159 protein-coding genes, 1 tRNA gene and 4 pseudogenes (1 of these 164 cut by a window edge) are annotated in these 230,686 nt (G+C 71.0%); 77 read left to right on the forward strand and 87 right to left on the reverse strand.

Annotation, left to right across the window (positions count from 1 at the left end):
* The 3 genes and pseudogenes from IEY89_RS06720 to atzF all read left to right on the forward strand — a co-directional run.
* On the forward strand, positions 1 to 471 hold the 3' portion of the coding sequence (locus IEY89_RS06720; protein WP_189146331.1) for an urea amidolyase associated protein UAAP2. The gene continues 162 nt to the left of window position 1, outside the view; only the last 471 of its 633 coding nucleotides appear in the window; the start codon falls outside the window, past its left edge; it ends in the stop codon at positions 469 to 471.
* On the forward strand, positions 468 to 3,983 hold the full coding sequence (locus IEY89_RS06725) for a 5-oxoprolinase/urea amidolyase family protein (protein ID WP_189146332.1): 3,516 nt from the start codon (positions 468 to 470) through the stop codon (positions 3,981 to 3,983). Before IEY89_RS06720 ends, IEY89_RS06725 begins: the two co-directional genes overlap by 4 nt.
* A gap of 272 nt (positions 3,984 to 4,255) precedes the next feature.
* Positions 4,256 to 5,938, forward strand: a pseudogene (atzF, locus tag IEY89_RS06730) (allophanate hydrolase); the annotation flags it as partial.
* Between the two features lie 132 nt (positions 5,939 to 6,070).
* On the opposite strand, the gene IEY89_RS06735 reads toward atzF, so the two are convergent.
* The 11 genes from IEY89_RS06735 to IEY89_RS06785 all read right to left on the reverse strand — a co-directional run bounded on the left by IEY89_RS06735 (position 6,071) and on the right by IEY89_RS06785 (position 17,653).
* The gene (locus tag IEY89_RS06735) at positions 6,071 to 8,932 is read right to left on the reverse strand and encodes a DEAD/DEAH box helicase (protein WP_189146334.1); all 2,862 of its coding nucleotides are present in this window, start codon (positions 8,930 to 8,932) and stop codon (positions 6,071 to 6,073) included.
* A 160-nt stretch (positions 8,933 to 9,092) separates the two neighbouring features.
* Positions 9,093 to 10,052 (reverse strand): twin-arginine translocase subunit TatC, encoded by a 960-nt coding sequence (gene tatC, locus IEY89_RS06740; RefSeq protein ID WP_189146335.1) that lies wholly within the window; start codon positions 10,050 to 10,052, stop codon positions 9,093 to 9,095.
* 53 nt (positions 10,053 to 10,105) lie between these two features.
* A complete protein-coding gene (gene tatA / locus IEY89_RS06745; RefSeq protein WP_189146336.1) occupies positions 10,106 to 10,390 on the reverse strand; it encodes a Sec-independent protein translocase subunit TatA in 285 nt (94 codons plus the stop codon).
* A 257-nt stretch (positions 10,391 to 10,647) separates the two neighbouring features.
* Positions 10,648 to 10,842, reverse strand: coding sequence for a hypothetical protein (locus IEY89_RS06750; protein ID WP_189146337.1), 195 nt, complete (start codon positions 10,840 to 10,842; stop codon positions 10,648 to 10,650).
* 51 nt (positions 10,843 to 10,893) lie between these two features.
* The gene (locus IEY89_RS06755; protein ID WP_189146338.1) at positions 10,894 to 11,187 is read right to left on the reverse strand and encodes a hypothetical protein; all 294 of its coding nucleotides are present in this window, start codon (positions 11,185 to 11,187) and stop codon (positions 10,894 to 10,896) included.
* Positions 11,184 to 12,242, reverse strand: a complete 1,059-nt coding sequence (locus IEY89_RS06760) for a helix-turn-helix transcriptional regulator (protein WP_189146339.1) — start codon at positions 12,240 to 12,242, stop codon at positions 11,184 to 11,186. Before IEY89_RS06760 ends, IEY89_RS06755 begins: the two co-directional genes overlap by 4 nt.
* 16 nt (positions 12,243 to 12,258) lie before the next feature.
* Positions 12,259 to 13,212 carry a helix-turn-helix transcriptional regulator gene (locus IEY89_RS06765; RefSeq protein WP_189146340.1) on the reverse strand — a complete coding sequence of 318 codons (954 nt, stop codon included), beginning with the start codon at positions 13,210 to 13,212 and terminating at the stop codon, positions 12,259 to 12,261.
* Positions 13,213 to 13,413: 201 nt separating this feature from the next.
* Positions 13,414 to 13,785: an FKBP-type peptidyl-prolyl cis-trans isomerase gene (locus IEY89_RS06770; RefSeq protein ID WP_189146341.1), complete on the reverse strand. Its 372-nt coding sequence runs from the start codon at positions 13,783 to 13,785 to the stop codon at positions 13,414 to 13,416.
* Between the two features lie 56 nt (positions 13,786 to 13,841).
* The gene (locus tag IEY89_RS06775; RefSeq protein ID WP_189146342.1) at positions 13,842 to 14,825 is read right to left on the reverse strand and encodes an FKBP-type peptidyl-prolyl cis-trans isomerase; all 984 of its coding nucleotides are present in this window, start codon (positions 14,823 to 14,825) and stop codon (positions 13,842 to 13,844) included.
* Between the two features lie 197 nt (positions 14,826 to 15,022).
* Entirely contained in the window at positions 15,023 to 16,384 is a 1,362-nt protein-coding gene (pafA, locus tag IEY89_RS06780) for a Pup--protein ligase (RefSeq protein WP_053744632.1), read from the reverse strand.
* 9 nt (positions 16,385 to 16,393) lie between these two features.
* Positions 16,394 to 17,653 carry an MFS transporter gene (locus IEY89_RS06785; protein ID WP_189146343.1) on the reverse strand — a complete coding sequence of 420 codons (1,260 nt, stop codon included), beginning with the start codon at positions 17,651 to 17,653 and terminating at the stop codon, positions 16,394 to 16,396.
* Positions 17,654 to 17,768: 115 nt separating this feature from the next.
* On the opposite strand from IEY89_RS06785, the gene IEY89_RS06790 reads away from it, so the two are divergent.
* On the forward strand, positions 17,769 to 18,788 hold the full coding sequence (locus tag IEY89_RS06790) for a LacI family DNA-binding transcriptional regulator (protein ID WP_189146344.1): 1,020 nt from the start codon (positions 17,769 to 17,771) through the stop codon (positions 18,786 to 18,788).
* A gap of 107 nt (positions 18,789 to 18,895) precedes the next feature.
* On the opposite strand, the gene prcA is transcribed toward IEY89_RS06790, so the two are convergent.
* From prcA to arc, 6 genes are all read right to left on the reverse strand, one after another.
* A complete protein-coding gene (prcA, locus tag IEY89_RS06795; protein WP_189146345.1) occupies positions 18,896 to 19,633 on the reverse strand; it encodes a proteasome subunit alpha in 738 nt (245 codons plus the stop codon).
* Between the two features lie 56 nt (positions 19,634 to 19,689).
* Positions 19,690 to 20,535, reverse strand: coding sequence for a proteasome subunit beta (prcB, locus tag IEY89_RS06800; protein ID WP_189146346.1), 846 nt, complete (start codon positions 20,533 to 20,535; stop codon positions 19,690 to 19,692).
* A complete protein-coding gene (locus IEY89_RS06805; protein WP_189146347.1) occupies positions 20,487 to 21,092 on the reverse strand; it encodes an endonuclease VII domain-containing protein in 606 nt (201 codons plus the stop codon). The genes prcB and IEY89_RS06805 overlap by 49 nt, the downstream gene beginning before the upstream one ends.
* A gap of 43 nt (positions 21,093 to 21,135) precedes the next feature.
* Entirely contained in the window at positions 21,136 to 21,351 is a 216-nt protein-coding gene (locus IEY89_RS06810) for a ubiquitin-like protein Pup (protein WP_161064777.1), read from the reverse strand.
* Between the two features lie 155 nt (positions 21,352 to 21,506).
* Positions 21,507 to 23,018 (reverse strand): depupylase/deamidase Dop, encoded by a 1,512-nt coding sequence (gene dop, locus IEY89_RS06815; protein WP_345634762.1) that lies wholly within the window; start codon positions 23,016 to 23,018, stop codon positions 21,507 to 21,509.
* A 234-nt stretch (positions 23,019 to 23,252) separates the two neighbouring features.
* Positions 23,253 to 25,019 (reverse strand): proteasome ATPase, encoded by a 1,767-nt coding sequence (gene arc, locus IEY89_RS06820; protein ID WP_189146348.1) that lies wholly within the window; start codon positions 25,017 to 25,019, stop codon positions 23,253 to 23,255.
* 253 nt (positions 25,020 to 25,272) lie between these two features.
* Between arc and IEY89_RS06825 the strand changes: the two genes are divergently transcribed.
* On the forward strand, positions 25,273 to 25,578 hold the full coding sequence (locus tag IEY89_RS06825; RefSeq protein WP_189146349.1) for a ferredoxin: 306 nt from the start codon (positions 25,273 to 25,275) through the stop codon (positions 25,576 to 25,578).
* A 121-nt stretch (positions 25,579 to 25,699) separates the two neighbouring features.
* On the opposite strand, the gene IEY89_RS06830 is transcribed toward IEY89_RS06825, so the two are convergent.
* The 3 genes from IEY89_RS06830 to IEY89_RS06840 form a co-directional block, all read right to left on the reverse strand.
* Positions 25,700 to 26,275, reverse strand: a complete 576-nt coding sequence (locus tag IEY89_RS06830; protein ID WP_189146350.1) for a hypothetical protein — start codon at positions 26,273 to 26,275, stop codon at positions 25,700 to 25,702.
* Between the two features lie 195 nt (positions 26,276 to 26,470).
* A complete protein-coding gene (locus tag IEY89_RS06835; protein WP_189146351.1) occupies positions 26,471 to 27,373 on the reverse strand; it encodes a tRNA (adenine-N1)-methyltransferase in 903 nt (300 codons plus the stop codon).
* Positions 27,374 to 27,689: 316 nt separating this feature from the next.
* Positions 27,690 to 29,162 carry a site-2 protease family protein gene (locus IEY89_RS06840; protein WP_189146352.1) on the reverse strand — a complete coding sequence of 491 codons (1,473 nt, stop codon included), beginning with the start codon at positions 29,160 to 29,162 and terminating at the stop codon, positions 27,690 to 27,692.
* 178 nt (positions 29,163 to 29,340) lie between these two features.
* On the opposite strand from IEY89_RS06840, the gene IEY89_RS06845 reads away from it, so the two are divergent.
* Positions 29,341 to 30,219, forward strand: a complete 879-nt coding sequence (locus tag IEY89_RS06845; protein WP_189146353.1) for a RecB family exonuclease — start codon at positions 29,341 to 29,343, stop codon at positions 30,217 to 30,219.
* Between the two features lie 105 nt (positions 30,220 to 30,324).
* Entirely contained in the window at positions 30,325 to 30,996 is a 672-nt protein-coding gene (locus IEY89_RS06850) for a response regulator (protein ID WP_055529669.1), read from the forward strand.
* Positions 30,997 to 31,079: 83 nt separating this feature from the next.
* Here IEY89_RS06850 and IEY89_RS06855 read toward each other — a convergent pair whose 3' ends face one another.
* The 4 genes from IEY89_RS06855 to metH all read right to left on the reverse strand — a co-directional run bounded on the left by IEY89_RS06855 (position 31,080) and on the right by metH (position 39,139).
* Entirely contained in the window at positions 31,080 to 32,660 is a 1,581-nt protein-coding gene (locus IEY89_RS06855; RefSeq protein WP_189146354.1) for an ABC transporter substrate-binding protein, read from the reverse strand.
* 85 nt (positions 32,661 to 32,745) lie between these two features.
* Positions 32,746 to 34,350, reverse strand: a complete 1,605-nt coding sequence (locus tag IEY89_RS06860; protein ID WP_189146355.1) for an ABC transporter substrate-binding protein — start codon at positions 34,348 to 34,350, stop codon at positions 32,746 to 32,748.
* Between the two features lie 458 nt (positions 34,351 to 34,808).
* A complete protein-coding gene (locus IEY89_RS06865) occupies positions 34,809 to 35,507 on the reverse strand; it encodes an HAD family hydrolase (protein WP_189146356.1) in 699 nt (232 codons plus the stop codon).
* A gap of 116 nt (positions 35,508 to 35,623) precedes the next feature.
* Complete coding sequence (gene metH / locus IEY89_RS06870) at positions 35,624 to 39,139, reverse strand: methionine synthase (RefSeq protein ID WP_189146357.1); 3,516 nt, start codon at positions 39,137 to 39,139, stop codon at positions 35,624 to 35,626.
* 305 nt (positions 39,140 to 39,444) lie between these two features.
* Here metH and IEY89_RS06875 point away from each other — a divergent pair, with 305 nt between their 5' ends.
* The 4 genes from IEY89_RS06875 to IEY89_RS06890 all read left to right on the forward strand — a co-directional run bounded on the left by IEY89_RS06875 (position 39,445) and on the right by IEY89_RS06890 (position 44,594).
* Entirely contained in the window at positions 39,445 to 40,209 is a 765-nt protein-coding gene (locus tag IEY89_RS06875) for an IclR family transcriptional regulator (RefSeq protein WP_189146358.1), read from the forward strand.
* A 346-nt stretch (positions 40,210 to 40,555) separates the two neighbouring features.
* Complete coding sequence (locus IEY89_RS06880; RefSeq protein WP_189146359.1) at positions 40,556 to 41,341, forward strand: MIP/aquaporin family protein; 786 nt, start codon at positions 40,556 to 40,558, stop codon at positions 41,339 to 41,341.
* Positions 41,342 to 41,422: 81 nt separating this feature from the next.
* Positions 41,423 to 42,970, forward strand: a complete 1,548-nt coding sequence (glpK, locus tag IEY89_RS06885) for a glycerol kinase GlpK (RefSeq protein WP_189146360.1) — start codon at positions 41,423 to 41,425, stop codon at positions 42,968 to 42,970.
* A gap of 7 nt (positions 42,971 to 42,977) precedes the next feature.
* A complete protein-coding gene (locus tag IEY89_RS06890) occupies positions 42,978 to 44,594 on the forward strand; it encodes a glycerol-3-phosphate dehydrogenase/oxidase (protein ID WP_189146361.1) in 1,617 nt (538 codons plus the stop codon).
* Between the two features lie 106 nt (positions 44,595 to 44,700).
* On the opposite strand, the gene mtnK is transcribed toward IEY89_RS06890, so the two are convergent.
* From mtnK to IEY89_RS06910, 4 genes are all read right to left on the reverse strand, one after another.
* Positions 44,701 to 45,870: an S-methyl-5-thioribose kinase gene (gene mtnK, locus IEY89_RS06895; protein WP_189146362.1), complete on the reverse strand. Its 1,170-nt coding sequence runs from the start codon at positions 45,868 to 45,870 to the stop codon at positions 44,701 to 44,703.
* An 11-nt stretch (positions 45,871 to 45,881) separates the two neighbouring features.
* Positions 45,882 to 46,931 carry an ABC transporter permease gene (locus IEY89_RS06900; RefSeq protein ID WP_189146363.1) on the reverse strand — a complete coding sequence of 350 codons (1,050 nt, stop codon included), beginning with the start codon at positions 46,929 to 46,931 and terminating at the stop codon, positions 45,882 to 45,884.
* 217 nt (positions 46,932 to 47,148) lie between these two features.
* Positions 47,149 to 48,699 carry a sugar ABC transporter ATP-binding protein gene (locus IEY89_RS06905; protein ID WP_189146364.1) on the reverse strand — a complete coding sequence of 517 codons (1,551 nt, stop codon included), beginning with the start codon at positions 48,697 to 48,699 and terminating at the stop codon, positions 47,149 to 47,151.
* Positions 48,686 to 49,783 carry a substrate-binding domain-containing protein gene (locus IEY89_RS06910; protein ID WP_189146365.1) on the reverse strand — a complete coding sequence of 366 codons (1,098 nt, stop codon included), beginning with the start codon at positions 49,781 to 49,783 and terminating at the stop codon, positions 48,686 to 48,688. Before IEY89_RS06910 ends, IEY89_RS06905 begins: the two co-directional genes overlap by 14 nt.
* Positions 49,784 to 50,358: 575 nt before the next feature.
* Here IEY89_RS06910 and IEY89_RS06915 point away from each other — a divergent pair.
* From IEY89_RS06915 to mtnB, 3 genes are read left to right on the forward strand one after another with little or no spacing between them, the layout of a single operon-like run.
* Positions 50,359 to 50,958, forward strand: a complete 600-nt coding sequence (locus IEY89_RS06915) for a 1,2-dihydroxy-3-keto-5-methylthiopentene dioxygenase (protein ID WP_189146366.1) — start codon at positions 50,359 to 50,361, stop codon at positions 50,956 to 50,958.
* 56 nt (positions 50,959 to 51,014) lie between these two features.
* Positions 51,015 to 51,770 carry an acireductone synthase gene (mtnC, locus tag IEY89_RS06920; protein WP_189146497.1) on the forward strand — a complete coding sequence of 252 codons (756 nt, stop codon included), beginning with the start codon at positions 51,015 to 51,017 and terminating at the stop codon, positions 51,768 to 51,770.
* Positions 51,767 to 52,387 (forward strand): methylthioribulose 1-phosphate dehydratase, encoded by a 621-nt coding sequence (gene mtnB / locus IEY89_RS06925; protein ID WP_189146367.1) that lies wholly within the window; start codon positions 51,767 to 51,769, stop codon positions 52,385 to 52,387. The genes mtnC and mtnB overlap by 4 nt, the downstream gene beginning before the upstream one ends.
* A gap of 92 nt (positions 52,388 to 52,479) precedes the next feature.
* Here mtnB and mtnA read toward each other — a convergent pair whose 3' ends face one another.
* Complete coding sequence (mtnA, locus tag IEY89_RS06930) at positions 52,480 to 53,520, reverse strand: S-methyl-5-thioribose-1-phosphate isomerase (protein WP_189146368.1); 1,041 nt, start codon at positions 53,518 to 53,520, stop codon at positions 52,480 to 52,482.
* 317 nt (positions 53,521 to 53,837) lie between these two features.
* On the opposite strand from mtnA, the gene IEY89_RS06935 reads away from it, so the two are divergent.
* From IEY89_RS06935 to IEY89_RS06970, 8 genes are all read left to right on the forward strand, one after another.
* A complete protein-coding gene (locus tag IEY89_RS06935) occupies positions 53,838 to 54,890 on the forward strand; it encodes a BMP family ABC transporter substrate-binding protein (protein WP_189146369.1) in 1,053 nt (350 codons plus the stop codon).
* Complete coding sequence (locus IEY89_RS06940) at positions 54,868 to 56,427, forward strand: ABC transporter ATP-binding protein (protein WP_189146370.1); 1,560 nt, start codon at positions 54,868 to 54,870, stop codon at positions 56,425 to 56,427. The genes IEY89_RS06935 and IEY89_RS06940 overlap by 23 nt, the downstream gene beginning before the upstream one ends.
* Before the next feature lies 1 nt (position 56,428).
* Complete coding sequence (locus IEY89_RS06945) at positions 56,429 to 57,541, forward strand: ABC transporter permease (protein WP_189146371.1); 1,113 nt, start codon at positions 56,429 to 56,431, stop codon at positions 57,539 to 57,541.
* Positions 57,541 to 58,419: an ABC transporter permease gene (locus IEY89_RS06950; protein ID WP_189146372.1), complete on the forward strand. Its 879-nt coding sequence runs from the start codon at positions 57,541 to 57,543 to the stop codon at positions 58,417 to 58,419. Before IEY89_RS06945 ends, IEY89_RS06950 begins: the two co-directional genes overlap by 1 nt.
* The gene (locus IEY89_RS06955; protein ID WP_189146373.1) at positions 58,416 to 59,195 is read left to right on the forward strand and encodes a nucleoside phosphorylase; all 780 of its coding nucleotides are present in this window, start codon (positions 58,416 to 58,418) and stop codon (positions 59,193 to 59,195) included. The genes IEY89_RS06950 and IEY89_RS06955 overlap by 4 nt, the downstream gene beginning before the upstream one ends.
* On the forward strand, positions 59,192 to 60,493 hold the full coding sequence (locus tag IEY89_RS06960) for an amidohydrolase (RefSeq protein ID WP_189146374.1): 1,302 nt from the start codon (positions 59,192 to 59,194) through the stop codon (positions 60,491 to 60,493). The genes IEY89_RS06955 and IEY89_RS06960 overlap by 4 nt, the downstream gene beginning before the upstream one ends.
* 208 nt (positions 60,494 to 60,701) lie before the next feature.
* Positions 60,702 to 61,373 carry a FadR/GntR family transcriptional regulator gene (locus IEY89_RS06965; protein WP_189146375.1) on the forward strand — a complete coding sequence of 224 codons (672 nt, stop codon included), beginning with the start codon at positions 60,702 to 60,704 and terminating at the stop codon, positions 61,371 to 61,373.
* 249 nt (positions 61,374 to 61,622) lie between these two features.
* Positions 61,623 to 62,627, forward strand: a complete 1,005-nt coding sequence (locus IEY89_RS06970) for a PAC2 family protein (protein ID WP_189146376.1) — start codon at positions 61,623 to 61,625, stop codon at positions 62,625 to 62,627.
* 75 nt (positions 62,628 to 62,702) lie between these two features.
* Here the strand turns inward: IEY89_RS06970 and IEY89_RS06975 are convergent, their stop codons facing one another.
* From IEY89_RS06975 to IEY89_RS06995, 5 genes are all read right to left on the reverse strand, one after another.
* The gene (locus IEY89_RS06975) at positions 62,703 to 63,668 is read right to left on the reverse strand and encodes an SMP-30/gluconolactonase/LRE family protein (protein ID WP_189146377.1); all 966 of its coding nucleotides are present in this window, start codon (positions 63,666 to 63,668) and stop codon (positions 62,703 to 62,705) included.
* 243 nt (positions 63,669 to 63,911) lie between these two features.
* Positions 63,912 to 65,141, reverse strand: coding sequence for a cysteine--1-D-myo-inosityl 2-amino-2-deoxy-alpha-D-glucopyranoside ligase (mshC, locus tag IEY89_RS06980; RefSeq protein WP_189146378.1), 1,230 nt, complete (start codon positions 65,139 to 65,141; stop codon positions 63,912 to 63,914).
* Between the two features lie 145 nt (positions 65,142 to 65,286).
* Positions 65,287 to 66,123: an SCO1664 family protein gene (locus tag IEY89_RS06985; protein ID WP_189146379.1), complete on the reverse strand. Its 837-nt coding sequence runs from the start codon at positions 66,121 to 66,123 to the stop codon at positions 65,287 to 65,289.
* Complete coding sequence (locus tag IEY89_RS06990; protein WP_189146380.1) at positions 66,087 to 66,677, reverse strand: DUF3090 domain-containing protein; 591 nt, start codon at positions 66,675 to 66,677, stop codon at positions 66,087 to 66,089. The genes IEY89_RS06985 and IEY89_RS06990 overlap by 37 nt, the downstream gene beginning before the upstream one ends.
* Positions 66,678 to 66,755: 78 nt before the next feature.
* Complete coding sequence (locus tag IEY89_RS06995) at positions 66,756 to 67,442, reverse strand: histidine phosphatase family protein (protein ID WP_189146381.1); 687 nt, start codon at positions 67,440 to 67,442, stop codon at positions 66,756 to 66,758.
* Positions 67,443 to 67,519: 77 nt separating this feature from the next.
* Between IEY89_RS06995 and corA the strand changes: the two genes are divergently transcribed.
* Positions 67,520 to 68,524: a magnesium/cobalt transporter CorA gene (gene corA, locus IEY89_RS07000; RefSeq protein WP_189146498.1), complete on the forward strand. Its 1,005-nt coding sequence runs from the start codon at positions 67,520 to 67,522 to the stop codon at positions 68,522 to 68,524.
* Positions 68,525 to 68,552: 28 nt separating this feature from the next.
* Here corA and IEY89_RS07005 read toward each other — a convergent pair whose 3' ends face one another.
* Both IEY89_RS07005 and IEY89_RS07010 read right to left on the reverse strand, forming a co-directional pair.
* On the reverse strand, positions 68,553 to 69,341 hold the full coding sequence (locus IEY89_RS07005) for a ferritin-like domain-containing protein (protein WP_189146382.1): 789 nt from the start codon (positions 69,339 to 69,341) through the stop codon (positions 68,553 to 68,555).
* A 285-nt stretch (positions 69,342 to 69,626) separates the two neighbouring features.
* On the reverse strand, positions 69,627 to 70,682 hold the full coding sequence (locus IEY89_RS07010) for an LLM class F420-dependent oxidoreductase (RefSeq protein WP_189146383.1): 1,056 nt from the start codon (positions 70,680 to 70,682) through the stop codon (positions 69,627 to 69,629).
* A 263-nt stretch (positions 70,683 to 70,945) separates the two neighbouring features.
* On the opposite strand from IEY89_RS07010, the gene IEY89_RS07015 reads away from it, so the two are divergent.
* Entirely contained in the window at positions 70,946 to 71,929 is a 984-nt protein-coding gene (locus tag IEY89_RS07015) for an aldo/keto reductase (protein ID WP_189146384.1), read from the forward strand.
* On the forward strand, positions 71,926 to 74,163 hold the full coding sequence (locus tag IEY89_RS07020; RefSeq protein ID WP_189146385.1) for a helix-hairpin-helix domain-containing protein: 2,238 nt from the start codon (positions 71,926 to 71,928) through the stop codon (positions 74,161 to 74,163). The genes IEY89_RS07015 and IEY89_RS07020 overlap by 4 nt, the downstream gene beginning before the upstream one ends.
* Before the next feature lie 122 nt (positions 74,164 to 74,285).
* Here IEY89_RS07020 and IEY89_RS07025 read toward each other — a convergent pair whose 3' ends face one another.
* Positions 74,286 to 75,002 (reverse strand): hypothetical protein, encoded by a 717-nt coding sequence (locus IEY89_RS07025; protein ID WP_189146386.1) that lies wholly within the window; start codon positions 75,000 to 75,002, stop codon positions 74,286 to 74,288.
* Between the two features lie 47 nt (positions 75,003 to 75,049).
* Here IEY89_RS07025 and IEY89_RS07030 point away from each other — a divergent pair, with 47 nt between their 5' ends.
* Complete coding sequence (locus IEY89_RS07030) at positions 75,050 to 75,238, forward strand: DUF5703 family protein (protein WP_018549191.1); 189 nt, start codon at positions 75,050 to 75,052, stop codon at positions 75,236 to 75,238.
* A gap of 118 nt (positions 75,239 to 75,356) precedes the next feature.
* Here the strand turns inward: IEY89_RS07030 and IEY89_RS41650 are convergent, their stop codons facing one another.
* The 3 genes from IEY89_RS41650 to IEY89_RS07045 all read right to left on the reverse strand — a co-directional run bounded on the left by IEY89_RS41650 (position 75,357) and on the right by IEY89_RS07045 (position 78,413).
* The gene (locus IEY89_RS41650; RefSeq protein ID WP_189146387.1) at positions 75,357 to 76,496 is read right to left on the reverse strand and encodes a chaplin; all 1,140 of its coding nucleotides are present in this window, start codon (positions 76,494 to 76,496) and stop codon (positions 75,357 to 75,359) included.
* Positions 76,497 to 76,632: 136 nt separating this feature from the next.
* Positions 76,633 to 76,866, reverse strand: coding sequence for a chaplin ChpH (gene chpH, locus IEY89_RS07040; RefSeq protein WP_189146388.1), 234 nt, complete (start codon positions 76,864 to 76,866; stop codon positions 76,633 to 76,635).
* A gap of 221 nt (positions 76,867 to 77,087) precedes the next feature.
* Entirely contained in the window at positions 77,088 to 78,413 is a 1,326-nt protein-coding gene (locus tag IEY89_RS07045; RefSeq protein ID WP_189146389.1) for a M20/M25/M40 family metallo-hydrolase, read from the reverse strand.
* A gap of 188 nt (positions 78,414 to 78,601) precedes the next feature.
* Between IEY89_RS07045 and IEY89_RS07050 the strand changes: the two genes are divergently transcribed.
* The 4 genes from IEY89_RS07050 (at position 78,602) to IEY89_RS07065 (ending at position 84,889) form a co-directional block, all read left to right on the forward strand.
* Positions 78,602 to 78,686: transfer RNA gene (locus IEY89_RS07050), tRNA-Leu, on the forward strand.
* Between the two features lie 338 nt (positions 78,687 to 79,024).
* Positions 79,025 to 82,900 carry a Pls/PosA family non-ribosomal peptide synthetase gene (locus IEY89_RS07055; RefSeq protein WP_189146390.1) on the forward strand — a complete coding sequence of 1,292 codons (3,876 nt, stop codon included), beginning with the start codon at positions 79,025 to 79,027 and terminating at the stop codon, positions 82,898 to 82,900.
* 92 nt (positions 82,901 to 82,992) lie between these two features.
* Positions 82,993 to 84,393 carry a M1 family metallopeptidase gene (locus tag IEY89_RS07060; protein ID WP_189146391.1) on the forward strand — a complete coding sequence of 467 codons (1,401 nt, stop codon included), beginning with the start codon at positions 82,993 to 82,995 and terminating at the stop codon, positions 84,391 to 84,393.
* A gap of 31 nt (positions 84,394 to 84,424) precedes the next feature.
* The gene (locus IEY89_RS07065; protein ID WP_189146392.1) at positions 84,425 to 84,889 is read left to right on the forward strand and encodes a YchJ family protein; all 465 of its coding nucleotides are present in this window, start codon (positions 84,425 to 84,427) and stop codon (positions 84,887 to 84,889) included.
* Here IEY89_RS07065 and IEY89_RS07070 read toward each other — a convergent pair.
* A complete protein-coding gene (locus IEY89_RS07070) occupies positions 84,862 to 85,563 on the reverse strand; it encodes a FadR/GntR family transcriptional regulator (protein ID WP_189146393.1) in 702 nt (233 codons plus the stop codon). The genes IEY89_RS07065 and IEY89_RS07070 overlap by 28 nt on opposite strands.
* A gap of 96 nt (positions 85,564 to 85,659) precedes the next feature.
* Between IEY89_RS07070 and IEY89_RS07075 the strand changes: the two genes are divergently transcribed.
* The 4 genes and pseudogenes from IEY89_RS07075 to IEY89_RS07090 form a co-directional block, all read left to right on the forward strand.
* A complete protein-coding gene (locus tag IEY89_RS07075; protein ID WP_189146394.1) occupies positions 85,660 to 86,217 on the forward strand; it encodes a gluconokinase in 558 nt (185 codons plus the stop codon).
* 45 nt (positions 86,218 to 86,262) lie between these two features.
* A complete protein-coding gene (locus IEY89_RS07080; RefSeq protein ID WP_189146395.1) occupies positions 86,263 to 87,660 on the forward strand; it encodes a GntP family permease in 1,398 nt (465 codons plus the stop codon).
* 522 nt (positions 87,661 to 88,182) lie between these two features.
* A pseudogene (locus tag IEY89_RS07085) lies at positions 88,183 to 88,477 on the forward strand (SDR family oxidoreductase); the annotation flags it as partial.
* Between the two features lie 73 nt (positions 88,478 to 88,550).
* A pseudogene (locus tag IEY89_RS07090) lies at positions 88,551 to 89,099 on the forward strand (alcohol dehydrogenase catalytic domain-containing protein); the annotation flags it as partial.
* Positions 89,100 to 89,138: 39 nt separating this feature from the next.
* Here IEY89_RS07090 and IEY89_RS07095 read toward each other — a convergent pair.
* From IEY89_RS07095 to IEY89_RS07110, 4 genes are all read right to left on the reverse strand, one after another.
* The gene (locus IEY89_RS07095; RefSeq protein ID WP_189146396.1) at positions 89,139 to 89,765 is read right to left on the reverse strand and encodes a cytochrome b/b6 domain-containing protein; all 627 of its coding nucleotides are present in this window, start codon (positions 89,763 to 89,765) and stop codon (positions 89,139 to 89,141) included.
* Positions 89,749 to 90,507 carry a molybdopterin-dependent oxidoreductase gene (locus IEY89_RS07100; protein WP_189146397.1) on the reverse strand — a complete coding sequence of 253 codons (759 nt, stop codon included), beginning with the start codon at positions 90,505 to 90,507 and terminating at the stop codon, positions 89,749 to 89,751. The genes IEY89_RS07095 and IEY89_RS07100 overlap by 17 nt, the downstream gene beginning before the upstream one ends.
* Before the next feature lie 111 nt (positions 90,508 to 90,618).
* Positions 90,619 to 92,187 carry an APC family permease gene (locus tag IEY89_RS07105; protein ID WP_189146398.1) on the reverse strand — a complete coding sequence of 523 codons (1,569 nt, stop codon included), beginning with the start codon at positions 92,185 to 92,187 and terminating at the stop codon, positions 90,619 to 90,621.
* 70 nt (positions 92,188 to 92,257) lie between these two features.
* The gene (locus tag IEY89_RS07110) at positions 92,258 to 93,208 is read right to left on the reverse strand and encodes a hypothetical protein (RefSeq protein WP_189146399.1); all 951 of its coding nucleotides are present in this window, start codon (positions 93,206 to 93,208) and stop codon (positions 92,258 to 92,260) included.
* A gap of 354 nt (positions 93,209 to 93,562) precedes the next feature.
* On the opposite strand from IEY89_RS07110, the gene IEY89_RS07115 reads away from it, so the two are divergent.
* Genes IEY89_RS07115 through IEY89_RS07130 form a run of 4 tightly spaced genes read left to right on the forward strand, consistent with a single transcriptional unit; the run spans position 93,563 to position 95,760 of the window.
* Positions 93,563 to 94,483, forward strand: coding sequence for a DMT family transporter (locus IEY89_RS07115; protein ID WP_189146400.1), 921 nt, complete (start codon positions 93,563 to 93,565; stop codon positions 94,481 to 94,483).
* The gene (locus tag IEY89_RS07120; protein ID WP_189146401.1) at positions 94,449 to 95,018 is read left to right on the forward strand and encodes an NUDIX domain-containing protein; all 570 of its coding nucleotides are present in this window, start codon (positions 94,449 to 94,451) and stop codon (positions 95,016 to 95,018) included. Before IEY89_RS07115 ends, IEY89_RS07120 begins: the two co-directional genes overlap by 35 nt.
* Positions 95,019 to 95,029: 11 nt before the next feature.
* Positions 95,030 to 95,422, forward strand: coding sequence for a YidH family protein (locus tag IEY89_RS07125; protein WP_189146402.1), 393 nt, complete (start codon positions 95,030 to 95,032; stop codon positions 95,420 to 95,422).
* Positions 95,419 to 95,760, forward strand: coding sequence for a DUF202 domain-containing protein (locus IEY89_RS07130; protein WP_189146403.1), 342 nt, complete (start codon positions 95,419 to 95,421; stop codon positions 95,758 to 95,760). Before IEY89_RS07125 ends, IEY89_RS07130 begins: the two co-directional genes overlap by 4 nt.
* A gap of 36 nt (positions 95,761 to 95,796) precedes the next feature.
* Here IEY89_RS07130 and IEY89_RS07135 read toward each other — a convergent pair whose 3' ends face one another.
* Positions 95,797 to 96,747, reverse strand: coding sequence for an NADP-dependent oxidoreductase (locus IEY89_RS07135; protein ID WP_189146404.1), 951 nt, complete (start codon positions 96,745 to 96,747; stop codon positions 95,797 to 95,799).
* 152 nt (positions 96,748 to 96,899) lie between these two features.
* On the opposite strand from IEY89_RS07135, the gene IEY89_RS07140 reads away from it, so the two are divergent.
* The 3 genes from IEY89_RS07140 (at position 96,900) to IEY89_RS07150 (ending at position 99,620) form a co-directional block, all read left to right on the forward strand.
* Positions 96,900 to 97,202, forward strand: a complete 303-nt coding sequence (locus IEY89_RS07140; protein ID WP_189146405.1) for a hypothetical protein — start codon at positions 96,900 to 96,902, stop codon at positions 97,200 to 97,202.
* Positions 97,203 to 97,364: 162 nt separating this feature from the next.
* Positions 97,365 to 98,399, forward strand: a complete 1,035-nt coding sequence (locus IEY89_RS07145) for a phosphotransferase family protein (protein ID WP_373287204.1) — start codon at positions 97,365 to 97,367, stop codon at positions 98,397 to 98,399.
* 6 nt (positions 98,400 to 98,405) lie between these two features.
* Positions 98,406 to 99,620: an acyl-CoA dehydrogenase family protein gene (locus IEY89_RS07150; protein WP_189146407.1), complete on the forward strand. Its 1,215-nt coding sequence runs from the start codon at positions 98,406 to 98,408 to the stop codon at positions 99,618 to 99,620.
* A gap of 101 nt (positions 99,621 to 99,721) precedes the next feature.
* Here IEY89_RS07150 and IEY89_RS07155 read toward each other — a convergent pair whose 3' ends face one another.
* The 3 genes from IEY89_RS07155 to IEY89_RS07165 all read right to left on the reverse strand — a co-directional run bounded on the left by IEY89_RS07155 (position 99,722) and on the right by IEY89_RS07165 (position 102,852).
* Entirely contained in the window at positions 99,722 to 100,315 is a 594-nt protein-coding gene (locus IEY89_RS07155; protein WP_189146408.1) for a TetR/AcrR family transcriptional regulator, read from the reverse strand.
* Between the two features lie 66 nt (positions 100,316 to 100,381).
* Positions 100,382 to 102,106, reverse strand: a complete 1,725-nt coding sequence (locus IEY89_RS07160) for a class I adenylate-forming enzyme family protein (protein WP_373287201.1) — start codon at positions 102,104 to 102,106, stop codon at positions 100,382 to 100,384.
* Complete coding sequence (locus IEY89_RS07165) at positions 102,088 to 102,852, reverse strand: SDR family oxidoreductase (protein WP_189146499.1); 765 nt, start codon at positions 102,850 to 102,852, stop codon at positions 102,088 to 102,090. The genes IEY89_RS07160 and IEY89_RS07165 overlap by 19 nt, the downstream gene beginning before the upstream one ends.
* A 195-nt stretch (positions 102,853 to 103,047) precedes the next feature.
* On the opposite strand from IEY89_RS07165, the gene IEY89_RS07170 reads away from it, so the two are divergent.
* Positions 103,048 to 104,286 (forward strand): exo-beta-N-acetylmuramidase NamZ family protein, encoded by a 1,239-nt coding sequence (locus IEY89_RS07170; protein WP_189146410.1) that lies wholly within the window; start codon positions 103,048 to 103,050, stop codon positions 104,284 to 104,286.
* A 106-nt stretch (positions 104,287 to 104,392) separates the two neighbouring features.
* Here IEY89_RS07170 and IEY89_RS07175 read toward each other — a convergent pair whose 3' ends face one another.
* On the reverse strand, positions 104,393 to 107,197 hold the full coding sequence (locus IEY89_RS07175; RefSeq protein WP_189146411.1) for a penicillin acylase family protein: 2,805 nt from the start codon (positions 107,195 to 107,197) through the stop codon (positions 104,393 to 104,395).
* A 416-nt stretch (positions 107,198 to 107,613) separates the two neighbouring features.
* Here IEY89_RS07175 and IEY89_RS07180 point away from each other — a divergent pair, with 416 nt between their 5' ends.
* The 3 genes from IEY89_RS07180 (at position 107,614) to IEY89_RS07190 (ending at position 110,255) form a co-directional block, all read left to right on the forward strand.
* On the forward strand, positions 107,614 to 108,219 hold the full coding sequence (locus tag IEY89_RS07180) for a hypothetical protein (RefSeq protein ID WP_189146412.1): 606 nt from the start codon (positions 107,614 to 107,616) through the stop codon (positions 108,217 to 108,219).
* An 89-nt stretch (positions 108,220 to 108,308) separates the two neighbouring features.
* Positions 108,309 to 109,139: a 3-keto-5-aminohexanoate cleavage protein gene (locus IEY89_RS07185; protein ID WP_189146413.1), complete on the forward strand. Its 831-nt coding sequence runs from the start codon at positions 108,309 to 108,311 to the stop codon at positions 109,137 to 109,139.
* Between the two features lie 48 nt (positions 109,140 to 109,187).
* A complete protein-coding gene (locus tag IEY89_RS07190) occupies positions 109,188 to 110,255 on the forward strand; it encodes an RNA ligase (ATP) (RefSeq protein WP_189146414.1) in 1,068 nt (355 codons plus the stop codon).
* On the opposite strand, the gene soxR is transcribed toward IEY89_RS07190, so the two are convergent.
* Positions 110,209 to 110,724: a redox-sensitive transcriptional activator SoxR gene (gene soxR / locus IEY89_RS07195; protein ID WP_189146415.1), complete on the reverse strand. Its 516-nt coding sequence runs from the start codon at positions 110,722 to 110,724 to the stop codon at positions 110,209 to 110,211. The genes IEY89_RS07190 and soxR overlap by 47 nt on opposite strands.
* Positions 110,725 to 110,861: 137 nt before the next feature.
* Here soxR and IEY89_RS07200 point away from each other — a divergent pair, with 137 nt between their 5' ends.
* Positions 110,862 to 111,323 (forward strand): MaoC family dehydratase, encoded by a 462-nt coding sequence (locus tag IEY89_RS07200; RefSeq protein WP_189146416.1) that lies wholly within the window; start codon positions 110,862 to 110,864, stop codon positions 111,321 to 111,323.
* 15 nt (positions 111,324 to 111,338) lie between these two features.
* On the opposite strand, the gene IEY89_RS07205 is transcribed toward IEY89_RS07200, so the two are convergent.
* The 3 genes from IEY89_RS07205 to IEY89_RS07215 form a co-directional block, all read right to left on the reverse strand.
* Positions 111,339 to 111,962 (reverse strand): TetR/AcrR family transcriptional regulator, encoded by a 624-nt coding sequence (locus tag IEY89_RS07205; RefSeq protein WP_189146417.1) that lies wholly within the window; start codon positions 111,960 to 111,962, stop codon positions 111,339 to 111,341.
* A 96-nt stretch (positions 111,963 to 112,058) separates the two neighbouring features.
* Complete coding sequence (locus IEY89_RS07210) at positions 112,059 to 112,346, reverse strand: YiaA/YiaB family inner membrane protein (RefSeq protein WP_189146418.1); 288 nt, start codon at positions 112,344 to 112,346, stop codon at positions 112,059 to 112,061.
* A 120-nt stretch (positions 112,347 to 112,466) separates the two neighbouring features.
* A complete protein-coding gene (locus IEY89_RS07215; protein WP_189146419.1) occupies positions 112,467 to 113,618 on the reverse strand; it encodes an acyl-CoA dehydrogenase family protein in 1,152 nt (383 codons plus the stop codon).
* Between the two features lie 124 nt (positions 113,619 to 113,742).
* Here IEY89_RS07215 and IEY89_RS07220 point away from each other — a divergent pair, with 124 nt between their 5' ends.
* The 3 genes from IEY89_RS07220 (at position 113,743) to IEY89_RS07230 (ending at position 116,195) form a co-directional block, all read left to right on the forward strand.
* Positions 113,743 to 114,393 carry a TetR/AcrR family transcriptional regulator gene (locus tag IEY89_RS07220; protein WP_189146420.1) on the forward strand — a complete coding sequence of 217 codons (651 nt, stop codon included), beginning with the start codon at positions 113,743 to 113,745 and terminating at the stop codon, positions 114,391 to 114,393.
* Between the two features lie 58 nt (positions 114,394 to 114,451).
* Positions 114,452 to 115,105: a transcriptional regulator gene (locus IEY89_RS07225; RefSeq protein WP_189146421.1), complete on the forward strand. Its 654-nt coding sequence runs from the start codon at positions 114,452 to 114,454 to the stop codon at positions 115,103 to 115,105.
* A gap of 106 nt (positions 115,106 to 115,211) precedes the next feature.
* Complete coding sequence (locus tag IEY89_RS07230; RefSeq protein ID WP_189146422.1) at positions 115,212 to 116,195, forward strand: DMT family transporter; 984 nt, start codon at positions 115,212 to 115,214, stop codon at positions 116,193 to 116,195.
* Between the two features lie 43 nt (positions 116,196 to 116,238).
* On the opposite strand, the gene IEY89_RS07235 is transcribed toward IEY89_RS07230, so the two are convergent.
* The 6 genes from IEY89_RS07235 to IEY89_RS07260 form a co-directional block, all read right to left on the reverse strand.
* A complete protein-coding gene (locus IEY89_RS07235) occupies positions 116,239 to 117,114 on the reverse strand; it encodes a class F sortase (RefSeq protein WP_189146423.1) in 876 nt (291 codons plus the stop codon).
* The gene (locus IEY89_RS07240; protein ID WP_189146424.1) at positions 117,101 to 117,763 is read right to left on the reverse strand and encodes a hypothetical protein; all 663 of its coding nucleotides are present in this window, start codon (positions 117,761 to 117,763) and stop codon (positions 117,101 to 117,103) included. The genes IEY89_RS07235 and IEY89_RS07240 overlap by 14 nt, the downstream gene beginning before the upstream one ends.
* Before the next feature lie 92 nt (positions 117,764 to 117,855).
* The gene (locus IEY89_RS07245; RefSeq protein ID WP_229695076.1) at positions 117,856 to 119,076 is read right to left on the reverse strand and encodes an MFS transporter; all 1,221 of its coding nucleotides are present in this window, start codon (positions 119,074 to 119,076) and stop codon (positions 117,856 to 117,858) included.
* Between the two features lie 64 nt (positions 119,077 to 119,140).
* Positions 119,141 to 120,580 carry a CitMHS family transporter gene (locus tag IEY89_RS07250; RefSeq protein ID WP_189146426.1) on the reverse strand — a complete coding sequence of 480 codons (1,440 nt, stop codon included), beginning with the start codon at positions 120,578 to 120,580 and terminating at the stop codon, positions 119,141 to 119,143.
* 122 nt (positions 120,581 to 120,702) lie between these two features.
* Positions 120,703 to 122,970, reverse strand: a complete 2,268-nt coding sequence (locus IEY89_RS07255) for a molybdopterin oxidoreductase family protein (protein WP_189146427.1) — start codon at positions 122,968 to 122,970, stop codon at positions 120,703 to 120,705.
* A 124-nt stretch (positions 122,971 to 123,094) separates the two neighbouring features.
* Positions 123,095 to 123,712, reverse strand: coding sequence for a TetR/AcrR family transcriptional regulator (locus tag IEY89_RS07260; RefSeq protein ID WP_189146500.1), 618 nt, complete (start codon positions 123,710 to 123,712; stop codon positions 123,095 to 123,097).
* Positions 123,713 to 123,830: 118 nt separating this feature from the next.
* Here IEY89_RS07260 and hmgA point away from each other — a divergent pair, with 118 nt between their 5' ends.
* Complete coding sequence (gene hmgA, locus IEY89_RS07265; protein WP_189146428.1) at positions 123,831 to 125,147, forward strand: homogentisate 1,2-dioxygenase; 1,317 nt, start codon at positions 123,831 to 123,833, stop codon at positions 125,145 to 125,147.
* A gap of 27 nt (positions 125,148 to 125,174) precedes the next feature.
* Positions 125,175 to 125,924, forward strand: a complete 750-nt coding sequence (locus IEY89_RS07270; RefSeq protein ID WP_189146429.1) for a GntR family transcriptional regulator — start codon at positions 125,175 to 125,177, stop codon at positions 125,922 to 125,924.
* A gap of 206 nt (positions 125,925 to 126,130) precedes the next feature.
* On the opposite strand, the gene IEY89_RS07275 is transcribed toward IEY89_RS07270, so the two are convergent.
* The 10 genes from IEY89_RS07275 to eccD form a co-directional block, all read right to left on the reverse strand.
* Positions 126,131 to 126,919, reverse strand: a complete 789-nt coding sequence (locus IEY89_RS07275; RefSeq protein WP_229695077.1) for a type VII secretion system-associated protein — start codon at positions 126,917 to 126,919, stop codon at positions 126,131 to 126,133.
* 119 nt (positions 126,920 to 127,038) lie between these two features.
* Entirely contained in the window at positions 127,039 to 158,889 is a 31,851-nt protein-coding gene (locus IEY89_RS07280; RefSeq protein WP_189146430.1) for a lonely Cys domain-containing protein, read from the reverse strand.
* Complete coding sequence (locus IEY89_RS07285) at positions 158,890 to 159,153, reverse strand: hypothetical protein (RefSeq protein ID WP_189146431.1); 264 nt, start codon at positions 159,151 to 159,153, stop codon at positions 158,890 to 158,892.
* An 86-nt stretch (positions 159,154 to 159,239) separates the two neighbouring features.
* A complete protein-coding gene (locus IEY89_RS07290) occupies positions 159,240 to 159,740 on the reverse strand; it encodes a YbaB/EbfC family nucleoid-associated protein (protein ID WP_189146432.1) in 501 nt (166 codons plus the stop codon).
* Between the two features lie 76 nt (positions 159,741 to 159,816).
* Positions 159,817 to 163,161: an AAWKG family protein gene (locus IEY89_RS41480; RefSeq protein WP_189146433.1), complete on the reverse strand. Its 3,345-nt coding sequence runs from the start codon at positions 163,159 to 163,161 to the stop codon at positions 159,817 to 159,819.
* 71 nt (positions 163,162 to 163,232) lie between these two features.
* Positions 163,233 to 163,676, reverse strand: coding sequence for a type VII secretion system-associated protein (locus IEY89_RS07300; RefSeq protein ID WP_189146434.1), 444 nt, complete (start codon positions 163,674 to 163,676; stop codon positions 163,233 to 163,235).
* Positions 163,677 to 163,906: 230 nt separating this feature from the next.
* A complete protein-coding gene (locus tag IEY89_RS07305; RefSeq protein WP_189146435.1) occupies positions 163,907 to 164,227 on the reverse strand; it encodes a WXG100 family type VII secretion target in 321 nt (106 codons plus the stop codon).
* Positions 164,228 to 164,271: 44 nt separating this feature from the next.
* Positions 164,272 to 164,646, reverse strand: a complete 375-nt coding sequence (locus IEY89_RS07310) for a WXG100 family type VII secretion target (protein WP_308437420.1) — start codon at positions 164,644 to 164,646, stop codon at positions 164,272 to 164,274.
* 372 nt (positions 164,647 to 165,018) lie between these two features.
* Positions 165,019 to 166,506, reverse strand: coding sequence for a type VII secretion protein EccB (gene eccB, locus IEY89_RS07315; RefSeq protein ID WP_189146436.1), 1,488 nt, complete (start codon positions 166,504 to 166,506; stop codon positions 165,019 to 165,021).
* A gap of 16 nt (positions 166,507 to 166,522) precedes the next feature.
* Positions 166,523 to 167,920: a type VII secretion integral membrane protein EccD gene (gene eccD / locus IEY89_RS07320; protein ID WP_189146437.1), complete on the reverse strand. Its 1,398-nt coding sequence runs from the start codon at positions 167,918 to 167,920 to the stop codon at positions 166,523 to 166,525.
* A 278-nt stretch (positions 167,921 to 168,198) separates the two neighbouring features.
* On the opposite strand from eccD, the gene eccCa reads away from it, so the two are divergent.
* Complete coding sequence (eccCa, locus tag IEY89_RS07325) at positions 168,199 to 172,191, forward strand: type VII secretion protein EccCa (protein ID WP_189146503.1); 3,993 nt, start codon at positions 168,199 to 168,201, stop codon at positions 172,189 to 172,191.
* Positions 172,192 to 172,772: 581 nt separating this feature from the next.
* Here eccCa and IEY89_RS07330 read toward each other — a convergent pair.
* A complete protein-coding gene (locus IEY89_RS07330; RefSeq protein WP_189146438.1) occupies positions 172,773 to 173,960 on the reverse strand; it encodes a S8 family serine peptidase in 1,188 nt (395 codons plus the stop codon).
* A 95-nt stretch (positions 173,961 to 174,055) separates the two neighbouring features.
* Here IEY89_RS07330 and IEY89_RS07335 point away from each other — a divergent pair, with 95 nt between their 5' ends.
* Positions 174,056 to 177,388, forward strand: a complete 3,333-nt coding sequence (locus IEY89_RS07335) for a right-handed parallel beta-helix repeat-containing protein (RefSeq protein ID WP_189146439.1) — start codon at positions 174,056 to 174,058, stop codon at positions 177,386 to 177,388.
* A gap of 82 nt (positions 177,389 to 177,470) precedes the next feature.
* Here IEY89_RS07335 and IEY89_RS07340 read toward each other — a convergent pair whose 3' ends face one another.
* The 4 genes from IEY89_RS07340 to IEY89_RS07355 all read right to left on the reverse strand — a co-directional run bounded on the left by IEY89_RS07340 (position 177,471) and on the right by IEY89_RS07355 (position 183,632).
* Positions 177,471 to 178,796, reverse strand: coding sequence for a hypothetical protein (locus tag IEY89_RS07340; RefSeq protein ID WP_189146440.1), 1,326 nt, complete (start codon positions 178,794 to 178,796; stop codon positions 177,471 to 177,473).
* A gap of 177 nt (positions 178,797 to 178,973) precedes the next feature.
* The gene (locus tag IEY89_RS07345; RefSeq protein WP_189146441.1) at positions 178,974 to 181,841 is read right to left on the reverse strand and encodes a hypothetical protein; all 2,868 of its coding nucleotides are present in this window, start codon (positions 181,839 to 181,841) and stop codon (positions 178,974 to 178,976) included.
* Positions 181,838 to 182,452: a type VII secretion system-associated protein gene (locus tag IEY89_RS07350; protein ID WP_189146442.1), complete on the reverse strand. Its 615-nt coding sequence runs from the start codon at positions 182,450 to 182,452 to the stop codon at positions 181,838 to 181,840. Before IEY89_RS07350 ends, IEY89_RS07345 begins: the two co-directional genes overlap by 4 nt.
* Before the next feature lie 109 nt (positions 182,453 to 182,561).
* Positions 182,562 to 183,632 carry a sugar-binding transcriptional regulator gene (locus IEY89_RS07355; protein WP_189146443.1) on the reverse strand — a complete coding sequence of 357 codons (1,071 nt, stop codon included), beginning with the start codon at positions 183,630 to 183,632 and terminating at the stop codon, positions 182,562 to 182,564.
* A 596-nt stretch (positions 183,633 to 184,228) separates the two neighbouring features.
* On the opposite strand from IEY89_RS07355, the gene IEY89_RS07360 reads away from it, so the two are divergent.
* Both IEY89_RS07360 and IEY89_RS07365 read left to right on the forward strand, forming a co-directional pair.
* The gene (locus tag IEY89_RS07360; protein WP_189146444.1) at positions 184,229 to 184,540 is read left to right on the forward strand and encodes a WXG100 family type VII secretion target; all 312 of its coding nucleotides are present in this window, start codon (positions 184,229 to 184,231) and stop codon (positions 184,538 to 184,540) included.
* The gene (locus tag IEY89_RS07365; RefSeq protein WP_189146445.1) at positions 184,537 to 184,827 is read left to right on the forward strand and encodes a WXG100 family type VII secretion target; all 291 of its coding nucleotides are present in this window, start codon (positions 184,537 to 184,539) and stop codon (positions 184,825 to 184,827) included. Before IEY89_RS07360 ends, IEY89_RS07365 begins: the two co-directional genes overlap by 4 nt.
* A gap of 248 nt (positions 184,828 to 185,075) precedes the next feature.
* Here IEY89_RS07365 and IEY89_RS07370 read toward each other — a convergent pair whose 3' ends face one another.
* Entirely contained in the window at positions 185,076 to 188,024 is a 2,949-nt protein-coding gene (locus IEY89_RS07370) for a helix-turn-helix transcriptional regulator (RefSeq protein WP_189146446.1), read from the reverse strand.
* A 200-nt stretch (positions 188,025 to 188,224) separates the two neighbouring features.
* Between IEY89_RS07370 and IEY89_RS07375 the strand changes: the two genes are divergently transcribed.
* The 3 genes from IEY89_RS07375 to IEY89_RS07385 all read left to right on the forward strand — a co-directional run bounded on the left by IEY89_RS07375 (position 188,225) and on the right by IEY89_RS07385 (position 193,302).
* On the forward strand, positions 188,225 to 191,149 hold the full coding sequence (locus IEY89_RS07375; protein ID WP_229695078.1) for an AAA family ATPase: 2,925 nt from the start codon (positions 188,225 to 188,227) through the stop codon (positions 191,147 to 191,149).
* Positions 191,150 to 191,330: 181 nt separating this feature from the next.
* Complete coding sequence (locus IEY89_RS07380; RefSeq protein WP_229695079.1) at positions 191,331 to 191,939, forward strand: helix-turn-helix transcriptional regulator; 609 nt, start codon at positions 191,331 to 191,333, stop codon at positions 191,937 to 191,939.
* 184 nt (positions 191,940 to 192,123) lie between these two features.
* Entirely contained in the window at positions 192,124 to 193,302 is a 1,179-nt protein-coding gene (locus IEY89_RS07385; protein WP_189146449.1) for a type ISP restriction/modification enzyme, read from the forward strand.
* Positions 193,303 to 193,386: 84 nt separating this feature from the next.
* Here the strand turns inward: IEY89_RS07385 and IEY89_RS07390 are convergent, their stop codons facing one another.
* On the reverse strand, positions 193,387 to 194,100 hold the full coding sequence (locus IEY89_RS07390) for a TetR/AcrR family transcriptional regulator (protein ID WP_189146450.1): 714 nt from the start codon (positions 194,098 to 194,100) through the stop codon (positions 193,387 to 193,389).
* A 64-nt stretch (positions 194,101 to 194,164) separates the two neighbouring features.
* On the opposite strand from IEY89_RS07390, the gene IEY89_RS07395 reads away from it, so the two are divergent.
* From IEY89_RS07395 to IEY89_RS07405, 3 genes are all read left to right on the forward strand, one after another.
* Positions 194,165 to 195,109 carry an ATP-binding cassette domain-containing protein gene (locus IEY89_RS07395; RefSeq protein WP_189146451.1) on the forward strand — a complete coding sequence of 315 codons (945 nt, stop codon included), beginning with the start codon at positions 194,165 to 194,167 and terminating at the stop codon, positions 195,107 to 195,109.
* A gap of 74 nt (positions 195,110 to 195,183) precedes the next feature.
* Positions 195,184 to 195,936 (forward strand): ABC transporter permease, encoded by a 753-nt coding sequence (locus tag IEY89_RS07400; protein WP_229695085.1) that lies wholly within the window; start codon positions 195,184 to 195,186, stop codon positions 195,934 to 195,936.
* A 163-nt stretch (positions 195,937 to 196,099) separates the two neighbouring features.
* Complete coding sequence (locus IEY89_RS07405; protein ID WP_189146452.1) at positions 196,100 to 197,302, forward strand: CaiB/BaiF CoA transferase family protein; 1,203 nt, start codon at positions 196,100 to 196,102, stop codon at positions 197,300 to 197,302.
* Between the two features lie 92 nt (positions 197,303 to 197,394).
* Here the strand turns inward: IEY89_RS07405 and IEY89_RS07410 are convergent, their stop codons facing one another.
* The 3 genes from IEY89_RS07410 to IEY89_RS07420 all read right to left on the reverse strand — a co-directional run bounded on the left by IEY89_RS07410 (position 197,395) and on the right by IEY89_RS07420 (position 199,170).
* The gene (locus IEY89_RS07410; protein ID WP_189146453.1) at positions 197,395 to 197,664 is read right to left on the reverse strand and encodes a hypothetical protein; all 270 of its coding nucleotides are present in this window, start codon (positions 197,662 to 197,664) and stop codon (positions 197,395 to 197,397) included.
* 115 nt (positions 197,665 to 197,779) lie between these two features.
* Complete coding sequence (locus tag IEY89_RS07415; RefSeq protein ID WP_189146454.1) at positions 197,780 to 198,631, reverse strand: anti-sigma factor; 852 nt, start codon at positions 198,629 to 198,631, stop codon at positions 197,780 to 197,782.
* Entirely contained in the window at positions 198,628 to 199,170 is a 543-nt protein-coding gene (locus tag IEY89_RS07420) for a sigma-70 family RNA polymerase sigma factor (RefSeq protein WP_189146455.1), read from the reverse strand. The genes IEY89_RS07415 and IEY89_RS07420 overlap by 4 nt, the downstream gene beginning before the upstream one ends.
* Positions 199,171 to 199,407: 237 nt before the next feature.
* Between IEY89_RS07420 and IEY89_RS07425 the strand changes: the two genes are divergently transcribed.
* The 4 genes from IEY89_RS07425 (at position 199,408) to IEY89_RS07440 (ending at position 206,762) form a co-directional block, all read left to right on the forward strand.
* Positions 199,408 to 200,946, forward strand: a complete 1,539-nt coding sequence (locus IEY89_RS07425) for a DUF4331 domain-containing protein (protein ID WP_189146456.1) — start codon at positions 199,408 to 199,410, stop codon at positions 200,944 to 200,946.
* A 155-nt stretch (positions 200,947 to 201,101) separates the two neighbouring features.
* On the forward strand, positions 201,102 to 203,237 hold the full coding sequence (locus tag IEY89_RS07430; RefSeq protein WP_189146457.1) for a tetratricopeptide repeat protein: 2,136 nt from the start codon (positions 201,102 to 201,104) through the stop codon (positions 203,235 to 203,237).
* A complete protein-coding gene (locus IEY89_RS07435) occupies positions 203,234 to 205,024 on the forward strand; it encodes an urease accessory protein UreH domain-containing protein (protein ID WP_189146458.1) in 1,791 nt (596 codons plus the stop codon). The genes IEY89_RS07430 and IEY89_RS07435 overlap by 4 nt, the downstream gene beginning before the upstream one ends.
* 91 nt (positions 205,025 to 205,115) lie before the next feature.
* The gene (locus tag IEY89_RS07440; RefSeq protein ID WP_189146459.1) at positions 205,116 to 206,762 is read left to right on the forward strand and encodes a serine/threonine-protein kinase; all 1,647 of its coding nucleotides are present in this window, start codon (positions 205,116 to 205,118) and stop codon (positions 206,760 to 206,762) included.
* Between the two features lie 11 nt (positions 206,763 to 206,773).
* Here the strand turns inward: IEY89_RS07440 and IEY89_RS07445 are convergent, their stop codons facing one another.
* Positions 206,774 to 207,580 (reverse strand): SGNH/GDSL hydrolase family protein, encoded by an 807-nt coding sequence (locus IEY89_RS07445; protein ID WP_189146460.1) that lies wholly within the window; start codon positions 207,578 to 207,580, stop codon positions 206,774 to 206,776.
* Between the two features lie 309 nt (positions 207,581 to 207,889).
* Between IEY89_RS07445 and IEY89_RS07450 the strand changes: the two genes are divergently transcribed.
* The 7 genes from IEY89_RS07450 (at position 207,890) to IEY89_RS07480 (ending at position 217,729) form a co-directional block, all read left to right on the forward strand.
* A complete protein-coding gene (locus IEY89_RS07450; protein ID WP_189146461.1) occupies positions 207,890 to 209,101 on the forward strand; it encodes a S8 family peptidase in 1,212 nt (403 codons plus the stop codon).
* Positions 209,102 to 209,407: 306 nt separating this feature from the next.
* On the forward strand, positions 209,408 to 209,758 hold the full coding sequence (locus IEY89_RS07455) for a hypothetical protein (RefSeq protein ID WP_229695081.1): 351 nt from the start codon (positions 209,408 to 209,410) through the stop codon (positions 209,756 to 209,758).
* Between the two features lie 13 nt (positions 209,759 to 209,771).
* On the forward strand, positions 209,772 to 210,899 hold the full coding sequence (locus IEY89_RS07460) for a GNAT family N-acetyltransferase (RefSeq protein ID WP_373287202.1): 1,128 nt from the start codon (positions 209,772 to 209,774) through the stop codon (positions 210,897 to 210,899).
* 396 nt (positions 210,900 to 211,295) lie between these two features.
* Positions 211,296 to 212,135: a glycosyltransferase family 2 protein gene (locus IEY89_RS07465; RefSeq protein ID WP_189146463.1), complete on the forward strand. Its 840-nt coding sequence runs from the start codon at positions 211,296 to 211,298 to the stop codon at positions 212,133 to 212,135.
* Entirely contained in the window at positions 212,132 to 213,139 is a 1,008-nt protein-coding gene (locus IEY89_RS07470; protein ID WP_189146464.1) for a glycosyltransferase family 2 protein, read from the forward strand. The genes IEY89_RS07465 and IEY89_RS07470 overlap by 4 nt, the downstream gene beginning before the upstream one ends.
* A complete protein-coding gene (locus IEY89_RS07475; RefSeq protein WP_189146465.1) occupies positions 213,136 to 213,936 on the forward strand; it encodes a polysaccharide deacetylase family protein in 801 nt (266 codons plus the stop codon). The genes IEY89_RS07470 and IEY89_RS07475 overlap by 4 nt, the downstream gene beginning before the upstream one ends.
* The gene (locus tag IEY89_RS07480; protein ID WP_189146466.1) at positions 213,929 to 217,729 is read left to right on the forward strand and encodes a lipopolysaccharide biosynthesis protein; all 3,801 of its coding nucleotides are present in this window, start codon (positions 213,929 to 213,931) and stop codon (positions 217,727 to 217,729) included. The genes IEY89_RS07475 and IEY89_RS07480 overlap by 8 nt, the downstream gene beginning before the upstream one ends.
* A gap of 123 nt (positions 217,730 to 217,852) precedes the next feature.
* Here IEY89_RS07480 and IEY89_RS07485 read toward each other — a convergent pair whose 3' ends face one another.
* Positions 217,853 to 219,280, reverse strand: coding sequence for a GH39 family glycosyl hydrolase (locus IEY89_RS07485; protein ID WP_189146467.1), 1,428 nt, complete (start codon positions 219,278 to 219,280; stop codon positions 217,853 to 217,855).
* A 175-nt stretch (positions 219,281 to 219,455) separates the two neighbouring features.
* On the opposite strand from IEY89_RS07485, the gene IEY89_RS07490 reads away from it, so the two are divergent.
* Positions 219,456 to 220,550 carry a DUF5925 domain-containing protein gene (locus IEY89_RS07490; protein ID WP_189146468.1) on the forward strand — a complete coding sequence of 365 codons (1,095 nt, stop codon included), beginning with the start codon at positions 219,456 to 219,458 and terminating at the stop codon, positions 220,548 to 220,550.
* Between the two features lie 238 nt (positions 220,551 to 220,788).
* On the opposite strand, the gene IEY89_RS07495 is transcribed toward IEY89_RS07490, so the two are convergent.
* Positions 220,789 to 221,157 (reverse strand): GntR family transcriptional regulator, encoded by a 369-nt coding sequence (locus tag IEY89_RS07495; protein ID WP_189146469.1) that lies wholly within the window; start codon positions 221,155 to 221,157, stop codon positions 220,789 to 220,791.
* A gap of 71 nt (positions 221,158 to 221,228) precedes the next feature.
* Between IEY89_RS07495 and IEY89_RS07500 the strand changes: the two genes are divergently transcribed.
* Positions 221,229 to 222,158 carry a GNAT family N-acetyltransferase gene (locus tag IEY89_RS07500; RefSeq protein ID WP_189146470.1) on the forward strand — a complete coding sequence of 310 codons (930 nt, stop codon included), beginning with the start codon at positions 221,229 to 221,231 and terminating at the stop codon, positions 222,156 to 222,158.
* Positions 222,139 to 222,650: pseudogene (locus IEY89_RS07505) on the forward strand (ribonuclease FAU-1 family protein). Before IEY89_RS07500 ends, IEY89_RS07505 begins: the two are co-directional and overlap by 20 nt.
* 12 nt (positions 222,651 to 222,662) lie before the next feature.
* Here IEY89_RS07505 and IEY89_RS07510 read toward each other — a convergent pair.
* Positions 222,663 to 223,250 carry a class I SAM-dependent methyltransferase gene (locus IEY89_RS07510; protein ID WP_189146471.1) on the reverse strand — a complete coding sequence of 196 codons (588 nt, stop codon included), beginning with the start codon at positions 223,248 to 223,250 and terminating at the stop codon, positions 222,663 to 222,665.
* A gap of 137 nt (positions 223,251 to 223,387) precedes the next feature.
* Between IEY89_RS07510 and IEY89_RS41485 the strand changes: the two genes are divergently transcribed.
* Positions 223,388 to 223,522 carry a hypothetical protein gene (locus IEY89_RS41485; protein WP_268240723.1) on the forward strand — a complete coding sequence of 45 codons (135 nt, stop codon included), beginning with the start codon at positions 223,388 to 223,390 and terminating at the stop codon, positions 223,520 to 223,522.
* 221 nt (positions 223,523 to 223,743) lie between these two features.
* Positions 223,744 to 224,775, forward strand: coding sequence for a lytic polysaccharide monooxygenase auxiliary activity family 9 protein (locus IEY89_RS07515; RefSeq protein ID WP_189146472.1), 1,032 nt, complete (start codon positions 223,744 to 223,746; stop codon positions 224,773 to 224,775).
* Positions 224,776 to 224,861: 86 nt separating this feature from the next.
* Here IEY89_RS07515 and IEY89_RS07520 read toward each other — a convergent pair whose 3' ends face one another.
* The 3 genes from IEY89_RS07520 to IEY89_RS07530 all read right to left on the reverse strand — a co-directional run bounded on the left by IEY89_RS07520 (position 224,862) and on the right by IEY89_RS07530 (position 230,450).
* Positions 224,862 to 225,746: an esterase/lipase family protein gene (locus IEY89_RS07520; RefSeq protein WP_189146473.1), complete on the reverse strand. Its 885-nt coding sequence runs from the start codon at positions 225,744 to 225,746 to the stop codon at positions 224,862 to 224,864.
* A 229-nt stretch (positions 225,747 to 225,975) separates the two neighbouring features.
* Positions 225,976 to 226,989 (reverse strand): DNA polymerase Y family protein, encoded by a 1,014-nt coding sequence (locus IEY89_RS07525; RefSeq protein ID WP_189146474.1) that lies wholly within the window; start codon positions 226,987 to 226,989, stop codon positions 225,976 to 225,978.
* Positions 226,986 to 230,450 carry a DNA polymerase III subunit alpha gene (locus IEY89_RS07530; protein ID WP_189146475.1) on the reverse strand — a complete coding sequence of 1,155 codons (3,465 nt, stop codon included), beginning with the start codon at positions 230,448 to 230,450 and terminating at the stop codon, positions 226,986 to 226,988. The genes IEY89_RS07525 and IEY89_RS07530 overlap by 4 nt, the downstream gene beginning before the upstream one ends.
* Positions 230,451 to 230,686: the final 236 nt, after the last annotated feature.

Genomic DNA, 230,686 nt, shown 5'->3' on the forward strand with positions numbered 1-230,686 from the left:
CCCGACACGATCCACGCGCAGGGCGGCGTCTTCCTCACCACGGGCAGTGTCCTGATGTCGAACGAGCACACACCCCTGATGACCGTGGCCGCCGACGACGTCGGCCGGCACGACACGGTCGGCGGCGCCTGCTCCAAGGAGTCGAACACCCTGCGGTACGGCCACCACACCTGGTCGCAGCACGCGTGCGTGGACAACTTCCTCGCCGAGGGCGCCCGACACGGCCTGGGCAAAAGGGACTTGGTCTCCAACATCAACTGGTACATGAACGTGCCGGTGGAGAAGGACGGCACGCTGGGCATCGTCGACGGACTCTCGGCGCCGGGACTCTCGCTCACGCTGCGCGCGGAGTGCGATGTCCTGGTCCTCGTCTCCAACTGCCCCCAGATCAACAACCCCTGCAACGGCTTCGACCCGACCGCGGTGGAGATGACCATCACCGAGGCGGGCACCGAGGCGGGCACGCCATGAGCTTCGACACGCTGCTGGTCGCCAACCGGGGCGAGATCGCCGTTCGCATCATCCGTACGGCACGGGAGTTGGGGCTTCGCACGGTCGCGGTCCACTCCGATCCGGACCGCTCCGCGCCGCACGTCCGGCTCGCCGACGAGGCGGTGCGGCTCGGTCCGGCGCCCGCGAAGGAGTCGTACCTCGACGCCGACCTGGTGCTGGCGGCGGCCAAGGAGACGGGCGCGGGGGCGATCCATCCCGGGTACGGCTTCCTGTCCGAGGACGCGGACTTCGCGCGGCGCTGCGAGGACGCCGGGATCGTGTTCGTGGGACCGACGCCGGGGCAACTGGAGCTGTTCGGCGCCAAGCACACGGCCCGGGCCGCGGCCGAGGCGGCGGGAGTGCCCCTCGCACCCGGCACCGGACTGCTGGCCTCGCTCGACGAGGCGTACGAACAGGCTGCCGCCATCGGCTATCCCGTGATGCTCAAGGCGACCGGCGGGGGCGGCGGCATCGGCATGTCGGCCTGTGCCTCGGCCGCCGAACTCACCGACGCCTGGGAGCGGGTGCAGCGCGTCGCCGCCGCCTCCTTCTCCTCGGCCGGCGTCTTCCTGGAACGGCTCGTCGAACGGGCCCGCCATGTCGAGGTACAGGTCTTCGGCGACGGCGAGGGCCGGGTCGTCACCTTCGGCGACCGCGACTGCTCGCTCCAGCGCCGCAACCAGAAGGTGGTGGAGGAGGCCCCGGCACCCGGGATCCCCGCACGCGTCCGGGCGCGACTGGCCGCCTCCGCCCGTGACTTGTGCGCCTCCGTCGGCTACCGCTCCGCCGGAACGGTGGAGTTCGTGTACGACGCCGCCCGCGAGGAGGCCTACTTCCTGGAGGTCAACACCCGGCTCCAGGTGGAACATCCGGTCACGGAGGAGATCTACGGCGTCGACCTCGTCGCCTGGATGCTGCGGCTGGCCCAAGGTGAGCGGGACGTCGTACGGGACCCCGGCACGCCCCGCGGTCACGCCGTCGAGGCCCGTGTCTACGCCGAGGACCCCTCACGCGAACACCGGCCCAGCGCGGGCCTGTTGACGCGGGTGGAGTTCCCCGGCGGGGTGCGGATCGACGGCTGGGTGGAGACGGGCACCGAGGTGACCACGTCGTACGACCCGATGCTCGCGAAGGTGATCGCCTACGGCGCCGACCGGGAGCACGCCCTGCGCCGGCTCGACGAGGCGCTGGCCCGCACCCGGGTCGACGGCATCGAGACCAACCTCGGCCTGGTGCGGGCGGCGCTGGCGAACCGTGACTTCCGCTCCGCGACGCACTCGACGGCGACCCTCGCCGGGGTGAGCGATCCGACTCCGCGCGTCGAGGTCGTCTCGGGCGGGACGCTCACCACGGTTCAGGACTGGCCGGGCCGCACCGGCTACTGGCAGGTGGGCGTGCCGCCGTGCGGCCCGATGGACGACCGCTCGTTCCGGCTCGGCAACCGCGCCCTGGGCAACGACGAGGGCGCCCCCGGCCTCGAATGCACCCTCCAGGGCCCGTCGTTGAGGTTCACGCACCCCACGACGGTGTGCGTGACCGGGGCCCCGGCGCCGGTCACGCTGGACGGCGTGCCGGTCGCCCAGTGGGAGCCGGTGACGGTACCGGCGGGTGCCGTACTGGCGATCGGCGCCCCGGCGGAACAGGGCCTGCGGACGTACGTGCTGTTCGCGGGCGGCGGGCTGGACGTGCCCCCGTTCCTCGGCAGCGCGGCCACCTTCACGCTGGGCAGGTTCGGCGGCCACGGGGGCCGGGCACTGCGCACGGGCGACGTCCTGCACGGCGGCGCGGCGACGGCGTCGGGAGCCCCGGTTCCACCGGCCGACCGCCCGGAGTTCGCCTCGCCCTGGCACATCGGCGCCGTCGAAGGCCCGCACGCGGCACCGGAGTTCTTCACCGAGGAGGACATCCACGACTTCTACGCTGCCGACTGGAAGGTCCACTTCAACTCGGCCCGCACCGGCGTACGGCTGGTCGGTCCCAAGCCCCGCTGGGCGCGCACCGACGGTGGTGAGGCGGGCCTGCACCCGTCCAACATCCACGACACGCCGTATTCCGTGGGCGCCGTCGACTACACGGGCGACATGCCGGTCCTGCTGGGCCCGGACGGCCCCTCGCTCGGCGGCTTCGTGTGCCCGGCGACCGTCCTCAGCACGGAACGCTGGAAACTGGGCCAGCTGCGCCCCGGCGACACGGTCCGCTTCGCGCCGGTGGACACAACGGGCCTGCGGCGGGCGGCGATTGTGGACGGGGGCGTCCTGGCCCGGGACGGCGACATCACGTACCGCCGCAGCGGCGACGACAACCTGCTGGTCGAATTCGGGCCCATGCAGCTGGACCTGGCGCTACGGATGCGCGTCCACGCCCTGATGGAGGCGGTGACGGCGCTGGACCTCGACGGGGTGACGGACCTGACGCCGGGCATCCGCTCCCTCCAGATCCAGGCGAACCCGGCCCTGCTCCCCCAGCCCGAACTGCTCGCCGCCATACGGCAGACGGCGACCGCCCTACCCCCCGCGGACCGTCTGACGGTCCCCTCCCGCACGGTCCACCTCCCCCTCTCCTGGGACGACCCGGCGACCCGCGAGGCGATCGCCCGCTATATGGCGGGCGTCCGCGACGACGCCCCCTGGTGCCCGTGGAACATCGAGTTCATCCGGCGGGTGAACGGCCTGGACGCGGTCGACGACGTGTACCGCACGGTCTTCGAGGCCGAGTACCTCGTACTGGGCCTGGGCGATGTCTACCTGGGCGCCCCGGTGGCCACCCCGCTGGACCCCCGCCACCGCCTGGTGACGACGAAGTACAACCCGGCCCGCACCTGGACGGCGGAGAACTCGGTGGGCATCGGCGGCGCCTACCTCTGCGTCTACGGCATGGAGGGCCCCGGCGGCTACCAGTTCGTCGGCCGTACGACCCAGGTGTGGTCGGGCTGGCAGCAGCGCGGCGCGTTCGAGCCGGGCTCACCGTGGCTGCTGCGGTTCTTCGACCGCATCAAGTGGTACGCCGTCGAGCCCGACGAACTCCTCGACCTGCGCGCCGACATCACCTCGGGCCGCTTCGTCCCCCGCATCGAGGAGGGCGTCTTCTCGCTGGCGGAGTACGAGGAGTTCCTGACGGAGAACGCCGCGTCGATCGCGGAGTTCCGCTCCCGGCAGGGCGTGGCGTTCTCGGCGGAACGGGACGCGTGGGAGGCGGCGGGCGAGTTCACGAGGGCGGAGGCGGCCACGGGACCGGCCGAGCCGTCCCCCGAGGTGACGGTCCCGGCCGGGGGCCACCTGATCGAGGCCGAATTCGCCGCCTCGGTATGGCAGTTGAACGTGTCGCCGGGCGACGAGGTGACCGTGGGCCAGCCGCTCCTGGCCCTGGAGGCGATGAAGATGGAGTCCCGGGTGCACGCCCCGATAACGGGAGTGGTCCACGAGATCCTGACGAGGCCGGGAGCGCAGGTGGAGGCGGGCACAGCGCTGATGATCCTGACTCCGAACACCTGACATACGGCCCAGTAGATTCTCGCCCCCGCCGCCCCTACCCGTCCCTCCCCCAGAGGGGGACCCCCATCGGGGGCTCCGCCCCCGAACCCCCGCTCCTCAAACGCCGGAGGGGCTGGATATCAGCCCGTCCGGCGTTTGAGGACGAGGCCGTCCAGGCCGACAGCGGGGGTCTGGGGGCCGCAGGCCCCCAGGGATGGGGCGGGTAGGGGCGGCGCGGGGGCGAAACAAACACCCGACCACCGGCCCACAGCCGACCGAACCACCGCAACCGAGGAGCACAGATGTCGACCCTGACCCGAGTCCGTATGGCCTACGCCCGCATCGACGCCGTAGCCCGCCCCGAGGTCTGGATCGACCTGCGCCCCCAGGCCGAGGTCGAGACCGAGGCCCGGGCCATCGACGAACGCCTCGCCGCAGGCGCCCCCCTCCCCCTCGCCGGCAAACTCTTCGCCGCCAAGGGCAACATCGACGTCCAGGGCCTCCCCACCACCGCCGGCTGCCCCGCCTACGCCTACCACCCCGAGGCCGACGCCCCGGTCGTCGCCCGCCTCAGACACGCCGGCGCCCTCCTCCTCGGCACCACCAACCTCGACCAGTTCGCCACGGGCCTGGTCGGCACCCGCTCCCCCTACGGCCCCGTCCGCAACGCCCACGACCCCACCCGCATCAGCGGCGGGTCAAGCTCCGGCTCCGCCACGGCCGTGACGCTGGGCCTCGTCGACTTCGCCCTGGGCACCGACACCGCCGGCTCCGGCCGCGTCCCCGCCGCTTTCAACGGCATCGTCGGTCTCAAGCCCACCCGAGGCCTGGTCCCCACCACCGGCGTCGTCCCGGCCTGCGCCTCCCTCGACTGTGTGACCGTCTTCGCCCGTACGCTCCCCGAGGCCGAGCAGGCACTCGCGCACATGGCGTCCCCGCCCGCCCGCGACCTGCCGCCCCTCCCCCAACGCGCCCCCGGCCCCTGGCGCGTGGCGGTGCCGCCGCTCGCCCAACTCGGCGAACTCGACCCCGGCTGGGCACAGGCGTACGAGGCCACGGTGGCGCGCCTCCGCACCGCGGGCGTCCTTGTCCGCACGCTCGACCTCACCCCGTTCACCGAGGCCGCCGCCATGCTGTACCAGGGCGCGTTCGTCGCGGAGCGCTACACAGCTGTCGGCGCCTTCGTCGACAGGTTGCTCGCCGAAGGAGGCGAAGCGGGCGCCACCCTCGACCCCACCGTCGCCGGCATCATCACCCGTGCCCGCGACATCCCCGCCCACCAGCTCTACGCCGACCAGGAGCGGCTGGCCACCCTGCGCAGCAGCGCGCTCGCCGAACTGGCCGACGCCGACGCCCTGTTGCTGCCCACAGCCCCCGGTCACCCCACCCTCGCCGAGGTCGCCGCCGACCCGCTGGGCGCCAACGCCCGCCTGGGCCGCTTCACCAACTCCACCAACCTCTTCGACCAGGCCGCGATCGCCGTACCCGCGGGCGAGGTCGACGGTCTCCCCTTCGGGGTGATGCTCATCGGCCCGGCGTTCACCGACGAACGGCTCGCCGCGATCGCCCGTCTGCTCCAGCCCGAGGCCCGTCTCGCGGTGGTCGGCGCGCATCTCGCGGGCCAACCGCTGAACCCCCAACTCCTCGCCCTGGGCGCCCGGTTGGAACGGACGACCACGACGGCACCCGTCTACCGTCTGCACGCCCTCCCCATGACCCCGCCGAAGCCGGGCCTCGTCCACGTCGGCGAGGGGGAAACCGGCGGGGCGGCCATCGAGGCCGAGGTGTGGCGCCTCCCCGCCGAAGGCCTCGGCCGCTTCCTGGCCGCCCTCCCCCGCCCGATGGCCCTGGGCCGCGTCGAACTCGCCGACGGCACCCACGTATCCGGCTTCCTCTGCGAACCGGCCGCCCTCGAAGGCGCCGAGGACATCACGACGTACGGCGGCTGGCGCGCATACCTGAACGACCGTCCCTGACCGGCAGCACGCGCACCACGATGGGGCGCGGCGCAGAGCCGGCCCGCGATTCCACCAGGTAGGTGCGAGCGGGTAACAGGGAAACCGCACGCACCCACCGAGCCGAACCACAACCCGCCGAGCCGCCGGGGGCTACCCCACCGACGAGTAGGCGACGACTCCCCGCAGGAGCCCCTCCACGGCCTTGCGCGCGTTCTTCGCGACCGTCGACCCCTCTGTACCGGAGACCGGCGCCGCGGCCGAGATCTGCCCGAGGACGTCGATGACCTGCTTGCACCACCTCACGAAGTCGCCGGCCGGCATCTCCGCCTCGCGCAGCACCTCGTCGAGGCCCTTGCCCGAGGCCCACTCGTAGGCCGCCCAGGCGAAGCCGAGATCCGGCTCGCGCTGGCCGACTCCCTCGCTCTGGGTGATCCGGAACTCCTCCTCCAGAGCGTCGAGCCGGCCCCAGATCCGGACCATCTCGCCGAGCGCTGCCTTGGCCTTGCCGGAGGGCACCTTCGGTGCCATGGCGTCGTCGGCGGCCCGGGACTCGTACACCAACGCCGAGACGCAAGCGGCGAGTTCGGCGGGCGCCAGCCCCTCCCACACGCCCGCGCGCAGGCATTCACTCGTCAGCAGGTCGAGTTCGCCGTAGAGCCGGGCGAGCCGCTTGCCGTGCTCGGTCACCTCGTCGGCGCGCAGATAGTCCAGCTCGGTGAGCAGGGCGACGATGCGGTCGAACGTGCGGGCGATGGTGTTCGTACGGCCCTCGATACGGCGCTCCAGCTGCGAGGTGTCGCGCAGCAGCCGGTAATAGCGCTCGGCCCAACGGGCGTGGTCCTCGCGGTCGTTGCAACCGTGGCAGGCGTGGGCGCGGATCGCGGTGCGCAGCCGGGCGATCTCACGGTCGTCGGCCGCCTGGGCCCGCTGCTTACGGGCCCGCTCGGGCGCGATGTGCCCGGCCTTGGTGCGCAGCGCGGAAGCGAGGTCTCGACGGGACTGCGGCGAACGCGGGTTGAAGGACTTGGGAACCCGCATCCGCTCCAACGCCTCGACGGGCACGGGGAAGTCCATCGACGCCAGCCGCTTCACCTGCCGTTCGGCCGTCAGCACCAGCGGGCGCGGCCCGTCGTGCTGCTCGAAGCCGCGGTGGCCGTTGGACCGGCCGGCGGGCAGCCCCGGGTCGAGGACGAGCGCGAGGCCCGCGTACTTGCCCGTGGGGACGTGGATGATGTCGCCGGGCTTGAGCTTCTCCAGCGCGACGGCGGCCTCGGCGCGCCGTTGGGCGGCGCCCTGCCGAGCCAGGTCGGTCTCCCGGTCCTTGAGTTCGCGGCGCAGTCGCGCGTACTCCTCGAAGTCGCCCAGGTGGCAGGTCATGGACTCCTTGTAGCCGTCCAGACCCTCCTCGTTGCGCTGCACCTGCCGGGAGATCCCGACGACCGACTTGTCGGCCTGGAACTGCGCGAACGAGGTCTCCAGCAGCTCGCGCGAGCGGTGCCGCCCGAACTGCTCCACGAGGTTGACCGCCATGTTGTACGACGGCTTGAAGCTGGAGCGCAGCGGGTACGTGCGCGTGCCCGCCAGTCCCGCCAGGTGGTCGGGGCTCATCCCGCGCTGCCACAGCACGACGGCGTGACCCTCGACGTCGATGCCGCGGCGGCCGGCGCGGCCGGTCAGCTGCGTGTACTCGCCGGGGGTGATGTCGGCGTGCTGTTCGCCGTTCCACTTGACGAGCTTCTCCAGCACGACCGAGCGGGCGGGCATGTTGATGCCGAGCGCGAGGGTCTCGGTGGCGAAGACGGCCTTCACGAGGCCTCGTACGAAGAGTTCCTCGACGACCTCCTTGAAGGTGGGCAGCATGCCCGCGTGATGGGCGGCGATGCCTCGCTCCAAACCCTCCAGCCACTCGTAGTACCCGAGGACGTGGAGGTCCTCGTCGGGGATGGAGGCGGTGCGCTCCTCGACCAGGGCACGCACCCGCTCCCGCGCCTCGTCGTCGTTCAGCCGAAGTCCCGCGTACAGGCACTGCTGTACGGCCGCCTCGCAGGCGGCGCGGCTGAAGATGAACGTGATGGCGGGCAACAGGCCCTCGTTGTCGAGCCGTTCGATGACCTCGGGGCGTCCCGGCGTCCACACGCGTGAGCGGGATCTGCGCTCCCGCTCACGGTCGGCCTCGCGCATGGCACGCCCGCGCCTGCGGTCCTGGAAGGAGGGCCGCTGGGCCTCCATCCGCGCGAGCCGGGTGAGGTCGGGGTTGACTGCCTTCCGGCTGCCCTCGCCCTCCTCGAAGAGGTCGTACATCCGGCGTCCGGCGAGCACGTGCTGGAACAGGGGTACGGGCCGGTGCTCGGAGACGATCACCTGGGTGTCGCCGCGCACGGTGTCCAGCCAGTCGCCGAACTCCTCGGCGTTGGACACGGTCGCCGACAGCGAGACTAGGGTGACCGACTCGGGGAGGTGGATGATCACTTCCTCCCACACGGCGCCGCGGAAGCGGTCGGAGAGGTAGTGCACCTCGTCCATCACCACATAGCCGAGGCCCAGGAGGGTCTGCGAGCCCGCGTACAGCATGTTCCGCAGCACCTCGGTGGTCATCACGACCACCGGGGCATCGGAGTTGACGCTGTTGTCGCCGGTGAGCAGGCCGACCTTGTCCACGCCGTAGCGACGGCACAGGTCGGAGTACTTCTGGTTCGACAGGGCCTTGATGGGTGTCGTGTAGAAGCACTTCTTGCCCTGCTGGAGGGCGAGATGGACGGCGAACTCGCCGACGATCGTCTTGCCCGAACCGGTGGGGGCGGCCACCAGCACGCCCTTCCCGGCCTCGAGCGCCTGGCAGGCCTCGATCTGGAAGGGGTCGAGGCCGAAGTCGTACATCTCGCGGAAGGACGCGAGTGCGGTGGCCTGCTCGACAGCGCGCTTGCGTGCTGCCGCATACCGCTCGGCCGGTGAGAGGTCCTCTGTCATCGTGCTTTCGAGACTACCGGCCCCCACTGACAACAGGACGATCATTATCCGGATCGATGCCTGGGAAACCCGGGATCCGCGCAGCTCAGCCCAACAGCGCCCCGGTAGCGGGCGGGTGGGCGCGGCGTCCCGGCAACAGGGAAGCGGCCGGGGCGCCGGGCGGGCGCCCCGGCCGCTTCCGCGTCGGGGGTGGTGAGGGAGAGCCTCAGGTCACGTCGTCGTAGCCGTTGACCCGTTCCGTGCCCGTCTGTTCGGGCAGGGCGGCGCGGCTGGCGGAGACGGTCTCGATCTCGCCGATGTCCTCGGGGGTGAGGTCCAGGTCGGAGGCCTCGTCGTCGTCCGGCCCCTCCGCGTCGCGGCGGGCACGGCGCCGGTCGTTGGCCAGGGCGATGGCCGACGCACCGAAGTACATGACCCAGATGGGGCCCGCCAGCGCCAGCATGGAGATGGGGTCGGTGCTGGGGGTGGCGATCGCGGCGAACACCGTGATGCCCATGATCATGCCCCGCCACCAGCCGGCCATCTTCTTGCCCGAGAGGACGCCGCCGAAGTTCAGCATCACCAGCAGCAGTGGCAGCTCGAAGGAGAGACCGAAGACGAGGATCATCCGCATGATCAGCTGCAGCAGGTCGTCGAGCGGCAGCTGGTTGTCACTGCCGATGATGGAGAACTCCAGCATCACGGACGCCATTTTGGGCAGTGACCAGTAGGCGAAGTAGCCCCCCATCAGGAACAGGGGGAACCCCGCCCCCACGAAGGCGAGGCTGTACTTCTTCTCGTGCCGGTGCAGGCCCGGAGCCACGAAGCCCCAGAGCTGGTAGAGCCAGACCGGGGTGGCGAGCACGACGCCGGACGACAACGACACGGTGAGGGCGAGCGTGAAGGGGCTGAGCAGACCGTTCTGCACGATGCGCGCGCACTGGGTCGTGTCAGTGGTGGCCTCGGCCAGCTCCGCGAAGCTGTACGGGCACCCCACCGCATCCAGGATCGGGTCCGTGAAGAACTGGATGATGTCCTTGTAGAAGAAGGCCGCGATCACGGTCGTGACGACGATCGCGAGCAGGCTCTTCACGAGGCGGTTTCGCAACTCGCGGAGGTGCTCCACGAGGGGCATCCGCCCCTCGGGATCCCTCTCCTTCTCCTTGTTGCGGGCAGACTTGAGCAACCCACGTCCTCATCTCGTGCGGCAGGCCGGAGGCGTCCGGCCTTGCGTCAGCGTCAGCGCTTGGTCGTGTCCGTGGGCTCGGTGACCGGGCGCGAGCTCGTCACGTCACCGGGGGCGGCCTGGATGGTGCGCTGCACCGGGGGCTGCTCGTCGGTGTGCGGCGGACCGGCGGGGGCGGGTTCCTGACCCTCCGACTTCATCGCCTTGGCTTCGCTCTTCAGGATGCGCGCGGACTTGCCGAGCGAGCGCGCCATGTCCGGAAGCTTCTTCGCGCCGAACAGCAGGATGATGACGACGAGGATGAGAATGATCTCGGGGGCTCCGAGCCTTCCGAACATAAGTCTTTACCTTCTCACCGAGGCGGCTGGGTGGGGTGCTGTCCGATCGTTCGGACAGGGGTCCGACCGTCGTGTTCACAGCGATCGTAACGCTCGGGGGTAAACCTGAGGCAATCCCTGTGCGTACTCCCGGTTCGCGGTCCGGGCCTCGTTTTCCGGCCGCGATCAGCAGCGTACCTGCCGACACCGACAAGGTGACAGGGCGAAGTCGCCCAAAACACACCAACCCATGGACTCACAGAGGAGCCGCCGGACAGTCACAGTGCGTCCACAGAGCGTGCCGTGTGCACGGTGGCCCGTTCCAGGTCCTCGGCGGCCCGGTTGATGCGCCGCGCCGAGTCCGTGACCTGCCTTCCCAGACGCTGCGCCTCCAGGAAGACCCGGACGGCGAGCACCCCGAGAACGGCGAGTCCCAGGAACCCCACAGCGATCGCGAACATCGGCCAGAACATGGCGCCGAGCCTAGCCCCTCACCGGGTCCCGGCCGCGAGCCGCCCAGGTCGTCACGACGGCCCGGCCAGCCGCAGTGTCCTGACCCCGCCGCCGGTGAGCAGCTCGACGACACGCTCTCCGGCCGGTTTGCGGACGGTCACGTCACAGTCGGGGCAGGTGAAGGAGTAGAAGGTGGTACGGCTGGTGGCGCCGATGGCCAGGCGCAGGGCGCTCGCGGTGAGCTCGAAGTTGCCGCGGCAGTCCGGGCAGGCGGCGCGGAACACGACAGGGGCGACTCTTCTCATGCCGGCGAAGGCCGCGGCCACGGTCATGTCCCGAACACCTGACATCGGAGACTCGCTCAACGCCCCTGCTCCCGCCTGTCGTACAGCCCGTCCTCAACTCCGTGCGCCCCGGACGCCCGCGACCCGGGCACCTGCGGGGCGTCGTACGCCGCCAGCGCTTCCTGGGCGGCCTGGCGGGCACTGTCCGCGAGGTCCTGCGGCGAGACGATGCGCCCGTCGCGGCCGAGCCGCAGTGCCAGGCGCCGCAGCGACGCCGGATCGGGGGTGCGCAGGGTGATACGCAGCCCGCCCTCGGGAAGCTCATCCGCACTGTCGTGCGGGTAGTACTCGGCGACCCAGCGCCCGCCGGGCCCGACCTCGACGACCACCTCGGGATCCTCGGCGGCGGGCTGCACCAGCCCCTCCGACAGGTCCCGCAGCTCTATCTCGGGCGGGGCGGCCGGCTCGTCCAGGATCCTGATCTCGGCGACCCGGTCGAGGCGGAAGGTGCGGCGGGCCTCGGAGCGCCGGCACCAGGCCTCCACATAGGTGTGCCCGACGCTGACCAGGCGGATCGGGTCGATCTCTCGTTCGGTGACCTCGTCGCGCGCGGGCGAATAGTAGCGGATCCACAGGCGGCGGCGCTCGGAGATCGCCCGGTCGACGTCCGCGAAGACGCCGCCCTCCGACTCGAAGGTCACCGACAGCCGCGCGCTGGCCCCGGCGGCCTCGCCGGCCGCCGTCTCCACCTTGGCGGTGGCCCGCAGGAGTGCCTGCCGGTCACTCTCCCGCAGCCCGGGCAGAGTGGACACCGCGCGGGCGGCGACCAGCAGCGCGGTCGCCTCGTCGGCGGCCAGCCTGAGCGGTTCGGCGGCCTCCTCGCCGAGGGCGGCGGGGTTGTGCCACCAGATCCGCTCGCCGTCGGTGTCGATGTCGAGCAGATCGCCGCCGCGGAAGCTGGTGCCGCACATGGGCAGCACGTCCAGGTCCGAGACCAGCTCGTCCTCGGTGATCCCGAACGCGCGCGCGACATCGCCGACGCGCGCGCCGGGCCGCTCACGCAGATACGTCACCAGAGACAGCATCCGCCGCGTCTGGTCGATGGCGTTCACGGGTCTGGCCGGTTTGCCTGCCACTTGCTTGTGCTCCCCCTCAGCCCTTGGCCACGGCGCGCAGCCGGTCCACCACATCGGCACGCAGCTCGGCCGGTTCCAGGACCACCACGTCGGGCCCGAACTCCACCAGCCAGGCGTCCAGCCCGTGCCCGTACGGAATCTCCAACTCGTCCCAGCCGTCGCCGAGTTCCCGCACCTGGGACGCCTTCGCCCGAAGGGGGTAACCGGCGCCCGCCCGCAGCCTGATCAGCGCGGAACGGTCGGCGCTCTCCCCCGCCCAGCTGGCGACGGTCTCGCGGACCGTGACGACATCGGGCACGTCGGCGGTGAACTTCGCGCTCCGGCTGCGGACCTTGCCGGTGATCCGCGACAGCCTGAACACACGTTCGGCGCCCCGGTCGCGGTCCCAGCCCGCCAGATACCAGTGGCCACGCCAGCACTCCAGCGCCCACGGCTCCACCTGGCGGGGCTCCGGGCGGGCGGCGGTGGCCTTGCGGTAGTCGAAGGCGACCGGGCGGCGGTCCCGGCAGGCCAGCATCAGCGGCTCGAAGGCGGCCTCGTGCACCGGAATCCGCGGCTCCAGGGCGCCATGGGCCTCGTAGGGGTCGACATCCTCGGGCAGCCCGGCCGCGCGCAGCTTCTGCAGCGCGCCACTGGCCGCACCGGCGAGGCGGGCCTGCTGCCAGACCTTGGCGGCCAGGCCCAGAGCGGCGGCCTCCTCGGCGTCGAGGGTGATGGGAGGCAGCCGGTTGCTGTCACGGCCGGCGCGGTAGCCGACCTCACCGTCGAGGTTCTCCACCGTCTCGATGACCAGCCCGAGTTCGCGCAGATCGTCCTTGTCGCGCTCGAACATCCGGTTGAAGGAGTCGTCGCTGCCCGCTTCGAGGTAGGCCTCGATGGAGTCACGCAGCTCGCGCTTGCTCAGGGGCCTGCGTGTCCCGAGCAGACACAGCGCCAGGTTCATCAGCCGCTCTGCCTTGGCAATGGCCATCGACGCCCTTCGCCTTCCCTATGGTGCTTACGACGGATGACCGTACCGCCCCGCAGTGGCGCGGCAAAAGCCGAGGGCCCATGCCCGGACAGGCATGGACCCCGGATGATCAAGTCCGGTCGGACCCCGTACCCACGTCGTACGACGATCCGACCTGACCCCGATCACATTCGACTGTCGTACGACGATCGGACCGGACCGTCAGACCGCGACCAGGTCCACCACGAAGATCAGCGTCTCGCCCGGCTTGATCGCCGGCGTGGGGCTCTGGTTGCCGTAGGCGAGGTGGGCAGGGATGGTCAGCTCACGCCGGCCGCCGACCTTCATGCCCTGCACACCGAGGTCCCAGCCCTTGATGACCCGGCCCCCGCCCAGCGGGAACTTGAACGGGGTGCCCCGGTTCCAGCTGGCGTCGAACTCCTCGCCCGTGCTGAAGGAAACACCCACGTAGTGGACGGTGACGTTCTGACCCGCCACCGCTTCGGCGCCGTCACCCTCCCAGATGTCCTTGATCTGGAGGTCCGCCGGGGGCTCGCCACCGGGGAAGTCGATCTCGGGCTTCTCGATGCTCACTTCATCTCTCCTTGTTGCGTGACCTGCGTCGGGAACAGTCTCACAGACGAGCGCGGTCAGACGGCGCCGAGGATGTCCACCACGAAGACCAGCGTGTTCTTGGCCAGCTCGCTGTCGGGGCTCGCGCCGTAACCGAGGGAGGGCGGAATCACCAGGAGCACCCGGTCGCCCACGTTCTTGCCGACGAGGCCCTTGTCCCAGCCTGCCACCACCGAGCCGGTGCCGATCTGGAAGGCGGTGGCGCCACCGTGGTCCCAGGAGGAGTCGAATTTCTTCCCGTCCTCCCACTTGACCCCGGTGTACTGGGCGACGAGCCCCTGACCGGCCTCGACCTTCTTGCCGCTGCCCTTGATCAGCACCTGCTGCTCAAGGGCTTTGGGAGCCTTGGCCCCCTTGGGGATGGTGATGACCGCCGCCTTCTGCGACGGGGCCTCGACCTTGGGCAGGCCCGCCTCGGAGGCCGCCTGCTCGCCCTTGGCCTCGGCCTTGGCGTCGATGGTGCCCGCACCGACCGCGTCGACCACCCAGACCAGCACGTCCGTCGCGGCGAGCCCGGCGGACGTGTTCAAGTTCTGGCCGATCAGGTCACCCGCGGTGCCCTGCACCAGGATCCGGCTGCCGGGCTTCTTGCCCTTCACCGCGTCGAGGACCTTCTCGGGCAACTGCTGGCTCTGCTTGCCGACCTGCTCGACGGACTGCCGTCGGGCCGTCGCGCCGTCTGCCGCGGCGGCCCAGGTGCCACCGAGTTCCTCAGCGCCGCCCCACTTCTCAACGGTCCAGTCCAGCCGGACGAAGTCGGAGGCCTTGATCGGACTTCCGCTGCCCTCCGAAACCGTCTTGACCACGGTCTTCCCGGCCGGCTTGTCACCCTTGGGCACAGAGATCTCGGGCTTCTCCCCGACCTTCCCCTTGACCTCGGCGACGCCGCCCACCACCGCCTCGTCCTTCTTCTTGTCGTCCGATCCGCACGCGGCGGCGGTCAACAACAGGGCGGGAACGGCCAGCAGCGCGACGATGCGTCGTTTCGTGTTGTAGTTCATCAGTCCAACTGGGATCGGGGGCGGGGACAATGGCCGCCACTCTACGACCTACGCGCCCCCCGGCACGGAGCGGCACAGGCACGCCGTCGGAGCACACACGGTCACGGCAGCGCGAGGAAACGCCGGTGCCCGGAGGCGCGAACACCTCCGGGCACCGGGATCCCACACGGTTTACGCACCGGCCGACCGGCAGCCGGTCACATTCCGGCGATCAGCTTCTCCACCCGCTCGTCCACCGAACGGAACGGGTCCTTGCACAACACCGTGCGCTGCGCCTGGTCGTTGAGCTTCAGATGCACCCAGTCGACCGTGAAATCACGGCGCTGTTCCTGAGCCCGCCTGATGAAGTCACCGCGCAGCCGCGCCCGAGTCGTCTGCGGCGGAACCGACTTGCCCTCGAAGATCTTCAAGTCGTTGCAGATCCGCGCGGCCTGGTTCTTCCTCTCCAGCAGGTAGTAAAGACCCCGCCTGCGGTGAATGTCGTGATAGGCGAGGTCTATCTGGGCGACGCGCGGATGCGACATCGTCATGTTGTGCTTGGCCCGGTACCGCTCGATGAGCTGGTACTTCATCACCCAGTCGATCTCGGTACCGATCCGGTCCAGGTCCTCGGCCTCGATGGAGTCGAGCACCCGGCCCCACAGCTCCAGCACCTGCTCGACCGTGCCCGTACGGATACCTCGCCGCTCGACGAAGTCCACGGCCTTCTCGTAGTACTCGCGCTGCACATCCAGCGCCGAGGCCTCCCGGCCGCTGGCCAGCCGCACCTTGCGGCGGCCCGTGATGTCGTGGCTGACCTCGCGGATCGCCCGGATCGGGTTCTCCAGGGTCAGGTCCCGCATCACCGTGCCCGCCTCGATCATGCGCAGCACGAGGTCGGTGGCACCGACCTTCAGAAGCATGGTCGTCTCGGACATGTTCGAGTCGCCGACGATGACATGCAGCCGGCGATAGCGCTCGGCGTCCGCGTGCGGTTCGTCACGTGTGTTGATGATCGGCCGGGACCGGGTCGTCGCCGAGGAGACGCCCTCCCAGATGTGCTCCGCCCGCTGACTCACGCAGTACACGGCACCGCGCGGCGTCTGCAGCACCTTGCCCGCACCGCACAGAAGCTGGCGGGTGACGAGGAACGGAATGAGGATGTCCGCGAGCCGGGAGAACTCCCCGTGCCGGGCCACCAGATAGTTCTCGTGGCAACCGTACGAGTTGCCCGCCGAGTCCGTGTTGTTCTTGAAGAGGTAGACGTCGCCCGCGATTCCTTCCTCGTGCAGGCGTCGTTCGGCGTCCACCAGGAGTCCTTCGAGAATGCGCTCGCCGGCCTTGTCGTGGGTGACGAGTTCCGTCACGTTGTCACATTCCGGTGTCGCGTATTCCGGATGTGATCCCACGTCAAGATAGAGGCGTGCGCCGTTTCGCAGAAAGACATTGCTGCTACGGCCCCATGACACGACACGGCGGAAGAGGTACCGAGCCACCTCGTCGGGAGACAGACGCCGCTGTCCCCTGAACGTACACGTGACGCCGTACTCGTTCTCCAGCCCGAAAATGCGGCGGTCCATGACTGAACATTACGCCCGATCCCCCGAGCTGAAACGGGTTCCGGCAGCACGGTTTGGATCATTTTCCGATGAGACCGCAACCACCGCACCCCCCACGGGAGCCGCCAATACCCGCCCGGTGACCAGCAGAACCAGCAACGACACGGCCCCGGCACCCCCCGGCACGACGAACCCCCACAGCGTTCCGCCCCACTCGACGACCGGCCCCGTCAGCCCCGTACCCAGCGACGCACCCACGGTGAACGTCGTCACCAGCCACGAGAAGGCCTCGGTGACCGTCCCCCGCGGAGCATGCCGGTCCACCAGCACGAACACACACGCGAGAGCCGGCGCCAGGAACACACCCGCCAGCACCATCAGCAACGTCATCGCGACCGCACCCGGCATCAGCGTCAAGGGCAGGTAACACACCGCCAGCAGCCCTACCAGCACCGTCAGTCGCCGCTCCGCCGGCCCACTCCACCGCCGCGCCCCGTACACCGTCCCGCCCAGCAGCGCGCCCAGTCCGACGGCCGCCATCAGCCAGCCGTACACCGTGTCACCACCGTGGTCGTCCGCGTATGACACCGACGCCACCGTGATCGACCCCAGCGCGATCCCCACGAACAGGAACGCCCCCAGCATCACCAGCAGCCCCGGCGACCGGAGCGCACCCAGCCAGTGCGCCTCACGCGGCGCCGAACGCCACTCCCGCGAAGGCGGCGACAGCACCACGGAGAGCGCCCCCAGGACCCCGATCACGTTCAGCACGAGCAGGGCGGCCTGCGCCGACCACAGCGACGCGCACAACGTCACCAGCAACGGCCCCACGGTGAACATGACCTCCTGCGCCACCGCGTCCATCGCGTACGCCGTGTGCACCTGGTCCTCCCTACGGAGGACAGCGGGCCACAGTGCCCGCAGACCACCCTCCAAGGGAGGCGTGAACAGCCCGGCGACCGCCACGGCCGCATACGCGAGCGGCAGCGGATCGGTACCCGCGAACGCGAACACCGCCATGCCGGACGCCGACACGAGCGCGGCCGACAACTGGACCCGGGGCTGCCCGTACAGATCGACCAGCCGCCCCAGCAGCGGCTGCCCCACGGCATTGGCCACCCCGTAGGCCGCGGCGAGCCCGCCGGCGAGGCTGTAGGTGCCGCCCCCGGCCCGGACGAACAGCACGATCGCGATCGCCGCCGTGGCGTTCGGCAACCGGCCCACCAGGGTGCCCACGAGCAGCCGCACCGCATGCCGTGCCCTGAGGATCTCCAGGTATCCCGCCGCCATGACCAGCCCTTCCCGTCAGCCGCGACGCCGGAAGTGTTACGTATAACGTCGCCCGTCATACGTACCATGTGCCCAGTCCGCACGTCCACACGTCCCACGAAGGAGCAGGCCCACGGTGGCACGAGGCAGCACCCGACCCACCAGCCGTGACGTCGCCCGGGCCGCGGGCGTCTCCCAGGCCGCCGTCTCCCTCGTCCTCGGCGACAAGTGGCGCGGACGGGTCTCCGAGACCACCGCCGAACGCGTACGCACCGCCGCCCGCGACCTCGGCTACCGCCCCAACCTCGCCGCCCGCAACCTACGCCTCGGCCACACCCGCACCGTCCTCCTAGTCGTCCCCGCCCTCACCACCGAGTTCTTCGCCGGCGTCTACACCGGAGCCGCCCGCATCGCCGCCGAACACGGCTTCGGCGTCGTCCTCTATCCCTCCCCCGAAGGCATCGGACCCGCCCGAGACCCCTTCCACTCCGCCCGGGCCGCCCTCGACGGCGTCCTCGCCTCCTCCATGGCCGCCGACGCCCTCACCGCCATCCGCGGCGACCAACTCCCCCTCGTCATGCTCGACAGCGACCCCCACGGCAGCCTCGGCGCCGCCACCGTCAACCTCGACATCGCCGACGGCGTACGCCAGGTCACCGACCACCTCCTCGGCCTCGGCCACCGCCACTTCCTCCACCTCGCCGCCGACATCCCCTCCTGGACCTTCGCCGTCCGCGCCCACGAACTCGCCACACGGCTCGCCAGCGTCCCCGACACCCGCGTACGCACCATCCACGCCCCCATCTCCATCGAGGGCGCCCAACAGGCCACCACAGCCGCCCTCACCGGCCCCGGCCCCCACCCCACCGCCCTCGTCTGCGACGACGACAAACTCGCCACCGGCGCCTACAAGGCCATCCGCCGCCTCGGCCTGCGCATCCCCGACGACCTCTCCGTCACCGGCCTCGACGACCTCGCCCTCGCCACCGCCATCGACCCCGAGCTGACGACAGTCCGCCTCGACGCCGAACTCTTCGGCGAACGCGGCATGCAGGCCCTCCTCGCCGTGCTCGACGGCCGCACCCCCACCCAGGGCGACATCCCGGTCCAACTCGTCGTACGAGACTCCACGGCGCCGCCCCGCAGCCGGCCCTGAACCCCCATCAACACCCGCACCCCGGCCGCCAGAAGCGACCGGGGTGCGAAAAACAGAAATGCGAAAAACAGAAAACAGAAGGCGGAACACAACCGCCCACCGGACGACTACTCCTCGTCGGCGCTCTCCGCCTCCGTGGTCGCCCCACCGGCCTCCAGCAACCGCCCCAGCTGACGACCGACAATCCGCTTGAACTTCCGCTTCTGCGGACGCGTACGGTCCAGCACCGCCACCTCCAGCCGCTCCGCCGGAATCTCCCGCTCGGTGCCGTTCGTATCGCGCGACAGAGCCTGAACCGCCAGCTTCAGCGCCTCGGCCAACGACATGCCGTCCTGATGACGCTGATCCAGATACGTGCTGATCTGCTCGGCGTTGCCACCGACCGCCACCGAACCGTGCTCATCGACGATCGAACCGTCATGAGGAAGCCGGTAGATCTGATCACCGTCAGACGTCTCACCGACCTCCGCGACGACCAACTCCACCTCGTACGGCTTCTCCGCCGCCGAAGAGAAGATCGTGCCCAGCGTCTGCGCGTACACATTCGCCAGACCACGAGCCGTCACGTCGGCACGGTCGTACGTGTACCCACGCATATCGGCATACCGCACACCACCGATCCGCAGGTTCTCGTACTCGTTGTACTTACCGGCAGCCGCGAAGCCGATCCGGTCATAGATCTCGCTGAACTTGTGCAGCGCACGGGACGGGTTCTCGCCGACGAACACGATGCCATCGGCATACTGCAGCACAACCAGGCTGCGGCCACGGGCAATGCCCTTACGGGCGTACTCCGCCCGGTCGGCCATCGCCTGCTGGGGTGAGACATAGAACGGCGTCGACACCGGATTAACCGTCCCTTTCTGTCGAAGTCACTGGACCACCTGAACAGCGAGAGGTACTACAGCAGTTCGGCACGCGGGCCGTCGGGCTGCTCCAGACGCCGCGCCAGAATCGAACGGGCGATCTCGGCGGCCTCCTCCTCCGTCAGCCTGCGGAAACCGTCCTCGGTGATCACGGTGACAATCGGGTAGATCCGACGCGCGACATCGGGACCACCGGTCGCCGAATCGTCGTCCGCAGCGTCGTACAGCGCCTGAATGACCAGCGTCGTCGCGTCCGCCTCACTCAGATCACGGTGGTACAGCTTCTTCATCGCACCGCGAGCGAAGATCGACCCCGACCCAGTCGCCGCGTAACCGTGCTCCTCGGAACGCCCACCCGTCACGTCGTACGAGAAGATGCGCCCCTTCCCCCGGTCCACGTCGAACCCGGCGAACAGCGGCACCACGGCAAGACCCTGCATGGCCATACCGAGGTTCGAACGAATCATGGTGGACAGCCGGTTCGCCTTGCCCTCCAGCGAGAGCTGCGCCCCCTCCACCTTCTCGAAGTGCTCCAGCTCCAGCTGGAACAGCTTCACCATCTCGACGGCGAGACCGGCGGTGCCGGCGATACCGACAGCCGAGTACTCGTCCGCAGGGAACACCTTCTCGATGTCCCGCTGCGCGATGACGTTCCCCATCGTCGCCCGCCGGTCACCGGCGAGCACGACACCACCCGGGAAGGTGACGCCCACGATGGTCGTGCCGTGCGGCGCCTCGGTCGCACCCTGGGTGGGCGGCAACTGCCGCTTGCCCGGGAGCATCTCGGGCTGATGGTCGGAGAGGAAGTCCATGAAGGACGACGACCCGGGCGTCAGGAAGGCAGCCGGTAGACGCCCGGTGCTACGAGTGTTGGCTTCCACGCGTTTCCTTCCACGTATGTCGCAGCCCGCCTTATGACGTCGGGCCGATCCTTGAACTGCCCCAGCGCTGCGTTGCAGCTGAAGCACAGTACGCCTCGGACCCTACCCGTCTCGTGGCAGTGATCCACATGTGCAGGCGGAGCAGACAAACATATGCAGCAGACGCCACCTTGCGAGACGATCAACTCGTCACGCTCAGCTTCGGTGAGGCCGTACTTTCGCATCAGATGGTCTTCTCGCCCCCGAGTCGCCCGGCACGCCTTGCAGCGTGTGGACAAGCCGTCCGAGGCAGTCCCATCGCGGTGCCACTCACTGTGCGGCTTGATCTCTCCGCACGTTCGGCAGAGCTTGTGTCCGGACGGGGCGTCCACCCTTTCCCGCACCGACTTCCCTACGGCCTCCCGGCGGCGCCGGTAGTGCTCAGCGCTGTACTCCGCCACACACTCCCGACACCGCACCTGAAGGCCATCGCGTCGATTCTTGTCCCGCGCGAAAGCGGCAACAGGCAAGTCCCTCTCGCAGCCCGCGCACCGCTTGCCCGGCGTTTCATCAACCATCCCCCGCAACCTTCATTTCGAAGGCCTATTGACCTATCGCCCTCTATTGCCCACCTTTTTGCACAAATGAGCGAACGAAATCCTCGGCGTTCTCCTCTAGTACGTCATCGATTTCATCGAGGACGGAGTCCACGTCGTCGCTCAGCTTCTCCTGGCGCTCCTTGAGGTCTTCGGATACCTGTGCCTCAGGTGCCTCCTCGACCTCCTCGGTGCTGCGCGTCGCCTTCTGCTGTCCGCCGCCGGTGTCCTTGGTCGCCATAACCCTCACCCCGCTCGGTTCGACGTTCTTGATCAGACCCTACAAGCAGGGTCCGACATTGGCCCCGCTGTTGCCACAACGTCCGGGAGCCACCTCGATGATTCCCGGACGCCACACTTTCCACCCTGCCCGGCCGCACCGGACCAGAGGCCCGCTCAGTGGCCCGACAGGACCCTGACCAGGTCTTCTGCCGTGCGGCAGCGGTCCAGGAGCTCTTTCACGTGATTACGCGTTCCGCGAAGCGGCTCCAGGGTTGGGACGCGTTGGAGCGAGTCCCGGCCCGGCAGATCGAAGATCACGGAGTCCCAGGAGGCCGCCGCGACGTCGTCCGCGTACTGCTCCAGGCAGCGTCCGCGGAAGTAGGCGCGGGTGTCCTCCGGGGGCTTCGTGCGGGCCCGCTCGACCTCGTTCTCGTCCAGCAGGCGCTTGATGCGTCCACGGGCCACGAGGCGGTTGTAGAGGCCCTTCTCGGCCCGTACATCGGCGTACTGGAGGTCGACCAGGTGCAGCCTGGCGGCGTCCCAGTCGAGGTCGTCGCGGCGCCGGTAGCCCTCCATGAGTTCCCGCTTGGCGACCCAGTCGAGCTCGCCGGCGAGGCTCATGGGGTCGTTCTCCAGGCGGTTCAGGGTGTCTTCCCAGCGGACGAGGACGTCCTTCGTCTGGTCGTCGGCGTCGGCCCCGTACCGCTCCTCCACGTACTTGCGCGAGAGTTCGAAGTACTCCATCTGCAGTTGTACGGCGGTCAGCGTCCGCCCGCTGCGGAGCTTGACCAGTCGCTTGAGCGTCGGGTCGTGGGAGACCTGGTGAAGGGTGCGTACGGGCTGGTCGACCGCCAGGTCGACGGCGATGAAGCCGTCCTCGATCATGGAAAGGACCAGGGCCGTCGTTCCCAGCTTCAGATAGGTCGAGATCTCCGACAGGTTCGCGTCGCCGATGATCACGTGGAGGCGGCGGTACTTCTCCGCGTCCGCGTGGGGCTCGTCCCGGGTGTTGATGATCGGGCGCTTGAGGGTGGTCTCCAGGCCGACCTCGACCTCGAAGTAGTCCGCGCGCTGGCTGAGCTGGAAGCCGTGTTCGTGGCCGTCCTGGCCGATGCCGACGCGGCCGGCGCCGGTGACGACCTGGCGGGAGACGAAGAACGGCGTGAGGTGGCGCACGATGTCCGAGAAGGGGGTCTCCCGCTTCATCAGGTAGTTCTCGTGCGTGCCGTAGGAGGCGCCCTTGTTGTCGGTGTTGTTCTTGTAGAGGTGGATCGGCTGGGCGCCGGGGAGCTGGGCGGCGCGTTCGGCGGCTTCGGCCATGATGCGTTCGCCGGCCTTGTCCCAGAGGACGGCGTCGCGGGGGTTGGTGACTTCGGGGGAGCTGTATTCGGGGTGTGCGTGGTCGACGTACAGCCGCGCGCCGTTGGTGAGGATGACGTTGGCCAGGCCGATGTCCTCGTCGGTGAGCTGGCTGGAGTCCGCGACCTCGCGGGCGAGGTCAAAGCCTCGGGCGTCGCGCAGCGGGTTCTCCTCCTCGAAGTCCCAGCGGGCCCTGCGGGCCCGGTGCATCGCCGCCGCGTAGGCGTTGACGATCTGGGACGAGGTGAGCATGGCATTGGCGTTGGGGTGGCCGGGGACGGAGATCCCGTACTCCGTCTCGATGCCCATTACTCGCCGTACGGTCATGCGGCCCTCCTTGCCCGGCGGTGTCCTCGGTCGGGGACGCCGCTCAAGTACCGCTGGTGCTCCGGTGCGTGTGCGGTGCCCGTCCCCGCACTGCGCGACTCGGCGGTACGAAAGAGCCTAGAACGCCTTTGCGCTGGTGGGGAGATCATTTGCGTCATTGCCTCGCTCCGGCTGTGGCCTGAAAAACAGTTGGCTGCGGGTACCCGGTGAGGGCACCCGCAGCCACCCCGTTTTTTACAGGTACTGACCGGTGTTGGCCACCGTGTCGATGGAGCGTCCGGTGTCCGCGCCCTGCTTGCCGGTGATGAGCGTACGGATGTAGACGATCCGTTCGCCCTTCTTTCCGGAGATCCGGGCCCAGTCGTCGGGGTTGGTGGTGTTGGGGAGGTCCTCGTTCTCCTTGAACTCGTCCACGCATGCCTGGAGGAGGTGGGAGACGCGGATGCCCTTCTGCTTGTGGTCGAGGAAGTCCTTGATCGCCATCTTCTTGGCCCGGCCCACGATGTTCTCGATCATGGCGCCGGAGTTGAAGTCCTTGAAGTACAGGACTTCCTTGTCACCATTGGCGTAGGTGACTTCCAGGAAGCGGTTCTCGTCGGATTCCGTGTACATGTGTTCCACGGCCGTCTGGATCATGCTCTGGACCGTGGCCACCTTGTCGCCGCCGTGCTCCCCCACGTCCTCGGGGTGCAGCGGGAGCCGCTCGGTGAGGTACTTCTGGAAGATGTCCTTGGCGGATTCGGCGTCCGGACGTTCGATTTTGATCTTCACGTCGAGGCGGCCGGGGCGCAGGATGGCGGGGTCGATCATGTCCTCGCGGTTGGAGGCGCCGATGACGACCACGTTCTGGAGGCCTTCCACTCCGTCGATCTCGGCGAGGAGCTGGGGGACGATGGTGTTCTCCACGTCCGAGCTGACGCCGGATCCGCGGGTGCGGAAGAGGGATTCCATCTCGTCGAAGAAGACGATGACGGGGGTGCCCTCGCTGGCCTTCTCCCTTGCACGCTGGAAGACGAGGCGGATCTGTCGCTCGGTCTCGCCGACGTATTTGTTGAGGAGTTCGGGGCCCTTGATGTTGAGGAAGAAGCTCTTGCCCTGGGCCTGGCCGGTGACTTCGGCGACCTTTTTGGCCAGCGAGTTGGCGACGGCCTTGGCGATGAGTGTCTTTCCGCATCCGGGGGGCCCGTAGAGCAGGACGCCCTTGGGCGGCCTGAGTTCGTGCTCCTTGAAGAGGTCGGGGTGGAGGTACGGGAGTTCGACGGCGTCACGGATCATTTCGATCTGGTTGCCCAGGCCGCCGATCTGCTCGTAGCCGATGTCGGGTACTTCTTCGAGGACGAGTTCCTCGACCTCGCTCTTCGGTACGACTTCGTAGACGTAGCCGGAGCGGGGTTCGAGCAGGAGGGCGTCGCCGGGGCGGATGACGACGTCCAGGAGTGGCTCGGCGAGCCGTACCACCCGTTCCTCGTCGGTGTGCCCCTGTACCAGGGCGCGCTCGCCGTCCTCAAGGATCTCCTTGAGGGTGACGATGTCGCCGACGCTCTCGTACTCCATGGCCTCGACCACGTTGAGAGCTTCGTTGAGCATCACTTCCTGGCCGCGCCGGAGCTCTTCGAGCTCGACGCTGGGGCTGACGTTCACGCGGAGTTTGCGGCCTCCGGTGAAGATGTCGGCCGTGCCGTCCTCGTTGGCGACCAGGAAGACACCGAAGCCTGCCGGGGGCTGTGCCAGCCGGTCGACCTCTTCCTTGAGGGCCACGATCTGGTCGCGGGCCTCTCGGAGTGTGTTGGCGAGCCGCTCGTTCTGCGCGGACACGCCGGCCAGGTTGGTCTGCAGTTCGACGATCCGCTCTTCGAGAATCCTCGTGTGTCGCGGAGAGTCGGCGAGCTTGCGCCGCAGGACGGCGATCTCCTGCTCAAGGTAGGCAATCTGCCCGGACGGGTCGTCGGACCCTCGTCCCGGGCGGATGCCGCGGTTCATGTCGTCGTCGTGGGCTGCCACGGTCCTCACCTCCTCCAAGGGGAGCTGGACGCTTCCAGACCCTACCTGGGTGGGTGTCGATTGAAACCCCTAGATCACAAAGACTGTCGGGGTGTGTCCGATCTTCACCCTTGCGCTCTCCCTCACGCCAGGGGAATACCCACAGAACATGATTGGGAAGCGGCCGGAGGTAGGGTCGAAGTGTTCAACACCCGTCAGAGCTGGGCCGACTTGCCGTCGGATTGTCTTGCTCGGGACAGAAACGGCAGGAGATGTGACCGTGCAGGAGGAGGCCGTGGCCGGCAGCGAGGCGTTGGAGGTCTGGATCGACCAGGACCTGTGCACGGGGGACGGAATCTGTGTCCAGTACGCGCCGGAGGTGTTCGAGCTGGACATCGACGGGCTGGCGTACGTGAAGAGTCCCGGGGACGAGTTGCTGCAGGCCCCGGGGGCGACGACGCCGGTGCCGCTGCCGTTGCTGACGGATGTCGTGGACTCCGCGAAGGAGTGTCCGGGCGACTGTATTCACGTACGTCGGGTTTCGGACAGGGTCGAGGTTTTCGGCCCGGACGCGGAGTGATGGTCCGACCACTCCGCGCCACCACTGGCTGATTTCCTGTCCTCGGCGCTGTCTGGTTCCTCACAGGATCCTGGGTGTACGCGCTTCCGCGGCAGTCACCGGCCGATCAGTTGTTCTCGCGTCACACGCTCTGTGCTCCGGCGGGTGTCGAGCGGAGAAACGCGCCGTTCTTCCACTGCCACTTGGCGAGCTCGTCGACGTCGGGACAGCACCGGGGGACGTCGAGGGACGAGTAGCCGAGGAGTGTGGCCGTGACGGCGCCGCCGCTGACGGTCAGGTCGGTGACGGTGAGGCGGTCCTTGGGGTCGACGAGGGTCGCGACGATGCGTGGCTGCCCGGCGTCGGCGGCCCGGGTGAGGACGTACACGCCGTTGGGCGGGGTGCCGGAGCCGGCGTCGCAGCGCACGGAGGCGACCGTTTCGGGCCTGCCGTCGCCGTCGAGGTCTCCGGTGGCCTTGTTCTGTACGAGGATCGGGAGCGGGCCGCACTGGAGGGGGAAGTCGACTCCGGCGGGGTCGGGGGGTGCCGCGACCGCGGCGGGTCTTCCCGCGGGGCCGGCTGCCTGGGCCGCGGTGGCGGAGCCCGGCTGCAGGGCCGAGGAGAGGGCGACGACGCCGGCCAGGGCGGTGGCCGTGGCGAGCCAGTGGATGGGGCGGGTGTGCGTGTGTGCCAGTTCCGGGACGGCGGATTGCTGCACTCGGAGTGTCTCCCGTGGAGGGCTGTGGCGGTGGGGTGTCCCGCATAGTGCCACACGTCACAGTGCGGGGGAACGGCGGGGTGAGGGGGTGTTCGGTGGCAGCGCCGGTGCCGTGGTGGCGTCAACGGGAAAGAGTTGTGGCCGAGTTCCCGGTGTGGTGCGGGAACTCGGCCACGGTGTCGGTGCGTTGACGCGTCAGCGGCCGTTGCCGCCGTCGGCGTTGGGGCCGGTGTAGTCCTCGCCGTAGGAGCCCTTGGAGGGGCGGCGGCGGCGCATGGGCGGCTCGACGCCGTCGGCGAGGCGGCGGGCGGTGAGCAGGAAGCCGGTGTGGCCGATCATGCGGTGGTCGGGGCGGACGGCGAGGCCCTCGATGTGCCAGTTGCGGACCATCGACTCCCAGGCGCTCGGCTCGTTGAAGCAGCCGATCTCGCGGATGGACTCGACGGTCCGGGCGAGCTGGGTGGTGGTCGCCACGTAGCAGCAGACGATGCCGCCGGGGACGAGCGCCTTGGAGACGGCCTCCAGGCATTCCCAGGGGGCGAGCATGTCGAGGACGACGCGGTCGACGTCGGTGTCGCTGAGGTTGTCCTGGAGGTCGCCTACGGTGAGCTGCCAGGCGGGGTGGGGACCGCCGAAATAGCGCTCGACGTTCTGCTGGGCGATCTCGGCGAAGTCCTCGCGGCGCTCGTAGGAGTGCAGCATGCCCTGATCGCCGATGGCGCGCAGCAGGAAGCTGCTGAGCGAGCCGGAGCCGACTCCCGCTTCGACGACGCGTGCGCCGGGGAAGATGTCGGCGAAGGCCAGGATCTGCCCCGCGTCCTTGGGGTAGACCACGGCGGCGCCGCGGGGCATGGACAGGACGTAGTCGGGGAGCAGGGGGCGCAGCGCGAGGTAGGCGACGTTTCCGGTGGTGCGGACAACGCTGCCCTCGGGTGCGCCGATCAGCTCGTCGTGCGGGAAAGAACCCTTGTGGGTGTGAAAGTTCTTTCCGGCTTCGAGCGTGAACGTGTAGTGGCGGCCCTTGGGGTCGGTCAGCTGAACCTGGTCCCCGACCTTGAAGGGCCCGCGCCTGCGGGCGGCACCGGTCGGTTCGGACATGTGAAGAGCCTACCGGTGTTGTCGGGGGCCGCTGACCATCGGGCTTGTGGGTGCGGGGCCGGTTCGGGAGTCCCGCCCCACGGCTCGGCGGGAGGGGGCTGCCCGACGTCGACCTCGCGACCGGTTTGCGGGCATTCGCCCTGACGGCCGGTGCCGGTTGCGCTTGTGCGGTGGGCGTGCGGTGTCCCGCCGGGCGCCGTGCTGCCGAGGGTGACCGGCTTCGCCGTGGCGGCGGCGTGGGGGGTGTCGGCCGTCCTGCTCGGCGGAGGGGAGGACGGGGCCCGGTACATGGCCCCGTCGCGGGCGGGGATCCCGCTCACCCTCGCCGCGGAGCCGTGCTCTGGTTCGGGCGGGCCATCGCCTTGACGAAGGCGCGTTCCACGTCGGCCGCCGAGAGGACTCCGTAGATCTCGCCGGAGTCCTCCACGACCAGGTACTCGGTGGCGGGGGTCGCGCGCAGGGCGTCGAGGAGTTCCTCGCCGGAGAGTTCCGCGGAGACCCGCATGCCGTCGGTGAGGTCCTGGGCGAGGCCGCTGACGGAGACCCAGGGGCGGCGGTGTTCGGGTACGCCGACGATGGCGGCCTCGCGGACGAGGGAAAGGGGTTCTCCGTCGGGGTCGACGACGACCAGGGCGCGGGCGCCGGCGTCGTTGGCACGGCGCAGGGCCTCGGACAGGGGGGTGTTGGTCTCGACGGGGACGGCGCGGCGGGTGAGGTTGCGGGCGCGCAGTTCCGGGAGGTGTTCGCGCAGGCGGGCCATGCGGAGGCTGTTGCCTGCGCCGGTCCAGATGATCGCGGCGAGGATCGCGGCGAGCAGGGCGTCGGTGACGGTGTCCATGCCGACGCTGTCCTCGGCGTCGGCGCCGAGCGCGCCGGCCTGGGTGAGCAGCGGGAGTCCGATGAGGACGGAGACTGCGAGGGCGCGGCCGACCCAGGCGGCGGCGATCGTACCGGTCATGGGTTTGCCGGTGATCTTCCAGACGACGGCGCGGAGCATACGGCCGCCGTCGAGGGGCAGGCCGGGCAGGAGGTTGAAGGCGGCCACGATGAGGTTGGAGATCATCAGGCCGGCCAGCAGGACGCCGGGGACGGTGCCGGGTTCGACGGTCTGGAGGGCGACGTAGAAGACGCCCGCGAGGATCAGGGAGAGGAGCGGGCCGACGAAGGCGAGGACGAATTCGCGGCCGGGGGTCTCGGACTCCTTCTCGATCTCGGAGACGCCGCCGAAGAACTGGAGCTGGATGCGGCGTACCGGGAGTTTGAAGCGGAGGGCGGCGACGGTGTGGGCGAGTTCGTGGACGAGGACGGAGGCGTAGAAGGCGACAGCGAAGAAGAGGGAGACGAGGTAGCGGACGGCGCCGAGTTCGGGCAGGACGCGGTCGAGCTGGCCGCCGAAGACCCAGGTGATGAGGGCGGCGACGAGGAACCAGCTGGGAGCGACGTAGACGGGCACTCCGAAGGGGCGTCCCATGAGGAGTCCGCCGCCAGGGTCCTTGGGCTTCCGGGGGGCGCGGGACCTGGTGAGACGGGCGGTGGGACCTGTGCGGCCGGGGGTGTCGGCGGGGGCGTCCGGTTTCGGGGGTCGCGGGGCGGCCGGTTCGTCGGTGTCGCTGGGCTCGTCGGGCGGCGTGGGTTTCGCGTCGGGCTTCCCGGTCTCCGCGACCCGGGTGTCGGTCGTCGCGGGTTCGGGGTGGGCGGGGTCGGTGGTCGGCGCCGTACCGCCGGTGTGGCGGTCGGTCGCCTGGTCCTTGCCGGAGCGCGGCTGTCCGCTCCCGCCGCTCTCGTCCACGGTGTCCCCTTGTCGGATGTGTCTCCCTTTTCCGCTCCGGGGCGGAAGGGCCTCGGGTCGATGGTATGCGGCCGTCGTGACGGGTTCCGCCCCGGCACCCCTGTGTTCGCCGGGGTGTTGTGGTGGGGGTGTGGCGGTGGGTGGGTCACTGTCAGTGGCGGGCCGTATGGTCGTCGTCATGGAAATGAGCACCGAGGGCGTCGCCGGGTCCGTCTCGCCGGTCGCGCTGCCCTCCGCGCCGGCGTCGCTGTCGCCCTCTCGGGCCAGTGACTTCATGCAGTGTCCGTTGCTGTACCGGTTCCGGGTGATCGACCGGTTGCCGGAGAAGCCGAGTGAGGCGGCGACGAGAGGCACGCTGGTGCACGCGGTGTTGGAGCGGCTGTTCGACGCGCCGGCGGCCGAGCGGACGGCGCCGCAGGCGAAGTCGTTGATCCCGGGTCAGTGGGACCGGCTGCGGGAATCGCGGCCGGAGGTGGTGGAGCTGTTCGCGGACGATCCGGACGGGGAACGGCTGGCGCGGTGGCTGGGTGAGGCGGAGCGCCTGGTGGAGCGCTGGTTCGGGCTGGAGGATCCGACGCGGCTGGAGCCGGCCGAGCGTGAGCTGTTCGTCGAGGCGGAGCTGGATTCCGGGCTGAAGCTGCGGGGGATCATCGACCGGGTCGATGTGGCGCCCACGGGCGAGGTGCGGATCGTCGATTACAAAACGGCGAAGGCGCCGCGTCCGGAGTACGCGGAGGGCGCGCTGTTCCAGATGAAGTTCTACGCGCTCGTCGTGTGGCGCCTGAAGAACGTGGTGCCGCGGCGGCTTCAGCTGGTGTATCTCGGCAGTGGGGACGTGCTGACGTACGACCCGGTGATGGCCGATCTGGAGCGGGTGGAGCGGAAGCTGCTGGCGTTGTGGGAGGCGATCCGGGAGGCCACGGAGACGGGGGTGTGGCGGCCCCGGCCGACGAAGCTGTGCGGTTGGTGCGATCACCAGGCGGTGTGTCCGGAGTTCGGGGGGACTCCCCCGGCCTATCCGTTGCCGGTGCGGGTGGCTCCGCCAAAAGCGCCGTAGTCAGCTGCGGGCTCGGTGGGGGCTGGTCGCGCCGTTCCCCGCGCCCCTTTCGGGGCGCGTTGCGGCACAGGGCAGAATGACGGTGGACTAACGAAGGAGACTTACGTGGCCATCCGCGTCCTACTTGTCGACGACCAGCCGCTGCTGCGTACCGGGTTCCGGATGATTCTGGAGGCCGAGCAGGACATCGCGGTTGTCGGCGAGGCCGGAGACGGTCTTCAGGCGATCGACCAGGTGCGTGCCCTGCAGCCCGATGTGGTTCTGATGGACATCCGTATGCCGCGGATGGATGGTGTGGAAGCGACTCGGCAGATCACCGGGCCGGGGCGGGACGGGCCGGCGAAGGTGCTGGTGCTGACGACCTTCGATCTCGACGAGTACGTGGTGGAGGCGCTGCGGGCCGGTGCCAGTGGCTTCCTGCTCAAGGACGCGCCGGCGAACGAGCTGGTGCAGGCGATCCGGGTGGTGGCCTCGGGCGAGGCGATGCTCGCGCCGAGCATCACGCGTCGTCTGCTGGACAAGTACGCGGGGCATCTGCCGTCGGGTGACGAGCCGGTGCCGGACGCGCTGCACACGTTGACCGAGCGTGAGGTCGAGGTGCTGAAGCTGGTGGCGCGGGGGCTGTCGAACGCGGAGATCGCCGCCGATCTGTTCGTCAGTGAGACGACGGTCAAGACGCACGTCGGGCATGTGCTGACCAAGCTGGGGCTGCGCGACCGGGTGCAGGCCGCGGTGTACGCGTACGAGAGCGGGCTGGTGCGCCCCGGCGCGCAGTAGCCGGACTGACGTGTACGTGTGTACGACGACGAGGGCGCCCCTTCCGGGAAGGAAGGGGCGCCCTCGTTCGTGTGCGGGCCGTGTCAGCCCTTGTTGATCTCCCAGAAGCGGAAGACGGTCGAGGCGTCGAGGCAGTACTCCAGGCCGTAGACGTTGTCGCGGACGACGGCGTACTGCTTGGCCTGCCAGACGGGGAGGATCGGGACCTCCTTGGCGACGATGTCCTGGAGTTCACCGAAGTCCGCGTCGGTCGCTGCGCGGTCGCTCTGGGCGGCGGTGCCGGGGACGAGGGTGTCGGTGATGGTGCTGTTGGTGAAGTTGTTGCCGAGGACGTTGCCCTCGCCGAAGAAGGGGGCGGTGAAGTTGTCGGCGTCGGGGTAGTCCGGCACCCAGCCCTTCACGTACACGCCGTACTTGCCGGCTTCGATGTCCTTCTCGTACTGCGCGAAGGGGACGGACTTGACGGTCGCCTCGAACAGGCCGCTGGCGTTGAGCTGCTTGGCGATGGCCTTGAACTCGTCGTCGGTGGCGGGGCCGTAGCGGGACGGGGTCGACCAGAGGGTCAGCTTGACCCTGTCGGTGATGCCGTCGGCCTGGAGGGCCGCCTGGGCCTTGGCCTTGGAGGGGCGGGCGCCGTAGGTGTCGAAGAAGGCGGTGTTGTGACCGGCTATACCGGCCGGGATGATCGAGTAGAGGGGGGTCGCCGTGTCCTCGTAGACCTGGTCGACGAGGGCCTCGCGGTCGAGGAGGTGGGCGATGGCCTTGCGTACGCCGATCTTTCCGGCGACCGGGTCGTCCATGTTGAAGACGAGGTGCTGGACCTCGGCGCTGGTGCCCTCGACGATGTCGATGCCCTCGTTGCCGCCGGCGTTCTCGATGTCGGCTATGTCGCCGGCCTTGAGGCCTCGGTAGGCGATGTCGATGTCCTTGTCGACGATCGCCTGCTTCAGCTTGGTCTGGTCGCCGTGGAAGAACTTGAGGGTGACACCGGAGTTATGGACCTCGGCGGTGCCCTTGTAGTTCGGGTTGACGGAGAAGACCGCGCTGTCGTCGTCGAACGAGTCGAGCCTGTAGGGGCCGGAGCCGACGGCTTCGCCGTCCTTGCGCAGACCGTCCTCGTCGTACTGGCGGTGGTCGACGATCGAGCCGGCGCCGGAGGCGATCTTGCTGGGGAAGGTGGCGTCGGGCACCTTGAGGTTGAAGACGACGGTCTTCTCGTCCGGGGTGGCCACCGAGCCGAGCATCGGGAACATGATCGCGGGGCCCGCGGCGTCGTTGATCTTCAGCATGCGGTCGAAGGAGAACTTCACGTCCTCCGAGGTGAGCGCGGAGCCGTTGCTGAACTTCAGGCCGTCGCGCAGGGTGCACTTGTACACCCTGGTCTGCGAGTCGCTGAAGGCGCACTCCTTGGCCGCCTCGGGCTGCGGTTCGGTGCCCCCGTTGGGGAAGCTCAGCAACGACTGGAAGACGTTGTTGAACAGCAGCCAGGAGCCGGGGTCGTAGCCGGAGGCCGGGTCGGTCGCCAGCACGTCATCAGACATGCCCATGACCACCGTGGAGCCGTCGGCTCCCGAGTCGCCGTTCTCCGAGCCGCATCCGGTCAGCAGGCCGGAGGCCAGCCCCGCCACGATGGGCAGGACTGGCCACTGGTTACGCAGGTTCACGTGGAAGTGCCTTGTCGTCGGGTCTTGGATACCCGGGACCGTCCCGGTCCCGGGTCGGGACATACGCGTCGGACGGGTGCGCGGGTCAGTTGCTCACACCGCGGCCGAGTTCCCAGAGCTGGAGCGTGGACGCGGAGTTGAGGGCCCACTCGGCGCCGGTGATGCCGTCGCGTGCGGCGATGTACTGGTTGCCCTGCCACAGCGGCAGCACGGGTACGTCGTCGGCCACGATGTCCTGGATGTCCGTGAGGCTCGTGGAGGCCGTCAGGCGGTCGGCCTGGCGACGGGACTCGGGGATCAGGCTGTCGCGGATCCTGGCGTTGGCGTACGGCAGGTTGAGGAAGTTGTCCTTGTCGAGGAACGGCGCGAGGTAGTTGTCGGCGTCGGGGAAGTCCGGGAACCAGCCCATCCCGTAGACGTCGTACTCGCCTTCCTTCTCGGCCGGGCGGAAGGTGGACCAGGGGGCGCCCTTGATGGTGACCTTGAACAGTCCGCTCGCGTTGAGCTGCTTCTGCAGTTCCTCGAACTCCTGCTTGGTCGCCGAGCCGTAGTGGTCGGTCGTGTAGTGCAGCGTCAGTTTCACCGGGGTGGTGACACCGGCGTTCTCCATCAGGGTTTTGGCCTTGATGTCGCTCGGCTCGCCGTACTTGTTGAAGAAGGAGTTCGAGTGGCCGGTGATGGTGGCCGGGACCAGCGAATAGAGCGGCTGGGCCTCGTCGCCGTACACCTTGGAGACGAGTTCGGCGCGGTTGATGATCTGGGCCATCGCCTGGCGGACCGCTTTCGTCTTCACCGTGGGTGCGTCGGTGTTGAAGGCGAGGTAGCGGATTTCGAGACCGGGCATCTCGACGAGGTCGATGTCGCCGGCCGAGTCGTCGTCGAGCTTTTTGATCTGCTCGGGAGACATCGTGCGGGTCATCAGGTCGATGTCGCCCTTGGAGAGCGCGGTGCCCATGTCGGCCGCGTCCGCGAAGGAACGCATTTCGACCTTGTCGTTCTTCGGCGTCAACTGACCCTTGTAATAAGAGTTCTTGGTGAAGACGGCCTTGACGAGTTCGTCGTCCTTTACCTCGGCGTGCAGTGTGTACGGGCCGGAGCCGTCGACGTCGAAGCCGTCGCGCAGCTTGTCCTTGGCGTAGTCGTCCGGGTTGACGATGCCCGCGACCGGGGTGGACAGCTTGAACGGGAAGGTGGCGTCGGCGGTCTTGAGGTGGAAGATGACCTCGCGGTCGCCCTTGGTCTCGACGGTGTCGATCGTGGACAGCAGGGCGAACACACCGCTGTCGGCCTGGATCCGCCGGGCCCGGTCGATGGAGAACTTCACGTCGGACGCCGTGACGGCCTCGCCGTTGGAGAACTTGAGGTCCTTGCGCAGGGTGCAGGCGTAGCGCTCGTTGCCGCTGTCGGTGAACCCGCACTTCTCGGCGGCCTCGGGCGCCGGTTCGCCGTCGCCACGCGGCTGGACCATGAGGGTCTGCACGGTCTGGCGCAGGATGTTCCAGGTGCCGACGTCGTAGGCGTAGGCGGGGTCGATCGGTGCCGGGGCCTCCTTCGAGGCGGTGAACCGGTCCGTGGTGCCGACGACGATCGCGTCACCGCTGCTGCCCCCGCCGTCGACTCCGCCGCAGGCGGCCAGCACCGGAGCGAGCAGGCCGACCACTGTCGGCAGCACCAAGGTCTTGCGGTTCATGCTCGGGGTTCTCCAGGCTGTCGATCCCCGGGACCCGGCGGGCATGGGGTGGCGCACGCGGGTAAGGGATTGTGTCGATGTTCTCCCGACGAGGTTAGTCCGGACCGCGGAGGGGCCCGCATGCAGCCGGAGTTGAGGGCTCATCACGCTGCGAAACCGGGCGTGGACGCACCGAAAAACCGACGGCGGAAGGATTCAGCGCAGGCTCTCCCCAAACGGGACACAAAGGCATGCCACGAGCCCCCGAACGGAGTGCGTGTACACGGCACTTGTCGCCTGTCGAGACCCTGACGCGTGGCGAACCTCACACGTTCGGGACCACTGGACACTTAGGTGAATTCGGCACCGGCAGAGTTCGCGAGGGGGCTCAATTCTCATGTGATGGCCCGCCCGTTCATCCGCGCGTTATCCGCATTCGATCGGGCACACTCGGTAAACGCGTCAGGGCATTTCCGTCATCAGGCGTTCCTCATCAGCCCGTGCAGAAAGGGCAGGTCGACTTCTTCCAGGGAGGTCACGATCGTGCGGCGCGTGCCGGGGGCGATGGGCGCGACCGACGGCACGGCCACGACATGGCAGCCGGCGGCCTCGGCGGCTGCCACCCCGGTCGCCGTGTCCTCGACGACGGCACATCTCGCCGGGTCGGCGCCGAGTCCGGCGGCGGCGATCAGATAGGGGTCGGGATAGGGCTTCGTCCGCTCCACCTCGTCGCCGGCGATGCTCAGGGCGAAGTGCTGCGGGCCCAGGGAGCCCAGGACGCGGTCGATGATCCGGCGGTGCGAGGCGGAGACGAGGGCCGTCGGGATCTCGTGCGCGGAGAGTTCGGCGAGGAGGCGGGCGGCGCCCGGCATCAGGGGCAGGGCGCGGTCGATACGGTCCTCGAACCCGTCGTTGAGCAGTACCGAGAGTTCGGCGAAGGTGATGTCGGCACCGGTGGCCTCGATGAGGAAACCGGCGCTGCGGGTCATGGGACCGCCGACCACCACATGGCGCCAGGAGTCGTCGAGGGTGTGACCGAGACCGGCGAAGATCTCGACCTCGACGTCCCACCAGAAGCCCTCGGTGTCCACCAGGGTGCCGTCCATGTCGAGGAGTACGGCCTGCAGTGCTGAGCCTTCGGCCGAACGGGTTCCGAGTGCGGGAACCGTGCTGGTCATCCTGGCGCACCTCCTTGAGGGACGATCAGGCCGGTTGCCCCTGAGTGCACAGAGGGCAACCGGCCTGCGGTGGACCGTCAAGTGTACGTCTTGTCCGATCAGCGTGCGCCGGAGACTCAGCGGGCGTTGAAGTACTTCGCCTCGGGGTGGTGGATGACGATGGCGTCGGTCGACTGTTCGGGGTGCAGCTGGAACTCCTCGGAGAGGTGGACGCCGATGCGCTCGGGCCTGAGGAGGTCGGCGATCTTGGCGCGGTCCTCCAGGTCGGGACAGGCGCCGTAGCCGAGGGAGAAGCGGGCGCCCCGGTACTTGAGGGCGAACATGTCCTCGACATCGGCGGGGTCCTCGGCGGCGAAGCCGAGTTCGGAGCGGACGCGTGCGTGCCAGTACTCGGCGAGGGCCTCGGCCAACTGGACGGACAGGCCGTGCAGTTCGAGGTAGTCGCGATAGGAGTTCGCCTCGAAGAGCTTGGCGGTCTCCTCGCCGATCCGGTTGCCGACGGTGACGATCTGGAGGCCCACGACGTCGATCTCGCCGGACTCCTCCGGGCGGAAGAAGTCGGCAAGGCACAGCCGGCGGCCCCGGCGCTGGCGGGGGAACGTGAACCGCGTCCGTTCGTTGCCCTGGTCGTCGAGGATGATCAGGTCGTCGTCCTTGGAGACGCACGGGAAGTAGCCGTAGACGACGGCCGCCTCCAGCAGGCTCTCCGTCTGGAGCTTGTCCAGGAGACCGCGCAGCCGGGGGCGGCCCTCGGTCTCGGCCAGCTCCTCGTAGGTGGGGCCGTCGCCGGTGCGGGCCTGCTTGAGGCCCCACTGGCCCTTGAAGAGGGCGCCCTCGTCGAGCCAGCTCGCGTACTCCTTGAGCTGGATGCCCTTGATGACACGGGTGCCCCGGAAGGGCGGGGTGGGGACGGGGTTGTCGGTGGCGACGTCGGAGCGGACGTGCCCTTCCTCGGGGCGTTCCTCGACCTCTACGGCGGCACTCGCGCGGACGCGGCGCTGCTTGAGCTCGGGCAGCTTGGCGCCGGGGACGCCGCGCTTGACGCCGATCAGGGCGTCCATGAGGCGCAGGCCCTCGAAGGCGTCACGGGCGTAGCGGACCTCGCCCTCGTAGATCTCGTGCAGGTCCTGCTCGACGTAGGCGCGGGTGAGGGCCGCGCCGCCGAGGATCACCGGATAGTCGGCGGCCAGCTTGCGCTGGTTGAGCTCCTGGAGGTTCTCCTTCATGATCACGGTGGACTTGACCAGGAGTCCGGACATGCCGATGACGTCGGCCCTGTGCTCCTGCGCCGCTTCGAGGATCGCGGAGACCGGCTGCTTGATGCCGATGTTGACGACGTTGTAGCCGTTGTTGGTGAGGATGATGTCGACGAGGTTCTTGCCGATGTCGTGGACGTCGCCGCGGACCGTGGCGAGCACGATGGTGCCCTTGCCCTCGTCGTCCGTCTTCTCCATGTGCGGTTCGAGGTGGGCCACGGCCGTCTTCATGACCTCGGCGGACTGCAGCACGAACGGGAGCTGCATCTGGCCGGAGCCGAAGAGCTCGCCGACGACCTTCATGCCCTCCAGGAGGGTGTCGTTGACGATGTCGAGGGCGGGGCGGGTCGTCAGGGCCTCGTCGAGGTCGTTCTCCAGGCCGTTCTTCTCGCCGTCGATGATGCGGCGCTGCAGTCGCTCGTCCAGGGGCAGGGCGAGGAGTTCCTCGGCGCGGCCGTCCTTCATCGACTTGGTGTTGACGCCCTCGAAGAGGGCCATCAGCTTCTGCAGCGGGTCGTAGTCCTCGGTCCGCCGGTCGTGGATCAGGTCGAGGGCGGTGGTCACCTGCTCCTCGTCGAAGCGGGCGATCGGCAGGATCTTCGAGGCGTGGACGATCGCCGAGTCCAGGCCGGCCTTGACGCACTCGTCGAGGAAGACGGAGTTCAGCAGGACGCGGGCGGCCGGGTTCAGTCCGAAGGAGATGTTGGACAGGCCGAGGGTGGTCTGTACGTCCGGGTGGCGGCGCTTGAGTTCGCGGATCGACTCGATCGTGGCGATGCCGTCCTTGCGGGACTCCTCCTGGCCGGTGCAGATCGTGAAGGTGAGGGTGTCGATGAGGATGTCCGACTCGCGGATCCCCCAGTTCGTCGTCAAATCCTCGATCAGTCGCTCGGCGATGGCGACCTTGTGCTCGACGGTACGGGCCTGGCCCTCTTCGTCGATGGTCAGCGCGATCAGCGCGGCGCCGTGCTCCTGGGCCAGCTTGGTGACCTTCGCGAAGCGGGACTCCGGTCCGTCGCCGTCCTCGTAGTTCACCGAGTTGATGACGGCCCGGCCGCCCAGCTTCTCCAGGCCCGCCCGGAGGACGGGAACCTCGGTGGAGTCCAGGACGATCGGCAGCGTGGAGGCGGTGGCGAAGCGGCCCGCGAGCTCCTCCATGTCGGCGACGCCGTCGCGGCCCACGTAGTCCACGCAGAGGTCGAGCATGTGCGCGCCCTCGCGGATCTGGTCGCGGGCCATCTCGACGCAGTCGTCCCAGCGCGCGTCGAGCATGGCCTCCCGGAACTTCTTGGAACCGTTGGCGTTGGTGCGCTCGCCGATCGCCATGTACGAGATGTCCTGGCGGAACGGGACCGTCTGGTAGAGCGAGGCGGCGCCGGGCTCCGGCTGGGGGTGGCGCTCGACGGGCGTGGCGCCCTGCACGCGCTCCACGAGCTTTCGCAGGTGCTCCGGGGTGGTACCGCAGCAGCCGCCGACCAGGTTCAGGCCGTAGTCCTGTACGAAGGTGTCCTGGGCTTCGGCCAGGCCCTCGGGATCGAGCGGGAAGTGTGCGCCGTCCTTGGTGAGGATCGGCAGGCCTGCGTTGGGCATGCAGAGCAACGGGGTGCGCGAGTGGCGGGACAGATAGCGCAGGTGCTCGCTCATCTCGGCGGGGCCGGTCGAGCAGTTCAGCCCGATCATGTCGATGCCGAGCGGTTCGAGCGCGGTCAGTGCTGCACCGATCTCCGAGCCGAGGAGCATCGTGCCCGTGGTCTCGAAGGCCATCGAGACCAGCAGAGGCACGTCGAGGCCGGTCGCCTCCATGGCACGGCGGGCGCCTACGATCGACGACTTCGTCTGGAGGAGATCCTGCGTGGTCTCCACGATCAGGGCGTCGGCGCCGCCCGCCAGGAGTCCCTCGGCGTTCGCCTGGAAACCGTCGCGGAGGGTGAGGTAGTCGATGTGTCCGAGGGAGGGCAGCTTGGTGCCGGGGCCGATCGAGCCGAGGACCCAGCGTTGACGGCCGTCACGGGCGCCGAAGTCGTCGGCGGTCTCGCGGGCGATGCGGGCACCGGACTCGGACAGTTCGTACACGCGCTCGGCGATGTCGTATTCGGCCGCCGCTGTGTGGTTGGCACCGAAGGTGTTCGTCTCGACGCAGTCGACGCCCACGGCGAAGTACGCCTCGTGGACGGAGCGGACGATGTCGGGACGGGTGAGGTTCAGGATCTCGTTGCAGCCTTCGAGGTTCTCGAAGTCCTCCATCGTCGGGTCCTGAGCCTGCAGCATGGTGCCCATCGCACCGTCGGCCACCACCACTCGGGTGGCGAGTGCGTCCCGGAGGGCGGACACACGGGTCCTGTTGTCGGTGGAAGGGGCGGACGACGAGGCGGCCATGTAAGGGCTCCCTGGAGTGCGACGGCTGTCGGCTTTGCGCCTTCCCCGGGAAGACGCACGCGGCCAGGGTAGCCCGGTACGGGGCCGTATGGTCAGGGCGTCCACGGGACGGACGGACGTGGCGCGTGCGCCGGGGCCGACCGCTCACGGCGTGGGCAGGGCGTGACATGGATGTGCGCGAGATGTAACAGGTGTCGACGAGCCATTGGCGGGTGGTCGACATGGACCGGTAGTGTTCGACATTGCCGAACGGCGGCAGCGAACGCCGGTTGCTGGCGGTCGAAGGGGACGGAGGCAGGACGGCGATGGCACGGAACATCCAGTCGCTCGAACGGGCGGCGGCGATGCTGCGGCTCCTCGCGGGCGGCGAGCGTCGGCTCGGCCTCTCGGACATCGCCTCGTCCCTCGGCCTCGCCAAGGGCACCGCCCACGGCATCCTGCGCACCCTCCAGCATGAGGGCTTCGTCGAACAGGAGGCCGCGTCCGGGCGCTACCAGCTGGGCGCCGAACTGCTGCGCCTGGGCACCACCTACCTGGACGTCCACGAGCTGCGCGCACGCGCCCTGGTGTGGACCGACGACCTGGCCCGCTCCAGCGGCGAGAGCGTCCACCTGGGCGTCCTGCACCAGCGGGGCGTGCTGATCGTGCACCACGTCTTCCGCCCCGACGACAGCCGGCAGGTACTGGAGGTCGGGGCCATGCAGCCCCTGCACTCCACAGCCCTGGGCAAGGTCCTGTCGGCCTACGACCCGGTCGCGCACAGCGAGGTCCTGGAGGCCGAGCGCAAGCCGTTCACCGACCGGACGATCAGCGACCTGGACGGCTTCGAGGGCGTCCTGGACCTCACCCGCGCGCGCGGGTACGCGGCCGACGTGGAGGAGACCTGGGAGGGCGTGGCGTCCATCGCCGCCCCCATCCACGACCGGCGGCGGATGCCGGTCGGCGCGGTGGGCGTGACCGGCGCGGTGGAACGGCTCTGCCGGGAGGGTGAGCTGCGCCCGGAGCTGATCGCGGCGGTGCGGGACTGCGCCCGCGCGGTGTCACGCGATCTGGGCGCGGGACGGTTCTGACAGGTCGGACGCGCTGGCGGGTCTGAGTGTCCGACTGGCCTGACGCTCCGACAGTTTCTGAAGGTTCATACGAGAGCGGCCGGGACATCTTGGATGTTCCGGTCTTTTCGTGTGCGGGGCGTGCGCGGTCGGACGCGGGTCGCGACCGGCGCAAGATCGATAGCTCACACCAATCAATAACGATCGTGTTTTCGATAACAGAGCTCTTGACGCGCCTGTAACACCAGAGCAAGACTCCCGTCCATCGGTCGACATTGTCGAACACCGACCGGCAATAGGCGTTAGAGTGTGACAACGCCAAGGGCCGGCAGCTCTCCCCCTGGAACGAAGGACAAAGGAGTCGCGGGTGTCCAGCTCCGACATCTTCATCGGCGAGACCATAGGTACCGCCATACTCATCCTGCTCGGCGGCGGCGTCTGTGCCGCCGTCACGCTGAAGGCCTCCAAGGCCCGCAACGCCGGCTGGCTCGCCATCACCTTCGGGTGGGGTTTCGCCGTACTGACGGCCGTATACACCTCGGCGCCGCTCTCCGGCGCCCACCTCAACCCGGCCGTGACCCTCGCGCTCGCGCTCAAGAAGGACGGCATCGACTGGAGCGACGTCCCGGTCTACTGGGGCGGGCAGCTGCTCGGCGCCATGATCGGCGCGGCCCTGGTCTGGATCGTCTACTACGGCCAGTTCCTCGCGCACCTGACCGACAACGAGATCGTCGGTACTCCGGCCGAGAAGTCCGTCGAGGCGCAGGAGAAGGGGGCCGGTCCGGTCCTGGGAATCTTCTCCACGGGTCCCGAGATCCGCGTGGCCTGGCAGAACGTCGCCACCGAGGTCATCGGCACCATCGTGCTGGTGCTCGCCGTCCTCACGCAGGGCCTCAACGACAGCGGCAAGGGACTGGGCGTCCTGGGTGCCCTGATCACCTCGCTCGTCGTCGTCTCGATCGGTCTCTCCCTCGGTGGCCCGACCGGCTACGCGATCAACCCGGCCCGTGACCTCGGTCCGCGCATCGTGCACGCACTCCTGCCCCTGCCCAACAAGGGCGGCTCCGACTGGTCCTACGCCTGGGTCCCGGTGGTCGGTCCGCTGATCGGCGGCGCCATCGCTGCGGGCATCTACAACGTCGCTTTTGCTTAGAGCAGCTAGAACAATCAAGGCAGCCTCGAGCAGCAACGCCGTAAGCCAGTCCCTCACCCACGGACCTCTCAGGAGCACACAGTGACCGACGCGCACACCGCCGGCCCGTTCATCGCGGCCATCGACCAGGGCACCACCTCCAGCCGCTGCATCGTCTTCGACCGGGACGGCCGGATCGTCTCCGTCGACCAGAAGGAGCACGAGCAGATCTTCCCGAAGCCGGGCTGGGTGGAGCACGACGCCACCGAGATCTGGACGAACGTCGAGGAGGTCGTCGCCGGAGCCATCTCCAAGGCCGGCATCACCCGCGACGACATCAAGGCCATCGGCATCACCAACCAGCGCGAGACCACGCTGCTCTGGGACAAGAACACCGGTCAGCCCGTCCACAACGCCATCGTCTGGCAGGACACCCGTACCGACACGCTCTGCAAGGAGCTCGGTCGCAATGTCGGGCAGGATCGTTTCCGCCGAGAGACCGGCCTGCCGCTGGCCTCGTACTTCGCCGGCCCCAAGGCCCGCTGGCTGCTCGACAACGTCGAGGGCCTGCGTGCGCGTGCCGAGGCCGGGGACATCCTCTTCGGCACGATGGACAGCTGGGTCATCTGGAACCTGACGGGCGGTGTCAACGGCGGTCACCACGTCACCGACGTCACCAACGCCTCCCGCACCATGCTGATGAACCTGCACACGCTGGAGTGGGACCCGAAGATCGCCGAGTCGATCGGTGTCCCGCTGTCGATGCTCCCGGAGATCCGCTCCTCCGCCGAGGTGTACGGCGAGGTCACCGGCGGCAAGCTGGGCGACCTGCTCGGCGGCATCCCGGTCGCCTCCGCGCTCGGCGACCAGCAGGCGGCCCTGTTCGGCCAGACCTGTTTCGCCGAGGGCGAGGCCAAGTCGACGTACGGCACCGGCACGTTCATGCTGATGAACACCGGCGACAAGATCATCAACTCCTACAGCGGCCTGCTGACCACGGTCGGCTACCGCATCGGCGACCAGGCCCCGGTCTACGCCCTGGAGGGCTCGATCGCGGTCACCGGTTCGCTGGTGCAGTGGATGCGCGACCAGATGGGCCTGATCTCCACCGCCGCCGAGATCGAGACGCTCGCGTCGTCGGTCGAGGACAACGGCGGCGCCTACTTCGTGCCGGCCTTCTCCGGTCTGTTCGCCCCGTACTGGCGCTCCGACGCCCGCGGTGTGATCGCCGGCCTGACCCGGTACGTCACGAAGGCGCACCTCGCGCGCGCCGTGCTGGAGGCGACCGCCTGGCAGACCCGTGAGATCACGGACGCCATGACCAAGGACTCGGGCGTCGAGCTCGCGGCCCTCAAGGTCGACGGCGGCATGACCTCCAACAACCTGCTGATGCAGACCCTCTCGGACTTCCTGGACGCGCCGGTGGTGCGCCCGATGGTCGCCGAGACGACCTGCCTCGGTGCCGCCTACGCCGCCGGTCTCGCCGTCGGCTTCTGGACCAACACCGACGACCTGCGCGCCAACTGGCGCCGGGCCGCCGAGTGGACCCCCAACATGGACGCGGCCAAGCGCGACCGTGAGTACAAGAGCTGGCTCAAGGCCGTCGAGCGGTCCATGGGCTGGCTCGAAGACAGCTCTGTCGAGGAGTAAGAAACACATGACCAGCCAGTCCACCCTGCAGTCCGTGCCTGCCCTCGGTACGCACCCGGCCTTCGGCTCCAACCCGAGCCGCGCCGAGACCCGGGAGCAGCTCTCCAAGGCGACGTACGACCTTCTCGTGATCGGCGGTGGCATCCTCGGCATCTCGACTGCCTGGCATGCCGCGCAGTCCGGGCTGCGGGTGGCTCTGGTCGACGCCGGCGACTTCGCCGGCGCCACCTCCTCCGCCTCGTCCAAGCTTCTCCACGGCGGTCTGCGCTATCTGCAGACCGGCGCGGTGAAGCTGGTGGCGGAGAACCACTTCGAGCGCCGTGCGGTGTCCCGTCAGGTGGCCCCCCATCTGGCGAACCCGCTCACGTTCTACCTCCCCGTGTACAAGGGCGGGCCGCACGGCGCGGCGAAGCTCGGGGCGGGCGTCTTCGCCTACTCCGCCCTGTCCGCCTTCGGTGACGGCGTCGGCCACCTGCTGTCGCCGGCCAAGGCCGCGCAGGACGTGCCCGAGCTGCGCACCGAGAACCTCAAGGCCGTGGCCGTGTACGGCGACGGTCAGATGAACGACGCGCGCATGGCGCTGATGACGGTCCGTGCGGCCGTCGAGGCGGGCGCTGTCGTGCTCAACCACGCCGAGGTGTCGGGGCTGCGCTTCACCAGGGGCCGGGTCACCGGTGCCGACCTGCGCGACCGTCTCTCCGGCGACGACTTCGGCGTCAACGCCCGGCTCGTGCTCAACGCCACCGGCCCGTGGGTCGACCACCTGCGCAGGATGGAGAACCCGGACGCGGCGCCGTCCATCCGGCTGTCGAAGGGCGCGCACCTGGTCCTGAAGCGGACGTCTCCGTGGAAGGCGGCGCTGGCCACCCCGATCGACAAGTACCGCATCACCTTCGCCCTCCCCTGGGAGGACATGCTCCTGCTCGGCACCACCGACGAGGTGTTCGAGGGCGACCCGGCGGACGTCGCGGTCACCGAGAAGGACACGGCTCAGATCCTCGACGAGGCCGCGTTCTCCGTGCGCGACCAGCAGCTCTCCCCCGACTTGATCACGTACTCCTTCGCGGGACTTCGGGTGCTGCCGGGTGGCCCCGGTGACACGGCGAAGGCCAAGCGGGAGACGGTCGTGACCGAGGGCAGGGGCGGGATGCTGTCCGTCTCGGGCGGCAAGTGGACGACCTTCCGGCACATCGGCCGTACGGTCATGGAGAAACTGGAGAAGCTGCCCGGCCGTCCGCTGGGTGACGACTTCGAGCCTGTCTCGTCCCTGCCGAAGCACCTGCCGCTTCCCGGTGTCGCCAACCCGCGCGCCGTCGCGCACCGGTTGCTGGTCGACAGCCCGGCACCGGGTCCGCGTATGGCCGCCGACACGGCGAAGCACCTTGCGACGCACTACGGGTCACTGGCGTTCGACATCGCACGGCTGGCGAACGAGAACCCTGAACTGGGTGAGCGGGTGCACGCTGACGCGCCGGAGATCTGGGCACAGGTTGTGTATGCGCGGGACAGTGAGTGGGCTGAGACTGCGGATGACGTGCTGCGCCGGCGGACCACGTTGACGATCCGGGGGCTGGCTACGGACGAAGTCCGGGCGAAGGTTCAGGATCTGCTCGACAAGAAGTAACGGTACGGCGTGAAAGGGGGCGGCTCCTCGTTGAGAGCCGCCCCCTTTCGCGTGGTGTTTTGTCTGCGGGTGCGTTGTGGCCGGTCGCGCAGTTCCCCGCGCCCCTTCAGGGCGCCTCCACTACCGCTCGTACATCGTGCGGGTTGGTCAACTCGGCGCGGCGGACGATCAGTTCGCGGCCGAGCAGCAACGCCCTGCGGGATGCCGGGACCGGGTCAGGGAGCGTTGTCAGGTCTGTCAGGTGGGCGAAGCCGATGATTCTGCGGATGATTTCCGTGCCCGCGTAGCCCACCGCCTCCGTCCAGATCCTGCGGAGGAAGCGGTCGAGGTACGCGTCGTCGAAGAAGGTGTCGATCCTGGTCGGCCACAGGGCGCGGAACTCGGACTCGAAGGCCTCCCAGGACAGGGCCAGTTGGTCGGAGTGGTCGCTCAACGAACCCAGTGCGCGCGCCCGTTCCTCGGAGACCAGGGCGTTAGCCCAGTAGAGGCCGAGGTCGTAGCCGATCGGGCCCACGAAGGAGAACTCGGGGTCGAAGACCCGTACCACCGGGGCGCCTTCGCGTTCGCCGACCATGACACTACCGGTGTGCAGGTCGCCGTGGAGGAGTGCCTGGGCGCTGGTCATGAAGGTGTGGCGGAGGTCGGCGACCTCCGTGCGGAGCCTCGTGTCCGCGCGGAACTCCGTCGCCAGGTCGTCCAAGGCCTCGTGCCAGTGGTTGTGTTCGTGCTCGATGTACGGCTCGGCGAGGACCACGTCCTCGGTGATCTTGCACAGCTCGGGGCTCACCGAGGCCGCCAGCAGTGCCTTGCGGTCTGCCGACTCCATGCCGAAGTCGCTTGTCGCGAAGACAAGTTGGGCTACGAACTCGCCGATCCTGGCGGAGGTGTGCGGACCGTACGACGCGCCCTCGTTGAGGAGCGTGCGCAGGACCTCCAGGTCCGACATGTCCTCCATGACGAGGGCGTAGTTCTCGGGGTCGTAGCCGAGGATCGCCGGGATCTTGTCGGGCGCCACCTTCGCGACCTGCTCGTACGCCCTAGCCTCGGCGTCGGCGCGCTCCGGGCTCATCGGCCAGGACGGGCCCGCCACCCGGACCCAGGGCAGGGCCTGCTTGACGGCCAGTCTGCGGGTGCCGTCGGTGGACCTGGCGAGGAACACGCGGTTCATGTTGCCGTCGGAGACCTCGCGGACCTGGATGTCCGACGGGTCGGGCCAGTGGCCGCGCTCGTTCAGGTACGCGGGGACGTCGGCCGGCTCCAGGATGCGGTAGCCCATCGTGAACTTCCTTATGCGGTGCGGCGCTTGGACAGGGTGAAGCTGAAGACCAGGGCGAGGATCAGGACGGCGCCCTCGACCACGTCCTGTGTGTAGTACGGCAGGCCCTTGATGGTCAGGCCGGTGGTGATGATGCCGATCAGGACCGCGCCCAGGGCGCTGCCCCAGACGTTCGGGCGTCCCCGGCCGAGGACGGACGTGCCGACCAGGGCGACGGCGACGGCTTCGAGGAGTTGGGACGTACCGGCGGAGACATCGCCCTGGCCGATGCGCGCCGCCAGGATCAGGCCGCCGGTCGACGCCAGGACGCCGGAAAGGACGTACGCCAGCGCCCGGTACGCGCCCACGCGGATGCCCGCCAGGCGGGAGGCCTCCGGGTTGGCGCCGATCGCGTACAGCACGCGGCCCCAGCGGGTGCGGGCCAGGAAGATCCAGGCCACGACCGTCAGGGCACCGAAGATCACCACGGAGATGGGGATGCCGAGGATCGAGCCCCGGTCGATGCGCAGGAAGCCGTCGGTGAACCTGCCGGGGGCCGTCGTGCCGTCGGACTGGGTCATGCCCGGGGTGATGGACTGGCCGTCGACCAGGATGAGTTTGGTGCCCTGGATGACGAACATGGTGCCCAGCGTGGCCAGCATGTCGGGGATCTTGAGGACCACGATGAGCAGGGCGTTGAGCAGTCCCGCGAGCGCTCCCGCGACGATCACCGCGATGATCGCGACCACGCCGACCTGGTTGTACGTGACCATCGTCTTCGCGGCGACGGTCACCCCGAGCCCGGCCACCGCGCCGACCGACATGTCCATTCCGCCGACGGCCATGGTGAGCGTGACGCCGAGGCCGAGGATCGCGGCGACGGACACGTAGCGAAGGGTGTCGAGGAGGGTCGCGGAGTCGCGGAAGGACGGCTCGCTCAGCGCGAAGTACGTGAAGAGCGTGACGGTGACGAAGATGAAGCCGTACTTGATGACCGCGTTCTGGACGCGGGGGCCTGCGGCGGCGACGGGCGTGGACGGGGTCGCCGTCTTCGCGGGGGCGGCGCTCTGGCTGGTGGTCATGGGGTGCTTCCTGGTGCGGCGGGGACGGTGTGGCCGGCGTGGGGGTGGACGGCAGGTTGGGTGGTTGTTCGACTGCGGGCCGGTGGGGGCTGGTCGCGCCCACGCGGCGGAGCCGCACATGTCGCAGCCCCGCGCCCCTTCGGGGGCGCGATTCCGCGCCCGCCAGCCCCGCCGGGCAACGTCACTCCGCTACCCGTCACCCACAGAGCGCCCCTCATCAGACCGACGCCGAGATCGTCTGGATCACTCGGTCGCGTTCCGCGTCCTCGCCGTACGCGTCGAGGTGGATCTCGCCGGCCGCGAGGACGACGACCCGGTCGGCGATCTCCAGGATCTCGTCGACGTCGGCGGACAGGACCAGGACGGCGGCGCCCTCGGCTGCCAGGGCGCGGGCTCGGCGGCCGATGTCGCGCCGGGCGCCGATGTCCACGCCTCGGAACGGCTCGTCCAGGATGAGGACGCGAGGGCGTTCTGCGAGCCAGCGGCCGACGACGACCTTCTGCTGGTTGCCGCCGGAAAGCTCCTCGACGGTGCTGTGCTCGTCACGGGCGACGACGCCGAGTGCCTCGATGGTGTCGCGGCCGAGGGCGTCCTCCTTGGAGCGGTTCACCAGCCCGGCCGTCGAAAGGGACTTGAGGAACGGCAGCGAGATGTTCTGGGCGAGCGACCAGCCGGGAACCAGGGCGTCCGCGTGACGGTCCTCGGGGACGAGGTGGATGCCGGCCCGGATCGCGTCGGCGGGGCGGCGCGGCGCGTACGCCTTGCCGTCCAGTTCCACGGCTCCGGTGGCGAAGGGTTCCGCGCCGAAGAGGCCGCGGGCCAGTTCCGTCTTGCCGGCGCCCAACAGGCCGACGACGCCGGTGACTTCGCCCGCGCGCAGATCCAGGTCCTGGGGGGTGCGTCCGTCCAGGAGGCGTACGCCGCGCAGGGACAGGAGGGTCTCGCCGGGGGCAGACTCGGCGCGGGGGCGGGCCGTGGTCGCCTCCTGGGCCTGGGCGAGCATGGCGCGCAGGGCGCTGTCCCAGTCGAAGGGCTTGACCTGGTCCTCGGTGAGACGGCCGTCTCGCAGGACGACCAGCCGGTCCGCCAGGGCGTCGATCTCGCCGAGGCGGTGGGAGACGTAGAGGACCGCGATGCCGTCGTCGCGCATCCGCTCGACCAGGGCGAACAGGCGCTCCGCCTCCGCCGCCGAGAGCGCCGACGTCGGTTCGTCAAGGATCAGGAGCCTCGGGCGAGTGGCCAGGGCGCGGGCCAGGATCAGCAACTGGCGGTCGGAGATGCCGAGTTCGGTGACGTCCCGCTTGAGCAGGGCGTCGCTCCAGCCGAGGTCCAGGGCCGACTGGATCTCGCGGGCGCGGGCCAGCACGCGGCGCCCGTTCAGGAACGGGTTGCCGCGCGCCTGGGCGAGCTCCTCGAAGACCAGGTTCTCGGCGACCGTCAGCCCGGGAACGATGCCCTCACCGATCCGCTGGTGCACCGTCTGGATGCCCAGCTGGCGGGCGGCGAGCGGTGATTGCAGGGCAGCGTGGGCCCCGTTCACCGTCACTTCGCCGCCGTGGTCCGTGTGGACGCCGGACAGGATCTTGATGAGCGTGGACTTGCCGGCCCCGTTCGCACCGAGCAGCGCGACGACCCTGCCCGGCGCGATGTCCAGCGAGACGGACTCCAGGACCGTCTTTCCGCCGAAGGCCATGCTGACGTCCCGCAGACCGACCGCGGGCGCCGCGCCGTCCTGCCCGGATGGTTCGGGCGCCTCAGTGGGCGACATTGGCGATCCAGTCGGCCGTGCTGACCTGGGAGAGGTTCAGCGCGGGCAGCGCGGTGCGCAGCTGGTCCATGTTCTGGATGTTCTTGCTCTTCAGGAAGGCCTGGGTGATGGCGACGGCCGGGAACTCGACCGAGGTCTTGTTCAGCCGTCCGGCCAGCTCCAGGGCGGCCGTACGGACGACCGCGGCGCCGACGGCGGACGGGTCGGTGCCCGCCGTGGCGACCCAGGGGCTGCCCGAGGCGGTCATGTTCTGGATGTCGGCGTTGGAGACGTCCGCGCCGAACACCTTCACCTTGTCCTGCAGCTTCTTGTTCTGCACGGCGAGGACGGTCCCCTTGGCCAGCTCGTCGTAGGGGGCGAAGATGCCCGTCACGTCCGAGTGCTGGGTGAGCGCGGCGGAGACCAGCGGCACGTTGTCCGTGGCGGTCGAGTCGGTGACCTTGCCGACCTTGAAGGCCTGCTTCCAGCCGTTGGCGTCGACCGTCGACTTCCAGACACTGTCGCGCTTGTCGAGGGCCGCGTAGCCGGCGACGTTGACGTAGCCGACCTTGGCGTTCTTGCCGAGTTCCGTCGCCATCACGTCGAGGACGGCCTGGGCCATGCTCGCGTCGTCCTGCTTGGTGCTGACGACGCCCTTCGTGGCGGTCTCCACGTCGTAGACGACGACCTTGACGCCCTTCTTCACGGCCTTGTCTATCTCGGGCTGGATCGTCGACGGGAAGCCGTGGTCCACGATGATCGCCTGAGCGCCGGAGTTGATCGCCGACGACAGGTCGGTGGCCTGCTTGGCGTTGTCGGCCTGGGCGTCGTACACGGTCAGGTCGATGCCGAGGGCCTTGGCCTGCGCCTTGGCGCCGTTGCCCCACTGCTCGAAGTAGTCGCCGGCGCCGCTCTGCCGGACCAGCGCGACCTTGACCGTGCCCTTGTCGAAGGGGGCGGGCTTCGTGCCGGTGGCGGCGGACGCGGAGGCTGCCGTGTCGCCGGTGTCCTTGGAGGCGTTCGTCGACTGCGAGCAGCCCGCGAGGAAGAGCGCCGAGACGGAGGCCAGCGAGAGCGCGGCGAGGGGGAGGCGGGTGCGGGGCATGCGGGACTCCAGGTGCAGGGCAGTACGGGAGGGAGGGATGAGGATGAAGCGGCGCGTTGGCCGCAAGGCGTAGGCGCGGGAGTGTCCGGCCCTGAGCGCGATGTGGCGGCGTGGGACGAAAGCCACGCACGGCCGGGGCGTCTCGGGTACTCCAGGTCGGATCAGCGACAGCGGGCTGTGGTCGACCGGAGCAAGTCCACGTACAGCCGCCGCACGAGCAGCAGCGTCTTCATAGGGAGATCATGAGAACGTTTCCAGCCATTCGTCAAAGCCCTGGACACCAGATCTCAGCATATGGAACGCCTGATTCGTCACACTCTGCCGAGCCCCCGACCGGAGTTACCATCACGGGACCGGCACCCGACCCGGGACAGTGAGGCTTCCGATGATGACGACACCCGGCGCGACAGCGGTACGACGCTGTACCGACGCACCGTGTCGCGGCTGTCGCGACTGACGACCGGCCCCGGCCCCTCCTGCTTCCCCCCACTCCCGCTCCTCCCCCGGCCCTCCCCTCCCTCCGCTTGCCTTCGTTTCGTTGTCGAAATCCCTTCCAGCCCTCTGGAGTTGCTCCCATGACCCTGCTGACGACCTGGCCCGAGTCCGGCCCGGAGACCGTCGTACGCCGTACCTCCGACCCGGCCGAGATCGCCGCCGCGCTGGCCCCGATCGGGGTGCGCTACGAGCAGTGGCCGATCCGTGAGGACGTGCCCGCGGACGCCGACAGCGACACCGTGTTCGCCGCGTACGGCCCGGAGATCGACAGGCTGAACGCCGAGGAGGGCTTCACCACGGTCGACGTCCTCGGTCTGCACCCCAGCGACGACCCGGAGTTCCCGGCGAAGGCGAAGGCGGCCCGCGCGAAGTTCCTCCAGGAGCACACGCACGACGACGATGACGAGGTCCGCTTCTTCGTCTCCGGCTCCGGCATCTTCTATCTGCACGTGGGCGGCGAGGTCCACGCCGTGTACTGCGAGAAGGGCGACCTGCTGGGCGTACCGCGCGGCACCACGCACTGGTTCGACATGGGCACCAGCCCCGCCTTCACCGCGATCCGCTTCTTCCACGAGGAGGACGGCTGGATCGGCAACTTCACCGGCTCGACCATCGCCTCCCGCTTCCCGGACTACGACACGATCGATGCCGGGTTCCAGCGGGACAGGGCCGCCGCGTGACCCTGCGGGACGAGGGGGCCGGCGAGGGGACCGCCGAGAGGGCCGACACGTACGCCGTGGACGGTGTGGACGCCGTGGTGCTCGACATCGAGGGCACCACGAGCGCCACGGGGTTCGTCGTCGACGTGCTGTATCCGTACTCCCGCTCTCGTTTCGGAGCACTGCTCTCGGAGCGGAGCGGTGATCCGGAAGTGGCGCGAGCGGTGGCACAGGTGCGCGAGCTGATCGACGAGCCCGCCGCCGACGCCGTACTCGTCGAGAAGACCCTCAACGCCTGGCTGGACGAGGACCGCAAGGCGACGCCCCTCAAGACGCTCCAGGGCGTCATCTGGTCCGAGGGCTTCGCGCGCGGCGATCTCGTCTCGCACTTCTACGACGACGTCCTGCCGGCGTTGCGTGCCTGGCACGCGGCGGGTCTCCGGCTCTACGTCTACTCCTCCGGGTCGGTCGCCGCGCAGCGCGCGTGGTTCGCGTCCACCCCGGAGGGCGACCTCCTGCCCCTCGTGTCGGGCCTGTACGACACCGAGAACGCGGGACCCAAGCAGGAGGCGGAGTCGTACCGACGTATCGCGGAGGCCACCGGCACCACGGATCCGAGCCGGCTCCTCTTCCTCTCCGACCGGCCGGGCGAGCTGGACGCGGCGCGCGCCGCCGGATGGCGGACCGTCGGGATCCGGCGCCCCGGGGAGCCCTACTACGAGCAGGGCGTCGGGGACCACGCTCAGGCGGGGACGTTCGACGAGATCAGCATCACCGGTTCCATCAGTTCCACCGGTTCAACCAGTTCCATCAGTTCGAGGAGCGCCACGTGACCGCCGACATCAGCACGCCCGACCTGGAGGAGGCGGGGGCGGTACTCGCCGCCGAGTCCGCACGCTTCGCCTCCTTCGGCTGGATGCGGGGCACCTCCGGGAACCTGTCCGTGGTGCTGTCCCGGGATCCGCTGCTCCTGGCGGTCACCGCGAGCGGCCACGACAAGGGTGAACTGACGCCTGCGGACGTGGTGTTGGTGGATGCGCAGGGTGCGGCGGTGAACGGCGGCAAGCCGTCCGCCGAGGCCGAGCTGCACGCCCGGGTCGCCGCGCTGACCGGCGCCGGCGCGGTGGTCCACGTGCACACCGTGGCGTCCGTGGCGATGGGCCGGCGCGAGCCCGGCGGGATCGTGTTCAGGGACATCGAGATGCTCAAGGGCGTCGGCCAGCCCGCCCACGACGCCGAGGTGCCCCTGCCTGTCATCACCAACAGCCAGGACATGAAGGTGCTCGGCGACCGTCTGGAGGCGGCGCGTGACCCCCGGATGCCGGCCGTCGTGGTCGCGGGACACGGGCTGTACGTGTGGGGGGACGACCCCCGTCAGGCGCGACACCACACCGAAGTCGTCGAGTGGCTGCTGGAGTTGGAGCTCAGCGCTCCGCGGGACGGACGGTAGTCAAACCGCGGGGCGGTGGGGGCTGAGCGCGCCCCGCGGCGCAGCCGCAGACAGATACGGCCCCGCGCCCCTGACGGGGGCGCGGGGAATCGTCACTTCAAGCGGTCAACCGGGAGTTCTCCGGCGGACACCTCCAGCACGCCCCGCTCGGTGACCAGCCCCGTCACCAGTCGTCCCGGCGTCACGTCGAACGCCGGGTTGTGGCCGCGTGACCCGGCGGGCGCCGTCCGTACGCCCGACCACTCCAACACCTCGTCCTCGCCCCGGAGTTCGATGTGGATGTCGTCGCCGGTGGCCGTGGCCAGGTCGACCGTGGTCGTGGGGGCCGCCACCAGGAACGGGATTCCGGCGTCCGCGCAGGCAAGCGCGACGCCGACCGTGCCGACCTTGTTGGCGGTGTCGCCGTTGGCCGCGATCCGGTCCGCGCCGACGATCGCCGCGTCGACCTCGCCGCGCAGGATCGTGCCGGCCGCGGCCCCGTCCGCCTGGACGTAGTGCGGGATGCCCTCCTGGACCAGCTCCCAGGCGGTCAGGCGCGAGCCCTGGAGCAGCGGGCGCGTCTCGTCGGCGTACACGACCTCCAGCCGGCCACGCGCGTGCAGTTCACGGATGACGCCAAGTGCCGTACCCCATCCGGCCGTTGCGAGCGCGCCGGTGTTGCAGTGGGTCAGGACGCGCAGCGGGCGGTCACCGACGGTCCCGGCGACACGCTTGAGGAGCCAGTCGGCGCCGTGCGCGCCCATCGCGCGGTTGCCGTCGACGTCCTCGCGCTGGACGGCGGCGGCCTCTTCGAGGACCGCTTCCAGGCCCTCCTCGAAGCGGGTCATGACCCGGTCCACGCACACCATGAGGTTGACCGCGGTGGGCCGGGCCTCACGGATCCGTGCCACGGCCGCCCGCACCTGGTCCTCGGTCCAGCCCTCGCGCTCGCCCTGGAGCAGCGCCAGGGCGACCCCGTACGCGCCCGCCGCGCCGATCGCGGGGGCGCCGCGTACGACGAGCCGCTGGATCGCGTCCACCAGGGTGTCCACATCGCGGACATCCCTGGTCTCGTTGCGGTGCGGCAGCAGGGTCTGGTCGATGAGCGCGAGGCTGTTTCCGGTCCAGCCGACGGCGCGCAGTTCCTGGGGCATGACGGGGCGCTCCTGAAGTTCCGACGGTGCGCGACACCGTACATGACCTCGGCGAACCACAGTTCGAGACAGCCGGGCGGGGATTCGAACTCCGGTGCTAGAGTCCAGCACCCGCACCCGTAGGGCCCATGTGAAGGAGGACGCGTGCTGCTCACCATGCGCCGCTTCCTCGACCACGGCCGGTGCGCGAGCGACGGCTGTCGACGCTGACCCGTCCGCCTCTGCCTCCCCTGTGCCGTCCGCCTTTCCCGCTCTCCCTCACCCGTGCTCAGCGCAGAACGCGGGTTGTGCCGTACGTACCTCCGGAAGGTCCCTCGATGCCTCGCAGATCCCGTCGTACGCTCCCGATGGCCGCCATGACCGTGCTGCTCGTCGCCGGTGCCACCGCCTGCAACGCCGCCGCGAAGGACGACGCCTCCTCCGACGCCAGTGCGGGCAGCGCGTCGTTCACACTGGTCACGCCGGACGCCGTCGGGCAGAACGAGTTCCTCAAGCTCGCCGTGACCGGCGTCAAGGCCGCCGCGAAGGCGCACAACGGCACCGAGAAGGTGTTCGAGTCCACCGACGCCGCCTCCCAGCAGCAGAACGTGCAGGCCGCCGTCGACGCGAAGCCCGACGTCGTCGTGCTGGTCGGCTTCGAGTTCGCGGACCTGGTCGCGCAGCAGGCCGCGGCGCATCCGAAGCAGCAGTTCCTGATGATCGACGCGTGCACGACGAGGGCGATCGACAACGTCAGCTGCGGGGTCTTCCGCGAGCACGAGGGTGTCTTCCTCGCGGGCGCGGAGGCCGGGCTGCTGAGCGAGAGCGGCAAGGTCGGTGCGGTGGACGTGCTGGACACGCCCGTGTTCCGGCGCTTCAGCGACCCGTTCGCGGCCGGCGCCCAGCATGTCGCCGCGAAGACGGAGACCGGCACCCGCTTCGTCGGCGGCCAGTCCCCGTTCGACGACTCGGCGCGCGCCAAGGAACAGGCGAACGACCTGCTCTCCAAGGGCTACGACCAGCTGATGGCGGCTGCCGCGGCCGGCAACTACGGCGTGTTCGAGGCGGCGAAGGCCAAGGGCGCGTTCGCGTACGGCGTCGACGTCAACCAGTGCCCCTCGGCGCCCGGCACGGTGGTCGACAATGTGATCAAGCGCACGGACATCGCCGTGGAGAAGGGCGTCGAGCAGGTCCTCGGCGGTCAGACGGGCACGACCACCTCGTACGGCCTGAAGGAGGGCGGCATCAGCCTCACGGGGCTGGAGAAGGGCGTCGACTCGTCCCAGTGCGTGATCGCCGAGCACCCCGACGTCCTGAAGAAGATCGAGGCGTTGCGCGACCAGATCGTGTCCGGAGAGCTGACGGTCGATGACCCCGCCGCCGTCGGCTGACCCGGAGACGCCGGCCGTCGAGCTCCGGGGAATCACCAAGCGGTTCCCCGGCACGCTCGCCAACGACGCCGTCGACCTGACCGTCCGGCGCGGCGAGATCCACGCCCTGATGGGCGAGAACGGCGCCGGCAAGTCGACGCTCATGTCGGTCCTGTACGGGATGGAACGCCCGGACGCCGGTTCGGTGCGGATCGACGGGCGCGAGGTCGTGTTCTCCGACCCGGGCGACGCGATGGCCGCCGGACTCGGCATGGTTCACCAGAGCTTCAAGCTGTTCGACTCGCTGACGGTCGCCGAGAACGTGGTGTACGCCGCCGAGCCGCGCCGTTTCGGCCTGGTGGACCGCGGTGCGGCCCGCCGCCGGGTGCGTGAGCTGGCCGAGGAGCACGGGCTCGCCGTCGATCCGGACGCCCGGGTGGGTGACCTGCCCGTCGGGCTGCGCCAGCGCGTGGAGATCCTGAAGCTGCTGCATCGCGGCGCCCGGACGCTCATCCTCGACGAGCCGACCGCCGTCCTCACCCCCGGCGAGGCGGACGCCCTGTTCGCGGTCCTCAAGTCCCTTGCCGCACAAGGCCGTACGGTCATCCTGGTCACGCACAAACTCCGCGAGGTCCTCGAAGGCAGCGACAACGTCACGGTGTTGCGGGACGGCCACGTCGTCGCCCGGCTGGTCACCGCCGAGACGTCCGCCGCCGAGATCGCCGCCGCGATGACCGGCCGCGCCGTGGAACTCGACCGCGTCCACTCCGCCGGCACCCCGGGCGACGTGATCCTGGACGTCACCGACCTCGCGACGGACGGCGTACGGGACGTCCGGCTCACCGTCCGCGCCGGGGAGATCGTCGGGATCGCGGGCGTCGCCGGCAACGGCCAGAGCGAGCTGGTGGAAGCCCTGGCAGGCCTGCGTCCGGTGACCTCGGGGCGGGTCGCGCTGCTCGGCGACGACATCACACACGCCTCGGCGACCGAGCGCCGCGCCCAGGGTCTGGCGTACGTCCCCGAGGACCGCCACGCCGTCGGTACGGCGCCCGCCGCGTCCGTCGCGGACAACCTGGCGATGGGCCACCACCGTACGTCGCTGTCCGCACGTGGCCTGCTGCCGCCCGCCGCCGTACGAGGTCACGCGCGGCGCCTGATCGAGCGCTTCGGCATCAAGGCGGTGTCCCCGGAGGTGCCCGGGTCCTCGCTGTCCGGCGGCAACCTGCAGAAGCTGCTCATCGGACGCGAACTCGCCCACGACGCCCCGCTGTTGCTGGTCGAGCAGCCCACGCGCGGAGTGGACATCGGCGCCGTCCAGAACATCCACGACCAGCTGATCGCCTACCGCGACGCCGGCCATGCCGTCCTGCTCGTCTCGGCAGAGCTGAGCGAGATCCGCGGGCTCGCTGACCGGGTCCTGGTGATGTACGAGGGCCGTGTGACGGCGGCGTACGAGAAGGCCGAGGCGGACGAGCGGACGCTGGGGCTCGCGATGGCGGGCGGCGCCGGCGGCTCGGCTCCGGTGACCCAAGTGGCCCCGGTGGAGGTCGGGGACTGACATGGAACAAGCACCCCGAACATCGCCAACAACCCTTATAGCGAGGGCCCTCCGCTCCCCCGTCGCCTTCTCGGTGCTCGCCGGGGTTGTCATCGGTGCCCTGTTCCTCGTCGGGACCGGCGCCGATCCGGTCGCCGCGTACGGCGCGGTGCTCAGCGGTTCGCTCGGCGCCGACGGCATCGGGCCGACGCTGACCACCCTGACGAGCGTGCTGGGGCTGGCCCTCGCGCTGGCCGTGCCGCTGCGCGCCGGGCTCATCAACCTGGGCGGGGACGGGCAGATGGTGCTCGGCGGGATGGCAGCCGCCGTGACCGGGCTGTACTCGCCGCTGCCCGCGCCCCTCACCGTCGTCCTCGCGCTGCTCGCGGGCATGGCGGCCGGTGCCGGGTACGCGGCCCTGGCCGCCCTGTGCGAGAACCGGTTCGGCGTACCGCTGCTGGTCAGCAGTCTGCTGCTCAGCTACCCGGCGGCGTCCTTCGCCTCCTATCTGGCCCGCTATCCGCTCAAGGAACCGGGCTCCAGCCTTCCCCAGACCCGGCAGCTCCCGGTCGGGGTCGCGCTGCCCGCGTTCGGTTCGTCGACCGTGACGGTCGGGCTGCTGCTGGTCGTGGTGGCCGCCGCCACGTACTGGTTCACCGACCGGCGCACCGCGTTCGGGTACGAGATGCGGATGACCGGCCTCAACTCCCGTTTCGCCGCCTACGCGGGCGTCGAGCGCAAGGGCCTCACGCTCCGGCTGCTGGCGGTGTCGGGCTCGCTGGCCGGACTCGTGGGCGCCATAGGCGTGTTGAGCTTCCCGTACCGTTTCCTCGACGGTTCGCTCACCGCGTCCGGCTACACCTGGACGGGCCTGACAGCGGCCCTGCTGGCCGGTGCCGCGCCCGTCGGCACGGTCCTCGCCTCCTTCTTCTTCGCCGTGCTCCAGGTGGGCGGCCTGTCGATGGAGCGGACCACCGAGGTACCGCGCGAGCTGACGCAGGTGCTCCAGGCGATCGTGATCGTGTTCCTGGCGGCGCGGCTGCGCTTCCCGCGCTTCGCCCGCAGACGCGACAACAAGCCATTCGACAATCCCGTCCCGCAGGGTCCGCAAAGCTCGCAAGGGGAGTTGGTCTGATGTTCTTCGACTCCGATCTCCTCATGTCGGCGCTGCGCGCGCTGACGCCGATCCTGCTGGCCTCGCTCGGCGGGGCGATCTGCGAACGGGCGGGTGTCTTCAACATCGGCCTCGAAGGCATGATGCTGATGGGCTGCTTCACCGCGGTGGCCACGAGCTGGTTCACCGGCAGCCCCTGGCTCGGCGTGCTGGCGGCGGCGCTCGCCTCCGCCGTGTACTCCCTGATCCTGGCCGTGGGCGCGGTGACCCTGCGCGGGGATGCGGTGGTGCTCGGAATCGCCCTCAATCTCCTGGCAGTCGGCCTGACCAGCTTCCTCCTCCGTACCGTCTTCGGCGTGCAGGGCACTTTTGACGATCCGTCACTGGCCGGGCTGCCGTTGGTCGGTGGCTTCTCGCCGCTCGCGTATCTGGCGTGGGCGGCGGTCGGAGTGGCCGCTCTGATGCTGTCCCGGCATGTGTGGGGGCTCAGGCTGCGCGGGGTCGGCGAGGCACCGGACGCGGCGGCCACGCTCGGCGTGAGCCCGGTCAGGTACCAGTACGGGGCCGTGCTCGTGTCGGGGGTGCTGTGCGGGCTCGCGGGGGCCCAACTCGCGCTCGGCAACGTCACGTTGTTCTCCGAGAACATGACGGCGGGACGCGGCTGGATCGCGGTCGTCGCGGTCATGCTCGGCCGTGCGCTGCCGCTCGGCGTGCTGCTGGCCGCGCTGCTGTTCGGCCTCTCGGAGGCGGCCGGTTTCCGGCTCCAGGGCCTCGGTCTGCCGCAGCAGGCGACCGACGCCGCGCCGTACGTCGTCACCCTCGGCGCCCTCTTCCTGACGACGGCCCGCCGCCGTCGCCGCACCCCTTCCACGTCCCCTTCCGCTGGAGCCGTCTCATGACGCAGGACCTGTTGCCCGTCACCCGGATACCCCGCACGGGGCTGCCGCCGCGTGCGCTGGTCGTCGGCGACCCGCTGCGCGCCGCTCTCGTCGGCGCCAAGCTGGAGGGCGCGCAGGAGGTGTCGTACCACCGCGAATACCGCGTGTTCAGCGGGAGTTGGAAGGGCGTGCCGATGGTGGTCGCCTCGCACGGGGTGGGCGCTCCGGGGGCGATCCTGCTGTTCCAGGAGCTGGCGGACGCCGGTGTGCGGACCTTCCTGCGGTTCGGTACGGCGGGGGCGATGAAACCGGGGATCGGCGACGGGGACCTCGTCATCGCCGAGGCCGCCGTCCGGGACGACGGTGTCACCCAGCAGTTGCTGCCCCCGGAGTACCCGGCGGTGTCCTCCCCCGAGGCGGTGCTCGCGCTTCAGCGGGCGGCGCGCGAGGCGGGCGCCCCGCACCACCGGGGCATCGTGTGGACGCGGGCCGCCTTCCAGCCCGGTCTCCTCCCCCTCTTCTCCTACGAGGGCGCCGGACTCGCCGCCATCGAGATGGAGCTGAGCGCGCTGCTGGTGACGGCCTCGCTGCGTGGACTGGTCGCGGGCGGAGTGGTCGTCATCGACGGGGCGAACGCGGACGAACTCGTCGACGAGACCGCCACCGGCGGTTACAACCCGCACCGGGAGATCGTGGCGGAAGGCGTCGAACGCGGCGCGGTCGTGTCGCTGGAGGCCCTGCGTCTGCTGGCCGCGAACGAGGCCGGGGCCGCCGACGACGAGGAGTACGGCGTATGAGCGAGCACATCGATCTCCTGGTGCACGGCGGTGACGTCCTCACCGTCGACGAGACCGGAACCGTCGTACACGACGGCGCGGTTGCCGTCCGGGACGGCGAGATCGTCGCCGTCGGCCCCACCGAGGAGCTGACAACCCGGTTCACAGCCGACGAGTCCCTTGACGCCGCGAACTGCCTTGTCCTGCCCGGCCTGGTCAACACGCACACCCATCTCGCGATGACGCTCCTGCGCGGCCGGGCCGACGACGTCACCCTCCAGGGCTTCCTGGAGCGCGTGCTGAAGTGGGAGGCCCGGCTGCTCTCGCCTGCGAACGTGGCGGCGGCCGTCCGCGTCGCGGTCGCCGAGAGCGTACGGGCCGGGGTGACCTCCGCGCTCGACATGTACTGGTTCCACGAGGCGGCCGAACAGGCGGCGCGCGAGACGGGCTGGCGGCTGCACACCGGCCCCACCTTCATGGACGTGCCGGGACCGCCCGACGGCATCGCCTACGAGGAGCGGCTGGCGTGGGCCCGGCAGGACCTGGCCGCCCGTGGCACCCCCCGCCCCGGCCACCGCCCGATCCTCTTCGCCCACTCCACCTACACCCTCTCGCCCGGGCAGCTCGTCGAAATCGCCGCCCTGGCACGGGAGTTCGGCGCCCTGCTGCACATCCACGCCGCCGAGAACGCGACCGAGGTCGCCACCGTCGAGGTGCGGTACGGCAAGCGTCCCGTGGAGTTGCTCGACTCGCTCGGGCTGCTGGGCCCCGACCTGCTGCTGGCCCACGCCGTGGACCTGACCGGGCCGGAGATCGCGGCGCTGGCCCGCACCGGCACGTCCGTCGCCCACTGTCCCGTCTCGAACCTGAAGCTCGGCTGCGGCATCGCGCCCGTGCCCCGGCTGCTCAGCGCCGGTGTGACCGTCGGGCTCGGCACGGACGGGGCCGTCAGCTCCAACACCCTGGACGTGCTGGGGGCGGTGCGGCAGGCGGCCCTCGTGCACAAGGCGGGCGGCGACCCCACGGCCGTCGGCGCGGAACAGGCAGTACGCATGGCGACCGTCGAGGGCGCGAAGGCACTGGGCCTGGGCGACCTGCTCGGCTCCCTGGAGGCCGGCAAGCGGGCCGACCTGATCGTGCTCGGCCTCGGCGCACCGCATCTGCGGCCCCGGCACGACCCCTGGTCCACGCTCGCGTACGCGGCGCACTCGGCGGACGTCCGGGACACCGTCGTGGACGGCAGGGTCCTCATGCGGAACCGGACCCTGACCACACTCGACGAGGCCGCCGCACTCGCCGACCTGGAAACACTGGCCTGACACCGGCGAGGACGGTGGGCCCGGCATCCGTACGGACTGCCGGGCCGACACCCGAACGTGCTGCCGAACCGGCAGCCCGCAGGTACCGTTCCCGCCACCCGTAGGGCACCCCCGTACGGGCTGACATCGCATTTTGTGGTCCGTTCAGCCCATCGAACCCCCATAATGGCCTGAGACATCGGATGTCTGAACGACTGGGAGGCCCGCCATGGCAGTCACCGACGAGGCGATCGAGAAGATCAAGGGGATGATCGTCTCCGGGTCGCTGCGCCCCGGCGACCGGCTGCCCAAGGAGAGCGAGCTGGCCGCCGAACTCGGGCTGTCCCGCAACTCCCTGCGGGAGGCGGTGCGCGCCCTGTCGCTCATCCGGATCCTCGACGTACGGCAGGGCGACGGCACCTACGTCACCAGCCTGGATCCGCAACTCCTGCTCGAAGCGATGAGCTTCGTCGTCGACTTCCACCGCGACGACACGGTCCTGGAGTTCCTGGCCGTGCGCCGCATCCTGGAGCCGGCCGCCACCGCGATGTCGGCGACCCGTATCAGCGAGCAGCAGTTGGACGCGCTGTCCGCCCAGTTGGAGCGGCTGGGCGGTGAGCCGTCGGTCGAGGAACTGGTCGCCGCCGACCTGGAGTTCCACCGGGGAATCGTGCAGAGCTCCGGCAACTCGGTGCTCTGTTCCCTCCTCGACGGTCTCTCCGGGCCCACCACCCGGGCCAGGATCTGGCGCGGTCTGACCCAGGAGGACGCGGTCAGCCGCACCCTGCACGAGCACCGGGCGATCCTGGGCGCCCTGCGCGACCGGGACGCGGAGGCGGCGCGGTCATGGGCGACAGTGCACATCGCGAGCGTGGAGCAGTGGCTGAGGTCGACCCTCTAGCCCGCTCGGACGCCGTATCGGAAACACACACCGGAAACACACACCGGAAGCCGTATCGGAACCCTCAGGACCGACTGCCCGACCGCTCGGATGAATGCGGGGGTGGTAAGGGGTGGCTCAAGGATGGTGTTTCGGGGGGTCTATCGGGGCAGTGATCCGTTCACTCCCCTGCAAGGGGGCTGCGGGCGCCCCCGCCGCACGCCGTAAGGTTGGGTGGTCAAGCGAGGGCACGTCGGAAGGAGGCGCTGGGTGATCGAGCTGGAGGGGGTTCCCGAGCTGATCGACCCAGTCATGGTGGCCGCGTTCGAGGGGTGGAACGACGCCGGCGACGCCGCTTCCAGCGCGGTAGCGCATCTGGACCGGGAGTGGAAGGGCGAGGTGTTCGCGGCGCTCGACGCCGAGGACTACTACGACTTCCAGGTCAACCGCCCCACCGTGTGGCTGGACAACGGTGTCCGCAAGATCACCTGGCCGACGACCAGGCTGTCCGTGGTCAGGGTCGGCGGCGACAAGCCCCGTGACCTCGTGCTGGTCCGGGGCATCGAGCCGTCGATGCGCTGGCGCTCGTTCTGCAACGAGCTGCTGGGCTTCGCGCACGAACTGGGCGTGGAGCTGGTGGTGGTCCTGGGCGCTCTGCTCGGCGACACCCCGCACACCCGTCCGGTTCCGGTCAGCGGGGTCACGTCCGACGCGGATCTGGCCCAGCGGATGGATCTGGAGGAGACCAAGTACGAGGGCCCCACGGGCATCGTCGGCATCCTCCAGGAGGCGTGCACACACGCGGGCGTACCGGCGGTGTCGCTGTGGGCGGCGGTCCCGCACTATGTGTCGCAGCCGCCCAACCCGAAGGCGACGCTGGCCCTCCTGAACCGCCTGGAGGACCTGATCGACATCCGCATCCCGCTGGGCGAGCTGCCCGAGGACGCGCGCGCCTGGCAGGTCGGCGTGGACCAGCTGGCCGCCGAGGACAGTGAGGTCGCGGAGTACGTGCAGACGCTGGAGGAGGCCCGGGACACCGCCGAGCTGCCCGAGGCGACGGGCGAGGCGATCGCCCGCGAGTTCGAACGCTATCTGCGCCGCCGCGACGGCACCGGCCCGGCGGGCCCCGGCCCGGCCTCCGGCGGCCACGCCACCGCGGACGGCACCGACAGCGCGTCGTACCTCCGGGACAACCCGACGCCCCGCCCGAAACCGCAGCCGCCGAAGCCGCCCCAGCTGCCGAGCACGGACGACGAGGACTCCCCGGAGGAGTGAGCGGCCAGGTACGGGGAAGGGCCGGTGCGCACCACGCGCACCGGCCCTTCCCCGTACGTCACGTCCCGGCGTCCGTCAGCGCTCCACCGCGACCACGGCGTACGTCGTCTCGGGCGTCGGCGTCGTCGTGAAGCGGGCGTTGGGCAGATACAGCCGGTTCCGGTACGCGGCCACCGTGCTCGGCACATCGAAGTCCGGGTCGGTGATGCGCCGCCGGAAGACCCCGCTGCTCCCGTCCTGGGACAGCGTGAACACGTCGATCGCGTTCTGCCGGTTCTGTACGACGTACAGCGTGCGCCCGATCAGCAGCAGGCCGTCGCCGTTGGTGAGCGGGGCCGCGTCCCCGAGGCCGACGAGCCTGGTGACCCCGGTGCGCGGGTCCACCCGGTGCAGTGCGCCGACCCCGGACTGGACGACGAGCAGCGCCTTCCCGTCGGGCGTCGCGGTGATCCCGTTGGCGTGGACGACCTCGCCGGGCACCTGGCTCCAGTCGCCGCTCAGGGTGATCCGTACGACGTCGCCGGCGCCCGGAAGCGCGCCGCCCCGGCCGAGCGGGAGGACGTACAGGGCCGGCTGGAAGGAGTCGGTGAAGACCGCCGCGCGCCGGGTCAGGAACACGTCGTTGGCGAAGGTGGGGGTCGCCGTGGTGAGGGCGTACGAGGCGAGGACGGCACCGGTGCGGATGTCCACGACCCGGGCGCCCTGGGCGCGGGCGGCGACGAACAGCCGTCCCTGGCCGTCGAGTTTGAGGCCGACGGACGGGGTACCGGGCCCGGTGGAGATGATCTCGCCGCCGCCGGTGCGCAGGTCGGCGCGGTAGATCGAGCCGTTGCCGAGCGAGCCCAGGTAGGCGTAGGGGCCCGCGCCGGTGGCTATGCCTTCCGGGCGGAAGCCGTTGGGCAGCGGTATCAGGGTCGGCAGGGTCTTCGGGGAGGCGGCGGCCGGTGAGGCGACCAGGGCGGCGGAGACGGTGGCGGCGCCCGCTGCGAGGAGTCCCCGGCGGCTGACGTGGCGTGCGAAGGAACCGTGTGTGGGTGCCACGGGGCTTCCTTCCGGGAAGGGACCGGCAGTTGGCCGGTCCTGCGGGTCAACTGACCCTGCCACCACATCACATGCCGACTCCCGCCACAGCCCGCCCCGGAGACTCGACAGCACCTCGACAGCTGTGGACGGCTCGCGTGGGCCGACCGGCCTCGACCGGCTCCCCCAGGCCGCGGGCCCACGCACAGGAGCGCCGAGCGGCTGCGAACCGGCCGGCGCCCCGCCCCGTACGGGGACTCCGCTCTACAGCGCCACGCCCAGCAGGGCGTCCACGGCACGGGACACGACGCCGGGGCCGCCCTCGTCCGTACCGCCCCGCTCCGCCTGGAGGACAGCCCAGCGGTCCACGGCGGCCAGTGCGGCCGGGGCGTCCAGGTCGTTCGCGAGAGCCTCGCGCAGTTCCTCGACGAGCACGTCGGCGGACGGCCCGTCGGGCCGGGACACGGCGGCGCGCCAGCGCCCCAGCCGCGCGACGGCGTCAGCGAGAACCTGGTCGGTCCACTCCCAGTTGTCCCGGTAGTGGTGGGCGAGCAGGGCGAGCCGTATGGCGGCCGGGTCGACCCCCTCGCGGCGCAGCGCGGACACGAAGACGAGGTTGCCCTTGGACTTGGACATCTTCTCGCCGTCGAGCGCGACCATGCCCGCGTGGACGTACGCCTTGGCCATGGGGAACTCGCCGGTCAGTGCCTGGGCGTGCGAGGCGCCCATCTCGTGGTGCGGGAAGACGAGGTCGGAGCCGCCGCCCTGCACGTCGAAGCCCATGCCGAGGTGCTCCAGGGCGATGGCGACACACTCGATGTGCCATCCGGGGCGACCGCGGCCCAGCGAACCGCCGTCCCAGCTCGGCTCACCCTCCCGGGCGGCCATCCACAGCATCGGGTCGAGCGGGTTCTTCTTGCCCTGCCGGTCGGGGTCACCGCCGCGCTCGGCGGACAGCAGGCGCATGGCGGCGGCGTCCAGGTGGGACACCTTGCCGAAGTTCGGGTCGGACTCGACGGAGAAGTAGACGTCCCCTTCGAGCTCGTACGCCGCGCCCATGTCCCGGAGCCGCTCGACGAGCGGGACGATCCCGGGTATCGCCTCGACGGCGCCGATGTACTGCTTCGGGGGCAGCATCCGCAGGGCGGTCATGTCCTCCCGGAAGAGGGCGGTCTCCTTCTCGGCGAGCCCCGCCCAGTCGATCCCGTCGCGCACGGCCCGCTCCAGCAGCGGGTCGTCGACGTCGGTGACGTTCTGGACGTAGTGAACCTGCCGCTTGGCGTCGAGCCACACGCGTTGTACGAGGTCGAACGCGTTGTAGGTCGCCGCGTGACCCATGTGGGTCGCGTCGTACGGGGTGATGCCGCAGACGTAGATACGGGCGACGGGACCGGGGTCGAGGGTGACGAGACCGCCGGTCGCGGTGTCGTGGATCCTCAGGTCGCGGCCCTGACCAGTCAGGGCGGGGACCTCGGAAGCGGGCCAGGCATGCATGTCATGAGCGTAACCGGACGGATGTTCCGTATACGAGCCGGACCGGGTCCGGATGGCCGGGAAGAGGGTCTTGTGAGATTCCTCCCCACGTGCAGAGGGGGCTGACGGTGGCCTGACGGGACTCCCGCGACAGCCCCGCGCCGTGTCAGACGGGCGGCCAGGGAATCGCCGGCCACTCCCCGCTGGGCTCCGGATGCCTCCCTGACTCCAGCAACGCGTCCACACGTACGCGCGTGGCCTCGATCTCGTCGCTGGTGACCAGCTCGGCCAGCCGCACCGCCAGCGCTCCGCCCTCCCCCAGGGCACCTTTCAGCTCCGTCAGCACCGCGACCGCCTCCGGCGTCAGGGGCTCTCCGGCCCACCCCCACAGCAATGTCCGCAACTTGTTCTCGGCGTTGAAGGTGACCCCGTGGTCGATCCCGTACAGCCGCCCCTCGCCGCCCGGCAGCAGATGCCCGCCCTTGCGGTCCGCGTTGTTGATCACCGCGTCGAGCACGGCGAGCCGCCGCAGCCGCTCGTCGTCGGCGTGGACCAGCAGGGCCGTCTTCCCCTCGCCGACCTCGGCGAAGGCGATCGCCTTCCACCCGGGTCCGGGTTCCTCACCGTCGACCAGGGCGAGCAGCCGGCCGCCCTCGTCCGCCTCCGCGTCGATCCACAGCTGGCACATCCCCTCGCCGTACGGCCCCTCGCGCAGCACGGTCGGCGGGACCAGCCCCCAGCCGGTCGCCTCCGAGACCTCGAACGCCGCCATCTCGCGCTCGGCGAGGGTCCCGTCGGGGAAGTCCCACAGAGGCCGCTCACCGGCCACGGGCTTGTAGATGCAGGCGGCCTCCTGACCCTCGTACGAGACCGTGCAGTACAGCGCCGCGTTCGACGCCTCGCTGATCCGCCCGCGTACGGTCAGTTCACCCTCGGTGAGCAGTTCGGCGGGCGTACGGGTGGCCGTCACGCTCCGCGGCGGTATCCGTTCTGGCGCGGACATACGTGTCCTTCCGGGTCGAGCGGGAGGCTGCACAGGGGGCACGGCGGCCGGCCGGCGTTGACGACGTCGAGGGCGCGCCTGGCGAAGGCGCGGGCCTGTGCGCCGGTGAGCCGGACGCGCAGCATCGGAGGGCCGTTCTCCTCGTCCTGGAGGAGCCGCTCCTCGGCCTCGACGAGGTCCTCCTCGGACTCGGCGTCCAGTTCCACCAGTGCCTGCGCCTCGACGATCATGCGCTGCTCGTCGCCGTCCCAGGCGAGCGCCATCGTGCCGACCCGGAACTCCTCCTCGACAGGGGTGTCGAGGGGGCGGGTGTCGGACACCTCGGTGGGGGCGACGGCCGGGACGGCGGCACTGCCCCCGCTGCGGCGTACCACCTCGTCGAGCAGTTCGTCCATGCGTTCGGCGAGCGCGGCGACCTGGGTCTTCTCCAGTGCCACGCTGGTCACCCGGGGGCCGGCGGTGGCCTGGAGGAAGAACGTACGGCGCCCGGGCAGCCCGACCGTACCGGCCACGAAGCGGTCCGGGGGGTCGTAGAGGAACACCTGACGGGACACGTCCTGTCTCCATTGAATCGAATGATTTTCGGCATCCGCGGCGCTACCGCGACCGCTTCACCCTACTGCTGACGACGATCACGGTGCGCCCGCACCACCCCCGACCGCGGCCTCCTCCCCCGGAGGTCCCTCGCGCGGCGCCAGGGAGGCGAAGTCGCCGGTGTCCCCGAGGCGGACGAGAAACGGCCTGAGACGGGTGTAACGGATCGCGGTGATGGAACAAGGTTCTACGGACACCCGTTGAAAGAGGTCGAGATGAAGCCCGAGCGCGTCCGCGACAAGGGACTTGATGATGTCGCCGTGCGAGCACATGAGGTAGACGGCGTCGGCGCCGTGCTCGGCCTCCACGCGCGCGTTCCACTCGCGTACGGCTTCGGCCGCGCGCGTCTGCATGGCCCGCATGGACTCCCCGCCGGGGAAGGCCGCGGCGGTCGGGTGGGCCTGGACGACCTGCATCAGGGGCTCGTCCGTCAGCTCGGCGAGCTTGCGCCCGGACCAGTCCCCGTAGTCGCACTCGGTGATCCGCTCCTCGGTGTGCGGGCGCAGGTCCGGCCTGGCTTCGAGAAGGGGCCGGACCGTCTCCTGGCAGCGCTGGAGCGGGCTGGTGACGACCTCGGAGATCGGCAGCTCGGCGAGACGCCCGGGCAGCGCGGCGGCCTGCGCGGCGCCCCGCTCGTCGAGGGCGACTCCGGGTGTGCGGCCGGCGAGCACGCCAGAGGTGTTGGCGGTGGAACGTCCGTGCCGGACGAGGATCAGCGTGGGCATGCGGCCCAGGGTAGGCGTACGGCCCCCAGAGGGAGGCCGGAGTGCTTTTCCGGCCGGGCGGCGGGAGAATGCGCATCGTGATCGTCGACTGCGCCATCTACCGTGACGGACGCCGGAGGGAGGGGCCCGCGGACTTCTCCGACGCCCTCGACGAGTGCCGTGCGGACGACGTCGGGGACGCGTTCGTCTGGGTCGGCCTGCACGAGCCCACCGAGAAGGAGTTCGAGAAGGTCACGCAGGAGTTCGGACTGCACCCCCTGGCCGTCGAGGACGCCCTCCACGCGCATCAGCGGCCGAAGCTGGAGGTGTACGACGACTCGCTGTTCATGGTCCTCAAGCCGGTCGGATACGAGCCGAAGGCCGACATCGTCTCCTCCGGCGAGATCATGGTCTTCATCGGCGACTCCTTCGTCGTGACCGTGCGGCACGGCGAGGAGGCCCCCCTCGCGGCCGTGCGGCACCGGCTGGAGGCGGAGCCCGAGATGCTGCGCCACGGCCCCACGGCGGTGCTCTACACGATCGCCGACGCCGTCGTCGACCACTACGTGGAAGTGGCGGACGAACTGGGCACCGACCTGGAGGAGCTGGAGGCGGAGGTGTTCTCGCCGTCCGGCGGGGGCTCGCGCCACACGGCGTCCCGCATCTACACCTTCAAGCGCCAGATCCTGGAGTTCCGCCGCGCCACCGGCCCCCTGGCGGCACCGATCGGCAGGCTCGCGGGCACGGGCCTGTTCGGCGCGCGCGTTCCCTTCGTGCACGAGAAGGCCGAGCCCTTCTTCCGGGACGTCAGCGACCACCTCACGCGCGTGAACGAGTCCGTGGAGGGCCTCGACCGCCTGGTCTCCGACGTGCTCTCGGCCCATCTCGCGCAGATGAGCGTCCGGCAGAACGACGACATGCGGAAGATCTCCGCGTTCGCCGCCATGGCCGCGTTCCCCACGATGGTCGCGGGAATCTACGGCATGAACTTCGACCACATGCCGGAGCTGCGCTGGGTGTGGTCGTACCCGGCGCTGATCGCGGGGATGGCCGTGGTGGAGGTCCTGCTCTACCGGATGTTCAAGCGCCGGGGCTGGCTGTAGCGCGGTTGCCGTACCGCCCCTGGACGGCTCAGGCGAACTCGGGTGACGTGGTCGCCGGGCCGCCCAGGGCGTCGCGCCGCTCGGGCATGCGCAGGGAGACCATGCGGCGCCAGCCGACGGCGCGCTCGTAGACGTACACCGCGCGGATGCCCGCCGCGAGGAGCGCCGCCTTGGGCCTCGGCCAGCCCAGGACGCGCCCCATGTGCGACATCACCGCGAGGCTGACGTCCCGGTAGACGCGGATCTCGGCGAGCGCGCACTCGCGCAGCGTCCGCTGGATGGCGCGGCCATGACCGGCCGCCGCGAAGCGCAGGAGTTCCTCGTGGCAGTAGGCGAGGTGGTTGTCCTCGTCGCGGGAGATCATCCGCACCGCGCGGCCGAGGTCGGGGTGGTCGCCGAAGTGCCTGCGCAACAGCTCCATCTCCTCGGAGGCGCGCTGCTCGGTGACGCGGCTGTGGGCGAGGTAGGTGACGATGTCCGGCACGGTCAGCGGATGGTCGCTCTTGAGCTTCTCGTGCGAGAGACCGATGCCCCGCCGTTCCAGCAGCATCGTGTAGTCGGTGTCGGCCGGGACGTCGACGGGCTGGAGGCCGCGCTTCCTCATGAGGGCGTCGAAGATCCGCCCGTGCTTGTCCTCGTCCGCGCCGTGGCGGCTGATCCTGGGGGCGAGCGCGCGTTCGCTCGCCGGGACGAGCGCGGCGATCCGGGCGTTCTCCCAGCCGCCCTGGGACTCCCCGCCGGCCGCGATGGAGCAGAAGAGGCGGAAGGACTCGTCGTTGTCGAGGATCTCCTGGAACAGGCTCCTGGCCGAAAGCATGAGAGGCACCTCTCGCAGGTCTGCGGTGTTCCGCGAAAAACGTGGAAGAACATGTCAGACAACGAGTCAAATGCGGTACCCGGCACGCTGCAACACCTGCGCCCGACAACTCCGCCGAAAGAAGGACCGGCAAAGGCGCGTCAGGACGTAAGTACGAAGGCCCCGGCGGACGCGGGGGCCGTAACCGCCGGATCCGCGGCGCGTTGTGCTCCGTGACGGCCGTGGCGGGGAAGACCCCCGAGCCCCCACCACGGCCGCGGAACTTTCCGCTTCCGCTGACGTCCCCTATGCGAGCCCGGCGCGCTCCAGGGCGTCGGTGCCCGCCCGGAGCGAGGCGATCCGCTCGTCGAGCGTGAAGCCGGCCGGGGCGAGGGTGAGCGTGGTGACACCGGCCGCCGCATAGGCCTGCATCCGGTCGGCGATCCGGTCCACCGAGCCGAGCAGCGTCGTCTGGTCGATCAGGTCGTGCGGAATGGCGGCAGCGGCGCCCTGCTTGTCGCCGGACAGGTACTTGTCCTGGATCTCGGCGGCTTCCTTCTCGTACCCCATGCGCTGGGCGAGCTGGTTGTAGAAGTTCTGCTTGCGGCTGCCCATGCCGCCCACGTACAGGGCGGTGTACGGCCGGAAGGTGTCGGCGAGCGTCGCCACGTCCTTGTCGTCGCCGACGGCGAGCGGCAGCGTCGGACAGACGTCGAACCCTTCGAGGCTCTTGCCGGCCTTCTCGCGCCCCGCGCGCAGGTACTGGATGGCGGTGTCCTCGATGTGCGCGGCGGACGGGAAGATGAGCAGTGCCCCGTCGGCGATCTCGCCGGTCTGTTCGAGGTTCTTGGGGCCGATCGCGGCGATGTAGAGCGGGATGTGCTCGCGCTCGGGGTGCACGGTCAGCTTGATGGGCTTGCCCGGGCCGCCGGGCAGCGGCAGCGTCCAGTGCTCACCGTCGTGGGAGAGCCGCTCACGGCTCATCGCCTTGCGTACGATCTCCACGTACTCGCGCGTACGGGAGAGCGGCTTGTCGAACTTGACGCCGTACCAGCCCTCGGAGACCTGCGGGCCCGAGACACCGAGGCCGAGCCGGAACCGGCCGCCGGAGAGCGAGTCCAGCGTCGCGGCGGTCATCGCGGTCATCGCGGGCTGGCGGGCCGGAATCTGGAAGATGGCCGAGCCGACATCGATGCGCTCGGTCTGGGCGGCGACCCAGGTGAGCACGGTGGCCGCGTCCGAGCCGTAGGCCTCGGCGGCCCAGCAGACGGCGTATCCGAGGCGGTCGGCCTCCTGCGCGACGGCCAGATTGTCCGCGTCCATTCCGGCGCCCCAGTAGCCGAGGTTGATCCCGAGCTTCATGGCCGATTCCCCTTACCGATCAGTAACGTCCCTTGTGCGACAGACACTAGCGCGTCGGCCTCCGGCGGCGGTGGGGCGTGGATCTCGCCGGGCCGGCACCATCCAGCCCGTCCGGCGTTTGAGGACGAGGCCCCTTCAGGGCCGAAGCGGGGGTCCGGGGGCGGCAGCCCCCAGGGACAGGACGGGTAGGGGCGGCGGGGGCGGGGAAACCGTTGTCCACAGGCAACCCACTTGGTCAGCTCTGGCCAGTAATCTCGGCGTTCATGGAGCAGAGGCATCTCGGTCGTACCGGCCTGCGTGTGTCCCGGATCGGGCTCGGCACCCTGACATGGGGTCGGGACACCGACGAGCATGACGCCGCGGCCCTGTTGAAAGCGTTCTGGGAAGCGGGCGGAACCCTCGTCGACACCGCGGACGTGTACGGCGACGGAGAGGCCGAGTATCTGCTCGGGCAGCTCATGGAAGGGCTCGTGCCGCGCCGCGACCTGGTCATCTCGACCAAGGCCGGCAGCGTCCCCGACCCCGACCGCCGCGTCGACGGCTCCCGCGGCCACCTCCTCGCCGCCCTCGACGCCTCCCTCACCCGCCTCGGCACGGACTACGTCGATGTCTGGCACATCCACGCGTACGACCCCGACACTCCCCTTGAGGAAACCCTCCAGGCCCTCGACCTCGCCGTCAGCAGCGGACGCGCCCGATACGCCGGCGTCTCCAACTTCTGCGGCTGGCAGCTGGCCAAGGCGGCGACCTGGCAGCTCTCGGCACCGGGCATACGTACGCGGCTGTCCAGCACGCAGCTGGAGTACTCACTGCTCCAGCGCGGCATCGAACGCGAGGTGCTGCCCGCCGCACTCGACCTGGGCGTCGGACTCCTGCCCTCCTCGCCGCTCGGCCGCGGCGTCCTGACGGGCAAGTACCGCGACTCGACCCCGGCGGACTCCCGGGGCGCCTCGGAGCATCTGGCGCCCTTCGTCGCGCCGTATCTCGACGACACGGCGAGCCGCATCGTGGACGCGGTGCGGACGGCGGCCGACGGTCTGGCGGTGACGCCGTTGCAGGTGGCGCTCGCCTGGATCCGCGACCGGCCCGGTGTGGTTGCCCCGATCGTCGGCGCGCGCAACGCGCAGCAGCTCACGGCCGCATTGTCAGTGGAGACCCTTAGTCTTCCTGACGAGATCTGCCGGGCGCTCGACGACGTGTCAGCGCCCGTGCACCGCTATCCCGATCACGACTGGAGCACGCTGTGACCACGGAGCCCGACACCACGGAGGAAGCCGAGCCGGGGACCCCGGGCGCCGCCGAGGAGGCCGCCCAGGACACGGCGGACGATTCGTCGACCGAGACCACCGATCGGACCGAGACCACCGAAAGTACAGACGCCGGGCAGCCGTCCGAGGCCGAGGCCGAGCTGGCCGCTCAGCGGGAGCTCCGGGAGCGGATCGAGCGGCGCAAGGCCGAGAAGAAGGGGCCGATCGCGAGCGGCACCAAGCTCAGCGGTACGGCCGCCGATCTGATGGCGGCCGTCCGGGCCGTGGAGAGCGGGGAGAAGCCCGCGGCGGCCATCGCCTTCCGCACACCGGAATCCTGGCCCACGGCCGGACCAGGAGCCCTTTCCGCCCGCCCATCGGCTTCCCCTTCCCCCGCCGCCGCCTCGGCCGTTCCCGCACGGCGGCCCCAGCCGGCCGCACCCGTCGCCGGCGACCCGGTAGCCACCGAGGCCGTGCGGGGCGTCCTGGCCGAAGGTGGCGCGCCGGACACGCTCGCGCCGCAGGTGGTGTCCGCCCTCGGCGACGGAGCGGACGGGCAACTGCGCGCGGATCCCTGGCAGTTGCTCCGGGTCGCCGGAGTGCGGCCCGAGCAGGCCGACGGGTTCGCCCGGGCGCTGCTCGGCGCCGAGTGCGGTCCGGACGACGAGCGGCGGGGCCGGGCGCTCACGGTGTGGCTGCTGGAGCAGGCCGCCCTGGCCGGACACACGGTGCTGGACGCCTCCGCCCTGACCGCCGCACTCACCCAGCGCGCCGTGCCCGACCCGGACACCGCCGTACAGAGCACGGTCGCGGAGGGCGAGGCACTGGAGTTCCAGGACGCGGTCGAGGAAGCCGCAGGGCCCGCGGCGAACGGACAGGACGACGAGGACGACGAGGGCCGTGAGGACAGCGAGGCCGCCGAGCGACCCGTTCGCGTGCTCATCGGGCTGGAGCGGTACGCGCTCGCCGAGGAGAGCCTCGCCGACGGGCTCGCACGGATCGTCAACTCGCTGCCCAAGGAGGCGTCCGAGGACTGGGAGTCGTCGGCCGGGGCGTCGGGCTCCGGTTCCGCTGCCGAGTTGGTCCGTGCCGTCGCCGGGCACGGGCTCGTGCTGCACACGGGCGGTGACGCGGCGCGCGCCGAACCGGCCGCCCTCGTCGCCGCCGCCCGTTCCCTGGGCCTGCGGGTCTGCGCGGCGGCACACACACCCGACGGGCGCCGCCGTTTCGCGGCACTTCTCGCGCCCGAGGACACCTCCGACACGGAGTCGGGGTGGGAATCCGTCGTCACCGTCGCGGGACTGCTGGCCGGGGCCGAGGGGCCCGGGCGGGACGCCGAGGGGGCGTTCGAACTCGACCTGCTGGTCGTGCTGGACGCACCGCAGCTCGACGTGGAGAGCGCGGCGATGGTCGTGGAGTCACTGCCCGACGGCGCCAGGCTGCTGCTGAGCGGTGATCCGGCGGTCCTGTGGTCGGCCGGGCCGGGGCGGGTCTTCGCCGATCTGCTCGCCGCACGCGCGTGCCCGCACGTCGTCTCGCGCACGCCCGATCCCGGCCCGATCGGCGAACTCGTCTCGGGTGTCTCCGTCGGCGAGCTGACCCAGGTCGAGGCGCCGGGCAAGGAGGTCGTGATCGTCCCCGTACGGGACGCGGGCGAGGCGGTGCACCGGACCGTGCAGCTCGTCGCGGACTCGGTGCCCAGGGCACTCGGTGTGCCGCCGGAGCAGACCCAGGTGATCACGCCGGGGCACGGCGGCGCGGCGGGCACGCGCGCCCTCAACTCCGCCCTCAAGGAACGGCTGAACCCCGGCCCGGGCCGCTTCGGCGGCTTCGACCCGGGCGACCGGATCGCGTACTCCCCGGCGCCGGGACGGACGGTGCCGGGACAGGTCGTCAAGGCCGACGCGGAAGGACTGCACCTGGAGTGCGGCGGCGCCCCCGTCGTCGTACCGAAGGAGCGGGTCGAGCTGAGCGTGCGGCACGGGTGGGCGCTCACCGCGCACCAGGCGGTCGGGCTGCACTGGCCGGCCGCCGTCGTCGTACTGCCCGGGGACGCGGCCCCGTCGCTGACCCGGCCTTGGGTCTACACGGCCTTCGGCCGGGCGGAGCGTCATCTCTCCGTGGTGCACGGCGTGGACCAGGCGCTGCCCCGCGCGGTCGCGGAGGTCCCGGCGAAGGCCCGTACGACACGGCTGCCGGGCCTGCTCGGAGCCCAGGTGCAGCCGACCGCCTGAGCGGGCGGGGCGGGCGAGCGAGCGAGCGAGCGAGCGAGCGAGCGAGGACGAACGACGGCGGCGGTCATGGGAAGCCCTGCTTCCCATGACCGCCGCCGTCGGCACATCCGGTCGCCGACCGGTTAGCGCAGGCGATCGGCGTCCAGTGGTTCCAGGTCCTCGTCCTCGTCCAGGCCCGCCGCCACCAGGTCGGGATCGAGGGCGTCCTCCAGCAGGTCGTCGTCCTCGATGACGTCGTCGGCGTCGTCGTCGAAGACCGCGCTGACGTCGAAACGGCAGACCACCCGCTCCGCGTCGACCTGGTCGAAGGGAGCCTCCAGCCACTCGCCGGGGTCGGTCGGCTCGTCCGCGGCCGTCACCCACAGTGTGGAGTCCGCCTCCTCAAGGCCGAACTCCTTGTGCCGGGAGGCGATCTCGTCCGGCTCGAACTCGCCGAACAGGATGCCCAGCGCCCCATGCACCGTGCCGGAGGCCTCGGTGCCCTCGTCGTCCACGGCCTCCACCCGCTGTGCGTGCGCCAGCAGCCGCCGCGGCTCCACCACGGCGTAGTCGCGGCGGATGAGCACACTCAGCGCGTTCGGCTCCTCGGGGCCCGCGTACGGCGGCAGCGCGTCGTCCGAACCCGGGATCTCGAAGGGGGTGACCTCGTCGTAACGGTCGTAGAGCAGCTCGTCGTACACCTCGGCGGCAGCGGCCAACTGGTTGAACGCCTCATAGACATCGGGGTCGTCCTCCCCCGACCGGCGTTCGACCGCCGCCAGGTGGCGGTCGAGCGCGGTCTTGACCGCCTCGGCGGCGGCGCGTACCTCGGCAGCGGTGGGCTGCGCAGCATCAGACATAGTGCAGACGCTATCCGTACCGGGCCTCTGCCCGCACAATAGATGCGATGCCGGAATACGAATTTGTCGACGTGTACGTACCACGCGGGGTCACCCGCAAGGAGGCCACACGTCTGCTCACGGACCATGCCGAGTACGGACACTGGGAGTTGGACCGCCTGAGCCTGCTGCGCGACGGCAGCCGCAGGGTGCGGTTGCGTCGGCGGATCATCCGCCAGGTACGGGCCACGTGGTGAGATGACGTCGCGGAAACGGAGCGGGCCCCGCAGTCTGCGGGGCCCGCTCCGTTTCCGCGACGTCACCGGGTGACCGCGCGGCGCATTCCTCCCGTGCGTACGGGATCCCCGTACGGCTCTACGCCGAGGCGCGTGCCTTGCGGTAGAGGACGGTGCCCGCGAGCAGCATGCCCGCGCCCACCGGCAGGGCGACACCCAGCGGCAGGTCACCACCGGTGTGCGCGAGCTGCGCGGCGGCCCGGGGCTGCGGAACGGTCGGCGCACCGCTCTGGTCGACGTACGTGGGGCCGGCCGGAGGCGTCACACCGTGCGCGGTACTGGGCGGTGCGAGCGGCGACACCGGCTGGGTCGGGGTTCCCGGGGGTCCCGGCTGCGAGGGGCCGCCCGGAAGCTGGGGGCTTTCCGGCTGCTGCGGCTTTCCGGGCGGGGGCGGGGTCTCGTGACCGTAGCCCGGAGTCTCGTGACCGTAGCCGGGAGGCGGGCACGGCTCGTCGGTCTCCGGGGGCGGCGCCGGGTGGCCGCCGCCCGCGTGCTCCCCGGTGTTCGAGCAGTCGTTGCCCGTCACCGCGTTGCCGATGCCGATGACGTCGACGCTGTTGCCGCAGAGGTTGACCGGTGCGTCGACCGGGGCCTCCACGTGGTTGCCGGAACCGACGCCCGGCGAGTCGGTGGCGTATCCGCCGGCGTACGAGCCCTCCCAACCGTGCCAGTCGGCCCAGTCACCGGAGCCGCCGTGGCCGCCGGGGCTGCCCGGGTACCCGAAGCCACCCGGGGTGCCCGAGTCGCCGTACCAGCTCTGGCCGCCGTACCCGTCGTGACCGTTGTAGCCGCCGTACCCTCCGGGTGAGCCGTGGCCGCCGGACGAGCCGTGCCCGGCGTAACCGCCGGACGAGCCGTGACCTCCCTGGCCGCCATGGGTGCCCTGGTTGCCGTGACCACCGTGCTGGTCCTGGTTGCCCTGGTTTCCGTGTCCGCCCGGTGAGCCGTGACCGCCGCTGTCCTTGCCGCCGCCTCCGCCGTTGGCGCACTTGTTGCCCATCGCCGGGTTGAGCAGGCCGACGCCGCTCACGGTGTTGCCGCAGGCGTTGACCGGCACGCTCACCGGCGCACTCACCGTGTTGCCGGACAGCACGCCCGGTGAGTTGGAGGCGGCGCTGTTCGCACCCGAGTCCGCGTGCGCCTGGCCGCCGCCGGCGGCGGCCATCACGCCTGTCGCCGCCGCCACGGTCATCAGGCCCTTGCGAGTGACCTCTCGCATTGCTGCATCCCTGCCTTCACATGATGTGTCGTGAACCTTCCGGAACGACCTGTCGGCCCCGGAGCGCAGAAAGCGTTCCGGGGCCGACAGGCTCAGACTCGCTGGGAGTCAGAACCTCACGAAGTGAGGTGCGGCATCAGTTGTTGACGCAGGTGTTGCCGAAGGCGGGGTTCAGCAGCCCGATCACGGAGATCGTGTTGCCGCAGACGTTCACCGGGACGTGAACGGGAACCTGAACGACGTTGCCGGACAGAACACCCGGGGAGTGCACGGCAGCACCCTGGGCACCCGCATCGGCGACGGCCAGGCCCGCACCCGCGAGAACCAGACCACCAGTGGCAGCCGCAGCGGCGACGATCTTCTTGATCATTATTTTCTCCTTGTTGGCAATGCGATCCCGAGTAGCGGACCGCATCACCAGTAACGAGGAGGAGGCATTAGGGCTACGACCCTATGAGCGCATTCACTCTTCTCAGTCAGCCACGCACACGCGGACGATTATTGGAGTGTCGTTCAATCGGGTAATTCCGGGCGGATCCACGGCTGTTGGGAATGCGGCAGACCCCCGGGAACACAGGCCCGGCACGGGATTCAGGATGCCTCGATGAAGCGGTCGAGCACACGCACCCCGAACTTCAGCGCGTCGACCGGCACGCGTTCGTCAACACCGTGGAACATGCCCGCGAAGTCCAGCTCCGGCGGCAGCTTCAGCGGCGCGAAGCCGAAGCAGCGGATGCCGAGGTCCGCGAAGGACTTGGCGTCGGTGCCGGCCGAGAGCATGTAGGGCACGGCCCGGGCGATCGGGTCCTCGGCGACCAGCGCGGTCTGCATGGCGTCCACGAGCGCCCCGTCGAAGGAGGTCTCCAGGGCCTTGTCCGCGTGCACGTCCTCGCGCTTCACGTTCGGGCCGAGGATGCGGTCCAGGTCGGCGAGGAACTCCTCCTCGTAGCCGGGCAGGTAACGGGCGTCGACGTGCGCGGTGGCCTGGCCCGGAATGACGTTGACCTTGTAGCCGGCGCCCAGCTGGGTCGGGTTGGCGGTGTTCTGCAGCGAGGCACCGATCAGCTTGGCGATACCGCCGAGCTTGGCGAGCGTCGCGTCCATGTTCTCGGGGTCCAGCTCGGTGCCCAGCGCGTCGCCGAGTTCGTCGAGGAAGTGCCGCAGTGTCTTGGTGACCCGGACGGGGAACTTGTGCCGCCCGAGGCGTCCGACGGCCTCCGACAGCTCGGTGATCGCGTTGTCCTTGTGGATCATCGAACCGTGTCCGGCGGTGCCGTCGACGGTCAGCTTCATCCAGTGCATGCCCTTCTGGGCCGTCTCGACGAGATACAGCCGCAGGTTCTCGTTGACGGTGAAGGAGAACCCGCCGACCTCGCCGATCGCCTCCGTCACACCCTCGAACAGGTCGGGGTGCCGGTCGACGAGGTGCCGCGCGCCCCACGTACCGCCCGCCTCCTCGTCCGCGAGAAAGGCGAGGACGATGTCGCGCGGGGGCTTGCGGCCGGTGCGCAGCCGGTCGCGGACGACCGCGAGGGTCATCGCGTCCATGTCCTTCATGTCGACCGCGCCCCGGCCCCACACGCACCCGTCCGCGATCTCGCCGGAGAACGGGTGGTGGGTCCAGTCCGCCGCGTTGGCCGGTACGACGTCGGTGTGGCCGTGGATGAGCAGCGCCGGCCGGGACCGGTCCTCGCCCTCGATGCGCGCCACGGTGGAGGCGCGCCCCTTGTGCGACTCGAAGATCTGCGGCTCCAGACCCACCTCGGCGAGCTTTTCGGCGACGTACTCGGCGGCCTTGCGTTCACCCGGTCCCGAGTGGTCGCCGAAGTTGCTGGTGTCGATCTGGATGAGCTCGCGACAGAGGTCCACGACCTCGTCCTCACCGGTGACGCCCCTGGTCGTGTCCGTCCCGCTCACGGTGCTACCTCCCACTGGTCCTGCTGGTGGTCATCCCTCATCCTCCCCCTCCGACCCGTCGCGCCCCAAGGCCGGTCCTGGCCCGTCACACACCGTTCACGCGGCGACAGGGGGTGATCGGCCACCCCGGAAAGCCTGGTAATGTTTCCTTCGTCGCCACGGGGGGAACCCCGCGCGACAGACACCTTGTCCGGGTGGCGGAATGGCAGACGCGCTAGCTTGAGGTGCTAGTGCCCTTTATCGGGCGTGGGGGTTCAAGTCCCCCCTCGGACACTTACTACTTACTCTCGTCAGTCGCTGAGACCCCACTCGATGTGGGGTTTTTTGCGTTCCCTAGACCCAACGTCAGGGGTTTTCCGCAGGGTGTGGGCGAAATCTCGTCCGCCCGGGCGACCACGAAGATCACCAGGTCAGGGCGTCGGCCGAGGCTCCGGCACCCCCGGCGCGACCCCCGTGCGGCGCTCTCACCTGGCATGCGTACTGGCGTGAGCCTAGGCTCGTACTAAAATTTCCGGCTTGTTACGGAACGGAGCTGGAGCCGGACAACCCCAGGCATACCTGCGGGCCCCGCCAGCGACCCGGAGGTTTCCGGGAACGAGACGCGAGGACTGATGGCAGCCACACACGAGAGCAGTGCTCTCGGTCTGCTCGAAGAAGAGATCCGCGAGCGGTTCGGCGACAAGGCACGTTTCTCCGCGGGGCCCGCCGCCTCGCCGCGCACTCTCGTCGACGTTTTCGACGCCGCCGTGCGTTCGTACCCCAACGAGCCGGCCCTCGACGACGGCACCACCGCGCTCACCTACCGGGCGCTCGCCGCCGAGGTCGAGGCCGTACGGCGCCGGCTGAGCGCCGCCGGCGTCGGGCTCGGGGACCGCGTCGGGGTCCGGGTGCCGTCCGGCACCAACGAGCTGTACGTCGCCATCCTGGCCGTCCTCGCCGCCGGCGGCGCCTATGTTCCCGTGGACGCCGAGGACCCGGACGAGCGGGCCGAGCTGGTGTTCGGGGAGGCGGACGTACGGGCCGTCGTCGGTGCCGGGTACGAGATCACCGTTCCCGGGGCCCGCAGTGAGCTTCCCGCGCGGCGGCCCGGAGTCGAGCACGACGCCTGGATCATCTTCACCTCCGGCTCCACCGGGAAGCCCAAGGGCGTCGCCGTCAGCCATCGCAGCGCCGCCGCGTTCGTGGACGCCGAGGCCGCGCTGTTCCTCACCGACGATCCCGTGGGGCCCGGTGACCGGGTCATGGCGGGGCTCTCCGTGGCCTTCGACGCCTCCTGCGAGGAGATGTGGCTGGCCTGGCGCTACGGTGCCTGTCTGGTGCCCGTACCGCGCTCCCAGGTCCGCAGCGGGGCCGATCTGGGGCCCTGGCTGGTCGAGCAGGAGATCTCCGTGGTCTCCACCGTGCCGACACTGGCCGCACTGTGGGAGCCCGAGACCCTCAACGACGTACGGCTGCTGATCTTCGGCGGGGAGGCCTGCCCGCCCGAGCTGGTGCAGCGGCTGGTGACGGAGGGGCGCGAGGTGTGGAACACCTACGGGCCCACCGAAGCCACCGTCGTCGCCTGCGCCTCCCTGATGACCGGGGAGGAGCCCATCCGGATCGGGCTGCCCCTGGGCGGCTGGGAGCTCGCCGTCGTCGACGAGGCCGGCGAGCCCGTCGCCATGGGCGGCAGCGGTCAGCTGGTGATCGGTGGCGTCGGACTCGCGCGGTACCTCGACGCCGAGAAGGACGCCGAGAAGTACGCGCCCCTCGAATCCCTGGGGTGGGAGCGGGCCTATCGCAGCGGCGACCTCGTCAAGGCCGAGCCCGAGGGGCTGATCTTCCTCGGGCGGGCCGACGAGCAGATCAAGCTCGGCGGGCGCCGTATCGAGCTGGGCGAGGTCGACTCGGCGCTCCAGGGGCTGCCCGGTGTCGCCGGTGCCGCAGCCGCCGTACGGACCGCGCGCAGCGGCAACCAGCTGCTCGTCGGCTATGTCGTGACGCAGGAGGGCTGGGACCAGGCCGCGGCCGTGGAGCGGCTGCGCGCCGAGCTGCCCGCCGCCCTGGTGCCGATGCTCGCGCCGGTCGCCGAGCTGCCGACGCGTACGTCGGGCAAGGTCGACCGCAACGCTCTGCCGTGGCCCCTGGAGGGGCTGGAGACCGGTCCGGCCGCCGTGCTGTACGGCACCGAGGCGTGGGTCGCCGAGCAGTGGAGCGAGGTCCTCGGTATCCCCGTGGGCAGCGCGGACGACGACTTCTTCGCGATCGGCGGCAGCAGTCTCGGCGCCGCCCAGCTGACCACGAGGCTGCGGACGCGCTATCCGAGCGCGGCCGTCCTCGACATCTACCAGCAGCCCGTGCTGCGCAAGCTCGCCCGGCATCTGGAGGAGTCCGCGCAGGACGACACCAGCGGACGGGTCATCGCGCCGGTCCCCCTGCGCGCCAAGGTTGTCCAGCTGTTGCTGCTGGTCCCCCTGTTCACGCTGCTCGGGCTCCGGTGGGCGGTCGCTCTGGCCGCCGCCGGGAACGCGCTGCACTGGTTCGGGGCCTATCCGTGGGCACCGGTCACCTCGTGGTGGGCGGTGGCCGCCGGGGCCGCCGTGTTCTTCTCCCCGCCCGGACGGCTCGCCCTCGCGGCCGGTGGGGCGCGGCTGCTGCTGCGCGGTGTGAAGCCGGGCCGGTATCCGCGCGGTGGCAGCGTGCATCTGCGGCTGTGGACCGCCGAGCGGCTCGCCGAGTTCAGCGGGGCGACCTCGCTGACCGGGGGGTGGCTGGAGCGGTACGCGCGGGCGCTGGGCGGCAAGGTCGGCGCGGACGTCGACCTGCACTCGCTCCCCCCGGTGACCGGGATGCTCAAGCTGGGGCGTGGGGCGGCCGTCGAGTCCGAGGTGGACCTGTCGGGGCACTGGCTGGACGGGGACCGGCTGGAGATCGGGCAGGTCAAGGTGGGTGCCGGCGCTGTCGTCGGGACACGCAGCCTGCTCTTCCCGGGGGCGCGGGTCGGCAAGCGGGCCGAGGTGGCTCCGGGTTCGGCGGTCGTCGGGACGGTGCCGACCGGGCAGCGGTGGGCCGGCGCGCCGGCCGTCAAGCTCGGCAAGGCCAAGCGGAACTGGCCCAAGGAGCGTCCGCAGCGCGGGCGGGCCTGGCGGGCGATGTACGGCATCGCGGGGTTCGCGCTGAGTGCGCTGCCGCTGCTGGCCGGTGCGGTCGCGCTGCTGGTCACCGGCCTGTTCGTCGACCCGGACGCCGGGCTCGGAGGCGCTCTGCGGGGCATCGCGCTCGCGCTCGTGCCGGCCACCCTGGCGTTCGGTCTGGCGTACGCGCTGATGCTGCTGATCGCCGTACGGCTGCTGAGTCTGGGGCTGCGCGAGGGTACGCATCCCACGCACAGCCGCATCGGCTGGCAGGCCTGGACGGTCACCCAGCTCATGGACCGCTCCCGCGAGACGCTGTTCCCGCTCTACGCCGGGCTGATCACGCCCGTGTGGCTGCGCCTGCTGGGGATGCGGATCGGGCGCGGGGCCGAGGTGTCGACCGTGCTGGCGCTGCCGAGCCTGACGACCGTCGGTGAGGGCGCCTTCCTGGCCGACGACACCCTGACCGCACCGTACGAGCTCGGCGGTGGCTGGCTGCGGATCGGGCGGGCCGAGATCGGGCGGCGGGCCTTCCTGGGCAACTCCGGGATGACCGCGCCGGGCCGGTCTGTGCCCGACGGCGGGCTGGTCGGGGTCCTGTCGGCCACGCCGAAGAAGGCCAAGAAGGGCAGTTCCTACCTGGGCCTGCCACCGATGAAGTTGCCCCGCTCGGCGAGCGGCGGCGACCAGAGCCGTACGTACGACCCGCCCGCGCGTCTGCTGTGGGCGCGGGCGCTGGTGGAGCTGTTCCGGATCGTGCCGGTGTTCTGCTCGGCGGGGCTGGCCGTGCTGACGGTCGCCGCGTTCAGCGTGCTCGGAGGATGGTTCTGGCTGGCCGGCGGGGTGGTGCTGCTCGGTGTCGGGGCAGTCGCCTGTGTGCTGTCCATCGTCGCCAAGTGGGCGCTCGTGGGGCGCCACCGCGCCGGTGAGCATCCGCTGTGGAGCGGATTCGTGTGGCGCAACGAGCTGGCGGACACCTTCGTCGAGGTCGTCGCCGTGCCGTGGCTGGCGGGTTCCGTGCCGGGTACGCCGGTGCTGTCGGCGTGGCTGCGAGGGCTCGGCGCGCACATCGGCAAGGGGGTCTGGGTGGAGAGCTACTGGCTGCCCGAGACCGACCTGGTGACCCTGGGGGACGCGGCCACCGTGAACCGGGGATGCGTGCTCCAGACGCACCTCTTCCACGACCGGATCTTGCGGACGGATACTGTGGTCCTCCGTGAGGGCGCGACGCTGGGTCCTGGCGGGATCGTCCTGCCCGGTTCCACGGTCGGGGCCCGGTCCACTCTGGGTCCCGCGTCGCTGGTCATGGCGGCGGAGTCCGTTCCCGACGACACCCGCTGGCTGGGCAACCCGATCGAGTCATGGCGTTCCTGAAATCGGTGGGCGCGGCTCGTTCGGGTACCGGAGCGGGGGTGGGTTCATCTCCGGCACCTCGTACGAGCACAGCGCAGGGAGCAGACTCAGCAGTGAGCGTTCAGCAGACAGTGGGTTCGGACCCGTACTTTCCGGCCAACGGTGATCCCCGTTACCGGGTGCACCGGTACGAACTCGCGCTGGACTACCGCCCCGGCCCGAACCGGCTGGCGGGCACGGCCCGCATCAACGCCATAGCGGGCCGGTCCTCGCTTGCCGAATTCCAGCTGAACCTGGGCGACTTCAAGATCGGCCGGGTGCGGGTCGACGGCAAGGCGGCGCACTACACGCACCGGGGCGGCCGACTGCGCATCCGCCCCGTGAAGCCGCTGCGGACCGGGGCCGCGTTCACCGTCGAGGTGCACTGGGCGGGCAACCCCAAGCCGGTCAGCAGCCCCTGGGGCGGAATCGGCTGGGAGGAGCTGGAGGACGGGGCGCTGGTGGCGAGCCAGCCCGTCGGGGCGCCGTCCTGGTACCCGTGCAACGACCGGCCCGCCGACAAGGCGTCCTACCAGATCTCGATCACGACGCCGTCCGCGTACTCGGTGGTGGCGGGCGGGCGGCTGCTGACCCGGACGACCAGGGCCTCGACCACCACGTGGGTGTACGAGCAGTCCGCGCCGACGTCGAGTTATCTCGTCGGGCTGTCGATCGGCAAGTACCAGACCGTTCTGCTCGGCGACCCCGGGCTGGGCGGTGTGCCCCAACACGGGCACATTCCGGCGGAGTTGCTTCCCGAGTTCTCCCGGGACTTCGCGCGCCAGCCCGCCATGATGGAGCTCTTCGAGGAGCTGTTCGGGCCGTATCCCTTCGGTGAGTACGCGGTCGTGGTGACCGAGGAGGAACTCGATGTGCCCGTCGAGGCACAGGGGTTGTCGCTGTTCGGCGCCAACCACGTGGACGGCGCCCGGAGTTCGGAGCGGCTCGTCGCACATGAGCTGGCCCATCAGTGGTTCGGCAACAGTGTGTCCATCGCGGACTGGCGGCACATCTGGCTGAACGAGGGGTTCGCCAAGTACGCGGAGTGGCTGTGGTCCGAGCGCTCCGGTGGGCGCAGCGCGCAGCAACTCGCCGCGGTCGCCCACCGGTTGCTGGCCGGTCGTCCGCAGGATCTGCGGCTCGCCGATCCCGGCCGCAAGCTGATGTTCGACGACCGGCTGTATCAGCGCGGCGGGCTCACCGTGCACGCGGTGCGGTGCGCGCTGGGCGACGAGGCGTTCTTCCGGATGCTGCGGGGGTGGGCCGGGCTGCATCGGGGCGGGTCGGTGAGCACGGCCACGTTCACGTCGTACGTGGGGCGGTTCACGACGGAGCCCTTGGACGAGTTGTTCACCTCGTGGCTCCACGAGGGGGAGCTGCCCGCGATGCCCTCACCGAGGGCGCAGGGGGCGCCGCCGGTCGCGGGCGGACCGCGGATGCCCGCCCGGCCCTCCTATCCGCCGTCCACCGCGTAGCGGGTAGGCGCGGTGCGGGAGAATGGCGGGCATGGCCCGACGTACTGCGCATCCCCGGCGGCAGCGCCCCTCCGCACCCGTCCAGAGCTCCGCGTGTCCGTGCGGCCTCATGGAGACGTACGAGAAGTGCTGTGGCCGCTTCCACCGGGGTGAGGCGGCGGCGCCGACCGCCGAGGCCCTGATGCGCTCCCGCTACAGCGCCTTCGTGCGGCGGGACGAGCCCTACCTCCTGCGCACCTGGCACCCGCGCACCCGCCCCGCCGGCGTCGCGTTCGACCCGGGGATGCGGTGGACGGGCCTGGAGATCGTCGCGGCGGGCGACGGTACGGCGTTCCACACCACCGGGACCGTGACCTTCCGGGCCTCCTACCGGGGCGGTTCGCTGCGGGAGCGGAGCCGGTTCGAGCGGGTCGACGGGGCGTGGGTGTACGTCGACGGAGACATCGACGAGGGCGACCGGGACAGGCCTCAGGGCGCGAGGATGTCCAGTTCCTGAAGGGCCCCGACCGCGATCTCCCGGGTGAGCCGCTCGGCCCGCTCGCCGTCGCCCTCACGGACCGCCTCGGCGACCTGGACATGCAGGGTGACGGCGGCCGGGTCGGGGTCCTCGAACATGACCTCGTGGTGGGTACGGCCGGCCAGGACCTCCGCGACGACGTCGCCTAGGCGGGCGAACATCTCGTTGCCGGAGGCCTCCAGGATCACCCGGTGGAAGGCCACGTCGTGGACCAGGTAGCCCTCCAGCTGATGGCCGCGCGAGTTGGCCACCATGCCGAGCGCGCACTCGGTGAGCCGTGCGCACTGCTCGGCGGTGGCGAACTTGGCGGCCAGGCCCGCGGCGACCGGTTCGATCGCGGAGCGCAGCACGGTGAGGGAGCGCAGTTGCTGCGGGCGGTCGGCACCCGCCAGACGCCAGCGGATGACCTGAGGGTCGTAGACGTTCCACTCGGCCTTGGGGCGGACCGTGACGCCCACCCGGCGGCGGGACTCGACCAGGTGCATCGACTCCAGGACCCGGACCGCCTCCCGCATCACCGAACGCGACACGTCGAAGCGCTGCGCCAGTTCGTCCGTGCGCAGAACGCTGCCGGGCGGGTACTCGCCCGCGGTGATCGCAGGTCCGAGGGATTCCAGTACATGGCCGTGCAGCCCTCGGCCCGGTGTGCTCATGCACTCAGCGTACGGGGCACGTCACGCTCATAAAAAGTCAGACTTATTCATACGGAGGGCTTGAACTTGTCTTACCTAATGCGTTTCATAGCGTCCATGAAGAAGACGCGTACCCCCCACGTCGTCGTGGTCATGGGCGTCTCGGGCACCGGGAAGACCACCATCGGTCCCCTGCTCGCGGCACGGCTCGGCGTTCCGTATGCCGAGGCCGACAACTTCCACCCCCCGGCCAACATCCAGAAGATGTCGGCCGGCACCCCGCTGACCGACGACGACCGCCGGCCGTGGCTGGACGCCATCGGCGCGTGGGCGCACGGCCGGGCCGGGCTCGGCGGGGTGGTGAGCTGCTCGGCGCTGAAGCGGTCGTACCGGGACCGGCTGCGGGCCGCCGCGCCCGACGTGGTCTTCGTGCACCTCGCCGGTGACCGGGCGCTCATCGAGGAGCGGATGGCGCACCGGCAGGGTCACTTCATGCCGACCGCGCTGCTCGACTCCCAGTTCGCCACCCTCCAGCCGCTCGGAGCGGACGAGGCGGGCGTCGCGGTGAGCGTCTCCGGCACGCCCGAGGAGATCACCGCCCGCGCCGTGGCAGCGCTCGGCGACCTCGACAGCCCGGACAGCCCCGAGGCGCCCCCGAAAGCACCTGCGCAGTAACCCGACCGCTCCCGACCGTCCCTCTTCCGAAGCAAGGGATCCACCGTGACCGGACTCAGCGTCGAGATGCTGGCAGCGGACACCGTCGAGCCGATCACCTCGGCCGGCCATGCCCAGTTGGGCGTCGCCGTGCTCGCGGGCATCGCGCTCATCGTCCTGCTGATCACCAAGTTCAAGCTGCACGCCTTCCTGGCCCTGACCATCGGCTCGCTCGCGCTGGGCGCCTTCGCGGGCGCGCCGCTCGACAAGGCCATCACCAGCTTCACCACCGGGCTCGGCTCGACGGTGGCCGGCGTGGGCGTCCTGATCGCCCTGGGCGCGATCCTCGGCAAGCTGCTCGCCGACTCCGGCGGCGCCGACCAGATCGTCGACACGATCCTGGCTCGGGCGTCGGGCCGGACGATGCCGTGGGCGATGGTCCTGATCGCCTCGGTGATCGGCCTGCCCCTGTTCTTCGAGGTCGGCGTGGTGCTGCTGATCCCGGTCGTCCTGATGGTCGCCAAGCGCGGCGACTACTCCCTGATGCGCATCGGCATCCCGGCGCTCGCGGGCCTTTCCGTGATGCACGGTCTGGTCCCGCCGCACCCCGGCCCGCTGATCGCGATCGACGCGGTCGGCGCCAACCTCGGCGTGACGCTGGCGCTCGGTGTCCTGGTCGCCATCCCCACGGTGATCATCGCCGGCCCGCTGTTCTCGCGGTACGCGGCCCGCTGGGTGGACGTACCCGCCCCGGACCGGTTGATCCCCCAGCGCACCTCCGAGGACCTGGAGAAGCGTCCGGGCTTCGGCGCCACCCTCGCCACCATCCTCCTCCCCGTCGTCCTGATGCTGTCCAAGGCACTGGTCGACATCATCATCGACGACCCGGCGAACATGGTGCAGCGCGTCTTCGACGTGGTCGGCTCCCCGCTGATCGCCCTGCTCGCCGCCGTCCTCGTGGGCATCTTCACGCTCGGGCGCCCTGCCGAGTTCACCAGGGAACGGATCTCCCGGATCGTCGAGACGGGCCTCGCGCCCATCGCGGGCATCCTGCTGATCGTCGGCGCGGGCGGCGGCTTCAAGCAGACGCTGATCGACTCCGGGGTCGGCAGGATGGTCCTGGACATCTCGGAGGACTGGTCGATCCCGGCCCTGCTCCTGGCCTGGCTGATCGCGGTGGCGATCCGGCTGGCGACGGGTTCGGCGACGGTGGCGACGGTCTCGGCGGCCGGCCTGGTGGCCCCGCTGGCGGCCGACATGTCGACCACGCACGCGGCCCTCCTCGTCCTGGCCATCGGCGCCGGCTCGCTCTTCTTCAGCCATGTCAACGACGCCGGATTCTGGCTGGTCAAGGAGTACTTCGGCCTGAACGTCGGCCAGACCCTCAAGACCTGGTCGGTCATGGAGACGATCATCTCCGTGGTCGCGGGCGGCCTGGTCCTGCTGCTCTCACTCGTGATCTAGGGGTGGCAGTTGCTCCCCAAGGAGTTGATGCAAGGTCGAATTAGCTCGATCGTATGATGGTCGGCATCCGGGCTTGCGGCGCACTGGGCCGTTCGGGTTAGCGTGATCGTGCGATCTGGGACGCCGAGTGCGGTGCCAGCGTGCGGGGCCCCTGCTCCACCGGAGTGATGGTTCAGGGCCTCCTCGTCGCCCTTGGCCGTACTCAACTGGCCAGGTCGTGAGGGCCGTGTTTGTCAGCGGCCTCCGGCCGCTGGGGCCTCCCGGGCCAGGACCACGCACAGGATGCGTGGTGCCACCCGGGGTCGAGTACGCCGGGGACCAGCTCACCCAAGACCGTTCGGGGCGCGCGGCTGAACGGACTCACGCCCGCTCAGCCCATAGGAACGGTACGGGAATGAGTCACCCTCTGTTCGACATCAGCGGGTGTACGGCCCTGGTCACCGGGTCCAGCAGGGGCCTCGCCCTGGCCCGGGGACTGACGCAGGCCGGTCGCACCGGCGTCCTCAACGGGCGCGAAGGTGACCGGCTTCGGCCACCAAGGGCGCCCTGAAGATGCTCACCAAGGGCATGTGCGCGGACTGGGGCCCGCGGAGTCCAGGTCAACGGCCTCGGCCCCGGCTACATCGAGACCGAACTCACCCAACCTCTGCTCGACGACCCGGAGTTCAGCGCCCGGGTGCGCCAACGCACCCCGGCCGGGCGGTGGGGGCGGACGGAGGACCTGGTGGGCGGGGTGCTGTTCCTCGCCTCCCCGGCGGCGGACTTCGTCGGCGGGCAGGTGCTGTACGTCGACGGCGGCATGACCAGCGTCCTGTGACGTGGACACGAGAGCGGACGCGACTGCGGACGCGACTGCGGACGCGACAGCAGACGCGAATGGGGCTTTCCCGATGCTGAGTTGCGTGATCCATGGCGAGGGCGACCTGCGGGTCGACGAGCTGCCGGTGCCGTCCCCCGGCCCGGGGCAGGCACTGGTGGCCGTCCGGTACGGCGGGGTCTGCGGCTCCGACCTGCACTACTGGCGGCACGGCGGGGTCGGTGACTTCCGCCTCAGGGAGCCGATGGTGCTGGGCCACGAGGTCGTGGGAACGGTCGTCTCCTACGGTGACGGTCCATCAGGTCTCGCTGTGGGTACGGAGGTTGCCGTGCACCCGGCGACCCCGTGCGGGGTGTGTCCGGAGTGCGCGTCCGGACGGCGCAACGTCTGCCGGGACACGCGCTACCTCGGCAGCGCCGCCCGCACACCCCACGTCCAGGGCGGCTTCGCGGCGCGACTGGTCGTCCCCGCCGACCAGTTGAGGCCCCTGCCGGCGGGCCTGCCGCTGCGCCGGGCGGCCCTGGCCGAACCCCTCTAGGTCGCCCTGCACGCCGTCCGCCGGGCCGGTGACCTGTCCGGCAGGCACGTCCTCGTCACCGGCGCCGGGCCGATCGGATGCCTGGCTAGTCGTCTGCGGGTCCGCTGTGGCTGGTCGCCCGGTTCAGGGGCGCCACAGGGGATGCTCCCTGTCCGCCCACCTCTTGCTCACCGAGCCCGTCCTGAGGCCTCGGCGGGCCTCCGGGTCGCCCAGGGCCATGCCGATGTGGCCGGCCAGGACGATGCCGATGGTGAGCGCCAGCCAGTCGTGGACGAAGGTCGCGCTGGTGCGCCACATCAGCGGGGTGAGGTGGGTGAACCACATGAGCAGGCCCGTGCCGAGCATGACCAGGGTGGCGCCCGCGATCCAGGCCGCGTAGATCTTCTGGCCCGCGTTGAACTTGCCCGCCGGGCGCGAGGCGCGGCGCTTGTCGCGTCGTAGGGCCGCGCGCAGCCAGACCCCGTCGTGCGGGCCGAAGCGGTTGAGGTGGCCCAGGTCGGCGCGGAGGGCGCGGGAGGCCAGGCCGGCCAGGACGGGAACCGGCAGGGCGAGGCCCGCCCATTCGTGGACGCGGACCACCAGTTCGCGGCGGCCGACCAGTTCGGCGAACTGGGGGATGTACAGACAGGCCGCGGTCACCACGCACGCGCCCATCAGCGCGGCCGTCGCGCGGTGCACCCACTTCTGGGAGCGGCCGAAGCGGCGTACGTCCGAGGTGGAGGGCGCCGGGGCGTCAGCTCGTAGGCTCATCGTCGCGTCCGTTCGATCTGCCGACCCACGCGTCGATGTCGTAGCCGCGGTTCTCCCAGTAGCCGGCCTGCACGTCCTCGGTGACCGTGATGCCGGAGAGCCACTTGGCGGACTTGTAGAAGTACATGGGGGCGACGTAGAGGCGGACCGGGCCGCCGTGGCTGTGGCTCAGGTTCTTGTCCTGCATGCGCAGCGCGACCAGGACGTCGGCGCGGCGGGCCTGGTCGAGGGTGAGGCTCTCGGTGTAGGCGCCGTCGAAGCAGGTGAAGCGCACCGCACCGGCCGAGGAGCGCACTCCCGCCGCGTCCAGGAGCCGGGACAGCCGTACCCCTTCGAAGGGCGTTCCGGGCACCCGCCAGCCGGTGACGCACTGCACGTCCTTGACCATCCTGGTCTGGGGCATCGCGCGCAGGTCGGCCAGGGTGTAGGTGGTGGGTCTGTCGACGAGGCCGTCGATCTTCAGCTGGTAGTTCTGCGCGTTCTTGCGGGGTACGGAGGACGTCACCGAGTAGTAGCGGAAGCCGCCGCCGTTCGGGAGGAGACCGGTCAGGCCGGTGGGGTCCTTCTCCGCCGCGCCGGCGAGGAAGGACTCCATGCCGCGCTGGAGGGTGGGCGCGGCGACCACGCCGAGGGCGCCCAGCCCCAGGGTGCCGAGCAGCACCCTGCGGCCGATGGGCGTGCCCCGGTCCCGCCCTAGGGGTTTTTCGGGTTCTTCGGCTTCTTCGGGGCGTTCGGAGTTCACGTATCCATTCGAACACCCGCGACCCCTGTCGAGCCAGGGATCGCGGGTGCGCGTCAGACTTCCGTAACCGCTTCTCATCCTCTTCTCAGGCGGCGGCCCCGGAAAGGGTGCTCAGGAGGCCGCTTGCGCGGATTCCGTCGACTCCGCCGCCTTCTCCAGCTGGAACGCCTCGTTGCCGAGCCCGATCCGTGCGTGCACCTCGGGCTTGCGGGAGCGCAGGACCAGGCCCTGGACCAGGCCGAGGACCACGGCGGCGCCGATGATGCCGGGCAGCACCCAGTTGAGGGCGGAGTCCGGGCCCGTGCCGACCAGGATGTCGAAGTCCTTGATCGTGTAGCCGGCGATGACGAGCAGGGCGATGCCCGCCAGCGCGGACGTCACCAGCCGCCAGGCCTGGGCGCCGACGGCGCCGCGCCGGGCGAAGAAGACGATGACCGAGAGGGAAGCCGCCGCCATCAGCACGATCACGCCCAGCGCGCCGATGTTCCCGAACCAGGTGAACAGCTTCAGCACGGGAGTGGTCGGGTCGCCCACCGGTCCGTCGTCGGAGATCGCGAAGGCGGCCACGACCACCACGGCCACGACGGTCTGCAGGAGCGAACCGGTGCCGGGCGCACCGCTCGCGCCGGTGGTGCGGCCGAAGGTCGCGGGCAGCAGCCCCTCACGGCCCATGGCGAAGGCGTACCGGGCGACCACGTTGTGGAAGCTGAGCAGCGCCGCGAACATGCCGGTCACGAACAGGACGTGCAGGATGTCCGTGAAGGTACCGCCGAGCCGTGACTCGGTGAGGGAGAAGAGCAGTCCGGCGCTCTCCTTCTGTGCGGTGCCGACGATCGCGGAGGGGCCCGCGGCGACCGTGAACGCCCATGAGCTGATCGCGAAGAAGACGGCGACGAAGCTGACGGCGAGGAACATCACGCGCGGGACGAGGACGTGCGGCCGGCTCGTCTCCTCGGCGTACACGGGGGCCTGTTCGAAGCCGGTGAAGGCGGCGATGCAGAAGCACAGGGCGGTGCCGACGCCCGCGCCGGTGAGGGTGTCCGGGTTGAAGGCGTGCAGCGACAGGCCCTCCTTCGCCGGGTCGGCGACGGCGGCGATGTCGAAGATGACGACGAGGGCGACCTCGATGACCAGCAGGACGCCGAGCACGCGCGCGTTGACGTCGATCTTCAGCCAGCCGAGTGTGCCGACTGCCAGCGCGGCCAGCAACGCCGGTATCCACCAGGCGACTTCGGTGTCCAGGTAGGTGGAGAACAGTCCGGACACCTCGAACCCGAAGATGCCGTAGATGCCGACCTGGAGGGCGTTGTAGGCGACGAGCGCGAGCATCGCGGCGCTCGCCCCGGCGGTGCCGCCCAGGCCGCGTGAGATGTACGCGTAGAAGGCGCCCGCGTTGTGGACGTGGCGGCTCATCTCGGCGTACCCGACGCTGAAGAGGACGAGGACCACGCCGAGGAGGACGAAGAGGAGGGGCTGGCCGACGATGCCCATCACCGCGAATGTAGTGGGCATGACACCCGCGACCACCATGAGAGGGGCGGTCGCGGCGAGCACGGAGAGCAGCAGCCCTCCGGTGCCGAGGCGGTCGGCGCGCAGGGCACGGTCCTGCCCCTTGAACGTACTGATGCCGCTTTCGCTGCCGGCACTGGGTCTGCTCTTGCTCGAACTGCCCGTCGTCATCGCGGGGTTGTCCTTTCGGGCGTACGGAGATTTTCAGGGGTGACGGAACTTCTCAGTGGTGTGTGGGGCGTTACACCGTGCCGAGCGCGGTGGCGCGGGCGGCACGGAAGGCGGTGTGCGCGTCGTGGTCCGGGTAGGACCACGGGACGGGCGTCTGGTGCTGGCCGATCCGGTGGAACAGGGCGGCCGCCTCCGCGCCTCGGCCCTCGCAGAACTTCGCGTGGGCAAGGAAGTTGAGGTCGATCAGGCGGCGCGGATGGTCGTCGCGTTCCCACTCCAGCCACCAGTCGAAGGCCGCCTTCATCACCTGGCGGGCCCGCCGACCGACCCAGTGACCGGAGGAGGCCGGGTCGGTGGACTCCAGGCCGGCGGAGGCGAGGACGCGATAGCGCTCGGCGTGCGCGACGACCGGCAGGATCGCCAGCGGTGAGTCGGCGGGAGCCTGTTCGACGGCCCAGTTGGCGAAGTCGTACACCTCGTGCAGCGGGTCCGGCCCGGCGGAGGTACGGCGCTCGGCGAGGCGCGCCACCATCAGATGGTGGGCGTGATGGTGGTCCGGGTAGCGGTGCCGGACCTCGTCGAAGAGCTGTACGACCGTCTCCTCGTCGCCCAGGTTCCGCTCCAGCTGGAGCAGCCCGAGCCAGGGCGTGGGGTCGGCGGGAGCGAGCGCGGCGGCGGCGTGACAGGCGTCGCGGGCCCGGACCGGCTTGTCCTTGCCGACGAGGGCCCGCTGGACGGTGGCGGCGGCGAGCAGGACCGAGGCGTCGGCGGACTCCGGTTCGGCGAGGATCCAGTCGCGGGCCCAGGCGGCGGTGCCGGACTCCAGCGCGAGGACGGTGACCCGGTGACCCCGGCGGTCCCAGTCGTCGCCGGTGGTGGTGAGCAGTGCGCGGACGTCCTGCCAGCGCCCCTGGGCCAGCGCGGCGCGTGCGGCGACAAGTTCGGTGTCGTCGAGCGCGGCGTCGAAGGCCTGGGCGGCGCGTTTGCGGCCACGGCCCAGAGGTGGTGGAGGTGGAGACACCGCGGGGAACTTCCTCACACGACGCGGTCTGTTGACGGCGATCGTTCGACGGCCATCGGTTTGATCTCCGACAGCAAACCCTCCACGAATGCTTCACGTCAAGGCCGGATTTGGATGCGACACGTGTCAATTACGCATCTGTGTAGGACAGTTGACCTGACTGACGACAGACCCCTGCACGCCCCACCAACAGCACAAAGATGACGTTAAGTCGCGACACCGCCACCGCCCGGACACGGACGTGACCCTGCCGACTCCACGATTCCGTCACATCCCCGAGGCAGGACCCGCGAGGGCGGTTACAGTCGGCCGTTACCACACCCCACAACCTGCCCCGTCATCGAGGTACCCCGCGTGTCTGTTCTGGTTCTGACTCTCGCCGTGAGCGCCGCCTGCTGCCTGGGCCTCGGCTTCGTCCTCCAGCAGAACGTGGCCCGGCAAGCACCCCTGAGCGACTTCCTCTCCCCGCGGCTGCTCCTGGACCTGATGCGGGTGCCGCGCTGGCTCGCCGGCATCGGTCTGATGGTGGCGGGCATGGTGCTGGGCGCGATCGCGCTGAGCCAGGGCGAGCTGTTCCTGGTGGAGCCGCTGCTCGCGACGAACCTCCTCTTCGCACTCGCCCTGTCCCGCAAGCAGACGAAGCAGCCGCTGGGCCGCCAGGGCTGGACCGGCCTCCTGCTCCTGGCGGGCGGGGTGACGGCGTTCATCGTCGCGGGCGAACCGCGCGGCGGCACGGCCGTCACGGACCCCTGGCGCACCTGGCTGATCATCGGCGCCATGCTCGGCCTCGCCCTGCTCCTCACGACGTACGCGAAGCGCTCCCGCCTCAGCGCCGGCCCGGTCCTGCTGGCCCTGGCCGCGGGCCTCCTCTACGGCGTCCAGGACGCCCTGACGCGGGTCAGCGGCCAGCGCTTCGCGGAGGGCGGCATGTCCCACCTCCTCACCGGCTGGCAGCCGTACGGCGTGCTGCTCCTGGGGCTCACCGGCCTGATCCTGGTCCAGAGCGCCTTCGAGACCGCTCCCCTGCGCATGTCCCTCCCGGCCCTCACGGCGGCCCAGCCGCTGGCCGGGATCATCTGCGGTGTCGGCTTCCTCGGCGACCGGCTGCGCACCGACACCGGGGCCCTGGCCTGGGAGGCGGCGGGCCTCGCGGCGGTGGTCGTGGGCATCGTCCTCCTGGGCCTCCACCCGGCGATGCCGAGCGGCTGCGCGCAGGGGGCGATGAGCTTGGATGGCAGGCATGAGCACTCCCTCCCACGAGAGCACTCCCGCTGACCCCGCCGGTCCCGCTGAACCCGCTGCCGAGATCCTCGACATCGTCGACGAGAACGACGAGGTCGTGGGCCGGTCCCCACGGGGCGAGGCGTACGCGCGCGGTCTGCGTCACCGCTGCGTCTTCATCCAGGCCAGGGACGCCGCGGGCCGGCTCTTCGTCCATCGCCGCACCCCCACCAAGCTGGTCTTTCCCTCCCTGTACGACATGTTCGTCGGCGGGGTCGTGGGCGCGGGCGAGGCGTACGACGCCGCGGCCCTGAGGGAGGCCGAGGAGGAACTCGGCGTCACGGGTCTGCCCCGCCCCGAGCCTCTCTTCAGGTTCCTGTACGACAACGGCGCGGGCCAGAGCTGGTGGTCGGCGGTCTACGAGGTCCGCTGCGAGCTGCCGGTCCACCCCCAGGCGGAGGAGGTCGCCTGGCACGCGTTCCTGCCGGAGGACGAGGTGGAACGACGGCTGGGCGAGTGGGAGTGGGTCCCGGACGGCCTGGCGGCGTACGAGCGCCTCAGGGCGTATCGGTCGTCGAAGAGCACGTAAGCTTCCTCCATGTGATCGATTTTGCACGAAACGTCCGCCTGTGGTTCGCCCCCCAGGAGATCGACGCCGAGGGCCGCACCCCCGACTACCGCTTCTCCCTGGCCAACGAACGCACCTTCCTGGCCTGGCTGCGTACCGCGCTGGCACTGATCGGCGGCGGGTTCGCCGTGGATCAGTTCCTGCCCGACCTGCGGTGGGGGTGGCGCGTGGGACTGGCGCTCGCACTGCTGGCGGCCGGGGTGCTGTGCTCGCTGCGGGCCGTCAACCACTGGGTGCGGTGCGAGCGGGCGATGCGGCGCGGCGAGGACCTGCCGGTGTCCCGCTTCCCCGCGCTGCTGAGCCTCGCGGTCGCCGTGGTCGCGGTCGCCATGGTGGTCGTCGTGCTGGTCCGGGGGAACGGGTGAGCACGGCGGGGGCGGGCGAGGCCTGGGTGCGGGACCCCGGGCTGCAACCGGAGCGGACCCGGCTGGCGTGGCGGCGTACGACGCTGTCGAGCACCGTCGCCGCGCTGCTCGCCGGGAAGACCGCGCTGCACGGCGGGCCGTCGGCGGCCGGTATCGCCGTCTGCGCGGTGTGCTGTGTGCTGTGGCTGTGGTTCCTGGCCGTCGCCCACCGGCGTATCCGGACGCTCGCGACGACCGGCGACGGCGGACCGCCGGCACTCTCCGCCCGGCACGCCACCGCCGCGACCCTGTGCGCGGTCGCCCTGGCGGCGTGCGGGGCGGCACTCGTCATCCTCTGAATCCTCTGACGCCGGAGGCTGCCGCCGGGCGGACCGTCAGGCCTCTTCGTCCCAGTCCACCGTCACCACGATCTTGCCCCTGGTACTGCCCTCCGCGTTCAGCCGGTGCGCCTCCGCCGCGCGTTCCAGAGGGAACGTGTCGGACACATGCAGCGAGAACACGTGCTGTTCGGCCAGGTCGGAGAGGTGCGCGAGGTCTGCGGCGTCGGGACGCACGAAGTAGTAGCGGCCACCGAATCCCACGACGTCCGGGTCCGCGATCGACACCAGGCGGCCACCGGGAGCCAGCAGCTCCACCGAGTCCTTCAACGTGTCGCCGCCGACGGTGTCGAACACCGCGTCGACGCCGCCCGGGGCCAGTTTCCGCACCCGGTCGGCCATCCCCTCGCCGTACGTCACCGGATCGCCGCCCAGTTCGCGCACGAAGTCGTGGTTGCGCACGCTCGCCGTGCCGATGACGTGCGCCGCGCCCAGGTGGCGTCGGGCCAGCTGGACGGCGACGGAGCCGACCCCACCCGCCGCCGCGTGCACCAGGACGGTCTCGCCCGTGCGGACGCCCAGCGACCTGGCGAGCACCTGATAGGCGGTGAGCCCGACGAGCGGCAGCCCGGCCGCCTCCTCGAAGGAGAGGTTGCGGGGCTTGCGGGCGAGGGTGCGCACCGGAGCCGCGACGTACTCGGCGAAGGTGCCGCGAGAGAGGAAGTCCTCGCGGACGTAGCCGATGACCTCGTCACCCACGGCGTACTCGGAGACGGAGACGCCCGGGCGCACCACCACCCCGGAGACGTCCCAGCCCGGTGTCACCGGGAAAACGGGGTCCAGGATGCCGTCGAGATGGCCTTCGCGGCACTTCCAGTCCACCGGGTTGACCGACGCCGCCCGCACCTTGATCAGCACGGAGTCGGGCCCGACCTTGGGGTCCGGGGCGTCCTGCGTGTACTCCAGGACGTCGGCGCCGCCGTACCGGCTGTAGGTAATGGCTTTCATATGTCTGGCCCTCCGGTTTCCTAATGTTCGACCTTCCGGGGTGCGCGGACGCCACGCAAGTCGAATAGCCTGATATCGATGGTTTGCGTGACAGCCTGTCCGGCGTCACCACCAGTAGTTCCGCACCATCGAGCAGCCGAAAGGCGAGCACCATGAGCACCCCCACCCTTCACCAGGAACACCCGACCCACGAGCACGCCCACGGCCAGGCCTGCGGCCACACCGAGGTGCCGCACGGCGACCACGTCGACTACGCGCACGACGGTCATCTGCACCGCGCGCACAGCGACCACTGGGACGAGTGCGAGCCCGGGGAGCACGTGGCGCACGAGGCCCACCACCACGCGCACGGGGACGGCTGCGGGCACCCGAGCGTGCTGCACGGCGATCACGTCGACTATCTGCACGACGGCCACCGGCACGCGGCGCACCAGGACCACTGGGACGACCACTGACGGTTTCCAGCCACCGGTACCGCTCCCCCGCCCTACCCGACCGGCGTCTCCTTCCGCAGACCGGAAGCGAGACGCCGGTCACGTTTCGCTCACCCACTGGACGACATACCGACCGGTCGGCATCATGATGCAGGTCCTGTTTCCGTACGCGTAGGAGCAATGATGCCCCCGGACGACCTGCCAGGTCTCGATCTCGACCGGCTGCGCGGCCTGCTCGACGCCGAACACCCCGGACTCGTGCACGGCCCCCTGACCGGCCGGCTGATCGAGGGCGGCCGGTCGAACCTCACCTACGCGGTCACCGACGGCACCGCCCGGTGGGTCGTACGACGCCCCCCGCTCGGCCATGTCCTGGCCACCGCGCACGACATGCGGCGCGAGCACCGGGTGATCAGCGCCCTGCACCCGACCGCCGTGCCGGTCCCGCGTCCCGTACTGCTGTGCGAGGACGAGAAGGTGCTCGGAGCGCCGTTCTACGTCATGGAGTTCGTACCGGGCACGCCCTACCGCACGGCCGGGCAGCTCGCTCCGGTCGGCCCGGCGCGGACCCGGGACGTGGTGCTGTCGCTGGTGGACACACTCGTCGAGCTGCACGCGGTGGACCCCGCCGAGGTGGGTCTCGCGGACTTCGGCCGGCCTGAGGGCTTCCTCGACCGGCAACTGCGGCGCTGGGGAAAGCAGTTGGACGCCTCGCGCAACCGCGAGCTGGCCGGCATCGACGAGTTGCAGGCGGCGCTCGGCCGAGCCCTTCCCCACTCCTCGGCCCCGGCGATCGTGCACGGCGACTACCGGCTGGACAACGTCCTGATCGACGCGGACGACAGGATCACGGCGATCCTCGACTGGGAGATGTCGACGCTCGGCGACCCGCTCACCGATCTGGGGCTGCTGGTGATGTACAGCATGCCGCTGGGCGCGCCCGACTCCCCCGTCTCCACGACCGCCGAGGCCGCCGGACACCCCTCCCCGGCCGAGCTGATCGAGCGGTACGCGGCACGCTCGGGGCGCGACGTCTCGGCGGTCTCCTGGTACACGGCGTTCGCCTGGTTCAAGCTGGCCGTGATCCTGGAGGGCATCCACTACCGCTACACGCTGGGCCAGACGGTCGGCGCGGGCTTCGACCGCATCGGGGACCTGGTCCCCGTCTTCATCGAGCACGGCCTGACCACACTTCGCACAGGTCTCCAGGAAGGCTGATCCGTCATGGACTTCGCGTTCGACGCGCGCACCGAGGAACTGCGCGCCAAGCTCCTCGCCTTCATGGACGAGTACGTCTATCCGGCCGAACAGGTCGAGCACGAGCAGCGCGAGCGGCTGGCCTCGCCGTGGGACACCCCGGCCGTGGTCGAGGAGTTGAAGGCCGAGGCACGCGGCCAGGGCCTGTGGAACCTCTTCCTGCCCGACGCCCGGCACGGCGCCGGCCTCACCAACCTCCAGTACGCCCCCCTCGCCGAAATCACCGGCCGTTCCCCGCACTTGGCGCCGACCGCGCTGAACTGCGCGGCACCGGACACCGGCAACATGGAGGTGCTGGCCCAGTTCGGCGACGAGCAGCAGAAGAAGCAGTGGCTGGAGCCCCTGCTGGCGGGCGAGATCCGCTCGGCGTTCGCGATGACCGAGCCCGAGGTGGCCTCGTCCGACGCGACGAACATCGAGACGCGGATCCGCAGGGACGGCGACGACTACGTCATCTCGGGCCGCAAGTGGTACATCTCCGGGGCGATGAACCCCCGCTGCCAGATCTTCATCGTGATGGGCAAGACCGACCCCGACGGCGCCGACATCCGCCGCCAGCAGTCGATGATCCTGGTCCCCAGGGACACCCCCGGCGTCACCGTCAAGCGGGCGATGCGGGTGTTCGGCTACGAGGACCACTCCCACGGCGGCCACGCCGAGGTGGTCTTCGACGAGGCACGGGTGCCCGCGGCGAACCTGATCGGCGAGGAGGGCAGCGGCTTCGCCATCGCGCAGGCGCGGCTCGGCCCCGGCCGGATCCACCACTGCATGCGGCTGATCGGAATGGCGGAACGGGCGATCGAACTGATGTGCCGCCGGGCCGTCTCCCGGACGGCGTTCGGCAAGTCGCTGGCCCAGCAGGGCGTGGTCCACAACTGGATCGCGGACGCGCGGGTCACCGTGGAGCAGTTGCGGCTGCTGGTGCTGAAGACGGCGTGGATGATGGACACCGTGGGCAACAAGGGGGCGCACGCGGAGATCCAGGCGATCAAGATCGCTACGCCGCGTGCGGTGGTGGACATCATCGACAAGGCGATTCAGCTGCACGGGGCGGGTGGGGTGAGTCAGGACTTCCCGCTGGCGGAGCTGTGGGCGAGTGCGCGGACGCTGAAGCTGGCGGACGGGCCGGACGAGGTGCATCAGCGGTCTTTGGCTCGACGTGAGCTGAAGCGGTACATGTAGTTTTTCGCCCCCGCCGCCCCTACCCGTCCCATCCCTCCCCCAGAGGGGGGACCCGAGACGGGCTGAAAATGTCAGCCCGTCCGGCGTTTGACCTCCCGCCCCTACGGCCGCAGCGCCCGCAGCAGCAGGTCCGCCAGTTGGTCCGCGACCTCCGTCGAGGTCATCGGGCCCTCCGGGCGGTACCAGGTCGACAGGTGGTGGATGGAGCCGAAGTGGTAGTCGACCACCAGGTCCGCCGAGGTCGCCCGGGAGAAGACGCCCGTCTCCTGCCCCTCCTCGATCAGGGCACGGAAGCGTTCGTGGTAGCGGCGCCGCTCCGCACGCACCTGCTTGTTCTTCTCCGGGCTCAGATGATGCATCGAGCGGAAGAAGATCATCGCGTCGTCGAGGTTCTCGATGGTCGTGACCACGACATCCGCCGCCGCCCGCCGCAACCGCTCCTCCACCGGCGCGTCCGCGTTCGCGAACGCGTCCAGCCGCTCCTGCTGAACGCGCAGCACGCGCGCGTAAACCTCGTGCAGCAGATCGTCCTTGGACCCGAAGTAGTGGTAGAGCGCCCCTTTGGTGACCCCGGCCGCCTCGACGATCTCCTGGACGGACGTACGGTCGTACCCCTGTTCCGCGAAGAGCCGGGTGGCGGCGGCCAGCAGCCGCTGCGGGACGGGCGTACCGTCGCCGTCCGTCGTCCTGGGCACTACCGCCACCAGCCTTCCCAACGTTCCACCGAATGACCGAACGGCCCACACAGCCGGACGGGATGCCTACTGAGAGTCCCCGGAGCGGGTACGCAGTTCCCGACGGAGGATCTTTCCGGTCGCCGTCTTCGGCAGGTCGGCCAGGATCTCCACCTGCCGCGGGTACTTGTAGGCGGCCAGTCTCTCCTTGCAGTACGCGGCGAGCGCGTCCGGGTCCCCCTCGGCGCCGGGGCGCAGGCTGATGTACGCCTTCACAGTCTCCCCGCGGTACCCGTCGGGCACCCCGACGACAGCTGCCTCACGTACCGCCGGGTGGGTGTACAAAACGTCCTCGACCTCACGCGGCCACACCTTGAAGCCTGCCGCGTTGATCATGTCCTTCTTCCGGTCTACGACGTACAGCCACCCCTCGGCGTCCATGAACCCGATGTCGCCGGTCCGCAGCTCCCCGCCCGGGAAGGTCTCCGCGGTGGCCTCCGGGAGCCGCCAGTAGCCGGGAACGACCTGCGGCCCCCGTACGAGGATCTCGCCCTGTTCCCCGAAGGGGACCTCCGCGCCCCGGTCGTCGACGATCCGTACGACGGTGTCCGGGCCCGGCACGCCCACCGCGAGGGTGCCGGAGGCCGGGTCGACGGGTGCCTCCAGGGCGGGCGGTACGGAGGCGCAGGGGGCGGTGCACTCGGTGAGGCCGTAGCCGTTGCGGATGTACGGGCCGAAGCCGGCCCGGAACTTCTCCACGAGGGCGGGCGGCAGCGGGGCGCCGCCGGAGGAGATGTGCCGGAACGACGAGAAGTGGTCGGGGGTGCAGTCCGGGTGCGCGGCCAGCGCCATGAAGGCGGTCGACGGGCCGACCGTGTAGTGGGGACGGTGCTCGGTGAACGCGTCCAGGACGGCCCCGGGCTCGAAACGGTAGGCGAGCACGAGTGTGCCCGCGCTGTTCAGACTCGCGCCGAGCTGACAGACCATGCCGGTGATGTGGAACAGGGGCGCCATCGCGAAGTAGACGGGCGCCTCGGGCAGCGGGAGGCCGGTCCGCTGCCGTTCCGCGTTGTACATGATGTTGGCGTGGGTGTTGGTGGCCCCCTTGGGGGCGCCGCTGGTGCCGGAGGTGTAGCTGATCAGCGCGATGTCGCCGGGGCGGGGATCACGGCCGTCGGGCCCGGGAGCCTGGTGGCCGTAGCGGGCGACGGCCGTCAGGTCCTCGGCGTCCGGGGCCTGCGGGAGCCGCTCGAACGCGAGCACGCGCGCGTCGCCGCGGGTCTGGAAGTCCAGCTCGCATCCCGTGAGCACGATCCGCACCGGGGAGTCCGCGGCCGTCTCCCTCAGGTACGACTCCCAGGCCCGGTCGGAGCAGATCAGCGCGGTCACGCCACCGTCCCGCAGGACGTGCGTCACTTCCCCCGACTTGTACATCGGGTTGACGGGGACGACGACGGCGCCCGCCTTCCAGGCCCCCAGCACGGCGAGCACGAACAGCGGCGAGTTCTGGAGGAGGACGGCGACCCGGTCACCGCGTTCCAGCCCCCGGGTGACGAGATACCCGGCGACGGAGTCGCTCAGCTCGTCGGCCTCACGGTGGCTGAGCCGCCCGTCGAAGTAGGCGAGGAAGGTGCGGTCCGGGACCTCGGCGGCGGTCCGGCGGAGCGCGTGGACGAGTGAGTCGTCGGGGCTGACGGGCCCGCGCTGGACGTCGTCGAGAAGGCTCAGCCAGGGCTGCGCCTCGTACCGGGAGCCGGAGCCCGATGCGCGGTCGGTGTCGGTGTCGGTGTCGGTCACCGGGCGGCCTCCCACTTCTGCTGGATGTGGTTCATGCTCGTCAGCCAGTGGTCGGGATCGGTCGCCCGTGCCTGGTAGTAGGCGGCGACCTCGGGGTGCGGCAGGATCAGGAACCGGTCCTCCTCGATCCCCTTGAACAGCGCCTCGGCGACCGCCTCGGGTTCGATCGCGGTCGGCGCGAGCACCAGGTCGCCCGCGCTGCCGGTTCCGGCCAGCATGTCCGTACGCACACCCTGCGGGCAGATGGCGTGCACCTTGATCCCGCGGTGGCGGTACGTCAGCGACAGCCACTCCGCGAATGCGTAGGCGCCGTGCTTGGTCACGCTGTAGGGCGCCGCGCCGATCATGGTGAGCAGCCCGGCGGCGGACACCGTGGAGACGAAACGGCCACTGCCGCGCTCCAGCCACTCCGGCAGCAGTTCGGTGGCCGCCCGGACGTGCGCCATCACGTTCACGTCCCAGGCGAGCGCCCAGACGTCCTCCTCGGCCGCCTCTGACCCACCCGAGGCGAGCCCGGCGTTGGCACAGTAGACGTCCACGGTCCCCCCGAGGGCGGCACGGGCCTCGGCGACGATGGTGGAGGCGTCGCCCGGCACGGCGATCCCGCCTATCCCGTCGGCGACGGCTCGCGCCTTGTTCGCGTCCAGGTCATTGACGACGACCCGGGCTCCCTCGGCGGCGAACCGCCGGGCCAGGGCGGCCCCGATCCCGCCTCCGGCCCCGGTCACGACCACTCCGGCACCCTGCACGACACCCACAATCGGTCTCCTTTGACACGACACGGCTCCAAGCACGGCCAGACTAACCAGTCGGTATGTAGCAAAGGAAGGGTGACTGCACCCACCCAGGGGCGCGGGGAACTGCGCGACAAGCCACAGACAACCCGCACCCTACGAACTACAGGCGGTAGCGCTTACGGTGCCATGGACAGCCGCCGAGCCCCCGGAGGGATCCCCATGCCCCTGTCCAGACGCGGCCTCCTGACAACAGCCACCGCCGCATCCCTGCCGGCATGCACAGGCGCAGCCACCACAAAACACCGCCCAAGAAAACTCCGCACCGGCTTCGAGAACCTCGTCGCCGAGAACTACGCCCCCCTCACCGGCAAAAAGGTCGGCCTCGTCACCAACCCCACCGGTGTCACCAGGGACGTACGCCACATCGTCGACGTCATGCACGCGGACGACCGGGTGAATCTGACCGCCGTCTTCGGCCCGGAGCACGGCTTCCGGGGGACCGCGCAGGCCGGCGGTTCCGAGGGGCGCTACGACGACCCGGCCACCGGGCTGCCCGTCTACGACACGTATCTCAAGAGCGGCCGGCCGCTCGCCGACATCTTCACCGCCTCCGGCGTCGACACCGTCGTCTTCGACATCCAGGACGTGGGCGCCCGCTTCTACACGTACATCTGGACGCTGTACGACTGCATGGAGGCGGCCCAGCTGGCGGGCAAGCCCTTCCTGGTGCTGGACCGGCCGAACCCGGTGACCGGGCGGGCAGCCCTTGGGCCCGTGCTGCACGAGGAGTTCGCGACGTTCGTCGGGCGGCAGCCGATCGCCCAGGCGCACGGGATGACGGTGGCGGAGTTGGCGCGGCTGTTCAACAAGGAGTTCCTGGCCGCGCCGGTGGAGCTGGACGCCGTACTGATGTCGGGGTGGAAGCGGTCGGACTTCTACGACGCCTCCGGTCTGCCCTGGGTGCCGCCGAGTCCGAACATGCCGACGCCCGACACCGCGCTGGTGTACTCGGGGACGTGTCTCTTCGAGGGGACGAACCTGTCGGAGGGGCGCGGTACGACCCGGCCGTTCGAACTGCTCGGCGCCGAGGGGATCGACCGGCGGTGGGCAGCTGCGGCGGAGCGACTCGGGCTGCCCGGTGTGCACTTCAGGGAGGCCTACTTCGCGCCGACCTTCTCCAAGTTCCAGGGGAAGACCATCGGGGGCGCGCAGATCCATGTGCACGACCGGGCGGCCTACGACCCGGTCCGTACCGGGGTCGCGTTGCTGGTGACCGCCAAGAAGGTCTGGAGCGGCTTCACCTGGCGCTCCGACAACTGGATCGACAAGCTGACCGGATCCACGCTGGTGCGCACGATGATCGACGCGGGTGCGGATGCCGACGAGGTCGTGGCGGGCTGGCAGGAGGATTTGGCGGGGTTCCGGCGCATGCGCGGGAAGTACCTCGTCTACAGGTGAGCCGTGACGTACGGCCGGCTCTGCCGCGCGGAGTCGGCGCGGGTGGTGCCGGCGGCGGGCCGTATCCACTGACCCGCCGCCGCGGTACCCCGGTTGCTACTGGTTGTTACCGGTGCGAGGTGAACTCGACGACCTGCTGGTAGGTCGGCCGGTTCTGCCAGCTGATGTTGTAGTGCTTGATGCCTCCCAGGGTGCGCTGGACGATCGAGTCGGCGCACCACTGGTTGCCCGCCGCGCACAGGGTGTCGCCGGGGTAGACCTGGGAGGCCGTCCTGCCCGCCGCGGTCTTCAGGGTGCTGATCAGGATGTCCCGGCAGCCGCTGAGCGTGCCGCCGCCGCAGTACTTCCGCGTCAGCCCGCCCCGCACCGGGTCACCGAGCACCGCCCGGATGTCCTTGTCGACGTAGCTCCACCAGCCGTACTGGAAGGAGCTTCCCGCGTGCGCACCGGTCGGGCCGTGTGCGGCCGAAGGGGCCTCGTCGACAGGGAGGTTGGTGGTGATGGCGGTGTAGAGGTCGGTGCCGAGGCCCGGTTGGAACTCGGCCTGCACCAGCAGCGGCCACCAGGCGTCGAGGACGCGGATCGCGTCGGCGTTGGCGTACGTCTTCGAACCCGCGGAGGTCTCCGTGCGCTTGCCGCCGGCCGTCACCCACGCGGCGAGCTTGCTGACGGCCGCCGCGGCCGTGGAGTCGGTGACCGTCGAGCTGTTGATGACCCGCAGCAGCTTCGGCAGCACGTCCTCGGCCCGCAGATCGGTGATCGCGGCGTCGGCCATCGCCTTCACCAGCTGCGCCCGTGTCACTCCGCCCGCCGTGACGAGTTTCCTGACGCGGTCCTCCAGGAGGTTGCCGCGGTGGACGGACCCTTCGCCCCAGGAGGCGCTGGTGTAGTCCTTGGCCTGTTTGTTGTTCCAGGAGATGTAGTAGTCCTGGTCGATCGAGTGGGGGTGGGCGGAGGCAGGCGTGTAGTCGGCGGTGTTGGTCGTCGGGTCCCAGTTCCGCCACTCGTACGCGGACTGTGCCCAGACCGGGAACTCGGCGTCGACGCCGCTCGCGCGCACCGGGTTGTCGCCGCTGTTGTAGTACGCGGTGTGCGTGGAGTCGGCGTAGAACCAGTTGAAGGTGTAGTTGATGTGCTGCACGGCGGACTGGAACGTCTCCGGGCTCTTCACGTAGTCGGGGTCGTTGAGCATCTGGAAGCCGATGATCGAGTCGGCCTCGTGCATGTAGGAGGAGCGCAGGGTGGTGTAGGCGACCTTCTTCCCGCCGACCGTCGCCCGATGGCTCACCGGGCCGTACTTGGTGCGGTAGACCTGCATCCGGTAGGAGCCCGCGGCCGTGCCGTCGGCCGTGGTCGGCTTCCAGGCGTTGGTCTGCTCGATCTTCTCCATGGCGGTGCAGGTGCCGTGGTAGAGGTAGTGGACGTCGTCCTGGCACAGCTCGACCGCGTACGAGTCGATGATGTCCTGCCCGGAGGTCGTCGCGCTCCACGCGTAGTCCTGGCCGCGGCCGAGTTCGACGTACATGCTCAGCCCCGCGAAGGAGGCGCCGCGCGCGCTGATGCCCGGGCCCTGGATCTCCTGGAGCATGAGCAGCTGAGGGGCGAAGTAGCCGGTCTGCGGGCCGAAGACGGCGATCGGGTGGCCGCTGGCGGTCTTGGCGCCGCTCACCACCAGGGCGTTGGACATACCGCGCTTGGCGGAGGTGAGGGCGCCGGCCGTCGCCGTGCTGGAGGCACTGGTCGCGGTCGCGGTGGCGGCGCTGCCCGTACGGTCGTACACGAGCGGTTCCGCGGAGACCGTGCCGGCGTCGGGCAGGGCCTCGCCCTGCGGGTCGGCGGGCGCGGGCGCGTACGGGAAGCTCTCGCCGTTGTGGAGGGTGAGGACGGCCTCGGGGTCGTTGCGCTCGCGGAAGGCCTCCCAGACCTTGGTGCCCTCGGCGACGCCGTACTTGGACTGGGCGGCCATCAGGGAGATCGCGTTGTTGACCTCGCCGCCACCGCCGGAGCCGAAGAGCGCGCCGATCACGGAGGCCAGCGCGACCAGGTCGGTGGGCTTGAACTTCTGGATGGTGCCCGCGTTGGTGATGGAGTCCTTCCAGCCGGTGAGGACGTACTCGCCGGGGAAGTAACGGCCGCTGTCGGAGGCGTCGATGTACGCGTTGATGCCCGCGACATAGGCGTTGACGTCGGCGAGGGCCTGCCGGCCGCGGGCGCCGTTGGTGGCCACCGCGTTGTCTATCTGGGCCTGGAGGTCGGCCTCGGTGTACGGAGCGTGGCGCCAGAACTCCTGTTCAAGGCCCTGGTTGGAGGGGTCGCCGCCCGCGAAGGGCGTGAGCTGTCCGCGTCCGACGTGCCGGAAGACGTCCATCAGCCAGAGGCGGTCCTGGGCGGCGGCGTACCCGGCGCCGAACTCGGTGCCGTAACGGGTGGTGCCTGTGATGTGCGGCACACCCGTCTTCTTGTCACGGACGATTTTCACATCGGTGCGGCCGGCCGGAGCCAGGGTGGAGGCGACCTGGTCGGCGGCGACCCCGAACGAGGCGTCGTTGAAGAAGTTGTTGATCGTGGCGTTGGTGAGACCGGAGTAGCCCGTGGCCAGGTTGGCATAGGGCCCCAGCTGGTCTTCCGCGTGCTCGGGCTGCGAACCGAAGGCCTGGTTCAGGAGGATCTGCGCGAGGGTCGCGTTGCCGTTCTGCCCGGGCGGCAGGATGTCGGAACACTGGGCCCCGCAGTAGTCGTTCGCCTCGGCGGCTTGGGCTTCGGTCGCCGGGGAAAGCGGAGAAAGCGGAGACAGAAGGCCGGCAATGAGTGTGCATACAGCCGCGGTCTTCAGGAACCCGAAGAGTCCGCGGGGAGTTCTCAGTCTGTGGAAGGTTCTCTCGACGGTGTTGCCTGGGGTGCGCCGTGACATGGCAGCTCCTCCGGACCGGGGGGTGGGCCACTCCGAACGGAGTGGGCCAGAGGTTACCGCCGGTATCCCCGCGATTGAAGATGAACATGCGTCACTTTTGAACAACGTGGTACAGGAATTGCGTTGGAGGAGTGCGGGGGCACTTCGGGGCGCTGGACGCACTCGCGTTCCGGCGCCGTGCTCAACAGGCGTTGCACAGAAGACCGACAGGTGCGGGAGGTAACCGTGAAGGGTGGTCCGGCGGACGGTTTAGAGCCGTTGACGTCGGTCCCGAGGGGGCCCGGCGAACGGCTTATGGCCGTCATCGGAAAACAGATGGAGCCGAATCGCTTGTCGATACGTCTATTCGGCGACGTCCGTTCGACGACGCCGAAGTGACCGAAGTACAGGTGCAGATGTGACGGAGGTGCAAGGCGATGGCCGGTTTCCGGAGTCTGGCGAGACAGGTGCGGGACCCGCGGTGCGATCTGGCACTGCGGCGATACTCGCTCCGTAAGTGCCTTGAACGGTTCGCCCCTTACGGGCACAGGGCGACCTGGGACCACCTGTGCTCCCGGGCCGGGTTCGGACAAGAGGACCGCTCCCCCGATCCAGCGCGGCTCGTGGCCGCACTGGACGAGCTGGAGGAAGCGCGCTCGGTCTGGCTGTCCTACGAGGTGGAGTTCGCGAAGCGCCGCAAGAAGGAGAAGTTCGACGGGCTGCGCCGGCCCGGAAGCGTGGACGACTGGCATCGGCTGACCTGGGGTGGGTTCGGGGTGGCCTGGTGCGACGACCCGGGGGTGCACCCCCATGAATCGCTGGCCGAGGTGCTGCGACGGCTGATCGCCGCCCTGGAGCGCGAACCGGGCTCGGTGTGCCCGGTGTGCGACGGGGAGCGCCTCTCCTGGAAGTACGACCTGGCCCATGAGCCGTCGTCGGGTCCCGTCTGCACGGAGTGCGGCATAGTGGTGCCGCGACCCGTCCTGACCCCCGAGGCCCTGGCGGAGTCCAGGCGCGGACGACTGCTGCTCGCGTCGGCCTGACCACGACGGGGGTGCGCCGGGGATGCCGCACCCCCGATTGAACCGGCCGGCCCACACCTGTTGTCGGTGGTGACTGGCACCATCGGAACATGATGCAGGTGTGTCTCAACGGGTCCCGGGGCGCCGCGGACGGCGCGCGGGTACCGATGTCGCCGGGAGCGATGGCCGACTCCGCGGCCGATGCCGTCCTGGCCGGTGCCACGGACGTCCATGTCCATCCCAAGTCCCCCTGCGGACAGGACACCCTGTCACCGCGCGCGGTCTCGGCGACGCTGACGGAGATACGGTCGCGGGTCAGCGTGCCGGTCGGCGTGACCACGGGCGCCTGGGCCGAACCGGATCCGGTGCTGCGCCTGGAGCACGTCCGGGGCTGGACGGTGCTGCCCGACCACGCCTCCGTCAACTGGCACGAGCCGGGCGCGGAGGAACTGGCGGCCCTCCTCATCGAGCTCGGGGTGGGCGTCGAGGCCGGCGTCTGGTCCGGCACGGACGGGGCGGCACGGTTCGCCGCCTCAGCTCTCGCCCCCAGGGTGCTGCGCGTTCTCGCGGAGGTGACGGACACCGACCCGGACACGGCCGAGGACACCGCGCACACCCTCCTCGCCGACCTCGGCGGATCACCCCACGGCCGCCCGGTCCTGCTGCACGGCGAGGACGGCGGCACCTGGCCGGTACTCCGCCTCGCGGGCCGCCTGGGCCTGGCGACCCGGATCGGCCTGGAGGACACCCTGTCCCTGCCGACCGGCGAACGGGCGGTGTCCAACGCCGAGTTGGTGAGGGCGGGCCTGGCGCAAACGCGCCCCTTTCAGGGGCGCGGGGAACTGCGCGACCAGCCCCCACCGGACCCGCAGACAAAAACCCACACCCCCGGCGGAGCCCATAGCAGCAACAAAATTCATAGCTCCACCCCTTTCCCGTAGAGAGAGTTGGCGGCGATGAAACCCACCTGAGCCGCCCAAGGAGCCCCCATGTCGACGCTGCGCGTAACCGCCGAGGTCCTGACCGTCCATGAGCACCCGAACGCCGACGCACTCGAACTGGCCCAGGTGGGCCTGTATCGCGCGGTCGTTGCCAAGGGCGTGTACCGGACCGGCGACGCGGCCGTGTACATCCCCGAGCAGTCCGTCCTGCCGGGCGACCTCATCGAGGAGCTGGGTCTGACCGGGCGCCTGGCGGGGAGCACGTCGGACCGGGTCAAGGCGGTACGGCTGCGCGGCGAGCTCTCGCAGGGCATCGTGTGCCGGCCCCGCGCGCTCGACGGCGTCGACCTCGCACAGGCGGCAGCCGAAGGCACCGACTTCGCGGAGCGGCTGGGCATCGTCAAGTGGGTGCCACCGATCCCGCCCACCATGAACGGCGACGTCGAGTCCGCGCCCGACCTCATGAGCTGGGTCGACATCGAGAACATCCAGCGCTACCCGGGCATCTTCACCCCGGGCGAGCCGGTCGTCCTCACCGAGAAGCTGCACGGCTCGGCCTGTCTGCTCACCTATCTCGCGAGCGACGGTCGCGTCCAGGTCTCCTCGAAGGGATTCGGCGCCAAGTACCTTGCCCTGAAGGAGGATCCGCGCAATCTGTACTGGCGCGCGGTGACCGCCCACGGCGTCGCCGGGACCGCGGCCCACCTCGCCGAGCACCTCGGGGCGCGCCGGGTCGGCATCTTCGGCGAGGTCTTCGGGGCGGGCGTACAGGACCTGACCTACGGCGCGGACGGGCGTCGCGAGACGCTGGGGTACGCCGTGTTCGACGTGTCCGTGGAGGTCGACGGAGAGGTGCGCTGGCTGGACGCGGAAGAGCTGCTGGAGGGCCGACTGCCGCTCGTGCCAAGGCTGTACGAGGGTCCGTACGACATCGACCGGGTCCTGGAGATCGCGAGCGGGCGCGAGACGGTGTCCGGGCGTGGGCTGCATCTGCGGGAGGGTGTCGTGATCCGGCCGGCCGTCGAGCGGTACAGCGCGGTGACCGGCGGGCGGGCGATCGCCAAGGCGGTCAGTCCGGCGTATCTGACGCGCAAGGGCGGGACGGAGTACGAGTAGCCGGACCGGCGCCGTTGCGCTCCATCATGAGGCGGGATCCCGCCTGGCGTTCGCCGAAGACGTCGTCCGGGTTGGACAGGACGCAGCCCTCCAGGGACAGGCAGCCGCAGCCGATGCAGTCGGTGAGATGGTCCCGAAGGCGGTTCAACTGCTTGATGCGCTCGTCGAGTTCGGACCGCCAGTTCTCGGAGAGACGGGCCCAGTCCTCGCGGGTGGGGGTGCGTTCCTCGGGGAGTTCGGCGAGCGCCTCGCGGATCGTGGCGAGCGGGATGCCGACGCGCTGCGCGGCCCGGACGAAGGCGACCCGGCGCAGCGCGTCACGGCCGTAACGGCGTTGGTTGCCCGCGGTGCGGCGGCTGCTGATGAGGCCCTTGGACTCGTAGAAGTGCAGGGCGGAGACGGCGGCGCCGCTGCGGGCGGCGAGCTGGCCGACCGTGAGTTCGTGGATCTTCTCGGGAATCTGGGGCACCCCTCGAACCCTACCCACAGCGGCCGGCCGCGGTCCGTTGACAGGGAATCCCCGGCCGACCATGCTAAGCAGTTGCTTAGACGTGTAGTACTCAGACATGGCGCGGTTGCTGGGACACAGTGGCGAGGAGGCCGGGAATGGCAGAGCCGAGGATCTTCACGGGTGCGGACGACCTGAAGGCGGCGGTGGGCGAGCAGTTGGGGTACACCGACTGGCTGGAGGTCGACCAGAAGCGGATCGATCTGTTCGCCGACGCGACCGGCGATCACCAGTGGATCCACGTGGACCCGGAGAAGGCCGCCACCGGCCCCTTCGGGACGACCATCGCGCACGGTTATCTCACCCTGTCGCTGCTGCCGCTCTTCGGGCCGCAGCTGATCACGGTCGAGGGCGTGAAGATGGGTGTCAACTACGGGACCAACAAGGTCCGTTTCCCCTCCCCCGTCCCGGTCGGCTCGCGCCTGCGCGCCACCGCGCGGATCGCCGGTGTGGAGGGCGTGACCGGCGGGGTGCAGGTGACCGTCGCCTTCAGTGTGGAGCGCGAGGGCGGCGACAAGCCGGTGTGCGTCGCGGAGTCGGTGTCGCGGTACTACCTGTGAGCCGGTGAACGCCGGCTACCCGGCCCCCACCATCCGCAGCACGAGGTCGGCGTAGAGCTCGCCGACCTCGTCCGGCGTGCGCGAACCGTTGACGTTGAACCAGCGGGCCACGTCGATGCAGAGCGAGAGCACGGCGAGCGTGGTGCCCGGTACGTCGGGGACGTCGAACTCCCCCGCCTCCACACCGTCCTCGATGATCCCGCGCACCTCGGCGTCGACCTGGCGGCGCAGCGCGAGGATCTCTGCGCGGGCGTCGGGGCCGAGGGAGTCGAGTTCGTACTGCACGACCCGTGCGGTCGTGCGCCCCCCGGCGTGCCAGCGGACGAAGGAACTGACGGCCTCGGCCAGCCGTTCGGTAGCGGTGCCCTCGGTCTGTGCCGCCGTACGCAGGATGTCGACGGCCTTCTCGTGGCCGATCCTGCTGATGCGGTGGAGGAGCTCTTCCTTGGTCTTGTAGTGGATGTAGAGCGCGGCCGGACTCATTCCCGCGCGGCCCGCGATGTCACGGGTCGTGGTCGCGTGGTAGCCGCGCTCGGCGAAGGCCTCCACCGCGGCGACGAGCAGCCGCCGGGCCGCGTCGGGGGTCACCTCACCCCACGGCGCCGCCTCGCCGCCGGCCGTCTCCTCCGCCGCACTCATCGCCCGTTCGCCCCTTCCACCGACAGTGACCTCCCACTGTACCGCTGCGGGTGAGCGAGCGCTTAGAGTGCCCGCTCAGAGCGGCGGGAAACACCCTCAGTGCTTCTCGAAAGGGTCGTATTCGGCGAGCAGCTTCTCCAGCCGGGCCTGGTCGACCCGACTGACGATCTGCCCGGCCTCCTGGCGGTCGCGGATGACCTTGGCCAGGGTGAAGGCGGAGGTCACCAGGTAGAGGACGGCGATCCCGAGGAAGCCGCGCACCCAGGCGTCGGCCTGGAGCCGGAAGATGCCGATGGCCGTCGCCCCCATGGCGATACCGAAGGACGCGACGGCCTGGCCGTAGAAGGCCGCCGTGCTCTGCTGCTTGACCGGTGTCTCACTCATGGGGACAAGAGTGCGCGGACGTGGCCCGCGCCACATCCGTCGAGATACTCAGACAGGTACTCAACTCGGAGGGACGGATGAATCGGAGGGACGCCGGACGGGGAGGGAGTGGGCTGGGCCTCAGAAGGCCGACACGCCCGTCAGCGCGCGGCCGATCAGGAGTTTCTGGATCTGGCTCGTGCCCTCGTAGAGGGTCATCACGCGGGCGTCGCGCAGGAGCTTGCCCGCCGGGTACTCGTCGATGTAGCCGTAGCCGCCGAAGACCTGGAGGGCGTTGTTGGCGGCGCGGACGGCGGCCTCGGAGGCGAAGAGCTTGGCCATGGAGGACTCGGTGGCGAAGGGCAGGCCGCGGTCGACCAGGTCGGCGACACGCCAGGTCAGCAGCCGGGCCGCGTCGACGTCCACCGCGATGTCGCTGATCAGCTCCTGCACCAGCTGGTGCCGCGCGATCGGCCCGCCGAACTGCTCCCGCTCGCCCGCGTACCGGACGGCCGCGTCCAGGGCCGCCTGGGCGATCCCGACGCACCCGGCGGCGACCGACATCCGCCCCTTGGCGAGCGCCGACATGGCCACGGAGAAGCCCTTGCCCTCGGGGCCCAGCATCGCCGAGGCGGGTACGCGCACGTCCTCGAGGACCAGTTCCGCGGTGGCCTGACCACGCAGGCCGAGCTTGCCGTGGAGGGTGCGGCGGGTCAGCCCAGGAGTGTCGGTCGGCACCAGGAAGGCGGAGACGCCCTGGTGGCCGGGGGCGTCGGTCGAGCGGGTGAAGAGCAGGACCACGTCGGCCCAGGTGCCGTTGGTGATGAACATCTTGGTGCCGTTGACGACGTAGTCGTCGCCCTCGCGCACCGCCCGCGTGGTGAGGTTGCCCGCGTCGGACCCGGTGCCCGGCTCGGTCAGGCCGAAGCAGCCGACGTACGCGCCTGAGGTGAGCCCGGGCAGCCAGCGGCGCTTCTGCTCCTCGGTCCCCCAGTGCGCGACGGTCTTGGCGACCAGGCCCAGGGACACGGAGACGATTCCGCGCACGGAGGAGTCCCCGCGGCCGAGTGCCTCGGTGACCAGGCAGTACGTGAGGTGGTCACCGCCGGAGCCGCCGTACTCCTCGCCGACGGTCAGCCCCAGGAAGCCCACGTCGCCCAGTTTCTTCACGATCGACCGGTCGACGTCCTCGGCGCGGTCCCAGGCGACGACGTTCGGAGTGATCTCGCGCTCGACGAAGTCCCGGGCGAGCCGCTGGACGGCGGTCTGCTCCTCGCTCAGCTCCATATTCATGATCAATCCACCCCATATATACATACAGATACCCGTAGGCATCCATAGCCACCCAGGCGTCGGATCGCACGGACCCTTTAAATTAGCACTGCTAGTTTAAAGGGGCAGCCCTACTATGTGCGCCATGGCCCGACCGCGCAAGCCCCTCCTCAGCACCGACCTGATCGTCGAGACGGCTCGGGCGCTGGTGGACGCGGAAGGGCTGGCCGCCCTGTCGACACGCCGGCTCGCCGCCGAGCTGGGGGTCAGCGGGCCGTCCCTCTACAACCACTTCCGGACGAAGGACCAGATCCTGGAGGCGGTCGCGGACTCGGTGAGCGTGCTGGTCGACCTGTCGATGTTCGAGGGCGGCGAGGGGGCCCGGGACTGGCGTACCGCGCTGCGCGACTGGGCCGTCTCCTACCGGGCCGCGCTGCGCGACCACCCGAACATCGTTCCGGTCCTCGCCCGCGGCCCCGGCCGTCGCCCCGCGGGCCTGCGCCTCGCCGACGCCGTCTACGGCGGGATGGTCGAGGCAGGCTGGCCGCCCGCCCAGGCCACGTCGATCGGCGCGCTGATGCGGTACTTCATCATGGGCTCCGCGCTCGGCTCCTTCGCCGGCGGCTTCGTGGACGACGAGAGCGCGTACGACCCGGCCGACTATCCCCACCTCGGGCAGGCCCACCTCCTGGCCGAGCAGCAGGAGAAGATCGACGAACGGGCCTTCGAGACCGGCCTCACGGCACTGCTGGACGGGCTGGCACAGCAGTACGAACAGCTGAAGCGACCCGAGTAGACAGCTCACCGCACACACTTCGGTGGGCGCCGAAGTGTCCGTACCCCATGCTGGGCCCATGCCCACGACGGGTACGAGGAAGCCGGGCCGCGCGTCCGGTCTCGCGGCGTCGGCCGGGCTGATGGCGGACGGGACGCGGGCCGGTTTTCTGCTGGCGCTGCTCGACGGACGGGCCTGGACCGCCGGTGGGCTGCTCGCCGAGAAACGCCAGGGCCGGCACCGTTACGTGCGGCTGGCCGACGCCGGCGTGGCCCAGCTCGTCGAGGAGCTGGCCGCGCACGCCGGTCCTGCCGCGGCCGAACGCCCGCGCACACTGCGGGAGTCGGGCGCCGGGTCCGCGATGGCACGCGGCCCTACCTGTGACGACCACCTCGCCGGACGGCTCGGTACCGCCCTCACCGACGCCCTGACCGGGCGGGAGCTGCTCCGCCAGGACACCGGGTTCGCGCTCACGGACGCCGGGCTGCGCTGGTTCGCCACCGCGGGCATCGACCTCGACCGCACCGGCCGCCGCCCGCTCGCCCGCGCCTGTCTCGACTGGACCGAACGCCGCCCCCACCTCGCGGGCACCGCGGGCGCGGCCCTGTGCCGGCACGCCCTGGACGCCCGCTGGTGCGTACGCATCGGCTCGGAACGGGCGGTCAGGGTGACCCCCGAGGGGGAACACCGCTTCGCCCAGCTGCTCGGCATCGAGGCGACGGACCTGCGCTGAGCAGCGCTGAACCGCCGTACAGCCTGCCCCGTGCGGTCGGCCCCCGGGCAGAGACAGGTCCGAAATTCGCGAGCCCTCGCCGTCCGTCCTGCCTAGGGTCTGGAGCATGATGACCTCTTCCCCGTCCTCCCGCCGAGCCCCTCGTCCGGAGGTGCTCGCCGCCGTCGCGGCCTGTGTGACCGTGGTGCTGTGGGCCTCCGCGTTCGTCTCGATCCGCAGTGCGGGGGCCGCGTACTCGCCGGGCGCACTGGCGCTCGGGCGGATGCTCGCCGGGTTCGTGACGCTGGGGGCGATCTGTCTCGTACGGCGGGAGGGGTTGCCGCCCCGGTCGGCCTGGCGGGGGATCGCGATCTCGGGTGTGCTGTGGTTCGGCGTCTACATGGTCGTCCTGAACTGGGGCGAGCAGCAGGTGGACGCGGGGACCGCCGCCCTGCTCGTGAACGTCGGCCCGATCCTCATAGCCCTGCTCGGCACCCGGCTGCTCGGCGATCCGATGCCGCCCCGGCTGCTCGCGGGCATGGCGGTGTCGTTCGCGGGCGCGGTGACCGTCGGGCTGTCGATGTCGGGCGGGGACGGCACATCGGTGCTCGGGGTGGCCCTGTGTCTGCTCGCGGCTGCCTCGTGGGCCGCGGGTGTCGTCGCGCAGAAGCCGGCTCTCGGCCGGGCGAGCGCTCTCCAGGCCACGACGTTCGGCTGTCTGATCGGGGCCGTGACCTGTCTGCCGTTCGCCGGGCAACTGGTCGGCGACATGGCCGACGCGCCGCTCTCCGCCACCCTCAACATGATCTACCTGGGCGTCTTCCCGACCGCGCTGGCCTTCACGACGTGGGCGTACGCCCTGGCCCGTACGACGGCCAGCCGGATGGGCGCGACCACCTACGCCGTCCCCGCGCTGGTCGTCCTGATGTCCTGGCTGGCACTGGGCGAGGTGCCGGGGCTGCTCACCCTGGCGGGCGGCGGGCTGTGTCTCGCGGGGGTGGCGGCGTCGCGGTCCCGGGCCCGGACGCGGGCGGAGGTGACGGGGTCCGCGGCTGCCGAGGAGGGTGCCCCGCCGCAGCCACGGTCCGAGAAGGCCGGTGGGTCGGCGTGAACGGGCCCGTCCTCGTACGGCCTGCGGCGGCGGCAGGGGCAGTTCATCGCGTCGCCGTCAGATGCGCGTACACGACGATGTTGCCGGTGTAACCGGTCCGTCGGTCGTAGCCGCCGCCGCAGGTGATGAGCCGCAGCTCGGGTCGGGCCCGGGCGCCGTACACCTCCCGGCTGGGGAAGTTCGCCTTGTCGTACGTCTTCACGGCGTAGACCGTGTAGACGGCCGTACGCCCGTCCGCGCGCCGGAGTTCGACGAGCCGTCCGGGCGTGACTTCGTCGAGGCCGACGAACACGGCGGGCCCGGCCCGGGTGTCGCGGTGCCCGACGACGATCGCCGTGCCGTTCTCCCCAGGGGACGGTCCGTCCGCGTACCAGCCGACCAGGTTGGAGTCGTCGTCCGGGGGCGCGGTGAGCTGTCTGTTGCGGTCGAGGCGCAGGTCCATGACCGGCGCCTCGACATCGAGGTAGGGAAGGGTGAGCGTGGTGGGGCGCGAGCGTGGGAGGAGGGCGGGCGCGCGGGGCGGCGCCTGCGTGCTCGGGCGGGCGGTCGGTGGGGTCGGTCCGCCGGATCCGGGCCGTCCCTCCGCAGGCCCGTCCCTCCGGGTCCGTGCGGCCGGGGGTGTTGGCCGGGCGGGCCCTGACCGTCCCTTCGCGGGCCCGACCTCGGGTGCCGGCGTGGCAGGCACCGGTCTCCGCTCCCGTACCGCCCTCCCCGCCCCGGCGTTCTCTGCGTTCCGGCCGGCCGGTGCGACCGGTGCGCCGCCGGTGGCGGTGACGGGTGCGGGGGCGGGATCGTCGACCCGGGCCCACCAGACGCCGCCCACCGCCAGGGTGACGGTCAGGACGACCGTGCGGGTCAGGCGGTAGGCGCGCGTCCGGCGCCAGGGCCTGGGCCGACGGGCGTGGTCAGGCCGCGCCATCGGCACGTCGCCGCGTCCGGAAGTAGACCACTCCCCCGACCACGATCAGGCCCACGGCAGCCGCACCGGCGACCGGCGAGAAGGCCTCCGCCCGGGCGACACCGCCGCCGCCCGCGGGAACCCCGCCGTGCGGACCGCCGGGACCGCCGCCGGGCCCGCCGGGGCCTCCGCCGGGGCCACCCGGGCCGCCGGGCGGGGTCGGTGTGCCGGTCGGGTTGCCGATCGGGCAGTCGACCTGGAACACCTTGTGCTTGCCCGCGCCCTGGCCGCCGACGATGTTCCAGGTCAGCTTGTACTGGCCGTCCGGCAGCGCGAGCGGCAGGGTGTGTCCGGTGCCGTCGGGCTCCAGATCGAGGGTGTCGGCGAGGGTGGCGCCGTTCGCCTCCAGGGGCTGGGTCTCGATGGACCACTCGATGTCCTGGCCGTCGGGGAGGTCGTCGAAGTTGAACGCGGCGAGGTAGAAGTCGCAGACCTTCGGCTCGTTGCGCTGGTCGTCGAAGGGCGTACCCACCTTGTGGATCTTGACGTCTCCGTTGTCGCCGGGGGCGGCGACGGCGGGGGCCCCGATGAGGGTGGTGCCCGCCAGCGTGAGGGCCGCGAGCGCGGCGGTACGGGCGCCGGTCCGGCGTGGACGGAGTGAGGTGGTCATGCGCGGTTCCTCCGAGTCAGATGATTTTCACACAAATCCCGCTTCTTCTGACTCTCTTTCACATGAGCACCCGCGAGGGCTGAAGCACCGCCCTACGCCCCGTTGGATATCACCCTTCCGGCCCTCTCCTGCTTCTCCGCCGGCGCCTGGGGCACCGACGAGCGCATCGCCGTTCCCGCCGCCAGCAACAGCAGCCCGCCGAGCATCATGAACGGCGCCGCCACGCCCGTGACCCCGGCGACCAGACCGGCCGTGGCGGGCGCGGTGACCTGGCCCAGCCGGTTTCCGGTCAGGCGCAGCGCGAGGGCGGTGGAGCGGGCGCCGGCCGGGGCGGCCTGGACGACCGTCGTCATCGACAGCGGCTGTCCGACGCCCAGACAGAAGCCCAGGGCCGCGAGCATGAGGGCCAGCCCCCACTCCGGCACCGGCAGCGCGATCCCCGCACACAGCAGCGCCGCCAGCAGACAGGTCACGGTGAGCAGCAGTCGCCGTCCGAGCAGCCGCAACAGCGGGGTCAGCACCAGACGGCACGCGATGGTGGCCGCGGCACGCAGTCCGAGCAGTACGCCGATCACCGCCGGTGGGACGCCCCGGTGCTCGCCGACCACCGGAAGGTAGGCGGTGAGAATGTCCGTCGCGGACAGTACGGCGAGGCTGACGAAGATGCCCCCGGGGACGCCCCGGGCGCGCAGGATGCGGTGCACGGCGACGCGATCGGCTTGCTCCGTACGGGACTTGACGGCCGTACGGTCCTCGACGCGCCACAGTGACGTGAACGACAGCGCGGCGACCGCGCCCGCGACCAGCAGGGCGCGGGCGCTGGTGGCCGCCATGTCGTGGCCGCCGATCAGCGCGCCCGCCGCGATCGGGCCGATGAACTGGCCGAGGGAGACGCCGATGGTGAAGTGGCCGAAGTTGCGGTCCTGTTCGTGCGGGGCGGACCGGCGGGCGACGAGCGACTGCCCGCCGATGACGAAGCAGAGGTGGCCGAGGCCCATCACCCCGCTCCACGCGGCCATCGCGCCAAGGGAGTCGGCAGTCGCGCCGAGAGCGCAGCCGCCGGAGATCAGAAGGGCGCCGACGGTCAGCAGGGGTGCGCAGCGTCCGTGGTCGGTGCGGCGGCCCAGCGGTACGGCGGCGAAGAGCGGGAGCAGGGCGTACGCGGCGGCGATCACGCCGATCGCCCGCTCGTCCGCGCCCAGCGCGAGGGCCCGGTAGGAGACGGCGGGCCGGGCCATCGACACTGCCCCCTGCGTGAAGCTGAAGGCGATGACGAGGCGGAGCAGCCAGCCGCGGTTCCCACCGGGCCTCATGGTCGTGTCCTCCATCGAACGGTCGGACAGGGAAGGGCGGTTGAGCGGGGAGTGGACCGGACGGTCAGATGATGCCGAACAGGATGCCTGACCCGAGGATGGCCAGCGATGTCAGCACGGCCCACTTGACCACGAACTTCGTGTGGTCGCCGAACTCGACCTTCGCCATGCCGACGAGGACGTACACGGCCGGGACGAGCGGGCTGGACATGTGCAGGGGCTGGGCGATGAGGGAGGCGCGGGCGATCTCCAGGGGGGAGACGCCGTGGGCGGCGCCGGCCTCGGCGAGCACCGGCAGGACACCGAAGTAGAAGCCGTCGTTCGACATGAAGTAGGTGAGCGGGATGCTGAGCAGGCCGGTGACGAAGGCCATGTGCGGGCCCATGCCGTCGGGGACGTTGTCGACGAGCCAGCGGGCCATGTGGTCGACCATGCCGGTGCCCGTGAGGACGCCGGTGAAGACGGCGGCGGCGAAGACCATGCCTGAGACGTTGAGGACGTTCTCGGCGTGGGCGCCGAGGCGGGCCTTCTGGTCGGGCATGTGCGGGAAGTTGACCGTGAGCGCGAGCGCGGCGCCGAGCAGGAACAGCACCGGGATCGGCAGCCACTCCATGATCATGGCGGTGAGCAGGGTGACCGTGAGCAGCGCGTTGAACCAGTAGAGCTTGGGGCGCAGGGTGGAGCGGTTCGGGTCGAGGACCTTCAGCATCCGGTCGTCGTCATCGTCGGTGCCGCTGTCGGTGGTGTCCTCGGCAGCCGGGCCGCCGGTGGGCGCGGCGGAGTCGCCCGCACCGGAGCCCACGGCCGACTTCGCTCCCGAACCGGCGCCGACGAGCACCGTCTCGGACTCCTGCTCCGGCTCCTCCACCAGGACCACGTCCAGGGAGAGCACGCCGAGCCGCTTGCGCTCGCGGAGGCCGAGGACGTACGAGAGGGCGATGACGAAGGCCAGGCCGACCGCGAGGGCCGGGATCATCGGGACGAAGATGTCGCTGGCGTCGAGCTTCAGGGCCGTCGCGGCGCGGGCGGTCGGGCCGCCCCAGGGCAGGGTGTTCATCACACCGTTGGCCATCGCGGCGACGCCGGTCATCACGACGAGGCTCATCTTGAGGCGCTTGTACAGGGGGTACATCGCCGAGACCGTGATCATGAAGGTGGTCGAGCCGTCGCCGTCGAGGGACACGATCGCCGCGAGGAGCGCCGTGCCGACGACTATGCGCAGCGGGTCGGCCTTGGCGAACTTCAGGATCCCTCGGACGATCGGGTCGAAGAGACCGACGTCGATCATCACACCGAAGTAGACGATCGCGAACATGAGCATCGCCGCGGTGGGGGCGAGGCTGGTGACGCCGTCGATGACGTAGTCACCGAGCTTGGCGCCCTTCCCGACGAAGACGCAGAACAGTGCCGGGATCAGTACGAGCGCCGCGATCGGCGACATCTTCTTCAGCATGATCAGGACCAGGAAGGTCGCGATCATCGTGAAGCCCAGGATGGTCAACATGAGTGGGTTACCTAACGTTCGCCCTTGAACTCCCACCGGAGTCGGCAGTGCGTTGACGTTAGGTCGCCCCCACAAGTCTTAACAAGATGTTGACGCGCGAGCAATAAGCGCAAAACTCCAGGTCACAGCGTTGTGCCTGTTGGCGCGAGTTCGATGGGTACACCATTCAGTACGGCATTGCCCGACAGCGGGTCCAGCAGACTGCCGTCGAGGAGCTGGTTGACGTTGACACCGGGGTCGACTGCGGCGTGCGCGAGGCGGGTGCCGGGCCGGTCGTGTCCCCACCCGTGGGGCAGGCTCACGACCCCGCGCCGTACGACGTCGGTGACCTCGGCGGGAGCCACCACCTCTCCCCCGGCGCCCTTGACGCGCACCGGGGCTCCGTCGAGCACGCCGAGGCGCGCGGCGTCCTCGGGGTGGATGTGGAGGGTGCAGCGGTTGGTGCCGCCGGTGAGCGCGGGCACGTTGTGCATCCAGCTGTTGTTGGAGCGCAGATGACGCCGGCCGATGAGCACGATCCCGGCGGGGCGCTCGCGCATCGCCGCGCGCAGCCGCGGCAGGTCGTCGGCGATGGGCTGCGGCAGAAGTTCGATCTTCCCGCTGCGCGTCTTCAGGGGCTGCGGCAGACGCGGCCGGAGCGGCCCGAGGTCGATGCCGTGCGGGTGGGCGAGCACCTTCGCCAGGCTCAGACCGTCCGGCCGTACGCCGAAGCCGTCGCCGTACGGGCCCAGGCGCAGCATCAGGTCGAGGCGCCGCTCGGGACCGGTGTCCCCGCCCAGCTCCTTGGCCAGCTGCTGCGGATCACGGCCGTGGACCGGCGAGTGGGGTTCCTTGACGGCCTTGCCGAGGGTCTGGTCGACGACCATGGCGTCCACGGCGGCGGGGTCGGCGCCGTGCATGCCGGTCGCGGCCAGGACGAGCCGCGCGAAGATCTCGGTCTCGGCCATCCTGCCCGGCTCCAGGGGGACGGCGGGGCGGTTGTAGCGGACCTGGTTGCGGACGGCGAGCGTGTTGAGGGCGAAGTCGTGGTGCGGGCTCTGCGAGGGCGGAGGCGGCGGCAGTACGACGTGCGCGTGGCGCGAGGTCTCGTTCAGGTAGGGGTCGACGCTCACCATGAAGTCGAGGGAGCCCAGCGCCCTGTCGAGCCGGTTGCCGTCGGGCGCGGAGAGGACGGGGTTGGCGGCGACGGCGATGAGGGCCCGGATCGGCTCGCCCTCCGCAGTGGGGGTGTCGATCTCCTCGGCGAGCGCGGAGAGCGGCAACTCGCTCTTCGCCTCCGGGTGTTGACTGACCCGCGAGTGCCAGCGGCCCAGCGCGAACCCATGGCCGGGCCCGGCCGGCCGGGGCGTTTTGTCGGTCGCCGCCTGCGGGAAGAGGGCGCCGCCGGGCCGGTCGAGGTTGCCGGTGAGGATGTCGAGGACGTCGACCAGCCAGCTGGCGAGGGTGCCGTGCGGGACGGTGCAGCTGCCGATGCGGCCGTAGACGGCGGCGGTGGGCGCGGCGGCGAGTTCGCGGGCGAGGGCGCGGATGGTGCCGGCGTCCACGTCACAGGCCTCGGCGACGGCGTCGGGAGTGAAGTCCCGTACGGCCGCCTCCACTTCGTCGACGCCTTGGACGTGCGGCGCCAACCCGCCCAGGTCGACGAGGTGTTCGTCGAACAGGACGTGGGCCATCGCGGCGAGCAGAAGGGCGTCCGTACCGGGGCGGATCGCGATGTGCCGGTCGGCGAGCTTGGCGGTGCGGGTGCGGCGCGGGTCGATGACGGTGAGCGTGCCGCCGCGCGCCCTGAGGGCCTTGAGCCTGCCGGGGAAGTCGGGCGCCGTGCACAGACTCCCGTTGGACTCAAGGGGGTTGGCGCCGATGAGCAGCAGATGGTCGGTGCGGTCGAGGTCGGGTACGGGGATCGCGTTGGCGTCGCCGTACAGCAGCCCGCTGGAGACGTGCTTGGGCATCTGGTCGACCGTGGAGGCGCTGAAGACGCTGCGGGTGCCGAGGCCGGCGATCAGGACCGGCGGGTAGAGGGCACCGGCCACGGTGTGCACGTTCGGGTTCCCGAAGACGGTGCCGACGGAGTTCGGCCCGTACCGCTCGACCACACCCCGGATGCCGACGGCGACGGCGTCGAAGGCCTCCGCCCAGCCGGCCTCGCGCAGCTCGCCGTCCCGGCGTACGAGAGGGGTGCGCAGCCGGTCGGGGTCGCTGTCGAGGGCTCCGAAGGAGGCGCCCTTGGGGCAGATGAACCCCTGGCTGAACACGTCGTCGCGGTCACCACGGGCCCGGGTGACCCGGCCGCTCTCGATGGTGAGCGTCAGTCCGCAGGTGGCCTCGCACAGGGGGCAGACACGCAGGGCGGTGCGGGACTCGGCACGGGAGTCGGTGGGGCTGGACACGGGTCCTCCCGGAGGGGTGGCGGCGACGGTGACGCACGGTCGCCACCGAGCATACCGACCGGTAGGGATGGAGGGGAGGGGTTGCGCGTGCCCACCTCGGCCGGTCCGCGAGCCGACCGGGACCTCAGTCGAGCACCCGCGCCAGATACGCCCGCAGCAGTTCCCGCGTCTCCCCGATGATCCGCTCGTCCCCCTCCGGGGCCACCCGGAAGGCCAGGTGGACCAGGGTGTCGGCGGTCTCGACGGCGACCAGGAACGTACGGCGCAGGTCGTCGTCCGGTTCGCGGCCGATGACGTCGGACAGGAGGGCGGTGAGGGTGTCGGCGACGAGGTGGTTGGGTCCGGCGTCGCGTTTGCCGACCGGGATCTGGTTGCCGAAGTCGACGAGGGAGAACCCCGGCGCTGTCCGCTTCATGGCCAGGTACTCGTCGAGCACGGCGTCCATGGCCTCGCGCCAGCCGCCCCCGCTCTCCTGCCCCAGGCGCTCGGTGACGCGCGTGATGTAACGCTCCAGGTTCCGCTGGGCCAGCGCGTCCGCCATGGCGCGCTTGTTGCCGAAGAAGCGGTAGACGGAGCCTATGGGGACGCCGGCGCGTATCGCCACCGCCCGGGTGCTCAGGGCGTCGTAGCCGACCTCGTCGAGAAGGTCGGCACAGGCGTCGAGGATTCTGGTCAGCCGTTCGGCACTGCGCCGCTGTACGGGCGCACGACGTAGCGAGGTCGCTGGGGGCACGGGCTTCATCATGCCGCTCCATGACGATCCGGTGAACCTCACCCCTCACTTTCCCCCTCTTGCGTCAGCGAACGCCGAATCCTACGGTGAAGCATAGGAATGAGGGCGAGGGAGCGAGGGAGCACAGATGAGTGAGGACGCGCGGAAGGTCGCCGAGGGACTTTCCCACCTCTCCGGCTTCGGCAACGAGCACAGCTCGGAAGCCGTCCCGGGCGCCCTGCCCGTGGGGCGCAACTCGCCCCAACGCGCGCCCCTCGACCTCTACGCCGAGCAGCTCAGCGGCACGGCGTTCACCGAGCCCCGTGCCCACAACCGCCGTTCCTGGCTGTACCGCATCCGCCCCTCGGCCGCGCATCCCCCGTTCACGCCCACCGGCAACGGCTCGATCCGCACGGCCCCCTTCACGGAATCCGTGCCCGATCCCAACCGGCTGCGCTGGAACCCGCTGCCCGAGCCCCCGGCCGGGACGGACTTCCTGGCGGGCCTGTGGACCCTCGGCGGCAACGGCGACGCCACCCAGCGCAGCGGTATGGCCGTGCACCTCTACCACGCCAACTCCTCGATGGAGCGGGTGTTCAGCGACGCCGACGGGGAGCTGCTGATCGTCCCGGAGGTTGGCGGGCTGCTGCTGCGCACCGAGTTCGGGCTGCTGTTCGTCGAACCCGGCCATGTCGCGCTCGTCCCTCGCGGGGTGCGCTTCCGGGTGGAGTTGGTCGACGCCTCCGCCCGCGGTTACGTGTGCGAGAACTACGGCAGCCCCTTCCGGCTCCCCGACCTCGGCCCGATCGGCGCCAACGGGCTGGCGAACGCACGGGACTTCCGGGCGCCCGTCGCGGCGTACGAGGACGTCGAGGGTCCGGTGGAGGTGGTCAACAAGTTCTGCGGCAACCTGTGGACGGCCGTGTACGACCACTCCCCGCTCGACGTCGTCGCCTGGCACGGCAACCATGTCCCGTACGCCTACGACCTGCGCCGCTTCAACGTCCTCGGCAGCCTCTCGTACGACCACCCGGACCCGTCGATCTTCACGGTGCTGACGTCCCCGTCGGACACTCCCGGACTCGCCGGCATCGACTTCGTCGTCTTCGCCCCGCGCTGGCTGGTGGGCGAGGACACCTTCCGGCCGCCGTACTTCCACCGGAACGTGATGAGCGAGTACATGGGGCTGATCGAGGGCGCGTACGACGCGAAAGCGGAAGGGTTTCTGCCCGGCGGCGGCTCGCTGCACAACATGATGTCCGCGCACGGGCCCGACCGGGAGACCTTCGACCGGGCCGGCGCCGCCGAGCTGCGGCCCCAGAAGGTCGACGACGGGCTGGCGTTCATGTTCGAGACCCGGTGGCCGGTGACCCTGACGGCACAGGCGGCGCGGGCGGAGCATCTGCAAACCGGGTACGACGACGTGTGGTCCGGCCTTCAACGGCACTTCCGCCCGTTGCACTGAGCGTTCACGACCGGTACGGATACCTCCGTGACCTCCTTCGCGCCGGACTCGATCGTCCTGAACCGCAAACTGCCGCTCTGGTACCAGGTTTCGCAGTCCCTGCGCGCCTCGATCCTCGGCCGCTCCGCGCGGGACCCGCTACGGCTGCCCACCGAGGAGCAGTTGGCGGGGCACTACGGCGTGAGCGTGCTGACCATGCGGCAGGCGCTGAAGGAGCTGGAGGACGAGGGGCTGATCAGCCGCCACCGCAGGCGCGGCACGTTCATCGAGCCGGACGCCCGACGCGGCGTTCCCGTACGGCTGCTGGGCTCGGTCGACGCGATCGTCGCCCAGCAGTCCGGCATGACCACCGAACTCCTCGACCACGGCAGCGTGCCCGTGCCCACCGAACTCGCCGAGTACTTCCCGGATCTCGCGGAGGTGGCCACGTACCACCGGCTGCGCGGCGACGAGGAGACCGGCGAACCGACCAACCACGCCCGCAACCACGTCCGTCCGGAACTCGCCGAGCGCATCGACCGGCGGGATCTGGTGCGCTGGCCGATGACCAAGGTGCTGCGCGATGTGGTGGGCGTGGACATCAGCCGCATCACGGACACCGTCCAGGCCCGCCTCGCGGACCCGGAGACGGCCCGGCTGCTCCGGGTCCCGCTGCTCAGCCCGATCCTGCACTACACGGGCGTCACGTACGACGAGGACGGCCGGGTCCTGGACGTGGCCGTGATCCACTACCGGGGCGACCGCTTCTCCTTCACGGTGACTCTGGACGCGACGTAGACGAGTCATGGCGATCCGCAACCGACGGGCCCCGTCGACCCGACGCCGGAGGGCAGTACGGCTGTGTGAGCCAGCGGGCACTCGGGGTGGGAAGGCCGGCCTGGTGGCCGCCGGGTCCAGGCGGGCCAAGGTCATGGCCGATGCCCGCGGCATCCGCCTGGCCACCCCCGACGAGTTCGCCTGCTTCCGCGGCACGACCCGGCATGTCACTCCAGGCTCCGGTCACCCGTCGGCGGAAGCGTATCCACCAGGGCCCCGGCATGCTCCGTCGCGTCCGGCGCCGCTTCACCCACCGGTACGGCGACGGTGTACGAACGCGCCGCCCTCTCGCCCGGCCCGCTCGCGGCCGGCCGCTCCTCGCCGCGCGCCTGGGCGCCGATCTCCTCGACCAGCGCCTCGGTGTCCATGACCATGCCCACCGGTCCGGACGGGTTGACGTACAGGGCGTACCCGTCGGGAAGCTGCTGCTCCACGAGTTCGGCGACCGGGACGAGCCGGGCCGCGAAGTTTCCGACGGCGCGGTAGTAGAGGGGCGAGGTGAAGACCGGGACCACCGGTTCGTCCTCCGCCGACAGCACGGCCAGCGCACCGCCGTCGGGCGCGGTGAGCACCGCGACCTTGGCGGCGGCCAGCGTACGCAGCACGTCCCCGGTGGGCCCGTATCCCGTCACGGCGAGCTGGATGGCGGAGTCGACCGGATCGTTGGGGGTGGGCCAGCCACGGGCCTCAGGTGAGGGGCGGTACTCCTCGTTGTCCTCCCACTCCACGATCTCGCCCGTGCCGTCCGTCCGCCAGCGGCCGGGGATCGCCCACTCCGGCGGCACACCCCCGTTCCCGTCCTCGCTGTCCCCCTCTCCCGACCAGGCGGGATCGGGCACGCTCACCCAGTGGTCGGGCAGACGCCTGGCGGCCTCGACGACCTCCTCGGGCGGTTCGGGTATCTCCCGGGCGTCCTCGTCGATCTCCGGGACGTGCCCGCCGTCGTGCTCAGTCACGGACGTTCCCTCCGGAAACACCAGCCACGATTCTTCCTTTCACGCTTTCGTTCTTTCGTTCTTTGGTTCGTTGGTTCTTTCCTGGACATGCACAGCGGTCGAGCGGTGCGCGGCGGGACCTACACGTCCAGTGAGACGACGGGCCCATGGGGCGGACCGAGGACGAGACTGTTCCCGGTCGCGTCCAACAGCACCAGCCGAACGTCCAGTTCGTACGCGGTGAAGGCCGCCAGCGCCTCGATGAAGGCGGCTCCCGCCGCGTCGGCGTCCCAGCGCGCGAGCAACAGGCGGAACTGCGCGGTTCGTGTCAGACCCGCCTCCCGCACGGAGAACTGATCCTCCTGGAGGGCCGACCGAGAGGAGTCGGCGAGCGTCAACGGTATGCCCAGGGCACGCAGTTGAGCGCCGCTGACCTTCTCGTCCTGCGCCAGCAGCGGAGCCGTGCCGGGGATCCGGTCCGCCGCGTCCGGAACGTCTCCCGTCAGCCGGCCGTCCAGCCAGGCCGCCAGCGCCTCGGCAGTGGCCCCACCCGGCCCGCCGCTCAACAACTCGGGGACATCCCGGTCCAGCGCGGCGACGAGCGTGCGCGTGAACCTGCCCGCGTCCATGTCGAGGGTGGCCCGGTCGAACTCCGGAGTCTCCAGGTCCTCCCCCTTTGCGCCGCTCCCCGATTCCCCCCCGTCGGAGAATGCCCGGTCCAAGGCCGACGTCCCGCCGACAGACCCGCGAACAGGTCCGCTCGGAAGCGGCCTCGTGACGGATTCCTTCCAGTCCATGCCCCGCGACCCCGGCGTCCCGGTCATGACGACGACCAACCTGCCCAGCGCGGAATCGAGGAGCAGCTGAGTCCGTCGCCCGCCCACGAACGCGGATCTGGCCGCGCCACGCCGATCGGCGATGCTGTTGGTCAACTCGGTCGACCAGCCTTCATGGGACCCGATGAGGACGACAGGGGAGGTCAGTCGCGCTTTGTCCAGCTCCGGATCGAGACCGATCAGCACACCGACCTCTTCGGGCGGCACCTCCTTGACGGTGGCGCGCGGCAGGTACAGGTCGGTCTGCGCGTACCGGCTGTCGGCCAGCACGAAGTAGGGGGCGGTGTACGTGTACGGTCCCCCCGTCTTGGCCGGGTCGGTCGGCGTCCACAAGGAGCGTCTGGGCCGACCGCCGCCGATCGAGCCGTCGGGCGACTCCAGATACCTGTCCGTGAGGATCTCGTGCTCGCCGACCGTCTGTGTGCTCCAGTTGCGGCCCTGTGCGGCCCCGGTGGCACGCGATCTGATCAGCGTCGGCTCGCTCAGCGCGCCCTGGCGGACGAGGTGGTACGCGCCGAGATGGGTCTCGTCGCGCGGGTCGAGCCCGATGCCGGCCGCGCCGACCGCCAGCCAGAGCAGCTCCGACCCCTTCGTCAGGTCCACCGGTGGCCTCGGGGGGCCGGCCGGGTCCAGATGAAGGGCCACCACCTCCAGGTCCTTCAGTGCGTCGGCCGACCACGCTTCGAGCGCTTCGATCGCCTTCACCGTCCCCCAGAACAACCGTGAGTGGTCCGGGTCCGGCAGCGGCTGGAGATCCGTACCTGTGAGGACCTCCTCGGCCAGTCTGTCGAGGTCCTCGTCCTGGAGCAGGCCGATCGCCCGTCCCACCGAGAACAGGGGGCCGAAATCAGCCAGCGGCATCGGGCTGCCGTCCCGCTTCGTCGCCCCGTCGGCCTCCGCCGCGAACAGCATCACCCGGATGTCGTCGGACGTGACAGGAACCTCCGGCGGCTTCCCGGCGCCCCTCTGTTCGAGGTAACCGCGGGTGACCCGGTCCAGCAGATGCAGGTTGAACGGACCTCCGAGCCTCGACAGCTCCGGAGAAGCCTGACGCATCCGCTCCAGCGCCCCGATCCCGCGCAGCAGGCTGCGGTACTCGCCCGAGGGGTCGTCCTTGTCCTCCTCGATCTGCGCACCGAGCGTCCAGCGCAGCGCACGGACCAGCACGAAGGTGGTCTCCCGCACCGGGTCCGGGGCCGCGTCATCGCCGGTGTGCAGTCCGGCCCAGCGCGCCGGTTCGTCGAGCTCCGCGCCTTCCGGGTCCGGCAACAGCTCCCGCCAGGTTCCCTTCACACCCCGCGTGGTGGCGTAGACCGCCTCCCGGTATGTCCCGTCCGCCATGGCCTGCAAGGCGCTCAGGCGACTGGGGGCGAAGACCGGCTGCCCCAGCACGTTGGCGGCGCCTTGCGCCATGGAAAGCGTACGAAGCGGATCAAAAACGAGGAGGGAGGCGCCATGATGCGGGGAGACGTCGTCGTCCGCCAGCGCGTCGGCCCAGCAGAACGGGAGGACAACCGCGGGCTTCCGGCCGGTCTTCCGTGCCTCCCTGCGGAGATTCCGGAAACTCGGACGCCGCTCGATGAACCCGCCCAGTTCGCCGCCACGCGTGACCAGCCGCCGTCCGTCGACATGCTCCAGGCCGGCACGCAGCGGACGGCCGTGGCCCACGAAGTGGTAGACGAGCCGGCCGAGCCACGGCACCGGTTCGGTGTCGCCGATCTGGGTGCGGGTGACGGGGTCGAGATGGGCGATGGTCCGCATCTCCCCGAGCCGCCGGTAGGCCCGCTCCACGCCGATCAGGTCGGTGTCCGTCATGGAGACACGGCCGATCGGCCGGTTCTCGTGGACGAGGGTGAGCGTCGCGATCTCCCGGTCCGGGAAGGACTGGCCATCGACCGTGGACACGACGCCGTCCGGCTCGTCGTCGGGACCGGCCGGAGCGAAGTCCTCCGGCAGGCTGAGGACCCAGCCGCCGAGCCGGCGACGGCCGCCGTCGACCACGGACGTGACGGCCTCGCCGTCCTGGTCGACGACCCGTGGCGGGCGGTGGTCGGCGATCCCGATGAGGAACCTGTGCCCGGCCGGGTCGCCGTCGGGCAGGATTCCGGCGTCACCGGTGTGCGTCCAGACCCCCCTGCCGGTCCTGAACGCGGCCCCCCGAGGCAGATCCAGAGTCTGGTCACCGGCGTACGGCGCCACCAGCAGAACGGGCACCTCGGTGCCGAGCGCGGCCAGCTCCGGGTCCATCGCCAGCAGTTCGGCGAACTCCTCCAACCCGATCGACAGTTCGGTGCCGTTCGGCCACGGCACCTTCACCTGCTCATGGTCTCCGTCGGCCACCAGCACATACGGCTCCGGCTGCCCCGGCCGGTGCCAGGGCGACGGCTCCGGGTCTCGCGCGTCCTGTCCGTCAGGCTTCTCGACGTAGGTCTCCGTCACCACGTCCACGACCGGCCGGCGCGTCAGGTTGCGGCCCCGTACCCGGCCGTCGGGCCCGACGATACGACTCGCCGGGTCCAGCACCCCGTTCCTCATCAGGTGGTACGCGCCCAGCGGCGCCAGACTCCCCGCGTGCCCGGCCCGCATCGCGTCCGCCGTCAGCGCGTACAGCTCGCGCAGCGTGGCCTCGTCCACGACGGCGTCGTCGTCCAGATGCAGGATCCGGCGGGCCGGCGCCTTCGTGTCGACGGAGCCGCTCAGCAGGTGCAGCCGTCGGACGGCCGCGGCGTAGGGCGGCAGCCCGACGTCGACCGTCGCCTGTTGCCTCCCGGTCCGCCCCGGGGTACCGCTGTCCCGGCCGCGGCTGTCCACGACGATCCCGAAACCGCCGAGCAGGTCCTCCGCGTCGAGGCGCTCCAGCGCTTTTCGGAGATGGTCGCGGAAGACGTCCTCGACGGCCCGGGCCCGCTCCCGCCCCGTGCTCCGGGCACTCTCCGCCCTCCGCCACCCCACACTGCCGTTGCCGAACCCGGTGATCCGCACCGTGACAGCCTGCTCCGGCGCCTGAATCCCCGCCCGCGAACTCAGATACCCCGCCCACGCCACCTGACGGGCCAGCTCCGCCAACCGCTCCTCGCCCGCCTCATCCGGCGTCCTGGCCTCCGGGGCGAAGCGGATCACCGTCGAGGCGGACGGCAGCGGGGCCCTCGTGGGGTCGGCGTACGGCTCGGACTCGGACCCGTCGGTCTCGTGGTCGCCGTCCGGCGGGACCGAGGCGGCGGGACCGAGGCTGTCCGGCCCTGCGGAGGGCGCGGCGCCGAAGGGCGGCTCCGATGCCGTCGAGGGCTGCCGCCCGGTGGCGGTGGCGGCGGGGACAGAGGCGGATGACGCCATGGCCAGGCTCATCGCGTCGAGCGCCTGCCCGGCTTCCTCCCAGGTCTGCGTCAGAAGGACTGTGGCGTCCGCGACATCCGCGGTGTTCGTTCTGTCCGTGTTGTCGACGATGCTGACCGGGTCAGGTGTCTCGCGGGAGTACGTGGCCGGGCTCTGTGAGACCGGGCCGGAACCGCGGGTGAACCGGGGCAGCACGTCCGCGGGAAGGGTGGACTGCCACAAGTCGGCCGGTGGCCGCGCCGGCCGGCCGGGCAGCAGGTGCCGCACCGTGCCGATCACGGTGTTCCCGCCCACCGGGAGGAGCGTCGAGAAACCGTTGTAGGTCCAGCTCTTCCGGCCCGTCGCCCACGTCACAGCGGCCCGCAAGCCGTCGGCCGGCGTGCCCGAGCCGGTGATGACGACGCCCGTCGCCAGGTCCTCCCTGCGGAACAGGGGGTCGTGGGACGCCAGTACGGCGATCTCCTCGTCGGGCACGGTCCGCACGACTCCGTCGCCGAAGTTCCCGGCCACATGACCGGGCCTCGGCGAGCCGGACAGATTCAGGACGAGCGGTGCCGGATCACCGGGCCGGGTGAACGGCCCGGCATAACCGCCGGTGTCCTGGAGGCTGCCGCCATGGGACGTGTCGGTATAACCCTGGACGACGCCGGGGTTCAGGTTCAGTGGCCGCAGGTCTCCGACATAGCTCCTGCCCACCGTCCCGGAGCCGTCGGCCCCGGAGACGAGCGTCCTGGGGCCGTAGGCGCCCAGCGTCTGCAGATGGAACGCGGCCAGTTCGGTGAGGTCGCGGAAGTCACGCCCCGCGGCGGCGGCCTTGATGGCCAACAGGGTCAGATCGTCCCAGTCGTCCCGGGTGGGCCGGTGGCCGTCCGGCAGGTGCAGGGCCCGCTTCGCGGCGGAGTCGAGGTCGACACCACCGCCCACCCACTCGGCGACCTTGACGACCGCCCAGAACATGTCGGAGCGCTCGTCCTCACCCACCGCCGGGCCGGTGGCAGGCAGACGCAGGATCCCCGCCGCGTACGCGTTGAGCTCGTCCTGCCCGTAGGCGTCGTGCAACCGTTGCGCCGTCTCGCGAAGATGGCCGAGGCGGGGGTGGTCGGTGAGCCGGGGCACACCGTCCGGGTGGGTCACCTCCTCAGCCGCCCAGGCCAGTACGGCCCGGTAGTCCGCCGTGTCCAGCGGGCCGTTGCCGGGGACCGACACCGAATCGTCGTCGCCGTCCTCGGACCCGTCGGACGTCGCATCGTCATCGGCGTCCTCGGCGTCCTCGGCGGCCAGCCGTTCCTGCTCCGCGCGGGCCGCGCGCTCGAGCAGGTTCAGATGAAGGGGACCGAAGGAGGCCAGCAGCGGATCGTCCCGCCGCATCCGCTCCAGCGCGCCCATGCCCTCCAGCAGGTTCCTGTAGCCGTTCTCGTGGCCGACGGCCTGGCCGAAGACCTGCCGCAGCGCGTATATCAGCCGCCGCGTGGTCGCGCGCACCTCCTCGGTGGCCGGGCCGTCCCCGCTGTGCAGGCCGGCGATACGCGCCGGCTCGTCCAGTTCGTCCCCGAGCGGCTCCGGCTCCAGGTCCACCCAGAACTCGGGCCCGCCGCCCCGGCCGTAGATGTCGGTCACGGCGAGAAAGGCGTACCGCGTCTCGTCGCCGCGGGTCAGTCGCTCGATCGCCACACCGCGCTTACGGGCGCGGACCCTCACCCGGAGCCGGTTGGCGTGATGCTGACCCAGCGGGCGTACGCCGGGCCGCAGCACGTCCGCGACGAACGGGAGCGGGGAGCCGTCGTTCACGTCGGTGGGCGCGCTGGGCGAAGCGCTCCAGCAGACGATGTCATCGAGCCAGGCGTCCTCCTTGCTGCGCTCCAGCAGGTCCTGCAGGCTCGGCCGGCGTTTGAGCCACTCGGCATGCTCCTCGCCTGTCAGGGCCTCTTCGTCACCGGCCGTCAGGGCGACCGAAGTGGAACCTGGCCAGCCGTGCCCGGCATAGTGGTAGCCCGCGCCGGCGGGGCCTGTCGCGGGGAGGCGGAACTCGGACCCGAGCTGCAACGTCGCCGGGTTGTACTCCACGTACGTCGTGATCTCACCGAGGTGGCGCAGTCCGTCCTCCCTCGCCGCCAGTTTGCCCGGCGACACCGAGGTGCGGCCGACCGGCCCGCCCCGGTCGTCGGTGAGGGGATGGCTGGTGATCCGGCGGTCCTGTTCCGACACGGTGTCGACGGGACGGAGCGCCGGTCGGGGGCGGCTGAGGATCCAGAACCCGTGGGCGCGCGGGCCATCCGGGCCCTGCGCCTTGGCGAGGGCGATGGTGTGCGCGAAGGACGTGTCCGGCGCGGCCACGTCCAGGGCGCCACTGGTCGAGTAGACGTCCCGCCGGAGGCGGTGGGCCGCACGGCGCGGCAGGTCCGCGTAGCCGCCGCCTGCCCGGTCGACGACCAGCAGACTCGGGACGTCCTGCGGGGTACCGGCCAGGACCGGGTCGAGAGCCATCAGTTCGGCGAAGACCGCGGCGGGCACGGGGTGGGCACGGCCGACGCGGTCCCGCACCAGAACGTGGTCCTGGTCACCGGAGGCGATGAGGACGTGCGGCCGATGCCTACGGGTCCGGGAGACCCAGGGCGCGGGGCCCATGGGGCGTGCTCCCCTGCTGCCGTCCGGGTTGAGGTCCTGGACGCCGACCTGGGTCAGGTCCAGCTCCGAGATCTGCTCCTGACTCCAGTTCCAGCCGTACGCCGCACCGTCCGCAGCGGTGAGGGCGAACCTGTCGTCGAAGACGCCCAGGTTCCTGAGGTGGACAGCCGCCACCGTGTCCAGGCCGGCCGCCTCTGCGGCAGCCGGGTCGGTCGCCGCGGCGAAGAGCGCGGCGTACGCGTCGGCGTCCACGGCAGAGTCGGGGGACAGGCCCAGTACCCGGCGTGCCACCGCCGCCAGGTCGAACGCGCCCGGATCCGGCCCCGGGGCCGGATCCGCCGAGCGGAGCGCGTCCAGCCGCTGGGCGGCTCGGTACAGGGTCTGGTGGTCGGACGGGGGCAGCGCGTCCACGTCGTGGGCGAGCGCCAGTTGGGCGCGGACGGGGTCGCCGCCGGGGGGAGGCGCCGGAGCCACGTCGGCCGCCGTATCCGTGGCGGGGGCCTCCGGAGCCGCGTCGGCCGCCCTTTCCCCGACCCGGGCTCCCCCGTAAGGGGCGATCGCACCCCCGTGGGTCATCAACGCGTCGGACTCGGACTCGGACCCTGTGTCGCCTCCGGCCTGCGTCCGCTCGAAGAATTCGGAAAGGCCGATCCCCGATCCCGCCGCGGCCGACGCACGCTCCAGCAACAGATCCAACGCCACCGGATAGGGAACCCGCACCCCCTGCGCGGCGGAGAACTCGTCGACGAGCGTGCTCAGCCGACGCTGTGTCAGCGGCGATCCGTCCCCGTCCGTGCCACGCATCGCTTCCAGCGCCGCGAATCCGTTCAGCCGGCCCAGATAGGCGTCCTGATCTTCACCGACCCGCGCCCCGTACGTGTTGCGCAGGGCACGCACCCACCGCAACGCCCGGTCCGCGAACCGCGAGCTTCCGGTCACCCCCGGCTCTTCCAGTCGGCCCGCCAGTTCCTCGTAGTCCTCGTCCCCCGGCTCGGGCAGGAACTCCGTCCAGGAGACATCCGGATCGTCGATGTCGTCGGTGACCAGCTGGAACCGCGCCGGGAGCCCTTCCCCGGCGTCCATGAACATCAGTTCCGCATCGCTGGCCCACACCGTCCGGCCCAGGGAGTTGGAAAGAGTCTGGCCACCGTGTGGTACGTCCAGCGGGTCGCCGAGGGGATCGCTCGCGACCACGCACGCGTCCGCGACCACCGGCACCTCCGGCGGCAGGGTCGCCATGCTTCCGCGTCGCCCGAAAAAGCCGCCGATCTGGTCGAACTCGAACTCGGAGGTGAATCCGTCCGTCATCTCCAGCAGGCCGTGGGCTTCCTCGCCCTCCTCCGGGTCCGCCTGCCGCCCGTGGAAACCCATGATGTAGGCGTCGCCGGACCATGGCAGGCGCTGCGGGCCGCTCTCCCGCACGATCTCGACGGCTTCCGTGTCCGGTTGAACCGCGATCTCCACATGGGTGAAATGCGTGGCGTCGGACAGCTGCCGGTGACGCTCCTCATACAAGCCGCTCGTCAGATTGGGGGGATATGAGGCACGGCCGGTCACCCGCTGCCCGTCGCTGCTGACATAGGTGACCGTGTGCACGGCGGTGTCCGGGAACAAGATGCCGTCCCGCGACCTCAGCACGCCTTCCGGCGCGTCCTGACGGTAGCCGGGATCGCTGGGTATCCAAGCCCCCACCCGGGAAAGTTCCTCCTGGAAATCGACCAGGGTCGGATGGACGTTCCCCCTTTCGTCCGGTTCCAGGCTCACTTCGCCGTCGGTGGACCAGACCCGCACACCCAGCACGTCGGCGACGGTCCGCGGCCCGTCCAGACCCTGTGCCCCCGCACCCGTGACCAGCAACAGCACCGGAGCCGACGCGGGCCGGCCCGGGGCGTGCCGGAGCAGTTGGCCGATCTCCTCCCAGTCCTCCACGCGCAGGCGGGTGCCGTCCGGCAGACGGGCCATCAGATGGTCCGTGCCGCCGTCGACCACCAGCGCATAGGGAGTGTCCCCCCGCCACGGCGCGTCGGTTTCGGCCAGCGTCCCACCGTTCGGCGACGCCACCCGGACCCGGTCCAGGTTCAGCCTGCGCGGGACACCGGTCCAGTTCAGGCCCTCGGCCGAGCCATCGTCGACGCCCGACTGCGCCGCCGGACCCAGGGCACCTCGACGGTCGAGATCGAACGCGCCGAGCGCCGCCAGGCTTTCCGCCCTGCCGGCCCTCCTCGCCCTGTCCACCACGCTGAGCAGTTCGGCCGCCTGTGCTCGTTCCACCGGGCCTGAGCCGCCCAGATGAAGCACGTGCCGGGCCAGCCGGTCCAGAGCCACACCGCCGTCGGCGGCGAGGTCGGCGCCGCCCAGGTTCTCCAGGACACCCACGGCTTCGACCAGCCCCGTGAACCGCGGATGCGCCTCCACGCCGGCACCGAACACGAGAAGTACGACGTCCGCCCATCGCGCCGTGTCACCGGCCGCCGTCCGCGCACCGCCGGGAGGCATCGGTGTGGAGGACGGGGCGCCGCCCGCTCCCCGGGGTCGCAGTCCGAGGCCGGCCCGGAGCCGGCCGGCGACGTCCACGGCCGTGGGGGCGTCCAGGCCCTGTACGGCGAGATGCTCGGCGACCTCGCGCACCGCGTCCCGGAACCCACTCCCGGCATGGCGTGAGTCCGCGACCACGGGGTGCAGTTCCAGCGGCAGGACGAGGGCCATGGCGTGCCGCCACACCTCCGGCAGATCCGTCGTCGACGGGACGCCGGACGCCCGGGACGAGGCCTCCTCGAAGTCCTCGTACGCCGTCCGCCAGGTGCGGCGGGCGGCCCGTGCCGCGACGGCGTCCAGCGCCTCGGGCCAGGGGCCGGGCCGGGTCATCAACAGCCGTACCTGGTCCAGTGGTTCGAGCCGGCTGTCACGTACGGCGATCTCGCCGGTCAGGGCGGCCTCCACAGCCGGTCCCTCGCGCAGCGTGATACCCGCCGCGCTCAGCTCGACCAGGGTGACCGTGTCGTCGGGGCGGAGCAGCGGCGGGTCGTCCGACAGGTCCTCGGCCGTGACCAGATCTGCGGCCAGCCGCCGTTGGGCGGGGGTGTGGCTGATACGCGGGACCAGTGCCGCGACGGCCGCGTCCGCGGCGGCGTCCGCGCCGAGGCTCCGCAGCCTCGCCACCGCTTCGTCGAGCCGCCGCAACGCCCGGGCTCCCGCTTCCCGGGCACCTCGGAGCGTCATGCGGTCGTCGTTGCCGCCCACACCTGACTCCAGGCGCCCCTCGACGAGTGACACCGTCCGGTGGGCCCCGTGGTAGGCGGTGAGGGCGTTCGAGTGGTCCTCGACGGCCTCCGCGATCTCGGCTTCGCGCTCGGCCTCCGCCGAGTATCTGCCCTTGCCCTTGCCGCCGACGCCGTCGCCCGTCCTGGGGGCGGCCATGTCGTCCTCGGTCACGTCGACCGGCTCGGCGTCGCTGCCGTCGTAGTGGTTGTTGCCCGAGTAGTAGACCTCGATGCGCCGGGCCGCCGACTCCGGTCCCAGGAGGGGAAGCGGATCGGGGTCCCGCATGACGCGCGGTACGAAGACATCCACCCTGAGGCCGAAGGCGTGCGCCAGCAGCGGTACGAGGATCTCGCCCTCCGGCGTGTTCCAGCGGTCGGCCCAGTTCTCGACGGTCTCCCGCAGTACGGCGTACTCCTCGGGCTGGAGCGGGGCGTCGCTGCCGACGTAGGCGTCCTTGAGGAGCGTCAGCAGTTCGGCCTCCCCGAGCGAGTTCACCGGGGGCAACAGACCGTTCGTCTTCAGGTAGGTGAAGAGATCCCGGCCCTCGGCGGTCCGCGCGATCGTCCGGACGTCCTCCGCCGTGGTACCGGGTTCGGGGTGCGCGAGGCGGGCCGCGAGGTAGTGAGTACGCACAGCGGCTTCGCCGAGTGCCTCCAGGGTGACGCTGTCGACCCCGTGGTGGGCGAGCTGGGCGAGCAGCCGGCCGCTGCCCATGCCGCCGAACCGGCTCGCCGCCCGGCGCTCCTGATGTCCCCGGAACTGCCTGCGGGTGAGGCTGTCGAGCCCGTCGCCGGACTGCTCCGCGCGCGCGAGGTACTCCAGTACGTGGGAGCGCATGGCACGGGTGACGACGGGCGCCAGGTCGCTGTCGTGGGACTTTCGCGTACGGCGACGCAGGTCCGCGTGGACCGTCCTCGGGTCCCCGAGCCAGGCGTGGGCGGCGGGGTGGTCGGCCGCCAGGGCGGGGAGGCTGTCGCGGATGTGCCCGGGGGCGCTCGCGATGAACGAGGAGAGGACGCACTCGCCGTCGAGCGGCGCCTCCACCAGCCGCCCCCGCGGGGTACGCGGTTCGGGGGCGACGGTGGGCGCACTGAGGCCTGCGCCCGAGCCCGTGCCTGCCCCTGTGCCCGTGTCGGCTCCGGAGAGGTTCCCGGGCGAATCGGCGGGACCCCGACCGGTGTCGTCGACGCCCTTGCCCGACACGTCGACGCCCTTTGCCGGGGCGTCCGGGTCCGCCGGAGGAACCGGCACGTCCGCATCGGCCGGGTCGGCCAGGCCGGCCGTATCAGCCGGATCGACCAGGTCCGCCGGATCGACCGGGCCCGCCGGATCAGCCGGATCAGCCGGATCAGCCGGGTCCAGCGGATCAGCCGGGTCCGCGGAGTCAACCGGGTCCGCCGGAAGAACAGGAGCGTCCGGGCCCGCCGAACCGGCCAGGTCGGCCGTATCAGCCGGATCGACCGGGTCCGCCGGGAGTGCCAGCTGGTATCGACCGTCGGACAGGCTGAGCACCACATGCGGGGGCGGCGGGCCCGCTGTGACGTCCAACCGCGACGCGAGGATCCCGGTGTTGCCTTCGGCATCGGGTGCCGGGCCGAAGGCCTGGAAGGTCCCGCCCTCGCCGACCACCGTCAGGCGGATGCCGAACGCCCTGGCGGCGAGTGCCGCCCACAGGTCGGCCGACGAGTTGTTCCACCCGGCCTCCTCGCCCGCCCCACCGAGGCGCGTGAGCTGCGCGACCGCCAGGAGTCTCCGTACGCCCTCGGTCAGTTCCACGGCCGGGGAGATCGTCCCCAGCGCGTCGAACTCCTTGGCCGCCGGGGTGCCCTTCCCGAGGTCGAGGCCCGCGTCGGCGAGTTCGGAGCGCTCGAAGGTGTCCGCCTCGTCCACCGTGACGAAGGGGGCCAGTCCGCTCTCGCTCGGGTCGGTCAGCCGTGCCGCCAGCGCCCCGCGCATCCGCACGGCCAGCAGGTGGCGCCGTACCGCCTCCTCGCGTGACTCCCCGGCCACGTCGATGCCCTGCTCCGCGAGCAGCGCCTGCTCCAACTCCTCGGGCAGGTCGATGTTCTGCCCCGTGAGCAGATCGCCCCGGCCGGCCTCCAGCAGGCCCTTGGCCAGCGCGTAGAAGAACGAGTTCCCGTCCGTGGGCATGCTGTGCAGGGTGTACCCCTGTGGGGCGGCACCCGGGTCGAGGGCCGGCGCGACGAGGCGGGCCCTCGCGCCCTTGCCCGTCCGCGTATAGCGGGGCGGGTCCGCCTTCGCGGGGGTCGGCGCGGGCTCCGGCACGTGCGTCACCGGCGGGGGCTCGGTACGGCCCGCGAGCGTCAGCCTGCCCTCGTCGGTGGCGTTCAGCCGGTGCCAGCGGGTGAGCTGGTCGGCGTCTGTCCGTACCCGGTGGTACTCCTGCGCGGCCCGCTCCGCCGTGCCCCTGAGCCGGTCCAGCTCGTCGCTTCGGCCCGCCAGGGCGTCGTGCGCGGCGTCCCGGGCGTCGAGGGCGTCGTCGAGCCGCCGCTGGGCGGCGTCGGCGGACAGTTGCAGTCTGCCGCGCAGGTCGGCGGCCTCGGCCTGAAGGGTGCGGGTGTCCTCGAGCCGCTCACGGGCCGCCATACGCAGGGTCACCGCGGCCCGCACCACCTCGGCCAGGCGGGCCCGGGCGGCGTCCTGTTCGTCCCGCAGGAGTTGCGCCCAGCCGTCGTGCGCGGGTTCGGCGTCGCCCGTGTCGAGAGCGTCGAGGACGGCCCGCGCGGTGGCCACGGTGTTCCGCGCGAAGTCCTGGTCCCGGGTGGAGTCGTCCTGCGCCCCTCGCACGGCCCTGTCCGCGGTGTCGACGGCGTCGACGGCGGGGCCGAGCGCGAGTGCGGCGTCCCGGACGGCCTCGGTCTCCGTGACCACGGCGCGCTGCGCGGCACGGAGCGCATCGTGCAACTGGAAGGCCGTACGCCGCTTCTTCCAGTAGGCCCGGTCCGCCTCGACCCATGCCTTGCTCGCGCTCGCGACCGCGTCCCACGCCTTGCCGACGACCTCCGGGAAGTTCGCGTCGGTGATCAGCATCAGCTCGCGGGCGATGTCCTCCCGGATCCAGGCGATGACGTACGCCTCGGACTCCATCGCCTGCGGGCCCGACCTGGCCCTGCTGCCGAAGACCCCGCCCCGGATCCTGTTCGCCGCCCTGGAGTCCGCGATGCTCCGGTGAACGTCGCCGGTGCTGAGCCAGGTGGCGGGAACCGCGAACAGGAACGTCCTCCCGGTCTTCGGCTTGACGTTGCGCGACGTCAGGTGGTCGTCGCCCACCGGCATCCCGTCACCGTCCAGGTCGTTGGGGCCGGGGACGAAGAGGCCCACCTGGTTGAGGCCGGCGCTGTTGGGCGAGTCGTACAGGAACCCGCCGCCGAGGTTTCCGGCCTGGGTGTGCTCACCCGCCGACGACGTGGCCGCGTTCTCCCCGTACCGCCTGAGCACCTCCAGCTTCTTGCCGTCGGCGACCGTCAGCAGCAGTGCGCGGCTGAAGTCGGGCGTGGAGCGCAGGGTGAGCTCTCCGGTGTCGCTGCCGAGGAAGTCCTTCTCGGCCAGCCCTGCCATCTGGTAGCCCCCGGGCTCCGTGGTGCGGGGGTAGAAGGACGTCACCGCCATGTTGCTGGTGCCGTCCTCCAGCGCCTGCGCGGAGCCGGTGCCGAGCCGGGTGAGGCCGGTCGTCCTGGTCTTGCGCAGAAGCCTGGTCAGGGCGGCGGCGTCGGGGCCGCCCTCGGCCTCCAGGGCCTGCAGGGAGAAGCCCGCGTCGTACGCCCTGGTGAGGAGGAGTTCGTTCGCGGCGCGGATGTTCTCCAGGCCGATGATCCCCCGGGGGTGGATGCCGTTCTCGGGGAAGACGAACGGCCGCTCGACGCCGTCGCCGTACCGGACCGTCAGTTCCTGCCCCTCCGTCAAAAGCGGAACCGGAACCGGCCGGGGCGTCCCGGCCGGCGAGGTCCGCGGGTCCGGCGCGGGCAGGAGCGGGCCGCCGGCCGACGGCCCGGAACCGGACGGCACCGGCTCCATCAGGCTGAGCGGCACGTTCTCGCGCAGCTTCCCGACGTCGCCCTCCTCGACGATCTGCCGCCCGCCCCGGAAGTGGTCGAGAGCCGAGATTGTCTGCTCCGGCACCTCCCGGTCGGCCGCGTTGCCCGTGTTGGGGGTGTCGTCCGCCTCCAGGATGATCCGCATGCGGTAGGGGGTGTCGATCTCCGCGTGCGGTTCGGTGGAGGCCGCCCGGTAGATCGTGACGGTGGTGGTCGAGTGACTGGACGCGACCACCTGCCGGTGGGCACCGCCTTCGCCGTACGTGGGCCCGGCGCCCGCGACGAGCGAGTTGCCGGTGTACACCAGCTGACTGGTGACGACCCCCATCTCGGCCCCGGCCGAGAACTCCGAGTTCTTCTGCTCGGTCTCGATGGCCCGCCGGTTCTCCTCCAGCTCCACGCTGTGGTCGAGCCCCTGGAACTCGGGAGTCCCGGGGATCAGTTCGACCCGGGCCCGGACCCACCGGCTGCCGATCCGCACACCGTCCCAGCCCCAGCGTCCGACGGTGACCATGCTCGACGGGCCGGTGGTCGTCATCTCCCCCCGCAGGGCCCGCGTGGCGCGGCCCGTCACCAACTGTCTGATCTTCTCCCGGCTCGCGTCGTCGAGACCCAGCTTGCGGACCTGCTCCTCGAACCCGAGCAGCACGTCGGTCGGGTCCAGCGCGTTCACCGCGTACGTGCCGAAGGCGGCGCCGCGCAGCCACGGCTGCGGCGACCAGACCTGCTGGGTGTAGAGCGGGATGTCGCCCAGTCCGTCGTCGAGCAGCCCCATCCGGTGCGCGCTCTTCTCCGGCAAATGCCCCAACAGGCCGCCGGGGACGGTGAGTTCCGTACCGGCCGCACCGGCGAGCAGCCGCGGTACGAGTGAACTGGCCGCCGCGGCCGTCCCGGATCGGTCCATCCCCAGCCGGCTGGTCCGCATCGCGAACCAGTGGTCCACGTCACCGGCCACCAGTACCTGGTGGGTGAACCCCTTGCGGTTCATGTCCGCGACGACGGTCCGCACCACGTTGAGGCTCCGCGTGGTGGACCGCGAGATGGGGTTGACGACGAGTCCGAAGCCGCTCATGAGGCCGTGGCCTGGGTTCTGGGCGCTGGAATAGATCAGTTGGCCGCCGAAGACGAGGGTGGTGCTCCTGCTGACCTTGCCGCCCGCCTGCCGGGTGCCACCGAGCGTCATCTCGGTGTCCATGGCCATCGAAGGGGTGAGCGGACGCAGACCCTGCACCGCCGTCGCGTACCGGTAGGTGCCCCACAGCTCGTGGGCGGGCCCCTTGCCCAGGACACCGCTGCCCGTGAGGCCCAGGGGCCCGGAACTCTGGTCGAAGCTCGCCACCAGGTACTGGGGCGTGAAGGTGCGGACGACCGACTCCCGGGTGGGGGCGCCTGCCTTCACCAACTGCCAGGCGCTGCCCGACGCCTCGGCCATGACCCCGCCCACGGCCGTGATCAGCTCGGGCGGCAGCACCATGGTCACGATCACGAACGGGTGCTGCATGAACTCCCTGAACTGGTCCGTCCCGCGCCCGGCGAGCCGCCCGGCCTCCTGTCCGTCGCTGCCCGCGGGCAGGAGGAGGCCGCCCCTCGCCAGTGCGAGGGCCCGCTCGGTGGTCATGGGGACGGGCGTGGGCACGTCCGCCAGATACGGGTTGGGCGTCCCGTCCGCGTACGGGTCCGCGGCGGGAGTGTGCTGTTCGGGGATGCTGATCAGCACCTGCCCGGTCACCGGGCCGCCGCCCTGCAGAAGCCCCGTGGACGTCCGGCCGAAGAGGATGTTGGTGGGCTCGTCCAGCACCAGCAGTCCGGGCAGTCCGAGGCCGAGACCCCGGATCAGGCCGCGGGGCCGCCAGTAGCCGTCCATGGACGCGGTGAGTCCCAGGTCGAAGCGGTACAGGTGGGTGGGCTGGTTGCTCACCGACATCGGCTCGTTGGTGACCGTCGAGCCGTGGGCGATCTCCGACTCCCACTGCCAGCCCCCGCGCGCGCCCGTCGCCAGCCCGAGGATGTTCTCGGGCAGCCCCACGCTGTCCGCGTTGTGGTCCCGGCCCGAGAAGGTGCCCTCCCAGCCCAGTTCCGCGCCGCGTTTCGCGCTCGTCTGACCGTCCAGGCGATCGATGCCCTGGGCGCTGAAGCGCATGCCCTCGCTGATGTCCTTGCCCTCGTACCGCCGTCCGGTCAGCTTGCCGCGCACCCGCAGGGTGTAGTACGTCTGCCCGACGGTGCCGGGGTCGGTGAGCGTGATCGGCAGGCCGATCGTGGTCAGCGGATCCAGGTTGGAGAAGACGTTCTGCTGGGACAGCACACCGAGGATCTGCAGGGTGTTCTGCAGTGCCACCTGGTACTTCACGGGATCCGACCACTGCTTCGGCCTGGGCAGGGCCAGGGCCGCGTCGAGCACCTGGTCCGGCTTCCGCTGCAGCAGGTCGTTGAAGCGGGCGCGCCAGCCCTTCGGCAGGTTCGGGGGCAGCAGTTGGTCGAGCGGCACGACCAGGTCCCGGCGCCGCTGGGCGATGGACCTCACCAATCGGTCGGCGAAGTGGTCGAGCAGCGTGCGGCCCACGCCGTCCGCCGCGTCCGGTACGACCTGCGTGCGCAGGCCGTCGTCGAAGGTGAACTCCTTCACCCGGTGCATGCCCAGGGTCCGCGGCTCGTTCTCGGTCAGATAGGGCGGGACGCGCGGCGGGGTGCCCTTGCGCAGGATGAGCGAGGTCCCGTCGTCCCAGCCGGCCAGCCGCCGCGCCTCGGAGCTGGTCATCCGGTCCAGGCTCCAGGTGAGGAACGGCCTCGGCGGCCCGGTGTCGCCTGCCCGCCGTACCCGCACCGACTTCACGACCAGGTAGAGGGCGGTCCTGGGACCCTTCACCTGCCCTGCCGACTTGAGGGTGCCCGCGCCGCCCAGGCCCACCGCGTACGTCCGCCCGAACGCGTACTGGGCGCTCGGGCCGAACTGGAGTCGCAGGTCGAACGGCGCCACCCCGGGTTCGAAGAAGTTGAACGCGGGTCCGGCGACGGCCTGCAGCAACAGGTTTCGGCCCGTGGCGCGGCTCCGCTCGTTACGGACCGTCGAGGTGTTGATGTCCCGCATCTCGGCCTTGTCGGTCTCACCGACGAGCACCGCGGCGAGGGGGATCAGTTCCTCCACCACGAAGACGCCCAGCGGTGACTTCTTCTTGTCGTCGGCGAACAGGGGCGGGGTGGTGATCCGGCCGCGCGCCATCGTGCCGCCGTGCCGCTGGAAGCTGTCGCCCGAGAAGAACGTGTCCAGTTCGTCGTAGGCGGTGCTGCCCGGCAGCGCTCCGACGGTGGTGGCCGCCCAGTCGCGGATCGCGGCGACGGGGCCGAACCCCTCGACACGGGCGAAGGGGTACCGGGCGTTCCGGCCGAGCTCGATCGACCTGGGGATCCGGCCCGGCTTCGGCATCCTCGTCACGCTGTCGGGCAGCCGCACCAGCAGACCGTCGTGGACGCCGAAGCCGAATCGCGCCGGCGCGGCGTCGTCGGTGTCGGTTCCCGTGACGACCCGGTCGGCGGTGTCGGTGACGCGCATCTCGTAGTGGACGTCGTCCAGGTACGCCCGGGAGTCGTCGAGCGTACGGGTCTCCGTCTGGTTCATCCGCTGGTCGGTCAGCGTGTAGTTGACCTTGTTGATGAACCCGAGCCGGAAGGTGAGGCGGCCGAAGCCGCCGAACACCGCGGTGCCCGCCGGGCCGATCGGGGCTGCCAGCCCGAACACGGAGTTGGCCTGCATGTTCTTGATCCGGCCGAAGGTCGCGGCGCCCCGGTGCATGCTGTCGATCTTCGAGGCGTGGCCCAGGCCGTCGTCGAACGGCGTCCAGTGGGCGTGGTGGCGCGTGTTGACGTACAGGACCCGGACTTTGCCGTCCTTGTTGACGTACGGGAAGGGGCGCCCGCCGTCCGACATCGTCTTCGGCTTGTCCCGGAGTGCCTGCCGGATGTCTCTCAGCAGCTGGGTGTCGTCGGAGAGCCGGGCTTCCGGCCGGCTCCGCAGCTCGTCCCGGATCTCGTCCACCACCGCGTCGATGCCCCGCAGGACGACCTGGCTCTGGCCGAAGGTACTGGGGTTGGCGAGGAGCTGTTCGAGCTCGGCGGGGGTGAGGCCGGGGGGCAGCAGGGCCTGCAGGTCGTCGATGTAGGCCGGCATGCGACGGCCGTCCGCGAACCGGGTGGCCTCCCGGCGCGCCCGCGACGGCGGAGCGAGGGCACGGTCGAGACGGGGCGGGCGGGTGGGGTCGGGGGGAGGCGGGTCGGTCGTCTCCTTGGGCGCGGGGAGTTCCTCCGTTACGGCGGAGCTTCCCACCACGGTGGGCGCCTCCCGCTCGGTGGATCCCTCCGGCGCGGTGGACTCCTCCGTATCCGGGGAGGGGTCGAGCGTGTCCCCCACTGTGATGAGGGACGCGGCGGGGCGTCCGGTCACCAGCGGCGGAGGGCTGGTGCGTGCCCAGTCCTCGTCCTTGCCCGACTGCGCCGGATCGGCCGTATCCGCCTTCAGGACGAGCTCGCTGCGGCCCGCCGCACTGTCGTGCACCCACTGCGCGGGGCGCCGGGGTGTCAGCACGGTCCTGGCCGTCCCCTCCCGCGCGGCCAACGCATCCACCAGGCCGGAACTCGCCGTATCCGCGGCCGTCCCGGTCACGAGCAGCGGCTGGGCCAGGGCCCGACCGCTCAGGAACGGGTCGTGCGCGAGAAGCGCGGCGATCTCCTCGTGCGGCACCGGAAGCGTGGAACCACTGGGCATGACGACCTGGACATGACTTTGGCCGCCGTCGGCCGCCAGCAGATAGACGTCCGTTTCCGGGCGGGCCCCGTCTTTCCTCAAAGGAAGCGGGCGGACCTCGCCCTTCCCGGTCGTACCGTCGGGCGAGACCCGGTAGATGTCGCTCGCCACCGCACCCGGAAACGGCCTGCCGGTCAGGTTGCGGCCCGTCACCGCTCCCGTGGGCGAGGTGATCGCGGTGGCCGGGGAGAGCAGGCCCCTGCGCTGGAGGTCGTACGCGGCCAGGTCGACCTCGTCGTGCACGTCACGGCCTGCCATCGCGGCAGCAGTCATCATCCACAGGGCCCGGACCCGGGCGGCGCCAGGCGGCTGCGTGGCATCGCCCAGGTGCAGGATCCTGGCCGCGAGGGCTTCAGGATCGGGATGGATTTTCAGTGCCTGCTGGGCCTTCGCCATCGCCCAGAACGTCCGCGTCCGCAGCGGGTCCCCCGGGGGCGGCGGAGCCGCCAGCCCCAGGAAGCGCGCGGTCTGCGGGGTGAGGCTCGCGAGCATGGTCGAGGCCGCGTCCAGGAAGGGGAGCGGTACGAAGTCGTGGAGGTTCACCAGGTCGGTCGCCGTGGCCAGCTTGTCCGCTGCCTCGCGCAGTACCCGCTGTACGGTCTCCTGGAGTTCGGCGGCGTCCGTGAACGGGGCCGGACGCGGCTTCGGGGTCCCCTCCCTCTCCAGGTGGGCACGCACCACCATGTCCAGCAGGTCCAGCGTGAACCCGCCCCCGTCGAGGGCCGTCGGGTCCACGCGCCGCATCGAGTCCAGCGCCCCGATACCGCTCAGCAGGGTCTGGTACTTCCCCGCGGGATCGTCCCGGTCCTTCTCGATCTCGTGGCCGAAGACCTCGCGCAGCGCCCGCACCAGCACCAGCGTGTCCTCACGGGCCTCCTCAACCGTCTCCCGCGACACCTCACCCGACTCCGGCCCGGCGGACAGCCCCACTGTCCGCGCCAGCCGGTCGAGTACCTCCGGCCCGGGCTCGGGCCGGAGCTCCGCCCACGAACCCAATTCACCCCTGGCAGTGGCGAGAATGCCCTGCAGCAGTACGCCGTCCACCTCGCCCGCACCCAACGGCCTGTCGACGACGATCAGAGGCTGCCCGGCCTTGTTGCACGCCTTCTGGGCCTGGGAGATGTTCCGCAGCCGGTCGACCACGACAGGCGCCGCACTGCCCTCGTTCACGGCGACGCGGCTGTCGGCGGCCGAGCGGCCCCAGCACCCCTCGATCACGATCGGGTCGTCCGGGGCGAGCTTCTGCACGCTCGGACGCCGCTTCAGGAAACCCCCGATCTGGTCACCGTCGGCGAGGCCTCCCCCGCCGTTCCGTTGGGACTCCTCCTCCAGAACGAATGCGCCCGGCAGACCGTGCAGCATCAAGTGGTAGGCGTTCCGCCCTTCCGAGAGCCCCGGCTGCGGAAGCCCGAGCTGTTGCGCGGTGACCGGGTCGAAGTGCACGTTCTGCAGGTTCACCAGATTCTTGAGCCACTCCTCCCGCGCGATCAGATCGGCGTCGCTGAAGACAGCGCGGCCGACCGGCCGCATGGTCCTCGGGTCGGTCACGGTGACGCTCTTGACGTCCCGGTCCGCGAGCGTCCTGCCGTCGGTCAGGACCACGAACCCGTCACCGCCGCGCGCACCGCCGCTACCCAGGTCCTCCGGACGGCTGGCGATCCACTTGCCCAGCGGCTCTCCCTGCGCCCGCCGGTCGACGGCCCCGATCCGGTACCCGCGCGGAAGGGACGTGTCCCAGACGAACTCCGGTGCACCGCTGTGCGCGATGACCGGGCGCCCGATACGGGCGGAGGCCTCGCGCGGCATCTCCAGCAGACCGTCGCCCGCGTGCGGCACCACCCACATCACCGCGGCCTGGGCGCCACGCCTGCCCAGTTCCTCGTCCATCGCCAGCAGCTCTGCGAACTCCTCGCGCGGCACCCGGCGGGACGTACCGTCCGGCCACGCCACCTCGATGTGATCAGGCCCGCCCTCGGCCTCGACCACATAGGCACGAGGACTGCCGGACAGATCCACAGTGCTGGTGTTCGCCGTGGTCAACCTGCGCGACAGGCTCCGGCCCACCACCGTGCCGTCGGCAGCGACCATCAACGTCGCGTCGGACAGCACCCCACCCCGCTGGACCAGGTGGAAGGCCGCGAGTGCGGCGAGACTGGTGTCCCGGCCCGCCGCCATCGCCTCGTCAACCAGCGCGTACAACTCGGCGCGCACCGCGGCGTCCACCGGATCCGACGGGCCCAGGTGCAGAATCCGACGGGCGAGCGCGGCCGGATCGAACGGCCCCTCGCTCAGCCGCGGATCCGCCTGGCGCAGCGCGTCCAGCCGCGCGACCGCCACCGTACCGGACGGCACCTCGATCCCGACCGTCACCTGCCGCGCGACGCCGTCACCCGTCCGTGCCCCACCCGACGTGGTGAGCGTGAACGTGTCCGCCGCGCCGGGTTGTTGGAGCCCGGTACGGAACACCTGCGCGACCACGGCCGCGCGCCGACCCGCGGGACCCGTGTCCGACGCCCGGCCGTCGTCGTCGTAACCGGTCACGACAACCCGTGGCCCCACAAGCCCCGCCAGGGCGTTCCGCGCGCCCACCTCCACCACGCTGCTCACCAGCGCCCGGATCCGCTTGCGCTGCCCCGCGCTGACCGTCTCGGAGCCGTCCGTGAAGTCCCTGCGCGTCAGCGACGGCAGGAGCGGATCGGCCGGACCCCACTGTGAGACGGAGCCCGGCGCGGGTACCACCGGCCCGGCGGAACCCGACGCGGCAGGAGCGAACACGGGCACAACCGGCCCGGCGGGACCCGGCTCCCCGGAAGAAGGAGCGGTACCGCTGTTGGTCACGAAGCGCACATGGCCCGGGATCGGCCCCGCCCCGCCGGTGGCCGGATCCGGCGCACCCGGCGCCGGTGCCTCCTCCCGCGGACCGTCCTCGTGCGTCTCGAAGCCGTGGTCCGGAACGGAGGAACCATCGTCGGGATCGCTGACGTCGCTGGTGTCGCCGGCGTCATCGGCGTCACTGAAAACCGACGGGGTGTCACCGGTATCGCCGGCGGACCGCCCGGAAGTTTCGGTGTAGGTGCGGGCCTGAATGGAGTTGGTGGACGGCAGCTGACTCACGACGAGCTCCGCGGCATGGGACACCGCCCTGACCGCGTTCAGTGCCACCTGCGGTTCGGCCGTCGGCGCCTCGATCGCCCGCAGCCCGACGTACGGGTTGCCGTCGCGGTCGGTCTGCTCCCCCTGTGCCGTGACGAGCAGATCCGTCGCCACGGCGTACCGGATCTGGCTGCGGCTCGGGTCGGCCGCGAGCGCGGTGACGTCGCGGGCCGAGGACTTCTCCACTCTCACCACGACCCGGCGAGCACCCTCCGGGACCGGCCCGAGGGCGGCCAGTGCCGTCTCCGGATCCGGCGCGACCCGCTGGAGCTGGAGCACGTTCAACGCCGTCAGGCCCGCCGCGTCCGCCTCGGCCGGAGCCACGAACGCCAGGAACACCGGACGGTTCACCGGCGGGAGTTCCGCCAGCCCCTCCACCGCCAGGCCAAGGGACGCGGGGATCATTGACGCCAGCCGCTGAGCCCACGCGGACACCTGCCCGTGGAGCTGCTCGCGGATCTCACCGAACCGGGCGCTGTCCCGCTCCGTGCCGGCCGCCTCGACTGCCAGCTTGCGCAACGGCGACTGCGACAGCAGCTGCGGAACGTGCGACGCGCCTCCGGTCAGCGCGGTGTCGATCGTCTGCCGCACCAACGGTTCCAGCGCCTTCACGCGCTCGGCGCCGGGCAGCTCGTCGACCCCCGACTCCAGAAGCGAACGGTTCGACTCGTGACTGAGCACGTACAGCGCGCTCAGCTGGACCGGATCCAGTCGGTCCAGCGGTGAGTCCACGCCGCCCCAGCCACGCGCTGCGGCATGCCTCGCCGCCCAGCTGTCCGCGCCGAGCCGGGACTCGCCACCGTTCGGCATCGCCGGAAGGTCCTCGGCCGCGGACAGCGACCGGACGGCTTCCGACAGCGCTTCGGGCACCTGGATACCGCCGGTGGCCTCCGGGGACCACGACATGAGCTTCGCGTACAACTGCCGGTGCGGCGGACGCAGACGGTTCGCGAGATCGCCGGGAGGCAGTCCCTCGCGGGGCGCGAACATGGTGTCGGCCAGGCCGTGCAGATGCACCTGGCCACCGGCCAGCGCCGCGGTGAGCGCGCCCTGGTTCGCGCTCCTCCCGGACGTCTCCAGATCGCTGAGCAGCACGGCGAGCGTGTAGCCCCGCGACAGCCCCCAGCCGAACACGGCCTTCACGAACGACGGGAAGCGGTCGCTGGGCAGCCCGAGATCCGCGTACATCCAGTACATCGTCCGCGTGCTCGGCGCCGACCCCTTGTTCACCCCGATCCCGCGCCAGGCCAGGAGCAGTCGCACGGAGACGTCGTCGGCGGCCAGCATGACCCTGGCCCCGGGGTATCTGGCGAACGCCGCGTCGGCGACAGCGGTCATCAGCTCGGCGGGGCTCATCGAGCCGACCGCCGGCGCCGGCCGGCCGGCGCCGGCCGGCAGCGCCCGCACGACCTCCCGCAGGATGTCCTGCGCCGCCGGATCGTCCGACAGACGCTCGCCCAACGCCTTCTCGTAGTCCCCCGCGATCGGACCCCACGGCGCGAAGTTGGTGCCATAGCGCGCCGCCTGGCCGGCGAAGTACGGATCGGTCGGGCGCGCCGGCGCGCCCGAACCGTTCCCACCTCGCGCCCGGAACTGCACGATCCGGGGTTCGGCGGCCCCCCAGCCCGGGAACAGGGCGGGATCCCAGACGTCGAACCCCCCGTGCCGCAAGGTGCCGATGGTCGTGTTGCCCGCGTGGGTGACGCGCTGCGCGAGTTGCTGATCCGCCGACAGCTGCGCGACCGTGACGCCGGCCGGAGAGCCGACACCCGCCGAGCAGATCTGCAGCAGCAGCGGAATGTCGGCGGGCAGCTTCGTCTCCGCCAGCCACCGGGCGGAAAGGCTGCCGTCCTGCGAACCGCTCACGAACTTCGGGCCGAAACGACCCACCACCTGGACGGAGTGCGCGTTGCCGTGCGAGGACCTGACGACGAACGCGGGCGGCCACTCGCCCACCGTCTGTGCCATCGGCAGCTGCCATGCCTGCCGCGGGCTGATCGCCTGCGTCCGGGGGTCCCTGACCACGTAACCGCGGTAGTCCGGGAATCTGGCCGCCGACGCCCTCTTGCCGGCGACGTCCCGGGAGTTGTAGCTGCTGATGCCGATCAGCACGCCGTGTTCCGAGCGGATGTCCTTCACCAGGATCTCGTTGTCCCACGAGGTCTCGGACGACTCCCGGGTCACCTCGGTGGTGATCACATGCGCGTACCACAGGCCCGTCTTCGCGTCCTTCGCCCGACCCGCCCGCACATTCCGCGTCCGGACCGGAGAGGGCGACTGCACCCCGTACGTGCCGGGGGTCCGTGAGAAGACCGGTGTCTTGCGCAGCGACACCGGGTTCCTGACCTCCACCAGCACCGGGTGCCCGGATCCCGGCGGCGCCTGCGCCACCAGTTCGCGCAGCTTCGCGACAGCGGCGTCGCGGTCCGACATCCCCATGTCGAACGCCGGGAACTCCGACTCCAGGCCCTCGGCCGCATAGGGTTTCGCCCCTGCGGACAGGGGGCCCTGCATCCACCTCGGGAACCACATGGAGCCGCCGTCCGCCGGCTCCGCCTGCAGCAGGTCCAGCGCCTCCTCGGCCATCGCCGCGTGCCCACGCACCTCGGCGAGCAGCCGCTCGTCGACACCGGCGGCGAAGGCCTCGACCGCCGCCCGCACCTCCGCCGCGGATCCGGGTCCGTCCACCGCGGCGCGGACACGGGGATCACGCAGCATCAGCAGCGGCCACGACGACCGGTCCCCCGGCTTCGCCTGCCCCCCTGCGGCGAGGGCCAATGCCCGCAGTCGGTCCCGCGTCAGCCCCGGTTCGAAGAACCGCGCGTCCGGCCCCGTGGCCAGTGTCAGCGCCATCGCATGCCCACGCTTCACAAACCGCAGTGCCTCCGAGGCACCCGGACTGCGCAGCAGATCACGCCATGCCTCCCTGCGCGCCCGCCACAGGTCCACCCCCGAAGCGGGGTCGGCATGGTGACTCAGCCCCCTGCCCAACACGTCGAGCGGGTTCACCCAGTCGCCCTGTCCGGTGACCTCCCCGGCGAGCAGCGCCTCCGTCACGCGCGCGTACATCTCCACATGCGGCGGCTGCTCCAGCGCGGCCCGGGCCGCGGAATCGCCGGCCAGGGATCCGTGAGCCAGTCGGCCCGGCGGTTCGAGCACGCCGTGGATCCACCCGTGCACCCGGGACAGGTCGGTCAGCCACGGATCGGGCTCCATCTGCTGGTCCCACGCCCCGGCCTGATGCGAGACGTCCAGGAACCACTCCCACGGCAGCGCGTCCTGACGCGACAGATACCAGCCCGCCAACGCCTCCCGGAACTCCACCACCTCACCGTTCGGAACGTTCAGGCGCTGGTAGAGACGGAGCGTCGACTCGATCTGCCGGGCCTGCCCAAGCTGCCCGGCCGTCAGCCGGTGGACATTCTGGTAGCCGCGCCGCTCCATCGCCGCGTCCCAGTCGGTCCCCCGCGACCGTGCGCCGGTGGGCGCCGCCAGCCCCAGCTCCCGCGCGTACAGCCCGGCGACCCGCTCGAACGCCCCCATCACCTCGTCGAACGGCGCCGGACTGTCCTTGCTGAGCAGGGACCGCATCGCGGCACCGACGTCGAACCCCTGGAGCGTCTGCCGGTCGAACAACGCCAGCAGGAAAGGTTCCGCACGGTTCTGGTCCTGGCCCAAGCGGTTCTGGGCGTCGCCCACCAGGTGCTCGAGCGCCGTCCGCGCGAACTCACGTACCCGCGGATCGGCCGCCAGCGTGCGGGCAGCCGCCCGTCCGTACTCCGCCGACCTCGCCACGTACGCGTCCCGCACCGGAGACTGCCCGGCGAAGAACGCCGGGAACCTCGGCTCGTGGACGGCCGGGAGCGCCTGCGCGTCGGACGGTTGCCCCTGTTGGTTCCCACCCGGAGGCGCCGCCAGCGCGGTGCTGCCCGTCCCCGTGTCCGAGGCGTCGGCTGTGGCCGCCGGTACGGGTGCCGGGTCGTGCGGCTTCGCCCGGTAGGTCTCCTCCACCGGGTCCCACAACGCGCGGAATCCCTCGTAGCGTCTGTTCTCGGCCCGGGTCTGCTCGACCGGGTTCGCGGTGGCGGCCTGCGGGTCGGCGCCGTACAGCCGTTCCAGCAGCGGCAGCAGCGTCTTCTCCTGCTTCCGCGCCCAGCGAACCCCGTTCTTCCTCCTGCGGCCGGTGTACGGGTCCCGCCCCTTGTTCGTACCGAGGTAGGCGTTGGTGGCCTGGGCGAAGTACTCGTACTCGTTGCGGGACGAGTAGTTGCGGCTGTCCGCGTCCTGGCGGTCCGGGCCGTACAGCGCGCCGTCCGGCCACTGCACCCTGGTACCCCGGGCCACCTTCTCGTCGTACGCACGCTTGATCAGCTGCCGGTCGGCGTCGCTCAGTCCCTGCGTGTGGATCATGTGCGCGAACTCGTGAACCGTGGAGGAATACCCCTGCGCGAACCTGTCCGCCTTCGGCACGCTCGTGGTCTCACCGAGGAGGTTCTCCTCCGTGACCGCCACCACGTTGCCCTTGCCGGTCAGCGTGCCGCCCCGGACACTGTCCCACTTCCGGCCGTTCGACCCGGTGACCTGTCGCCCCTCCAGGTGCCGGAACGGCGACAGGGAGGTCATCGCCTCGCTCCTGGGCACCACGACCGCCCGCGAGCCCGCCTTGAGCAGCCGCGCCGCCACGGCCGGATCACCCAGCATCCGTTCGATCCTCGACCGGGCCTCGTGCCGCGCCGACACCGGCTGGTCCACCCCGCTCGGCACCAGCACCAGCAACTCCGCAGCCACCGAGGCGAACTCCGAAGCCGGCAGGCTGGTGCGCAACGCGTCCATCAGCGCCTCGTCCGACGACAGACGATCACGGTCTTCGTTGTTCAGGAACTCCGCGCCCGCCGACCGCCAGATCCGCCGCGCCGCGTCGGCCGCGACGGTGTCGAGGGCGGCGGGCCAGGACTCGGTCCGCATCATCAGCAGCCGCACCCGGTCGAGCGGTCCGAGCCCCGCCGCGCTCGCCGTGGCGGACGGCGTGATACCCGCGGCCTCCAGTTCGGCCGCACCGGCGGTGTCGGTGTCGAGGGCGGGCAGGTCGGCGGGCAGGTCCTCCTCGGTGATGTGCTCTGCGATCCACCGGCGTACGGCGTCGTCGCGGCCGGCGACAGGCGCCCGCTCGGCACGCGTCGGCGGGACGGCGGTGGAGTGAGCGACGGCGACCCGTGGCCGGTCCACGGACGCGGGATCGCCCGGGCCGACGGCCGGTACGCCCGGCTGGGCGGCGGACTCGGTCCGGACGCGCCGGCGAGGTGGCAGGACGTCGGAAGCGGTTCCGGACGCGAAGGTGACCTTGTCGATCCGGGTGCCGCCGTCCGAGGTCCCGCCGCGACCCGGTGGGAGCACGTCCTCGGGCGAGGCGGACCGCCAGGCGGGCTCCACCTGCTGACCAGCGCTGACGACGGGCCGCACCAACAGCAGGGACGTCCTTCCGACCTCGGCCGACTCCACACTGGAGCCCTGGATGATCCAGTTGGTCCGGCCGGTCGCTTCGGCGACGAGATCCTCCAGACAGGGCCCGCTGTCGGCCTCCGTCTTCGGCGGCGTCGGGACGGCCAGCGCGACGCCGACACCCAGGTCCTGGGTGCGGACGAGCACCGGGGCGTGCGAGAGCAGTTCCGCGATCTCCTCGTACGGCGCCCGGACGGTGATCTCCTCGCCGCCCACGGTGTGGAAGGTGAGGGCGGCATGGCCCCGGTGGCCCTCCGCCTCGTCCATCCGCACGACATACGGCGCGGGGTGGCCGGCCCGTTCCCACGGCGCGTTTTCCGTGAGCGTGAGTTCGTGGCCGTCGCCCTCGTCGTCAGTGTCACTGTCGGAGCCGGAGCCGGAGCCGGGCAGGGGGACGCGAATCTTGTAGCGCTTCCTGTCCAGGGGCTGGGTCGCCGGGTGACTGCTCCAGTCAAGGCCCCCTTCCCGGTTGCCGTCGGCATCGGTGATGGCGTTCTCCGGCTCGAAGACTCCCAGCAGTTCCAGATGGAAGGCACCGAGCTGGGTCTCGCCCAGGTCACGTCCGGCCGCCACCGCCTGGATCGCCGTCTCGAGCAGTTCCTCCCTCTGGTCCGGGTCCGGCCCGTCCAGATGCAGGACCCGCTCCGCCACGCCGTCGGGATCCGGAAGCCCCTCGTACCACTCAGTGGCCCGAACCGCCGCCCACAGCGCGCGGGACCGCTCGGCGTCGTTCAGTCGCTGCGAGTCGTCCCGGCCCAGGATTTCCTGGACTCTGGCGCTGCGCTCCGACGCCCGCATGGAGGCCAGGTCGCCTACCACCCCGTCGGCTTGCGGGCCGAGCGGGAACACGTCGGTCAGCCCGGCGCCGGGCGCGATCCCGGCCGCCTTGTCCAGCAGGCCTTGGTAAGCGGCCTTCAGCTCGTCGGGATCATGGGGCAACTGCCCGGTGTGCGCACGGGCGGCCCGCTCCAGGAGATCCATGGTGAACGCCGGTGCGACGAACGCGAGAGCGGGGTCGTCCCGCCGCATCCGCTCCAACGCGCCCATGCCCGCCAGCCGCTTCCGGTACCCCGGAGACGACAGGTCCCGGTCGACGTTCTGGCCGAACACCAGCCGCAGCGCCCGCACCAGCCGCAGCGTCCGTTCCAGGTCCCGCTCCGACACCTGCCCGTCGTCGGCCAGCCCTGCCGCGACAGCCAGCCCCGCCAGTTCCTCGGCGGTCGGCTCCGGCCGGTGGATCGTCCATTCGCCGAGGACCAGACCCCGGACGTCGGTGGAGTGGAAGTACCGCACCGGCCTGCCACCCCTCGGGCGGTCGACTCCCATGACCCGGTTGCTGACGCGGACGTTCACCCGTGTCTCGTTGGCCACGTGCTGGCCGAACGACACGAAGGACAACAGATCCACGGGCGCAACCCGCACGCCCGGATTGCGGCGAACGGCGCTACCGCCAGGCCCGGCCGTACCGACCCAGCAGGCAGCCAGGTTGACCCAGACCTCGTCGGCACGCCCGGCATCGGCGGCCATGGCCTTGAGATCCTCGAAGCTCGGTCGTTTGTTGAGTACGCCTCCGAACTCCTGACCGTCCGCCAGGTGTTCCTCGCCGTCCTGCAACGGCACCGCGAAGTAGCTGACGAAGCCGTGCCCGACGGCGTCGTACACGAGGTCGTCCGCCCCGCCGGCCGGCATCGGCTGCGCGCTGCGGACGATCCGGTTCGTGGCGGGGTTCACCTGCCAGAACTCCGTGATCTCCCGCAGCCGGGAGAAGGATTCTCCCGTCTCGGCCCACTCGCCGTCGCTGAAGAAGGCCCGGCCCGGGCCGTCGGCAAGAGCGTGGCTGACGATCCTGCCCTCCCACTCCGGAGCGTCGACACCGGGCGGGGCGGGCAGCGCCATCGGAGCGTCGGCCAGGTCCGGGGCGAGGGTACGAGCGAACGCGGGGCCGGTGACGGCCGGCGCGTTCTCGGGCTCGGGAGTCCGTGCGTCGCCGGTCCGGGCAGCCGACGGCACCTCGGACCCGGTCGCGACGGTCGGCGCGGCTTCGGACTCGGTCGACACGGGCCGGTACGGCGGCGGAGCCTCCGCCGGGGACAACGGCGGGACGTCGGACACGGCACGCGGTCCTGTCGCGGGCGGTCCGGGTGTGGTGGCGTCGCGGGACGGCACTCCGGAGTCGGCGGGGCCGCCGACCGCGCCGACGTTGACCGGCGGCCGTTGCTGCGACGCGCCGGCCTGCGGATCACCGGGGCGGGGAGCGGCGGCGGACGTACCGGCGGGGTTGCCGACGGCGGACGTACCGGCTGGGTTGCCGACGGCGGCCGGGAGCGGGGTCGGCAAGGCCGACCGGTCCGACTGGTCGGTGGCGTACGGGCTCCCCTCCAGGGCCGCCGTATCGCCCTCGGGCGTGGTGGCCGCGGCGGCGCGGGGAGAGGTGGAGCCGGGCGGGAGGTCCGCCGCCACGGGGTCCGGCGGGGTCGCGGCGCTGTCGGCCTCTTCCGGTGACTGGTGGGCCGCCGGGGCCTGGACGGCGTTTCCGGAACCGGCGAGGCGCGCGGGAAGGCCGTCCGGCTCCACCGTCGTCCGCAGACCGGAGTCCACGTCCGCGTCCACGCTCTCGCCCGTGTCTCCGCCGAGCTGAGCGGAGGCGTCGAAGTCGGGCGTTCGTTCCCGTACGGACTCGCCCGCGCCGGAGCCGGTGCCTGTGCTGCCCGCACCCGGTCGGCCCACGGGCGCCTCTGCGGCGTCCACCCGCGGGTCCGGCAGTTCCTCCTCCGGAAGGACGAGGTCCTCGTCACCGGTGGGGAGGCTGTCGGGTTCCTGGTAGCCGGAGCCGGCCGCCGGGGTGTACGCAGGCAGGGGGGCGTTGGAGCCCGCGGTGGCGGGCAGGTGCGGCAGCGACCCGGCCGTCGGGTCGTACCCGGGGAGCGTGGTCCGCGACGGGTTGAGCGTGGAGAAGACGGCCTCGCCGCTCGGCGTCTCCGCCACGGGCAGAGTGCTCTCGTCGACGGTGGGCAGCGGGGCGGTGTTCTCCCCCTCGGCATGCGAGGAGCCGTAGGAGTACGCCGGCTTGCCCCCGGCGCTCACCCCCGGTCCGGTCGCCCCGCCGGGGTACACGCCGGTGCCCCCGTTGGCCAACGCGCCCTGCGGACCGTACTCGTCGATGTCGTAGTCCGAGACGGACGAGACATCGCTGACGTCGCTGAAGTCACGGGTGTCTCTGAATTCGCTGATGACCGACGCCGTGTCCGGGGTGTCGGCCGCGCCGTCGAAGTCCGTCTGGTCCGGCCGGTGCGGCGGGTCATACGGGGTGGGGACATACGTGCTTGCCCCGTTTCCGCTCGCCGTACCGATGACGGGAACGGTCGGACCGGGGTCGTTCCAGGCCTTGAAGCTGGAGACCGTGTCGGGGCGGGGCGAAGAGCTCCCGCTGCCACTGCCACCGCCGACATCACTACTGCCGCTGCCCGTGACATTGAGGTGGCTCTTGAAGAAGTCGAGGTCCGCGAGGAACTTGTCGTGGAACCACTTCCCGCTCCCCCCGGCGACGTCGGAGGCGGCCTCGAACAGAACCCCGCTGACTCCCGCACTCACGAACGTGCCGGGGTTGATGGAGAACGAGCCCGTGAAGAAGAGCTTCGTGAACGCTTCCGCGAACATCTCGGCCTGGCCCTCGTTGACGAAGGCGTGGGGAAGTTCGAAGATCTCCTTCCACACCGGGCTGTCCTTGAAGAAGTCCTTCATCAACGGCCGGGTCACATGGGAGAAGACCTCGCTGAAGGCCCCCGCCAGCGCACCCGCGACCGCCGACTGCCCGATCTCGTTCCAGTCGAAGCTGGTACGCCGCCGGTCCTCGTCCGGCAGGGTCATCGAGATGACCTGCGCGGAGAACGTGATGAACGCCTCCTGGACCGCTTCGAGCAGCGCCGAGAGCGGAGTGGGTACGGCGTGTCCCATCCTCTGCACGATCAGCAGCATGGACAGCGCGGTTCGCGACCGCACCAGGGCTATCTCGGCCAGCGACGTACCGCCGGTGAACACCGCCAACGCGGCGATCAGAGCCAGTTCGAGGTTCATGAAGATGAACTCGAGGAGGATCTGGTACTTGCCCTCCGCGAGCTGGATCGAGCGGTCCACCTGCCGGCGGCCGATGTCCCGCAGCTCCCTGGAGAAATTGGCAAGGTGGTTCTGACCGCCGTCGTCGACGAAGGTCTTCAACGCGGCGACGAATTCCCTGGCGATCGCCGGTGGAAGGGAGTTCCCGGCTGTGGAGATCGCAGCCGTCATCGCGTCGGAGAAGGCGTCGATGTCGTCCGCCAGCCGGGTATAAGGATTGCGGCTGTCATAGCCCCTGTCCTCATTGCCGGTGGCGACGTTGGCGCCCACCCAGACCTCGATGAACTCCCGCAGAGCGGGAGAGAACATGATCGCCATCTAGCGACGTTCTTCGCTCTCCGCGCTCTGCGCCTCGATGTCGTCCAGCGCGAGAGTCTGCGGCCGCTGCACGTGCTCGGCCTCCTGGCTGACCGCGTAGCCCAGGGCCATGACGAAGCCGTAGATGGAGTTCCCCGTCTCGATCACCTGCGCCTGTTCCCGCTGGCACTGGTCGCTGACCTGGTCGGCGAAGAGGTCGCCGCTGCCTACCTCTCCCCACCAGCCGTTGGTGAGGGCGATCCCGGTCTCGAAGTCGGACACCATGCTCTGGCCGCTCCCGACCAAGCCTTCGATACCTCCAGAACTGGAACGGATCACCGGAATGTCGGCCGAGTACTCACCATCCATGGCTACACGCTCCCCTGTCGCTTGTCCGCAGCGCCGCGACCACCGGGCGGGGCCGCGGGTTCCTCTTCGTCCTCGTGGATCTCGTCACGGAGCCGGCTCATCGCCGTCGGCCCCTGCGCCACGGAGGTCTCACTGAGCAACGATCCGAAGATCGAGCCCCAGTCGACCCCCATCCGCTCCGGGACGGTCCCCCGGGCGGACATCCTGGTGAGCGGGTCGAGGGTGTCGATGACCCGGCGCGCCATCTCGGCACGAGCCGCGTTCGCGGCTTCCAGCACCGACGCGGAGAGCTGTGAGGCGGCCATGTTCCGGTACTTGCCGTCAAGGAACTCCAGGCCCGTCAGTTCGCCCTTGGCCCCGACCATCACCCGGACGGACCTGTCGCCGGAACGCGCCGTCACCGACGCGGTGTTCAGCTCGCCCTGCACCTTGGCCACGGCTTCTTCCGTCGCCTTGAGGTGGGCCATCGCCTTGGCCACACGGTCTTCGATCGGCTGACTCAACTCGGTCTCCTCACTGGTTCGATGGGGCTGTCGGGCGGTGCCGGGCTGTCGGGCAGAAGGACGGCAGGACAACCGGTCAGCGCCCCAGGGCCTGGGGCGCGCCGCCCTCGTCGGTGCCCCACACGTCCTCGTCCTCCGGCAGCCACGTGGTGCGCTCCCGGTCACTGCTCTCCGTCTGCTGTCCGCCGCCTCCCGCACCGGGCATGCCACCCATCGGCGGCATGAAGGGCGTGTTGCTGGAGGTCTGCTGCGTGGCCCTCGGGACCACGCTGTGTTCCTCTCCCTCGATGGTCGGCGTGGGCGCTCTGCCGGAGCGGGCGACAGCGGGCTCGATGACGTTCCGGACCCGCTCACCGGTTCCCCCGCCCTCGCCTCCCCCGCCCCGCATCATCGGCGGCATCATCGGCGACCCCGAGCCCCCGGTCGAACCGTTGGACGCGGAGGCGAGGCTCCCGTCGCTCTGCGGGCGCCCCAGCGCGGACGTCAGATCGTCCCCGTTGTAGAGGTTGTCGTTGAACACGGAGGAATAGGCCGAGCCGGCACCCGACGTGTCGTAGCCCGAGAGGTCGGGGGGCTGTGGGAGGTCCGCGATGCGCTGGCGGATCAGCTCGTCGATGTCCTTGTCGGCGGAGCCGGCCGTCCGGTCGTACTCGGCCTGGATGTCACCCATGCGCTGGTCGTACTCGGCTCGGGCGTCCCGCCGTGCCTGCTCCGCGTCCGTACGGGCCTGCTGCCGGTCCTCCTCTGCCGCCGCCTTCTCGTCCTCGTACCTGTCCTTGGCGTCGGCCTCGGCGTCGTCGGCCTGCTGGACGGCGTCCTGCTCGGTCGCGTCGATCTCCGCGATCCGGCGGTCGTACTCGTCGCGGGCCGTCTGCTCGTCGGCGCCGGCGGCTATCTCACGGTCGTATTCCTGCCGTGCTTCCGTCCGGTCTGCCTCGGCCTCCTGCTTTGCCTGCTCCCGCTGCTCCTGGGCCTGGGCCTTCTCCCGCTCGTACTCCTGCTTCGCCTCCGCCTGCTGCCTGTCGGCTTCCTTCTCGGCAGCCGCGCGCTCCGCGCGGGCCTCGGCCTTCTCCTGCTCGTAGTTCGCCTGCGCGTCGGCCTTGGCCTGGTCGGCGTCCTCCCTGGCCTGCAACTGCTCCTGTACGGACTCGCGCCGGGCCTGTTCCCTCTCCGCGTCCGCGTCGGCCTTGGCCTCTTCCTGAGCCTGCTTGGCCTCGGCCCGGTCCTGCTCGTTCTGGGCGAGTGCCTGCTCCCGCTCCTTCTCGGCCTCCGCCTTCGCCGCCTCCTGCTCCGCCTTGGCAGCGGCCTTCTCCGCGGTCGCCTCTGCCTTGGCCTCCTCCTGGGCCTTCTTCGCCTCGGCCTTCTCGGCGGCCTGCTCGGCCTTGGCCTCTTCCTTCTCCTTCTCCGCTTCCGCCTTCGCTTCGGCCTGCTCCGCCTTGGCAGCGGCCTTCTCCGCCGTCTGCTCCGCCTTCGCCTCTTCCTTCTCCTTCTCCGCCTCCGCCTTCGCTTCGGCCTGCTCCGCCTTGGCCTCCGCCTTCTCCTTCTCCTGCTCCTCCCGCTGCTTCTTCGCCTGCGCGAGAGCGATTGCCTGCTGCGCGGCAGCGTCGGCCCTGGCATCTGCCTGAGCCTGCTTGGCCTCGGCGCGGTCCTGGTCGTTCTGCGCCTTGGTCTCGGCCTTCTCCTTCTCCGCCTCCGCCTTCGCTTCGGCCTGCTCCGCCTTGGCAGCGGCCTTCTCCGCCGTCTGCTCCGCCTTCGCCTCTTCCTTCTCCTTCTCCGCCTCCGCCTTCGCTTCGGCCTGCTCGGCCTTCGCCTCCGCCTTCTCCGCCTCCGCCTCCCTCTTGGCCTCTTCCTTGTCCTTCGCGGCCTCCGCCTTGGCCTCTTCCTTCTCCTTCCTCGCTTCCTCCCTGTCCTTGTCCGCCTGGGCCTTGGCCTCCTCCTTGTCCTTCCTGGCTTCCTCCCTGTCCTTCGCGGCCTCCGCCTTGGCCTCTTCCCTGTCCTTCCTCGCTTCCTCCCTGTCCTTGTCCGCCTCCCTCTTCGCCTCTTCCCTGTCCTTCCTGGCTTCCTCCCTGTCCTTGTCCGCCTCCGCCTTGGTCTCGTCCCTTTCCTTCTTCGCGTCGATTTTCTCCTTGTCCGCCTCCGTCTTCGTCGAGATTTCCGAAAGCGAGCGACTGTCCTTGTCGGTCAATTTGGTGTCGAAGGCGTCCTGAGCCACGTCCAGGGCCTTTTTGATGGCGGCGATGGCATCGGATCCGGCCGCGGCGAGCCAGTCCTTCACGGACTGATCCCACCGGCGAACGGCCTCTGCACCTATTTTCTTCCACGTCTCCATATCGCTGGGCGGGCCATAGGACACACCATCGATCGAAATCGTGTTCGCGAAACCCTCCAGCGCGACCACTACGTTTCGATAGGTGCGGCCCGAGGATATGGTCTGGATATCAGTTTTAGCGTACTGGGTATCAAGAAGAGTGAACCTGGCATCCTGCAACATGTCGTACAGCCAGCGCTGCGGATTACTGGTGGCCTTCCACACCTGCCACTTGGACTCAAGGATCTGCGCCTGGTTGTAGAGCTCCCACTGGGCGGCGGCGAGAGCCTGGCCGGGGCCGGACCTCACTATCTGGCCGTCGATGGTCTCGGAGGCGCTGTCGGCGTCACCCTCGTTGATCTGGTCGGCGTATCCCTCGTAGTTCCTTGCCAGCTTGTGGATGAGCTCCTTGAAAACGGCCGCCGAGGTGCCGTCCCAGGACTGACTGCCCTCACCGATTTCCCCGTTGTCCCATTTCTCGATGGTGACGGAGCTCTCCTGGAAGAACTTGACGGCCCGGTCGAACGACTTGGCCGTTTCGGTGAAGGACACCAGGTCGACGTAGGCGTCGTCGGGCACGGGAGTGCCGGAGTGGCTGAAGCCGTGGGTGTTGTAGAACGTGGTCAACTGCCGGAGGGCGGCCACAGAGCCGTGGACATACCGGCTCAGGAGGGCGTTGTCCCACTTGACGGCCTCCCCGTCCTTGTTCCAGCCGCCCTTGTCCTTCAGGACTTTGCTCGTGTGCTCGCCGCCCCCGATCACGTCGTCCCCGCTCGGCGGAGCCTTCCCTACCGTGCCCAGGAGGGTGATGTGCGCCCGGTAGCTGGAAAGCTGCGTCCCCGCGTCCGAGTCATCCGCATTGTGATAGGAGCGGTAGAACGGAATGATGAAGTCGGTGTTGAGCTGTTGCCAACCGCCCGAGGACACGAAACCGGGGACAGGGGCCGGACCGCCCACCCGATCCAGCCGGACATGCATCAGCGGGATCCCGTCGTTCCCCTTCAGAGTGTCGAACACCTTGGCCCGGTCGCCCAGGTCATAGCCGGTGAGCATGCCGACCGCTATTTTCCAGTTGTCGTCATTATTGTTTCCGACGTCTTTCGGTTCGGCCATCACCGTGCTCCACAGGCTCGTACAAGGGAAATGAAACGCTGGTCCTGCTCCGGGCCACCCCAGGACACGGCCTAGTCCTTCGAGTCACCACCGGATCCTCCGGAATCACCGTCGACGTCCTCGAAGATGTCCATGAAATCGTCCAGGGATATCTTTTCCAGATTCATCCCCTGCACTTTGTTCAGCTCGGTGATGGTTTCCCGCAACGCTTCCTGGAGATCCTCGAAAAGAGCCGTCTGCTCTTGCAGAATGCGGAAGACCTCGCCCGCAGACTTCTGGATCACCTCGTTCAGCTTGGCCGCTTTGCCCTCGCCGATGGCCATGGTGCCGAGGATGAGGGGCTTCGCGGCCACGAGCTCGGTGTTCTCGTCAGTTCCCTTGGAGATGACCGAGATCGCATCACCCTCGTTCACGTCATCCACGAGCATGGCTGCCAGCGCCGCCGCGAATTCCAGGACGTGGTTCTCCCTGAACTTCTTGAGAAATGCGCTGTCAAGGACCGTGACATCGGCCACGTCGTTCCCCTTCCGTGCGGCATCGGGACCGGAGCGGTCCCGCCCACCGGGCTTCCGAGAGATCTGAGGTCATACGCAGGGCGCCGTCGGCCTCAACTTCTCCGGGCGTTGGCGGCGGCGCCCGGAACAGCTGAGGCCGACGGCGCCCGGTGGCTCTCCGCCCGTCCCCGCCCGGTGTCCTCCCGTGCCGTCGTGCACGGGGAAGGCGTGAGACAGCCGTTTCGCACAGGTCAGCGGCTGCCGATCCGGATCTCACCCCACCGCTGCGTGCGGCTCCGCTCCGAGTGCCGGTAGCCGGCGGAGATCTCGTTCAGCAGTCCGGAGTGGTTGTGGAGCAGGGTCCTGATGTTGGCGACGGCGCCGTCCCATTTCGTCTGCACGTCGGTGTAGACGTCCCGGTCGTCACCGATCCAGCTCTCCTTGAGCTCGGCCAGATCCATGTTCATCTGGTCGATGATGGCGGCAATGGCCTGCGACTGCTCCTGCATGTCGTCCACCGAGGCCTCGGCGGAGTTGTAGTCGACATAGATATAGCCTTCGCTGAAGTCCATCAGAATCCTCGATTTCGCCGCAGGTGCGATGGGTGTGAAGCCGGTCAGGCGTTGGGGTTGGTGCCGCCCTGGACGCCGTCCGTGTTGTATCCGTTGAGCTCGTCGAAAACCCGCGTGGACCTCGAGTACTCCTGGTCGATCGCCTCCGCCGAGGAACCCTGCACCAGACCTTGCTCCGAGAGCGTGTTGTTGAGCTCGTCGACCATCCGGTCCAGATTGATCAGGATGGTGTCGACGTGCCCGTCCCACTGCTCCAGCAACGACTTGAACTTCCCGCCGTCCTGGCCCTGGTACTTGGTCGAGAGATCCGCGGCGGTGTTCTGGACGCCCTGCTGACGTTGCTGGATGGCGGAGAACGCCTGCTCCAGCACCCTGATTCCGTCGCGGGTCGCCCGTTCTTCGGACTGCTGCATGGCCATGGGGGAATTTCCTTTCGGCGACAACCACCGAGCTGTGGACCTCATTACCACTTGCGGGCAGACAAGTTGGCCCCCGCGGTCACTCACCGACTCACCGGGACATGAGATGCCGAGATGCTAAGCAGGCGGCAACTTGTTTGGCAATCTTCCGCCGAGCCATCACGCCACCCCGAACCACGATCCCCAAATGCTCGATTGAGCAGGAATCCGAATTCGCGCCGCTCAGCTGAGCAGCGGCATATTTCCATCCGGACAGACCGGGCATTACTCCGCGCCCCGCGGTACGACCGTTCACCTGGACTCAACCCGAAGTGACGGTGGAGAAGCGCAGAGTTTTTCCGCGCGGGGATTCACCGCCGGGCGACTTGTCCCCTATGCCCCGCTGTTCTCCGGACACCTCAGTGTCACCCGTGCCTCCCCGGAGGAGGCCGCCTCGGGCGTGAGGTCCGGGCCGCTCGGCAGCATGTTCAGCATCGGCGAAGGCATGGTCCGCGCCTCGACACCTTCGTAGCCCAGTGCCTTCACGCCCTCCTGGGACAGCAGCCGGTACTTCACACCCTCGTCCGTCACCAGGTACGTCGTGTCGCCCAGTGCGCTGCCGCCCGCGCCCAACGCCCTGACCAGCGCGCCCTTTCCGGCTTCTACGGCGATGGCGTCGACCTTCAGACACCCCGGGACGACCTCGGGGGCCGGTGGCAGCACGGCCCGGGGCAGAGCACTCTCGGGCAGGAGGGACGTGCCCACCCGCACGCCGCTCTTCGTCGAGTCGACTGCCGCGCACGCGACGGAGCCCGCGGCGACGGCGACCGCCCCCGGCGGCTCCTGCGGCAGCCTCGCCGAGCTCGCCGCCAAGTCCTCGGCCCCCGGGGCGAGATGCTCGGTCAGCGCGTCGGCCCCGAGTGTCGCCACGGTCGCGGCGGCTCCCCCGTACGCCTCCGCACGGGTCCGGGGGTCACCGAGCAGAAGGGCCGCGCCGGTCGCCGTCAACGGGACCAGACCCTCCCGTTGGAGCACGTGGTAGCGGGGCTCCGAACCCGGCACGTCGACCCGGAAGACCTGACCGGTTCTCGTGCTCCGGCCCGCCAGCGCAGGTCCGTTCGCGCCTCGGCCCGGCACCTTCACCGGCGCCAGATCCGGTCCCTGGGGGAAGGCGTCGAGGAACGCGACCGCCACGGGGCGGGGGGTGACGTCCCCGTAGCCCAGGGCCTCGGCAGCGTTCGCCGCCTTGTCCAGGCGCAGCCGGCTGCCCTGCCACAACAGATACGTGGTGCCGTCGGGTCCGACGACCAACAGACCGTCCGTTGTGCCCAGTTGCCGTCCGCCCGGTACGTTCTGGGGCGCGTCGGAGCCGAGGACGAGCGCCGTGGTCGCGGTGACGACACCCGTGGTCCTCGGGACGAGGCCGGAACACACCAGCCACGGCTCGCTGCCCAGGTCACCGGCGGCCGGCAGTGCCTCGGGGCCGTCCGGGATGCCGATGGGCGTCCCGTGCGGTGTGCCGGCGAGCGAGGAGGTCCCCACCGTGGTGACGCCGAGGTCACCGCCGGCTATCAACTGGGCCGACGCGTAGTTGCGTACGGGGTGCAGCCGTCCGTCCAGGTACAGGTAGCGCGCCCCTGTCTGTTTGTCGACGATGAGGTCCTGGGACGTACGCCAGGAGTCGTTCCCGCCCGGTTTGATGAGCCCGAAGACGAAGGCCCCGGCGCACACCAGCACGGCGATGACCACGCCTATCGCGGCGCCGCGGTTGGTCCTGCCCAACGGGCTCTCCGGGTCGTCGGGCTCGGACCTCAGCATGGCCGAGGCGAGTCTCCCCATGATGAAGAGATGCGCCTGTACCTGGTCTCGCTTGCTGTGCATGGTCGCGTTCTCCCGGTCAGCCGTTGATGCCGCGGAGCATGCCGTAGACGCCCATCGACCAGAGCGTCAGCGGCAGCAAGCTGATGGCGGCGAGCGAGTGCAGCAGTTCGGCCGCGCGTCCCCAGTACGGCAGCAACCGCCGCCCCGGCACGGTCCATGAGGCGATCGTGATCGTGGCCGTCAGCGCCAGCAGACCCGCCGTCAGGGTCAGCCGGTCCTGCGGACCGCCGGCGCGGGCCGCCACGAGCAGCAGCAGGGCCGTGCCCCAGACGCCCGCCGTGGTCAGCGCGAGCCGCTGCCAGACGTTGCCCAACCCCCTGCTGTGCAGCAGCAGAAGAAGCGACAGGGCCACGACGGTGAGGACTCCGGACAGGCCAGGCTCGGTCACGAGCGCCGCGAGGCACGGCAGACAGATCAGGCCGATGGCCGTGTAGAAGCCGGTCATCCAGCCGTCCGCCAGCGTCGCGCGCACCTCGACTTCGGAGGCGGGATACGGGTCGATGCCCTGCTGCAACTGCTGGACGTTGGTGGGCAGCGGCGGCATCCGCATACCGGAGAGGCGGAAGGACAGCGAGGGGACGAAGCCGCCGAACAGCACCACCACGACGGCGACGACGCCGGCCGCCTGCTCGGGCGCCAGGTCCAGGATGACCAGGACGGCGCCGAGCGCCCCCGCCACGGCGACGGAGGCCGTGCCGAGGAACAGCGCCGGGTAGGTGCCGACCGCGGCCAGCGCCAGCACCGCCGCGCCGCCGCCGGAGGCGGCAGCCGCCAGCAGTCGTGCGCCCAGCACGGCGTCACCGTCCGCACCGCCCAACTCACCGCCGGGCAGCAACCAGCCCGCCAGCGCGAAGTAGGGAACCGCCATGAGGCCGAGCACCGAGCCGGCCCCGGAGTCGCCGACGGCCCGGGCCGCGGAACCCGCTCCGGCGAGCAGCAGCAGTCCGGCGGCCGAGGCCACGAGCGCCCGCAGCCAGCCGTCCGATCCCGGCAGGGCCAGGAACACGATGCCGAGGGTGAGTGCGGCGACGGCCATGCCGTGCAGCAGACGCCGGCTGGCCTCCGCGCTCCAACTGTGCGGCCGCTGCTGCATGGTGGTGGAGATGCCGTCGACCAGGTCGTCGAGGTGGACCTCCGGGAGCGCCTCGGTGCGCGGGCGCAGACAAAGGGCCTCACCGTCACGCAGGCCGAGGGAGTCCAAGGTACTCTCGGGGTCGAGCGGTGGGCCGCCGAGGCGTTGCAGTACCCAACCGCCATGCTCCAGGCCGGATTCCTCCAGGTCGTCGCCGCCGTAACCGATCACTGTGGGCAGCAGATCGGCAACGGAGACATCGGAGGGTACGGCCAGGTCGACGGTCCTGGCCGGGGCACGTACGGTGACGCGGCACAGGCTTGCCGCCTGAATATCAGTCATGGGCTTCGTGTTCACGCTTTCTGGCGGACCGCGAGACACGCGGTGGCTGGAATCCCGCTGAAGATACAACGTCCCGTACAGCGTTCCACAGAGTCCATTCGGAAAATCTGCGGCATGGCGCGGGACTCTACTTCATCCAATTGACTTCATCCACATTGACTTCATGCGCAATGCGAGGCGTCCCGCTTTCACTTCGGCGATTCCGGTAAACGCCGGATTGCGCCGCGGCGTTGCCACGGAAATCGTTGCGACATCTTCGAGGAGGCCATTCGTTGAGCGTGATCCTGTTCCGCAGGCCGGCACGCCGCAAAGGTCCGGAATTGCCGTCGGGAGAGCTGAGTCTTCAGGAGCCGCCGACACTTCCCGAAGTCGTGCCGGACAGTTCCGCGGTGTGGACGTACCTGCCGATGGCGCTCATGTCCGTCTCCATGATGCTGATGTTCATGCGGCCCGGTATGACCCGGTCCAGCGGTGGATTCATCTACATCGCGCTCGGCATGATGGTGATCGCCTCGGCGGCGATGATGGTCGGCCAGGTCATGAAGCGCAACAGCGAGCGCAAGCAGCGGATGAAGGGCGAACGCCGCGACTACCTGCGCTATCTGCGCCAGACGCGGCGCAAGGTGCGGGCCACCGTCGTCGAGCAGCAGCGCGCCCTGGCCTGGCGTCATCCCGAGCCCGACGCGCTGTCCTCCTTCGTGCGCACCACCCGGCTGTGGGAACGCCGGGCGTCCGACGAGGACTTCGCGGAGGTCCGGATGGGCGTCGGTGACCAGCGCATCGGCATGAAGCTGACCCCGTTGTCGACCAAACCCGTCGAGGACCTCGAACCGCTGTCCGCGCACGCCCTGCGCAGCTTCACCCGGGCCTATTCGACCGTGCGCGACCAGCCCATCGCGATCTATCTGCGGGCCTGGTCGAAGGTGCTCTTCCGCGGCGACGAGGAACGGATACGGGGTCTGGTGCGTGGCCTGCTGGGCCAGTTGGCGGTCTTCCACTCCCCGGACGACCTGTGGATCGCGCTGTGTGTGTCGGACGAGCGGCGGGCCGAGTGGGAGTGGGCGAAATGGCTCCCGCACAGCCTGCACCGGCACGAGGAGGACGGCGCCGGGCCGGTCCGGATGATCACCTCGGCCTTCAACGAGCTGGAGGGGCTGCTCGGTGCGGAGTTCCTCGAGCGCCCCGGCGCCGACCCCGAGGCCGTGCCGGGGCGCGAGGAGCCGTACACGGTCATCGTGATCGACGGCTGCACCGTTCCCGCGGGCCATCGCCTGGACGGCCACGGGTTCCGCAACGCGGTGGTGCTCGACCTCACGGGAGCCCTGGCCTGGAAGCCGGGCCGTACCACCCTGCGCCTGGAGGTGGACGAGGAGAGTGTCGCGCTGGTGCGCACGGACCGTGACCGCAAGGAGCAGTCGACGGCGCTCGGCAGGCCCGACCGGTTCGGCCCGGTGAGCGCGCAGGCACTCGCCCGGCTGCTCGCGCCCTACCGGATGACGGTCGGCGGCGGCGACTCCAAGTCGTTCTCCAACGACGTCGAACTGACCGCCCTGTTGAACATTCCCGATCTGCACCGGCACGAGCCGGCCACGCTGTGGGAGCGGCACACCGGTGCGGCCCGCCTCCGGGTCCCCATCGCGGTCAGCGGCGAGGGCAGGCCCGTGGAGCTGGACATCAAGGAGTCCGCGCAGGGCGGGACGGGCCCGCACGGCATGCTCATCGGGGCCACCGGCTCCGGCAAGAGCGAACTGTTGCGCACCCTGGTGCTGAGCCTGGCGCTGACCAACTCCTCCGAGACGCTGAACTTCATCCTCGTCGACTTCAAGGGTGGCGCGACCTTTCTCGGCCTCGACGAGCTGCCGCACACCTCCGCGGTCATCACCAACCTCGCCGACGAGGTGTCGCTGGTCGCCCGTATGCAGGACGCCCTGCACGGCGAACTGATACGCCGTCAGGAGCTGTTGCGCGCCGCCGGGAACTACACCTCCGCCCTGGAGTACGAGAAGGCGCGGGCTTCCGGGGTGCCGTTGCAACCGCTGCCCAGCCTGTTCGTCGTGGTCGACGAGTTCAGCGAACTGCTGTCCGCGCACCGGGACTTCATGGAGCTGTTCGTGATGATCGGACGGCTCGGGCGGTCCCTCGGGGTGCATCTGCTGCTTGCCTCGCAGCGGCTGGACGAGGGGCGCATGCACCAGTTGGAGAGCCATCTGTCGTACCGGATCGGTCTGCGGACCTTCTCCGCGATGGAGAGCCGCGGTGTGCTGGGCGTGCCGGACGCCTACGAGCTGCCCGCTCAGCCGGGCGCCGGCTTCCTCAAGAGCGGCGTCGACGCGCTGACCCGCTTCCGTGCCGCGTACGTGTCGGGCCCGTACGAACGCCGGCACGCCGTCGTCCAGGCGCAGGTGGCGCGTCAGGTGGTGCCGTGGACGGCGGAATGGGTGGTGCCGCGTACCCTCGCGGACCCCGATCTGGCGGGCGAGGGCGGCGAGGAGGAAGAGGAACCGGAGGCGGAGGGCCCCGACGCGGAGAGCGGCGAGACGCTGCTGTCGGTGGCGCTCGACCGGCTGCGGCACGCGGGACCGCCCGCCCACCAGGTCTGGCTGCCGCCGCTCGGCAGCCCGGCCACCCTGGACCAGATCCTGCCCCCGCTGACCCCGGATCCGCGGTACGGCCTGACCACGGCCGACTGGCCGCTGCGGGGCCGGCTCACCGTACCGGTGGGCGTCGTGGACCGGCCGTTCGACCAGCTCCGGGATCTGCTGACGGTCGACCTCTCGGCGGCCGGGGGCCATGTGGCCATCGCCGGTGGCCCGCAGAGCGGTAAGAGCACCTTGCTGAGGACCCTCATCACCGCGCTCGCCCTCACCCACACTCCGCGTGAAGTGCAGTTCTACTGCCTGGACTTCGGCGGTGGCACGCTCGCCGCCCTGGACGAGCTGCCGCACATGAGCGGGGTGGCGGCCCGGGTGGACGCCGAGCGCGTGGGCCGGGTGATCGCCGAGGTCAGTACGCTGCTCAGCAAGCGGGAGCGGTTCTTCCTGGAACACGGCGTCGACTCCATGCCCACGTACCGCAAGCGGCGCGCGGCGGGCGAGTTCCCCGACGAGCCGCACGGTGACGTCTTCCTGGTGGTCGACGGCTGGTCCACCGTGCGCCAGGACTTCGACCGGCACATCCCCACCTTCAACGCGCTCGCGGCCCGCGGGCTCAACTACGGCGTCCACCTGGTGATCACCACCGCCCGCTGGGTGGAACTGTCGTCCTCCGTGCGTGACCAGACGGGCACCCGGCTGGAGCTGCGGATGGGCGATCCGATGGACTCCCAGATCGACTCCCGCAAGGCGGGGGCGGTTCCGCGCAGCCCTGGACGTGGCCTGACCAGCGACAAGCTGCACTATCTGTCGGCGCTGCCGCGCGTGGACGGGGTCGAGGACGCCGACGACCTCGCGGACGGTGTCGCCGGTCTCGTCGCCGCGATCGGGGAGAACTGGGCGGGGCCGCCGGCGCCCCGGGTGCGAATGCTGCCGGCCGGCCTGCCCGTGACCGATCTTCCGGAGCCGGAGGGCGACCTCGGTCTGCGGATCGCCATCGGCCTGGACGAGAACGAACTCGCCCCCGTGTGGCACGACTTCGCCGAGAACCCGCACATGATCGTGGTGGGCGACACGGAGTGCGGCAAGACCAACCTGCTGAAGGTGATCGCCAGGGGCATCACCGAGCGGTACACCCCGGCCGAGGCCCGCATCATGACGGTGGACTACCGGCGAGAGCTGGTGGAGAGCGTCCCCGAGCGCTACCGGCTCGGCAACGCCGTGTCCCTGGACATGCTGAAGGACCTCGTGGACGGGGCGGCCAGGGCGGTCCGGGGGCGGGTTCCGGGCGAGGACATCGCGCCGTCGCGGATGCGGCTGTGCGACTGGTGGCAGGGGCCGCGGCTGTTCATCCTGGTCGACGACTACGACATGGTCGGCAGCGGGCCCATGGCCCAGCCGTTCGCCCCACTGCTCGACCATCTCGCGCTCGGCCACGAGGTCGGCCTGCACCTGATCGTGGCCCGCTCCTCGGCAGGCGCCGGGCGCGGTCTCAACGAGTCCTTGATGCGCAGGCTCCAGGAGGTCAACACGCCGGGCCTGCTGATGTCCTGCCCGCCGAGCGAGGGGTACCTCTTCGGCAGCGTGAAGGGCCGCGAGCTGATCCCCGGCCGGGCGATACGCATCGCCCGCCGCAAAACCCTCCAGATCCAGACCCCCCACCTGGAGGCCACCCCCTGATGCCCCGCCCCTCCCAGCCACCGCACACGCCCGAATCCAGTGCCCGGCCGGGCACCTGGCAGGGGGCGGGAGTTCGCGCTGCCGTCGGCGCCCATCCGACCGCCGGCGAGGGCGGGCCAGCCGGAGCCACCGCCCCCGCACACCCAGCCGCCACACCCGGGACGGAAGTCCGCGCCACCACCGGCACACACCCGACCAGCGAGACCAGGACAGCCAAGACCAACGCCCCCGCGCGCCCAACTGCCGCGCCCGGGGCGGCAGCCCGCGCCACCGCCCACCCCGCCACCACCGGGATCGAAGCAGAAACCCGCGCTTCCGGCCGAGCCGCCACCACGACCGGAGCAGCAGCCCCCGCCGCCGCACACCCGGACGGCGCCAGGGCCGAGGCCCGAGCCGGTGTCTCCGGGGGCCGTTTCGACGCCCCCGGGTCCTCGCCGGGCCCGGGGACGGCCCGGGGCAGACGGCGGTCGCGGGCCTCCAGGATCGGCCGGTACGGGTACGACAGTCGCGGCCCCGACGCGGCCGAGGCCGGTGGCGGGGAGCCGACGCGGGCCCGTCGGCTCCCCGCCACCGGCGGCCCGCTACGGCTGACGGCCCGGCGGCAGCCAGTTCCTGGCGCGGCCACGGGGCAGTACCGCGGCCAGGGCCGCGACCGACAGGATCACCGCGAGTCCGGCACCCGCGATGGCCAGGGCCCGGTTCCGAGGCCCGACGTCGGCGGGGTCCGGGAAGTGTGCGGGGGCCGGCCGTACGGCGGCCACCTCGCCCTTTTCCGGTACGACCGACAGCGCGGCGTAGGGGTCGAGCCGAGGCGTGTCGGACGGGTAGCTGGTCGCGAGGAGTCGCGCGGAGACCTCCGCGGCGCTCATCCCGGGGTGGTATGCCCGGACGAGTGCCGCCGCCCCCGCGGTACCGGCCGCGGCCAGCGAGGCGCCGGAGCCTATGTAGTGGCCGGAGCCCTTCGGCCCGACGCTGACCATGGAGCTGCCGGGCGCGGACAGGTCCGGCTCGTGGGCGGGCGGAGCTTTCTGCTGCCGGACGCCGTTCGGCCCGAAGTCCACGACGGCCAGGACGCCGGGCGCGGCGGCCGGCCAGTACGGCCCTTCCGGCATCTCACCGTCCGGCCCGAGTTCCTCCTTGGGCACGGCGTCCGGGGCCGCGGGGGCGACCACGAGTGCGTCCTGCCGCGCCGCGTAGGCCGCGGCGGCGGTGAGCTCCGCCTTTCCGGTGTCCAGGGCGTGACCGACGTAGATGACCTGCGCGCCCCGGTCCGCCGCCGTACGGATTCCGAGGGCGACGCGCTGCACCGAGGGCACCCCGCGGTCATCGGTCCCCCGCAGGGCGAGGATCTCGGCCTCCGGGGCCACGCCGGTGATACCACTGCCCGTCTCCGGGGCGGCCGCGATGAGACCGGCGGCGAAGGTGCCGTGCCCCACGCAGTCCTCGTCGGCCCCGCCGAGGGCCGTCACCCGCCCGGACAGGCTGGGCACGCCGGAGGAGACCCCGGTGTCGACGACCGCGACCGTCACCCCGGCGCCCCGGGAGATCCGCTGGGCCCGCGACAGCCCGAGCGTGATCTGGGACCACGCCGCGGCGGTGGCGGTCTCCTCCGAGGCCCCGGTGCACGGACTGTCCGCACCGAGCCGCAGCGGCAGGGGCGGCAGCAGCGTGACGCCCGGGCCGTCGGCCGCCTCCGCGACTGCGGGCACGCAGGTGAGCGGCAGGATCACGGCGGCAGCCAGCACGGGACGCACATACCTGTATTTCATGATGTTTCACATCATACCCCTGTTATGCGCATGACATACTCGAATTGCGCACAGGGCAGGGCAGAGGCCCGGAAAAACGAGGAGGTTCGAGGCGCGTGGCTCGGCAAATACTCACGGTCTGCCCGGAACGGACGGACACCTTCCAGACGATCGGTGAGGCACTGGCCCAGGCGCGCACGGGGGCGGTGATCCGGGTACGCCCCGGGCGCTACGCCGAGAACCTCGTGATCAGGAACCGGGTCACGATCGTCGCCGAGGGCGAGCGGGGAGCCGTCGAGATCTCCCCCCGCTCCGGCACCGCCGTCAGCCTGATGGCCGACGCCGTCATGCTCAGCGGTCTGACCCTGCGCGGACGGGACAAGGAACTGGCGGTCGTGGACGTACCGGCCGGCCAGGCCGCCCTCGACGGATGCTCCGTGACCGGCTCGGGGTGGACGGCCGTACTGGTCCGCGGCTCGGGTTCGCTGGCCGCCCGCGACTGCGAGGTCAGCAACCCCGGCGGCGCCGGGATCGTCGACTCCTCGGACGCCGAGAGTGTCATCGAGGACTGCGTGTTCCAGAACTTCGGCACCTCCGCGGTGGTCATCGGCGAGACCGCCCGTCCCCTGATCCGCGACTGCCGGATCCGCGGCGCGCGGGCCAACGGCGTCCTCGCCAGCGGTGAGGCCAGGGGCACCGTGGAGGGCTGCGACATCTCCGGCACCGACAAGCCCGCCATCGCCCTGGAGGGCCACAGCTCGACCCGGGTCGTACGGTCCACCGTCCACCACACCTCGGTGGGCCTGCTCGTGACCAGCGTCTCCCGCCCGGAGATCGAGGACACCACGTTCGAGTCCATCACCCAGAGCGCCATCGTCATCTCCGGCGGGGCCGACCCGCTGCTGCGCCGCTGCGTCACCCGGCGCACCAAGCACAGCGGACTGCTCGTCCTCGACCGCTCACGCGGAACGCTGGAGAACTGCGAGTTCCACAGCTCCGCCCAGCCCGCCGTCCGGGTCGTCGAGGGCAGTGCCCCGCTGCTGCGGGACACGGTGGTCAGCGACTGCGCCGACGCCTCGGGGGCGGTGGTCCTGGCGGACGACTCCACCGCCGAGTTCGAACGTCTCGACGTGCTCGACGCGGCCGGGGTCGGCGTCTCCGTCCGCTCCTCCGCCAACCCGCTGCTGCGCCGCGCCCGGATCACGGGGGCGGGCGGCCACGGCATCGAGTTCGGCGACGACGGCCGCGGGCGCCTGGAGCACTGCGAGATCGAGTCCGCGGGCGGCTGCGCGATGAGCATCGACGACGACGCCGACCCGGAGGTCAGCGACACGGTGATGCGGTTCTCCGCCCGCTCGGGCGTACTCGTCGGCGAGCACGGCCGGGGCACCCTGCGGGACTGCGAGATCAGCGACAGCGCCGACGCGGGTGTGAGCGTCCGGGACGGCGCGGAGACCACGCTGGAACGGGTCCGGGTGAGCGGTTCGAAGGCCCACGGGATCCAGGTGTCGCGCGGCGGCCGGGCCACGCTCACCGCCTGCGAGGTCACCGGCAGCACGGGCGACGGGATCCGGGTCGACAGCGACGAGCCCGTCTCCGTCACCCGGTGCGTGGTGCGCGGCAACCGGGGGGCGGGGCTGCGGCAGGGCGGCCCCGGCGACCGGCTCTCGGTCGACTTCCTGACCAGCGCGGACAACGGCACACCGGACAGCTGGGGCGAGACGGCCGAGAGTGAGACAGGGGCATCCGGCCGGTCGTCCGGGAAGGAGCCCGAGCCGGAGGGTCCGCTGGCCGCGCTGGAGTCGCTCGTCGGTCTGGCCAACGTCAAGCACCAGGTGAACACCCTGGTCAACCTCAACCAACTGGCGGAACGCCGGCGCCGGCTCGGCATGCCGGTGCCCTCGATGAGCCGGCATCTCATCTTCGCCGGCCCTCCCGGCACCGGAAAGACCACCGTCGCCCGGCTGTACGGGAGCATCCTGGCGGACCTGGGCGTGCTGCGCAGCGGGCATCTGGTCGAGGTCGCCCGGGCCGACCTGGTGGCCCAGATCATCGGCGGTACAGCCATCAAGACCACCGAGGCCTTCACCAGCGCGCTGGGCGGCGTGCTCTTCATCGACGAGGCCTACACCCTCACCCCCGAAGGCGGATCGTCCAACGACTTCGGCCGCGAGGCCGTCGACACCCTCCTGAAACTGATGGAGGACCACCGCGACGACGTGGTCGTGGTCGCGGCCGGATACTCCGAGCAGATGGAGTCGTTCCTGTCCGCCAACCCGGGTCTCGCCTCCCGGTTCACCCGCACCATCGAGTTCGGCAACTACGCGGTGGACGAACTCGTCACCATCACCGAGAGCATGTGCGCCCACAACCAGTACGAACTCGGGCCGCTGACCCGGGAGGCGCTGGCCGTCCGCTTCGAGGGGATGACCCGTGACGCCTCCTTCGGCAACGGCCGGGCCGCCCGCGGGGTCTTCGAGGAGATGGTGGACCGGCAGGCGTTCCGGCTCGCGGCCATGCCCGACCCGGCCGAGAGCGATCTGACCCTGCTGCTGCCGCAGGACGTGGGGGACGCGGCGGCGGCCGCCGTCGACGGAACGCCCCAGCGGTCGGACGACGTGTCCGACCCCATGGACGAACTCACGGCCATGGTGGGTCTCGGGGCGGTGAAACGCGAGGTCTCCGACCTGGTCAACCTGCTGTCCAACGCCCGGCAGCGGCTGGCGGCGGGGCTGCCCTCACCCAGGATCAGCAACCATCTGGTCTTCACCGGTCCGCCCGGCACCGGAAAGACCACGGTGGCCCGGCTCTACGCCAGACTCCTGCACTCCCTGGGAGTGCTGCCCCGCGCCTCCCTGGTGGAGGTGGCCCGGGCCGACCTCGTGGGCCAGTACATCGGGCACACCGCGCAGCGCACCAAGGAGGTCTTCACCAGCGCGCTGGGCGGCGTGCTCTTCATCGACGAGGCATACACCCTCACCCCCGAGGGATCCTCCAACGACTTCGGCCGCGAGGCCGTCGACACCCTCCTGAAACTGATGGAGGACCACCGCGACGAGATCGTGGTCATCGTCGCCGGATACACCGAGGAGATGGAGCGCTTCCTCGCCTCCAACCCGGGACTGACCTCCCGGTTCTCCAAGTACGTGCAGTTCGAGGACTACAGCACGGAGGAACTGGTCACCATCGTCTCCCGGCACGCCGCCACGTCCGGTTACGAGTGCGGCACCGACACCCTCGCGGCGCTGCGCGCCCATGTGGACGCGATTCCCCGGGACCGCTCGTTCGGCAACGCCCGGCTCGCCCGCCAGTTGCTGGAGTCCATGATGACGAGTCAGGCCCGTCGGCTGGGCGGGGTCCTGACGCCCAGTCTCGACGACCTCACGACGCTGCTCCCCGAGGATCTGGCGCCCGAGAGCCGTCCCGCAGGGCACCGGACCACCCGGTGAGACGGCACCGAGCCACCCCGTGAAGCGGAAAGCGCCCGCCGGATGACCGATCCGGCGGGCGCTCGCGTCTCTCAGACAGGCGTCACACGGTGAACCGCACGGCTTCGAGCCAGAAGCCCTTGTCCAGGGTGCCGCCGAAGATGTAGTTGTTCTTGGTCTCGGGGGTGTCGCACGCCTTGCCCTGCCATCCACGGTCACGGAGGTGCACGGTCTGGCAGATCGTGCCCTTGGCCCCGTTCACGCTGATGGCGAAACCGGCCATGTTCGGGGCCGAGTCCGAGGCCGTCCCGATGGTCAGATTGACGCCGACGGCCACGCCCCTCCACTTCGTCCCGGCCCATCCGGTGCCCTGGATGTACGGAGTGGCGTCCACGCGCTTGGTACCGGTCACAGCGATGTTGAGGGCCTTGATGGGCCGGTTCTGGCCCTCCGTGCCCGCCGTGGCGCCGTCGCACTGCGTGCCCTGCCAGCCCATGCCCGCCACGTAGGCCCGGTAGCAGACGTGTTTGCCCGGGTTGCGGTCGGCCAGTTGCAGAACCGCGTACGCCGCGGTGCCGACCGCGGGCCCGGCCGGCTGACGCTGTGTCGAGCCGGAGTTGGTGGTCGTCGTCGTGCCGGACGTCTTCTGCGTCGACTTCTTCGGTGCCGACGTCTTCGGTGTCTTCGGTGTCTTCGGTGCGCTGACGACCGGGGCCTCGGGCAGGGCCGGCACCACACCGGCCGCGGCGTCGTCCGTGCCCGCCCCGGCGACGGTCTTCGTCTTCTCGCTCGCCTTCTCGCTCGCTTTCCCGCCCGGCGTCGCGGAGGCATTCCCGCTCGCGTCCGACGGGGGTGAGGCCGGGGCGTACTCGCCCTGCGGCGCGCCCTGTTGGTCGTCCCCGAGGACGGCGTCCGTCGCGGACACCGCGGCCTTGTCCTTCTTCTCGTCGGAGCCGCCCGTGAGCAGGATCAGCAGCGGCACCACGAGCAGGATCGAGCCCGCGATGGCCGCGGCGGCGAGCAGCGGCTTCTTCGGATTTCCGGACGGCGGTTCACCGTCCCCGCGCGCGGCCGCCTCGCCGGACGCCCCGAACCCGCCGGCCCCCGCCGCGGCCGACGCCACCTGGGTACGCCCACGTCCCACCGCTTCCGGCTGTGCGGCCGGTGCGGCGGCCGGTGCGGCGGCCGGTGCGGCGGCCGGTGCGGGGCTCGCTTCCGCTTCCCCCGCCGCGGTCGTCCCGCTCGTGGTGACGGGCGCCCCGATGCCCGCCGCTCCCCCCGAGGCGGTGTCCGGTCGCGACGGGGACGCCTCCCCGCTTCCGCTCTGCCCGCTCTCGCCCCGGGCCGCACCGGCGGCCGGTGGCACGGCGGGCGCCAGCGCCTGCCGCGGATCGGCCCGCGCTGACCCGAGCGCGAACGCCCTGCGCACGGACGTCCCGCCGGCGGCGGCCGGAGGTTCCGTACTCCCGGCAGCGGGAGAACCCCCCGACGACTCGTCCGGGGAGGATCGGTTCTGACGAATTGCCATCATTGTCCTTTGGCGTCGTAGGTGAACTGCGATACGGTCCCGCGGCTGCCGGGGAGTGGTCCCGGAGCATCCGCCGGGCTATCCGCCATGGCCCACGGGTCCTGTGCAGCGATCCGGCCAGTGCCGCTCCTCGGCCACGGGAAGGTCCTTGGCGATCGCCTCTTCGAGGTGGGCGAGCGCCTTGAGGTCCGCCTGGCCGAACTCCCGCGCGCCGTCCAGGTGTTCCTGGGCGGTCGCGTTGCCGGCCAGCTCACGCAGCAGCACCACGGGGACTCCCCCGGGCACCGTGCGTACCCCCAGCACCCGGAAAGCGGTCCCCGGCACGAAGACGATCTCGTCGAACGCCTCCGGGGATCCGGCCGAGCGGTCGAGCAGTTGACGCGCCTTGCGCCCGGTGGAGGACCAGATCGCGTAGCGCACGCCGGCCCCGGCGGGAAGCGCCGAGGGCCTGGCCAGAGCGCTCAGCGGCCCCGGCTCCTCCAGGAGGGCACCGACCGCCGGCTCGGGCCCGGTCGCGTCCCCTCCGCGCAACGCCACACCCCGGTAGGACGGCAGGCGCCGCAGTGCGGACGCCAGGCACCCGGCGTAGGGCAGCAGGCGCCCCTCCCCCGTGCGGATGTCGCGGATCAGCTCGCGATGGTGCAACGGCCCTTCCTCGGTGGTGAGATAGGCGTGCGCGGCGACGAGGTCGATCCTCGCCGCCTCCAGTTCCTGGCCGCGCAGTGCGGGCATCCGCGTGAGCACGCGGGAGACGGCGGCGGCATGCCGCTCCCAGACGGCTGCGGCGAGGTCACGGAACGCCGCCTGCTCGGCCGCTCCGCTGACGTGTCCCGGGCCGAACGGAAGACGCACGGCTCGCGTCGCGGACGACCGGGCCGGCTCCGGAGCCGGCACGTGAGGTGCCGGGCCGGGCTTCGCCGGCTCTCCGCCTCCTGCACGACGGGACGCCTCACCGGGCACCCCACTGGCGGACGGGCGTGCCGACGCACCGGCCGACGCTTCGTCGCCGGTCACCGGATCTCGCGACGGGGGGCCCGCGATCGATGTATCGCCAAGGACGCTCGCCGACGTGCCCGTGCCCGCACCGCCCGCCGACTCGCGCTCAGGCGCCTCGGCCTCCCCCGAACCACCGGGTGACGGACCGTCGGGCGAGGGGGCGGACACGTACGCCGGTGCCTCCGCGACGGGACGGCGGCCGGGCGGCGTACGTCCGGCGGGGGCCGGAAGTGACCCCGGTTCCCGTGCGACGGGCCGAACCGCCACCGAGGTACTCCCGGTCCCGGCCGTGGTGCCCAGCGGCCCGGACGAGGACACGTGCCGCACGGGAGGTGTCACCCGTCCCAAAACCGCCCTGTGCTCGCCCGATGCCGTGGCGGACCTCGTGACGGCGCTCTCCTCTGCGTTCTCCTCGGCTGGCTCCTCCCGCGCGGCGGGCGGCGAGACCTCCGTGGCCCTGCCGGTGGGGGGCGGCACGGGCGGGCGCGGCCCCGCACCGGCTCCGGGGCTCGCGAGCGCCGGGCCGCCGACGGTGACATAGCGGATGCCCAGTACCCCGTGTTCGGCCGCCAGCCTGCGCAGTCGGCCCTCCTCGGTGGTGAGCCTGCCGCGCACCAGCAGCGTCGTCCTCGCCCGGGCCCCGGCATCGAGGCCGCCCAGGAGCAGGTCGAGCGCGGGCCACAGCGAGGCGTCCAGCGGCTGTCCCGGCACCCCCAGTTCGATGGCACAGGTGTCCGGGTCCACGGCCGGCCCCGCGAGCGAAGGGCGGGGACCGTCCCGTTCCCACAGGGCGAGTCCGGCCCGCGTCACCGTGGCCTGCCAGCGGTCTGTCAGCCGTACGGTGCCTGGTTCCGTGCCCGCGGCGAGCCGGTCGGGCAGGTGGCTCTCGACCAGACGGGGGGCTGGAGTTCGCCCCAGCGCGTCGGCGGGCCCGCAGGCCACGGAGGACACGAAGGGCTGCCAGCTCGGTGTCCCGTCGGTGCCCACCAGGGTCGGCCGCGGGGTTGCTCCGGGCGGCGCGTGGTCGGGGAGCAGGGGCAGGCCCGTGAGCACTTCCACCTCGCCGCCCAGCATGTCGGCGACCGACTGGCCGAGGCCCAGCAGGTCACGGCGGCCCCCGGGGGCGAGCCGGACCCGGGACCGCTGCGCCACCGGCAGCGCCGCGAGCACGGCGGCCACCTCGTCGGCCGCGACGTTCTCCGCCCGGAGAGCACCGACCAGCACGGCGGGATGCTCGGAGTCGACGGGCACCGCGAAGCACAGATCGTCGGGGTGGGGTCCGGGGGCATCGGCCGGACGCATCAGCACGCCCGCCGGTATCTGGTCCACCACACAGCCGCCCGGCGTGTGCGAGGGCACCCGGCCCAGCGCCTCCTGCCACCCGGGGGCGGGGGCACGCGGGCCCAGTCTGCGGGGTGCCTCACCGGGCGCGAAGTGCCACCATCCGCACCCGGGCCGGGAGTCTCCGTACACGAAGAGCACACCGCCGGGGGTGACCAGGACCGTTCCGTCCGGAGCGGTCACCTCCAGTCCCCAGGCGTCGGCGATCCTGCGGGCCACGCAGGGCTGGCCCGGCCGGTCGTCGCCGGCCCCGGACATCACGAGCCGGATCCGGGTGATGTCCTTCGCGCGAAGGGAGTCGAGCAGAGCCCCCAGCCGGGACCAGTGGCCGGCGTCGGGCCCGCCGGCGTCGGCGGAGCCGACCATCACCGTGACGACGTCCTCGTCGACGCTGACGGCACGGGCCACCTCGGCCAGGGTGGCCATCGGGAAGGAGTCGTCCTCCACCGAGCGCACGAGGAGCACGCCGTCGATGTCCTCGACGGGCGGGGTACCGCCGGTCCCCCGGTGTACGACTCCGCCCGGATCTCCGACCGGGTGCCGGGGGCCGCCCGGCGCGGCGGGAGGCCCGCCGCCCCGGCGGGAGAAGAGGGACGGCCAGCGGCTCACGCGTCCGCCCCCCGTGCCGCGCCGTCGTCCGCCGCGGTCACCGCGTCGCGTACGGAGTCGAGTTCCAGGGTCATGCTGACCGGGCCGGAGGGGTTGAGGTAGAGCGCGTGCCCCTCGGGAACCCGCGGCACGAGGTCGTCGACCCTGACCAGTTCGAAGGCGAAACGGCCGACGGTGTGCAGAAACACCGGCGAGGTGAAGAGCGGGACGACCGGGGTTCCGTCCGGGGTCGCGGCGCTCAGCGGGTCGCCGCCGGGTCCGGTGAGAACGGCCACCTCACGGCCGAGCAGCGCCTGTGTCACCGCCTCGCCGGGGCCGTAGCCGGTCGCGGCGAGCTGGATGGCCCGGTCCACCTCGTCCTCCGGTTCGGGCCAGCCGCGCGCACCGGGGGACGGCCGGTAGTCAGGGTTGTCCTGCCACTCCTCGATCTCGCCGTCCAGCCCCGACCGCCATCGGCCGGCCAGCGCCCACTCGGGGGGATCCCCTTCGCCGGACCACATCGGATCGACCATCCCCAGCCAGTGGTCCGGGGCGAGCCTGCCGGCCTCGCGGATCTCGTCGGGAACCGGCGGCAGTTCTACGCCCGCGCCCTCGGCGCCCTGCTGGGTCATCGCTTTCCTCACTCGGTGGATACGTGGCTGGTCGATCACATGAGGCCCCGGGCCCGAGCGGCGAACGGAATCCGGTGGGAGAACGGCCGGGAGATGCCGCATGGCGATCTCACGTGGCCGTTTCCACCACGCAGGCGTCCCTCGCCCGGTTCGTGCCGTCCTGGCCGTCGGACCAGAGGAGGCGGCGTGCGGTCGTCGCGTCCGTGACGACACCGGTGAGGAGCCCGCTCCTGAGGGCGGTGCGGATGGCCTCGGCGCTCCGCGGGCCGCCCGAGACGGCGATCAGCTCCGGAATACCGCGGAGCTGGGCGGCGCTCACCGCGATCGTGCGCGCGTTCACCGCCGTGGGAATCACGTTGCCGGCCGCGTCAAGGACATGGCCGCACACCTCGGCGCACGCCCCGAGCTCCCCGTACGTCGCGCGCTCCCGCTCCGTCAGGGCGTCGTACAGCGGCGAGGCCGCGGCTTCCCACGCGCCGATGCCGACGACCGCCTTGGTGACCCCGCCGAAACGGTTCAGCGTCTCGGCGATGGCCGGCTGGCTCCTGAGGATCGAGGCCGTCGGCGCGTCCGGCAGGAGGAACGGCGCGTAGAGGGGAAAGGCCTGGCCGCCGCCGGCCGCGGCGGTACGGCGGACCGCGGTCACCGCGGCGTTGTGCGCCAGGTCCGGTCCGTGTACTCCGGTCAGCTGGACCACCTCGCAGGAAGGCAGCCGGGTGACCGCCTCCCCGAGCGCCTCGGCCGCACGGCTTCCGTCCAGGCCCAGGACGTCCGTCTCCTCGGCGATCTCCGAGACGAGCTGCGCGGCCGCCGTTCCGAGCCAGCGGCCGGCCTGGCGCGTGTCCCCCGGGGCCGGCGCGGCGGCTTCCCCGCGGGTCAGGTTGACGACGACGGCGTGCCGCAGTCCGAAGCGCTCGGCCAGGGCCCGCGAGAGCGAGGCGTCGATCTCGGCCGGGACGGTGATGTCGATCCGTACGATGTTGTGGGCGACAGCGGCGTCGAGGAGACGGGCGACCCTGAACCGGCTGATGTCGAATTCCCTGGCGATCTCCACCTTCGACTGGTTCTCGAGGTAGAAGCGTCTGGCCACGGAGGCGGCGAGGAGCTTGTCGACCGGCGCGGCGGAAGCCTGGGCCTCCGCGTACTCGTCCTCGCCGCTGTCGTTCCGCTGCGCTCGCATCAGCCGGTCCCGATCGGGGCGGCGGTCCGGCCCGCCCCCTGGGGACAGAGGGTCTCCGTCCGGGAAACACGCCGTCCGGCACGCATGCCCGGCGCACTGTCCGCTGTCAACACGTCGCTCCTTCGTCACGGTCTCACGTCACCGTGGGAAAACTCCGGCCCCGCAGGCATCGGTTCGTCGCCACCGCGCCCCTGAGTGCCGGAGGCAGCGATGGCTCCGTACAGCGGATGGCCGCGCCCCGGCGTGGATGTAGGAGGCCGGGCACGGGCCGAGCGGTTCTCGACCGGGCACGGCGCAGGCCGGCATGCCCGGAAACCGTCACTGCCGGACCTGGGTCACAGCATAGGAACCATCCGTGGACCATGACCGCTCCGGCGGGCACCACTGCCCGCGAGGACAGTGGATCCTGCCCGACCGCCCACACACACGTGCAAGGTGCTGTACCGGAAGGCAAGGAACGGACCGCGCCGTTTCCCGCCGTGCGCCGTCACGTCAGAATCGACGGACGGTGCGGATGTGACAACGCGGCACCTCATCCGTCGTACCGGAACGCGGCCCGAGGTCCGCACCGGAATCCGCACCGAGAGGATCTGCCCGTGGCACGGCGGCAAAGGGAACAGGCCGACATCGAGGTGATGAAGGCGTCCCTCCTGCGCTTCGAGAACGCGTTGGGCAGGACCAGACGGGTGACCACCAGCATGAGAGAACAGGCGAACACGCTCGGGGGCGGCTGGACAGGTGCCGCCGCCGGGGACTTCACCGCTGCCCTCAACGCCTGGCTGGACGACTGCGCCACCGTCCAGAGGCAGTTGGAGATCGTCACCGAGAGCATCAGAAAGAGCACCGGCGAACACATGCGGGCGCGCACCGGCCCCGTCGAGCCGGTGGAAGGGAAGGAGACAGGATGACCCCGTGCCGGGCGAGCCTGGAGGAGATGGCGTTCGTCGCCGGAGAGATGACCGCCATCACCCGGCAGTTGGCCGGGGCACTCCTGTACCTGGACGACGACGCCAGGCAGCATTTCGACGGCTGGACGGACGACGCGAACGAGGCCTACGCATGCGCCAAGGCCAGGTGGGACGCCGCGGCGGCGGCCATGCGGCAGCAGGCGGCGCGGGCCTCCCAGTCGCTCGGGCCGATCACCGAGTACCACCTCAGCGGTGAGAAGTACGGTGTCAGCTTCGAGGAGGCCTGACGGGCCACGGGGCGAGGCCGATCGGCTGTTCCCGGATCGACGAGATCCGCCGCACCGCCAAGTGCTGGGGGGTGTCGGCATCGTGGCCGACACGACCCGGGCCTCGGTCGGTGCCGGTGACCTCAGCGGTGAACCGGCTGAACCGCCTGCGGAGATGACCCCGCGTGTTCCGGCCCGAGTGGCGGATCCCCTGCCGTGCCTGCCGGTTCACCGTCCGCGCGGCCCGTCACAGCCGTACAGGACAGCCGTCAGTCCCCGCTGTCTCCGCGCGGCCCGCTGTCCGGCACCAGGCCCTGCCGGGCAAGGCTGCCGTCCAGCCAGGCCGCGGCCAGTTCCACGCGGGAGCGGCAGCCGGTCCGCTGGAACAGCCGTGTCAGCCGCTGTTCCACGGTCTTCTCGCTGCACGCCAGCCGGGCGGCGATCTGCCGGTTGGTGGAGCCGTCGCTCACCATGGCGATCACGCGCACGTCCGGCTCGCTGAGCCCTTCCCTGGCCGTACGACGCCTGGGGAGCGACACGTTCCGCCGCCGCGCCGCCGCGCCGAGCAGGCTGCGCACGGGCGGCCCCATGTCCAGGGCGTGCGCGCTCCGCGTCGCCTCGGCCAGCCACCGCAGGGGGTCGTCGCCGACGTCCGTCAGGCACTGGCAGCAGTCCACGCTCAAGGGGAGGTCGACCCGCTGCCGCACCAATCGGTACGCGGCCAGCGCGCTCTCCGCGTCGCCGTGCACCATCCCGCGCCCCACGAGCACCGCCTCGTACGTCATGGGCGAGGCAGCCTCCTCGTGCAGTGTCTCCAAGTACTCCAGAGTCTCCCGCGGCGCCTCTCGGTCGTTCCCCCGCACCGTGATCGACAGGATCCGCAGCACCACCCTGTCGACACCCGCGAGCAGTCCGTTCTCCCGAGCCCGCCGCACGTCGCGCCATGCCTGGGCCAAGGCCTCGTCCGAGTCTCCCGACCAGTACCGGATCCCCAGCCGCACCCGGGCCACCAGCGGATGGCCGACGGAGTCGGGGATCAGGTCCAGCCACTCGCGGGCGCGGCCGTACTCCCCGCGCATCAGCTGGATCTCGGCTGCCAGCGCCCGGGCCAGGTGTCCGACACCGGCCGCGCCGTCGGACCGGCCCCGCGTCTCGATCCGGCGGGCACACGACAGGGCGCTGTCCCACCGCCCCGTCAGATAGTCGCGCACCAGGGCGTGGTACCGCACGGCCGTGCTCTCTCCCAGTCCGACGTACCGCTCACCGAGCACGGCCTGGAGAGCGCCCGCCAGATCCCCGTACGCGGCGGCGTTCCGCAGCCTGTCCAGGTCCGCTTCGCCGGGAGGGTTCCGCGCCATCCGCTGCCGGGCACGCGCGAACTCGCCACCGCTGCCCACAGCGGCGGCCAGCAGCCGTACTTCCCCGGGTGACGGGACCGGCCCGGAGCCGCACGCGTCGTCAGCCGGCCCGGACCGGAACGTCATCGGGGTGACCGGGCCGATCCCGTACGCTCCGCCGAGCGCCGCCAGCCCGGCGGCAGCAGGCATCTGTTCGAGCGCCGCACGGTAGCGGGGATCGGCGTCGTCACCGTACGGGGACCGGTGTTCGTGGAGCGCGGACAGGGTCCACGCCCGGGTGACCCATTCCAGAGCGCCCCTGTCCTCGCCGTGCGGGCCGTCGAGGCAGGCGAGCAGCGGCTCCCCGAGGGCGAGTACACCGAGGTGGTCGGGGTGCCGCAGGCTCAGGGTGGCGGACTCGCGCAGCGCGCCGGGTGTTCCGGTGTCGTGCGGCGGCAGCCGCCGCGACGCCGGGTGGTCACCGTGGACGGCCCGGGGCAGGCCGGGCTCGGCACCGCCTTGGAAGGCGGGCGGCGGCAGCGCGAGAGCGCCGTCCGGTGCCGGGCCCGCCGCTGCCCCGTGGCCGTCCGGCCACGCCCGCCCAACGCCCGGCCGATCGGCCGGTGTTCCGGTGATCGTGGCGTACGGCGGCCACGGGCCCCCGGGATCGGGCAGCGTCCGCAGCGCCGCCGCGAGCGCCGGAACGGCGAACGCTGTCCGGCCGTCCGGGTCGACGGTCACGACCCGGTCCCTGACCAGGCCGTCCACCCTACGACCGACGGCTTCGACCGGCCCGTCCGACGACTTCGCGTCACCCGGGTCGAGCAACCCGTCCGACGCCTGCACGCCACCCGGATCCAACCACCCGCCCGACAACCGCACACCACCTGGATCGAGCGACCCGTCCGACGCCCGAACGCCACCCGGATCGAGCGACCCGCCCGACAGCCGCACGCCACGCAGTTCGTCGAGCCGAAGCCCGCCCTGGCCTGCCAGTCGGGCGAGGGTGACCGCCGTCGCGACCGTGTCGGCATCCGGTGGCGCGTCCGGCCAGCCGAGCCGGCCCAGCTCCGCGACGTCCGCCGTGAGCCGCAACCCGCCCTCCGGCACGGCCAGGCAGACCTGGCCGTCGAGTTCGAGCAGGCCGCCGCACTCCTTCAGCGAGGCGACAACCGACAGCACGGCCCCCGGGCTCCCCGCCAGCGGGCCCAGCGCTCGCGACACCGCCGTCACCAGGTCGGGTTCGACGGGGCGGCCCAGCCGCCGCACGACGAGCGCGCCGACGTCGGCCGGCGACAGCGGCCGCAGTTCGAGCACCCGGTCCGCCGCCGCGAGCAGCTGCGCTCCGGTGATCTGCCCCGGGCTCATCGGCCGGCCGGCCATCACCACCGGCACTCCAGCGGGGCGGAACACGCGCAGCAGCAGCCCCAGGGCCGAGGCCGTCCGCGCCGGCATCCGCTGGGCGTTGTCGAGGACCAGGGCGAAGGGGACGTGATGGGCGGCGTCCGCCAGTACCTCCCCCAGGGTCGACAGCAGGGCCACCTCGGCGCCCGGGCCGGCGGTTCGCAGTTGCACCCGGCGTACGGCGGTGACGCGCACCGGGAGCCGGCCGTCGTGGATCTTTGCGAGTACTCCGCAGACGGCGTCCGCGAGGGCGTCCGCGCCCGCCGGGCCCTCGGCGGCCTCCCAGCCGAGCCGCAGGACCTTGGCGCCCTTCTGGACCACCGTCCGGCGCGCCTGCTCCACCACGGCGGTCTTGCCGGTTCCGGCCCCACCGGTGACGAGTACGGTCCGCGCCTCGGCACCGGTCGTACGCAACGCCTCGGCCACGTCCCCGACTTCGCCGTCCCTGGCGACAAGAGGCGAACGGTCCTGCTGCACGACGACTCCTCGTTGGCCCCGTTCTCCGCACTCCGAACCGGCCGCACGGACTGCGGAGTTCGGCCCGATGTCCCGGGCGGATCACCTGTTTTGCCGCCGGGTTCGCCATGATGGCAGGTGTGAGAACCGACCGGGCCGCCCGGTCGGACCGAGGCGAACGCCGCCCGGTACACGGGTCGTCGAAGGTTGTGGTGAGGACAGTGGCTGCCCGGACAGACGCCGAGTTGGTCCTGGGCGGCACGGCCGCGCGTTTCGACCGGACGGGCGCGCGCCTGTTCGGCCGGGAACGGGAGTCGGACGCGATCGACCGCGGCCTCCGCGATCCGGACGGGCCGCGTCTGGTCCTGGTCCGGGGCGAACGGGGCGTCGGGCGCAGCGCGTTCACACGTGCCGCCGCCGAGCGACTGCGCGCGGAAGGGATCACGGTCCTGGGGGTGGACTGCGTTCCCGGTGACGGCGAACGCCCGCTGCTCCTGGCGCTGCGCCTGGTCATGGCTCTGGAGGAGCACCGGTCCGGCGCGGCGAGGCGGCGGTCGGCGCGCCAGGCTGCCGTGGAGGCGCTGTCCGCCGTACAGCGGGGCGACCGCGCGGCGCTGGCCGAGGTGGTCGTCGGCGCTCTGACGCAGCCCACCCCCGCGACCGTGGTCGTCGAGGACGCCCAGCATGCCGACGCCGAATCCCTCGCCCTGCTCGGCGAGGCCGACCTCCGCCGGGTGCCGCCCGGCACCAGGCTGATGGTCACGGCGCTCCAGCACACCGGGCCGGACCGTACGGAGCCGTCTTCAGAGTCGGGCCGCGCCCTGGCACAGCTGGCTGGCAACCGCGCGGCACACACGATCGTGCTGCCGCGCCTCGGGCCCAAGGACGTCACCGCCGCGGTGGCAGAGCGGTTGCGGGCGACGCCCGATGCCGGCCTCGCACGGCGGGCCCACCGACTGAGCCACGGGATCCCCGGGGCACTCGACGCCCTGCTCGTCCAGTGGGCCGACCGGGACGAGATACGCGTGGTCGACAGGCAGGCCTTCCTGGCCCTCGGTGCGCCGGTACCGGTGCTGCCGGACGGTGACCGGTACGTCGAGGCGCTGCGGGCTCTGGGGGAGCCCTGCTGGACGGTGGCCGCGGCGCTGAGCATCCTGTGGCCGCTCGGCCGGCCGGCCGAGGAGTGGGTCGCGGCCTCGACCGAGCTGTCCGCCGAGGCCGTCCACGACGGCATCCGCACGCTGGTGGACGAGGGCGTCGTGGACGAACTGCCCGGGCAGGGCGGCGGCGCGGTGCGCGGCTGGACGTTCCGCGTACCGCTGATGGCACACGCCCTGCGGGAACGGCTGGGTCCGCTGGAGCGCGGTCGTCTGTCCGCCGCCGCGGTGGAAGCGCTGTGGGCGGGCGGGGCCCCGGAAGATCCACCCGGCCGACAGGACCTCCGGCCTCCGCCGGTGGCGGCGATCCTCGCCGAGGCGGACGCGAAGACCTATCTCCCGGACCGGATCGCCGACGCGGGCGTCCTGGTCGACCGCGAACGCGCGGTGACGGAACTGACGACTGCCGCGAGAGCGCTGTATCCCGACCACGAGCGCCGGGGGATGGTGCGGTGGCACCTGAGAGCCGTCCGCCTCATCGAGGAACCGATCGCGCGCGACCTCGCGATACTGCGGTGCGGCCAGGCCGCCTTCGGCTGCGGTGACTACCGGACGGCCCGGGCAGCGGCCGGGCGGATCGTGTTCGACCCGGCCGAGGGCCTCGACCCGCTGGCGCTCTACGAGGCCGCCACCCTCCTGGTGGCGTCGGCGGGCATCGAGAGGGACTGGCCGGCACTGGACCGGATGGGCACCGCGGCATGGTGGGACGGACTGCGCCTGCCCGCCATGGCCGCCGTGTCCGGCCGCGTCCAGGCCCTGTGGCAGTTGGAGAAGTGGCAGGAGGCACTGACCCTGCTGTCGCAGACCGAACCGGTGTGGCAGTCCACCCCTGACAGCCGGGCGTTGCTGGAGTTGTTCCTCAATGTCGCGGAGTTCGTGCTGGGCCGGCCGGATCGGCTCACGCGCGCACTGGCCCTGCCGGAGGTGCCGGGCCTGAGCCGGGACAAGGTGTTCGCGAGGAGCGTCGCGCAGCTCGACCTGCTGCTCGGCATCGGCGACCTGCGAGGGGCGACGTCCCTGCTGTCCGCCCGGGAGCTGACACCCGAGCTGCTGCCCGAGTCCAGCCGGTTCCTCCTGCATCACCTCCAGGGGCAGTGGGACGAGGCGCTCGCACTGGCCCGGCGGCTCATGGTCAACGGCGGGGTGCTGACCGCGGTACCCACGCACCATCTGCTCCCGGCCCGGACGGCGGCCGTCCTCCTCGCGCAGGGGCGCACCACCAGCGCGGACCGCCTGGTCAGCAGCGTGCGCGGGCGGGTGAGCGGACCGCTCGAACACTTCCTGGACCATGCCGCAGCCGAAGTGCGGCGGACCCTCGGCGATCTCGGCCGGGCCGAGGAGACACTGCGGCGCGGCCTTCGCGCGGCCCAGGAGCGTGGATCCGTCTACGGCACCGACGAGTTGTGGGCCTCTCTCGCCGAGGTGCACGTGGCAGCGGGACACACCGGTCGGGCGGCGGCCTGTCTGGAGCGCCTCGATCTGTTGGCCGAGCAGATGAACAGCGGACGGACACGGCTGCTGTACCTGCTGACGTCCGGCAGACTCCGGCCGGACTCCGCGGCTGCCGGCAAACACCTGGCCGAAGCGGTCGAGCTGGCCCGCTCACGCAGTCAGCCGTTCGAAACGGCGGTCACGCTCCTGGCCGCGGTGCGCGCGAACGCGGGCCCGGCGACGCTGCTGCGCGAGGCGTACGAACTGTTCGGCGAGACGGGTGCCGCGCTGTGGCGTTTCCACACCCGGTCCGCGATGCGCGAGGCAGGCGTTGTCGTACCCGGTCGCAAGCAGGCCACGGCGGAGAACGACCACCTGCTGGGCATCCTGCTGGCGGAGGGCCTCACCAACCGCCAGATCTCCCACGTACTGCGGCTCAGCGAGGACGCGGTCGCGAACCGTCTGTCCAGGCTGTTCGCACGCACCGGCATGCTCTCCCGCACCGAGGTCGTGTCAGCCGTGCTCACGGGCAGTCCGCTCACTCCGGACAGCCGCTGACCTCCCCACACGCCGGTCCGACCGCTCGTGCCAGATTCCCCTGTCATTAACGGACGAAGGGCCTCCGGGACCGAGCCGGGGCAACCTCACATGCCACGATCAGCTCCTGAACCACATGAACCACTTCGAGTTCCCGATTGGGGAGCCAGTGCCTCAGCAGGTACTCACAGACACTGTGCGCGTGGCGATCCACGCGTCCGACCCCATCATCCGCGCCGGGCTGGCCAGTTGCCTCCGGGACGACCGTCGCGTTGACGAGGTCCCGCCGGACAGGCTCCATGAGGCCCACGTCGTCGTGGTCGCCGTGGACAATGCCGACGTCTCCACTCTCGACCTGCTGCGCGGCCTGAGCGACAAGCCCGACGTGCGTTTCGCGCTGGTGGTGGGGAGGCAGTGGCAGACCGACATCGCGGCAGCGGTCGACCTCGGGGTCCGTGCCGTGCTCTGGCGGAACTCCTTCACCCCCGCGAACTTCATCCGCACCCTGCTCTCCCTCGCGGAGGGCGGTGGCAGCCTCCCGCCCACCCTCCAGGGCACTCTGATGCAACAGATCCAGTGGGTCCAACGGGAGGTCCTCGCCCCCCGAAGCCTGGCGGCATCGGGGATCGCCCCGCGCGAGGCGGACGTGCTGCGCCTGGTCGCCGAGGGCAAGGAGTTCGCGGAGATCGCGACGAAGCTCTCGTACTCCGAACGCACCGTCAAATACATCCTCCACGGCGTGATGAAGCGCATGCAGCTGCGCAACCGCGCCCACGCCGTCTCCTACGCCATACGCGCCGGCCTCATCTGACCCGCGGGCCCACCGCGCCCCGCAACCGCCGGATGCCCCGGCCTCGTCGTCGGCAGTGCGGTCGGCCGGGCGTCCAGGTTGTCCGTCACACAACGGTCCCGGACGCCCTGTCCGCGTTCCGGTACGCACCGTCTGCATGCGCGATGACTCGTCCGAGGCAGGGGCCGGGGGACGTCGTCGTACGATGCCCAGCGTGACGCCCGACGACGACGCTCCGCTGCTCGCGGACCTCATGCCGTGGTCCGTCGCACCGCCACGGCTTGGCCGGGGGTGGCCGGCGGCCCCCGACGCGGCATCCCTGAAGGCACGCTGGGACGCCCTGCTGAAGGCCGAAGGACCGGACCGCGAAACCCTGTTCGAGCCGACGCGCTCCCGCACCCCGCACTCGGCGGTCGGACAGCTGCCCGGCCGGGCCGGTGGCACGGAGAAGCTCACCCGTGCCACCGGCCCCTGTGCGGAGCCGGTACGGGTCCTTCGGGCGCCCTTCGACGAGCAGTGGCTGATCCCGGACCACCGGCTGATCGACGCGGCGCGTCCGGAGTTGTGGCGGGTGGCGGACGAACGGCAGGTGTTCGTCGTCGAGGCGGCGACCGCGCCGGCCGACTCCGGCGGGCCCCCGCTGCTCGCCTCGGGTCTGCTGCCGCTGGTCCGCCCGGGCCGGGTCCGCCCGCTCTACCGGCGGCCCGGCGGCGCCGAACCCAACCTGGCCCCGGGCCTGTTGGATCACCTCGCCGGCCGTCTCGGCCATCGCCCCGACCCGCTCGACGTCCTCGCCTGGACCCTGGCCGCCGTACGCCCGGGGCTCGCCGTCCCGCTCACCGCGGACCCCGAACTCTGGTCCCGGGGCGTCGAGTTGGGCTGCCGGGTGCTGTGGCTGATGCGACGGGACGGAGAGCGGCCCAAGCTGCCCGGCGGACGGCGCCCGTATGTGCGAGCGCCGCTGCCCTCCCGCCCGGTCACCGTCCACTACGACCGCGACGAGGAAACCCTCCGGGTCGACGACGACGGCCGGATCTCGCCGGTGCCGCCCGAGGCCTGGGACTTCGAGGTGGGCGGGGTACGGGTGCTTGAGCAGTGGCTGGCGGTGCGGGTGGGGGGTGCGGCCGAGCCCGGCACATTGGAGGCCATCCGGCCCACGACCTGGCCGCAGCCCTGGACCTCCGAGCTGCTGGAACTGATCACAGTACTGGCCCTGCTGGCGGAACTGCGCCCGCAGCAGGCCGAGTCGACGGTGACGGACCCGATCACGGCGACGGAGCTGCGGGAGTCCGGCGTACTCCCCGTTCCGGACACGGCACGTCGGCCGGCGTCGGTTCTGGACCACCACGAGGAGGGCCCGGAAGGCCAGTTCACGCTGCTCTGACCGACCCGGCAGGGGTGCGGGGCGTGACATCGCGCGACTCCGCCGCGTGGGCGCACTCAGCCACGACGGACCCGCACCCGACAGTCAGCCCCGCTGCGCGAACCCATCAAGCACCCGCAGAAGCATCCGCTCGAACACCGCCTCCAGGTCGATCGGCCCCGCGTCCTCCAGGAACGCCGCCGCCATCCGCGGGTACGCCCCGCTCGCCACCTGCCCCCCGAGATACCCGGTCCGCATCGCGCTCTCCTGCTCCTCCGACCACGGCAGGGACCGCGCCCGCTCGGCCGTCGCCAACTCGTTGCCGACGTACGTGGTCACCAGGCCGTTGAGCATCGCGATCAGCTCGAACTTCGTGCCGTAGGGGGCGTCGAACGAGTCGAGGCAGGTCAGACAGTGTTCGAGATAGCGCAGGGCGTTGGGGCTGAAGCCGTAGACCGGGGACATCAGCCGCAGTAGCCAGGGATGGCGGTACATGAGGGCGCGTGTCTGGTGGGCCACCCGGAGCATGTCGGCGCGCCAGTCGCCCGACGGCTCCCACAGTTCGTGCTCACCGCTGATGGCGTCAACCATCAGCTCGTACAGGTCCTCCTTGCGGGGGACATAGTTGTAGAGCGACATCGTGCCGCAGCCGAGTTCGGCCGCGACGTGCCGCATCGAGGCCGCGTCGAGCCCCTCCGCGTCCGCGATCCGCACCGCGGCAGCCGCGATGTCGGCGCGGCTGTACGCAGCCTTTGGACCCCGGCCCGCACGTTCGGGACGCGTCCAGATCACTTCGGGTACGGCGGCTCGGCCGGCCATTGATCATCACCTCGACCACCCATCGTAGTTACGTACGCCGTACGTAATGCGCTACGGTCGCCGCATGACTACTACGTACGCTGTACTTAGTGATGGGTTGGAGAAGTCTTTCGGCGAGGTCCATGCCGTGCGCGGGCTGGACCTGGCCGTGGCCGAGGGGTCCGTGTGCGGGCTGCTGGGGCCGAACGGCGCGGGCAAGACCACGGCCGTGCGGCTGCTCACCACACTGCTGCGGTCGGACGCGGGCTCGGCCCGCGTCGCAGGGCACGACCTCGTACGGGAGCCGGCTGCCGTCCGGCGCCGGATCGGTGTCACGGGGCAGTACGCGTCGGTGGACGGGGACCTCACCGGCCGCGAGAACCTACGGCTGTTCGCCCGGCTGCACCGGCTCAAGGGGCCGGCCGTGCGCGCCGACGACCTGCTCGACCGCTTCGGGCTGACGGAGGCCGCCGACCGGCCCGCGTCCACCTACTCGGGCGGGATGCGCCGCCGCCTCGACCTCGCGGCGAGCCTGGTGAAACGGCCCGAGGTGCTCTTCCTCGACGAGCCCACGACGGGACTCGACCCCGCTGCCCGCAACCAGATCTGGGCGGCGGTGCGCGGGTTGAAGGACGAGGGTACGACTGTCCTCCTGACCACCCAGTATCTGGAGGAGGCCGACCAACTCGCCGACGACATCGCCCTCGTGGAGCACGGCCGGGTCGCCCACACCGGATCTCCCGCCCAGCTCAAGGCGCTCATCGGCTCATACGCCGAGGTCATGGTCGCCGATACCGGCGCGCTGCTGGGTGCGGCCGGGATCCTCGCCCAAGTCGCCGGTTCCACACCGGTGTTGGACCGCCACCGGCTCACAGTCGGCGCGGTCACCACCGACCCGACGGTCACCCTTCCCCGGCTGGTGCGCGAACTCGACGCCGCGGGCGTGGCGTTGCTCGACGTGAGTCTGCGCCCGCCGACCCTTGACGACGTGTTCCTCCGACTGACGGAGCGTAAGGAGCTTGCAGCGTGAGCACATTGGCCTCCCGCCCCTCCAAGGCTTCCGCGACCACCGCGATCTCCGCCCTGGCGTACGACGGAACAGCCATGCTGAGCCGGCATCTGCGGCGACTGCGGCACAACCCGGGGCTGCTGATCCTCACGCAGTCCATGCCGATCACCATGCTGCTGTTCTTCGGTTACGTCTTCGGCAGCGCCCTCGCGATACCCGGCGAGGACTACCGGGCCTTCCTGGTACCGGGGTTGCTGGTGGCGACCGCCGCCAACGGCATCATGACGGGGATGTTCCAGGCGGCCCAGGACACCCACCGGGGCGTGATGGACCGGCTCCGTACGCTGCCGATCAGCCGGGCCGCCGTACCGCTGGGTCAGGCTCTCGCCGACCTCGTGGTCACCGCCGCGGGGACGGTGCCCTTGCTCCTCGTGGGGCTCGCGGTGGGGTGGCGGATCGAGGGGTCGGCGCTGCGGGCGCTGGGTGCGGTGGGGTTGTTGCTGCTCTTCCGGTTCGCGACGACGTGGATCGGGATCTACCTCGGGCTGCTCTCCCGGAGCGAGGAGGCGGCCGGTCAGCTGGGCGGGGCGACCTTCCTTCTGCCGCTGCTGTCGAACGCGTACATCCCGACGGACGGTCTGCCGGGCTGGCTGCGGATCCTGGCCGAGTGGAACCCGATCAGCGCGGTCGCCACGGCGATGCGGAGCCTGTTCGGGAACGCGCCGGTCCCGGGGGACGGCGCGTGGCCGGTCGTCCACCCTGTCGCCGGGTCGCTGGCGTGGTGTGTGGTGCTGATCGTGGTGTTCCTGCCGCTTGCCGTACGGCGGTACGCGGAGGGCGAGGGGTGAGCTTTCCACCCACCCGTATCCGGCGCGGGCCCGGGCATCTCAGCTGGGCCGGGCCATTCCGGGGTTGAGGACGAGGCCCGTTCAGGGCCGCAGGGAGTCTGGGGGGGCGCAGCCCCCAGGTTCAGGAGGGGACGGGTAGGGGCGGCGGGGGCGAAAACCCGACATGATCGCCCGCATGGAACCCCTCCCCCTCACCAGCCTCACCGTCGTCACCCTGGAACAGGCCGTCGCCGCCCCCTTCGCCACCCGCCAGCTCGCCGACCTCGGCGCCCGCGTCATCAAGGTCGAGCGGGTCGACGGCGGCGACTTCGCGCGGGCGTACGACACCGCCGCGCACGGTCTCGCCTCGCACTTCGTGTGGTGCAACCGAGGGAAGGAGTCCCTCGCCCTCGACGTGAAGGACCCCCGAGGGCTCGCCGTCGTCCAGCGGCTGATCGCGGACGCCGACGTGTTCGTGCAGAACCTCGCCCAGGGCGCCGCCGCCCGCCTCGGCCTCGACGCGGCCACCCTCTGCGCCGCGCACCCCCGGCTGATCGCCGTGGACATCTCGGGATACGGGCCGTCGGGACCGTACGCCGGCAAGCGGGCCTACGACATGCTCGTGCAGTGCGAGGCCGGGCTGGTGTCGGTGACCGGGACGCCCGAGCAGCCGGTCAAGGCCGGGATTCCGGCGGCGGACATCGCGGCCGGCATGTACGCGTTCTCCGGGGTGCTGGCGGCGCTCGTACGGCGGGGCGTGACCGGGCGGGGCGGACCGGTGGAGGTGTCCATGCTGGACGCGCTCGCCGAGTGGATGGGGCACCCCCTCCACCACGCGATGCACGACGGCACTCCCCCGGCGCGCACCGGTCTCGCGCACGCTGTCATCGCCCCGTACGACGCCTACGCGACGGCGGACGGCGGGCGGGTGCTGCTGTCGGTGCAGAACGACCGGGAGTGGCAGCGGCTGGCCGAACAGGTGCTGGGGCGGCCCGAGTTGGGGTCCGATCCGGGGTACGCGACGAACGCGGCGCGGGTCGGGAACCGGGAGCGGACCGACGCCCACGTGGCCGCGGCCCTCGGCGCGCTGGAGGCCGACGAGGCCCTGGCGCGGCTGGAGGGGGCCGGGATCGCGTGCGCGCGGCTCAGGGACGTACAGGAGGTGGCGGAGCATCCGCAGCTCGCGGCCCGGGACCGGTGGCGGGAGGTGGGGTCACCGGTGGGGCCGTTGCGCGCGCTGCTGCCCCCGATCACCCTGCCGGGCGGCGGCGAGGCGCGGATGGGCGATGTGCCCGCACTCGGGGAGCACACCGAAGCACTGCTGCGTGCCGTGGGGATGACGGGCGAGGAGATCGCAGCACTGCGCCGGGACGGTGTGGTCGCCTGAGTACGGGCAGGGAACGACGGGGCGAACGACCGGACGGTGGACCGGAGTCGGTGGTGAACCGTGGACGGCGTGGGGACGCCGACACGGTCCGCTCAGCGCCCGCCGAACAGGGTGCGGCTCAGACGGCGCAGCGGGGCGAAGAGCGAGAGCCTGCTGACCCGCGCGCCAAGATCGCTGCGCTGCTTCACGGTGTCCCGTGAGGTGAGTTCGCGCATCAGCGAGGTCGCCTCCGCCGTCTCACGCTGAGGGACGGCGGGTCCCGACAGCACCGAGAGATGGCGGTCGAGGCGCGCCTTGGTGGCGCCGCTCCCGCACGTGATCGCAGGGACGCGCGCCCTGCTGTGCATCGTTATCTGTTCCATGTCACTCCCCACCCGTACGAGTCCACCCGGCCCGGGCAGGTTAACCCTATCGCTCCCCCGGGGCACTCGTGTATCTCGGTCACAGGATTCACCTTCCCCACAAGGGTGTTGATGATTACTCTCCGAATCCAACCGATTCCAGGGCGAGTTGGACAACTGGTGCGCTGGTGGGCTGCTCTGAGCCCCCGTCGGGTTCAACGGTCACAGCGAGTGATGTGGCCGACTTGTCGAGACCGGTAGCGACCAAGGGCGTGTCGCCCTTGAAGAGTCCCAGGGAGCGCGGTTGCACATCAGGGCGCATGAGCCACAGTTGGTGCACGCGGTCGCTCGGCAGCTCCCCGTACCCACTGAGGGTCACGACCGCGCGCCCCTCGGACGCGGAGGCGATCGCGGTGATCCCCTGGCCCCGCGCGTCCCGGTCGGCGGTCGCCCGCGCGTCGGGAGCCGACAGAACGTCGGCAATCTCACGTGCCTGGGCCTGCGCGGCTTCCAGTTTGTCCTGGGTCTGCGTGTTCTGCACGGCGAACAGCGCGGCGACGACGAGGGCGGCTGCCGCCGTGAGCGTGGCCAGCGGGGCGAACATGGGGCGCATGCGGGGCGCACGGCGGACCGGTGGCGGCGGTTCGGTGCCCCACACGTGCGCCGGCAACTGATGGCTCCGCCTGCGGGGCGCTTCGGCGGAGCGGCCGGGGGCGCGCGCCGGGGAGTGGCCCGGTGACTCCTGCGGAGTCGCGCGTACGGCGGACAGGACCCGGTCGCGCATGGCGAACGGAGGCTGCGCGGCCGTGGACCAGGCCAGCCGGACCGCGTCCTCGGACAGCAGGCGCACCTCGGCGGTACAGGCGTCGCAGCGGGACAGGTGTTTCTCGAAGCGGCGCCGCTCGTCGGGGTCGAGGGCGTCGAGGGCGTAGGGGGCGGCGAGCGAATGGAGATCCTCGCGGCGGAACAGTCTGCCGAGCATGCTCATGCGACGCCTCCCAGGCATTCGCGCAGTCGGGTCAGGCCGTCGCGCATCCTTGTCTTCACCGTGCCCAGCGGGAGCGAGAGCCGCTCCGCCACTTCACGGTACGTATAGCCCTCGTAGTAGGCGAGGGTGACCGACTGGCGTTGCAGGGTGGTCAGCCGGTCCAGGCAGCGGCGCACCCATTCGCGTTCCATGCCGGCCTCGACCTCTTCGGCCACGTGGTCGAAGGCGGGCCGGTGGGAGCGCTGGGCCTCGCGCTGCTCGCGTTCACCGGCCGCACGGGCGCTGCGCACCCGGTCGACGGCCCGGCGGTGCGCGAGCGTGAGTATCCAGGACAGGGCGCTGCCCTTCCTGGGATCGAACCGCGGTGAGGAGCGCCAGAGTTCGAGCAGGACCTCCTGGGACACCTCCTCCGACTGCGCCGGGTCCCGCACCACGCGCCGCACCAGCCCGAACACCGGCCCGGACACGATCCCGTACAGCTCTTCGAAGGCCTTCTGGTCGCCCCCGGCCACGAGCACCAGAAGCTCGTCCGCTCCCACCCGCGTCCCCTCTCTATGGCCGCACACGGCCCCTCCCCGCTCCATCACGCTTGTCACCGTCACCTTAGGCATTCGAAGCGAACCCGGCTTCGGATGGGTACGGATCTGCTGCCCTCGAATCGCGGGTCGGTCGCGTCCCAAACGTTTTCAAGAAAATTTTCAGATTCGACCAATCCGCCTCGGGGAGGGCTCCGAATCCCCGTCGTCAGGCAAGTTGACACGGTGAGGACGGACGGCATGACGACAACCATCTCCAAGGGCGGCGCGCGGCGCAGGAGCATCGCGACCCTCATTTGTGGCGCGCTGGCCACCGGGGGGCTCGCGGCCGCCGGCGTCACCGCGCTCGTACCGGGTACGGCTACCGCTTCCAGCCACCGCGAGGCTCCGCTGATCTCGGGCACGCCCCAGTACGACAACACGGACGTGTACGCGTTCGTGAGCCCGGACAAGGCCGACACGACGACGATCGTCGCGAACTGGATCCCGTTCGAGGAGCCGGCCGGCGGCCCGAACTTCTTCCAGTTCGCGGAGGACGCCCAGTACGACCTCCACATCGACAACAACGGTGACGCGCAGGGCGACCTCCTGTTCCGCTACACCTTCAAGACGCATGTGAAGAACAAGAAGACGTTCCTGTACAACACGGGCGCGGTGGAGAGCCTGGACGACAAGGACCTCAACATCACGCAGACGTACGACATCGAGCTGATCAAGCTCAAGAACCAGTACGTCCAGTCGAAGACGAAGATCGCCGACGATGTTCCGGTCGCTCCGTCGAACGTCGGCAAGGCGTCGATGCCGGACTACGCAAAGCTGCGCAACCAGGCCATCCACAAGCTGACGAACGGTTCGACGACGTTCGCCGGCCAGGCCGACGACCCGTTCTTCCTCGACCTGCGCGTCTTCGACCTGCTGTACGGCGGGAACCTCTCCGAGGTCGGCAACGACACGCTCAAGGGCTACAACGTCAACTCGATCGCGCTCCAGGTGCCGACGCACATGATCGTGGAGTCGTCGAAGCAGCCGATCGTCGGTATCTGGTCGACGACCCAGCGCAAGAACGCCCGCGGTAACTTCGCGCAGGTCTCGCGACTGGGCATGCCGCTGGTCAACGAGGTCGTCAACCCGATCGGTGACAAGGACAAGTTCAACGCGTCCTCGCCGTGGGAGGACGCCCAGTTCCTGAAGAACGTGACCAACCCCGAGCTGCCGAAGCTCATCGAGGCGATCTACAAGATCCCTGCGCCCGCCGAGCCGCGCAACGACCTCGTGGACGTCTTCCTCAAGGGTGTGAAGGGTCTCAACCAGCCGCCGTACGTGACTCCGTCGGAGCAGCTGCGTCTCAACACCTCGATCGCTCCGGCCAAGAAGCCGAAGCGGCTCGGTGTGCTCGACGGCGACAACGCGGGCTTCCCGAACGGCCGCCGCCTGACGGACGACGTGATCGACGCCTCGCTCCAGGTCGTCGAGGGTGAACTGCTCGGCGCGAAGAACGACCTCGGCGACGCGGTCGACAAGAACGACAAGAAGTTCGAGAACTACTTCCCGTACGTGGCTCTGCCGACCGAGGGTTCGCGTGGCCCTCTGGCCAAGGGCACGACCGGCACCAATGACGTCCGCAGCCAGCTCGGCGACGCGCTGCAGCCCGCCGGCACCTCCGGTGGCACCGACACCGTGCTGATCGCCGGTTCGGCGGCGGCCGGTGCGGCCGGGTTCCTGCTGATCACCGCCGGTGTCGTGTGGTGGCGCCGGAACATGGGGAACCGGGCGTACTGACCCGCGGTCCGTTCCCACCCCCACCAACTGGCGCGGCCCGTTTCCATCCCCACGGCGCGGGCCGCGCCGCACTCCCGTCGGCTCCCGGCCCCACCCGGGTGGTCGGCCCCCGCTTCCCCCGCAGATGACCCGCCCAGGAACCTTGAGGAGAGGGCATGCCCCCGCGTACGAACGACAACGCACCGGACCGCGAGCAGGCGCCGCAGGCGCCGCTCCCGCGACCGGGCCGTGAGCTCGGCAGCCGGCCGACCGACACGGCGGGGGCGCCCGGGAACCTCGGCACGGAGGGTGCCGCGGGCACCGGTGAACACACCGGCGCGGCGCTGCCCGGCCAGGGCGGGACGGACATCGGCGCCCCCACGGACACGGACGCGCCTGGCCTGAGCGAACCGGCCGGCTCCGCCGAGACGGACAAGTCCGGACCGAGCGCCGGTCCCACGGGCGCGTCGCGCCCCGTGTCGGCCGCCGAGCGGAACAGCTCCGAGCAGCCTTCCGGAGCCCTCACCGCGTCCAGCGACGATCACTCCGACGTACGGGCTTTCCCCGTGCCGGAACCGACCGGCACCACGCCGGCCGGCACACCCGCGGGAACACCCTCGGCGGCCACGGCCGAGACCGACAAGTCCGGGCCGGGCGCCGCGGCCCTTGCCGGGTCCAGCACCGGTCGCTCCTCCGTGACGGATGCCGAGGGCGCGGCGGCTCCCCGGGAGACCCTGGCGGCCCAAGCCGCTCCGGAGACCCGGAAGGCACCGGAAACCGACGTCGCGGCCAGCACCCGCGAGTCATTCGCCGCCTCGACCACCGACGCCTCGCCCGAGAGGGCGGGCGGCATGGCTGCCGAGCACACACCGGATGTCTCCCCCGACCAGTCGTCCCCCTCCCCCGGTACCGGTGCCCCCGCCTCCGACCCCGACGAGCGGGTCGCCGCGGTTCGGCGGCTCGGGGAGTCGTCGCGCCGGTGGCGGGCGGTCCAACTCGGTGCCTGTGCCGCCGCGTTGGCGGTGGCGTTCTCCGCCGGGGCCATGGTGCTGGGGGCCGTTCGGGACGGAGGCGGGACCACCACGGTCGCGTCGGCGTCGGCCGCGATGTCTCCCGCGCTGCTCGCGACCGGGGACATCGACGCGAGCATCGCCTCGCTCCAGGCCCATCTCCGGGCACAGCCCAGGGACTTCGGCAGCTGGGCCACTCTCGGGCTCGCGTATGTCGAGCAGGCCCGCACCAAGGGCGATCCTTCCCGGTACCCGCAGGCCCAGCAGGCCCTGAACCGGTCCCTGGAGCTGAAGCCCGACAACGATCCCGCTCTCGCCGGGCGCGCCGCCCTCGCCGCCGCCCGCCATGACTTTCCCGGCGCCCTCACATACGCGGACCAGGCCCTCGCGCAGAACCCCTACAGCGAGCGCGCCCTGTCCACCCGTATCGACGCCCTGGTCGAACTCGGGCGCTACGACGAGGCGTTGAAGGCCACCGACGAGGCCGACGCCAAGCGGCCCGGGGTGCCTGTCTTCACCCGGTTCGCGTACGTGCGTGAGCTGCGCGGCGAGGTCACCACCGCCCGGCGTGTGCTGGAGCAGGCGCTCGGCTCCGCCGCCTCCCGCGGGGACATCGCGTACGTGGCCACCGCTCTGGGGCAACTCGCCTGGAACCAGGGCGAGTACAAGTCCGCCCTGGAGTACTTCGCCCGCGCCCTGGCCGCCGACGACGCCTACCTTCCGGCGCTCGAAGGCCGCGCCCGCGCCCAGTTCGCCGACGGCGACCTGGCCGGTGCGATCAAGGGCTTGGAGGACGTCGTCTCCCGCTATCCACTGCCCGGCCCGCTCGTCGAACTCGGCGAGCTGTACGAAGTGCGGGGCGGTGATGGCGACTTGGCCAAGGCACGCGCCCAGTACGCGCTCGTCAACGCCTGGACGGCCATCGCCCGCGCCAACGGCGTCAACGCCGACCTGGACACCGCACTCGCCGCCGCCGACCACGGCGACCGGAAGTCGGCGCTGCGCGCGGCCCGCGCAGAGTGGGACCGCCGCGAGACCGTACACACGGCCGACGCCCTCGCGTGGGCGCTGCACGCCAACGGCCAGGACGAGGAAGCGCTCCCGTACGCCCGCCGCGCCACCGCGACCGGCTATCGCAGCGCCTCCTTCCTCTACCACCGCGGCATGATCGAGCAGGCCACGGGCCACGCGAAGGAAGCCCGCGCCTCGCTCTCCGCCGCCCTCGAACTCAACCCCGGTTTCTCCCCGTTGGGCGCCCGCAAGGCCCGTACGGCTCTCAAGTCCCTGGAGGCGGCGAAGTGAAGTCCCGTCGTTCGGCCGCCGCCGGTGCCGCCGTGTTCACGGCCGCCTGCGCGCTGGTGCTGGTTCCCGCCTCGGCCGCGAGCGCGCATCCGCTCGGCAACTTCACGGTCAACCGGTACGACGGTCTCGTCGTGGCCCCCGGGCAGCTGCGGGTCGCCCATGTCGAGGACCTCGCCGAGATCCCGGCGACCCAGGCCAAGCCCGACATCGAGAAGCTGGGCCTGACCGACTGGGCCGGGCAGCGGTGCGCGACAGCAGCGCGGGGGAGCAGGGTCACCGTCTCGGGCCGGGCCGTCACGCTGTCCGTCGGCAGTGCCAAGGCGAGCGAGCGGCCCGGACAGGCCGGCCTCGACACCCTGCGGGTGGAGTGCGAACTGACGGCCGCCCTCCCCGAGGTCGCCGAAGGGGACACCGTCGCCCTCGGCTTCCACAGCGCGGGCAGCGAGTCCGGGCCGGGCTGGCGGGAGATCACCGCGCGCGGCGACCGGATGACGCTCGCCGAGTCCGACGTACCGCAGAAGTCGATCTCCGGTGAACTGACCAGCTACCCGCAGGAGTTGCTCTCCTCCCCGGCCGACACCGCGACGGCCGTCCTCCAGGTGGGCGCCGGCGGCCCGGCCCTCACCGAGGGCGGCGAGCAGGCGGCACCGGCGTCCTCCGTCCTGCCGCGCGGCGCCGACCGGTGGACGCGCGCCCTGGACTCCCTGGTGGCCCGGCACGACCTCACGGTCGGCTTCGCCGCGCTGGCCCTGGTCATCGCGGTCTTCCTCGGCGCCATGCACGCGCTCGCCCCGGGCCACGGCAAGACCCTGATGGCGGCCACGGCAGCCGCCAGGGGTGGCAAGGCCCGTCTGCGCGACGTGATGCCGCTGGCCACCTCGGTGACGGTCACCCACACGCTGGGCGTGGTCGCCCTGGGCCTGCTGGTGACGGCCGGTTCGGCGGCGGCCCCCTCGGTGGTGGCCTGGCTGGGCGTGGCGAGCGGTGTGCTGGTGACGGGCGCGGGCCTGACCCTCACCCGGCGGGCCTGGCGCCGGCGCGCACACGAGCGCTCACACCTCGCCGCCGATGCGCACCCCCATGCGCACCCTCATCCGCACGACCACGGTCATTCCCACGACCCCGGCCACGGCCACTCCCACGGCGACGAGCACTCCCACGGTCACGGTCACTCCCACGATCACGAGCACCCCCACAGCCACACCCACGCCGCCGACAAGGCACCGGAACGCCAACTGGTCCTCGCCCACGCGTCACACGCCCACGCGGACACCTCAGCAACACCCGCACCCGCCTCAGCTCCCGCACATGTGCACGACCACGGGCATGAGCACGATCAGGGCCACACCCACAAGCCCCACGACCGCAAGCACCAGCACCAGCACGACCGCACCACCCTCGAACACACCCACGGCGGCTTCACCCACACGCATGACATCGCGCCCACCCTGCGAGGCACGATCCTGCTCGGGTTCGCCGGTGGGCTGGTGCCGAGTCCGTCGGCCGTGGTCGTGCTGGTCGGGGCCGCCGCGCTGGGCAAGGCGTGGTTCGGGTTCCTGCTCGTGCTGGCGTACGGGGTCGGGCTCGCGCTCACCCTCACGGGGGCCGGGTTCCTCGTCGTGAGGCTGGGGAGTGGGGCGAACCGGCTGCTGGACCGGCGTCCGGCGCTGGCCGGCGGGCCGGTGGTCGCACTCGTTCGGCGTACCGCGCCGCTGGCGTCCGCGTTCCTCGTCGTCGTATTGGGTACCGGATTGGTGCTCCAGGGAGCGGCAGCCGCCTTCGGCTGAGCTACTTTTGGGAAGAAATCAGGCGGAGAACAGAAAACCGGCGTGCAACAAGACGGATCCATGAACGCGTGGCCGCGATGGAGGGACGTCCGTGTCCGAAGAACCGGGCAGTGAACGTGTGATCGCGGGACGCTACCGGCTGCTCTCACCGCTCGGCGAGGGCGGTATGGGCACGGTGTGGCTGGCCCGCGACGAGGTGCTGCACCGCGAGGTCGCCGTCAAGGAGACGCGCGCGCCCTCCAGACTGCCGACCTCCGAGACCGAACGGATGTACGCCCGACTGGAGCGCGAGGCCTGGGCCGCGGCCCGCGTCTCCCACCGGAACGTCGTGACGGTGTACGACGTGGCGACCGACGGTGGCCGGCCCTGGATCGTCATGGAGGTGGTCCGCGGACTGTCGCTCGCCGATCAGCTGGACGCCGAGGGGCCGCTGTCCCCGCAACGGGCGGCGCACATCGGCGCCGAGGTGCTCTCCGCGCTGCGGGCCGCGCACGAGGCCGGAGTGCTGCACCGGGACGTGAAGCCGGGCAACGTGCTGCTGTCCAACGACGGCCGGGTGGTGCTCACCGACTTCGGGATCGCGACGGTCGAGGGCAGTTCGGCCCTCACCATGACGGGCGAGCTCATCGGCTCCCCCGAATTCCTCGCTCCAGAGCGGGCGTTGGGGCGTACCCCCGGCCCGGAGTCCGACCTGTGGTCGCTGGGCGTGCTGCTGTACGCGGCGGTCGAGGGCAACTCCCCCTTCCGGCAGAACACCCCGCTCAGCACCCTGCGCGCCATCGTGGACGAGGAGTTGCCGCCGCCGCTCAGGGCGGGGCCGCTGACGCCCGTCATCGAGGGGTTGCTGCGCAAGGATCCGGCCGAACGTCTCTCCGCCGAGCGGGCCGAGCACGATCTGCGGATCATCGGAGCGGGAGGGACCCTGCGCGCGGACGACGTCCAGCCGGGCCCGTACCCGCCGACGACCGCGGCGGCCTTCCCGCAGTATCCGACGACGACCCCTGGGCCGATGCCCGTTCCCACGGCGGGGACCCGGCCCGTACCGCCTTCCGCGGACACGCGCCCGACCACCCGCCCGGCCGGACCTGATCGCAACCGCCGGGCGGCCGTCGTCCTGGTCGCCGGCCTCGCCGCCGTCGCACTGGCGGTCGCCGGACTGACGTACGCGCTGCTGAACCGCGACAACGGCGGGGACGACACCGGTGCCGACGCCGGCAGCAGCACGCAACAGAGCAATGCCGGTACGGGCGGGGCGAGTTCGCCGAAGAACAGTCCCAGCGACTCCGGCGAGGAGAAGAGCCCCACCCCGAGCAGCAGTGACAGCGGCAGGACCTCACAGCCGGCGCAGACCGTCGAGGTCCATGTCGCCGGTGAGGGCACCGACTACTCGGGACCTTGCCCGCCGCCCCAGGCCCAGGCGCCCGCCTTCACGGCGACGTTCACGGTGGGCAACGTGCCCACGAAGGTCTCCTACCGGTGGGTGACGGAGACGGGCGAGGCGCCGGAGCAGGGGTGGCGGACGCTGTCGTTCTCGGCGGACGGCGGGAAGACCAAGGACACCAAGGTCTTCGTGACGACGTACGACGAGAGCGGGACGATCGAGAACGCGATCGGGGTGGAGGTCCGCGACCCGGTGAACGTGAAGTCGAACTCCGTGCAGTTCTCCGTGGCGTGCGAGAAGGAGACCCCGACGGACGAGGTCTCCTCTCCCACTGCCACTCCCTCCGGTACGCCCTGAACCGGCGCCGGTCAGGCGGCGCTGGTGAACGCCGGCAGATAGCCGCCCGACTGGCCGGCGGCCGTCGGGTGGTACGACTCTCCGATGCTGAGCAGGTTGAGGCTGTGCAGCCACGAGCTGCCCGAGCAGATCTCGTGACCGGTGAAGGCCGACTTGACGTCACCGAAGGTGAAGCCGTGGTCGGCTGCCCTCTTGGCGAGTGCGCTGTTCAGGTATTCGGACGCGCTGTTGATCGCGGACCGCTTGGCCTCGGAGAGCCCGAGACAGGCCTGGCCGAGCTTGTAGAAGCGCGGGTAGCCCAGGACGACCACATGGGCGGCGGGCGCCCGGGAACTGATGGCGCTGTACACGGTGTCGAGCTGACCGGGGAGCGTCGAGTCGACGTACGCCCTCGCGGTGTTGATGCGGGCGACGCAGGAGCTGTCGGACTGGAGCACACAGGTCGTCATGACGTCGGCGAAGCCCGCGTCGTTGCCGCCGACGCTGATCGAGACGAGTCCCGTGGAGGAGCTGAGCGGGGCCAGCTGATTCGCCAGAACATCACCCGTTCGAGCGCCCGAGCAGGCGGTGAAGTTGAAGCTTGAGGGTGAATGGGCGGCGGCCCAGAGGTACGGGTACGCCTTCGTGCTGCGCTTGCAGTCGCCGCTGGAGCCGATGTAGCTGCCCGCGCCGACCCCCGAGGAGTAGGAGTCACCGAGGGCCACATAGCCGGTGGGGGCGGCGAGTTGGGACGCCTGCGCCGACGCGGCCCCGGTGAGGGCGATGCCGGCGGCGAGGAGGAGCGAGATCATGTATGACGTGATTCGGGAATGTCTCATGAAACCTCCATTAGCAGGATCTCTGCCACAACGTTCGTATCAACTACGCGTGTTGACCGGAAGTGTCCATGCCAAGACTTTTGCATCCCTAAAGGGCCCGACCACCCCCGCCCACGTTGCGTTCGATTACCTGTTCATGACATGCATGTGACAAGCCGTCCAACCTCTTGAGTAACTCCCGTTCATCACCGAGTCTTTACTTCGGCCCGGACGGAACGCGACGCTCCGGGCTGTGTCCGCACCAGCGGGCACCCCCCACAGACGCGCCCCACCCAGGCGTGTGCTGCCTAAGAGGAGGACTCCCTCGTCATGGCACAACTGCGCAGCAGGAAGATCAGGACCGCCGCGACCACCGTCGTCGCAGCCGCCGCTCTCGTCGGCGGATTCACCGCACTCCCCGCCCAGGCAGCCCCGGCCCCCGCCGAGGGCAAGGTGCTGGCCGCCGGCTCCCCCACAGCCGTCAAGGACAGCTACATCGTCACGCTCAAGAAGACGGCGGGCCTCAAGTCCGCGTCGAGCGCCGGCAAGAGCCTGATCAAGGAGTACGGCGGCACGGTGAAGAAGACGTTCAGCACCGCGCTGAACGGTTACTCGGCCACCCTCTCCGCCGCCGAGGCCCGCAGACTCGCGGCCGACCCCTCGGTGGCCTCGGTCGAGCAGAACCAGACGGTGCACCTCGACGCCACGCAGCCCAGCGCCCCGTGGGGCCTGGACCGCATCGACCAGGCGGCGCTTCCCCTGTCCGGCACCTACACCTACCCGGACACGGCGGGCGCCGGCGTGACGGCCTACGTCATCGACACCGGCGTACGCATCACGCACTCCCAGATCAGCGGCCGGGCCACCAACGGCTACGACGCCGTGGACGGCGACACCGTCGCGCAGGACGGCAACGGCCACGGCACGCACGTGGCCACCACCATCGCGGGCTCGACCTACGGTGTGGCCAAGGCCGCGAAGATCGTGGCGGTCCGCGTGCTCAACAACGCCGGTTCCGGCACCACGGCCGGTGTCGTCGCGGGCATCGACTGGGTGACCGCGAACCACAGCGGCCCCTCCGTCGCCAACATGTCGCTCGGCGGCGGCGCCTCCACCGCTCTCGACACGGCTGTCGCCAACTCCATAGCCAGCGGCGTGACCTACGCGGTGGCGGCCGGCAACAGCAGCGCCAACGCCTCCTCGTACTCTCCGGCCCGCGTCGCCTCGGCGATCACGGTCGGCGCCACCACCAGCACGGACGCCCGGGCCAGCTACTCCAACTACGGCTCGGTCCTGGACATCTTCGCCCCGGGTTCCTCGATCACGGCGGGCTGGTACACCAGCGACACCGCGACCAACACGATCTCGGGTACGTCGATGGCCACTCCGCACGTCGCGGGTGCGGCGGCCGTCTACCTCGCGGGTCACACCTCGGCCACCCCGGCCCAGGTCGCCACCGCCCTCACGAGCGGCGCCACCACCGGTGTGGTCACCAGCCCGGGCAGCGGCTCCCCGAACCGCCTGCTGAAGCTCGTCCCGTAACACCCGTCCCGCATCGGTAACCCGCCCTACCTGAACGGCAGTTCCCCGGAGGCAGCCGGCGCCTCCGGGGAACTCGTTCGTTCACCCCCTCGTCCCCCTCCGGGAAACGTCGTGTACGCATTCGGGGAACGCCTCGCAGAAGCTCCGCGTCTTGACTCGCCCGTCCCGCTGCGCGACATTGAAGCCCGGCATCCGGCGCGTCGGGGGGCAAAGTCGCCAATGCAGACCATACGCATCAAGCCACCTTCGTCAGGGAGCGGATCGGACGACGGTGAGCCGTCGGAACAGAGGCCCGGAAAGGACCTGTTGCCGCTGCTCGCAGGCGTGGCCGTGGCCGTCGCGGCCATCGGCGCCGTCCTCGCGCTGACCGACACCGCCTCACCGCTGCGCGGCCCCCTCACCCTGTTCTTCCTCCTCGCCGCGCCGGCGGTCGCCGTGGGAGCCGCGCTGCGCGGACTGGAGCCGTTCGGCCGGATCGTGACATCGGTGGCGGCGGCGGTCGCACTCGATCTCCTGGTCGCCCAGGGCATGCTGGCGACGCACCGGTGGTCGATCCGCGGTGGTGTCGTGGCCGTGACCGTGATCAGCGCGCTGATCCTCCTGCTGGTACTGGCAGGGCGACAGCGCGGCCGTACGGCGAGAAGACGGACCCTCTGACGTGGCTGGTGACGTGGCTCGACATCTGACACCCGACGTGACCCTCACCGTGCACCGGCCCGGCGAACTGACCGCCGCGGACCGGGCCGCCTGGACGGCGCTGCAGGCCAAGGCGCATCTGCACGGCTCACCCGAACTGGCCAACCCGTTCCTGTCCCCGGAGTTCACGCTCGCGATCGGCCGCTGCAGACGCGGCGTACGCATCGCGGTGCTCCACGAGGGCGGGGAGCCCGCCGCGTTCTTCCCGTTCCAGAGATCAGCCGCCGGCGTCGGCCGGGCGATCGGGCTCGGTGTCTCCGACTCCCAGGGGCTGGTGCACCGCCCCGGATTCGACTGGGACGCACAGGAACTGCTGCGCGCCTGCGGGCTCTCGGTGTGGGAGTTCGACCATCTGGTGGGAGGCCAGGCGCCGTTCGAGGCCGGGGTCTCCGGCACCTTCCCGTCCCCGGTGATCGACGTCGACCAGGGGTACGAGACCTATCTGGCCGGACTCCGGACGCGCTCACCCAAGTTCACGCGCACGACGCTCGCCAAGGAGCGCAAACTCGGCCGGGACGCCGGTGAGATCCGCTACGTGCACGACGAGCGCGATCCCGAGGCGCTGACCAGGCTGATGGCCTGGAAGTCCGCCCAGTACCGCAGGACCGGACGCAGCGACCGGTTCGCGCACCCCTGGATCACCCGGCTGGCGCAGCAACTCTTCCACACCCGTTCCGACCCGTTCGCAGGCATCCTGTCGGTGCTCTACGCCGACGGGAAGCCGATCGCCGCCCACTTCGGGCTGCGCACGGAACGCGTACTCGCCTGCTGGTTCCCGGCCTACGACCCGGCGTACGCGAAGTACTCGCCGGGACTGATCCTGCATCTGCGGATGGCCGAGGCCGCCGCCGCCGACGGGATCGCGTACCTGGATCTGGGCCGCGGGCAGAAGGAGTACAAGGACTCCCTGAAGACACGTGAACTCCTCGTCTCCGAGGGGTGGGTGACACGTCGTCACCCGGTGGCGGCCGGACATCGCGCGCGGCGCGCTCCGGTCCGGGCGCTGCGCAATGTGGTGCTGTCGCGGCCGGAGCTCTTCGAGCCGGCGGACAGGGCGCTGAAACGGATGGGACAGCTCCGTTCCAGAAATCGATCAAAGTAGTTGCGTAACGGTCAAACCAACAAAAACGTGAGACCTCGTTCCAGGTCTTGCCATAAGGGCGCAATCGTCAATACCGTCATACATCTCACCCGCATCGGTACGTCGTCCTGTGACTCAGGGGAGGGCTCAGGGTCCACGACGGCCGTCGGAGCGGGACGCGGTAGGGGGGTGCCGTGCTCGGTGGACGTACGTCTCACCGGGCCGTGCCGCGAAACCGACCACCGGGTCATGGTGTTCGGTCAGCTTTGCCAGCTCACCCGGCATGTACCGAGACAGCCAGAGACCGATACGGAGAATCCATTCGGCATGCCGTGAGTGAGAACCCCCCTTTCGAACCGGACACATCACCGGGCCGCCCAGGGGCGGGCGGTCCACCGGACGAGAGGGACCAGACTCATGAGTTCCGTTCTGCGACCGGCGATACCGGGCCAGGAGCCCGCGATCGCCGACCGGCAACCGATCACGGCCGACGTGTACCGGCCGATCTCCTCCCACCTGGCGATCACGCCACCGGTGAGTGTGGTGATCCCCGCCATGAACGAGGCGGAGAACCTGCCGTACGTCTTCAAGACCCTGCCCGACTGGATCCACGAAGTGGTCCTGGTCGACGGCAACTCCACCGACGACACCGTCGGGGTCGCCCGCGACCTGTGGCCCGGCGTCAAGGTCGTCGAGCAGCGGGGCAAGGGCAAGGGGGATGCCCTGATCACCGGATTCGAGGCCTGCACCGGCGACATCATCGTGATGGTCGACGCGGACGGCTCCGCCGACGGCAACGAGATCGTGTCGTACGTCTCCGCGCTCGTCTCGGGCGCCGACTTCGCCAAGGGCTCCCGCTTCGCCAACGGCGGGGGCACCGACGACATGACGCCGATCCGCAAGCTCGGCAACTGGGCGCTGTGCACGGTCGTCAACAAGAAGTTCGGCGCCCGCTACACCGATCTCTGCTACGGCTACAACGCGTTCTGGCGGCACTGCCTCGACAAGATCGACCTCGACTGCACCGGGTTCGAGATCGAGACCCTGATCAACATCCGGGTGGTCAAGGCGGGGCTCAAGGTGCAGGAGATCCCGAGCCACGAGTACCTCCGCATCCACGGCGCGAGCAATCTGCGGGCCGTGCGCGACGGGCTGCGCGTCCTGCGGGTGATTCTCAAGGAGCGCTCCAACCGGCGTGCCCTGCGCAGCCGTTCACACTCCCGCATCCTCAGCGCGAGCCGGGGAGAGGTGTCTTGAACGAGCTCGGCGTCTCGGTTGTCGTCTGCGTCTACACCGAGGACCGCTGGGAGGACATCCTCGCGGCGGTCGCCTCGGTGCGGGCACAGTCGCGGCCGGCCCTGGAGACGCTCCTGGTCGTCGACCACAACCAGCCTCTCCTGGAGCGGCTGGCCAAGGAGTACAAGGAGACCGACGAGGTACGGGTGCTCGCCAACGCGGGGCCGCGCGGCCTGTCGGCCGGCCGCAACACCGGGATCGCCGCCTCGCACGGCGGGATCATCGCCTTCCTCGACGACGACGCCGTGGCCGAACGCGACTGGCTGCGCCACTTCTCCGAGGGGTACGCGGACCCCCAGGTGATGGCCGTCGGCGGCCGTACGATGCCGATCTGGGCGTCGGGCCGCCGGCCGGCCTGGTTCCCCGAGGAGTTCGACTGGGTGGTGGGCTGCACCTACAAGGGGCTGCCCGGGGGACGTGTCAGGGTCCGCAACGTGCTCGGCGGGAACGCCTCCTTCCGGCGTACGGCCTTCGACGCGGCCGGCGGTTTCGCCACCGGGATCGGACGGGACGGCGACAAGCGGCCGTTGGGCTGCGAGGAGACGGAGCTGTGCATCCGGCTCACCCGGGCCAGGCCCGACGCGGTACTGCTCATCGACGACCGTTCGGTGATCCATCACCGGGTGCCCGAGGTCCGCGAACACTTCGGGTACTTCCGCACCCGCACCTACGCCGAGGGCCTGTCGAAAGCGCTCGTCGCCCGAAGTGTGGGTGCGGACAAGGGACTTGAGTCCGAACGCCGGTACACCACCCGGGTCCTGCCCGCCGGGGTCGCGCGCGGTCTGCGCGACGCCCTGCTGGCCAGGCCGGGCGGCGCGGGCCGGGCGGGGGCGATCGTCGCCGGGGTGCTGACGGCGGCGGGCGGGTACGTCCTCGGAAGCCTGCGGGCGCGCCGGGGCGGGGCCACGTTCACGGTGGTGGAGATCGAGAGCGCGGTGCGGACCGAGGGAGGCAGCCCGCGATGACCGACGCACGCGTACCGATCCTCATGTACCACTCCGTCGCCACCGAGCCGAGCGAGGCGACCAGGACCCTGTCGGTGACACCGGAGGCGTTCGCCGAACAGCTGGCGTTGCTGGCCGAGCGAGGCTTCACCCCGCTCACCACCGCAGAGCTGGCGGCGAGTTGGCGATCCGGTCGCCCACTTCCCGCGCGTCCGCTGCTGATCACCTTCGACGACGGCTACGAGGGAGTGCACCGGCACGCGTTGCCGGTGCTCGCCAAGCACGGTTTCCCGGCCACACTGTTCGTGTCGACGGGCTGGCTCAGAGGCCCGTACGACACCGGGGGCGGCCTCGACACCATGCTCGACTGGGACCAGGTGCGCGAACTCGCGGGCAGCGGCGTCGAGATCGGCGGCCACAGCCACACGCACCCGGAGCTGGACCGGCTCGACGACGACGCGCTGCGCTTCGAGCTGACCCGCTGCCGGGACCTCGTCGCCGACCGGCTCGACGCCGTGCCGGCGTCGTTCGCCTACCCGTACGGCTACTCCAGCCGCCGGGTGCGGGAGGCGGTGCGGGCGGCCGGGTTCGCCCAGGCGCTCGCCGTCGGCAACGCTCTGGCACGCCGACAGCAGGGCCCGTACGCCCTGCGTCGGGTCACCGTGCGCCGCTCCACCGGTATCGAGGAGTTCACGCGGATGGCCGAAGGCCGGTCCGTCGCCCGTGACTTCGCCCGGGACCGTGCCCTCACCAAGGGGTACGCCGTGGTCCGCAGAGCACGTCAGGTCCGCCGGAAGGCCATCCGTTCCCGTGTCTGACACGACGACCACACCCGCGACCGAGGCCGCCGGGACGCCCGAGGCCGGGACACCCGAGCGGCGTCCTGGGCGGCGGCTGCGGCTACGGCTTCCCGGCCCGGGCAGCGGCGGGCGGGGCGGCAGCCAGCTGTTCCGCAACGCCTACGCGCTGATGCTCAACACCGGCATCTCCGCCGTGCTCGGGCTCGGCTTCTGGCTGGCCGCCGCCCGCTACTACTCCGAGTCGGCGGTCGGCCAGAGCTCCGCCGCGATCGCCGCCATGAAGCTCCTCGCCGGTCTCACGGCGGTGACGCTGACGGGCGCCCTGGCCCGCTTCATCCCGGTCGCGGGCCGCGCCACCGGACGGTTCATCTTCCGTACGTACGCGGGCAGTTCGGTGATCGTGGCACTGGCCGGCGGCCTCTTCCTGCTCACGCTGGACAGCTGGGGGCCGTCGTACCGGTTCCTGCACGGGCCGGTGCCCGCCCTCGGGTTCGTCGGCGCCGTCGTCCTGTGGAACCTGCTCACGCTCCAGGACGGGGTGCTGACCGGGCTGCGCAGCGCGCTGTGGGTGCCGGTCGGCAACACGGTGTTCTCGGCGGTCAAGCTGGCGCTGCTGGTCGCCTTCGCGGTGGCGATCCCGACGAGCGGTGTCTTCGTGTCGTGGGTCGCGGCGATCGCCGTGTCGGTACTGCCGCTCGGCTGGCTGGTCTTCCGGCGGCTGGTGCCCCGGCACGTCGCGGCGACCGCGGAACACGCCGAGGCGAAACCGCCGACGCCGAAGGAGGTCGGCCGGTTCCTGGCCGGCGACTACACGGGGTCGCTGTTCTCCCTCGCGGTGGTCTACCTGGTGCCGGTGATCGTCGCCTCGCAGGTCAGCTCCACCGACAACGCGTACTTCTACATCACCACCACCATCGGCGGCACCGTCAACCTGCTCGCCATCAACATGGGCGCCTCCCTGACCGTCGAGGGCTCGCACGATCCTGCCCGGCTGGCCGCCAACACCCGGGCCGCGCTCAGACGCATGGCACGGATCATGCTGCCGGTCGCGGCTGTGCTGTTCTTCGGCGCGCCCTGGATCCTGGGCGTCTTCGGCTCGGGCTACGCGGACGCGGCGACCCCGCTGCTGCGCTGGTTCGCGGTCGGCGCGGTGCTGCGGGTCGTCATGGAGACGTACTTCGCGGTGCTGCGCGCCCAGAGCCGCACCGGCCCACTCGCCTGGATGCAGGGCCTGTTGTGCGTCCTGGTGCTCGGTCTGACACTGCTGCTGCTCCCCCGGATGGGGCTGACCGGAGCGGGCGTCGCGGAGATCTCGTCCCTCGCGGTGATCGTCGCGCTCGCCGCGCCCAGGCTGTACCGCACGGTCATGGCGGCGCCGGCCGACGCGGTCCCCGAGGGCCCGGCACCGGACGGGGACCTCGCCGACCTGGGGGCGGGCTCCCGGGGGCGCGGGCAGGGTTGGGCACGTTCGCTGGACTCGGACACGCTCGCGCTCGGCGTCCGCCTCGACTTCGACCACCTGGAACGCCGCCCGGACGTCCGCCCGGGGCCGGGGACTCCGCCCACGGGGACTCCGGCGCCGCGCGCGGAGCACCGGCCGGCCTGGGCCCTGAAACAGGTGGGACCGGAAGCCGTGGAGCTGCCGGCGGAAGGCGGCCCCCGGAAGTCCGCCGTCCCAGCGCGCGTGGACGCCGAACTCGCACGCGCCGTACAGGCCTCCCTCGTACGGGAGTTGCGGAGCCCGCACGCCGCACCCGCCCCGCCGGCACCCCCTCCGCCCACCCTGCGCGCACGGCTGCTGCCCACTGGGCTCGGAGTGGTCCTCGGCGGTCTGCTGATCGCCGCGCTCCTTCTGTACTGGGTGCCCGCGTCCCGCCTCGGCGAGGCCGACCTGGACCGGATGGGCGGGCTCGGGCTGGTCTCCGTACTGCCGCTGCCGACGCTGATCGGGGCCGCACTGCTGGTCGTGGTGTTCACGTCGTTGCTGTGGGGGAACCGGGAGCACCGGACGCTGCTGGCTGTCACGCTGCTCGCGACCGTCGTGTCGCTGCACGCGCTGCCCGCGGTGATCGAGGCCGAACCGCGGTTCGCGACGGCCTGGCAGCACCTCGGGTTCATCGACCACATCGACCGGACCGGGACCGCCGTACCGGACCTGGACGCGCGCTGGAGCTGGCCGGGCTTCTTCGCCGGGGCGGCGTTCGTGGCGAAGGCCTGCGGGGTCGGCGACCTCACCGAGGTCATCCGCTGGTGGCCGCTGACCGTGCAACTCCTTTATCTGGCACCGCTGTTCCTGCTGACGCGCGCACTGCGGGCGAGCTGGCGTGCCAAGTGGACCGGCGTGTGGATCTTCGTCCTGAGCGGCTGGGTGGGCCAGGACTACTTCTCCCCGCAGGGCTTCACCTACCTCCTCTATCTGGTCTTCGTGGCGATCCTGCTGGTGTGGTTCCGGGCGCCGCGGGTGCTGTGGGCGAAGGTGCGGCCCGGCGAGGCCGAGGTCGAGCCGGCAAACCGCCGCCAGCAGGCCGTACTGCTGGCCGTGTTGATCGCCCTGTTCGCGGCTACGGTCCCGGCCCACCAGCTGACGCCGTTCGTGATGCTGGGTGTGCTGGCGGTCCTGGTCCTGATCGGCAGGTCCGAACTGCGGGGCCTGCCCGTCCTGTTCGGCGTCATCGTCGCGGCCTGGGTCGGTTTCATGGCCGAGCCCTACTGGTCGGGGCACTTCGACGAACTCTTCGGCGGGATGGGCGGAGTGGGCGGCAATGTGTCGTCCAGCGTCTCCGGCCGTATCGAGGGCGGCAGTTCGGCGCACAAGCTCGTCCTCTACACACGGGTCCTGCTGGCCGGCGGGGTCATGACCCTCGCCTGCTACGGCTGGTGGCGCCGCCGCGACAACAAGTACCGCGAACGCTCCCTGCTCGTCCTGGCCTTCGTCCCGTTCCTCGGCTTCGGCATGCAGTCGTACGGCGGCGAAATGGCCCTGCGCGTCTTCATGTTCGCCCTGCCCGGCGCGGCCCTGCTCGCCGCGCTCGCGCTCTTCCCGCGCACCGGGGTCACCCCGAAGGAACAGGAGCGGGACCGGATCAGCCTCGCCCCGCTGGCCGCCCTGATGGCGGGCCTGGTCCTCATGGGCGGCTTCCTGGTGGCCCGTTGGGGCAACGAGTCCTTCGAGCGGACGCGTCCCGGCGAGGTCGCCGCGATGAACTACGTGTACGCGCACGACGATCCGACCGTACGGCTGCTGTGGCTGAGCGACGACCTCGTCGACAACGTGACGCCGGCCATGCCGTGGGGCGCCCGGGACATGGAAAAGGTGCGGTACGAGCCGACGCTCGCACCGGCCGACCCGGTGCTGGTGTCGGGGCTGGTGAAGGCGCTCAGGGACGCGGGCCCCCACTCGTACCTGATGGTCAACCGGAGTCAGGTCGTCTATCTCCAGCTGGACGTGGGCTACTCGGCGTCCTGGGAGCACCGGCTGCTCCAGAACCTGGACGGCCGGGACGAGTTGAAGAAGGTGTTCGTCAACTCCGACGTCACGATGTACGCGCTGCGGCAGCAACCGGAGGGCAAGGTCGCGAAGGCGGATCCCGGCCCGATCGGCCCCCAGGTGACGTGGACACCGTGGTCGGTGGTGGGTGGCCTGGCGGCCGTCGCCCTGATCCTGCTGCTCACGGCCCGGGAGGTCGTACGGGTCGCGGTACGGCCGGGGGTCCGGCAACTCCGCTGGCTGCAGAGCAGCTTCTGGTTCTCGCTGCCGCTGCTGGCGGTGCTGCTGGCCTCGCTGGTGCAGCGGTTCCTGACGATGAAGTGACAGTCCCGGGGGCGTGCCCCAAAGGGGCGCGGGGCTGTGCCGATTTGCGGCTCCGCCGCGCGGGCGCGACCAGCCCTCACCGGGCCCGCAGCCAAATGAACCGCACAACCCGCGGAGCGGCGCTCAGCGGCTGATCCACTTCACCTCGTACGCGCCCAACGCGAACCGCTTCCCGTCGACCTGCGCGTCGATCGGCCGGTCCAGGACGTTGACGACGAGGACGGCCTTGTCGTCGGCGAGCACGCGCACGTGGGGCCGGTCGTCCGGGGCCACCGGAACGGTCCGGTACTTCGTGCCGGGCGGGAACGCGGCGCCGAAGCGGGAGACCAGGTCGTACATGGGAAGTGCCTTACCCCCGCCGCCACTTGAGGTGGGCGTCCACAGGCAGCCCGCGCAGTCGGTGCCCTTCTCCTTCTCGGGGTTCCAGTAGAAGCCGGAGGAGGCACCGCCCTTGGCCATCGCGATCAGGCCGGCGGCCTGGACGGCCTCGCGGCGGGTCTCGGACCAGCCCGTCCGGTCGTCGTTGCCGTCGGCGGGTTCGACGTAGTACTCGGCCCACCACAGCGGCAGTCCGTCCGTCCGGGCCCGCACCCACGTGCCGACGGCGGTGAACTTGTCGGTCGCCGCGAACTCGTCCGGCAGCAGTTCGTCGTCCTTGGTGTAGCTGGAGCCGTCCACGACGACGAAGTCGGCGCCCGCCTTGTGCGCGTTCCAGTAGTCGAAGGCGTCGAGGACACGCTGGTCCATGGCACCCCAGGGCCCCTTGAAGGTCGCGGAGGCGTCCGGCTTCTGGCGCGGGTCGAGGCTGTCCATGACGAGATACGGACCGCCCACCATGATGTCCTTGTCGACCTTCTTCAGCGCCTTGTGGACCAGGTTGTACAGCTCGGTGTAGCCCTCGTGGTCCCAGCGCGCCTCGGCGTTGTTCCAGAAGCCCTTGAACTCGTTCCACACGATGAAGTGGCGTACGTCGGGATAGCGCTTGGCGACGGTCGCGGCGAGCGCGGCGAAGTCCTTGTAGTGGGCGCGGTCCGGGGCGGTCTCCAGGGCGGACCGGCTCCAGTCGGTGTTGTCGGAGCCGGGCTTGCCGCCCTTCATCCAGTCCGGGGCGCAGCACAGGGTGACCACCGGGGTGGCTCCGGAGGCGCGCATGAAGTCGATGCGGCGGTCCATCTCCGTGAAGTCGTAACGCCCCTCGACCGGCTCGGGGTTGCCGGCACCCCAGCCCATGATGTGCTGGTTCTGCGGCAGCCCCGCGTCCTTCGACAGCAGCCCCTCGACCCGGTCGACGGCCGACGCGTCGCCCGCGTCCGCGCTGAACTGGGTGTGGGTGAAGCCCCATCCGACGTCCGGCTCCGCCGACCCGGGCGAGGACACGCGCGGTGTGCCGTGCACCTTGTCGCCGTCGCGGGAGGTGCCCGCGGTGCTGCCCCCGTTCGACGGCAGCGTGTTGAGCAGTGTCAGGACCAGGGCCAGCGCGGCGGCCCCCACACCGAGCAGGGCGGTGAGCTGCCACCGCCGAGCCCCCGAATTCCACCCATGACGTCCCATCAAGGGCAACAGTAACGGCGGGGTACGGGCGGAGGGCAGGCCTCCGCTGCGCACAGCCGGGTAACAGAACACGGACGTATCGGACGCGCGGGCCGAAGGCACCGCACTCGGCGACACTCGGCGCGCACTACGGAAACCGGGTGCACTCGGCGGCCGGGTGCCGGATCATGGCGGCATGCCTGCGAACCCGTACGACGCGCTGCCGATCCGGCTCAACGTCGACGACAGCGACTCCCCGTCCGATGTCGTCGACGCGCTGTTCCTCGGCCGCTTCGCGACGGGCGAGCAGCCGTACTCCCACGCGGCGAACATCGACCGCGTACGGTCCGGGGCGACGCTCCTCCCACCGGGCGCCCGCGTCCTGCGCAGCGCTCGCGACGACGACCGCAGCGCCACCCTGGCGGAGGGCGACGGCTGGACCCTCCTGGTCTCCCGCTGGAACCGGGGCGCCGACGTCACCGTGACGGCGACCACCCAGGAGCTGGCCGCGAAGATCCTCGACCAGGCGACGGACGGCGCGGCGGACGAGCCCGAACCCCAGCCGGAGAACGTGACGATGGGCTTCTGGTACGTGTCCCCGCGCCGGGGCCCGCACCGCACGACCCGCCAGATCTCGGCGGGCACGTGGGACGAGGTCCGCGCCAACTACACCGCGCCGGTGGCGGACGCGATGGACGGCCTGATGAAGACGACCCCGGAGGACATCGCGGGCCGCCTGCTGCTGCTCCACGGCCCGCCCGGCACCGGCAAGACGTCCGCGCTGCGCACGCTGGCCCGCTCCTGGCGGGACTGGTGCCAGGTGGACTGCGTACTGGACCCCGAGCGTCTCTTCTCCGACGTCGGCTATCTGATGGACATCGCGATCGGTGAGGAGGACGGCACGGGCAAGGGCCGCTGGCGTCTGCTCCTGCTGGAGGACTGCGACGAGTTGATCAGGGGTGAGGCGAAGCACACGGCGGGCCAGGCGCTGTCGCGGTTGCTGAACCTGACGGACGGCCTGCTCGGCCAGGGTCGCAACGTCCTGGTGGGCGTCACCACCAACGAGGACCTGGAACGCCTCCACCCGGCCGTCGTCCGCCCCGGCCGCTGCCTGGCCCGCATCGAGGTGGGCCCTCTGACCCGCCGAGAGGCGACAACCTGGCTGGGCACCGAGGAGGGAATCGCCCGCGAGGGCGCCACCCTGGCCGAGCTGTACGCCCTGCGCAGAGGCACAACTCCGACAACGGTCCCGGACCAGAGAGAGGGAGCGGACGCGGGCCTGTACTTGTAGAAGGCGGGGGGGCACTCGTCCCTCCTTCGGGGCGCGGACGCGAACCTGTGCCTGTGATCGCCGGGGGGCTCACAGGGGCGCGGAGAACTGCGCCACGTCGAACACCCCGGGAACCGCGGGCTTTCAGGGACGCGGGGAACTGCGCCGCGTTGCAGACCCCGGGAACCGCAGGCCTTCAGGGGCGCGGGGAACTGCGCGACAAGCCCCCACCGGGCCGGCAACCGAATAACCACCCCACTCACCCCTGATAAGCCGCCCGCAGGGCATCCTTCACCGCGGCCAGCGCAACCTCCTCCCCCAACCCCAACCGCCGAACCCGCTCCACATACTCCTGCGCAGCCAGCGCAGCGCCTCTCTCCGCCGCCGAGCCCGCGGCAGCGACATACGTTCCGTTACGCCCCCGCGTCTCGATCACCCCGTCCGACTCCAGCGCCCGATACGCCTTCGCGACCGTGTTCGGGGCGAGACCGAGCGACTCGGCAAGCCCTCGCACGGTGGGCAACCGGTACCCCACCGGCAGCGTCCCGGCCCGGGCCTGCTCGGAGATCTGGGCGCGCACCTGCTCGTAGGGCGGCGCGCTGTCGTCGATGCGGATCTTCAGGGTCACGCTGCGATTGTCCCGTACCGGCCAGAAAAAGGGAGGCACCCGCCGTGTCTCCCCGCGTAACGTCCGAGCTCATGACAGTGACCGTGCGAACCCTCCGCACCGAAGACCAGGCCGGCGTCGAAGCCTTCGCCCGCATCCGGCACATAGCGCTCCCCTTCCTCCTGTTCACGCCGGACAGCGTCGCGTACGACATCGCGCACGCCCACCCCGGCGCCCGCTTCCGGGCACTGATCGCCGAGGAGGACGGCGAGGTCCTCGGCACCGCCCAGACCGGAGTCGTCCACGACAGCCCGGAGCCCGGTCAGGGATACGTCAACGTGTATGTGCACCCGGAGCGCACCCGGCGGGGCGCCGGTTCGCTCCTCGTCAGCGCCGCCGAGCAGCACCTCGCCTCCGCAGGGGTGACGAAGTCCTTCTCCTGGGTGCTGGACGCCCCCGACAACCGCGCCTTCGCCGAACGCCACGGCTACCGCTCCAGCCGCAACGCGCACTTCCTCCGTCTGGACCTGGCGAACGGCAAGCTGCCCCCGCTCCAGGACCCCCCGCCCGGCGTCGAGATCCGCCCGGCCTCCGACTACGACGCCGACCCGCGCCCGCTGTTCGATCTGGACGCGGAGGCGTCGTCGGACGAACCGAGCGATGTCGACTACGAGTTCACGGACTACGAGGCCTGGCTCCGCCAGACCTGGCAGCACCCCCTGTTCAGCCCCGAGCTGACCTCGGTCGCGGTCGTCGACGGCCGCCCGGCCGCCTTCAGCGCGGCCCGTACCGACGGCGCCACCCGCTACGGCACCGTGATGACCGGCACCGCCCGCGACTTCCGCGGCCGAGGCCTCGCGAAGCTCGCCAAGAACGACTCCCTGCACCGCGCCCGCGCCGCCGGGTACACGGAGGCCCTGACCGGCAACGACGCCGGGAACGGCCCGATGATCGCGATCAACAACTGGTTCGGTTACGAGATCTGCGCGACGGAGGTGCGGTATGTCCGCGAACTCGCGTGAGGCCACAGCCCCGTCCACGTCCTCGGTGAACGTCGTCCTGGTCAAGGCCGGCCGTACGAAGATCAGTTACCTCGCCGAGCTGCTCCACGACGACGGCACACGCCTCGCCGTACGCGCCCCCTGGGCCGGGGACGGAGTCCGCGACTCGGCTTCGTCCGCTTCGCGCCCGGTGACGTGTTCACGGAGTACTACTGGCGGGACCGCTGGTACTCGGTGAAGGAGGTCCGTGACGCGACGGGCACGCTGAAGGGCTGGTACTGCGACATCGCCCGCCCGGCCAGGCTCGCCGGCACCGAACTGGTCGTCGAGGATCTCGACCTGGACCTGTGGCGCTCCGCCGACGGAACGGACGTACGACGGCTGGACGAGGACGAGTTCGAGGAGAGCGGTCTTGCCCGGTCCGACCCGCGGGCCGCGTCCGCCGCCGTGGCGGCCCTCGACGAGCTGGAGTCACTGGCGCGCGAGGGCGACTTCGAGGCACTGCTCGCCTGACTGTCCCGCGTGCTACGGCTGGGCCAGTACCGCGTACCGCTCGTCCTCGACCTCGCGGCCCCACAGCCGCGCGTCGCCGGACAGCCGCTCCACGCGGACGTCCGCAACGAGGGGTGCGAGCAGTGCGGTGAGCGTGTCGGCGGGTATGCCGACCGGGCTGACCGTCCCCCACACGCCCTCGACCAGCACCAGCCGCCCGCCGGTCCGGAGCAGCCCCCGCCAGTGGCGCAGCACGCGCGCGGGGTCGGGCAGCGTCCACAGGACGTGTCGTACGAGCACGACGTCGAAGCGCTCCTCCCCCACCGGCGGCGCCCCCGCGTCACCGACGAGGAACACCGCGGCGCGGCCGGCCAGCTTGCTCCGGGCATGCTCGACCATGGCCCCGGACGCGTCCACTCCGGTGACGCGGTGCCCCTGTTCGGACGCGAGGAGCGACAGGCTGCCGGTGCCGCAGCCCAGGTCGAGGACATCGGCCGGGCGGTCCGGCAGCCAGGCCAGCAGCCGGGCCGCCCAGGCCTCGCGCACGAGCGGATCGCGCAGGCCGTGGTCGGGCTCGTCATCGAAGGTGGCCGCCACTGCGTCCCAGTCGGTGTCGGTCATGGGGCCAAGAGTGACACCCACCACTGACAATCGAATCGTGACGGCCGCCACTGACAGACCGGCGCCGATAAGTCACCCTCCCGGAAATGGTCTATCTCCGCGAAAACGCGGAACCCGGTGGACCGAAGGAGGCAGCCATGCGCCGCGTAACCGTGCAGAAGCCCCTGAAGAAGTCCGACACCCGCCGGGTGCGGGAAGAGGCCGACGAACGCACCACCGAGCGTCCCGAGATCCGCAAGGACATCGCGCGCACCTGGTGGCCGGACGGCTGAGGTCGGCCGCCTGCCGAAAACCGTCGGACCGACGTCATGCGGTGGCGGTGGTGGACACACACGCGCGTGCCCTGTGCGTCGTCGCCTACCTGAGCGCAGCCCGAACCCTTCCTTAAGCCGACCATAAGGATCTCCCTCACCCGCCTCCAGCAGGCGATTCGGCGGTTTCCTGGGGCTAGTTTGCTGAGCGCCCCCGATCGACCGTTGCGAGGAGATCCCGCATGCCCGCTCGCCGCCGCACGGCCGCCGCGCCCCTCACCGTCACCGTCCTCGGTGTCGCCATGGTCGCCCTGAGTACCGCGCCCGCGTCCGCGCACGGCTCCCTGGGCGACCCGGTCAGCAGGGTCGCCCAGTGTTACGCGGAGGGCCCCGAGAGCCCCTCGTCGCCCGCGTGCCGGGCGGCGGTCTCGGCAGGCGGTACGCAGGCGCTCTACGACTGGAACGGCATCCGCATCGGTGACGCGGGCGGCCGGCACCGGGCGCTGATCCCGGACGGTGAGCTGTGCAGTGCGGGCAACGAGGAGTTCAGGGGCCTCGACCTGGCCCGCGCCGACTGGCCGGCGACCGGCGTGCGCGGCGGCCCGTACACCTTCAGGTACCGCGTGACCGCCCCGCACAAGGGCACCTTCGGGGTGTATCTCACCAAGGCGGGCTACGACCCGGCCGAGCCCTTGTCCTGGGCCGATCTGGACCTCGAACACCCGGTGGCGACGGCGACGGATCCGGTCGCGGCGGGCGGCTTCTACACGTTCTCCGGCACCCTGCCGCAACGTTCCGGCAGACAGCTCCTGTACGCGATCTGGCAGCGCTCGGACAGCCCGGAGGCGTTCTACTCGTGCTCCGACGTGACGTTCGGCGCGGATACGGGGGCGGGAGCGGGCGAAGGGGCGGAGGAAGACACCGGGGAAGGCGCGGGCAGCGGTGCGTCGAGCAGCGCCTCCGCCTCCGCACCCTCCGACGAACAGATCGAGGACGGTGCCGACGAGTCGACGGTCGGACATGGAGGTCATGAAGAGCACGGGGAGGCGGTGGCCGGCACGTCTGCCACCCCGTCCGCCGGTCCGTCCACCGGCACTCCACTCGCGCAGCCCAAGGCAGCGGGCGCCGCGGTGAACCTCGCGGAGACCGGCGGCGCTGCCGGCACCCCGTACCTCGCGGTGGGCGGCGCGGGCGCCCTGGCGCTGGGTTCCGCCGCCCTGTTCCTCTCGGTCCGCCGACGCACGGTGGGCGACGGCGGACAACACGGCCGCTGACCTGCCTGTCACTCCCCACTCCGTTCGCCGGGGCCCGGCCGGCGGCTCAGGCCGGCCGGGCCCCGGCGGACGATCCCCGACCGGGGTCAGCCGACCACCGACAGACAGGTGGTGGCGGTGGCGTGCGCCGGATCGAGGGCGTTCGTCACCTCGTGGAACGCGATCCGGTCGAGCAGCCCGAGGGCGGCGTGTTCTGAGAGGTCCAGCGGGCACAGGTCCTGGATCAGGACGTTGCGTACGTCGGAGCCGCTCAGGAACTGGCTCCGGTACGGCGTGACCACCTCGTCGTACCGGGTCGCGAGGACCGTGTAGCGGACGCCCGGGACGGTGTCTCCGCCCGCGTTGAGTCTGGTGAGGAAGGCGGACCCGGCCACCTGCTGGGCGAGGGCGGGGGTGGCCGTGGTGAGCAGGTCGTCGGCCCCGGGGAAGTACTTCAGCAGGTGGGTGAGGCCGTTCAGGGTGGTGCCGTGGTTGCTGGGGGCGATACCGACGAAGGTGTGCACCTCGGCGGCGCCGCCGAGGAACTTGAGGTAGTAGCGGGGCATCAGGCCGCCCTGCGAGTGGCCGACGAGGTCGGTCTCGGCGGCACCGGTCGCGGCGAGCACCTTGTCGACGAAGGCGGCGAGCTGCTCGGCCGACTTGTCGATGGGGCCGAGGCCGTAGAAGAGGGGTACGCCGGGCAGTTGGCCGTAGTCGAGCGAGAAGACGCAGTAGCCGCGGTTCACCAGGTACGGCGCGAGGGCGAGCCAGTTGTCCACTCCGTTGGCGAAGGTGCCGTGGACCAGGACGACGGGGCGGGGATGGGCGGCGGACGGCTTGCAGGAGTAGTCGTTCCAGCCTCTGTTGGCGGCGGACGCGGATTGCGTCTCGGCCTGTGTTTCGGCCTGTGCGGTGGCGACGGGCACGGCGGTGGCCACAGCGGCCAGCAGCAGTGCGGCGAGAGGTCTGAGTGCGCGTTTCCAGGGCAGCATCGAGTGATCTCCTTGCGGCTCAAGGGAGTTGCGACGGCTCTACGCCCTGTGATCCGGATCACTGGATGTTGTTCACCCGTCAAGTTACGGGCGAGTAGTTCAACCGGGAAGTTACGCGTCGGTAAAAACTTCCTGTGACAGCCGAGGCTGTGATAGTGGGCCACCCTCATCGACCCCGCCTCGGTCGGCGGCGACTCCGCCCCGCACAGGATTCGACCTCACGCGCCCCCTACGCGCGGGCGGCGTCCTCCGGGTGCGGGGCGAGGGCGGCCGGGCGTACGGTCTCCGGCCCGAAGCGCCGCCGGGCACGGTCCGCGGCGGATTCGGCGGCGCGGGCGCGGGCGTCGCCGGGATCCAGGGAGAGCTGACGGTAGGAGCCGTCGGCCGGCACCAGGGCGTCGACGCGGATCACGAAGGCGCGGACTCTCGCCCGCTGCAGTCCAAGGGCGGTCAGCAGACCCAGCGCGGCCGAGGCGAGGGCGGGTGAGTGGTTGGTGGGTTCCGGCAGCGCGCGTGTACGGGTGGTGGAGCTGCGGTCGGCGTACCGCACGGTGAGGCTGAGCCGGCCGGCGGTCCGCCGTTCGCCACGCAGGCGCCCGCCGAGTCGGTCGGCGAGCCCCAGCACCGCCCGGTGCTGCTGCGCCGGGTCCAGACAGTCACGGGCCAGCACCAGGTCGGCGACCAGATGCGCCGCCGGTTCCGAAGGGGTGACCGGACGGGGATCGTGGCCCCGGGCGCGCTCGGCCAGCAGCCGGGCGGGGCCCGCGCCGAGAAGTCGCTGCAGGGTCCCCGCCGGCAGGTCGACGACCTGACCGATGGTGTGCAGGCCGTACCTGCCGAGCAGTTCCGTCGTGGTGCGGCCGATCCCGGGCAGTGCGGTGACCGGCCGTGGGCCCAGCCAGTCGGCGGCCTGTGCGGCGGGCACCCAGGTGGTCTCGCCCGGCGCGGAGGCGTCGGCCGCCATCGCCGCCATCATGCGGTTGCCCGCGAGCCCGGCGCTGCAGTCGATGCCGTACAGACCCTTGAGTCTGAGCATCACCATCTGGACGACGTCGTAGGGGGACCTGTCGAAGTAGCGGAGCGCCGAGGTCAGGTCGAGCTGGACGGCGTTCGGCAGGACGGCCTGGACGTGCGGCGTGATGTCAGACATCAGTTCGATCACGGTGGCACGGCGGGCCTCGGTCAGTGCGGCATGGAGGTGGAGGTGGGCGATGTGCCGCTGCCGGGGGGTCGTCCCGTTCATCCCGCGCTCCCCGGGCTGGTGTAGCCGAACTTCTTCAGGTCGGCCGAGCGGGTGCCGGCGGGCTGGAGGTCGGCGTACGGGTGCAGCCGGGCGCCGGTGGTGCCGTTGGCCAGGGTCCGCCGCGGCTGGGCGGGCGTCGGGTGCGGGCGGCTCTCGCCGAGGAGGGCGAGGGCGGCCTCGGGGCCGTTGTCGCGGCGGGCGGCGGCGATCTCGTCCAGGTCCCAGGCCATGGATCCGACGACGGTACGGCGGGTGCCGCGCACCTGGACCGTGCCGCGCACCAGCAGCAGCCCGCTGTGGAAGACGGTGTACGCGCACGCCGGATGCGAGTCCTCGAAGAAGGCCAGGTCGACCAGGCCGGAACCGTCCTCCAGCGTCACGAAGATGACCCGCTTGCCGCTGGCGATCGGCGGGGTCTGGGTGGAGGCCCGTACGCCAGCGACGAGGACCTGCTGCCCCGCCCGCAGTCCGGCCAAGTGGGTCGCGTCGGTCGCGCCGATCTCGCGCAGGAGACGGTGGTGGTGCTCCATGAGGTGCCTTGAGACGTCGATGCCGAGGGTGTTCAGCTCGGCACTGAGGGCTTCGCGCCCGGTCATCTCGGGCAACCCGCTCGGCTCAACTCCCCCAACAGCCCCTGCATCAATGGGCAGTTGGCCCTCGTGTGCGGAACGGTCACGGGACTGCCGGTGCAACTCGGCGATCTGGAGCAGCAGATCGCGCCGGGTGAGGCGTCCGTCGTGCAGGCAGTTCAGGGCGCCGATCTCGGCGAGACGTTCGGCGACCGGTCTGCTGGGCCGGCCCCGCTGCCAGAGGTCCGACAGCGATCCGTACGGCTGCCCCTCCTCGATCCGGGCGCACTCCTCCTCGCCGATGCCGTGCACCCCGGACAGCGCGAGCCGCACACCCCAGCGCTCTCCGTCGGCCTTCTCCACGGTGTGCCTCACCCGGGAGCGGTTGATGTCGACGGGGAGCACCTGCACGCCGCCCCGGCGGGCGTCGGCGACGAGGACGCGCTTGGGCCACATACCGGGGTCGTGTTCGAGCAGACCGGCCAGCAGGAACGCCGGATAGTGCGCCTTGAGCCAGGCACTCTGCAGTGCCGGTACGGCGAAGGCGACCGCGTGAGCGCGGCAGAAGCCGTAGGCGCCGAAGGCCTCGACGGTCCGCCAGACCTCGTCCCGGACGGCCGCGCTGTAGCCCCGCGCGCGTGCCAGGCCGTGGAACCACTCCTTGATCGCGGGCAGTCGGTCCTTGTCGCCGAGTGCCCTTCGGGCGATCTCGGCGAGGGCCAGGTCGCAGCCGGTCATCACATGCAGCGTCTCGATGATCTGCTCGTGCCAGATGGTCACGCCGTAGGTGTCGGCGAGCACCGGCTCCAGGTCCGGGTGGGCGTACGCCGGTGTGCCGCCGTGCCGGGCGGCGATGTACCGCTCGGGCATGCCGCCCGCGACCGGGCCGGGGCGGAAGAGGCTGATGTCGGCGATGACGTCCTGCGGATCGCGCGGCTGCAGTCTCGACAGAAGATCCTGCTGGCCTGGTGACTCCAACTGGAACAGGCCCAGGGTCCGGCTCTCCTGGATGAGCTTGAACGCGAAGACGTCGTCGAGCGGGACCTGCCGGGGGTCGTCGAGGTCGATGTGGTTGCCTGTGGTGCGTTCGATCTCGGTGACGGCGTGGGCCATCGCGGACTGCATACGGACGCCCAGGACGTCGAGCTTGATGTTGCCCAGCGCCTCGATCTCCTCCTTCGCGGCCATGGCCATGGGGTAGTCGCCCTGTGGTGTGGGCTGTACCGGCAACCTGTCCAGGAGGGTGGCGTCGCTGATGACCACGCCACAGGGGTGCATGGCCATGCCGTGGACCAGCGAGTCGAGACCTTCCGCCAGTTCCCACAGCGGTCCGAACCGGTGTGCCTCGGCGGCCAGTTGACGCAGTTCGGGCAGTTCGGCGAGGGCGCCGGTGATGTCGGAGGCGCGCAGGTGCGGAAAGCTCTTGGCGATCCGGTCGACGTCCGCCGGGGCGATACCGAGAGCGAGGCCGGCATCCCTGAGCGCCCTGCGCGCCCGGTAGGTCTCGGGCATCGCGGTGACCGCCACCCGCTCCTTGCCGAACCGTTCGAAGATCGTGTCGTAGCACTCCAGGCGTCGGGCGGACTCCACGTCGATGTCGATGTCGGGCAGGCTCCTGCGCCGCTCGCTGAGGAAGCGTTCGAACAGCAGCCGGTGGTCGAGCGGGTTCGCGGTGGCGATGTCCAGGGCGTGGCAGACCAGCGAGCCGGCGCCCGAACCACGGGCCGCGACCCGGATGCCCCTGGCCCGGATGTCGGCGACGACCTGGCCGACGGCGAGGAAGTACGAGGCGTAGTCCAGCGCGGAGATCACCTTGAGCTCTTCGGTCAGCCGGTCGAGCGCCTCCCGGTCGCGGTCGAGGCCACGCCGGGCCAGGCCCTCCTCGCACCGCCGGCGCAGCAGTTGTGCGGCTCCGTCCGCTCGATGCGTTCGGTGCTCGGCGCCGAAGAGCGAGGGTTCCGGGAAGTGCCGGGTGCCGAGCCCGAGGTCCGACACCGGGTCGAGGTGGCACTCGGCCGCCGTGTCCGCGGTGTCCGCCATCAGCCGGCGGGCCCTTGGGACGTCCGCTCCGGCGCACTCGGCGACCATCCGCGCGACGACCGCCATTCCTCGCTCGCCCTTGAGCCACCGCTGCCCTCCGTCCAGGTGGCGCCGGTCGATGGGCCGCAGCAGGCGCGCGGCGTCCAGGACGTCGGCGAGGCGGTGCTGGTCCGGGTCGGCGTAGCGGACGGCGTTGGTGAGGACGACGGGGGTACGGGTGCGGTCGGCCAGGGCGAGAGTACGGGCGGCCAGGCGCAGGGACCCGGGACCCGTGCCGAAACGTTTCTGCGCAACGGCTTCCATCCGGACCCCTCCCCCGAAGACCTCCTTCCACGGCGCCAGCAACCGCGCCGCGACATCCTCCCGGCCCACCGCCAGCGCCCGCACCGGCTCCGAGAGCGGGCCGAGCAGCACGGTCAGACCGGGGCCGCCGTACTCACGCAGCGCCTCCCACGGCACCACCACCGGCGCCGCGCCGGACGCCGTACCGACATGCGCGGCCGAGGTGATCCGGCACAGCCGCGCCCACCCCGCCCGGTCCTGCGCGAGCAGCGTGAACCGCAGCGGCGGCTCGACCACATGGGCGCCGCCGCGCACCGGGGTACGGCGCCGCCGGTCCGGGGGCGGCGGCGCGAGGGCGGCCACCGCCAGGTCGACGCCGAAGACCGGCCGGACCCTTTCCTTCGCACAGGCCCGGGCGAACCGTACGGCGCCGGTGACCGTGTCCCGGTCGGTGAGGGCCAGCGCCCCCATGCCGTGCTCGGCGGCCCGCCGGACGAGCTGCTCGGGGTGGGATGCGCCGTACCGGGCGGAGTAACCGGACGCGACGTGCAGATGGGCGAAGCCCGTCATGCCGCACCTCCATCACTCCACCCCTTTTCGGCCATCTAATCGATCACCAGTTCGATGGAAAATCCATAGTGATTCGCACTTCCGTTCGATTGATTCGTTCACTCTAGCCCCATCGGCCCCGGTCAGCGACCTGATCAAGGACGACTGCGAACCGTCAAAGGCCGTCGGCGCCTTCGCCAACCCCCTCCGTACGGCCTCGCGAACGGCGAAATCCCGCCCCCGGGAACCAGGGGCGG

Origin of the sequence: Streptomyces lacrimifluminis (genome assembly GCF_014646095.1) — a bacterium.
GTDB classification, from domain to species: Bacteria; Actinomycetota; Actinomycetes; order Streptomycetales; family Streptomycetaceae; genus Streptomyces; species Streptomyces lacrimifluminis.

Excerpts from the sequence above, each read along its gene's own strand:
- IEY89_RS07250 (WP_189146426.1), bottom strand. The coding sequence starts at position 120,580 with ATGTTGACCATCCTGGGCTTCACGATGATCGCGACCTTCCTGGTCCTG.
- IEY89_RS06845 (WP_189146353.1), top strand. The coding sequence starts at position 29,341 with ATGGAAATGAGCACCGAGGGCGTCGCCGGGTCCGTCTCGCCGGTCGCG.
- IEY89_RS06950 (WP_189146372.1), top strand. The coding sequence starts at position 57,541 with ATGTTCTTCGACTCCGATCTCCTCATGTCGGCGCTGCGCGCGCTGACG.
- IEY89_RS06765 (WP_189146340.1), bottom strand. The coding sequence starts at position 13,212 with ATGGCCATTGCCAAGGCAGAGCGGCTGATGAACCTGGCGCTGTGTCTG.
- IEY89_RS06995 (WP_189146381.1), bottom strand. The coding sequence starts at position 67,442 with ATGCCCACGCTGATCCTCGTCCGGCACGGACGTTCCACCGCCAACACC.
- IEY89_RS07450 (WP_189146461.1), top strand. The coding sequence starts at position 207,890 with ATGGCACAACTGCGCAGCAGGAAGATCAGGACCGCCGCGACCACCGTC.
- IEY89_RS07415 (WP_189146454.1), bottom strand. The coding sequence starts at position 198,631 with ATGAGCATGCTCGGCAGACTGTTCCGCCGCGAGGATCTCCATTCGCTC.
- IEY89_RS07200 (WP_189146416.1), top strand. The coding sequence starts at position 110,862 with ATGGCAGAGCCGAGGATCTTCACGGGTGCGGACGACCTGAAGGCGGCG.
- IEY89_RS06985 (WP_189146379.1), bottom strand. The coding sequence starts at position 66,123 with ATGTCCGCGCCAGAACGGATACCGCCGCGGAGCGTGACGGCCACCCGT.
- IEY89_RS07240 (WP_189146424.1), bottom strand. The coding sequence starts at position 117,763 with ATGACCACCTCACTCCGTCCACGCCGGACCGGCGCCCGTACCGCCGCG.
- IEY89_RS07145 (WP_373287204.1), top strand. The coding sequence starts at position 97,365 with ATGCCCCCGGACGACCTGCCAGGTCTCGATCTCGACCGGCTGCGCGGC.
- IEY89_RS06865 (WP_189146356.1), bottom strand. The coding sequence starts at position 35,507 with ATGACCAGCACGGTTCCCGCACTCGGAACCCGTTCGGCCGAAGGCTCA.
- IEY89_RS07215 (WP_189146419.1), bottom strand. The coding sequence starts at position 113,618 with ATGAATATGGAGCTGAGCGAGGAGCAGACCGCCGTCCAGCGGCTCGCC.
- IEY89_RS06945 (WP_189146371.1), top strand. The coding sequence starts at position 56,429 with ATGGAACAAGCACCCCGAACATCGCCAACAACCCTTATAGCGAGGGCC.
- IEY89_RS06785 (WP_189146343.1), bottom strand. The coding sequence starts at position 17,653 with ATGGCGGCGGGATACCTGGAGATCCTCAGGGCACGGCATGCGGTGCGG.
- IEY89_RS07005 (WP_189146382.1), bottom strand. The coding sequence starts at position 69,341 with ATGCTTTCGGCCAGGAGCCTGTTCCAGGAGATCCTCGACAACGACGAG.
- IEY89_RS07030 (WP_018549191.1), top strand. The coding sequence starts at position 75,050 with ATGCCGGAATACGAATTTGTCGACGTGTACGTACCACGCGGGGTCACC.
- IEY89_RS07285 (WP_189146431.1), bottom strand. The coding sequence starts at position 159,153 with ATGGTGTCCGACTTCGAGACCGGGATCGCCCTCACCAACGGCTGGTGG.
- eccD (WP_189146437.1), bottom strand. The coding sequence starts at position 167,920 with ATGACTGATATTCAGGCGGCAAGCCTGTGCCGCGTCACCGTACGTGCC.
- IEY89_RS06725 (WP_189146332.1), top strand. The coding sequence starts at position 468 with ATGAGCTTCGACACGCTGCTGGTCGCCAACCGGGGCGAGATCGCCGTT.
- IEY89_RS07330 (WP_189146438.1), bottom strand. The coding sequence starts at position 173,960 with ATGAAATACAGGTATGTGCGTCCCGTGCTGGCTGCCGCCGTGATCCTG.
- IEY89_RS06905 (WP_189146364.1), bottom strand. The coding sequence starts at position 48,699 with ATGTCGCCCACTGAGGCGCCCGAACCATCCGGGCAGGACGGCGCGGCG.
- dop (WP_345634762.1), bottom strand. The coding sequence starts at position 23,018 with ATGACCGTACGGCGAGTAATGGGCATCGAGACGGAGTACGGGATCTCC.
- IEY89_RS07350 (WP_189146442.1), bottom strand. The coding sequence starts at position 182,452 with ATGACCCAGCAGGGCGCCGAGGGCGCGGGCGTAGAACTGCCGCCGGTT.
- IEY89_RS07095 (WP_189146396.1), bottom strand. The coding sequence starts at position 89,765 with ATGAGCCTACGAGCTGACGCCCCGGCGCCCTCCACCTCGGACGTACGC.
- IEY89_RS07075 (WP_189146394.1), top strand. The coding sequence starts at position 85,660 with ATGAAGAAGACGCGTACCCCCCACGTCGTCGTGGTCATGGGCGTCTCG.
- metH (WP_189146357.1), bottom strand. The coding sequence starts at position 39,139 with ATGGCCGCCTCGTCGTCCGCCCCTTCCACCGACAACAGGACCCGTGTG.
- IEY89_RS07135 (WP_189146404.1), bottom strand. The coding sequence starts at position 96,747 with ATGAAAGCCATTACCTACAGCCGGTACGGCGGCGCCGACGTCCTGGAG.
- IEY89_RS07170 (WP_189146410.1), top strand. The coding sequence starts at position 103,048 with ATGCCCCTGTCCAGACGCGGCCTCCTGACAACAGCCACCGCCGCATCC.
- IEY89_RS07105 (WP_189146398.1), bottom strand. The coding sequence starts at position 92,187 with ATGACGACGGGCAGTTCGAGCAAGAGCAGACCCAGTGCCGGCAGCGAA.
- IEY89_RS06775 (WP_189146342.1), bottom strand. The coding sequence starts at position 14,825 with ATGAACTACAACACGAAACGACGCATCGTCGCGCTGCTGGCCGTTCCC.
- IEY89_RS07530 (WP_189146475.1), bottom strand. The coding sequence starts at position 230,450 with ATGACGGGCTTCGCCCATCTGCACGTCGCGTCCGGTTACTCCGCCCGG.
- IEY89_RS07365 (WP_189146445.1), top strand. The coding sequence starts at position 184,537 with ATGACCCCGTGCCGGGCGAGCCTGGAGGAGATGGCGTTCGTCGCCGGA.
- IEY89_RS06735 (WP_189146334.1), bottom strand. The coding sequence starts at position 8,932 with ATGATCGTCCTGTTGTCAGTGGGGGCCGGTAGTCTCGAAAGCACGATG.
- IEY89_RS07205 (WP_189146417.1), bottom strand. The coding sequence starts at position 111,962 with ATGAGTGCGGCGGAGGAGACGGCCGGCGGCGAGGCGGCGCCGTGGGGT.
- IEY89_RS06835 (WP_189146351.1), bottom strand. The coding sequence starts at position 27,373 with ATGTCCGAACCGACCGGTGCCGCCCGCAGGCGCGGGCCCTTCAAGGTC.
- pafA (WP_053744632.1), bottom strand. The coding sequence starts at position 16,384 with ATGGACCGCCGCATTTTCGGGCTGGAGAACGAGTACGGCGTCACGTGT.
- IEY89_RS07175 (WP_189146411.1), bottom strand. The coding sequence starts at position 107,197 with ATGTCACGGCGCACCCCAGGCAACACCGTCGAGAGAACCTTCCACAGA.
- IEY89_RS07305 (WP_189146435.1), bottom strand. The coding sequence starts at position 164,227 with ATGGACTTCAGCGAAGGCTATATCTATGTCGACTACAACTCCGCCGAG.
- IEY89_RS06910 (WP_189146365.1), bottom strand. The coding sequence starts at position 49,783 with ATGCCCCGCACCCGCCTCCCCCTCGCCGCGCTCTCGCTGGCCTCCGTC.
- IEY89_RS06965 (WP_189146375.1), top strand. The coding sequence starts at position 60,702 with ATGGCAGTCACCGACGAGGCGATCGAGAAGATCAAGGGGATGATCGTC.
- IEY89_RS07210 (WP_189146418.1), bottom strand. The coding sequence starts at position 112,346 with ATGAGTGAGACACCGGTCAAGCAGCAGAGCACGGCGGCCTTCTACGGC.
- IEY89_RS07120 (WP_189146401.1), top strand. The coding sequence starts at position 94,449 with ATGAGCACTCCCTCCCACGAGAGCACTCCCGCTGACCCCGCCGGTCCC.
- IEY89_RS06900 (WP_189146363.1), bottom strand. The coding sequence starts at position 46,931 with ATGACCACCAGCCAGAGCGCCGCCCCCGCGAAGACGGCGACCCCGTCC.
- IEY89_RS07445 (WP_189146460.1), bottom strand. The coding sequence starts at position 207,580 with ATGAGACATTCCCGAATCACGTCATACATGATCTCGCTCCTCCTCGCC.
- IEY89_RS07065 (WP_189146392.1), top strand. The coding sequence starts at position 84,425 with ATGGCCCGACGTACTGCGCATCCCCGGCGGCAGCGCCCCTCCGCACCC.
- IEY89_RS06875 (WP_189146358.1), top strand. The coding sequence starts at position 39,445 with ATGGCACGGAACATCCAGTCGCTCGAACGGGCGGCGGCGATGCTGCGG.
- IEY89_RS07070 (WP_189146393.1), bottom strand. The coding sequence starts at position 85,563 with ATGAGCACACCGGGCCGAGGGCTGCACGGCCATGTACTGGAATCCCTC.
- IEY89_RS07425 (WP_189146456.1), top strand. The coding sequence starts at position 199,408 with ATGACGACAACCATCTCCAAGGGCGGCGCGCGGCGCAGGAGCATCGCG.
- IEY89_RS06955 (WP_189146373.1), top strand. The coding sequence starts at position 58,416 with ATGACGCAGGACCTGTTGCCCGTCACCCGGATACCCCGCACGGGGCTG.
- IEY89_RS06890 (WP_189146361.1), top strand. The coding sequence starts at position 42,978 with ATGACCAGCCAGTCCACCCTGCAGTCCGTGCCTGCCCTCGGTACGCAC.
- IEY89_RS07185 (WP_189146413.1), top strand. The coding sequence starts at position 108,309 with ATGATGCAGGTGTGTCTCAACGGGTCCCGGGGCGCCGCGGACGGCGCG.
- IEY89_RS07025 (WP_189146386.1), bottom strand. The coding sequence starts at position 75,002 with ATGTCTGATGCTGCGCAGCCCACCGCTGCCGAGGTACGCGCCGCCGCC.
- mtnA (WP_189146368.1), bottom strand. The coding sequence starts at position 53,520 with ATGCCCCAGGAACTGCGCGCCGTCGGCTGGACCGGAAACAGCCTCGCG.
- IEY89_RS06915 (WP_189146366.1), top strand. The coding sequence starts at position 50,359 with ATGACCCTGCTGACGACCTGGCCCGAGTCCGGCCCGGAGACCGTCGTA.
- IEY89_RS06940 (WP_189146370.1), top strand. The coding sequence starts at position 54,868 with ATGACCCCGCCGCCGTCGGCTGACCCGGAGACGCCGGCCGTCGAGCTC.
- IEY89_RS07220 (WP_189146420.1), top strand. The coding sequence starts at position 113,743 with ATGGCCCGACCGCGCAAGCCCCTCCTCAGCACCGACCTGATCGTCGAG.
- IEY89_RS07400 (WP_229695085.1), top strand. The coding sequence starts at position 195,184 with ATGCTGAGCCGGCATCTGCGGCGACTGCGGCACAACCCGGGGCTGCTG.
- IEY89_RS06805 (WP_189146347.1), bottom strand. The coding sequence starts at position 21,092 with ATGGTTGATGAAACGCCGGGCAAGCGGTGCGCGGGCTGCGAGAGGGAC.
- tatA (WP_189146336.1), bottom strand. The coding sequence starts at position 10,390 with ATGTTCGGAAGGCTCGGAGCCCCCGAGATCATTCTCATCCTCGTCGTC.
- IEY89_RS07430 (WP_189146457.1), top strand. The coding sequence starts at position 201,102 with ATGCCCCCGCGTACGAACGACAACGCACCGGACCGCGAGCAGGCGCCG.
- IEY89_RS07520 (WP_189146473.1), bottom strand. The coding sequence starts at position 225,746 with ATGCTGCCCTGGAAACGCGCACTCAGACCTCTCGCCGCACTGCTGCTG.
- IEY89_RS07235 (WP_189146423.1), bottom strand. The coding sequence starts at position 117,114 with ATGGCGCGGCCTGACCACGCCCGTCGGCCCAGGCCCTGGCGCCGGACG.
- IEY89_RS41480 (WP_189146433.1), bottom strand. The coding sequence starts at position 163,161 with ATGGCCGAACCGAAAGACGTCGGAAACAATAATGACGACAACTGGAAA.
- IEY89_RS07500 (WP_189146470.1), top strand. The coding sequence starts at position 221,229 with ATGACAGTGACCGTGCGAACCCTCCGCACCGAAGACCAGGCCGGCGTC.
- IEY89_RS07140 (WP_189146405.1), top strand. The coding sequence starts at position 96,900 with ATGAGCACCCCCACCCTTCACCAGGAACACCCGACCCACGAGCACGCC.
- mtnK (WP_189146362.1), bottom strand. The coding sequence starts at position 45,870 with ATGGGCTACCGCATCCTGGAGCCGGCCGACGTCCCCGCGTACCTGAAC.
- IEY89_RS07355 (WP_189146443.1), bottom strand. The coding sequence starts at position 183,632 with ATGCGAGCGCAGCGGAACGACAGCGGCGAGGACGAGTACGCGGAGGCC.
- IEY89_RS41650 (WP_189146387.1), bottom strand. The coding sequence starts at position 76,496 with ATGCGAGAGGTCACTCGCAAGGGCCTGATGACCGTGGCGGCGGCGACA.
- IEY89_RS07190 (WP_189146414.1), top strand. The coding sequence starts at position 109,188 with ATGTCGACGCTGCGCGTAACCGCCGAGGTCCTGACCGTCCATGAGCAC.
- IEY89_RS07310 (WP_308437420.1), bottom strand. The coding sequence starts at position 164,646 with ATGGCCATGCAGCAGTCCGAAGAACGGGCGACCCGCGACGGAATCAGG.
- IEY89_RS06750 (WP_189146337.1), bottom strand. The coding sequence starts at position 10,842 with ATGTTCTGGCCGATGTTCGCGATCGCTGTGGGGTTCCTGGGACTCGCC.
- IEY89_RS07390 (WP_189146450.1), bottom strand. The coding sequence starts at position 194,100 with ATGGCCGGCCGAGCCGCCGTACCCGAAGTGATCTGGACGCGTCCCGAA.
- IEY89_RS07405 (WP_189146452.1), top strand. The coding sequence starts at position 196,100 with ATGATCGCCCGCATGGAACCCCTCCCCCTCACCAGCCTCACCGTCGTC.
- IEY89_RS06960 (WP_189146374.1), top strand. The coding sequence starts at position 59,192 with ATGAGCGAGCACATCGATCTCCTGGTGCACGGCGGTGACGTCCTCACC.
- IEY89_RS06810 (WP_161064777.1), bottom strand. The coding sequence starts at position 21,351 with ATGGCGACCAAGGACACCGGCGGCGGACAGCAGAAGGCGACGCGCAGC.
- IEY89_RS07015 (WP_189146384.1), top strand. The coding sequence starts at position 70,946 with ATGGAGCAGAGGCATCTCGGTCGTACCGGCCTGCGTGTGTCCCGGATC.
- IEY89_RS07260 (WP_189146500.1), bottom strand. The coding sequence starts at position 123,712 with ATGAAGCCCGTGCCCCCAGCGACCTCGCTACGTCGTGCGCCCGTACAG.
- IEY89_RS41485 (WP_268240723.1), top strand. The coding sequence starts at position 223,388 with ATGCGCCGCGTAACCGTGCAGAAGCCCCTGAAGAAGTCCGACACCCGC.
- IEY89_RS07395 (WP_189146451.1), top strand. The coding sequence starts at position 194,165 with ATGACTACTACGTACGCTGTACTTAGTGATGGGTTGGAGAAGTCTTTC.
- chpH (WP_189146388.1), bottom strand. The coding sequence starts at position 76,866 with ATGATCAAGAAGATCGTCGCCGCTGCGGCTGCCACTGGTGGTCTGGTT.
- IEY89_RS07525 (WP_189146474.1), bottom strand. The coding sequence starts at position 226,989 with ATGAACGGGACGACCCCCCGGCAGCGGCACATCGCCCACCTCCACCTC.
- IEY89_RS07510 (WP_189146471.1), bottom strand. The coding sequence starts at position 223,250 with ATGACCGACACCGACTGGGACGCAGTGGCGGCCACCTTCGATGACGAG.
- IEY89_RS07150 (WP_189146407.1), top strand. The coding sequence starts at position 98,406 with ATGGACTTCGCGTTCGACGCGCGCACCGAGGAACTGCGCGCCAAGCTC.
- IEY89_RS06935 (WP_189146369.1), top strand. The coding sequence starts at position 53,838 with ATGCCTCGCAGATCCCGTCGTACGCTCCCGATGGCCGCCATGACCGTG.
- IEY89_RS07410 (WP_189146453.1), bottom strand. The coding sequence starts at position 197,664 with ATGGAACAGATAACGATGCACAGCAGGGCGCGCGTCCCTGCGATCACG.
- IEY89_RS07245 (WP_229695076.1), bottom strand. The coding sequence starts at position 119,076 with ATGAGGCCCGGTGGGAACCGCGGCTGGCTGCTCCGCCTCGTCATCGCC.
- IEY89_RS07230 (WP_189146422.1), top strand. The coding sequence starts at position 115,212 with ATGATGACCTCTTCCCCGTCCTCCCGCCGAGCCCCTCGTCCGGAGGTG.
- IEY89_RS07385 (WP_189146449.1), top strand. The coding sequence starts at position 192,124 with ATGCCCAGCGTGACGCCCGACGACGACGCTCCGCTGCTCGCGGACCTC.
- IEY89_RS07225 (WP_189146421.1), top strand. The coding sequence starts at position 114,452 with ATGCCCACGACGGGTACGAGGAAGCCGGGCCGCGCGTCCGGTCTCGCG.
- hmgA (WP_189146428.1), top strand. The coding sequence starts at position 123,831 with ATGAGTGAGGACGCGCGGAAGGTCGCCGAGGGACTTTCCCACCTCTCC.
- IEY89_RS07485 (WP_189146467.1), bottom strand. The coding sequence starts at position 219,280 with ATGGGACGTCATGGGTGGAATTCGGGGGCTCGGCGGTGGCAGCTCACC.
- mshC (WP_189146378.1), bottom strand. The coding sequence starts at position 65,141 with ATGCATGCCTGGCCCGCTTCCGAGGTCCCCGCCCTGACTGGTCAGGGC.
- IEY89_RS07055 (WP_189146390.1), top strand. The coding sequence starts at position 79,025 with ATGGCAGCCACACACGAGAGCAGTGCTCTCGGTCTGCTCGAAGAAGAG.
- IEY89_RS07465 (WP_189146463.1), top strand. The coding sequence starts at position 211,296 with ATGAGTTCCGTTCTGCGACCGGCGATACCGGGCCAGGAGCCCGCGATC.
- IEY89_RS07010 (WP_189146383.1), bottom strand. The coding sequence starts at position 70,682 with ATGAAGCTCGGGATCAACCTCGGCTACTGGGGCGCCGGAATGGACGCG.
- IEY89_RS07180 (WP_189146412.1), top strand. The coding sequence starts at position 107,614 with ATGGCCGGTTTCCGGAGTCTGGCGAGACAGGTGCGGGACCCGCGGTGC.
- IEY89_RS07475 (WP_189146465.1), top strand. The coding sequence starts at position 213,136 with ATGACCGACGCACGCGTACCGATCCTCATGTACCACTCCGTCGCCACC.
- IEY89_RS06860 (WP_189146355.1), bottom strand. The coding sequence starts at position 34,350 with ATGAACCGCAAGACCTTGGTGCTGCCGACAGTGGTCGGCCTGCTCGCT.
- IEY89_RS07280 (WP_189146430.1), bottom strand. The coding sequence starts at position 158,889 with ATGGCGATCATGTTCTCTCCCGCTCTGCGGGAGTTCATCGAGGTCTGG.
- eccB (WP_189146436.1), bottom strand. The coding sequence starts at position 166,506 with ATGCACAGCAAGCGAGACCAGGTACAGGCGCATCTCTTCATCATGGGG.
- IEY89_RS07515 (WP_189146472.1), top strand. The coding sequence starts at position 223,744 with ATGCCCGCTCGCCGCCGCACGGCCGCCGCGCCCCTCACCGTCACCGTC.
- IEY89_RS07490 (WP_189146468.1), top strand. The coding sequence starts at position 219,456 with ATGCCTGCGAACCCGTACGACGCGCTGCCGATCCGGCTCAACGTCGAC.